This is a genomic window from Burkholderia sp. AU38729 (assembly GCF_020419725.1).
Lineage (GTDB): Bacteria > Pseudomonadota > Gammaproteobacteria > Burkholderiales > Burkholderiaceae > Burkholderia.
Map to the genome: position 1 here is coordinate 281,649 of NZ_JAIZQO010000005.1, position 226,190 is coordinate 507,838.

Here is a 226,190-nt window from a genome sequence, read left to right on the forward strand (position 1 = left end):
CTGACGGTTTCGCGTTGCGGTTGTGCGGATGTGCGGCACACGTCCCGCATCAGGTCGACGGCCTTCTCGGCGATCATGATCGTCGGTGCGTTGGTATTGCCGCCGATGAGTGTCGGCATCACCGACGCATCGACGATGCGCAGCCCCTGCAGGCCGCGCACGCGCAGTTGCGGATCGACGACGGCGAGCGCGTCGTGCCCCATCCGGCACGTGCCGACCGGGTGATACACGGTGTCGGTGCGCCGCCGCAGCACGTCGCGGATGTCATCGTCGGTGTCGACGTTCGCGGTGAACAGGTCGCGCGTGGTCCAGTCGGCGAGTGCCGGCGCTTCCATCAGCCGTCGTGTGAGGCGGAAGCCCGCGACCATGTCGTCGAGGTCGCGCGGATCGTCGAAGAACGCGGGATCGATGCGCGGCGCCGCGAGCGGATCGGCGCTGGTCAGCGTGACCGAGCCGCGGCTGCGCGGCCGCAGCAGGCATACGTGGCACGACAGCCCGTGGCCGGCGTGCAGCTTGCGCGCATGATCGTCGACGAGCGCGACGACGAAGTGCAGCTGGATGTCCGGCGCGTCGAGCTCGGCGCGCGTCTTCAGGAAGCCGCCGCCTTCCGCGAAATTCGACGTCAGCATCCCGCGCCGTTCACGGCGAAAACGCGCCAGCTCGCGCAGCATGCGCAGGCCGCCGCCCACGGACACGCCCATCGTGTCGACGCTGCGCGTGCGGTAGCCGAAGATGAAATCCGGATGATCCTGCAGGTTGCGGCCGACGCCGGGCAGGTCGGCGTGCACGGCGATGCCCTGTTGCTGGAGTTCGCGGCCCGGGCCGACGCCCGACAGCATCAGCAACTGCGGCGTTTGCAGCGCGCCGGCCGCGAGCACGACTTCACGCCGCGCGCGCAGCGTGCGGACCTCGCCCCGCTGCCGCACCTCGACGCCGATCGCGCGCGTGCCGTCGAACAGGACGCGCAGCACCTGCGCGTGCGTCTCGACCGTCAGGTTGTCGCGGCGGCCGATGTGCGGCAGCAGGTATGCGCGCGCGGCGCTCCACCGTTCGCCGTGCTTCTGCGTGACCTGGTAGAGGCCGATGCCTTCCTGCTGCGCGCCGTTGAAATCGTCGGTGAGCGGCAGTCCTGCCTGCCGCGCGGCTTCCAGGTAGCGCGCATGGAACGGGTTGCCGGTGCGCAGGTCGCTCACCCACAGCGGGCCGTCGCGGCCGTGCCACGCATCGTCGAAGCGCTCGTTGTGCTCGCTCAGGCGGAAGTACGGCAGCACGTCGTCGTAGCTCCAGCCTTCGTTGCCGAGCGCGGCCCAGCCGTCGTAGTCGACGCGATGGCCGCGGATATAGACCATCGCGTTGATGGCCGACGACCCGCCCAGCACCTTGCCGCGCGGCTGGTAGCCGATGCGCCCGCCGAGGCCCGGCTGCGGCACCGTGTCGAAGGCCCAGTTGTTGATGCGGGTCGGCATCATCGCGACCGCGCCGGTCGGCACGTTGACGAGCGTGCCGTCGCCGCGGCCGCCGGCCTCGAGCACGCAGACGGTCACGGCCGGGTCCTCGGTCAGCCGCCCGGCGACGACGCTGCCGCCCGAACCGCCGCCCACGACGATGTAGTCGAAAGTCTTGCTCATGGATTGGTCCTCCGAGGGTCGATGGATCAAGCGGGGCGCGGCTGCGTGCCCGGGCGGCCGGCGTGCGGCAGGCGGGGCGCGAGCGGCGGGGCGGGGTCGCGGCCAAACGCGGCGAACGCGGCGAACGCGAGGAACGCGACGAAAGCGTCGCGCCGGCATGCGAAGCGGGCTGCGGGATCGGTCGGGCGACTCGGTCGCATGGTGTCTCCTCCGGAGGGCGATGGCGTCGTTCGGATGACGACTGGTTGACGCCGATGGTGCTGGCCGCATGGGAAAACACCAATGCTGCTTCGGGACAATTGTTTTAGTATTTGGGCCAAATCGGCGCTTCGAGGGTTTCTCCGCATGAGCTTCTGGGATTTCACCCGGAGTCCGGCCAGCGCCCGGCTGCTGGTCGATTTCGGCGACGAACGCGGCGTGCCGCACACGACGCTGCTGGCCGGCACCGGGCTCGCCAACGCACAGCTCGACGATCCGAAGGTCGAGGTGACGGCCGCGCAGGAACTGCGGCTGACCGGCAACCTGCTGCGCGCGCTCGGGCGCGCGCCGGGCCTCGGGTTCGAGGTCGGCCAGCGCTATCACTTCTCGGCCTACGGCGTGTGGGGCTACGGGCTGATCGCGAGCGCGACCGCACGCGACGCGCTCGCGCTGGCGCTGCGCTTCCTGCCGCTCACCTATGCGTTCACGGTGATCACGTACCGCGAGGAAGGCGGCACGTGCGTGCTCAATTTCGGCGCGCCGGAACTCGATGGCACGCTGAGCCGGTTCCTGGTCGAGCGCGACATGACGGCCGCGGCCGTGCTGCTGCAGGAAATCGGCGACGACACGTTCGCGTTGTCGCACTTCACGGTGCAGGCGGCGCGCACGCCGACCCTGCCGGTGCCGCGCATCGCCGGCATCGAGCCCGCGTTCTCGGCGCGCGCGAACCGCCTTGCTTTCGACCGCGCGTTTCTCGACCGGCTGCTGCCGCACGCGAATCCGCTGACGGTGTCGATGTGCGAGCAGATGTGCGGCCAACTGCTCGAAGCGCGGCGTGCGCGCGTGGGCACGTCCGAGATGGTGCGCCAGTACCTGAGCGCGACGCCCGGCCCCGCGCCGTTCTCGCTCGAGGACATGGCGCGGCTGATGAACACGAGCCCGCGCACGCTCAAGCGCCGACTGCAGGAGGAGGGCACGACGTTCCGCGCCCTGCTCGCGCAGGCGCGCGGCGCGATGGCCGAGACGCTGCTCGGCGACGCGCGGCTGTCGCTCGCGGAAGTCGCGGAGCGGCTCGGCTTCAGCGACCTGTCGAGTTTCTCGCAGGCGTTCAAGCGCTGGTACGGCGTGCCGCCGGGCGCGTATCGCAGCGCGGCGCAACGGGACGGCAGCCGTTCCTGAATCACGGTACGATCGCCGGCATGCCTGCCGACATTCCCATCACGAGAGACTTCGCATGATCACGATTCGCCCGATGACCGACGACGATTTCCCGCGCTTCTGGCCGACCTATCGCGCGATCGTCGCCGCTCAGGAAACCTATGCATTCGATGCGGCGCCGACACAGGAAGCGGCGCGCGCACTGTGGCTCGATGCGCCGCTGTGCACGTGGATCGCCGAAGAGGACGGCGTGGTCCTGGGCTCGTACTACCTGAAGGCGAACGCGGGCGGCCCCGGCGATCACGTGAGCAACTGCGGCTACATGGTGAGCGAGGCCGCGCGCGGCCGCGGCGTCGCGCGCCTGATGTGCGAGCATTCGCAGCAGGTCGCACGCGAGCGCGGTTTCCTCGCGATGCAGTTCAACTCGGTGGTGTCGACCAACGAAGTGGCGGTGGCGCTGTGGCAGAAGCTGGGATTTGAAATCGTCGGCCGGTTGCCGCGTGCGTACCGTCACGCGCGGCTCGGCTTCGTCGACAGCCTCGTGATGTTCAAGTGGCTCGGCGACACGGCGGCCGCCGAAGCCTGAGCACGCAGCCGCTTCGTCAGACGGCGAACGCGCCGTCGAACACGATCCGGTCGTCGAGCGCGAGCGTGCCGCGCGCGAAGATCAGGTCGAGATGGTGGCTGCCGTTTTCGCCGCCGCCGAGCCCGAGGTGCAGGCCCGGATGGCGTTCCTCGAACCCCGCGTTGCGGCCGTACAGCCCGCGAATCCCGAGGTTCGTGCCGATGCCGAACTCCTCGATTCGCCGGTGATTCGGATGCCGGTCGAGATAGGTCGAGAAGTCGCGCCGGAAACCTTCGTTGTCCGTGTCGAACCCGACGATCGTACTGTTCTCGACGCGCAGCGTGGCGAGTCGCTCGGCCACCTTGTACTTGATCGCGAACGGCACGGTGCCGAGAAACGTGCCGCTGAAGACGACCGAGCCGTTGAGATCGGTGACGTGCGTCGCGATCTCGCCGGGCACGATGTCGAGGTTGCCCATGCCGTCCACGCTCGTCCATTTCTGGTCCGGCGCGAGCGAGCCCGTCAGCGTGTTGCCGGCTTCGTCGATGAAGCGGATCTGCGACGCGCGTGCGGCCGCGTCGATCAGCCGGCCGTTGCGTGCCGCGATGTCGTCGAGCGATTCGGCGAACGCCTCGTCGAGATGCGGGCCGTAATCCTTGAACAGCACCGACTTGCTCCAGTGCTCGACGATCGCGGGACGGATCGCGGCGAGGAACGGCGGCCCGCTCGGCGACGGCGTCGGCAGGCACGACGAGTCGTACAGCAGCACGAACAGATCGGCGCGATCGAGCGCGGCGGCGATATCGGCGGGTGGGGTGCTTTCGAGGCAGAGGGTGGTCGCGTCGAGCGAATCGGGCAGGGCGGAAAACGCGCGCAATGCGATGTCGCGGTTGCGGGTGTCATGGCCGACCAGCAGTTTTCCCGACTCGCCGCGCGCGAGCTTGTCGCGCAGCGCAGGGTGGAAGCCCAGCGCGCGATGCAGGTTCAGCATGCGTGTCTCCGGAAGCGGCGGAAGGGCCGCGGCCCTTCCGCGAGAACGGGTGGCCCGCTCAGACCGGCCAGAGCGCGGTGCCGAACGGCACCACGGCGTCCTCGACCATCATGTCGACGGCCTCGGGGTGCGTGTCTTCCTGCATCCAGTCAAGCAATTCGATCTGCTGGGTGTCCTGCATGTCAATTCTCCTGTGGTGAACATGAGTGATTCAACATGAAAGCGCGGCTAAAAAGTTGCCACTCCTCATCACGCATTTCGTGAATGCGCGGCGAGTGGCGTTGATATTAGTCTGACGAATTTGCGAATGCAATGCGTTGCAAGGTTTTTAGCCGAAGCGTGCTAAACACGGGGGATTGGCGGGGCGCATGACGTAAAGCACGGATAAAGCGAATGGCGGATTCGATGTCATTTTTTCAATGACCGGAATTCCAGGCGTTGCATTGCATTCGGCGATTTTTCATCGGAAATTCGATCGTCGTGATCGATGGCGTTCGCGGCGACCATGCATGCGCGCGAACGCGTCGCCGGTCATCGGTAGCGCATCAGCGGCCCGATGCGCGTCAACCGAGCAGCGCCTTGCCGAGCGGCTTGGCCGGCTCGGATCGCAGCACCAGCGACGTCGTGACCGCGCCGAAGCGGGCGATCGCATCGATGATGGTTTCCAGTTGCCCCGGTGTCGGCACCAGGACCTTCAGCAAGAAGCAATCCTCGCCGGTCATCCGGTGGACCTCGATGACGTGCGGCATTTCCGCGAACGCGCGCAGCGCAGGCTTGATGTGTTCGTGCGTGGTCTTCAACCGGATGATGGCCATCATCCCCAGCCCCAGCGCGGCAGGGTCGATCCGCGCGCCGTAGCCCGCGATGATGCCGCGCTCTTCCAGCCGCTTGACGCGCTCCGACGTAGCCGGCTGCGACAGGCCGATGCGGCGGCCCACTTCCGACAGCGGCATCCGTGCATTGTCCTGAAGCGCCTCGAGGATCGACAGATCCAGGCGATCGAGCTCTCCGTTCGACATGGCCGCTTTCCCGCTCCGTTAATTCATCGGCATATTGTCTCAATATCCGATGATTTGCCATTCCCGGCCGGTTTCCGGCAAGCCAGACTCTGAGCTCACTCATTCATGGAGACGGAGATGGACCAGACGATCGTGATCGTGCCGGGGATCGGTAACTCGGGACCGGATCATTGGCAGAGCCACTGGGAGGCCGCGCTGCCGGGCGTGGTGCGCATCGCGCCTGCGTCATGGGATGCGCCCGACCTGCGCGACTGGATGGCGGCGCTCGATGAAGCCGTTGCGCAAGCCGCGACGCCGCCGGTGGTGATCTGTCATTCACTGGGGTGCCTGCTGTTCGCGCACTGGCGGGCGGCGTCGACGCGCGTCGTGCGCGCTGCGTGGCTCGTGGCGGTGCCCGATCCGGGCGGCCCGCGTTTTCCGGTTGCCGCCCGTGCGTTCGCGGATGTGCCGGCGGGCGATTTCGGCGGCTTGCCGGTGCTGGCGATCGCCAGTTCGGATGACGGGTACGACCCGGCCGGGCGCGGCATTGCATGGGCGCAAGCGCGCGGCGCGACGCCGTTGCTGCTCGGCCCGCGCGGCCATCTGAATACGGAAGCGGGATTGGCGGAATGGCCCGAGGGACGCGCGTTGTTCACGGCTTTCATGGCGGGATTGCGGGGGTAGCGCGGGCAAGCGGCCGACGTGCTCTCGCGATGGCTTGCGGCGGGCGATGCATGGACGAGCCGGCTGCCGCGGCCGGGCTCCTGTCGACAACGCATGCCGGCCCGCGACGGCTCAAGTATGATCGGTCGACAGAATCGGAAGCCTCGACAGTTGGGATTGCCCCGTGCGGAACACCGGTTCCGCCGTCACGACTGGCCGCGGCTTCGAACGACCAAGGAGACACGCGATGCGCGCAGCGCCGCAACCGGAGCAGGCCGGCCCGTCGCGGCCGGACACCGGCGCGACCAGCCCCTTCCCGGAACGTGACCCCGATCGCATCGCCGCGTGGCGGCTCGCGATCTGCCTGTCGTTCGGCAGCGCGATTGCGCTCGGCCTCGCGCGCTTTTCGTATGCGCTGCTGCTGCCGCCGATGAAGGCCGATCTCGGCTGGACGTTCGCGCAGGCCGGCGCGCTGAACACGGCGAACGCGGCCGGCTATCTGGTCGGAGCGCTCGCGTTTCCGTTGCTGTCGCGGCGCTGGAGAGCCGGCTCGCTGCTGGCGACCGGATGCGTGTTGACCGCGTTGCTGATGGCCGCGTGCGGGCTCACGTCCGGCATGCATGCGCTGCTCGTGCAGCGGCTCGCGACCGGCGTCGGCAGCGCGCTGATCTTCATCAGCGGCGGCGTGCTGGCCGCGCGGCTCGCATCGGCATCGCCACGCGATGCGGGCTTGCTGCTCGGGCTCTACTACGGCGGCACGGGATGGGGCGTCGTCGCATCGTCACTGCTCGTGCCGGCGACGCTCTCACACGGCGACCATGGCTGGCAGCCCGCGTGGTTCGCGCTCGCGTTCGCGTGCGTGCTGTTCTCGGCCGTGGCCGTGTCGGCCGCGCGTCGCATCGAGCGCATGCACGCGGCACCGACTGCGCCGCGCGGCGGTGCGGCGCTGGTCGCGACCGCGAGCCCCGCGCGCTTCGCGCTCGCGCTCGCCGGCTACGGCCTGTTCGGCGTCGGCTACATCGGCTACATGACGTTCATCGTCGCGCTGCTGCGCGGCGCGGGGATGAGCGGCACGGTGGTTGCCGCGTTCTACGTGATGCTCGGCGTCGCGACCGTCGTGTCGGCGCGGCTGTGGTCGGGGCTGCTCGACCGGATGCGCGGCGGCCAGGCGCTCGCCGTGCTCAACGCGCTGCTCGGCATCGCGACGCTGATGCCGGCGATGTTCGTGCATCCGGCGGCCGCGTTCGCGTCGGGCGTGCTGTTCGGCGCGACGTTCCTGTCGGCCGTCGCATCGACGACGGCTTTCGTACGCCACAACCTGCCGCCGGACGGCTGGGCGAAGGGGATCAGCGCGTTCACGACGGTCTTCGCGTTCGGGCAGATCGCCGGGCCGGTCGCGATCGGCTGGGTGTCGGATAGTGCCGGGCTCGCACGCGGGCTCGTGTATTCGGCGCTGACGCTGTTCGCGGGCGCCGCGCTCGCGGCCGGGCAGCGCGCGTTGCGGGCCGCCGCGTAATCACGCTCTAAACACGCCATTCACCGCACGCACGCCGTGCGCGACACGCGATGAAACGCACGGCTGAAGTAGATCAGGCTGTCGCCGTCGTCGCGCACGCGGATCGACGTCGCCTCGATGAACATCACCGAGTGCGAGCCGACTTCCTTCATGTCGGCGATCGTGCCCTGCAGGCTCGCGAGCGCGTCGCGCAGCACGGGCACGTCCTGCTCGCCGCGATCCCACACGGGCAGGTCGAAGCGTCGCGCCATCGGCAGGTCGGTGAGCCCTGCGAAATGCCGCGCGAGTTGCTCGTGTTCGGCCGGCAGCACGTTGATGCAGACGTGGCGGTTGCGTTCGAACGTCGCCCGCATCGCGCTCGACCGGTTGAGGCACACGAGCAGCGTCGGCGGCGTGTCGGTGACGGAGCACACGGCGCTCGCGGTGATCCCGCAGCGGCCGTGCGGCCCCGCGGTGGTGATCACGTTGACGGCCGCGCCGAGGTGGGCCATCGCTTGCCGGAAGGCCTTCTGCGCGTCGGTCGGCTCGATGCGTGCCGGTCGCTGGATATCGGTCGTGGAAGACATGGGCGCTCCTGGTTGGACGAAAGCGGCGATCGCTTGGCGCTACCGGTGCAGCGCCGGATCACCGACGATGACCCAAGCGTACGACGCGAAAATGCCGGCGACCATTCGCACGATTGACGATGGAGATGGCGTTCTCGCCAACGCGTCTAAAGGTTCTACCTAGATGCGCGGCGCACCGCGCGAAAAAAAGCGCGATTGCACGTTCATACGGCGCGTGAAAGGGTTTTCAGCGGGTTTTCGGCTCGTTATGATGTGCCGCACACCCCCAGCGAACGACGCGCGCGACGCGCCGGAACCGGCCCCGTATGCGGCGCGTGCGATACCGATACCGATATTCAGTGAGACACCCGCGATGACGTCACCCGCACCGATCGTATACATCGTCGACGACGACAACGGCATGCGGACGTCGCTCGCGTGGCTGCTCGAATCGGTCGGCATCGCGTCCGAAGGATTCGCGAACGCCACCGATTTTCTCGCGCGCTTCGACGTGAACCTCCCTGCGTGCCTGGTGCTCGACGTGCGGATGCCGGAGAAAAGCGGCTTCGATGTGCAGGCGGAACTGAACGCGCGCGGCGCGACGCTGCCGGTGATCTTCGTCAGCGGGCACGGCGATATCCCGATGTCCGTGCGCGCGCTGCAGAACGGCGCGATCGATTTCGTCGAGAAACCGTATAACTCGCAGCAGATGCTCGAGCGCGTGCAACGCGCGCTGCGGCTCGCGCAGCAGCGGCATGCGGTGAGCCAGCGTCACCGCGAGCTGCGCCAGCGGCTCGATGCGCTGACCGCGCGCGAGAAGGAAGTGCTGCGCGGCGTGGTGGACGGCAAGGGCAGCAAGCAGATCGCGTCGGACCTGTCGATCAGCGTGAAGACCGTCGACGTGCATCGCGCGAGCATCAAGGAGAAGCTCGGCGCGACGTCGATCGCCGCGCTCGTGCGCGATGTGATGGTCGTGTGGGGCGACGACGGGGAAGCGTCGCGATAGGGCCTTGCCGGGGTTCGGCGAAGCGCTGCACGCAGCGCTCGACGCGCGACGCTCAGCGCATGTACAACCCGCCGTTGATGTCCCAGCACGCGCCGTTCGCGAAATGCGCGTCGCCCGACGCGAGCAGCACGGCGGCGTCCGCCACGAACCCGGCCGAGCCGAGCTTGCCGCCCGGCAGGCTCGCGAGCACCTGGCGCAGCTTCTCTGGCGCGACGCTTTCATAGACGATCGGCAAATCGAGCGGGCCGGGCGAGATCGCGTTGACGGTCACGCCCTGCGCGGCGAGATCGCGCGCGAACACCTTGGTCAGCGTCAGCGTGCCGCCCTTCGCGGCCGCGTAGTGCGCGCCGGTCGCCGAACCGCCGTTCTGCCCGGCGAGCGACGCGATGTTGACGATACGGCCCGCGCCGCGCGTCGTGAAGTACTGGCCGAACACCTGGCAGCCGAACAGCACGCTGCGCAGGTTTACATCGATCACCTGGTCGAACTGCTCGGCCGTGATCTCCATCGCGGGCACGACCTTCGAGGCGCCCGCGTTGTTCACGAGCACGTCGATCGTGCCCCAGCGCGCGACGAGCGCATCGCGCGCGGCTTCGAAATCGCGTTTCGACGTGACGTCGAGCGGCAGCGCGATCGCGCGTTCGCCGCTCGGGTCGAGTTCGCGTGCGTGCGCCTGGATGGCGTCGGCGGCGATATCGGCCAGCGCGACGCGGTAGCCGGCCGCATGAAAACGCTCGGCGATGACGGCGCCCAGCCCGCGTGCGGCGCCGGTGACGAGGACGACTCGGTCTGACATGGTGTGTGATTCCGTGGTTCGCGAGCGCGCATCGGTCGATGTCGCGCCCGCATCGTGGTTCATGCGGCGAGTGCCGTTTCGAAGTGTGCCGCAATCGCGCAAACGTGTTCGTCCGCACCCTTGCGCCCGACGATCTGCAGGCCGGCCTTCAGCGGCGAACCGGCGAGCGGCAGCGGCAGGCTGAGTGCCGGATGGCCGCTCAGGTTGAACGGCCGGATCAGCGACGACATCGCGATCACCGATACGCCATCGCGCGCCTGCTGCAGCGTGATCGGCAGCGCGGGCAGCGTCGGCAGCACGAGCACGTCCGCGTGTTCGAGCGCGGCGTCGACCTGTGCGATGAAGCGTGCACGTACGGCTTCGGCCTCTTGCAATGCCGCGGGCGTGGTCGTTGCGGCCGCACGCAATCGGGCATCGAGATCGGCGCCAAGCTTGCCGGTTTCGACGAGATGGCCGAACGCACGCGACGTTTCCGCGTTGATCACGGTGAGCCCGGCGACGAACGACGCCGCCATGTCGTCGAGCACGGCCGCGTGCGCGTGCAGGCCCGACGCGCGTATGGCCGCGTCGAGCGCGGCGGCGATGGCCGGGTCGGCGTCGACCGTGATGTGCGCGACCGTGCAGCCTGCCACGGAGGCCGCGGCTTGCGCACGATCGAAGCCGGGCGCGATCGCGGCCATCACCGCAACCAGCGTGCGGATGTCGCGCGCGAACGGCCCGACGCAATCGAGCGTGGTGTCGGCAGGCGCGACGCCGCGCCGCGACACGCGGCCGAACGTCGGCTTCAGCCCGGCCACGCCGCAGCAGGCAGCCGGCCCGCGGATCGAGCCGCCCGTGTCGGTGCCGAGCGCTGCATCGACCATGCCGAGCCCGACGAGCGAAGCGGAACCGCTCGACGAGCCGCCCGGAATGCGCGTCGCGTCCTGCGGATTGACGGGCGTGCCCGTGTAGTCGTTGATGCCGGTCATGCCGAATGCGAGCTCGTGCATGTTCGCCTTGCCGGCAATTTGCCAGCCCGCGTCGAGCAGCAGGCGGACGACGTCCGCGTGTTGCGTGGCCGGCGGTGCGTCGGCGAGCGCACGGCTCGCCGCGCGGGTCGGATAGCCTGCGATGTCGATCGTGTCCTTGATCGCGATCGTGGGGCCGGGGCCGCCGAGCGTGAAGGTGTCGATGAAGCCTGTCATGGTCGGTATCGTGAGCAAGCGGTGGAAAGGAGCAGCAATCAGGGCCGTGGCGCGGCGAGCGGCCAGGGGCCGTCGAGCACGCGTTCGGTGCGGAAATGGCGGATCAGCCACGCAGAACCGTTAGCGGCCGGCGCGAAATCGACGGTCAGCCGCGCGGCGATCAACTCGGCCGCGCCGTCCGCGTAGCGCGACGCCTGCAGCATGATCCAGCGGCCGCGCGCGCGCGTGTTGCCGGCGTCGACCTCGATCGACTCCGACGTCAGGCAGTGCAGGTTCGCCGAGAAGTGCGGATCGGGCGGCAGATAGCGGCCCAGCATCGCGACGATCGCGGCGGTGCCTTCGAGGCGGCCGAACTTTTGCGCATACTGCGGGCCGATGCCTTCCCACACGGCGTCGGGCGTGAACAGCCCGGCGAGCGACGGGCCGTCGCCGGCATCCTCGGGCACGTCGCACAGCGCCATGTAGCGCGTGATCGTCGCGCGCACCGCGCGCTCGGCGTCGAGCGCCGCCAGGCGCTGTGCGAGCGCATCGATCAGGCCGGGAGTCAGGTCGGTCATCGCGCGCCTCACGCCGCGGGCTTCGCGGCCGGCGGCACCGTCAGCGCACGGCCGACGCGCGCCTCGATCTTGCCGTAGCGCCACAGGTTGTATTCGCCGACCGGCGTCGTGCGATACAGGTTGCATACGGCGACCGTCGTGTCGAAGTCGGCGACGTCGGCCATGATGTAGAAGGTCCACGGCGCGCCGTCGGCCTGGCCGACCACGAGGCGGTCGTCATCCATCACGCCGAGCACACGCACGCCGGGCATCGCTTCGACGGCAGCGAGCATCGCGCCGTACGCCTGCCATACTTCGCCGATTTTCTCGCGCGGCAGGTCGAAGAAGTTTTGCGACACGCCGCAGCAGAACAGGACGCGCAGCGGCAGCGGATTCGAATCGGACATATCAGGTTCTCCAGAGGAATCGGTGGGGCGCATGAACCGGCCGGCGACGGCGCTTCGGCTTCATGCGCGTTCAAAAGCAATTCGGTCGATGCAGGTTACAGATAGCCCGGGAACGGCGTGACGCCGGTGAACACCGCGCCGGCGCCGTCGAAGTTGCCTTCGCCGAGAAACGCGTGCTGCGTGACGACCATCGCGTCGCGCAGCAGCCGCTGCAGCGGGTGCGTGCGATAGATCGCCGCCGTGCCGCCGAGCCGGTACGCGCGTTCGACGACGCTCGCGCCTTCGCGTGCGATCTGCGTGGCCGCGAGCCGCAGCAGGCTGACCTGGTCGGGCGTCACCGGGTTGCCGGCGAGGATCGATTGCCACACGCCGTCGGTCGCGTCGTAGAAGAACGCGCGCGCCGAGCGCAGTTGCGCTTCGGCCTTCGCGAGTTCGATGCGGTAGTACGCACGATCGGCGAGGCGCGGTGCGCCGGTCGTCGTCTGCCGGCCGCCCGACATGCGGTTCACGACGTCGAGCGCCGCGCGTGCGAGGCCGAGGTTCACGACGGCGAGCACCTGCGCCGCATACGCGACGGTCGGATAGCGGTACAGCGGCTCGTCGACGGTCGGCTCGCCGCCGCGCACGAAGGTCCACGCTTCAGGCACGAAGCGGTCGTCCACGCGCAGGTCGTGGCTGCCGGTGCCCTGCATGCCGACCACGCTCCAGTTCTCGACGATCTCGACGTCGGCTGCGCGGAACACGGCCGTGCGCGGCTTGTTCGGCGCGGCGTCCTGTGCGCCCGGCACGGCGATGCCGACACCGAGCCAGTCGGCTCCCTTGCAGCCGCTCGCGAACTTCCACGTGCCGTTCACGCGCCAGCCGCCCGGCGCGGGCTGGGCCGGCTGCACCGGGAACAACCCGCCCGCGAACACCTGGTCGGGGCCGCTCGCATACAGCTCGGCCTGGGTATCGAGCGGCAGCGCGGCGAGATACACGTTCGCGGAGCCGAAGCTCGCGACCCATGCGGCCGAGCCGTCGGCGGTCGCGATCCGCTCGATCATGTCGAGGAACGCGGTCGGCGCGAGCGCATCGCCGCCGAACCGGCGCGGCGTGCCCGCGCGATAGATGCCGGCCTGCTTGAACAGCGCGATCACGTCGCGCGGCACGTGCGACAGGCGGTCGAATTCTTCGCGGCGCGCGGCGACGGTCTCGATCACGGCGTCGAGCGGCGACAGCCGGGCGGCCGGTTCGCTGGCCGCGTGGGGAGCGCCCGGTGCGGTGTCGAGGGCAAGGGCGGCGTGGGGCATGGCTGTCTCCTGGGGCGGCTGGGGGTTCGAATGCGGGGTGGTCACGACGATGCAACCAGTCTAGAAACGCCGAAAACACGCAGCAATTGGTGCGTTGGGCCGTGCGACTGGTGACGTTCCGTGCCGCACTAAAGAAATCTTCAGATGCGGGCGGCGCGCGCCGGTGCTATGTTGGGTTTCCGGTCGCACGATGCCGCGCGACCTCATCCGAAGCCGATCATGAGTTTCCCCGACGAAGACGATTTCCACCGGCTGCTCGACGCGCTGACGACCTGCGTGCTGCTGCACGACGCGCACACCAAGGCGATCGTGTGGGCGAACCGCGCCGCGTGCATCGCGCTCGGTTTTTCCGTCGAGGAGCTGCTGCCGCTGAAGGCGCCGGACATGACGCGTCCCGAGCCGAAATACCAGCGCGAGATCGCCGTGAGCGCGTGGGATCGCGCGCTCGTCGACGGGCCGCAGGTGTACGAGTGGTGCTATCGGTCGCGCACGGGCGTCGACATGCTGTCCGAGGCGACCGCCACCTACGTGCCGCTGCGCGGGCGCGACGTCGTGATGGTGCAGTTCCGCGACATCAGCGCGGAAGAGGCGGTGCGCCAGCAGTTGCGCCGCTACGAGGCGCGGCTGCGCGAATTCATGCAGGACCTCGACGAAGGCATCGCGGTCGTCACGCCGCACGGCGGCGTGCAGTTCATCAGCGAGTCGGGCCGCCGCGTGCTCGGGCTCGCACCCGACGAAGCGCTCGGCGAGGTGCTCGACTACTGCTCCGAGGCCGACCGCGACCGGCTGGTCGCGCAGCTGCGCGATGCGCCGTCCGCGTATCCGTCCGCGCCGCAGCGCTACCGGATCGTGCGGCGCGACGGCTCGTCGTGCTGGCTGCGCATCCTGTGCCGGCAGGTCGAGATCGAGGACGATCTCGTCGGGCTGCTCGTGCAGTTCCGCGACGTGAGCGACGAAGTCGCGATCGAGGATGCCCGCCGCGCGGAAGCGCGCATGCTCGAACACGCGGGCCGTTACAACGCGATGGGCGAAATGGCGAGCGTGATCGCGCACGAGCTGAGCCAGCCGCTCGCGGCCGTGCGCAATTTCATCGAAGGCGCGGTGCAGCGGCTGAACGCGCGCGGCGCGATCGACGACGCGATCTGGGGGCTGCGCAGCGCGGACCGGCAGGCCGAGCATGCGGCGCTGATCATCAAGAGCGTGCGCGAGTTCATCGTGAAGCGCGAGCCGGTCGTCGCGCTCGCCGACCTGCGCGACATCCTCGCGGACGTCGCGTATTTCATCGAGCTGCGCGCGAAGGAGGCCGGCGTGACGGTCACGATCGTGCAGGCCGACGCGCCGCTGCCGATCCGCTGCGAGCGCGTGCTGATCGGGCAGGTGATCCTGAATCTCGCGTTCAACGCGATCGAGGCGTTCGCCGGTTGCGAGCGTGTGCCGCGCACGTTGACGCTCGGCACGGCGAGCGTCGGCGGGCATGCAGTGCTGCGCGCGATCGACAACGGCCCGGGTGTCGCGGCGGACGCTCACGACCGGCTGTTCGACGGCTTCTCGTCGTCGAAGGCCGGGGGGAACGGAATCGGGCTGTCGCTGTGCAAGAGCATCGTGACGCGCCACGGTGGCCGGATCGCTGCCAGCCCGGCCGATGGCGGCGGGCTCGATTGCCGCGTGACGCTGCCGCTCGCCGGGACGAAGGCTCGGGCGGACGCATCGTCGCCGGGGAATGCTTGATGCCGCGGCCGCCCGGCGGCCGCGGTGCATGAGCGGGCAGGCACGCGCGCAGCGCATGATCAGCGCCCGAGCGCCCGTGCGGTTTGCCCGCCGATGCCGAAATCGGTGTTCGGGATGTCCTTGATCATCACGCGGGTGGCCTGCAGCGGCGCATCGAGCACGCTGGCGCTCGTCTCCGACAGCGCGGCGATTAGCGCGCGCTTCTGTTCGTCGGTGCGGCCGGCGATCAGGATCGCGACGATCACGGGCAGCGACGGCGGCGCGCCGTCGGCGGCAATGCGGCCGCCGAGGCCGATGTGCGTCGCGGGCAATTCGGTCAGCAGCACGCGCACCGAATCGATCGGTGCGCCGATCGAATCGACGGTCGCACCGGTCAGCCGTGCGATCAGTTCGGCCTTGCGGGCGTCGTCATGGCCGGCCGGCAGGAAAACTTCGAGTGTGGGCATGGTCGTCGGGAAAGGTGAAGGTGACCGGCTCACCGTTGCGTTGGCGAAGGCGAACCGGTGGCCGCTTGAAGGTGAAGGTGACCGGCTCACCGTTGCGTTGGCGACGGCGAACCGTTGGCCGCTTGAAGGTGAAGGTGGCCGGCTCACCGTTGCGTTGGCGATGGGCGAACCGGTCGCCGCTTGAAGGTGAAGGTGACCGGCTCACCGTTGCACCGTCGATGGCGAACCGGCGGCCGTTTACAGCAGGAAGCCGATCGCGCTGAGCGCTTCGGTCGAATCGATCAGGCGCACGACCTTCTCGGCGATCCGCATCTCGCCTTCCGCATCGACGTGAAGCTTGTGGGTGACATCGGCCGCGAACAGCGTCGCGACGCCGCGCTTGTACGCGACGACGACCTGCGCCGATTTCAGCTCGACGGTGCCGGCGCTGCCGCTTTCCAGCGTGAAGCGCGACACGGTCCGCACCGTGCGCGCCGCGTCGGTCGCCGACGCCGAATAGCCGGACACCATCCGCTGCACGCGCTTCTCGCGCATGTCGTGGTCGTCGAACACGTAGTTCAGCGTCGCGGCGAAGTCGGTCGTGTCGGGATCGATCGGCACCACGTAGTGGCCGGCCGGCTGCCATAGGTCGAGCCACGCGCGATAGTCGCGGCGGTCGAGCATCTCGGCTTCGCGCCACACGAATTCGACCGCGCGGGCGAAGGTCTGCTCGGAAAAGAGGGCGTTGCGGTCGTCCATCATTGTTGCTCCATCATCTTGCGCCATTGCTGGTAGGCCTCGCGCATGCCGGTCTCGTCGGTTGCATGCGCGGTCTTTTCGCCGTTCGCGGCAGTCGTCTCGCGGTTCAGCCCGCGATTCACGAGGATCGGCACGTCGGGGCCCGCATGCGCGCCGCGTTGTACACGCTCCCACGCTTCCGCGTCGTCGGGGCTGCCGAAACCGAACGGGCCCTGGAAGTGTTCGTGAATGCGCAGCCGCTCGCGATTCGCTTCGTCGGGGCCGCCGTCCATCGCGAGCGCGACGTGGCGGATCTCGGTTTCGTTCGCGGAGATCGGCCGCAGCACGCGGAAGAACGCCATCGACAGCGCGAGGTTCGGGAACAGATTCAGGTTGAAGCCGACGCCCATCAGCGAGCGCACGATGCGGCGCACTTCCTCCGGCGTGTGGCGTTCGGCGAGCTTGGCCGCGAGCGGCGCGAAGCGCTCGGGCAGCGGCGCGCCGTCGTCTTCGTCGAGATCGATCAGCTCGGGCATCAGCACCGCGAGGCTGTGACCGTTGCCGAGCCCGCGGCAGAACGCGTCCTCGCTCGTCATGAAGCTCGTGATCGCGGCGGCCGTCTCGTCGTCGATCGACTTCATCCACGACTTGTGCACGACCGGGAAGTGATAGAGGTCGGTCGTGTTCTCGAGCTGGATCTTCCAGTTGCCCTTGAACTTGAACTTGTGCTCGCCGTTCGCCTTGATCGGGTAGCCGGCGCCCTGTTTCATGAACAGGTCGATCCACAGCTTCGCGCCGCCGAGGAAATCCTCGAGCGGTTCGATCGCATCGTTGAAGCTCGCGAAGATCAGCCCCTGGTACACGCCGACGCGCAGCTTCACGAGCGGCAGGTCGCCTTTCTCGCACACGCCTTCGTAGCCGTCGCCGTACGGCAGCGCTCGCAGCGTGCCGTCGAGCGCGTACGACCAGCTGTGATACGGGCACGTGAAGCCCTTCGCGTTGCCCTTGTGCGATTCGCACACGGTCGCGCCGCGATGGCGGCAGCGGTTCTGCAGCACGTTGATCTCGCCGGTCTTGTCGCGCACGACGATCACCGGCTGGCGGCCGATCGTCGTCGTGATGAAGTCGCCCGGGTTCGGCAGCTCGCTTTCGTGGGCGACCCAGATCCAGGTGCGGTAGAAGATGCGGTCGAGCTCGGCTTCGAACAGCGCGGGGTCGTGATACATCGCGGGCGCGATGCGGTCGGGTTGCGCGAGGCCATGCAACGCGCTGGTGTCGATCGTCTGGTAGGAAATGTCGCTCATCGTCGTGTGGGGGAAAGAGTCGCGAAATCGGGGCGCGTCGTGCGCGGTGTCGAGTACCCAGTCTCGTCTCCCACTGCATATCCGTCAAATTGATCTAAAATTGGCCGATCAATAAATACGGCAAATAATGGAGGCGGTCATGACATCGGTCGATCATCTCGATCTGAACCTGTTGCGTGTGTTCCAGGCGATCGTCGAGGAGCGTAGCCTGACGAAGGCCGGCGAGCGGCTCGCGCTGTCGCAGCCGGCCGTCAGCTATTCGCTCGGCCGGCTGCGCACGCTGTTCGACGATCCGCTGTTCGTGCGCACGCGCGCGGGCATGCAGCCGACCCCGGTCGCGCTCGAACTCGCGGGCATCGTCGGCAAGGCGCTCGACATGGTGCGCGTGGCGCTGCGCTACGCGGAGCGCTTCGATCCGGCCACCAGCACGCGCACGTTCCGGCTGTCGTTGTCGGATGCGGGCGAGATGGCGTACCTGCCGGCGATCTGCCAGGCGCTGCGCGAGCGCGCGCCGCGCGTGACGCTGAGCGTGCAGCCGCTGCCGGTGGAGGAGATCGAGGAAGCGCTGCGCGCGAGCCGGCTGGATTTCGCGATCGGCAACCTGCCGGAGCTGATGCCGCGCACGCGTCACCAGACGCTGTTCGAGGAAACCTACGTGTGCATGACGGGCCGCCGGCGCGGGGTGCCGAGCGGCGCCGCGCTGAGCCTCGAGCAATTCGTGCGCGCCGCGCACATCAATGTGAAATCGGTCGAGCACAGCCACCATGCGCTCGACGATGCGTTGCGCGCGCAAGGCGTGGGCCGCAACATCGCGCTCGAAGTGCCGCACTTCGTCGCGCTGCCGAGCGTGCTGTCGGTCACCGATCTGTATGCGACGCTGCCGAAGCGGCTCGCGCAGATCCTGAACCGCGACAATGCGTTCCGCCTGTACGAGCTGCCCGTCACGCTGCCGCCCGCGCCGGTGACGATGCACTGGCACGAGCATTTTCATGAAGACGAGGGCAATGCGTGGATGCGCACGTTGCTGGCCGAGCTTGTCGAGCGGTTCGATGACGTGTGATCGATGAGGACGCCAGCAACGCACGGTTGCACGCGTTGCTTGCCGAGCGGGTCGGATCGCGCGACGACGCGTGACACGTGAGGACGAGGGCAGCGCGTGGATGCTCACACTGCTGGTCGAGCTCGTCGAGCGTGTCGGTGACGTTTGATCCACGAGAGCGCGGGCAGCGCATTGGATGCGCGTGTGACTGGGCGAATGCGTCGAGCAGTTCGAGCGCGCGCGACGTCCTTGACGGACGTCGCCCCGGACCTCGCGCGTCAAAGATCGAGCACGAGCACCGCGGAGCGCGCACGCGACACGCAGCAGCAGATCACCGCATTGCTCGCGCGCTCGGCCTTGCTGAGGCAATGGTCGCGATGATCGGGCTCGCCGTCGATCACGGGCACCATGCAGGTGCCGCACACGCCTTCGCCGCATGACGTGTCGACTTCGATGCCGATGCGTGCGAGTGCGTCGACGATCGACGTGTCGGCCGTGACGCGTACCGATTGCCCACTGCGCTGCAGGCGCACTTCGAAACCGTCGGCGGCCGGGCCGGCGCCGGCATCGGCATTGCTCGCATCGGCGGCGGCCGGTTCCGCCGCGAAGCGTTCGAGATGGATCGAATCTTCCGGCAAGCGCGTCGCGGCCGCCGCGACGACCGCATCCATGAACGGCCCCGGGCCGCATGTATAAACGTGTGCATGCGCGTCGACCGATTCGACGCAGCGGTTCAGCTCGACCGCGAGCGCTGTGGGCTCGACGCCGTAGTGGAACGTCACGTGCGACGCGAACGGCTCGGCCGACAGCTCCGCGACGAAGGCCGCATGCTCGCGGCTGCGTGCGAAGTAGTGCAACCGGTAGCGCGCGCCGCGCCGGTGCAGCGCATACGCCATCGACAGCAGCGGCGTGATGCCGATGCCGGCCGCGATCAGCACGTGCTCGCTCGCGTCATCCGTCAGACGAAACAGGTTGCGCGGCGCGCCGATCGACAGCTCGGCGCCGACTTGCACATCGTCGTGCAGCGAACGCGAGCCGCCGCGCGACTGCGCTTCCTTCTTCACCGCGAACAGGTAGCTGCCGCGCTCGTCGGGGTTGCCGCACAGCGAGTACTGCCGCGTGATACCGGACGGTGCGGTCACATCGATATGGGCGCCTGGTTCGTACGCGTCGAACGGCTGGCCGTCGACGCGCGACACCCGGAAACAGCGGATGTCCTGCGCCGCGTCGATCAGCGCGTCGATCCGGACTTGGTGGCGGTTCGCTTGCATGGGTCAATCCGTGGGGTAGAGGGCGCGCGGCGCGGCAGACACCGCGCCGTCATGCGATCGAGAATAGGGATGGGCATCGCATAAATCAAATCGATTAAAAAGCGGTACCTGAATCAGTGGGATGGATGATGAGCGGGCGGCGCGATTGCGCCTGATTGCGCCCGATCTCGCCCGGTGTTCAGCGCGCGGCGATCGCGTTGCCCGTCTCGGCCGTGTGCGGCGCGGCGGCGGACGCCAGGCTGCGTTCGCGATCGAGGCTGCGGCGATAGTGCCGGCACCCGGCGGCGAGCAGCAGCGCGGCCAGCGTGGCCGCCGCGACGTTGACGATCGACATCGAATGACCGACCGCCGCCGGCGCGCCGAACACGCGGTCGGTGAACAGCGCGACGACGGTCGTGCCGATCCCGAGCGCGATCAGGTTCGACACGAGCAGGAACAGCGCGGAGATCTGCGCGCGCATCTGGTTCGGCGCGAGCGTCTGCATCGCGGCGGTGGACGTCGGCATCGGGAACGACGCGAAGAACATCGCGACCACGAGCATCGCGAGCGACGCGGGCAGCGAGTCGAGCTGCGTGAACAGCGTCGCGGGGATCACCATGCACGCGGCGCCGATCGCGCCGGCGCGCATCGGCGCATCCTCGCGGCCGCGCCGCAGCAGCCAGTCGTTGAGCCAGCCGCCGCAGAACACGCCGGCCGTGTTCGCGACCAGAAGCACGATGCCGAGCGTGTAGCCGGCTTCGACGGCCGTCATCCCGAAGCGGCGGATATAGAACGCGGGCGTCCAGCTCAGCAGGCAGTACAGCGTCATCGCGTAGAACGAGAAGCCGAGGTAGTGGCACGAAAAGGTCGCGCGATGTGTGCGGACGAAGCGCAGCGAATCGCGCATCGATACGCGCCGCACCGCGCCCGAGCGATCCTGCGCGAGCCCCTTGCGCTGCGGGTCGCGCACGGTCGCGGCGAACAGGAGCGCCACGAGGATCCCCGGCAGCCCGACGATCAGGAACGTGAACTGCCACGCATGCACCTGCCCGACCACCGGCAGCGTGAACGCGCTCGCATGCTTGAGCAGCGCGATCACGTAGCCGCCGATCAGGAACGCGACGCCGCCGCCGATGAACGAGCCGAGCGAATACACGGCGATCGCGCGCCCGAGCTTCTCCTTCGGGAAGTAGTCGGCGAGCATCGAGTACGCGCCGGGCGACAGCGCGGCTTCGCCGACACCCACGCCCATCCGTGCGATGAACATCTGCACGAAGTGCTGGCTGAGCCCGCACGCGGCGGTCGCGACGCTCCACAGCGCGATGCCGAGCGAGATGATCCGCGGGCGCGCGTAACGATCGGCGAGATAGGCGACGGGCAGCCCCATCACCGCATAGAACAGCGAGAACGCGAAGCCGTTCAGCAGGCTGAACTGCGTGTCGGACAGGTGCAGGTCGCGCTTGATCGGCTCGATCATCAGCACGAGGACCTGGCGGTCGACGAACGAGAAGACGTACGCGAGCATGCAGATGACGACGACATACCATTCGTACGTATAGCGCTTGCCGGCAGCGCGGGCCGTGGATGCGGACATGCGGATTCTCCAGGAGCGGGCGGTGGAAACGCGCGGCAGCGGCCTGGCGGGCCGTGCGCTGTCGCGGCGCGAAGGCGTGCGGGGGGCACGTATCGGAGACGCAGCGTAGTCGGCCAAATTCAGCCGCCATAGCCGGAGTGACAGCCGCGCCACACGGGCATTTACCGACCCGGATAAAGAAAACACCAGGGTCCCGCGCACCGGCCGCCGCGCAGCGCGCGTGCGGCGGGGCGCACGTGCCTCATGCGGCGCATCTATAAGCGTTATAGAGCGCATTGCGTCGACGTCCGAAATTGTCGTTCCTAGACTCGGCCCGTTTTTGATCGGCAGCGTTGGCCCTTCGCGGCGAACGCGCTTCATACCACGCGGCGCGGCGCCGAACTGCGCCGCAGACTCTACGGGACGACGACGATGAACCAACCGAACGGGCGGGCCGACCGGCTTGCCGTACCGCTTGCCGCGCTGCTTGCCTGCGTGGCGTTGCCCGCCTTCGCACAATCGAGCGTGACGCTCTACGGCCGCGTCGACACCGCGATCGAATACGCGAACGCCGGGCCGAACCACGTGACGCGCATGGGCAGCGGCAACCTGTTCGCGTCGCAGTGGGGGCTGAAGGGCGTCGAGGATCTCGGCGGCGGCTACGCGACGATCTTCAAGCTGGAGGATGGCTTCAACGCGGCAAGCGGCGCACTGTCGAACAGCAGCGCACTGTTCGGCCGCGAGGCGTGGGTCGGCATCACGGGGCCGTTCGGCGGCGTGCAGTTCGGCGAGCTTTACACGATCCTGCACACGACGCTCGTCACGTACAGCCTGCCGGGCCTCGGCGCGGGACTCGCGTGGGGCAATGCGACGAACAACTTCGTCGGGCCCGCGTTCCTGCGCGTGCGCAACTCGATGCGCTACACGTCGCCGCGCTATGCGGGCTTCATGCTGCGCGCGATGGCCGCGCGCGGCACCAACGGCGCGGCCGGGCAGCCGGCGACACTCGGCGATACGTACGGCGCGGGGCTCAACTACGTGCGCGGCGGCCTGTCGGTCGACGTCGACTATATGCAGCAGAAGTTCAGCCCGGTGGCGGCGTCCGCGCTTGGCGGCACGAGCCCGGCCGCGAACGGCAACTACACGCTCGGCGCGATTTCGTACGACTTCAGCGTCGTGAAGGTGGCCGCGCTGTACATGCGCCATCGCGGCGGCCCCGACGTCGCGACCGCGATCGACAGCCAGAGCGCGTATCCGCACAGCGACATCATGGAGTTGAGCGCGACGGTGCCGATCGGGCGTGCGTCGCTGTTGCTGAGCGTGGGCCACTACCGCAAGGTCGCGGACAGCGACGGCAACGCCGATTCGTACGGCATCCGCTTCGACTATCCGCTGTCGAAGCGCACGGTGCTGTACACGGGCGCCGCGATGGTGCGCAACGGCGCGCATGCACGCTTCGTCGTGAACGGCGCGGCGGGTGGGGGTGTCGCGGTCGCGAAGCCGGGCGCGACCGCGAGTTCGATCGTCGCGGGCATCCTCACGTCGTTCTGATGCATCGATCCTGTTTCACGGGGGCGGGCGCTTTTTCCGCGCCATGCGGCGCCTGCTGCTTGCCCGTTGGCCGGGGACAATGAACGGGCGAACGACCCGGAAGCGACGCTCCGGTCGATGCTTGTCCGCGAGCACTAGAATGTGTAAGCGATATCGAGGTGGGTAACGATCGGATTCACCCTGATGCGCATTTTTGTCACGATATCGACGCCGCTGGGGGACGCGGCATTCGTCGTCAATGTGGTCGACAACGGGATGTAGGACAGGGACGCATTGATCGACCAATGCTTGGCGAGCGCATAGTTCGCACCGAGCTCGAACGTCGGATTCCACGAAGCGCTGAGCGACGCGCGAGTCGTACAGCCGGGCCCGCATGTCGCGTCGAGGAACGCCTGATTGACGATGCGCGTTTTCGAGTACCACGTGTAGTTGACGCCCAGTCCGACAAATGGTCTGAATCTGGCATCCGCCGCACGGAAGTGATATCTGACTTCGAGAACGGGCGCCATCGGTTTCGTTTTGCCGATCACCCCGAACGCGGCCAGCGAGTTGCTGCCGACCAGGTCGGTCGTAAACGGCGTGCCGGCCAGAAACGCGATGCCGATATTGTCCGTCACGAAGTATTCCGCCATCAAGCTCGCGGCGTCCGAGGTATCAGCATGAGCGCCAGTCCCGGCCTGCTGCTGATTCACCGGTGCACCGGCAACGCTTTCGACGACGATGGGATCCGCGTTTCCCTGCGGCATGACATGCAGCCAGCCGATCCCCAGTTGCATGCTGCCGCTCGACTGCGCGTTTGCGGGGGCGGCAAATGCCGCGGCACAGACAAGCGCCGCCACGCCAACCGTTCTCAACGTCTTCCTGTCTTCCATTTCGTCTCCTTCCATTGGTGGATCAAACTGCGTCGCGCCACGGCCTTATTGAGGTTTCGAGGTCGGCGGTCTATGGTTTTGTCGGAAATTCAAGCGTGCCGGTCGATACTCTTTCGCCGTGTGATCATCTTTTTTAAGTTCGAACTACTAAGTTAATGATCGAAAAAAAATGGGTATCAACGACGATCCGCTTCGATGTCATGGCCGCCAAGGGCGACACCGCCGACATCAAGGGTCGGGCAATGTCGCGCTCCGGTCGGCCGTTGCAAGCGTGCGCCACGTCGCCGTTATCGGTTCCGCTCGTGGTCGGCCGGTCCGTCGTCCGCGTGTACATCGACCGGCGACCGCACCGTTGCATCGATAGTGAATGCGAAGGGGAAGCGTCCCAGCACCGCAACTGCCTGCGCTTCGAGTGCCGGGTCCGCAAGCGCGATATGCGCTGACACACCACGCGACGCATCGCTTTCGACGGTGACGCGGGCGTTGGCCATGCCGGCCTCGTTGAGTGCGGAGCGAAGCGCGTCGGCCGTTTCACGTCGCTTCAATTCAGGCTTGAAGATCTTCCCGACGGCCGTCAATGGCATCGTGTCCACGATCCGGATCTGCCTCGGCAGTGCCGCGCGCTCGCCGATTTCTCCGCGTACGAATTCCGCGAGATCATCCTCGGTGGCATGTGCGCCCGCCTTGAGCTGTACGTAGGCCACCGGCAATTCGCCGGCATGCGCGTCCGGTCGCCCGATTGCAGCCGCGATCTGAACCGCCGGATGGCGATGTAGCGGCTCCTCGATCGTTGCCGGATCGATATTGTGGCCACCTCGGATAATCAGGTCCTTTTTGCGGCCCGTGAGCCGGAAATAGCCGTCCTCATCGGCACAACCCAGATCGCCGGTGTTGAGCCAGCGGCGTCCATCACTCAAGTCAAGCCAGAGTTCCCTGTTCTGTTCCGGTTGCAGGTAGCCGGCAAAGACGTTCGGTCCCGCGATGACGAGCAGGCCCACTTCGTTTGCGACGCAGTCGCGGACAAACCGGCCATCGTCATCGACGACGATCGCCTTCATCGCCTGGCCCGGGACACGCAGTCCGATCGATCCGAGGCGGCGCTCGCCGAGCGGCGGGTTGATGCTGCTGACGCACGCGCCCTCGGTCAGGCCATAACCTTCCAGAATTCGGATCCCGGTGCGTTCCTGGAACGTCCGGAACACTTCGATCGGCATCGGAGCCGCACCGCACAGGCCATATTCGAGCGAATCGATGTTTCTGCCGGCGATCGGGACGTCGAGCAGTGACGCATAGAGCGTCGGAACGCCGCTGAAGAAGTTGATGCGATGGTGTTCGACCAATTCCCAGAAGCGCTTGACGACACCTTCCCCGCGATAGCCTTGCGGTGTGCCCAGCACGACATGGGCGCCGCGCGAGAAGGGCACGAGCCCGGTCGCCAGCACGGCATTGACGTGAAACAGCGGCAGTCCGCAGAAGACCGTCTTGCCGGGCCCCATGCCGGCACCGAAAAATTGGCCGACGCTCCAGGCATTGGCGACTTCGTTGCCATGGCGGCGCATCGCGATCTTGGGCAAGCCGGTCGTACCGCCGGTACAGAAATACGATGAATGGTCCTCGGGATGGAAATGCCGGCCGCTGTCGAGCGCCGCCCCCGATTCCCGCGCGACCGATCGACCGAAATCGTGGATCCCGATTCGTTCGGGCACCGCGCCACGCACACCGCCGGAGCCGTACAACCTCGCACATTCCCGGCGCTGCAGCAGGTAGGCGACAAACCGCTTCGGTGCCCGCACGCGATCGGCGAGATTGACGAGTACCAGATGCCGGAGCGTGTCGACCCGATCGAGCACCGGCTGGACTTTTGACCACAGGTCGGTGCCGGGAAATGGCGCCAGCGTCACGAGCACTTCCACCCTTGCCGCGTTCAGCAGGTCTGCGATCGCGGCTGACTCGAGCAGCGGATTGATCGCACAGACCACCCCCGCCGCCTCGCCGCCCCAGATCACAAAATGCGTTTCGGGCAGGTTCGGCAGGATATAAGCGATCACCGTGTCCCGTTGCACGCCGAGGCGGGTGAAGAGATTCGCAGTGCGCGTGATGTCGCGGACCAGTTCGCGATAAGTCCAGCGCGCGACGTTGCGATGATCGTCGGCGCGCAGGAAAAACGACAGGGCAGGCGCGGACGGATCGAGTGCCGCGCCGCGGCAGATCATCTCGTACGTGCTGGCCGGCAAATCCGCCGGCGGACCGCTCGCCTCGATTGCGATAACGTCCGTCTGATTGGCAATCCCGTTCATGCGACCTCTTCCACGATACGATTGCGTTGCACGCCGAGATCGATGAGTCCGTCCGCGCTGGCGATGTGCGCTTCGACGATGTCACCGGGCTGCAGATACTGGCTTCTGCCGGCCTGAATTTTCATGAACATGCGCCATTTGGCGGCCTCGGGAAGCAGCCCGGCGATACGTTGCTTCACCGGCGACGGAACGCTCAACGCGCAGCCGGATGGCGTGCCGGTCGCGATCAGGTCGCCGACATGCAGGTCGTGAACGCCTGACAGCTCGGCCAGTGTTTCGGCCGGTCCATAGACGAGATTGGCCGTCGAATCCTTCTGCCGGACCTGTCCATTGACGGTCAGCGTCAGATCCAGTCCGCGCAGCTTCGGGATGTCGTGCGCCTCCAGCATGCACAGGTAAGGGCCGACCGGTCCGAACGTCCGGTAGCTCTTGCCCTTGTAGAACTGCATCTGCGGAATCTGTACGTCGCGCGCCGAGTAATCGTTCACGATGACGACACCTGCGAGGTACTCGTGCAGATTCGCGAGCGTGATCCGCTGGCGAGCCGTGACATCCCGCTTCATGACCAGCCCCAATTCGATCTCGTAATCGAGAAAGCGCACGCCGCGCGGCCGCACGACGTGCGAATCGGCTGGCGCGATGCAGCTCGTCGCCTTCGCGAAGATCATGTTGAATGTCTTCGCGTCGGGGTCCATGCCGGATTCGATCATGTGCTGCCGGTAGTTCGCGCCCTGACACACGAATTGCTGATTGCGCGTGACGGGGGAGAGCCACTCGACGTTCGATTCCGGGATCGTCGGCCCGGAAAGCGTAAGCAACGTCTCGATCGGGTTCGCGCGAACGAAGTCGGCGGTCGTCGCGAATTCGCCTGGAATCGGCGTGATCGCACCATGGCGAATGACGCCCCATTGGGCGCGGCCTTGATGCTTGTAGTGCAGGACATGCAATGACATGAGTGTGCCTCGAATGGCTGGACGAATGGGCGCCGCGTCACGCAAACAGCCTGGCGAGCGCTTTCAGCTTGCCTACCGTCACGTCGGGGCTGCGCCGGAGACTGCGGACGAGCGCGGTCACGCTGGCGAGCGTGAATTTGGGTTGGGTGAAACTGCGCGGCATCGTCGGCCCCCACTGCGACATCGCTTCACGACTGACTGCATGCACACCCAGGGGCACCTCGGACGTGAACAGATCGCCGTCGCAGTAATGCTCGTGCTTGTCGCCCCACGGGTCTTGCCAATAGTCGAAGATCTGACTGCCGAGAATATGCCGCCCGATGCCCCATGCATGCCTCCATCCGTGGTCACGCAATACGCGCTGGCCCATGCCGACCGCATCGGCGTCCACGACTTCGTAAGCGCTATGGCTGTAGAGCGGTGCGAAACCCTGGGCCAGCGCGAGTGTGTGATGGTCCGTGGGGGTCGAGCCGAGATCGAGCCGCATGAACGTCACCGCGGGTGAACCGTCGGGAAGGAGTTGCACGTCGCTCGGGATGAACCCGAAATGCTGCGTGTACCACGCGCAGGTTTTCTGGAAATCCGCGAGTTCCAGCACCACGTGCCCGAGCTTGATGACTTCCGGCGGCCCCGACGGCGGGCGCTGCGTTTCGTTGATACGGGCGGCGGCCTGCGCCGTGTTGAACGGCAGGGGCGCCCGGTGCGGCAACGCGCCGGACAATGCCTGCCCGAACACGGCATCGACTCGGAAGCCGGACGGATCGACAAGCCGCACGCGTTGGCCGCCGCCCGGCGCATCGGCCCCCTCGATGTCCGATGCACCGGGCACGCGTGCCAGCGCATGCAGGTCTTCGATGCGATTCACACGCAAGCCGAAGCCGACGAAGCGGTCTCTGGACGCCTGCCGGACAACGTAACAGAATGGCGCCGGGTCCGTGCCGCGCAGGAACAACCGCTCGCTGTCACGCGAAACGGTACGTAGTCCGAAGTCGTTCAGGAATCGCTCGGCCTTGACGAGGTCCGTGCGATCGAAGATCAGGTACGCCAGGCCGGATGCTTTGGTCGTAGGGCGCGGATGACGTGCCGGTTGCGGTGTGGTCAGTTGCATGACGAAGGCCTCAGACGAGATTGAGCGGGTTCGGCTGCGGGTGGCATTGCACCGATTGGCGTGCCGAGTAAAGCCAGCGATTCCGCGATCAGACGATTCGCTTCACTCGCCGGCCCGTCGTGAACGATCACCCGGTCGGGACGCACAACGGCGGCCCAGCCGAACGGTGCGACGCGCGGCAGGAAGGCGCCCTCGAGATCCTCCCAACCGCCGTTCGGGCCAAGATGCAGCCGCTGCCCGCGATGCGCGATCTGGATAACCGTTCCGCCCGAGGCGGCAAATGCCGCGGCCGTCCGGGCATCGAGCGCCGCGCCTGCGTCGCGACCGAATCCGATCAAGGTGAGGCCCGTGCCGAGCACGTCGTCGCTCAGGCAGGCGCGGCCGTCGGCGCTGCGAACCCAGCCCTGCGGCACGACCGCGCCACGCACGAGACCGGATCGCGTGCGGCCTGCGACGAAGAGCCCGCGCCGGCAGATATTCCTGGGCTTGATCTCCAGTTCTTCGAAATAGGCGCGCCACTTCGGCACGAGCCGCGTTGCGCGCATCAGGCCGTGGGTGACAAGTGCGACGGCGGCGTTGCGCGGCATCACCAGCCTCCCCATGAGCCGTGCAAAGCGAATCATCGCCTTCACATGCGGCCGACGTTCCTGATCGTAAGTGGCGAGAATCCGCGGCGCTGCGTGCCCGTGAACGACGGCCGCGAGCTTCCAGCACACATTGGCGACGTCGCGCAGCCCGGCAACGAGTCCCTGCCCGACGAAGGGGGGCGTGATATGGGCTGCGTCGCCCGCGAGGAACACGCGTCCCTGGCTGAACGCCTTGACCGTCCGCGCGTGAAAGCGGTAGACCGCCTTGCGCTCGACCACCATGTTGTCGACATTGCCCCACGGCGCGAGCAACGCGCGGATGCGTGCGTCGGACTCCATCTCCTCACGCGTCTCGCCGGGCCGCAGCATGAATTCCCAGCGCTCGCGCGCGCCGGGTGCCGTCATGTGCGGCGTTGGCCGCCGGTGATCGCAAATGAATTCGATGTGGTCGATCGGGCGTGGCACGTGACGGGCGTCCACGATGAGCCAGTCTTCGACGAAAGTCTTGCCCTTGAATTCCTGACCGATCAATTGACGGACGAGCGAGCTCGCGCCGTCGGCGCCGATCAGGTAGCGCGCCTGGACATCATGAGTACGCCCCGGCCCGAGATCCAGCGTTGCAGTAATGGACTCCGGTCCCGATTCGATGCCGCGCAATGCGACGCCGAGCGCCACCCGCGCGCAGTCGTATTGCCGCAACCGGTGGCGCAGGCATCGCTCGAGGTCCGGTTGATAAAACGTCACCAGCTTCGGATGTCCATCGATGCTGCCCAGCGTATTGGCGTGACCAAACTCTCCAAGCAGCGGCGAACGCATCTTCACGCAGGGGATCGCCACGGTTTCCAGGTCGTGCTCGGTCACGCCGACGAGCTGAAGAATGCGCAGCGCCTCGTTGTCGAGCGCGATGGCCCGGGGCGCCATGTAGATGTCGGTCGCCTTGTCGACGACAAGCACATTCACGCCATCGCGCGCGAGCAGGTTGGCTGCGGCGGCACCCACCGGACCGAAGCCGACGATCAGCACGTCGACGCTCGAAGGCAAGCCTTCGGCGGCTTCCGGGCTGGGATGGTGCTCACCGTCGGGCTGGGCGCCCATCTGCGCATTTGTCTCCATAAGCACTCCATTGATCGATTCGTCCGGCTCGGTTCGGCCGATAAGTGACATTCAACTCATAACTGATGATTTTGTCAATTATGATGCTTGAACGTATACTCGGATTCCTCTGTCCGACCGACATGCCATGGCGAAATCACCCACGTCCCGTGTGGACAAGCGTCCCCCCGAGGCCATCCCAGACACGGCTGCTTCCGAACGCGAGCCGCGCGGCGCCCGCCGCAAGCGCGAAACGCGCGCCCGGTTGCTCGAAGCCGCGCTCAGGCTGATGGCAGAAAAAGGGGCGGAAGGTGTCGCCATCAATGAGATCACCGAGGCCGCGGATGTCGGCTTCGGCTCGTTCTACAACCACTTCGAATCGAAAGAAGCGATCTACACGGCGCTCGTGGACTGGGTGTTCGAGGATTTCGCCGATACGCTCGATCGTTGCGCCGCGGATTTATCGGATCCGGCCGAAGTCATTTCGGTGTCGGTGCGGCACACGCTGCTGCGCGCGCGTCGCGAACCGGTATGGGGACAATTCCTGATCCGGGAAGGCTTGTCCGCGCGCGCGTTGAGCCAGGGGCTCGGTCAGCGGCTCCTGCGGGATGTGCAGAAAGGTGCCGCCGCCGGGCGGTTCGTCGTCGCGGATCCGCTGCTGTCGGTCCTTTCGGTGGGAGGCACGGTGCTCGCCGCGATTGCGGCGGACTTGCAGTTCGACGCGCCGGCCAACCCCATGGCGCGCGGGTTCGCGGCACTCGGATTCGGCAACGAAGATTTCCCCGAGCGCACGGCGACGGTGCTGCTGCAAGCGCTCGGGCTCGCACGTGCCGAGGCTGAGGAGATCGCTCGCCGGCCGTTGCCTGCCGTTCGACCGAGTCAAATGTAGTTTTCGACGTGTTGCGCTGCCCGTCGCAGCTTGCGACGCATCATGCAGCATCCAGTGCCAAATGATCGTGGCCGTCGGACCAGCCCGTCCGCGCCGCTATGCGCAGGCGGGCGGCTGCGGCGCGAGCCACGCGTCGAACGGCGCCAGCTCGCCGATGTTGAACAGTTCGAGCAGCAGCGCGCGCAGCCAGCGATGGCCGGGGTCGGCGTCGAAGCGCCGGTGCCAGTACGCGTTGACGGCCCATTCGCCCGCCCCGGCGATCTCGTACAGCGCGCACGGTTGCCGCGCCGCGAACGTGATCGCGATCGTCTCCGGCAGGATCAGCGCATAGTCGCCGCCCTGCAGCAGCGCGGGCACCACCATGAAATCGGGGAGCGCCGCGCGCACGCGCGGCATCAGCCCGTGCCGTTCCAGCAACTGCATCGATTGCGGATGCGACGTGACCGCGACGAAGCGCAGCGTGTCGGGCACGTCGCCATCGAGCACGTAATCGTCGGATAGCGCGACGCGCTGCGCGGTGCGGCGCGGCATCAGCAGCACGCAGCGCTCGTGCAGCAGCGCGGTGCGCTGGAAGTGGCTCGATGCGTCGGCGAAATGCCCGAGCGCGAAGTCGATACGCCCCGATTCGAGTGCGACGTTGAGCTGACATTCGTCGACGTGCAGCGTCTCGATCACCGCACCCGGCGCGCGGCGATCGAACGCGGCGAGCAGCGTCGGCAGGAACGCGCTCGCCGCGAAATCGCTCATGTGCAGGCGGAACACGCGTTGCGTGCTGTCGGGCGTGAAGCGCGAGCCTTCGTCGAGCACGTCCTGCAGGATCGCGAGCGCCTTGTCGACCGACAGCGCGAGCCGCTGCGCGCGCGGTGTCGGCTCGACGCCGGTGCCGGTGCGCACGAACAGCGCGTCGCGGAACATCAGCCGCAGCCGGCCGAGCGCGTAGCTGACGGACGGCTGCGTGACGCCGAGCCGCAGCGCCGCGCGGCCGACGTGCCGCTCCTCGTACACGGCGCGAAACGTCTTCAGCAAGTTGAGATCGAGATCCTGCACGCGCAGTTCGGACGGGTCGTTGTCGTGCGATGCGGGTTCGGTGCGGGCCGGGGCCGCCGAACGGCCGGGTGCGGAGTGCGTCATCGGGGTTGCCTCGCGGTGACGGAAGGCGCGTGGCCGTAACGCCGCGCATACGCCTTCGCGAAATGGCCGAAGCCATGGATGCCGTGCGCGATCAGCACGTCGGTTACGCTGCGCGCGTCGCCGCGTTGCAGCGCCGCGTGCACGGCGGCGAGCCGGCATTCGCGCACGTAAGCGGCCGGCGTGGTGTGCAGGAACGCGCGGAACGCGTGCTGCAGCGTGCGCGGCGCGACGCCCGCGACCGCGGCCAGCGCGGCGAGTGCGAGCGGTTCGCCGAGGTGTGCATTGACGTGATCGCACGCGCGCCGCACGTGCGCCGGTAGCGGCGGCGTACCGCGCGTGAGCGCATCGCTGTACGAATGCGGCAGGTGCATGAGCAGCAGCGACATCAGCCACGCGGTGAGGTCGGCACCGAAGGTCGCTGCGGCCGTGCCGAGGCCCGGCTGCGCGCCGAGCCGGCACAGGTATTCGAAGGTCGGCAGAAGCAGCGCGGCGCTTGCGCCGGCGCCACCGGCCGCGAGATCGAACTGCAGCGGCCGCGTGAGCGTGGCCTGCAGCATGTCCTGCAACTTGCGTTCGAGCGCGCCGCGTTCGAGCCGCAGCACGAGATTGCGGCAATCGGGGCTCGTGCTCAGGCGGCTCACGAGCGCCGGCGACGACACCGTCAGCTCGCCGGGGCCGGCGCGCGCAATGACGCTGCCGGCCTGCAGCTCGCATGCACCGGCGAGCGTCAGCCTGAACAGGAAGTGCTCGGCGTCGTCGCCGAAATCGATGCGCGTTTCGCGGCCATAGCAGAGTTCGAGCAGCGCGCCGTGATGCAGCGGCACTTCGTACAGCTCCGCATGAAACGGATCACGGCCACGCGCGGCCATCCGGTGCGGCCCGAGCCGGTGGGCGACCGCGCGTTCGACTTCGTCGGGGGCGTGCAGCGCGCCGAGCCGGTTCGGCGCATGGCGGGACAGGGCGATATCCATTCACGGACCTCGTAGCGGATGCGGCGGGCGCGGCGGCATGCGCATCGCCGCGATTGCGTTGCGCGAACGGGCGTGCCGTTGCGCGTTCTGAAGCGACGCGGCGGGGGCGGCCGCGTAGTCTCGGAAACACTCAATCACCGGGAGAAGACGATGAAGGTATGTGTTCTGGGCGGCGGCCACGGCTGCCACGCGGCGGCGATCGACCTGCTCGAGAAAGGCCATGACGTGACGTGGTGGCGGCGCGACCGCGAGCCGCATGCACGGCTGCGCGAGCTCGGCGTACTGAGCGTGACCGACTATCGCGGCACGCGCGCGGTACCGCTCGGCGAGCCGCCGGGTGCGATCCGCCTGACCAGCGAGCTCACGGCCGCGCTGCGCGGTGCGCAACTCGTCGTGGTGCCGCTGCCGGCTACGTCGCACGACGCGCTCGCCGCGCAGGTCGCGCCGTTGCTGGAGGACGGCCAGGTCGTGTTCCTGCCGCCCGGCACGTTCGGCAGCGTCGTGTTCGCGCAGGCGGCGGCCGATGCCGGCAACCGTTCGCGCGTCGCGTTCGCCGAGACGGGCACGCTGCCGTATCTGGTGCGCAAGCATGGCGACAACGACGTCGTGATCAGCGCCTATGCGACACGCTTGCCGACCGGCGTATTTCCCGCGAATGCGGCCGGCTGGGCGTTCGACGTGTTGCGCGCGGGCTATCCGTCGGTCGAGCCGGTCGAGGATGCGTTGTCCGGCGCACTGATGAACGCGGGGCCCGTGATCCATCCGCCGCTGATCCTGATGAACGCCGGGCCGCTCGAACACTTCGACGCATGGGACATCCACAACGAAGGCACGCAGCCGTCGATCCGCCGCGTGACGAACGCGCTGGATGCCGAACGCATCGCGGTGCGCGAAGCGCTCGGCTACCGCGCGCCGCATTTCCCGCTCGCCGATCACTACGCGGCGGAAGGCGACGAATGGATGTACGGGCGCGGCGCGCACGGCAAGCTGACCGATAGCGGCGACTGGCGCGAGAAGATCGATCTGCGTGCCCATCGCTACATGCTCGAGGACACCCGGCTCGGGCTGTCGTTCATCGTGTCGTGCGGGCGCTGGGCCGGCGTGCCGACGCCGGTCGCGCAGGGGCTGCTGAGCATCGCGAGCGCGGTGGCGGTGCGCGACCTGTATGCGCAAGGGCGCACGCTGGAGCGGCTCGGGATCGCGGCGCTGTCGAAGGACGCGATGCGTGCGCTGCTCGACAACGGAGTCGCGGGAGTATCAGCATGAGCGCGGCCGCCGATGTGACGCGTGTACACGTGCTCGGCGCGGGGCGCATGGGGCAGGGAATCGCGCTCGTGTTTGCCTTTGCCGGAATCGACGTGACGCTGATCGACTTCAAGCGGCGCGATGCGGCTGGCCAACGCGCCTTCGACGATCGCACGCGCGACGAGATCGCCAGGCCGCTGCAGGCGCAGGTTGCGCTCGACCGCATCGATGCCGCGCAGGCCGATGCGGTCGTCTCGCGCATCGAGATCGTTTCTCGGGATGGCGCGGCCGATGCGGTGCGCGATGCAGAGGTCGTGTTCGAGGCGCTGCCCGAAGTGCTCGACGCGAAGGCCGACGCGCTGCGCTGGCTCGGCGAGCATGTCGATGCGCGCGCAACGATTGCATCGACCACGTCGACGTTCGTCGTCGCCGAGTTGCAGCGCCATGTCGCACACCCCGAGCGGATGCTGAACGCGCACTGGCTGAACCCTGCATTGCTGATGCCGCTCGTCGAGATCAGCCGCAGCGACACAACTGCCCAGTCGGTGGTCGACGCGCTGGCCGCGCTGCTCGAACGCGTCGGCAAGAAGCCGGTGATCTGCGGGCCGGCGCCCGGCTACATCGTGCCGCGCATCCAGGCGCTCGCGATGAACGAGGCCGCGCGGATGGTCGAGGAGGGCGTCGCAAGCGCGGAGGATATCGACACGGCCATCCGCACCGGCTTCGGCCCGCGCTTCGCGGTGCTCGGGCTGCTCGAATTCATCGACTGGGGCGGCTGCGACATCCTGTACTACGCGTCGAAGTATCTGGCCGGCGAGATCGGCCCGCGCTTCGCGCCGGCCGCGAGCGTCGTGCGCAACATGGAAGCCGGGCGCGATGGCGTGCGCACGGGGGCCGGCTTCCACGACTATGCGGACGTGGACGTGCCCGCGTACATGCGGCAGCGGCTCGGTGAATTCGCGCGGTTGCTCGATCATCTGGGATTGGCGCCGGTGTTCGACGGCGGGCGAAGCAGGCAGGACGCGTAGCCCGGACGTCGATGTCGCGCGCGCTCGCGGTGCCACGAAAGCGCGCACGTGGCACCGCGAGCCGGTGTGTCCGACACCCGCCGGCAAGCGCACGGGCACGGATGCGGATGCGGATGTGGCCGACGCGTGCCGCACGCTCACACCGTATCGCCGCGCGCGCCGGCGTCGGGCGCGATGCGCGTCTCGCGCATCACGCACAGCGTCGCGACGGTCACGAGGCCGAGCGCAACGAGAAACAGCGACACCGGCCACGACGCGTGATAGCGCGCGAGCAGTGCGGTCGCGATCAGCGGCGACATCCCGCCCGCGAAGATCGACGCGACTTCATGCCCGAGCGCGACGCCCGAGTAACGCACCTCGGTGCTGAACAGCTCGCCGACGAGCGCGGGCAGCGTGCCGATCATCGCACCGTGACTCACGGCGGTGCCGACCGTGAGCGCGAGCCACACGAGCGGCGTCACGCGCGTGTCGAGCAGCCAGAAGAACGGGAACGCGCACGCGACGAGGCTCAGCGCGCCGATCAGGTACACGGGCTTGCGGCCGATCCGGTCGGACAGCTTGCCCCACGCGAGCATCGCGCCCATCTCGACGATCATCGCGATCATCACGCCGGTCAGCATCACGCCGTTCGGGATGCCGACGTATTTGCCGTAGACGAGCGAGAACGCGAGGAAGATGTACGCGCCGCCGTTCTCGGCCACGCGCAGCCCCATCGCGAGCAGGATTTCCTTCGGATGGCGACGAATGCATTCGACGATCGGCAGGTGCGTGTGCGCGCCGCGCTTGCCGGCCTGCTCGAAGTCGCGGCTTTCCGGCAGATGGCGGCGGATATAGATGCCGATCGCGAAGATCGCGACGCTCGCGAGGAACGGCAGCCGCCAGCCCCACGTGCGGAACGCGTCGTCCGGCAGCGCCTGCGCGGCGAGAAACGCGGCCGACGACAGCACGAACCCGCCGCCCACGCCGAGCTGGCTCCATGCGGCGTAGTAGCCGCGCTGTTCCGGCGGCGCGTTCTCGCTGATCATCAGCACGCCGCCGCCCCATTCGCCGCCGGACGCGATGCCTTGCAACAGGCGCAGCACGACGAGCGCGGCGGGCGCCCACACGCCGATCTGCGCATAGGTCGGCAGCAGGCCGATCGCGAAGGTCGACGCGCCCATGATCAGCAGCGTCCACACGAGCGACGCCTTGCGCCCGTAGCGATCGCCGACGTGGCCGAACACGATCCCGCCGAGCGGCCGCGCGACGAAGCCCAGCGCGAAGGCCGCGAACGCGGCGAGGCTGCCCGTGAGCGCCGATGCGCCGGGCGGGAAGAACACATGGCCGAACACGAGCGCCGCGGCCGTGCCGTACACGAAAAAGTCGTACCACTCCATCGCGTTGCCGGCGACGGAGGCGATGACGATTCGGCGCAGCTGCCGGTCGGCGAGCGGCCGGGCGGCGCTCGGGGATTGCATGATGTCGGTCGGGACCATGGCGGACTCTGAAGGGGAAGCGGGCGCGTGCCGTCTGAGCAGCACTGCGGGCTAGTGTTGTCGGCACCGTGCGCCCGGTCAAATCCGCAGAAAAAGGGGAGGGTCATCACTCCCGCTGATGATGGTCGCGGCGCTTCCCCGCGCCTACCCCACGCTTTCCCGCAGCAGCGCGATCATCCGCTGCGCCAGCGGCGGCACGTACGCGCCTGCCCGGTGCATCGCGCCGATGCGGCGGTCCAGGTCGAGCTCGCCGGCCCGCAGGTCGAGCGCGCGCAACCCGGTCACCTGGTCGAGCGCATCCGCGCCGCCGACGCATAGCAGCGGCGTGCCGCGCAACAGCTGCAGCAGCGACGTATTGCCGAAATCGGTCTCGATGCGCAGGCGCGGCGCGGGCAGGCCGCGTGCGCGGAACGCGTCGTCGATCCGGTGCCGCACGGGAATCGTCGCTTCCGGCAGCAGCCACTCCTGATCGGCGAGATCCGCGAGCGTGAGCCCGCGCTTGCGCTGCAGCGGGTGCGCGGCGTCGGCGAGCACCGTCAGCCGGTCGTCGAACAGCGCGATGGTGTCGAGGCCGGCGTCCGGCTGCTGCGGTTCGGGCGCGACGACGAGATCGAGCTCGCCGGCCGCGAGCAGGTCGAGCAGTTCGCGCGCGAGCCGGCAGCGCAGCCGCAGCCGCGCGGCCGGCCGTTCGCGGATCAGTTGCCGGCACGCACCGAGCACGAACGCATTGGGCACGGTCGGCGAGTAGCCGATCCGCACCACGCCCTGTTCGCCACCGCGGATCGCGCGCATCTCCTGCATCGCGTCGTCGAACTCGAGCGCGATCCGCTGCGCGCGCGCGACGAAGCGTGCGCCGGCCGGTGTCGGCGTCATCCCGTTCGCGGTGCGCTCGAACAGCGTCACGCCGACTTGCCCCTCCAGCCGCTGCACGGCTTTCGTGAGCGCCGGCTGCGACAGCCCCAGCGCCTCGGCGGCCTTGCCGATGCTGCCGTGCCGCTCGACGGCCAGCAGGTACTCCAGATCGCGCGTGTCCATCGGGGGATTCCTGGCGGTTATGACTTTATATCCGGTGATGCATTGTGGTGATGCCTGGGCATCTTACAGACTGGCGGCACTGTTCGACCAGGAGAATCGATTTGAGCTTCGCCTACTTCCTGCGGCGCGCGGCCCGCTACTGGGGCAGCCAGCCCGCCGTGATCCACCGCGACCGTGCCGTCACGTACCGCCAGCTCGACGAGCGCTCGACCCGGCTCGCGAACGCGCTGCGCGGCCTCGGCTTCGCGCCCGGTACCCGCATCGCCGTGCAGGCGCGCAACTGCATCGAGCTCGTCGAGATCGAATGCGCGCTGTACAAGGCCGGCCTCGTGAAAGCCGCGCTGAATCCGCGCTTCACGGCGGCCGAGGCGGCCGACGTCGTCGGCAACTGCGCGCCCGCCGCGTTCATCGGCGGGCGCGGCTACACGGATTACACGCCCGATTCGCCGGGCTTTGCGTCGGTCGAGCGGTTCGTGTCGATCGGCGGTGCGACGACCGGCTATCTCGACTACGACACGCTGGTCGCGAAGGGCGGCGATACGCCGCCCGACTATCAGCCGGCGCCGGACGACCTCGCCGTGCTGCATTTCTCGTCCGGCTCGACGGGGCGCATCAAGGCCGCGATGCAGAGCTACGGCAACCGGCTCGCGTCGCTGCGCAAGATCGTGCTGGGGATGGACCGCCCCGCGCAGCCCGGCGACCGACTCGCGCTGATCGGCCCGATCACGCATGCGTCCGGGATGCTGATGCAGCCGTACCTGTTCTGCGGCGCGACGCTCGTGCTGTTCGACGCGTTCGAGCCCGCGCATTTCCTCGCCGAGGTCGCGCGCCAGCGCATCACGCACACGTTCATGGTGCCGGCGATGGTCAACATGCTGCTGAACGCGCCGGAGCTCGCGCAGGCCGACTTGCGCAGCCTGAAGGTGCTCGGCTACGGCGCGGCGCCGATGGCGCCGGCGCGCATCGAGGAAGCATGGGCGCGCATCGGCCCCGTGCTGTCGCAAGGCTATGGCGCGAGCGAATCGACGTCGGGCGTCACGCGGCTCGGCATCGCCGACCACGCGCACGCGCTGCTGCACGACCGCGAGCGGCTCGCGTCGTGCGGCCGGCCACTCGGCGAAACCGAGGTGCGGGTGGTCGATGCCGACGGGCGCGAAGTCGAAGGCGACGCGATCGGCGAGATCGTGATTCGCGGCGCGGACGTGTTCCAGGGCTACTGGAATGCGCCGGAGCTGACGCGCGAGGTGCTGGTCGACGGCTGGCTGCACACGGGCGACCTCGCGCGTACCGATCGCGACGGCTTCATCTATCTGGTCGACCGCAAGCACGACATGATCATCTCGGGCGGCTTCAACGTGTATCCGACCGAAGTCGAAGCGGCGCTGTACCGGCACGAAGGCGTGCTCGAGGCGTGCGTGGTCGGCGTGCCCGACGACAAGTGGGGCGAGGCCGTGAAGGCGGTGGTCGTGCTGCGTGCCGGCCGTGATGCGCACGCGAACGATCTGGTCGCGCACTGCCGCGCGCAGCTCGCCGACTACAAGCTGCCGCGCTCCATCGATTTCGTCGCCGAGCTGCCGAAGAACGCGAACGGCAAGATCGCCCGCAAGCTCGTGCGCGAGCCGTACTGGCGCGGTGTCGCGCGCCGCGTCAACTGAAGGAATCCGCCATGTTCGATCATCTGCAACGCCCTGAATTCGTCGCGCTGCGCGCGGCCGCCCTGCGCTTCGTCGACGACGAACTGCGCCCGATCGAGCGCGAGCTGCGGCTCGACTCGGAAGACGTGTGGCCGCGCGACGTGCTGCGCCGCGTCTGGCAACGCTCGGCCGCGCTCGGCTTCTATACGGCGAGCCTGCCCGTCGAGATCGGCGGACACGGGCTGTCGATCGCCGAGGTGTGCGCGCTGAAGGCCGACCTCGCCGCGAGCGGCGCGGCGCTCGCGCCGCACGTGCTCGGCGAACTCGGCGGGCCGCCGCGCGTCGGCAACATGCTGAAGTACGCGACGCCCGCGCAGCTCGATTGCTATTTCAAGCCGGTGATGCGCGGCGAGAAATCGACGTGCTTCGCGCTGACCGAGCCGCACTCGGGCTCCGACGCGATGAGCATCCGCACCACGGCGGTCGAGGACGGCGATGCGCTCGTGATCAACGGCACGAAGCACTACATCAGCGGCGCGCCGTTCGCCGATTTCGCGATCGTGATGTGCGTGACCGATGCGTCCGCGACGCCGCCGCAGATCACGGCCGTGCTGGTCGATCTCGACCTGCCCGGCGTGAGCGTCGAGCACGAATACGTGCCGATGTCCGGCCAGCACATCGATGCGGACATCCGCTTCGTCGACGTGCGCGTGCCGCGCGAGAACGTGTTCGGCGGGCTCGGCAACGGCTTCCGGCTCGGCATGTCGCGCATCAACGTGAACCGGCTGCTGCATTGCCCGACGATGCTTGGCCTCGCGATGTCGGCGTACCGGGCGTCGCTCGATTACGCACGCACGCGCCGGCAGTTCGGCGGCCCGATCGCGCGGTTCCAGGCGATTCAGCACATGCTCGCCGACATGGCCGCCGCGCTGTGGGCATGCGAAAGCATGATCGCGCATACGGCCGCACTCGCCGATGCGGGCGCCGACCTGCGGATGACGGCCGCCGCCTGCAAGCTGTACGTGTCGGAGCGCTGTTTCGAGGTCGCGGACAAGGCAGTGCAGATCCACGGCAACGTCGGTGTCACGCGCGGCCATCCGGTCGAGCAGACGTTCCGCAAGCTGCGGATGTTCCGGATCCTGACCGGCACCAGCGAGATCCAGCGCAACACGATCGCGAAGGCGATTCTCGAACCGGCCGGCCCGGGAGGCGCTGCATGACGGCTCGCGACGACGCACGCGGCGCATGGCCTGCCGCCGATGGTGACAGCGACGCGCCGGCCTGGTCGTGCCTGCGCGGCGTGCGGATCGTCGATGCCGGCCAGCTGCTGCCCGGCCCGCATGCGTGCGCGTTGCTGCGCCAGCTCGGCGCCGACGTGATCAAGGTCGAGCCGCCGGGCGGCGACGCGTTGCGCCAGTTCGGCGCCGACACGTTCGCGCAGTTCAACCGCGGCAAGCGCTCGATCGTGCTCGACCTGAAGACGCCCGACGGCCGCGCACGCTTTCTCGATCTCGTGCGCGACGCCGATGCGGTGGTCGAAGGCAACCGGCCCGGCGTGATGGCGCGGCTCGGGCTCGGCTACGACGTGCTGGCGCACGCGAACCCGCGCGTCGTGCTGTGCTCGATCACCGGCTACGGGCAGGACGGCCCGTATGCGAACCGTCCCGGCCACGACCTGAACTTCCTGGCCGACGCCGGTTACTGGTCGGTGCCCGCGCAGCTGCATGACACCGTCTCGCGGCCGCGCGTGCGGCTGGCCGACCATGCGGCCGCGTTGCACGCCGCGCTCGCGCTGGCGGTGGCCGTGATGAGCGCACGCGCGAGCGGGCGCGGCCAGCATCTCGACGTGTCGATCCACGACGCGATCTTCGCGTGGACCGCACCGGCCGCGTGGGCGCTGCGCACCGGCCGCGATACGCCCGACACGGCGCGCTGGGTGATGCCCGACAACGACCTGTTCGAGACCGCCGATGGCCGGCACATCGTGCTCGCGACGCTCGAGGACAAGTTCTGGGCCGCGTTTGCCGATGCGCTCGGCGACGCGTATCCGGCGCTGCGCGAACCGCGTTTCGCGCAACGCGCGGGCCGGCAGCAGCATCGGCACGCGCTGGGCGCGCTGCTGCGCGCGACCTTCGCGACGCGCCCGCAGGACGACTGGATGCGCGTGCTCGGCGCGCTCGGGCTGCCGGTGTCGCGCGTGCCCGACGCGAGCGCGGTGTTCGACGATCCGCACGTGCGCGAACGCCGCGTCGCCCGCGAGGTGGCGGCCGACCGGTCGCTCGCGGTGCGCTTCCCGGTGAAGTTCTCGCTCGGCCTGCCGGACCGTGACGACCGGGTGCCGGCGCCCGGCGAGCACGGCGGCGGATAGCGCGACGCCACCGGCCGCCGACGATAAATACACAGGAGACAGCCATGACGAATGGTGCGCAATACCGCCCCGGACGGGCGTGGTCGATCGCGACGATGCTCGCGCTGATGATGCTGGTGAATTTTCTCGACAAGGTCGTGCTCGGCCTCGTGTCGGTGCCGATGATGCGCGACCTGCATCTGAGCCCGACGCAGTTCGGCGTGATCGGCGGCAGCCTCAACTGGCTGTTCGCGGTCGCGGCGGTCGCGGGCGGTATCGCCGCGAACCGCTGGCCCGCGAAATGGCTGCTGTTCGCGATGGCGGCCGCATGGGCGCTGCTGCAACTGCCGATGCTCGTCGCAAGCTCGATCTGGGTCGTCATCGCGTGCCGCGTGCTGCTCGGCATCGGCGAAGGGCCCGCGTCGCCGGTCGCGACGCACGCGATCTACAAATGGTTTCCCGATACGCGGCGCAATCTCCCGGTCGCGCTGCTGCACCAGGGCAGCGCGCTCGGCCTGCTGATCGCCGGGCTCGCGATTCCGGTCGTCACGTCGCACTGGGGCTGGCGCGCGAACTTCGCGGTGCTGGCGGTGCTCGGGGCCGTGTGGTGCATCGCGTGGGCGGTGCTCGGCGAGGAGGGCACGCTGTCGCGCGGCCCGCGTGCGGCCGGCGGCGAGCGCGTGCCGTACGGGCGTCTGCTGACCGACCGCACGGTGCTCGGCAACTTCCTCGGCCATTTCGCGGCGAACTGGATTCTCGCGATGACGCTCACGTGGATGCCGACCTACCTGCAGCTCGGGCTCGGCTTCGGGCCGCACGAGGCGGGGCGCATGTTCGCGCTGTTCGTCGCGGTCACGTCGCCGCTCAGTCTCACGCTGGCCTGGCTGTCGCAAACCTTGCTCGCGCGCGGCATGCCGTCGCGCCACGGGCGCGGCACGTTCATCGCCGTCACGCTCGCCATTGCCGGCGCGATGCTCGCCATGCTGCCGGTGCCGGAGCTGCCGCGCGCGGCGAAGCTCGTGCTGCTGACGCTCGGCAGCGGCCTGACGCTGACGATGTACTCGATCGGCCCCGCAATGCTCGCCGAGGTGACGCCCGACGCGCAGCGCGGCGGCGTGCTCGCGCTCAGCAACGGCTTCGCGTCGCTCGCGGGCCTCGGCGCGCCGGTCGTTACCGGGATGCTGATCGAGGCGAGCGGCGCGTCGGTCGCGCGCGGTTTCGAACAGGCGGGCGTCGTGTGCGGCGTCGTGTTGATCGCGTGCGGCGTGCTCGGCGCCTGGTGCCTCGATCCGCAGCGTTCGCTGCGGCGCCTCGCGGGCGACACGGAGCGTGCCGCGCCGACGGTCGGCGCGTGCGGCCGCTAGCGCGTGCCGCGCACATCGCATTGCATCGCATTCGGCGTACGGCCCGCCAGCCGGGCCGCGGCGCCTTTCGACGGGAGCAGTACCACGAAACGCCGCGCGACGACGCGGCAGGAGGAGACATGAAGAAGATGATCGCGGCGGCGCTGATCGGCACGCTGTGGGGAAGCGCGCACGCGCAGTCGAGCGTGACGCTGTTCGGCCAGGTCGGCGGCGGCGTGCGATGGGTCAACGGGCAACAGGGCGGCAGCCAGGTGGGCTTCAACGGCACCAACATCATCGCCGGCAACGAGTTCGGGATTCGCGGCAAGGAGGACCTGGGCGGCGGCACGACCGCGCTGTTCGTCCTCGACGGCGCGTACAACACCGGCACCGGCGCGTTGAAGACGCCGGGCACGCTGTTCTCGCAGGCCGCGTATGTCGGCGTGTCGGGCGCGTTCGGGCGATTCACGTTCGGCCGCCAGTTCAATGCGGCCGAGGATCTCGGCATCGCACTCGATCCGCTCGGCGGGCGCGGGCAATCGCTGGCGGTCGAGCCGGGCGTGCAGTTCGCGGGCAACTTCTTCACGCTCGATTCGCGCTTCAACAACACGATCAAGTATCTCGGCCAGGCGGGCGGCCTGAGGTTCGGCGCGAGCTATTCGCCGGGTGGGGTCGCGGGCAACACGCGCGCCGGGACGAATTTCTCGGCGGCGGCAATGTATTCGTTCGCGAACGTGATGGGTGGCGCGTCCTATTCGAAGACGTACAGCGCCGACGGCACGCAATCCGCGCAGACGATCCAGACGGGCGGCACATTGCAGTTCGGGCCCGCGCGCCTGTATGCCAGCTACGCGTCGCTGGCCGTGACCGCACAACGCGCCGGCGCGCCGACGCGACACGACGATATTCCGTCGCTCGCGCTGCTCGTGCAGGCGACGCCGCGGTTGCAGTTTTCCGCAGCGGGCTTCTACGACATCGCGCGCCGCATCGGCAACGTCCCGGGTGCCGACGGCAACAAGCTGACGGTCTACGCGGTTGCCGAGTACTTCCTGTCGAAGCGCACCGAACTGTACGTCGAACTCGATCGCAACGGCATGACGGGCGCCTATATGCGCGACCCCGTGACGCGTGCCGCTTTGGGTTTGCGACCGGGCGCGAGTGCGACGACCGGCGCGACGCTCGGGATGATGACGCGCTTCTGAACGCAGCGTTTTTCTCATTCTACGAAAAGAGGAATCCTCATGAAAATCCTGATGAAGTCCGTTTATCGCATCGTGCTGGCGATCGCAACGTGCTGTACCGCACTGACGCCGGCGCTGGCGCAATCGGACGCGACAGTCGCGCCTTCATCCGCGCCGGTTGTCGCTGCCGCGCCGGCGGCGGCATCGGTCGTCAGGCAGCGCAAGGCGGCCGACCGCAAGCTGATGCGGCGCGTGAGCGCGGCGCTGGCCCGCACGCAGGGGCTGAATGCGACGCGCGTGCTGGTACGCGTGCGCGACGGTGTCGTGACGCTTGCCGGGTCGGTGTCCGACACGGGCCAGGTGGCGCTCGCGGCCGAGGCGGCGCGGGGCGTCGACGGCGTCGTGTCGGTCGTGAACCTGCTGCGGATCGACAGCCAGCCGTTGTGACGCGCGTCGCAGGCCTACCGCTCGATCTGCCGGTTCCAGCGAGTATCCCACTGCGCGCGGCGCGCGTTGATTGCGGTCCAGTCGACGACCGTTACCTTGCGCACCAGGTCGTCGACGTTGCCGAGGCTCTGCTGCATCGCGGCGGGCATCTTCGCGACGCGGTTGGTCGGGATCTGCTTGCCGGCCTCGGCGGCCTTCGTCTGCGCGGGCGCGGACAGCAGGAACTGCGCGAGCTTCTGCGCCAGCTGCGGATCGGGGTTGTTCGCGACCACGCACAGGTCGACGAGCAGCAGCACGGGGCCTTCCTTCGGGTTCGCGTACGCAACCGGGATGCCCTTGTCCTGCAGGTCGCCGACGCCGGTCGGCGTGAGCGGGAACAGGCCGGCCTCGCCGGTCTGCACCATCTCGGAGATCTTCGCCGAGTTCGGGATGTACTCGACGACGTTCGGCCCGACCGTGCTCGCCCACTTGCTGAAGCCTGGCTCGACGTTCTGCTCGCTGCCGCCGAGCAGCCGGTTGATCGCGAGGAAGCCGTGCAGCCCGAACGTGCTGCTCGACGCCGACTGGAACACGACCTTGCCCTTGTATTTCGGATCCGCGAAATCCATCCACGACGTCGGCGGTGCCCAGCCCTTTTCCGCGAACAGCTTCTTGTTGTACGCGATGCCGGTCATCCCGAGCTGAACGCCTGCGCCGACGTCGTCCTTCATTCGCGCGAACGGATACAGCTCCTTCAGCACCGGCGAGTCGTCGAGCTTCTGGCACACGCCGAGGCTGACCGCGCGCGCCATCACGCCGTCGTCGAGGAGCGCGACGTGGATCTGCGGCTTGTTGCGGTTCGCGAGCAGCTTCGCGAGCACGTCCGACGACGTGCCGGGCACGACGACGACCTTCACGTTGTTCGCCTTCTCGAACTCGGGCAGCACCTGGCTCGTATAGGCCTTCTCCATCGGGCCGCCGTTCATGCCGACGTAGATCGTCTTCGTTTGCGCGAACGCGGGCGCGCTCACGCCCGCGACGCAGAGAGCGGCGGCGGCCGCAATCGTTCCGAGCAGTTTCACTTGTGGGTCTCCTCTTGGGGGAAAGGGGTGGTCGGCGTGGCTTGCGGGGCGAAACGGCCGATCGAGAACGCGTCGAGCGGCGTGGCGGTTTCGCCGGTCGTGACGAGATCGGCGAGCACGTCGCCGACACCCGGCGCGAGCAGGAAGCCGCCGCCGGAAAAACCGAACGCATGCAGCAGATTCGGCGTCGTGCGGCTCGCGCCGATGATCGGGTTGTGGTCGGGCGTGCAGCCTTCGACGCCGCTCCACGTGCGGATCAGCAGCGCGTCGCGCAGCGCGGGCAGCAGCGCACAGGCGTCGCGCATCGCCGCGCGCGTCGTATCGACCGACGGCTGGCCGAACTCGCCGTCGCCGCGGCCGCGCCCGCCGCCGATCACGCAATTGCCGCGCGCGACCTGCCGCGCATACACGCCGCCGCCATAGACGCCGAGGTTGTGCGTGATGAACGGCGGGAGCGGTTCGGTCACCCACATGTTCGGGTAGATCGGCTCCATCGGCACGGCTTCGCCGAAGCGCTCGGCGATCGTGTTCGCCCACGCGCCGGCCGAATTGATCAGCCACGTCGCGCTGCACGCGCGGCCGCCCGCTTGAAAGTGGAAGCGCGCGCCGTCGTGGTAAACGTCGCCGACCGGCGTGTGCTCGAACACGTCGGCGCCCGCCGCGCGGGCCGCGCGCGCGAACGCGGGCGACACGAGGCGCGGGTTCGCGTGGCCGTCGGTCGCGCACAGCGAACCGCCGAGCGCCGCGCGGCCGAGCCACGGATAGCGGCGGCGGAACGCGTCGCCGCGCATCACCTGCAGCGGCAGGCCGTGCTCGCCGGCGAGCGTCGCGTACGCGTCGAGCGCGTCGAGATCGGCGTCGCTGCGCGCGAGCCGCAAATGGCCCGATACGACGAATTCGCCGTCGATGCCGATCAGTTCGGGCAGGCGATCCCAGATGCGCCGCGCGCGCAACGCGAGCGGCAGTTGCTCGGCCGGGCGGCCCTGGCAGCGCACGCCGCCGTAGTTCACGCCGCTCGCCTGCGCGCCGCAGTCGCGCCGCTCGAACAGCCCGACGCGCAGGCCCCGCCGTGTCAGCGCCAGCGCGGCCGACGCGCCGACGAGGCCGCCGCCGACGATCGCGACGTCGTAATGCCGGATCTCACTCATCGCGCGCCTCGTCGGGAATTGCCGCGACGTCGTCGCCGCCTAGCGCGGCCGAGATGGGGAACGGCTTCACGGGCGGTTGCGCGCGCAACCGGCCGATGTCGGCCAGCGGGCGGCCGGTTTCCGCGGCCAGCACGAGCGCGGCCGCGTCGCCGCACATGCGGCCCTGGCAGCGGCCCATCCCGACCCGCGTCAGCGCTTTCAGCCGGTTCAGCTCGGTCGCTGCGCCGTCACGGATGCAGCGGCGCAGCGCGCCCGCGTCGATCTCCTCGCAGCGGCACACGATCGTATCGTCGGCGCAGCGTGCGGCCTGCTCGACGGGCGGCGCGAACGCCGCTTCGAGGCCCGTGCGGAAGGCGCCGATGCGCGCGAGCGTGCGTTCGAGCGTCGCCGCATCGGGCTTGCCGGACGGCGAGGGCGGCGCCATGCCCGCGTCGTCGAGCAACGCGAGCGCCGCGCGCCGGCCCGACGCTTCGGCCGCGTCGGCACCCGCGATGCCTGCGCCGTCGCCCGCGACGTAAATCCCGCGCACCGACGTGCGGCCGGCCGCGTCGCGCTCGGGCAGCCATGCACGATTGACCGGGTCGAAACCGAACCGGCAGCCGGCAAGATCGGCGAGCTGCGTTTCCGAACGCAGGCCGAAGCCGAGGCCGAGCGCATCGCAGTCGAGCACGCGCGGCGGTGTATCGGCGCCGGCCGCGCGCCACGCGAGCCCCGTCACATGCCGTTCGCCGAGCACGCGCTCGAGCGTGACGCCCGTTTCGACCGCGACGCCGTGCGCGCGCAGCCAGCCGATGTAATACAGCCCCTTCGCGAAGGTGGAAGGCATGCGCAGCAGCGCGGGCGCGGCGGCAGCCTGGCGTCGCAGCGGGCTCGTGTCGAGCACGGCCGCGACGTGCGCGCCGGCCTTCGCATACTGGTACGCGACGAGATACAGCAGCGGCCCCGTGCCCGCGAACACGATGCGCCGGCCGATCGCGCAGCCTTGCGCCTTCAGCGCGACCTGCGCGCCGCCGAGCGTATAGACGCCCGCGAGGGTCCAGCCCGGCACCGGCAGCATCCGGTCGGTCGCGCCGCTTGCGACGATCAGGTGCGAATACGGCACGGCCACTTCGTGGCCGCCCTGCAGCGTATCGACGCGGCCCGCGCCACATGCCCACGCGAGCGTGTCCGGCCGGTAGTCGACGTGCGGCAGCAGCGCGGCCATGGTCCGGTGCACGGCGTCGGCCTTGGCGGCCTCGAACCCATACAGCGTGCGCTTGCCGCGCGCGAAAGCACCATCCGCCGGCGGTTGCCGGTAGATCTGCCCGCCCCAGCGCGCGTTCTCGTCGAGCACGACGGGGCGCAGCCCCGCGTCGACCAGCGCCTCGGCCGCGCGCACCCCGGCCGGGCCCGCGCCGACGATCACCGGTTGCAGTGCATCGTTCATCGCATGTCTCCGGTTGCCACGGGCTGCGCGCCAGTGACAATCCGCATGCCGTCGGCGATCGGCGTCGAGCACGCGCGCACGCGTGCGCCTGCCTCGGTGCGCACCCAGCAGTCCTGGCACGCACCGATCAGGCAGAAGCCCGCGCGCGGCAGGCCGCTGAATTCGCTCACGCGCACGCGGCGCTGAGCGACGAGGATCGCGGTGAGCACGGTGTCACCGGCAAGCGCGTGCGCGGGGCGGCCGTCGAGCGTGAACGCGATGACGGCGCGCTCGCGTTCGGCGACGCGCACGAATTGCGGGCCGTCGTCGGCGATGTCGGAGGAACGGGAAACGGAAGTCATCGTCAGTGTTGGCCGATCAGGATGCGGTTCAGGCCGTACGCGCGATCGAGCAGCAGCATCGCGCCGGCAGTGATGAAGATGACGAGCGCCGACACCGACGCCATCATCGGGTCGATTGACTCGGTCGCGTACATGTACATGCGCACCGGCAGCGTGACCGTCTGCGGCGACGTGACGAAGATCGACATCGTCAGCTCGTCGAAGCTGTTGATGAACGCGAGCAGCCACCCGCCGGTGATGCCGGGCACGATCATCGGCAGCGTGATGCGGCGGAAGGTCGTCCACGGGTCCGCGCCGAGCGAGCACGCGGCCTGCTCGATGCTGCGGTCGAGGCCGGCGACGGACGCGAGCACGAGCCGCATCACGAACGGCGTGATGACGATCATGTACGCGAGCACGAGCCACGCGAACGAGCCGGTCGCGCCGATCAGCGCGAAGAAGCGCAGCAACGCGATGCCGAGCACGAGGCCGGGGATCACCAGCGGCGACAGCAGCAGCCCGTTCAGGAACGCGCGGCCCGGAAACGTCGCGCGGCCGATCGCGAGGCCCGCCGGCAGCGCGATCGCGAGCGACAGCGTCGCCGATGCGAAGGCGAGCTTCAGGCTGTTGAGGAACGCGGTGACGAAGTCCGGGTAGTCGAGGATCGCGCGGAACCAGCGCAGCGACAGCCCGTGGGTCGGCAGCGTCAGCGTTTCGTCCGGCGTGAACGCGACCAGCACGACGATCGCGAGCGGCGCGAGCACGAACACGATCACGAGCGTGTGGAACGCGAGGGCGAAGGGGCCGTTCTTTCTCATCGGGATGCGCCTCCGAGGCTGCGCGCGTAGCGGCGTTCGAGCACGCGGTAGTAGGTGAGCATCACGACGAGGTTCGCGGCGAGCAGCAGCACCGCGATCGTCGCGCCGAGCGGCCAGTTCAGCGAGCCGAGGAATTCGTCGTAGACGGCCGTGGCCGCGACCTTCAGCCGGCGTCCGCCGAGCAGGCCGGGAATCGCGAACGCGCTTGCCGACAGCCCGAACACCATCAGGCTGCCCGACAGCACGCCCGGCATCAGCTGCGGCAGCACGATGCGGCGCAGCGTCGTGAACGGCGACGCCCCGAGCGACAGCGCTGCGTGCTCGGTCTGCGGATCGAGCCGTTGCAGCGCGGTCCACACCGGAATCACCATGAACGGCAGCATCACGTGCACCAGTGCGATCACGATCGCGAAGGTCGTGTATTCGAGCTTGTACGGCCCGAGGCCCGCGAGACCGAGCGCCTGGTTCACGAGCCCGCTCGTGTTCAGCAGCATGCTCCAGCCGAACGCGCGCACGACGACCGACACGAGCAGCGGCGCGAGGATCGCGAGCAGGAACAGCGAGCGCCACGGGTCGCGCATTTTCGACAGCACGTACGCTTCCGGCGTGCCGATCGCGACGCAGATCGCGGTCGTGAGTGCGGCGATCCCGAACGTGCGCAGGAAGATCGTGTGGAAGTACGACGAGCCGAGCACTTCCGCGTAGTTGCCGAACTGGAACGCGGCGATCGCGCCCGTCGCCGGGTCGAAGCGGTAGAACGTCAGCACGAACGTCATCGCGAGCGGCACGAGCACGAGCGCGGCGAACAGCGCGAAGGCGGGTGCGCACATCAGCCACAGCGGCGCATGCGCGCGCCAGGTCGCGCGTGGTGTGCGCCGGACGGCGACGGTGCGTGTCGGCGTGTCGGGCTGCGCGAGGCCGGCCGGCACGTCGTCGGTGGTCAGCGGGCGGGTGGGCTGTCCCATTCAGGCCTCCCGGCGCATCACGCGCACCGCGTCGCTATGCCAGTCGATGCCGACCGGTGCGCCTTCCGCGAGCGGTTCCGCGCCTTCGTTCTGGCAGCACACGAGCACTTCGCCGAGCGCGCTGTCGACGCGGTACAGCCACTGGCTGCCGAGAAAGAAGCGGCTCGTGACGGTCGCGGCGAAGCGGCCGGCATCGGGCGCGCACAGCCGCAGCTTTTCCGGGCGGATGCAGACCGACACGGCATCGCCGACGCCCATGTCGCGCTCGCGCGGCGGCAGAAGCGCGGTGTGTCCCGTCTCGGTGAGGTCGTGCCCGAGGTCGATGCGGATCGCGTCGCCGTCGTGCGCGACGATCGTGCCGGGCAGCAGGTTCGCCTTGCCGATGAACTGCGACACGAAGCGGTTTTCCGGGCGCTCGTATGCACGGTACGGCGTGTCGGTCTGCGTGATGCGGCCTGCTTCCATCACGACCACGCGGTCGCTGATCGACAACGCTTCCGACTGATCGTGCGTGACCATGATCGTCGTCGTGCCGATCTTGCGCTGGATGGCGCGCAGCTCGAACTGCATGTCCTCGCGCAGCTTCGCGTCGAGGTTCGACATCGGTTCGTCGAGCAGCAGCACCGGCGGCTCGATCACGACCGCACGCGCGATCGCGACACGCTGCCGCTGGCCGCCCGACAGCTCGCGCGGAAAGCGGTGCGCGAGGGTATCGAGGCGCACGAGCGCGAGCGCGGCGCGGATGCGCTCCGTGCGCTCGGCCTTGTCGACGCCGCGCATGTCGAGGCCGAAGCCGACGTTTTCCGCGACGCTCATGTGCGGAAACAGCGCATAGCTCTGGAACACGATGCCGAGCCCGCGCCGGTTCGGCTTCAGGTGCGTGATGTCCTGCCCGTCGAGCGCGATGCGCCCGTGCGTGACGTCGACGAAGCCGGCGATCATCTGCAGCGTGGTGGTCTTGCCGCAGCCCGACGGCCCGAGCAGCGACACGAATTCGCCTTGTTCGACCGACAGGTTGACGTCGGCGACGGCGGTGAGGTCGCCGAAGGTTTTCGTCAGATCCGTAAGCGTGAGAAACGACATGGGAAGCTCCGGGTTCGCACACCGCGTGGCCGGTATGCCAATGACGCGGACTCTAGCCAGCCATATTTCGGAGCGTCAATTTCGAATTCTGCTGAACGGGATGAATTTAGAAAAAATTCCGGTAAACGGAATGGATCGTGGCGCGACATGCAAATCGTTCCGCTGGATGATGGGCGACCAGGCCGCGAAATGCACGCGTCAATCCCGTGCACACCCGGATGCCCGCGGAATTTCAGCCGGACGACAATGGCGGCTACCGTATTCCGTTCATTGAAATCATCGAGGAGAGCCGGCATGCAGGAACCCCATTCGCCCGGAACGTCGCCGGCCGCCCGCGCGGCGCACCCGGACGAGGACGCCGCCGATCCGGCCGGCGCGCCGGGCACCGGCATGCTGCAGCGTGCGTTCGCGATCCTGCGCGCGCTGGCAGGCATGCAGCAGGACGGCGTGCGCGTCACGCATCTCGCGAAGGCTGTCGGCCTCACGCAGGGCACCGCGCACCGGATCCTGCAATCGCTGATCGCGGAAGGGATGGTCGAGCAGGACGAGCAATCGAAGCTGTACCGGCTGAGCGTCGACTTCTTCGCGCTCGCCGCGCAGGCCGGCAACCCGAGCAGCATGCGCACGCTGTGCCGCCCCGCGTTGTTGCGGCTGTGCGCGAGTCTCGGCGAGACGATCTTCCTGCTCGTGAAGAGCGGCTTCGACGCGGTGTGTCTCGACCTGTGCGAAGGGCCGTTCCCGATCCGCTCGTTCACCGGCGACATCGGCGGGCGCATCGCGCTCGGCGTCGGGCAGGGCAGTCTCGCGATCCTCGCGTTCCTGCCCGAAGCGGAACGCGAGGAAGTGATCCGCTTCAACGTGCCGCGCATTCGCGGCTATGGCGTGCTCGACGAGGTGTACCTGCGCACCGAGATCGAACGCGTGCGGCAGCTCGGCTACGCGGGCCGCAACAGCGGCGTGCTCGACGGGATGGCCGGCGTCGCCGTGCCGATCCTCGATCGCACCGGGTATCCGGTCGCCGCGCTGAGTGTCGGCACGCTCGCGTCGCGCCTCGGCGACGACCGGATGCCGATGGTCGTCGAGCTGCTGCGGCGCCAGGCCGATGCGATCGGGCCACGCACCAACCCGTTCGACGCCGCGCTGCGGCGGCCGATGCACGGGTTATCCGGGAAAACCGCATAGGCGCATCACGCGTCGCCGTTTCGTCAGCTTGCTTACGCGCGCCATTCACGTCTGAGCAAAGCGCGCCCCGTCCAGCGGGCTTGCGCGCTTTCGTTTCTCTTGCAGCGGCGCACCGTCCCCGCTCATCGCCCCGCCATTCGATTTTCAACTGCCGCCCAGTTGAACATTTCATTTCTTGATGCGATTGCGGCTGGATACCATCCAGCCACTGTCTATACAACCTGATCGGGCGTATGGGCAGGATCAAAAAAAAAACACAACACATCGATGAACAGGTTTGGAGCGGAGAAGACGGAGATGGTACGAATCAAAGGTGGGAAGACGGGCGCCGCAGGCGTGGGCACAGCCGTGGCCATGCTGTTTGCCGGCGCCGCGCACGCGCAGTCGACGGTGACGCTGTACGGGATCGTCGACGCGGGCGTGACCTACACGAACAACGCGAAGGGCCATGCATTGTGGCAATTCACCGGCGGCAACGAATCGGGCCCGCGCTGGGGCTTGATCGGCACCGAGGATCTCGGCGGCGGCCTGAAGGCGAACTTCCGTCTCGAGAACGGCTTCAACGTCGCGAACGGCGCGCTCGGGCAGGGCGGCCGGATGTTCGGGCGTTCGGCGTGGGTCGGCCTGAGCGGCGCGAACTGGGGCGCGGTGACGCTCGGCCGCCAGTACAACTCGACGCAGGACATCCTCGGCTCGCTGCAGATGAGCAGCTTCCTCGCGCAGTACTCGACGCACCCGTTCGACAACGACGACATCAACAACACGTTCCGCACCAACAACGCGGTGAAGTACGTGTCGCCGACGATCGCGGGCCTGCAGGCGAATCTCGTGTACGGCTTCTCCAACTCGACCGGCTTCGCGAACGACAACAGCTGGAGCGCGGGCGTCACGTACGTGAACGGGCCGCTCAACGCGGGCGCCGCGTATGCGCGCGTGAACCATCCGGCGGTCAGCACGAGCGGCGCCGTTGCTTCGGACAACTACTATCCGGCGTCGGCATCGGTGTTCGGCGCGAGCCTCGGGAACGCGATCCGCCAGCAGATCTGGGGCGCGGGCGGCAGCTACGCGATCGGGCCGGCCACGCTCGGCCTGCTGTACACGGGCTCGAACTTCGGGCAGGCGACGGGCGGTGCGCTGCGCTTCAACAACTACGAAGGCAGCCTGCGCTACCTGATCACGCCGGCGCTGATGGCCGCGGCCGGCTACACCTATACGCAGGTCGCGCGCACCAGCGACAGCGGTCACTACCACCAGGTATCGGCCGGCGTGCAGTACCTGCTGTCCAAGCGCACCGACGTGTACGTGAACGGCTTCTACCAGAAGGCGTCGTCGGGTGTCGGCCAGGCGTGGATCGACGGCACCGACAGCGCGTCGTCGACGACGTCGCAGGTGGCGGTGGTGGTCGGCATCCGCCAGAAGTTCTGATGTTCTGACGCATACGCGCGTCTTCCGGAGGAGGCACTCATGAAACTCAAACTGTTGCTGGCGGCGTTGCCGTTCGTCGGAATGTATGCGGGCGGCTCGCTCGCCGAGGTGCGGCCGCTGCTGTTCGGGCTGCCGTTCCTGCTCGTCTGGAACCTGGTCTGGATGGCGGCCACCGCCGCGATCCTCGCGATCCTGTTCCATCTCGATGAACGCGATGAACGCGATGAACGCGCCGCGGCCCGCGCCGGCCGCCCGGGAGACGCGCGATGAACGCATCGATCCTCATCATCGCGGCGTTCGCCGTGTTCGCGCTCGCGATCGGTGTGATGGCGCGCCGCGGCCGCAAGCTCACGCTCGAGCAGTGGGCCGTCGGCGGACGCGGCTTCGGCTCGCTGCTCACGTTCCTGCTGATGGCCGGCGAGGCGTTCTCGACGTTCTCGTTCCTCGGCGCGAGCGGCTGGACCTACAGCAAGGGCGTGCCCGCGTTCTACATCCTGTCGTACGGCTGCCTCGCGTTCGTGATCGGCTACTGGATGCTGCCGGCGATCTGGCGTTACGCGAAGGCGCGCGGGCTCGTGTCGTTCGCCGACTACTTCGCGGCGAAGTACGACAGCCGCGCGATCGGCGTGCTGGTGTCGGTCGTCGCGGTGTTCGCGATGGTGTCGCTGCTGATGATCCAGTTGCGCGGGCTCGGCGTGATCGTGTCGGAGATGTCGTACGGGCTGATTCCGCAAGCGGCCGCGATCTGGGTCGCCGCGACGCTGATGGCCGTGTACATGGTGGTGTCGGGCATCCACGGCTCGGCGAGCATCGCGATCTTCAAGGACGTGCTGATTCTCGCGATCGCGATCTTCCTCGGCCTGTACCTGCCGATGCATTACTACGGCGGCCTCGGCGCGATGTTCGCGAAGCTCGACGCCGCGCATCCCGAACTGCTGCGCATGCCCGAGCACGGTTTCAACCTGAGCTGGTACAACTCGACGATCCTGCTCACGTCGCTCGGCTACTACCTGTATCCGCACGGGTTCACCGCGATCTACGTCGCGAAGGACGAGCGCGCGCTGCGCCGCAACGTGATCCTGATGCCGCTGTACCAGGTGCTGATCGCGTTCCTGTTCCTCGTCGGCTTCGCGGCCGTGATGACCGTGCACGGGCTCGAAGGCGCGCAGGCCGATCTCGCGCTGCTACGGCTCGTGAAGCAGACGTTTCCCGCATGGTTCGTCGGCATCGTCGGCGGCACGGGCCTGCTGACCGCGCTGGTGCCGGGTTCGCTGATCATGCTGAACGCATCGACGACGATCGCACGCAACATCTACCGCGAAGGTTTCGCGCCGAACGCGACCGACCGCGAGGTGACGCGCGTCGCGCGGATCGCGCTGCCGATCTTCACGCTGGTGGTCGTCTACTTCGTGCTGCGCGGCGGCGCGACGTTCGTCACGCTCGCGATCTTCTCGTCGAGCCTGCTCACGCAGCTCGTGCCGATGCTCGCATCGAGCTTCCTGAAGCGGCCGTTCGGCACGCGCGAAGGCGCGTTCGCGGGGATCGCCGCCGGCGCGATCGTGATCGCGATGACGAACACCTATGGCGTGACGCTCGCGTCGCTGTTCCCGCGCGCGTCGAACACGCTGACGTCGATCAACCCGGGGCTCGTCGCGCTCGCGGTGAATGCGGTGGTGTTCATCGTGATCAGCGCGGGGCAGCGCAGGTTGAAGGCGCGGGTTGCCGCGACGGTCGGTTCCGCGTGACGACTGGCCGGCTGGATGGCGGGACGGCAATGAAATCAATCGAACGACAACAGGACACTGCGATGACGACCGAGGACAACCAGGCGGACAACCGCGAAGCGATCGACACGCTGATCGCGAATGGCTGCGTGATCACGATGGACCCGCAGCGGCGCGTGATCGAGCACGGCGCGGTTGCCGTGAAAGGCGATCGGATCGTCGCCGTGGGCGGCACCGACGAACTGCAGGCCCGCTACCGCGCCGCACGCACGATCGACGCGCGCCGCAAGGCCGTGCTGCCGGGCCTGATCGATGCGCATGCGCATGCGGGCCACGCGATGCTGCGCACGATCGGCGGCGCGGACGGCGACGCATGGTCGGCCGCGGCCGAGACGATCTACACGCGTGCGTCCGACGAGGCGTTCTGGGAAACCGAATCGCACCTTGCCGCGCTCGAACGGCTGAAGGCCGGCGTGACGACGGGCGTGTCGCTGCTCGGCGGCGGCAACTCGATCATGCGCGTCGACGATCCGGTCTATGCACGGCGCCATTGCGATGCGGTCGTGCGCACCGGCACGCGCTCGATCGTCGCGGTCGGCCCGTCTCGGCCACCGGCGCCGCGTGCTTACACGCGCCACACGCCGGACGGCAGCGACACGCGCGACATCGGCTTCGACACGATGTACGCAGTGTGCCAAAGCATCATCGACGAATGCCACGGCGATGCCGACGGCCGGATCCGCATCGCGCTCACGCTGCCCGTGTACGGGCCCGAGCACGACCCCGAACTCGCGCGGTACGAGCGCGACTTCCGCGACCAGGCCGCGCGTTACGGCGCGCTGGCGCGCGAGCGCGGGTTGACGTTCACGCAGGACGGCCACCGCGCGGGCACGCTCGCGTTCGCGCACCGCGAGCTCGGCTTGCTCGGCCCGACGTCGTTCATGTCGCACAGCATCGACCTGACCGACGACGACATCGCGGCATGCGTCGAGACGGGCACGGCGATCGTCCACAACCCGAGCGCGATCATGTCGATCATCGGGCGCTGCCCGGTGCCCGAGCTGATCGATGCGGGCGTGACGGTGGCGATCGCGTCGGACGGCGCGGCGCCCGACCGCGGCTACGACATGTTCCGCCACATGTGGCAGTGCATGCATTACCACCGCCGGCATTTCCGCGACCCGGACGTGCTGCCGCACGGCAAGGTGCTGGAGATGGTGACGATCGACGCGGCGAAGGCGCTGTCGGTCGATCACGAAGTCGGTTCGCTCGAAGCGGGCAAGCTCGCCGACATCATCCTCGTCGACCTGTTCCGGCCGCACATGATGCCGATGAACATGCCGGTGTATCGCGTGACGTGCTTCGCGAACGCGGCCGACGTGTGCATGACGATGGTCGGCGGAAGGGTGCTGATGGAGGAGCGGCGCGTGTTGTCGGTCGATGAGGAGGCGATTCTCGAACGGGTGAATGAAGTCGCGGCACTCACGATCGAGCGCAGCGGGTTGCGTCACCTGCTCGACGAGCCGAAGACGCTGTGGGGACGCAGCCGCTATTGACTGACAAAAATTGACATGACGGGACGAACTCTTGTCGGCGTTGTGGCGACTAAGCAATCGCCACATTGATAGGAGTATGGATAAATGAACGTCAGGATGCCTCTTGCCGCTGCCGCACTGATCCTCGCCCAGGCCGCATGGGCCGCGGGCCTCGCGCCGACGAAAACCTGGACGATGAGCGCGATCCCCGGCGATCGCGCGGCGAGCGATGCATTCGCCGCAATGAAGAAAGGCCACGCGGTGCCGGCATGGGTGACGAACGGCACCGAATCTCCGGCAACCACCGTCGTGTTCGGTGGGCACGACGTTTACGTGATGACGGCCTGCAAGCCGCACAGGTGCGCGTCGGAGCGCATCGCGGTGCTGTACGACCCGCAGAAGAAGGTCATGTACGGTGTGCTGTCGGTCGTCGGTCCGAAGGAGGGCGCCGAGAAGCTGACGTGGCTCAATATCGGCGGCGGTAGCGAATCGATCGACGGACGGACGATCCTGTATGCGGCACTGACGGGCAGCCTTGAGAACCACCCGGACGCGTTCAATTACAAGTGACGCCGGCCGATTGACGGTCAGTCATGCATCAATCGCCGTCGCTGTCCGAACGGGGCGGCCGAAGTGAAGCAGGGGCGTCGCGCGATCCTGCGCGACGCCCCTTTTCTTTCTCAGGTGCGGCTTGGTCGGCATGCCGCTGCGAAGGTCAACGACGGTAGATGAACTCCAGGTCAGTCGCTTCCCCGACCTTGAAATCGTACGTGCCGACGCGCTTGAACCCGGCTTTCTCATAGAAGGCGATGGCCTTCGCGTTGCCGGACCACACGCCCAGCCACACCGGGCCGGGGCGTTCCGTGGCCAGGTAGTCGAGCGCGGAATCGAACAACGCGCGCCCGGCGCCGGTCCCTTGCGTGCCGCGCCGAAGGTAGATCTGATGGATCTCCCCGGCACCGTCGGCAACCTCCGGGTGCGGGAGCTTGCACGGCCCCGCGTGCGCATACCCTACCAGCCGGCCGTCGTCGCTTTCAGCGACCCACGTGCGGCACTGGGGATCGTTGAGCTGGCCCGTGACCGTTTCCACCGAGTAGGTCTGGGTTTCGTACGCAGCCAGATCGTGCGGCGGGTAGTCGATATTGAATCCGTCTTGCAGAAAGGTTTCGCGAAACGTGTCGCGCTTCAGTTCGGCGAGCGGGATGGCATCGGAGGGCGTCGCAACGCGGATCAACATGAAGGATGGCCGGGTTCGTGGGTTGGGCCGACAGTTTATCCCGGCTGACGAGTGGCTTGCGAGCGCCGGGTCGACCTGCGTGTAAGCCGTATCAAGGGCGTATGAGCCCGAACCTGATCGACCGCAAGGCGATCGTGCCGATGCCGGTGGTTGACCGCCGACGGACATGCTAGGATTTCCGACAAACAACTTCGGAGACTGCCATGCCGTTCATCTGCGAAAACGTTGCATGCCGCGCCGTGCTGGCTCGCGGGCAGGTCAGGCCCCATCAAGAGGACTCCGGGTGGTGCTTCTACTGCCCGGACTGCAACACCCGGAACGAGTTGATGTATGTCGACGTGGCCGGCGGCGCCGTCGAACTGGTTCAGCCGGAGCGCGCCAGCCCGCCGCACAAGGTGGTGGCGACGGCCCGGCCGTTGCAGGACGGCAAATACGCCGCGCAGTTGAGCGTGCAGCGGGCGCTCGCCGTGAAGGGAACGTACGCGGCCGAAGAACACTGGGATGAACTCGGTGTGTTCGGCGACGCGCAGGAAGCCGTCGCGCACGCGAAGTCGTTCGCCACCGATCTGTTGCAGCGAGCGGCGTAGTCGAAATCATTCGGTGAACGAACCAGCGGTGTCGCGCACGCCTGCGTGACACCGCTTCGCGTTGCCTCGTTCGTTCCCGTCAGTTGTAGATGTCGAACGAGAAATACTTCTTCGCGATCCGCTGGTACGTGCCGTCCTGGATCAGGCTCGCCAGCGCCTGGTTGATCTGCGTGCGCAGCGCGTCGTCGTCCTTGCGCACGCCGATCGCCGAACCCACGCCAAGTGTCTTCGGGTCATGCAGCGGCGGCCCCGCGAATTCGAAGTTCGCGCCCTTCGCGGTTTTCAGGAAACCGAGGTCGGCCTGCACCGACGATTGCAGCGACGCATCGAGCCGCCCCGACAGCAGGTCCTGGTAGACGAGATCCTGCGTCTGGTACGTGCGGACGATCACGCCCTTCGGCTCCCAGTACGTGCGCGCATAGGTTTCCTGCGTCGAACCCTGCTCGACGCCGACGCTCTTGCCCTGCAGCGATTCGGGCGTCGGCTGCAGGTTCGAGCCGCGCCTCGCGACGAGCCGGGGCGGCACGTTGTTGATCTTGTCCGTGAATGCGATCTGCGCGAGGCGCTTCTCGGTCACGCTCATCGACGACAGCACGCCGTCGAACTTGCGCGCCTTCAGCGCGGGGATCATCCCGTCGAACGCATTTTCGACCCACACGCAGCGCACCTTCATCCGTTCGCAGATCGCATTGCCGAGATCGATGTCGAAGCCGACGAGCTTGCCGTCGGGCGCGAGCGATTCGAACGGCGCATAGCTGGGGTCGACGCCGAGGCGCAGCACTGCCGGGTCTTTCGCGGCGGCGGCGCCGGCCGTCAGCGCGAGCGCCACGGCCAGGACGAGTTTTTTCATGTCTGTCTCCAATACCGATTGATGTTGTTTGTCGTGAAGCGAACCAGCGGCCGATGGGCGTGACTGCCCGCGCCCGGCCGTGCGCGGGCGGCTGGACGTTGCGCCGGCAGCGGCCGGCGAAACGTCCGGATTCGAAGGGGCGTTAGCGGGCGGCGCCGGTGATGCGCACCATGCTGTGCCGGTAGCCGACGGGCACGAACGCGGCGTTCAGCGCGGCCATCGCGGCGATCACGCCGAGATGCATCCACCACGCGATCGCGAAGCCGCCGCCCGCGTCGCGCAGCCAGCCGATCAGCCAGGGGCTGGCCGCGACGGTCAGGAAGCCGATGCCCTGCACGAACGCGGCGAGCGCGCCGGCGAGCCGCGCATCGGGCAGGTGGTCGAGCGTGACGATCAGGCTCATCGAGAAGAAGCCGCCGAGACCGAGGCCGACGCTCGCGACCCAAAGCCACGGCGCGAGCGCGGGCAGCGTCGCGAACCCGATGAAGCCGGCCGCCTGCAGCGCGAGCGTGAGCCACAGCACGGCGCGGCGGTCGGGCGAGCGTTTTGCGAGCATCGGCATCGCGAGGGCGCCGGCCGCCTGGAACAGCGCCATCCACGCGAGCAGGTTGCCGCTCGCTTGCGGACGCATGCCGATGCCGCGGTAGAACGCGGGCAGCCACGCGACGAGGCTGGCGTAGCCGCTGTTGCTGAGCCCGAAGAACAGCGCGAGCTGCCACGCGCGCGGAATGCGGATGAACGCGGTGAGCGGAGCCGATACGGCCGTCGCGCGCACGGCGTCGCGCGGCGCCTTCGCCCGCCACAGCGCGAGCGTGGCGAGCGCGGGCACGGCCCACACGGCGAGCGCGAGATGCCAGCCGCCCTGCGCGGCGAGCCACGGGCTCGCGACCGCGCCGAACGCGCCGCCGCCGACCAGCGCGGCCGAGTAGAGGCCCATCGCGAGCGGCAGCCGGTCGACGAACCAGCGTTTCGCGAGGCCGGGCACGAGCGCCTGGATCACGGCGACGCCGGCGCCCGCGACGATCGCGGTGCCGATCAGGCCCGCGCTGCCGTCGCTCCACAGGCGCGCCGTGCAACCTGCCGCGATCAGCGCCAGCGCGACGCTCAGCGCGCGCTGCTCGCCCATGCGCCGCGCGAGCCCGACGCCGACCCCGGCGACGACACCCATCAGCACGAACGGCAGCGTGGTCAGCAGCGCGGCCGCGCGAAAGCCGAGGCCCGTGTCGGCGCGCACGACGTCGAGCACGGGGCCGAATGCGGTCAGAAACGGACGCAGGTTGAGGCCGGCCAGCACCAGTAGTGCGAGCGCGCGATAGGACACGGAAGCCGCATGCGGGCGGGGGATGGCTTGCGCGGTGCCGGGGTCGGACATCGGAATGCTCCAGGGAGGGGCCGGTGGCCCTGTGATGCGATGCCGAAAGGGTAAGCGCGCGCTAAGCCAGGTGAAAATTAAATATTCGACTGGGAATCAGTGCGGAATGCGATGGGACGGAACGGGGCGACGGGGGGATGGCGGTGGCGGGCGAGACGGCTCGACGGCGCGTTCATCAGATTGAACACGCGCCGTCATGCGACGGGCATCTGCTCGGCCAGCGCTTGCGCGCGCGCGGCCACCAGCGACCGGACGAGCGCGCGATCGGCCGCCGTTTCCGGCGTAAAGATCACAAGCGTCTGGTCGGGCCGGCCGTTCACCGCGAACGCCGAATATTCGAGCGCGATGCGCCCGACCGCAGGATGGTGGATCTCCTTGGTGCCTTCCTCGTGCGAGCGGACATCGTGGTCGCGCCACAGCGAGTCGAACTCCGCGCTCGCCGCGCGCATCTCGTCGACGAAAGCCTGAACGGCCTGCGTCGCACCGCCGCGCGCGACGTCGGCGCGAAACGCGCCCACCGCGAACCGCGCGACGCGTTCCCAGTTCGCCTGCACGCCGCGCACGTGCGGATCGACGAAGATGAGCCGCAGGATGTTGCGCCGTTCCGGCGACAGCGTCGTGTAGTCGGTCAGCGTCGCGGCTGCCGCGTCGTTCCACGCGACGACGTCCCACGTCGCCGAGCGCACGATCGCGGGGCTCGCGTCGAGCGAATCGAGCACGTGCTGCACGCGCGGCGACACATGGTTGGCGGCGTGATAACGCACTTCCGGCAGGTGGCCGACGCCGATCAGGAACAGGTGCTCGCGCTCGGCGTCGTTCAGCAGCAGCGCGCGGGCGAGCCGGTCGAGCACGTCAGCCGACGGCGCGCCGCCGCGCCCCTGTTCGAGCCACGTGTACCACGCGGTGCTCACGTGCGCACGCTGGGCGACTTCCTCGCGCCGCAGGCCCGGCGTGCGGCGGCGCGTGGCCGGCAGGCCGAGCGCGGCCGGGTCGAGTTTCTCGCGGCGGGCCCGAAGGTATGCGCCGAGCAGGTTGTCGGGGGCGTCAGCCATAGCCTGTTGGTTCGTTTACCGGTAAACCGTCACGACTTCACCGTGCACGGCGATCGACAGATAGTAAGCCTCCCTGCCATCCGGAGGTGTTGAACATGCGTGTCTTTGTTACTGGAGCGTCGGGCTTCGTCGGCGCGGCCGTCGTGGCCGAACTCATTGCTGCCGGGCACTCGGTGCTCGGCCTCGCGCGGTCCGATGCGGCCGCGTCGTCGGTCGCGGCGGCCGGCGCCGAGGTCCACCGCGGGTCGCTGGAGGATCTCGACAGCCTCACGCGCGGCGCCGAAGCCGCCGACGCGGTGATCCATACGGGATTCAATCACGACTTCTCGCGCTTCGCGCAGAACTGCGAGCTCGATCGCCGCGCGATCGAGACGATCGGTGCGGCGCTCGCGGGCTCGGCGCGGCCGCTGGTCGTCACGTCGGGCCTCGCGCTCGTCGCACCCGGGCGCGCGGCAACCGAGGACGATCCGCCCGTGCCGGTGTCGTCGACCTACCCGCGGGCGTCCGAAGCGACCGCGGCCGCGCTGGAGGCGCGCGGCGTGCACGCGTCGGTCGTGCGCCTGCCGCCGTCCGTGCACGGCGACGGCGATCACGCTTTCGTGCCGCGCCTGATCGCGTTCGCGCGGGAGAAGGGCGCGTCGGCGTACATCGGCGAAGGCGACAACCGCTGGCCGGCCGTGCACCGGCTCGACGCGGCGCGTGTGTACCGGCTCGCGATCGAGCGAGGTGCGGCCGGCGCGCGCTATCACGCGGTCGACGATACCGGCGTGCGGTTCAGGGACATCGCGGAGGTGATCGGCCGGCGGCTGAACGTGCCCGTCGTCGCGAAAACGGCGGCTGAAGCCGGCGAACACTTCGGCTGGTTCGCGATGTTCGCGGGGATGGATGCGCCGGCCACGAGCGAGCGCACGCGTGCATCGCTCGACTGGGCGCCGACGCAGCCGGGGCTGCTGGCCGATATCGACCGGCCGCGGTATTTCGAAAGCTGAACGGGGGGGCGGGTGTGCCGCTGTTGACAGACAAGCGGCCGCCCGCCTCGCATCGTTCACACCGTGACGACGGTCTTCCCGAGCTGCGCACCGGCTTCCATGTACCGATGCGCTTGCGCGATGTCGTCGAACGCGAACGTGCGGTCGATCAGCGGCTTCAGCGCGCCGGCCGCCACCGCCACCCGCCACCCGCCACCCGCCACCCGCCACCCGCCACCCGCCACCCGCCACCCGCCGCCCGTCATTCGACCGGATGCAGATCCTGCAGCAACGTCGGGACGAGCTCCGACACGGTCGGGTGGATATGCATCGCACGGCTGATCGTCGTGTACGGCGCGCCGGCGGCCATTACGTCGAGCATCCCGTGCACGACTTCGTCGCCCGTCACGCCGAGGATCGATGCACCGAGGATCGCATGGCTGTCCGCGTCCACGATCACCTTCATGAAACCCAGGCTCTCGCCTTTTTCCACCGCGCGGCCGACGCGCGTCATCGGGCGCGTGCCGACGAGCAGCCGGCGGCCGGTCTGTTTCGCTTGCGCGAGCGTCATGCCGACGCGGCCGAGCGGCGGATCGACGTACAGCGCGTACGCCGCGATGCGATCGGACACCTTGCGCGGATCGTTGTCGAGCAGGTTGGCCGCGACGATCTCGTAGTCGTTGTATGCGGTGTGCGTGAACGCGCCGCGCCCGTTGCAGTCGCCGAGCGCCCAGATGCCGGGCACGTTCGTGCGCAACTGTTCGTCGACCTCGATGTAGCCGCGCGCGTCGGTCGAGACGCCCGCGCGGTCGAGCCCGAGATCGTCGGTGTTCGGCACGCGTCCGACCGCGAGCAGCAGGTGCGAGCCCGCGACCTCGCGGCCGCCGCCCGCGCAGTCGAGGCCGACCGCGATGCCGTTGCCGTTGCGCCGCGCGCTCAGGCAGGTCGCGTCGAGCTGCACGTCGATCCCTTCGTTTTCGAGAATCTCGCGCACGGCCTGCGACACGTCTTCGTCCTCGCGCCGGATCAGGCGCGAACCCTGCTCGACGATCGTGACCTTCGACCCGAAGCGGCGATACATCTGGCCGAACTCGAGCCCGATGTAGCTGCCGCCGACGATCACGAGATGCTCGGGCAGGAAGTCGACGTCCATCATCGTCGAGTTGGTCAGGTACGGCACCGTGTCGAGGCCCGGCATGGCCGGCACCTGCGCGCGCCCGCCGACGTTGATGAAGAGGCGTTCCGCGTCGAGCAGGTCGTCGCCCACGCGCACCGTGTTGGCCTGCTCGAAGCGGGCGTGACCCTGAAACACGGTGGTGTTCGCGAGGCCGCGCACCCATTGCTCGACGCCGTGGTTCGAGCGGCCGGAGATCTGGTCCTTGCGCGCCTTCACGGCTTGCATGTCGACGGTGACGGGGCCGCCGACCGACACGCCGTATTCGCCGGCGCGCCGCGCGAGGTGCGCGGCGTACGCGCTCGCGATCAGCGTCTTGGTCGGGATGCAGCCGGTGTTCACGCAGGTGCCGCCGAAGCGGCCGCGCTCGATGATTGCGACTTTCATCCCGGCGGCGGACAGCCGCGCGGCGAGTGGCGGCCCGGCTTGACCGGTGCCGATGACGATCGCGTCGAAGTGTTGCGTCATGTCGTTCTCCAGTGCGGGTGCAGCGAGGGAACGCGTGCGGGCGAGCCGCGTGCGAGGCCGGCGCACGGTCGCGCGACGGCAAGCGTTCATGGTAGCCCTGTTGGCGTGCGCTCGCGAGCGCGGGAGCGGCGGGACGTGACGGTATCCGGCCGTGCCCGCGCCTGCCGGCGTGCGAGGCAACCGGTCGCGGCGCGTGGCACCGGCCGCGTCAGTCCTTGCGTTTCCATTGACCGAACGACACCGGTCGATGCGCGTCGGCGCGCGTGACGGTGACGTGGTCGGGCTGGTCGTCGAGCGGGAACGATTCCGTGACGATCTGGTTCGAGAACAGCCACCCGTGCGTGCGTGGGTCGTAGCGGAACGTCACGTAGTCGCTCCAGTGCTGCCCGCACGCGACGAAGTTCTGCACGGTGAAATAGTGGCCCTTGATCGCGAAGCCGTTGTCGGCGGCATCTTCGGGATCGAACGGGTCGCACTGACCGCCTTCGTTCGCGCGCAGCACGACCTGGTCGTTGCGCGCGACGAGCCGGAACGCGTGATCCGGCTGTTCCTCGAAGATCAGCAGCGGACGCGGCGACGGCTGCTCGCGCGTATCGACCGCCCGATGCACGACGACGAGCAAGCTGTGCCGCCCGTTGTCGAGATCCGGCCCGGCATGCGCGAGCAGCGGCTGGTAGCCGGGCGGCAACTGCGCGGCGACCGATTTCGGCAGGTCGCCGGCGCGGACATTGAACGAAAGCGCGGCGAGCAGCGGGAGGAGCACGAAGCGGATTGGCATGATTGGGCGCAGGATATCAAGAGGGCGCTGGATGGCTCGGCACGCGCGTGTGTTACGCGGTGTCAGCGGGCTGCACGCGCGCGATACTGCGCAGTTGCAGGATCGACTTCGATGCCGAGCTGATAGGCGATATGCTCGAATAGTGGATCAAATGCCGGAGGCTCGCCGAACGCAGTTTCACTCGCTGCGGTAATGCACTCTGTTAAGCCGACAGCCAAAGCGGCCTGGATGGGCAGCGGGGATTCGCTGACGTCGAGTCGCAGCGCAGACCATTCTTGTTTCAGACGGAGGGCTTCGAATCTTCTTCTGGCGTCGAATAGAACCGAGACGATCAGCTGTCCGCAGTGGCTGACCGCCACCAATCCAAAGGGCAGGAGCGCGTCGTGGCTCGCATCGTGCTCTCTCACGGTAGTACCGAATGCATGGACGAGCCAACCGGACGGAATGCGGGTCGGCAGGCACAGCGTCGATCCCGTGCGCACGTAGCGCCCCTCCAAATACTCGCCGAACTCCTTCCGGAAGTCTTGGAGGGCGAACGCGAGATAACGTGCGTCGAACGGAAGCGGCGCACCGGGGTGGCGGACGTTGCGGGCCATGCGCCAGTGATTCAGCGCCATGCCGGTGGAAATTTTTTTTTGCCACAGATGCAATTCGTCAATGCTAGCGAGGCCGCATTTGATCTTGTTCTCCAGGTCGCCGAATTTTCCGTTGGCGACAGGATCGGCCGGCGACCGGAAATCCTTCATGGTGGCCTGATGTACCGCGTCACCCATCTCGATTCGTTGGTTCTGCAGGCCGTAGTCCGCAATTAGCCAGCGTGGGATCACATGCTCGCCTTTCTTTTTGCCTTCGATTGGTACGCCGGTGAACAGGCAGCGATCGTTGAAATCGTCGCGCTCGAACTGTTCGCGCGTCATCCGCGGCTCGGTCACGGGGTTCTCCGGTTGGTTGAAAGCGGGCCGTCGGGCGCCGGGAAGAGCGTGGTCAGTTGCGCACTGTACCGGCGCTACAAATCCCGCCCGAGAAACTCGGTGCCCGGCACCGGGTTGAACGCGACAGGCGGCGCGGGCGTGAAGCCGAGCGATGCATACAGTTTCCTGGCCGCGACGAATTCGGGCAGCACGTCGAGGCACATGCGCGCATAGCCGGCCGCCTTCGCGTCGTGCAGCAGCCGTTCGACGAGCTGGCGGCCGACGTTCAGCCCGCGCGCGTCGGGACGCACATAGACGCGCTTCATCTCGCACGTCGTCGCGTCGATCTCGCGAAACGCCGCACAGCCCACCGCGCGCTCGCCTTGCCACGCGAGCAGCAGCTGCCCGCGCGGCGCCGCGTACTTGCCGGGCAGTGCGGCGATCTCGGGCTCGTAGTCCTGGAATTCGAGGCTGACGGTCGGGCTCGCGATGTACTCGCGGAAGATCGCCTCGACGGCACGGGCGTCAGCGGGATAGCGGGCGGCGCGAATCTCGATCATGGGGGGCGGCGCGAATCACGGGAAAGAGGGCCAGCATAGCAGCGCAAAGCCGCTTTCGGCCATGCGCGAAGCGTGCCAGAATCAGCGGCTCGACCCTCGGAAACGACACGCAGGCGCTGGCGATCCGGCGTCGCTCACCAAGGAGACTTCGATGACTGCATCGGCTGCCGTACTCGCCATCCTGGCCGCGCTGTTTCTCGGCGCGATGATTCCGGGCCCGAGCTTCGTGCTGGTTGCCCGCAATTCGATCGGGCTGTCGCGCCGCGACGGGCTCGCGACCGCGCTCGGCATGGGCATCGGCGGCATCGTGTTCGGCGGCGTCGCGCTGGCCGGGCTCTATACGCTGCTGCAGGCCGTCGAATGGCTGTACGTGGGCCTCAAGGTGGCGGGCGGCGCGTACCTGATCTACATGGCGTCGAAGATCTGGCGCGGCGCCGACCGGCCGATCGCGATGGACGATCCGCAGGCGATGGCCGGCGGCAGCGCGCGCAAGTCGTTCTGGACGGGCCTCACGACCCAGCTCAGCAACCCGAAGACGGCGATCTGGTACGGCAGCATCTTCGCGGCGCTGCTCCCGCAGCATCCGCCGCTGTGGTGCTATCTGGCGCTGCCGCCGCTCGTGTTCGGCGTCGAATTCGGCTGGTACACGATCGTCGCGCTGTGCTTTTCCACACGCCGGCCGCGCGAGCTCTACCTGCGCGCGAAGAAGTGGGTCGACCGCATCGCCGCCGGCGCGATCACGCTGCTCGGGCTGCGACTGATCCTGAATGCGCCGAAAGCGGGCATCTGACCGCATCTAACCGCTTCCATTCCCGATCCGCATCGCACGGCGGCCGGCCATTCCCGTGGCGGGCCGCCGGCGCGCGCCGCGCGAACGCGCATCGGCGTCAGCATCACGCTTCGCTGAACCGCGCCAGCAGCGCCGCGAACCGCGTGTCGTCCGGAAATGCCTTCACTTCATACCGCACCGGGCGATGCCCGGTGGCCGTCATCAGGTCGCCGCACGTGCGCAGCAGCTCGGCCATCGGCACGTACGCGGACTGCCCCGTCGAGCCGCGATGGAGCGCGACGATATCCGTCTCGGGCAGCAGGGAAGGCACGCCGTCGCTCCATACGCCGACGCTGAACAGGCTGCCGTCCTGGCGTTTGTACACCGAGTAGGTCGCCACGAAGAGGTCGGTGCCGTCGCGCTCATGCACGTCGTTGAGCAGCATCCGCTGATCCTGGTAGTCGCCCGCGAGCTCGCCGATGCGCAGCGCATGCAGCTTCGCTTCGAGCCCTGCCGGCACGAAGCGCCGCCAGGCGGCGCCGTCCCAGCGCAGCATCAGCGGCGGCAGCGGGCGCGGCTGCGCCTGCGCCTGTTCGGCGAGGTCGACCATGGCGGCGAGCCCGGCCGGGTTGCGGTCGCCGGTGAGCAGCAGCACCGCGCGGTTCGGCGCCATCACGACCGGCGCGCCGGCGATCGGCTGCCGGTGGAGCAGGTCGGTCAGCAGCAGCCGCGCCGCGTCGTACGCGTCGTCGAATTGCGACAGGAATACCCCGTTCGGCAGCGCGGCCCATGGCGTCGACGATGCGGCCCGCAGGTTGTCGATCGCGATGTCGCAGGCTTCGTCGAACGAGACGCCCCATCGGTCGAGCGTCGCGGTCGGCAGGCGCGCGATGTCGAGCTCGCCGTCGTACGCAATGCCGATCTCGATGTTCTCGCACAGCGGCCGGAACGCCAGCTCCGTGATGCCGAACTGCCCGGCCGTTTGCAGCGCCGTCACGCAGCGCTCGGTCGCGCTGCGGATCACGGGGCGCAGCTTCGCGCGCGCGGCGGCGAAATCCGTCGGGATCTCGTGCTGCATCATCGCGTTCGCCTGGCGCTTCAGCACGGTGTCCCGCTCGGACGGCTTCGCGGCCGCGTAGTCGCGGAACAGGTTGTGCAGGTTGATGATGTTCGACGGCACATCCGACTGGACGAGGCAGCCCTTCTCGTCCTCGTGGCGCCAGGTGCGTGTGTCGCCCGATGCGCGCAGCGTGGCGATCAGGCGTTCGGCGAAGGCCTGCGGCGTCGGCGGTTTGCCGAAACGGTCGCGCAGGCGCGAGACGAGATTGGCAAGCATCGTGTGCGGTCGGGCCGGGCCCGTCTGTTGTCGTCGTGGGGCGGTGGCGCCCGGTCTCAGCGGCGCCGCCCGCGGCCGGATCGCGTGGCTCGGCGGGTGCTTTGATGGTAGTGCAACGCGGCAGGTATCGTCGGACGATATTCGTAACCGGCGGGGCGCACGGTGGTGGGCGACGGCGGGGCGGGGCGGGAGCAGGAGTAGGGGCACGAGCAAGGGCATCAGCAAGGGCAAGGGCAAGGGCAAGGGCAAGGGCAAGGGCAAGGGCAAGGGCAAGGGCAAGGGCAAGGGCAAGGGCAAGGGCAAGGGCAAGGGCAAGGGCAAGGGCAACGGCAACGGCAACGGCAAGGGCAACGGCAAGGGCAAGGGCAAGGGCAAGGGCAAGGGCAAGGGCAAGGGCAAGGGCAAGGGCAACGGCAACGGCAACGGCAACGGCAATTGCCCGGCAGGACCGCCGCCGCAGCAGCCTCCAGTCGCCCGCCGAGCCTTGCGCGGCGGGCGTTCGCGTGTGTCGCCCGCCGCGCCCATCGGCGCCGCTTCCCCGATTCTGGCGGCCGACCGCCCGGCGACGTGTAAACTGCTGCCTTTTTTGACGGTTTGCAGCATGGTGCAAGCACCTCCGCGCCCGGCGCTGAGCGGCCCGGCGCTCGTCCGGCTGCTCGCGCGCGTGGCCGATGCCGACGTCGCGGAATCCCGGCAGACGCTGTCCGACCGGCTGAGCCAGTGGCTCGGCTGGACCGACGCGATCACGCTGTCGTCCGCGCTGAACGCGAGCCCGCCCGGCGTCGCGGCCGGCGTGCGCGGCTACGACGCGGAGCGCGACTGCGCGCGCGTGCGCCACGAGCTCGCGCAGGCGATCACGGCCACCCACCGGCCGCGTGCGCGGCGCCGGCCCGGCGATCCGCCGCCGCCGGCCGCCGACACGGCCGATTTCGCGGATTTCCGCCAGCGTTATCTATCCCTGCAGCAGGACATGGAAACGGCGATCGGCCAGTTGCGCGGCCGCCTGCGGGTCGCGGTCGCCGCGCGCTCGTCCGGCATGGCGCGGCTCGCGACGCTCGACGCGATCATGGAGCGCGTGCTCGGCGCGCGCGAGCGCAGCCTGCTGTCGGCCATCCCCGCGCTGCTCGGCACCCGTTTCGGGCGGCTGCGCGACGCGGAGCGGCAGGCGCTGGCCGATGCCGAATCCGCGGCCGCGGCCGCAGCAGCCACGGCAAATCCAGCCGATGACGGCGCGGTGGTGGCCGACGCCACGGCTGTCGCGGCGATCGTGCCCGGCGCATGGCTCGATACGTTTCGCGACGAGATGCAAAGCATCCTGCTTGCCGAACTCGAAGTCCGGTTTCAAACGGTAGACGGGCTGCTCGCGGCCCTTCGCACCAGCTAATCAACACGCTATGTCCAGAATTCGCCTTGATCTCGTTGTCTTCGTCGCCGGTCTGCTCACTGTGGGCTGGATCGGCGTCGGCTATGTCGCGTCGAACCCGCTGGCGGCGGCCGTTACGCTGCTGATCGCCGCGTGCTACGTTGCCGGCGCATGGGAACTGCTGCGCTACCGGCAGGCCACCGCCACGCTGTCGAGCGCGGTCGCCGGCCTGACCGAGCCGCCCGCGAAACTCGACACGTGGCTCGACACGCTGCACCCGGGCCTGCGCGGCGCCGTGCGCGCGCGGGTCGAAGGCGCGCGCGTCGCGCTGCCGGGCCCGTCGCTCACGCCTTACCTCGTCGGCCTGCTCGTGCTGCTCGGCATGCTTGGCACGCTGCTCGGGATGGTCGTCACGCTGAAGGGCACGGGCGCCGCGCTCGAAAGCGCGACCGATCTCGACGCGATCCGCGCGTCGCTGATCGCGCCGGTGAAGGGCCTCGGGTTCGCATTCGGCACGTCGATCGCCGGCGTCGCGACGTCCGCGATGCTCGGGCTGCTGTCCGCACTGGTGCGCCGCGAGCGGATCGACGCGGCCCAGCAGCTCGACGCGAAGATCGCGACGACGCTGCGCGTGCATTCGTCCGCGCACCAGCGCGACGAATCGTTCCGGCTGCTGCAGCGCCAGGCGGACGTGATGCCGGCGCTGGTCGACCGGCTGCAGACGATGATGACGACGCTCGAGGCGCGCAGCGTCGCGCTGCACGATCGCCAGATCGAAAGCCAGCAGGCGTTTTTCGACCGGACCGAGCGCGCGTATGCGGGCCTCGCGTCGAATGTCGGCGACGCGCTGAAGGAAAGCGCCGCCGAAAGCGCGCGCGTGGCCGGTGCCGCGCTGCAGCCGGTCGTCGCCGCGACGATGACGGGGCTCGCGCAGGAGATGGCCGCGCTGCGCGACACCGTGACGGGCGCCGTGCAGCGCCAGCTCGACGGGTTGACGGACGGCTTCGAGAAGACCACCGGCAACGTGACGGCCGTCTGGAACCGCGCGCTCGACGAACAGCGCCGCGCGGGCGATGCCGTCGCGCAGCAGCTGCAGACGACGCTCGGCCAGTTCACCGACACGTTCTCGCAGCGCTCGACGGCGCTGCTCGACGGCGTGGCGACGCGCCTCGAATCGACGGAAAGCCGCCTGTCGGAAGCATGGCGCGATGCGCTGTCGCGCCAGGAGCAGGTCGGCGAGACGCTGGCCGGCCAGCATGCGCGCGCGCTGGGCGAGGCCGCCGCGACGTTCGAACGCCATTCGGGCGCGACGCTTGCCGCGATGCGTGAGTCGCACGCGGGGCTGCAGACGCAACTGGCTGCACGCGACGAGGAACGTCTCGCCGCGTGGAACGACTCGCTGGCCGCGATGGCCGCGAAGCTCGGCGACGAATGGCAGCGCGCCGGCGCGCACAGCGCAGGCCGCCAGCAGGAAATCTGCGACGCACTGGCGCAAACGACGCGCGATCTCGCGGCACAGGCTTCGACGTTCGAACAACGCTCGAACGAACTGCTGTCGACGATCCGCGATTCGCACACGGGCCTGCAGACGCAACTGGCCGCGCGCGATGAAGAACGCCTGTCCGCATGGAACGATTCGCTGGCCGCAATGGCGACGAAGCTCGGCGACGAATGGCAGCGCGCCGGCGCGCACAGCGCGGGCCGTCAGCAGGAAATCTGCGACGCACTGGCGCAAACGACGCGCGATCTGACCGCACAGGCTTCGACGTTCGAACAACGCTCGAACGCGTTGCTGTCGACGATCCGCGATTCGCATACGGGCCTGCAGACGCAGCTCGCGGCGCGCGACGAAGAACGCCTCGCTGCATGGAACGACTCGCTGGCCGCGATGGCGACGAAGCTCGGCGACGAATGGCAGCGGGCAGGTGTACACAGCGCGGGCCGTCAGCAGGAAATCTGCGACGCACTGGCGCAAACGACGCGCGACCTGACCGCACAGGCTTCGACGTTCGAACAACGCTCGAACGCGTTGCTGTCGACGATCCGCGATTCACACACGGGCCTGCAGACGCAACTGGCCGCGCGCGACGAAGAACGCCTCGCTGCGTGGAACGACTCGCTGGCTGCGATGGTCGCGAAGCTCGGTGACGAATGGCAGCGCGCAGGCGTGCACAGCGCGGGCCGTCAGCAGGAAATCTGCGACGCACTCGCACAAACGACGCGCGATCTCACGGCACAGGCTTCGACGTTCGAACAACGCTCGAATGAGTTGCTGTCGACGATCCGCGATTCGCACGCCGGCCTGCAGACGCAACTGGCCGCGCGCGACGAACAGCGCCTGGCGGCATGGAACGACTCGCTCGCCGCGATGGCCGCCGCGCTGCGCGACGAATGGGCGCAGACGAGCGCGCGGGCCGCGACGCGCCAGCAGGACATCTGCGACACGCTGGCCCGCACCGCGAACGACATCACCGCGCAGGCGCAAGTGCACGCGAGCGACACGATCAACGAGATCGCGCGTCTTGTGCAGGCTGCCTCGGAGGCGCCGAAGGCCGCGGCCGACGTCGTCGCCGAGCTGCGTCAGCGCCTGTCCGACAGCCTGGTGCACGACACCGCGATGCTCGAGGAACGCAGCCGCCTGCTCGCGACACTCGAAACGCTGCTCGGCGCGGTCAACCACGCGTCGACCGAACAGCGCACCGCGATCGACGCGCTCGTCAGCACGTCGGCCGACCTGCTCGACCGCGTCGGCGCGCGCTTCAACGACACCGTCGATGCCGAGACGCGCAAGCTCGACTCGGTGGCCGCGCAAGTCACGGCGGGCGCCGTCGAGGTCGCGAGCCTCGGCGACGCATTCGGGATGGCCGTGCAGGTATTCGGCGAGTCGAACGACAAGCTGCTGACCCATCTGCAACGCATCGAGGCCGCGCTCGAGAAGTCGCTCGCGCGCAGCGACGAGCAGCTCGAGTACTACGTCGCGCAGGCGCGCGAGGTGATCGACCTGAGCATGATGTCGCAGAAGCAGATCGTCGAAGACCTGCAGCAGCTCGCCGGTCGGCGGGCGAGCGTCGGAGCGTAACGCATGCATGACGAAATCGACGGCGGCGCGTCCGCCGCGCCGGTGTGGCCCGCGTTCGCCGACCTGATGTCGGTGCTGCTCGGCGCGTTCGTGCTGATCCTCGTCGGCGTGATCGGCATGCAGCTTCAGCTCACGTCGAAGCTCGAGGAGGCCGTGCGTGCGCGCCAGCAGGAAGCGCAGCAGCGCAAGTCGCTCGAGCAGGCGCTTGCCGGGCCGCTCGCGGCCGGTCGCGTGACGCTCGTGAACGGCCGCATCGGCATCAGCGGCAACGTGCTGTTCGCATTGAATTCCGACCAGTTGCAGCCCGCGGGCCGTGACCTGCTGAAGACGCTGGCCGCGCCGCTGGGCGCCTACCTGAAGACGCGCGACGAGATCCTGATGATCAGCGGCTTCGCCGACGACCAGCAGGTGCATGCGGGCAACCGCCTGTTCGCGGACAACTGGGAACTGTCGGCCAAGCGCGCGTTGACGGTCACGCGTGCGCTGATCGACGCCGGCGTGCCGGCGTCGTCGGTGTTCGCGGCCGCGTTCGGCTCCGAGCAGCCGGTCAGCTCGAATGCGGACGATGAGGGCCGCGCGAAGAACCGCCGCGTGGAGATCGCGCCGGTGCCGCGCAAGTCGGCATCGAACGGAGGGAAGGCGAAGTGACCGGCGACGCGACGCACGTTCGCGCGACGCTCGACGCATGGCGCGAGCAGGGCGCCGACCGGCTCGATCCGGTGCGCTTTCACCGGATCGACGCGCTCGAACGGCGCGCGGCCGCGCTCGAAGGCGACGCGCGCGCGTTGCTCGATGCGCGGCTGGCGACGTTGCTCGAAGGCTTCGCGGAGATCGTTGCGCGCGCCGATGAAACCGCATCCGCAACCGCAACCGCAACCGCAACCGCAACCGCAACCGCAACCGCAACCGCAACCGCAACCGCAACCGCGAGCGGCGCGGCAGGTACGCCCGTGCGCGGCGCGCTGGCGGAACTCGTCGAGCGGCTCGCGCGCGATGCGCAGGCCGACCGGCGCGGGCTCGATCCCGAGCTGGTCGACTACTTCCGCACGATGTGGTCGAAGGTCCGCACGGAACAGCAGTACCGCCAGTCGCTCGACCAGGTACCGCGCAACGCGGGGCCGCTCAATTCGAACAGTCTCGTGCACCGGTCGCTCGCGACGATGCGCGAGTTGTCGCCGGCCTATCTGCAGCAGTTTCTGTCGTATGTCGACGCGCTCGCGTGGCTCGAGGATCTCGCCGGCGGCGGCGCGCAGCCCGAGAAGGAAGCGCCGCGCGCGAAGGCGACCAAGCCGGCGAAGAAGGTGACGCGCGCGAAGGCGCGGTAACGCACGCGGGTTGCTACCGGCCCGGTTCTGCCGCCTGGATGGCCGCGCGCAGTGCGTGCAGCGCATCGGCGAGCGCCGACGCGAACGGCGGATGCGCGGCGATCCCCGCCGCGTCGAGCTGGCTCCCGAGGATCGGCAGCGTGATCGACGCGCGCTCGACGATGTTCGCCGACATCACCGACAGCGTCTCCCGCAGCGCCGCGTCCGCATGCGTCGCGCGTGGCGACGCATTCAGCACCGCGACCGGCTTGTACACGACGGCCTCGCATCCCACGATCCAGTCCAGCGCGTTCTTCATCACGCCCGTGACGCCGTGCGCGTATTCCGGGCTGGCGATCAACAGGCCGTCGGCGGCATTCACACGGTCGATCAGGTCGCGCACCGCGGCGGGCGACGGATATTCGGTATCGGGATTGAACAGCGGGAATTCGCCGAGACGATCGAAGCGCACGATGCGCATGCCGTGCGGCGCGACGCGCGCGGCCGCGTCGAGCAGCGCGGCGTTGTACGACTGCGCGCGCAGGCTGCCGCACAGCGCGACGATGTCGATGTGGCGGTCGGAGTCGGTTCGGGAATCGGTTGTCATCGAGATGCGTGTCGGTTGGCGCGTCGCGTAGCGGCGAGCGTCGCGCCGGTCGCACGGATTATCGCACCGGTGTTCGGGCGGCACCGGCCATCCCCGCCACGCGCGCGAATTCCCCGATCTCCCATCCATGACCGAGCATCAGCCGCCGCGTATGCAGCGCGCCGTGCACGTCGTCGGCGACGGTTTCACCGAGATAACGCAGCGCACGCCCGTCGATATCGACGAAGCCGTGCCGGTAATCCCGCGCGAGCGCCGTCCACAACTGCGCGGCGCCGATCGATTGGCGCGCGCCGCTGATCAGGCACAGGCCCGCGTCGAGCCCCCAGCGATACAACGTCGTCGCGAGCCCCCTGCGTTGCGCGGACCCGCGCAGCCGCGTATGCGGCGCGCGCAGGTAGCGGTCGGCGCGGCGCGGGATTTCGGGCAGGCGGTTGAACACCGTATAGCCGGCAAGCTGGCGCGCGGCCGGATCCTCGACATACAGGAAGTACTCGCCGTCCGCCTCGCGGTGGCGGACGATCAGGCCGGAGTGGCCGAGCGCGACGGCCGGCAGGCCGTGCAGGCGATGGCCGGGCTGGTGGAGACGCGCGTAGAGCGTGTCGAGTTCATCGTCGATGTCGTGCTGGGAATGCTGTACGTCGATACGCATGGCAAAGGTCGCCCGTCCCGGGCGGTCCGAGAAAGTGGTTCATCGCAAAGGGGGGAAGAAATGGCTGCGGCCCCCGGGCTCGGCGAAGCGAGCCGGGGCCGCGAATCAGCTGGGGATGTGCTGGAAACCGGCGGCGATCGCGGCGAGGCCCGCGATGCAGAGTGCGAACAGGATCAGGACTTTGTGGATCACGTCTCTCTCCTCAAGAATGCGCGGCGCCGGAGGGCGGCATCGCGGAGACGGTGAGCGGCGGGCACGGCCCGCGCGGCCGTCGTGCGGGACGACGGTCGAAGGTCCGGGCGACAAGCGCGCAGGTCGGGCGCCGTATCGCACGCGGACGGGCAGCACCATACGCGACGTGATTCGGGTGGGCAATCGGACAGAAGCTGAAAAGTGACGAAAGGCGGAGAATCGCGTCGTTTCGCGACAATTGGCCGCATGATGGCGTGCCGCCGCCCGAGCGGAAGGCGACGCGGGCCGGCCCGACAGCCTCCGCTGGCCGTGCGCACGCGGCTGGTGCCCGTCTGTCGAACCGACTACACTGCGCGGTCAACGCACACCGCAAGGATTCCTCCATGGGAGCCGGCCCGTCCACGGATCGCTAAGCCGCAACGACCTTCGTCCACCGGTCGTTGCGGCGATCTCCCGTTGTCCCTCGCTGACTAGGCAGATCGCCGCCAGATTCCCTTTTCTGAGCGGATGCCTCGTCATGCCTGAACAATCCACGCCCGCCTGGGCCTATTCGTTGCCATCGGCGCTCTTGCTGATGGCGCCTTTCGATCTTCTCGCGTCGCTGGCGATGGACGTGTACCTGCCGGTGATCCCGGAGATGCCGTCCGCGCTGGGCACGTCACCGGCTATCGTCCAATTGACGCTGAGTGTCTACATGGTCGTCCTCGGCTTGGGCCAGATGCTCTTCGGCCCGTTGTCGGATCGCGTCGGCAGACGGCCGGTGGTGCTCGGTGGTGCGCTGTGTTTTGCGGCGGCTTCGCTGGCACTTGCGATGGCCACCGGCGGCGGTCTGTTCGTCGCACTGCGCGTGCTGCAGGCAGTGGGCGCGTCGGCCGCGCTCGTCGCCACGTTTGCGACCGTGCGCGATGTCTACGCCGATCGCCCGGAAGGTCGCACGATCTACAGCCACTTCGGCGCGATGCTGGCGTTCGTGCCCGCGTTGGGCCCGCTGCTCGGCGCGGCCATCGTAGCCGCCTGCGGATGGCGCGCGATCTTCGCGACGCTCGGCCTGCTGGGTCTGCTGGCGTGCGGCCGTGCGTGGCCACGCTGGCACGAAACACGGCCGCGAACAGCGAACCGGCAGGGGCCGTCCGTCGCATCGATTCTCGGCAGCCGGCCCTTTCAGGTTCACACACTCGCGTTTGCCGCCGCGATGGGGGCGTTCTTCGTCTTCTTCTCTACCGCGCCGCGCGTGCTGGTCGGAGGGGTGGGCTATTCCCGCGTGGCGTTCAGCGTGGCCTTTGCGACTGTCGCGATCGTGATGGTCGTCGTGTCGCGCTTCGCAGGGACGTTCGTGTCGAGATGGGGCGAGGCCGGCTGCGTTGCGCGAGGGGCGCTCACGATGATGACTGGCGCGATCGTGCTGGCCGTCTGCACGGTCCTGACGAAGCCGTCGTTCGCGACGTTCGTGATGCCGATGTGGCTGGTTGCGGTCGGCATCGTGCTGATGTCGTCGGTGTCCGCGAACGGGGCGCTGCGCGATTTCGGCGATGCCGCCGGCAAGGCGGTTGCGCTTTACTACGCGGTGCAGGGCGTGATCGTCACGGGCGTGGGCACGCTCGCGACGCTGCTCTTCGACGGCGCTACCGCGTGGCCGCTCGCGGCCTGCTGCTTCGGCATGGGCCTCGCGAGCTTCGTCGCGATCACGGGGCTGACGCGTGCGACCGGTCGCGCGCATGACGGGCGCGACAGCGGCGTTCCGTTCGACTGAGCATGCCCGCCGCAACGCGCTGTGGTTTCGGGCCCGCGCGGCGCTTCGGTGAAGCGGCGGGGCAACTGGCCCCGCCATTGCCACCGTATCAAGCCGGCGCGCGCTGCCCGAATGCCTGCCTGATCCGCGCGAACAGCCCGTGCTGCTCGATCCATTCGGCATACGCGCGATAGTCGGGGTCGCGCATCAGGTGGCGCTCTTCCGTCTTCGCCCGCGTGTAGTAGATCAGGTTGACCGCGACGAGCCCCGCGCAGTGCATGAGTCCGACCTGCCAGCCGAGCGGCTCGACGAACGGCACCGACACCATCCAGTACGACAGGTTCTTCGTGATGTACGCCGGATGCTTCGTGAAGCGGTACGGGCCCGACGTGATGATCCCGCGGTTCGTCAGGTTCGAGAACCGCAGCCCGAACGAGATCGTGCACAGCGCGTAGGTCAACAGCAGCAGGATGATCACCGCGCCCCAGATCACGCGTAGCGTCGGGGCCGACATCAGCCAGTTGTCCCAGAACATCGAGCCTTCGTAGCGGATGTAGTTGTTCGAGAACAGCGACCAGAACGGCTGGTAGCACATCAACGCGGCCACCCAGCCGAGCGTCGTCGGCTCGACGGTGCGCACGTGGCTGTCGAGGATGCGGAACGTGCACAGATAGCCGACCGTGCCGAACATCAGGTCCATCGTGAACGACAGGTCGTACATGAACACGAAGGTTGCGATCGTCATCGGCGCATGCATCGCGTTCGCGAGCGACGCGGTCAGGTGATCGGCGTCCTTCGACAGGTAGACGGTCATCAGCGGCAGGAAGAACGCCTTCACGCCCCAGCCGGCCAGCATCTCGCGCACCGGCTTCCAGCTTGCGGGCTGCTCGCGGCGGAACAGGAAGCGGCCCCACAGCAGGTACGCGTCGTCGGTCTCGCGCTGGTGGCGATCCATCCACGCGAAGTAGAACGGCGCGGCGACGATGACGTACGGCGCGAGCGAGCGCAGCAGCGTCCAGAACGGCAGGTAGAACTTGCCGTGGTATTCGGGCAGCAGCCAGTAGATCACGCCGATGCCGGCATAGATCGACGTCAGCGCGCCGAGCCGCGTCGCGACGCGCGCGATGCCGAGCGGCCGGACGGCCTGCCGCGACAGGCCCGCGCTCGGGCGCAGGTAGACGCGCGAGATGAAGATTTCGTGCAGCGCGATCGTGCCGATGATCGCGAGGCTGGCGATGACCGCGCGCGTGGCCGCGTCGAGGGCCGGCTGGTCGCGCGTGATCCACAGCGCGAAGAGCCCGGCGGCGATGCCGAGCAGGCCGGCGCGCAGCGGCGTGGCGGAACGGGGTGGGCGGTCCTGGACCGCGGCGATGCCGTCAAGCGTGGAATTCATGATCGGATCCTCGTACGGATGAGGGCCGGCGCCCCCGCTTGGCGGGTGACGCCGGCCGTCGGCCGGGCTTTGTATGGATGCGCGCCCGGCCATTGGCCTGTGGTTCTGATAGGTAAAGCGTTACTTCTTGTTGCCGCCGCCCAGCAGACCGCCCAGGAGGTTCGTCACGGGCGACAGCAGGTTGCCGGCGCCGCCCGCGGCACCCCCGCTCGAGCCGCCGGTCAGGCCGCCCACCACGGAGCCGCCACCCGCCGGCGTCGTGACCGAGCCGGCCGCACCGCCGGGGCTGGCCGTGCCGGTGGCGCCGGCGGCGCCTCCCGGCGTCGTCAGCGCACCCGTCACCGTGCCGACCGGGCCGCTCGACAGCAGGCCGCCGAGCGTGCCTGTCACGTTGCCGCCCGGCGTCGTGACCGTGCCGGTGAGGCTGGCGCCGAGCGGCGTCAGCGAGTTGACGAGGTTGGTGACCGGCGCGAGCAGGCCGCCGATACCCGCGCCACCGGTGCCGCTGGTGCCGCCCGTGCCGCTCGTTCCGCCGGTACCGCTCGTGCCGCCCGAACCGAGGCCGCCGAGCGCACCCGTCAGCGAGCCGAGCAGGCCCGTGACCGGTCCGAGCGGGCCGCCGCTGCTCGTGCCGCCGGTGCCGCCCGAACCGCTCGAGCTGCCGCCCCCCAGGCCGCCCGTCAGCGTGCCGAGCAGGCCCGTGATCGGGGCGAGCGGGTTGCTGCCGCCCGTGCCGCTGCTGGAGCTGCCCGCGTTGCTGTCGTGGACGAGGCCGCCGGTGGACGTCACCGTGTTGCCGAGCTGCGCCACGACGCCGCCGAGCGCGCCGCCGACCGGGTTGTCGGTTGCGCCGCCGACCTTCGTGCCGGCGCTGGCGAGGCCGTTGCCGAGCGCGCTCAGCAGGCCGTTGAGCGGCGTGCCGAGCAGCGTGACGCCGCCGAGCGTCTGCGTGGCGCCCGGCGTCGTGACTCCGCCGGTCAGCGTGTTCGTGATCGGGTTGATCACCTTGCCGACCTGCGTCTCGAGCTGCTGGACCGGCGAGCTGTTCAGCGCCGTGTTGAGGCCCGACGCGGTCGAGTTGACGGCGCCGCCGACGGTGTTGACGAGATCGCCGACGAGTGTCGTAACCGGCGACAGCGGCGACAGCGGGCCGGAACCGAGGCTCTTCACCGCGTTGCCGAGGTTGTTGACCGCGCCGCCGGTGCCGGTCAGCAGGCCGGTGGTCGACGTCAACGTCGGTCCGAGCGGGTTGGCCGACACGCCGATCGAGCCGAGGCCGGCCGCGACGCCGTTTCCGAGCGCCTGCACGCCGTTGCCCAGGCTCGTGACCGCGTTGCCGACGCTGGTGGCCGTCGTCGGGTTCGTGCCGGGGATCTGCACGCCGCCGATCTGCGCACCACCGGTTGCGACCGTCGTGCCGAGTGCCGTCACGAGGTTGCCGGATTTCTGGAGGACATTGCCGAGGGGGGTGACGCCGGTGCCGGAGGTGCCCGACGTTCCGGAAGTGCCCGAGGTGCCGGAAGTGCCCGACGTGCCGGAGGTGCCCGACGTGCCGGAGGTGCCCGACGTGCCAGAGGTGCCGGACGTACCGGAGGTGCCGGACGTACCGGAGGTGCCGGACGTACCGGAGGTGCCGGAGGTGCCGGACGTACCGGAAGTGCCCGACGTGCCGGAGGTGCCCGACGTACCGGAAGTGCCCGACGTACCGGAAGTGCCCGACGTACCGGAAGTGCCCGACGTACCGGAAGTGCCCGACGTACCGGAAGTGCCCGACGTACCGGAAGTGCCCGACGTACCGGAAGTGCCCGACGTGCCGGAAGTGCCCGACGTGCCGGAAGTGCCCGACGTGCCGGAAGTGCCCGACGTACCGGAAGTGCCCGACGTACCGGAAGTGCCCGACGTACCGGAAGTACCCGACGTACCGGAAGTGCCCGACGTGCCGGAGGTGCCCGACGTGCCGGAAGTACCCGACGTACCGGAAGTGCCCGACGTGCCGGAAGTGCCCGACGTGCCAGAGGTGCCCGACGTGCCGGAGGTGCCCGACGTGCCGGAAGTACCCGACGTACCGGAAGTGCCCGAAGTACCCGAAGTACCCGAAGTACCCGAAGTACCCGAAGTACCCGAAGTACCCGAAGTACCCGACGTGCCCGACGTGCCCGACGTGCCCGAAGTACCTGAACTACCCGAAGTCCCGCCACCCGAAGTACCCGACGTCCCACCACCCGACGTCCCCGACGTCCCCGAGCTGCCGCCCGTCCCTGACGTGCTCGGCTTGATCGTCGGCGGCGTGGTCGGCCCATCGACCGAGCCGCAACCATAGAGTGCGAGCAGCGACGAGACGGCCATCGTTACCGTCGTCTTCTTGAAGAGTTTGTGCATGTTGGCCTCGACATTGGAAGTGTGTCCAAGCCTCCTCTGCAAATTCCGCGCCACGGCAGTATTCCCGAAATGGTGTCGCGCTTTATTGCAGGATTCGGGAATATACGTGCGATTTAAACGGCGTTCCGGCGGTTTCGCGCGACGGGCACGCAGGGTGCGCCGGCGCGGCGGTTGCGATGTTCCCGCACGCCGCCGTAACGCGTGGCGCGATGTTACGTAGCGTTCGACATCGCGTGACGCGGGCGGCCTCGAACCGAGGGCCGCATCTTTGACGAAACGCGCGGGCCCGATGAACATGGCGCGACATCCCCGGCTGGCGGCGACGCCGCAACACCCAGACTCCACACAGGACACGGACATGAGCGAACAGGACAGGGAATACGGCAAGGCGCGACGCATCGACGTGATGGGCGAGGCGTTCGTCGAGCGTGCGATGCGCAACCTCGACGGTTTTTCGCGGCCGCTGCAGAACTGGCTGAACGAGCACGCGTGGGGCAGCACGTGGCAGCGGGGCGGCATCGACCTGAAGACGCGCAGCCTGTGCACCTGCGCGATGCTGGCGGCGCTTGGCCGCAGCACGGAACTGAAGGGTCACATTCGCGGCGCGCTCAACAACGGCGCGAGCCTCGTCGAGATTCGCGAGGTGTTGCTGCACAGCGCGCTGTACGCGGGCGCGCCGGCTGCGGTCGAGGCGTTCCGCAGCGCGCGGGAGGTGATATCGGATCTCGGGCTGTCGGTGCCCGACGACGAAACCTGATTCCGCCGCAGCGCAGGCGGCACGGCACGGAATCAAGTCCTGTTACTCGATTTCGGCTTACGCGATGCGCGCCGACGGCGCGGCCACCTCGGCCGGCGCGGCGGCGACTTCGAGCAGCCAGTCGGCGGTGGCGTCCGGAATCGTGACCGGCAGCATGTGCCCGCCGTCGACGACCTTCAACCGCACGCGCGCCGATTTCTTCGCGAGCGCTTCGCCGTGCTCGCGCCAGTTCAGGATCGGATCGGCGCGGCCGTACAGCACGTCGACCGGCAGCGCGAGATCCGGGTAGCGGCGTTCCATCGCGGGCAGGTCGACCGGCGCCGACAGCAGGTCGGTCGCCGTTGCGTAAAACACGTGCGGGCGCATCCCGAGCAGCCCGCCGCCCTTGACCGGGAAGTCGCGCGGCACGTCTTCCGGCGCGAACACCTGGCGCACGGCCTTGCGGCCGGTCAGGATCGTCAGCGGAATCGCGAAGGTCCACGACACGAAGCGGCGCACCAGCGGCGACGGCAGCATCAGCGGCTTGAACGGCGCCGGCGGCTCGCTCTGCTCGTGCGACAGCGGCGCGATCAGCGCGAGCCGGCTCACGCGGTCCGCATGATTGAGCCCGACCGCGAGCGCGATCGCGCCGCCGAGCGAGTGGCCGACCAGCACCGGCTTGTCGAGCTTCAGCGCGTCGATGAACGCGGCGACCGTGCGGGCCTGCGCGAACACGTTCGCCTGCGAACCCGCGCCGCGGAGCGAGCGGCCGGCGCCCGGCCGGTCGATCAGGATCACGCGATGCTGCTGCGCGAGCCGCGCGAGCGGCAGGTACGCGAAATTGCGCAGCTGCCCCGCGAGCCCGTGGACGAACACGATCGGCGGGCCGTTGCCGTATTCGACGTAGTGGATGCGGTCGCCGCCGATGTCGACGAAGCGGCCTTCGGGCGGAAACGCGCGCGTCACGCGGCGGGCCACGTAACCGGTAAACAGCGCGAGCGCGGCGAGCACCGCGACGACGCCGAGCAGCACGTTCTGGATCAGATGGAGCGTAGGGGTCATGTCGGCCTCAGCGGGTTTCGAGTGCGGGTTCGGCAACCGGCGCCGTGACGGCCGGGCCGGCTTTTGCGCGGCGTTCGAACTGCATCGCCGAATCGGCGAGTCCGCTGAACTTCAGCGATGCGAGATCGAGCACGTAGTTCTGGTGGAATTTCCATGGCTTGCTGTGCCCCTGCTTCGGCAGGATGCCGGCCGCGCGCTGGATGTAGCCCGAGCTCAGGTTGACGGCCGGCACGTTGCCGAGGTCGCCGGTGCCGAGCCGCGGCACGCACGTGTCGTAGCCGTTCGCGCGCATGTGGTTGAGCAGCCGGCACACGTAGCGCGCGATCAGCTCGGCCTTCAGCGTCCACGACGCATTCGTGTAGCCGAACGACGACGCGAGGTTCGGCACGTCGCTGTACATCATGCCCTTGTACGACACGGTATCCGGCAGGTTGACCGCGCGGCCGTCGACGGTGACGCGCGCGCCGCCGAGCATCTTCACCTTCAGCCCGGTCGCGGTGACGATCACGTCCGCGTCGAGCTGCTGGCCGCTCTTCAGCTTGAGGCCGGTCGGCGTGAAGCGCTCGATCTCGTCGGTGACGATCGACGCGCGGCCCGCGCGGATCGCCTTGAACAGGTCGCCGTTCGGCACCAGGCACACGCGCTGGTCCCACGGCATGTAGCGCGGCGTCAGGTGCTTCGCGACGTCGAAGCCGGGGCCGACCTGCTTGCTGGCCGCGCGGATGATGAACTGCTTGGTCCGGTCGGGCTTGCGGCGCGACACGTTGTACAGGTACATCGTCAACAGCACGTTCTTCACGCGCACGAGCCGGTGCGCGAGCCGCGACGGCAGCACGCGGCGCAGCGCGTTCGCGATCTTGTCGCGCGCGGGCAGCGACACGATGTAGGTCGGCGAGCGCTGCAGCATCGTCACATGCTGCGCATCGGCCGCCATCGACGGCACGAGCGTGACGGCCGTCGCGCCGCTGCCGATCACGACCACGCGCCGGTTCGCGTACGACAGGTCCTTCGGCCAGTGCTGCGGATGCACGAGCTTGCCTTCGAACGTGTCCATCCCGGCCCAGTCGGGCAGGTAGCCGGCGTCGTAGTCGTAATAGCCGCTGCACATGAACAGGAAGCGGCAGGTGTAGACGAGCGTGTCGGTCGCACCGTCCCGCGTGCGCTCGATGCGCACCGTCCAGCGCGCGCGGCTCGAGTCCCAGTCGGCTGCAATCATCTTCTGGCCGTAGCGGATCGTCTTGTCGATGCCGTATGCGCGCGCGGTGTCGCGGATGTAGTCGAGGATCGTCTGGCCGTCCGAGATCGCCTTGTCGCTGTGCCACGGCCGGAAGCTGTAGCCGAGCGTGAACATGTCGGAATCCGAACGGACGCCCGGATAGCGGAACAGGTCCCAGGTGCCGCCGATCGCGTCGCGCGCCTCGACGATCGCCACGTTGGCATACGGGCAGCGCTGTTTCAGGTGATACGCGGCGCCGATGCCGGACAGGCCGGCGCCGACGATCAGCACGTCGAGGTCGTTGCCGTCCTGGCGGGTGCCGGGCGCGGGCGGCGCGTCGCGCCGGTCGGTCGTCGTCGAGGTCATGCTGGGTCCTTGGTCGGCGTGGTCGGGCGCGCGGCCGGGGCGTGCGCGCGTTCGAGGTTGCGGGCGCGGGCGCGGCGCACGTGGCGCAGCATCAGCCACTGGTAGCCGGCGCCGAGCACGCGCGCGATCCGGTCGAGCCGGCGCGCGTCGGCGCCGACGAGCACGCGGCGCGCATTGCGCTCGACACCCGCGAGGATCTGCCGCGCGGCGTCGTCGGCCGTCGTCGCGTTGATCAGGCGGTTGGCCTGGCGGCGATGGGTCGCTTCGTCCTGGCCCGTGAGCGCATGGATGCTGGTATCGACGCGGCCTGCGTCGACGATGTTCGTCGCGACGCCGCCCGGATGCACGCAGGTCGCGCTCACCGGCGCGCCGTCGAGCTCGAGCTCCATCCGCAGCGCTTCGGTGAAGCCGCGCACCGCGAACTTGGTCGCGTTGTACGCGCTTTGGGTGGGCATCGCGACGAGGCCGAACAGGCTCGACGTGTTGACGATGTGCCCGTCGCCCGACGCGCGCAGATGCGGCAGGAACGCCTGCGTGCCGTGCACGACACCCCAGAAGTTGATGCCGACGATCCATTCGAGATCGGCGATGCGCGCGGTCTCGGCGCTGGCGGCCAGCGACACGCCCGCGTTGTTGAAGACCAGGTTGACCTTGCCGTGCTCGGCGCGCACGAAATCGGCCCACGCGAACACCGCATCGCGGTCGGCGACGTCGAGCCGCCGCGTGCTCACGCGTACGCCGTGCTGCGCGCAGGCGGCCGCCGTGCCGGCGAGCCCGACGTCGTTGACGTCGGCGAGTGCGACCTCGCAGCCGCGCCGCGCGAGCTCGACCGCGAGGCTGCGGCCCATGCCCGAACCTGCGCCCGTGATCGCGGCGACCTTGCCGGAAAACCCCTTCATCCGTCGTTCCTCCCGTTCCGCTTGCGCTGTACCGGCGGCGCATCTAATGTGGTGTTGTTCGTCACCACTTTAGTTTTCGGGTGTCCTGATGTCAAATAGCGGAATGGAGAAAGCACTCGAAACGGAAAAAACGGAAAAAAGGGGCCGGTCGTATGGCGGCGTGGCGCCCGAGGTGCGGGCCGCGGAGCGGCGCGAAGCACTGATTCGCGCGGCGACGCGCGTGTTCGGCACGGTCGGGTTCCGCAAGGCGACCGTGCGGTCGATCTGCCAGGAAGCGAAGCTGAACGATCGCTATTTTTATGCGGCGTTCGACAGCACCGACGATTTGCTGCGCTGCACCTACCTGCATCACGCGCAGCAGCTGCACGAAGCGGTCGGGCGGGCGGTGGCCGAGCGCGGTGGCGATCTGCGCGAGAGCGTCGATGCGGGGCTCGCCGCGTTCTTCGCGTTCCTGCGCGACCCGTGCGCGGCGCGCGTGCTGCTGCTCGAGGTGATGGGCGTGAGCGCGGACACCGACATGACCTACCAGCGCATGCTGATCGACTTCGGCAAGCTGATCATGGCGATCGGCGCGCCACGCGAAGCGGCAACACCGGCGGAGCGCACCGAGCAGCGGCTGATCGGGCTCGCGCTCGTCGGCGCGATGACGAACGTCGGCGCGGCGTGGCTGCTCACCGACTATCGCGATCCGGAGGCGCAGATGGTCGCGAGTTGCAGGAAGGTGCTGCTGGGGACGTTGCGGGAGGTGGGGTAACGGTAATGCGTGATTTGACGGTTCGCCATCAATCACGCGTTGATATGGGCGGCCAACCAGATCTTGGCCGGTTGCAAACAACGAGAGGTATGTCGTGGATATCGAATCGTCGGGAGCGTCTCAAGCAACGCTGGTGTTGCTGACGCTGTTGTCTCTAGGTGAGCGCGAAATCGCACAGGGCCATTTTCGTCCTGTCGAGTCCGTGTTTGCGGATATCGAGTGCTGCGACGAATGAGTCCCGAACGTAACGTCTTCCGGTTCGACTAACACGCTAACGCGTGCGGGGTCGCTTCGCGGCGATGACCCCCGCTGTCTCCCCGATCCTCGCCTTCATCGCGTCGACAAACGCCCGAACTTTCGGCGAAGGCAGCCGCGTCGACGGATACACCGCGTGAATCCCGGCCGGCGCCGAGCGCCACGCAGGCAGCAGCCGCACGAGCCGGCCCGCCGCGACGTCGTCGGCGGTCGAGAAATCCGTCAGCAGCCCGAAGCCGCCGCCCGCGAGCACGATCGCGCGGCACGCGGTGGCGGTGTTCGACACGACCGGCGCGACGCAGCGCACCGAAGCGGTGTTGCCGTTCGCGTCTTCCAGTTTGACCGTATGCGCGTGCGGCAGCGACGACAGCATCACGAACGGCAGCGCGGCGAGCGCATCCGGATCGTGTGGCCGCCCGTGGCGCGCGACGAACGCGGGACTCGCGACCAGCCATTTCTCGTACGTGCCGAGCTGCACCGCCCGATAGTTCGAATCGGCGAGGCGGCCGATGCGGATCGCGACGTCGAGGTTGTCCGCGACGAGATCGACCACGCGGTCGTTCGCGACGAGTTCGACGTCGAGCCCCGGATGCCGGTCGCGCAACGCGACCACGGCAGGCGCGACGACCAGCGCGCCATAGTCGATCGGCACGCTCACGCGCAGCGTGCCGCGCAGCGGCCCCGCATCGGACGACACCGCGTCGAGCGCGCTTTCGGCGGCGCGCACGATGTCGCGGCACGCGTCGTAGAACGCCCGCCCCGCGTCGGTCACGCTTAGCCGCCGGGTGGTGCGCACCAGCAGGTTCGCGCCCACCTCGGATTCGAGGCGCTGCATGTGCGTGCTGACGACCGTCTTCGCCAGGCCGAGCCGCTCGGCCGCGGCTGTCAGCGAGCCGGCGTCGACCACCGCGACGAAGATCGCCAGCCGGTTCAGGTTCACGTCGCGCAGATCGGCCATCGTCGATTGTCCTATGGAAGAGGATGATGTTTCAGCGATTATCCGTCTTCTGGTGACGAACGGCGAGCGCTACGCTGCGGTTGTGCGTCGCCGATCCCCGGCGGCGCGAGAGTCCGGAGCGTTTCCATGTCTGCCGCCAACAAGCCTGCTTCCCCGATCCGTGTGTATTCGTTCCTGCTGTCCGGGCACGCTCATCGCGTCCGGTTGTTCCTGTCGCTGCTCGGCCTGCCGTCCGAGACCGTCGATGTCGATCTGGCCGCCGGCGCGCAGCGCGAACCGGCGTTTCTCGCGCTCAATCCGCTCGGACAGGTGCCCGTGATCGACGACGGCGGCACGGTGATCGCCGATTCGAACGCGATCCTCGTCTACCTCGCGAAGCGCTACGGCGACGCGCACTGGCTGCCCGACGATCCGGCCGGCGCGGCGGTCGTGCAGCGCTGGCTGTCGTATGCGGCGGGGCCGATTGCATCGGGGCCGGCCGCCGCGCGGCTCGTGACCGTGTTCGGCGCGCAGCTCGACCAGGAGGCCGCCAAGCGCACGGCCGCCAAAGTGCTCGACGTGATCGACCGCGAGCTGGCTGGCAAGCCGTTTGCTGCCGGTGCGCAGCCGACGATCGCCGATATCGCCGCGTATTCGTACATCGCGCACGCACCGGAGGGCGGCGTGTCGCTCGAACCGTATCCGCACGTGCGTGCGTGGCTGGCGCGCATCGAGGCGCTGCCGGGCTTCGTCGCGATGCCGACGACGCGCGTGGGCCTGCTCGCCGCGTAACGCTCATCGAAGCCGGGCCTGCTCAGGGAGAACGCAATGAACACCCCGACCACCGTCGTACCAGGCTGGGAACTCGACACCGCGCCGTTTCACGCGGGCGAGCTCGCCGTGCAGCAGCGCGCGGGCGTGACGGAGGCCGCGGGTTCGGCCGGCCGGCGCGGGATCCGGCGCTTCATGCCGGACCAGCACCGGACGTTTTTCGCGCAACTGCCGTTCTTCGTGCTCGGCGGCGTCGACGCGCACGGCCAGCCGTGGGCGACGCTGCGGGCCGGCGCGCCGGGGTTCGTGACGTCGCCCGATGCGCGCACGCTGCGCATCGCGGCGCGCGCGCTGCCGGGCGATCCGCTGGCCGGCGCGTGGCAACCGGGCGCGCCGCTCGGCGGGCTCGGGATCGAATTCGATACGCGACGGCGCAATCGCGTCAACGGCGTCGTGCGCGCGGTCGACGGCGATGCGCTGACGATCGCGGTCGAGCAGAGCTTCGGCAACTGTGCGAAGTACATCCAGGGGCGCAAGCCGACGTTCGTCGCACGGGAAGCCGATGCCTCAGCGCGGCCCGACGTGTCGGACGCGTTGAACGATGTCGATCGCGCGCTGCTCGCGCAGGCCGATACGTTCTTCGTCGCGAGCGCGAACACGTCGGCGGACGCGGGCGCCGCGCGCGGCGCGGACGTGTCGCATCGCGGCGGGATGCCGGGTTTCGTGCGCGTCGACGATGCGCGCACGCTGACGACGCCGGATTTCAGCGGCAACCGCTTCTTCAATACGCTCGGGAACCTGCAGCACGATCCGCGCGCGGGGCTGCTGTTCGTCGATTTCGACCACGGCGACCTGCTGTATGTGGCCGCGCGCGCCGAGATCGTGTGGGACGGGCCGCTCGTCGCGTCGTTCGAGGGCGCGCAGCGGGTCGTGCGGTTCCATGTGCGGGAAGTGCGGCGCATGCGCGCGGTGCTGCCGTTTCGGTGGTCGGCGGTCGAGCGTGCGCCGCAGTTCGCGGCGATGACGGCGGGTGTGGGCGCAAACGCAAACGCAAACGCAAACGCAAACGCAAACGCAAACGCAGGGGCAGGGGCAGGGGCAGGGGCAGGGGCAGGGGCAGGCGTGGTGGTATCGTCCGCATCCGCATCCGCATCCGCATCCGCATCCGCATCCGCATCCGCATCCGCATTGCCGACCCCATCGACGTCGGCACCCGCATGGCGCCCACTGCGCATCGCAAAGATCGTCGACGAAGCGCGCGCGATCCGCTCGTTCCATTTCGAACCGGTGGACGGCGGCCCGTTGCCCGCCTACGAAGCCGGGCAGCACCTCACGTTGCGCGTCGCGCTACCGGCCAGCGATTCGCCGGCGATTCGCAGCTACACGCTTTCCGATGCACCGGGCGGCGTGCATTACCGGATCACCGTGAAGCGCGAAGGGCGCGTCTCGGCGTGGCTGCACGATCACGCGCACGCGGGCATGACGCTCGACGCGCAGATGCCGCGCGGCCGCTTCTCGTTCGATCTCGCGAGCCCGCGCCCGGCCGTGCTCGTGTCGGCCGGTATCGGCATCACGCCGATGATCGCGATGCTGCGCCGTGCGCTGGCCGACGCTCACTCGCCGCGCCGCGTGGTGTTCTTACACGGTGCGCGTGAAGCAGCCGATCGACCGTTCGCCGAGGAACTGGCGCGCGTCGCCGCCGCCGACGCGCGCTTGTCGCTCCACTGGTTCGACAGTCATCCTCACGAAGGCTCCGCAGCGCATGCGGGCCGCATCGATATCGCGCAGCTGAAGCGGATCCTTTCGTTCGACGATTACGATTTCTACCTCTGCGGGCCATCGGCGTTCATGCGCGATTTGTACGACGGGTTGCGCGCACTGAACGTGCCGGACGAGCGCATCCGTTTCGAGGCATTCGGGCCGTCGAGCGTGGCACGCAGCGTGACCCGCACGACTGCGACGCCGGCAGCGGCGAGCGTGCCGGTCGTCTTCCGGCGCACCGGCCGCGAAGCCGCGTGGACGCCCGCCGACGGCACCTTGCTCGAATTCGCGGAAGGGCAGCGCGTGGACGTGCCGTCCGAATGCCGTTCCGGGTCGTGCGGCACGTGCGCGACGCGCGTGCTGTCCGGCGCGGTCGACTACGAGCAGGCGCCCGACGCCACGGTCGAACCCGGTTGCGCGCTGCTGTGCGTCGCGCGGCCCGCGCAAGGGTCGGAACCGCTCGTGCTCGACCGCTGACGCACTCATGCGACATGCCGCCGCAGACGGCCTGCTGCGCGAAAAGCGCGCGCAACTGCTTCTTTTTTCGGATGCCGGTTGGATCGACGATAGCGTCAACCGATAGAGGAAAGGAGCGCAATCATGAAACTGCTCGGCATGATCAAACTGGTCCTGTGGAGTTTCTTCGGCGTACGCAACAGCAAGGCGCACGCGACCGATCTCGCGAACGCCAACTTCACGATGCTGCCGTTCGTGGCGATCATCCTCGCAGTGCTCGTCGGCGCGGTCATCTACGGCGTCGTGCACCTGGTCGTCGATCCGACCGTGACGATGCAGGGGTTCTGAGCAGACGGCCGACGAATCGCGAGCGGGCGAACGTTCCCGCTCCGGTTTCCGGCCGTATGACCGGTGCGCAACGGCGCCGGTCATTGAGGCGGGCGCGCACGACGCAAGTCACGCGCCCATCGGCACCGTCGTCGTGCCGCGCGAATCGCGCTGTCCTCATTCCCGCCTTCCCCGTTTCCCGTTTCGCCCGATTCCAGGTCGGTCAGCCCCGCCCGGGGTAAAATGCGCGCCGCGCCGCGATGTCGCGCGCGACGGGCACGCCGCCGTTCCAGCGAACGGTGCGCGCAAGTGCGTCGCGCCCGCACCGAGGCGTTCGAAGCGTCCCCCCGCATGACAAGACCGCGCGATGCCGCCGGCCGCCCGACACGCCCCCGACGAACCCGTCGACGGTCGCGTCGGTTCCCGGCGCATCACCTGAATCCGACGTCCCATCCTGCGTCTTCCCGACCGAGCGGCCCGCTTGCGTGCCGCATCGTCCGGTTCGTCTGATGAATGTCGCGCACGGGCACGCTTCGCAGCTTCGTAAACGGTTTCGACAGGGTCGAGTGGCGAGTTTTCCATCCAGAACAATGACGGTGAATAGAACAACAGCGTCGCCCGCACGGCGGCGGCGCGCGAAGGTCGGGCTTGGCGTCGGTCTCGGCATCACGCTTTTCGCGGCACAGGCCGCCGCAGCGCAGGGCGACACGCCGGCGCCGGATGCCGATGCAACCGGCAGCGCGACGCTGCCGACGATCACGGTGAGCGGCGAGCGCGGCAATGCGCTGCGCGTACGCAACGCATCGGTCGCGGGGCTCGACGACACCCCGCTGCGCGACACGCCGGCGTCGGTGAGCGTCGTCACGCGCGCGCAGCTCGACGACCAGCAGGCGAAGCGGTTGAGCGACGTCGTGCGCAACGACGCATCGGTCGTCAACGACTATGCGCCGGTCGGTTATTTCGAAGGCTTTGCGATCCGCGGCTTCCCGGTCGATCTCGCGAGCGCAATCCGGATCGACGGGCTGACGGTGTCCGGCGAGCAGAACGTGCCGCTCGAGAACAAGGAGCGCGTCGAGATCCTGAAGGGGCTCGCCGGCATCGACAGCGGCGTCGTCGCACCGGGCGGCGTGATCAACTTCGTGACGAAGCGCTCGGCGAACGTCGCGAGCGTGACGGGCGGCGTCGACAGCCGCGGCTCGACGTCGGCGGCCGTCGATCTCGGCCGCCGCTTCGGCCCCGACAATCAGTTCGGCTTCCGGATCAATGCCGCGAAGGAGAACATGCACTCGTACATCGACGGCACGAACGGACGGCGCACGTTCGGCTCGATCGCCGCCGACTGGGACATCAGCCCGCGTGCGAGCCTGCAGCTCAACGCCGAATTCCAGCAGTGGATCCAACGTTCCGCACCCGGCTATCAGTTGCTTGGCGGCACCATCGTGCCGTCGGTCAAGACGACGTCGAAGGCGCTCGGCACGCAACCGTGGGCGAAACCGCTGACGACCGATGCGCTGAACCTGAACGCGCGCTTCGACTACCAGTTCAACGACGACTGGAAGGCCTACATCGCCGCCGGCCGCAGCCGCACGATGATCGACGACAACAGCGCGTTCGCGTACGGTTGCTCGTACGCGGCGAGCTGCACGGCCGGCGCGACGTCGCCGTTCTTCTTCGGCGCGAACGGCGACTACGACGTCTACGACTTCCGCAGCCCCGGCGAATATCGTCGCAACGACGACCTGCGTGCGGTCACGACCGGCAAGTTCGCGACCGGCCCGCTGCGGCACGAGCTGACGCTCGGCATGAGCGTGCAGCGCCGCGTCGTGAGCATGGCCGACGCCGTGTACGACATCAGAGGCAGCGAAAACATCTACGGGCCCGACACGACGTTCTCGCCGTCGCCGAATTCGCCCGGCCCGTCGTATCCGCGCCTCGATGCGTGGCAGTACGGCGTGTTCGGGCTCGACCGCATCAGCATCGGCGAACACTGGCAGGTGCTCGCGGGCGGCAAGGAAGTGCTGCTGCGCCAGCGCAGCTGGAGCAGCCTCGACGGCGACGCGACGCATACCGACCGCTCGGTGTTCCTGCCGCAAGTGGCGCTCGTCTACAAGCCGGTGAACGTGCTGTCGCTGTACGCGTCGTACAGCAAGGCGCTGTCGCTCGGCGACCAGGCACCGGTGCGCGCGACCAATGCGTATGCGTTCCTGCCGCCGGTCGAATCGCACCAGTTCGAGGTCGGTGCAAAATACGACTGGCTCGACCGGCTGAGCCTCACGGCCGCCGTGTTCTCGATCAGCAAGCCGTTCCAGTTCGCCGACCCGGACGCATCGGGCACGAGCTACACGTTCGTGCAGCGCGGCACGCAGCGGCACCAGGGGATCGAGCTCGGCGCGGCCGGGCGCGTGACCGAGCGCCTGGGGCTGACGGCCAGCGTCGCGGCGATTCGTGCACGTGCGTACGATTCCGGGTCGCCGGCGTATGAAGGGCACCAGATCATCAACGTGCCGGCGCTGCGCGCGACCGTGTATGCGGACTACGCGGTGCCGGGCGTCGCGGGGCTGAACGTGCTGGGCGGTGTCGAGTACAGCGCGGCCCGCAACGCGAACGAGGAGGGCACCGCGCGCGTGCCGTCGTGGTTCGTGTTCAATCTCGGCGCACGCTATACGACGAAGATCGCTGGACATCGCACGGTGTTGCGCGTATCGGTGGACAACTTGTTCAACAAGTTCTACTGGCGCGACGCGGGCGAGCAGCAGGGCGATGCGTACCTGTTCCCGGGTGCGCCGCGCACCGCGCGCGTGTCGTTGACCTATGATTTCTGACCGTCCGGAGCCGGCCGCGTGATGTGCGGCCCCGGCAGCCAACCTGGAGAGCACAGACGATGTCCCCACTCGAAATCGCCGGCGTGATCGTCAGCGCGCTCGCGATCTGGCTGACCGCGAAGCGGCGCATGCTGTGCTGGCCGGTCGGGCTCGTGTCGGTCGCGCTGTACGGCTGGATCTTCTTCGACGCGAAGCTGTATTCGGACATGCTGCTGCAGGGCGCTTTCGCAGTGCTGCAGGTGTACGGCTGGCAACGCTGGCTCGCGCAGCGTGCGAGCGAAGCCAATGGCAGTGCGGCACCGGCAGGCGACGTTGCACCCGTCACGGGCGTGCGGCCGATGCAGATGCTGCCCGACCTGATCGCGGCCGTCGTCGGCAGCGCGCTGCTCGGCGGCATGATGGCGCGCTGGACCGATGCGGCGCTGCCGTTCGTCGATGCATCGCTGACCGCGTTCAGCCTCGTCGCGCAATACTGGACTGCGCGGCGCTACATCGCGTCGTGGGGGCTGTGGATCGTCGTGAACGTCGTGTACGTCGGGATGTTCGTGTTCAAGGAACTGTATCTGACGGCCGGACTCTATGCGCTGTTCATCGGGCTGGCCGTCGTTGGCTGGCGCGACTGGAGCCGCACGGCCGCGGCGCTGCGCGCGGCGGCCGGCGGTGCGCTGGCAACCGGCGGCGGCGCGCGCTGATCCACGTGCCGATCTGAATCAACCACGGAGCAACGTCGTTCATGTCATTCCCCCTCGAGCCGGACGGCCCCCTGTCGCGTGACGTCGCGCCGCCGCAATTCGGCGTCGACGGCGAGCAGGCCGAACGCGACTGGCCGCTGATGACGCACGACGAGGTGGCGGCGGTGCTCGCCCGGATCGACGGCGCCGGCGAGCCGGCGCGGCTCACGTGGCACAGCCCGCGGCAGTTCGCGGCGGCCGTCCTGGTGCAGATGACGGACGGGCGCGGGCTGTTCGTCAAGCGTCATCACGTGAGCCTGCGCGATGTGGAAGGGCTCGAGGAAGAGCATCGCTTCATCGCGCATCTGCGCGAGCGCGGGATGCCGGTGGTCGACATTCTTGCCGATCGCGACGGCGCGACCGCATTTGCGTCCGGCGACTGGACCTACGAGGTGCACGTACGGGCGCCCGGCGTCGACCTGTATCGCGGCGTGATGTCGTGGCAGCCGTTCGCGCATGCTTCGCACGCATACGCGGCCGGCCGCGCGCTGGCCGAGCTGCATCGCGCGTCGGCAGGCTACGATGCGCCGGCGCGGCCCGTGCGGACGCTGCTGTCGAGCTTTCGCGTGCTGTCGTCGGCCGATCTGGCGGGCGCGCTCGAACGCTGGGTCGACGCGCAGCCGCTGCTCGTGCGCGCGCTCGGTGCGCGTGACTGGCGCGGCGACGTGGCCGACGCGATCGGCCCGTATCACGCACGTCTCGTGCCGCTGTTGCCTGCGCTGCCGCCGCTGTGGACGCACGGCGACTGGCATGCGTCGAACCTGTTGTGGACCGAAGCGGGGCCCGGTGCGCAGGTGCGGACCGTGCTGGATTTCGGGCTGTCGGATCGCACCTGTGCGGTGATGGATCTCGCGCTCGCGATCGAGCGCAATACGGTCGACTGGATGGCGCCGGCCGATGCGCGTCGCGTCGAGTATGCGCAGATCGATGCGCTACTCGACGGGTACGAATCGCTCGCCCCGCTGGGCGACGAAGCCTACGCGGCGCTGGTCGCGCTGCTGCCGATCGTGCATACGGAGTTCGCGCTGTCGGAAGTCGCTTATTTCGGCTGCATCATCGATGCACCGGCCATCGTCGATATCGCGTACGACGGCTATCTGATCGGTCATGCTCGCTGGTTCGGCGAGCGCGACGGGCGGCAATTGCTTGATTGGCTCGTCGAGCGGCGGCGGGTGAAGCAAGGGGCCGTTTGATTCCTGAGAACACCCGGATAGCTTCAATTTCGCTCGAATCATTGTCGATTCAAACGTCGAAATCGCGCCCTGATAGATTCGATGGGCCGTCGCACGAAAGCGCTGGATGTGTGGGGTTCAACGCAAGCGCGGCGGCGTTCATGTCAATGGCCCGTACAACAGTTGTCGGGGCAGCCGGGGCTCACTTGAACGGTGACCTCGCGGGCGTCCGATGTTGGCTCGGTTGTGCTATTGGCTGGATAAATTTGCGTCTTTATCTGAAGTGGCGCGTTTATCAGGCCACCGTCTATGACCACCTTCGCCGTCGCGGAAGCACGTTTCGTTGCAAGTTGATCGGCGCCAATTTCATTTCTTGATGCACTGCCAATGATGTCGATCCGGTTTTGAATTGGATATTTTGCGTTCATTGTCGAGACCCATCGTTCAATTCGCATCCGTTCGGATTTCGAGACTTCGTGACTATTGGCTGAGAAGGTCACGAAAAATTGTTGTGACGGCAGATTTTGTGATCCCTGGCAATCTGCTGCAGCATTCATGGAAAAAAAGAACAACGTTGCGATGGGTGCGATTAGTGCCGAGACAAAAATTCTCATGCTGATTCCGGCTCCTTACTCTGAAAATAAATCTTCGCCGTAGATCACGAATCCGGTGAGTGTATCCGCATTTCTCAATGCCAGTTCGGGATTGGCTCTTGCCCATGCGGCTGATGTGGGGTCGAGCCCGTAACGAGTGTCGCAGCTGCCGAAGGTGTCAACGAAATGTGTTACTTCGTGAATGAGCGTAGATAGGCGAGAATCTCCGTACATATTCTGATCGCGCAAGCCGGTGCAAAATTTCGCGGCGATACTTATAAGCCTGCGCTCCGTGTTAGGCCCGCAAACATGAGCGGCCTCGTTGTCAATGTCACCCATGTTCGGGACGCAACCTAACATTCTATCGAGGTTCGGATCAGATCGAACGAAGTTGTGTGGCGTTAGTGTTTTAAGAACGGAGAGCTGTCGTGAGAAGCCATTGATGAGATATTGTCTTGTATTCTCATTGCATCGATTGAACCAATAGATCATTCTTTCTCTGGTTTTTTCGTCATATTGCTTCAGATCGGCGATCCTTTGGTCCACTAGAATTATGGACCATTTAATCAGTCGCGCCACCATAATTCGAAATTCTCTGTTGGTCATGTTAGGGCAGATGGGGGTCGTATTGATGTAAACATGAACCATCGAACCCGGATTTGTATTGGTGACGGCCCCGGAGTGAACAAGAAACCATTCTTTATCGTCGTCAGCATCGAATTCGTACTCGTCTCGGCGGAAGAAGTCGTTCATTGATGTGAAGTCTCGTTGTGTAGGGTTTCAAGGGGGGCGCACGACCATGAAGTCATGGAGCGGCATGGTTACGGTCGTGCTGCCGGAACCCTGAACAGTCATATTTTTAAGTGAAGATGTCTATAGAACTAGTTCTAAATTTTGGAATGCTGACAATTAGTTTGACGTGACCGAAGTGAATGGTCGGAAGGGATGCGACGAGTCCGATTAACTTTGACGACGTTGTTGGATCGTTCGTGGGCGCGCAGGCGTAGCGGCAGTTGACTATCAGGGCCGATATGTCCGCCGGCTCGGCGAATACCACGCCCCCAACATGACGGAAATATCATCTTCGCCTCATGTTCACACTGCGGCCGGACCGTAGCATCGGTCGCGAACCGTTACCGCAGAACCGAACATGCTCAAGCTCAACCTCGCCGTGGCCATCGTCTTCGCGATGGCCGCGACGGCTCATGCGCAGCCGCCGCTGTCGCCGGGGCCGGCCCCGTCTGCCTCGGGCAGCGCTGCGCCGATCAGCGCACCGCCCCCCGACGCTCTCCCTTCCAATGCGTTGACGCTTGCCGATGCGCTATCGGTCGCGGCCCGGAACAATCCGGCGCTGCGCGGCGCGCGCGCGGACGTCGATGCGTCGGCCGGTGCACTGATGCAGGCCGGCGCGCGTCCCAATCCCGAAGTGTCGTTCCTGCAGGAAGGGTTTCGCCGCGCCGAACGCACGTCGACCGCGTTGATCAACCAGACGATCGAACTCGGCGGCAAGCGCAGCGCGCGGCTCGATGTCGCGTCGTACGGCAGGGAAGCGGCCAATGCATCGCTCGACGAGCAGGGCGCCGTCGTGCGCGCCGACGTGACCGCCGCGTTCTACGGGTTGCTCGCCGCGCAGCGTCAGCTTCAGGTGACCGAGGAATCGGCCGCGATCGCCGCGCGCTCCGCGGATCTCGCGAGCCGCCGGGCGCAGGCCGGCAAGGTGTCGCCGGTCGAGGCGACCAAGGCGCACGTGGCGGCGGCCGGCGTGCAGATCGAAGTGGTGACCGCGCGCGGCCGTGTCGAGGTCGCGCGCGAAAAGCTGAACGCGGTGATGGGCGAAGCACGCGACGGCCGGCTTGCGGTGCAGGGCGACCTCGAAGCCGTGCCGCCGGTCGAGCAACTGTCCGCGCTGACCGCGCAGCTCGATGACGCTCCGCTGGCACGAATCGCACGCGCCGAGATGCTGCGCTCGAACGCGGCCGTGTCGCTCGAACGCGCGCGGCGCATTCCGGACGTGACGATCAGCGCGGGCGTGAAGCGCGTGACCACGGGCGGCGTGCCGGACAACCAGGCGGTGGTCGGTGTGTCGATCCCGATTCCGCTGTTCAACACGAACCAGGGCGCGCTGCTCGAGGCGACGCACAAGGCCGCGCGCGCGAATGCCGATCTCGATCGCGAACGCACGCGCCTGCGGCTGGACCTCACGCAGGCGTACGCGAATTTCGAAGCCGCCGCGCAGGAAGCGCAGCGGTTGAAGGCCGACATCCTGCCGGCCGCGCGTCTCGCGCTCGATGCGATGTCGCGCGGCTACGAACTCGGGAAGTTCAGCTTCCTCGACGTGCTCGATGCGCAGCGCACGCTGTTCCAGGGCCAGTCGCAGTACGTGCGCGCACTCGCCGATGCCCATACGGCTCGCGCCGACATCGGCCGGCTGGTCGGAACGCCGCTTGCACCGCTTGCACCGGCCGCGCAATAGCGCAACGGACGCCTCTTTTACCTGAAGGATCACCATGTCACGCAACAGAATCCTGATCATCGCGGCGGTCGTGCTCGGCAGCGCCGGGATCGTCATCGGCGCACTCGGCGTCACGCGCAACGGCGGCGGCAACGGTGCGTCCGCATCGGCGGCCGTTGCCGCTTCACCCATCGAAGCCACCGGCGAGCGCGGCGGTGTCGTGCTCAAGCGCGGCAAGCTGTCCGTCGAAATCGTGATGACGGAGAAGCCTGGAGACGCACGCCTCATCGTCTATCCGTTCGTCGACGGCAAGCCGGCCGACAAGGGCGTCACCGTGTCCGGCACGCTGGTTCGCTACGACCGCACGCACGAACCGTTGCGTTTCGACGCGGCCGGCCAGAAGTTCGTATCCGCGCAGTCGATCGGCAAGCCGCACGTGTTCGACGCGACGATCGACGTGAAGGCGGGCAACGAATCGGCATCCTTCCCGTTCGCGCGCGCCGACGGCGCGATCGCGCTGACCGACGCGCAGCTCGCGACCTCGAAGATCGCGCTGGCGAAGGCCGGCCCCGCGCAGATCGCGACGCCGTTCCAGTTGCCGGGCGAGATCAAGTTCAACGAGGATCGCACCGCGCATGTGGTGCCGCGCGTGGCCGGCATCGTCGAGCAGGTGTCGGTGTCGCTCGGGCAGAACGTCGCGAAGGGGCAGGTGCTGGCCGTGATCGCGAGCACCGATCTCGCCGACCGGCGCAGCGAGCTGCTGACGGCCGAGCGCCGGCTGTCGGGCGCCCGCGCGACCTACGAGCGCGAGCGCACGCTGTGGAAGGAGCGCATCTCGGCCGAGCAGGACTACCAGCAGGCGCAGGTGCAGTTGCGTGAAGCCGAGATCGCCGTGCAGAACGCGCGGCAGAAGCTGGCCGCGCTGAATGCGCCGGTCGGCGCGGGCGCGCTGAACCGCTACGAACTGCGCGCGCCGTTCGCGGGCACGATCGTCGAGAAGCATGCAACACCGGGTGAAGCGATTGCCGCCGATGCCAGCATGTTCGTGATTTCTGATCTCTCGACGGTATGGGCCGAGATGGCCGTGCCGGCGCAGCGGTTGAACGACGTGCGGGTCGGCCGCGATGCGACGGTCATCGCGACCGCGTTCGAATCGCGCTCGAGCGGCCCGATCGCGTACGTGGGGTCGCTGCTCGGCGAACAGACGCGCACCGCGCCGGCGCGCGTCGTGCTGCCGAACCCGGACGGCGTGTGGCGGCCCGGGATGTTCGTGAACGTGTCGGTCGACGCGGGCAAGCAGAGCGTGCCGCTCGCGGTCGCGAGCGACGCGCTGCAGGACGTCGACGGCGCACCGTCCGTCTTCGTGCGCTCGTCGAAGGGTTTCGTCGCGCAGGCCGTCGAAACGGGCCGGCGCGACGAACGGGCGACCGAAGTGCTGAAGGGGCTCAAGCCGGGCCAGGAATACGCGGCGTCGAACAGCTTCGTGCTGAAGGCCGAACTCGGCAAGGGGAGCGCGGAACATGAATGAGCGCTACGTGTGTGCCATTGCACGCCTTGCGGCCCGGTATGCGGCCCGCTTTCCGGCCCGCCGTGTAACTGGCCGGGCGGCCCGTCCGTCGAGGGTGACCGTGCCCCGTTTCAAGGAATCCCGTCATGTTTGAGCGCCTGATCCGCTTTGCGATTGCGCACCGCTGGCTCGTGATGCTGGCGATCGCGGCCGTGGCCGCGCTGGGCGTGTTCAGCTACCAGAAGCTGCCGATCGACGCGGTGCCCGACATCACCAACGTGCAGGTCCAGATCAACACGGCCGCGCCCGGCTATTCGCCGCTGGAGGCCGAGCAGCGCATCACCTATCCGGTCGAGACCGTGATGGCCGGCCTGCCGGGCCTCGAGCAGACGCGCTCGATCTCGCGCTACGGGCTGTCGCAGGTCACGGTGATCTTCAAGGACGGCACCGACATCTATTTCGCGCGACAGCTCGTCAACGAGCGCATTCAGGAAGCGAAAGACAAGCTGCCGGCCGGTATCACGCCCGCAATGGGGCCGACATCGACGGGCCTCGGCGAGATCTACCTGTGGACCGTCGAAGCCGACGCCAACGCGCGCAAGCCCGACGGCACGCGCTATACGGCGGCCGACCTGCGCGAGCTGCAGGACTGGGTCGTCCGGCCGCAGCTTCGCAACGTGCGCGGCGTGACCGAGGTCAACTCGATCGGCGGCTACGTGAAGGAATACCGTGTCGCGCCGAACCCGGCAAAGCTGATGTCGTACGGGCTGACGCTCGCCGACATCGTGCGCGCGCTGGAGCGCAACAACGACAACGTCGGCGCCGGCTACATCGAGAAGCGCGGCGAGCAGTATCTGGTGCGTGTGCCGGGCCAGGCGCGCACCGTCGACGACATCGCCAGCATCGTGCTGACCAACGTCGGCGGCGTGCCGGTGCGGATGAAGGACGTCGGGCTGGTCGACATCGGCCGCGAGCTGCGCACCGGCGCGGCGACGTCGGATGGCGAGGAGGTCGTGCTCGGCACGGTCTTCATGCTGATGGGCGAGAACAGCCGCACGGTCGCGAAGGCCGTCGCCGCGAAGATGGAGGACGTGAACCGCACGCTGCCGTCCGGCGTGAAGGCGATCCCCGTGTACGACCGCACCGTGCTCGTCGAGAAGGCCGTCGCGACGGTGAAGAAGAACCTGCTGGAAGGCGCGATTCTCGTGATCGCCGTGCTGTTCCTGTTCCTCGGTAACATGCGCGCGGCGCTGATCACCGCGCTCGTGATCCCGCTGTCGATGCTGATGACCTTCACCGGCATGGTGAACGCGAAGGTGAGCGCGAACCTGATGAGCCTCGGCGCGCTCGACTTCGGGATCATCGTCGACGGCGCGGTGGTGATCGTCGAGAACTGCGTGAGACGGCTCGCGCATGCGCAGGGCGCTGCCGGCCGGCCCCTGACACGCGACGAGCGCTTCGCGGAAGTGTTCGGCGCATCGCAGGAAGCGCGTCGCGCGCTGATCTTCGGACAACTGATCATCATGGTCGTGTACCTGCCGATCTTTGCGCTCACAGGTGTCGAAGGCAAGATGTTCCACCCGATGGCCATTACCGTCGTGATGGCGCTCGCGGCCGCGATGGTGCTGACCGTCACGTTCATTCCGGCGGCCGTCGCGCTGTTCATCGGCGAGCGTGTCGAGGAGAAGGAGAACCGGCTGATGGGCTGGGCGCGGCGCGCGTACGAGCCGGCGCTCGCCGCATTCATGACGCGCCCGGCGCGCGTGATGATCGGCGCGGGCGTGATCGTGCTGGCCACGCTCGGGCTGGCCACGCGGCTCGGCAGCGAGTTCATCCCGAGCCTCAACGAAGGCGACCTGGCCGTGGCCGCCTTGCGGATTCCCGGCACGAGCCTGTCGCAGTCGGTCGAGATGCAGAAGGCGATCGAGAAGACGCTGAAGGCGCGCTTCCCCGAGATCGAGCGCGTGTTCGCGCGCACCGGCACGGCCGAGATCGCGGCCGACCCGATGCCGCCGAACCTGTCGGACGGCTACATCATGCTGAAGCCGGCCGACCAGTGGCCCGACCCTAAGAAGCCGCGCGACCAGCTCGTGCGCGAGATCGAGGAAGCGCTCGCCGAGCTGCCGGGCAACGCCTACGAGTTCTCGCAGCCGATCCAGCTGCGTTTCAACGAACTGATCTCGGGCGTGCGCAGCGACGTCGCCGTGAAGATCTTCGGCGACGACATGGCCGTGCTGAACCAGACCGGCGAGCAGATCGCGGCCGCGCTGCAGAAGGTGCCGGGCGCGTCCGAGGTGAAGGTCGAGCAGACCACCGGCCTGCCCGTGCTGACCGTCAACCTCGATCGCGACAAGCTCGCGCGCTACGGCGTGAGCGTGGCGGACCTGCAGGACTCGGTGGCCGCGGCCGTCGGCGGGCAGAAGGCCGGCACGCTGTTCCAGGGCGACCGGCGCTTCGACATCGTCGTGCGGCTGCCCGACGAGCTGCGCTCGGACATCGAGGCGATCAAGCGGCTGCCGATCGCGTTGCCCGCACCGGCGGCCGGCGCCAGCGCACCGCTCGCGGCGGCGCCGTACGTGCCGCTCGCGGAACTGGCGACGATCGACGTCGCACCGGGCCCGAACCAGATCAGCCGCGAGGACGGCAAGCGGCGCGTGGTCGTCAGCGCGAACGCGCGCGGGCGCGACGTCGGGTCGTTCGTCGCCGACGCACGCGAGCAACTGCAGCAGGACGTGCGCGTGCCGGCCGGCTACTGGGTGTCGTGGGGCGGTCAGTTCGAGCAGCTGCAGAGCGCGAGCGAGCGCCTGAAGCTGGTCGTGCCGCTTGCGCTGTTCATGGTGTTCGTGCTTCTGTTCGTGATGTTCAACAACGTGAAGGACGGGCTGCTCGTGTTCACCGGCATTCCGTTCGCGCTGAGCGGCGGCGTCGTGTCGCTATGGCTGCGCGGGATTCCGCTGTCGATCACGGCGGCGGTCGGCTTCATCGCGCTGTCCGGCGTCGCCGTGCTCAACGGGCTCGTGATGATCTCGTTCATCCGCAACCTGCGCGACGAAGGGATGCCGCTCGAGGCCGCCGTGCGCGAAGGCGCGCTCACGCGGCTGCGGCCGGTGCTGATGACCGCGCTCGTCGCGTCGCTGGGCTTTCTGCCGATGGCGTTCGCGACCGGCACCGGCGCCGAGGTGCAGCGCCCGCTCGCGACGGTCGTGATCGGCGGTATCCTGTCGTCCACGGCGCTGACGCTGCTGGTGCTGCCGGTGCTGTACCGTGTCAGCCATGCGGTGTCGTGGCGCGCGGCGTTGCGCGGCGGCTTCGGCTCGGGCGTGCTGCGCCGGCTGGGTTTCTTCAAGGGTAATGCGTGATGCGAATTCTGATTGTCGAGGATGAACCGAAGACGGGCGCGTACCTGCGCAAGGGGTTGACCGAGGCCGGCTATGTCGTCGACTGGGTCGAGGACGGCATCACGGGCCAGCATCAGGCCGAGACCGAGGAATACGACCTGCTCGTGCTCGACGTGATGCTGCCCGGGCAGGACGGCTGGACGCTGCTGCAGAACCTGCGGCGCAGCAAGTCGACGCCCGTGCTGTTCCTGACCGCGCGCGACGATGTCGGCGATCGCGTGAAGGGCCTCGAGCTCGGCGCCGACGACTATCTCGCGAAGCCGTTCGACTTCGTCGAGCTGACCGCCCGCATCAAGTCGATCCTGCGGCGCGGCCAGCCGCGCGATTCGAACACGCTGCGCGTGGCCGACCTCGAACTCGACCTGACGCGCCGCAAGGCCACCCGGCAGGGCGACACGATCCTGCTGACCGCGAAGGAGTTCGCGCTGCTGTGGCTGCTGATGCGCCGCGAGGGCGAGATCCTGCCGCGCGCGACGATCGCGTCGCAGGTGTGGGACATGAATTTCAACAGCGACACGAACGTCGTCGATTCGGCGATCCGGCGCCTGCGCTCGAAGATCGACGATGCATACGACCCGAAGCTGATCCACACCGTGCGCGGCATGGGCTACGTGCTCGAGGCGCGCGGCGGCAGCGCGACGTGATCGCGCGCCTGTTGCCGCGCACGCTGCGCGGACGCCTGACCGCGCTGATCATCCTGTCGACGTCGGTGATCCTCGCGTCGAGCGGCGTCGCGCTGTACGAGGCGCTGAGCAATCGCGTCGAAACCGCGGCGGCCGAGCAGATGGCCGGCATCTCCGCCGCGTTGGGCGCGCATCTGGCCGAAGCACGCTCGACCGCCGACGTCGCGCGCAACACCGACATCTGGATCGACCAGTTGCATGGTCATCCGAACATGGATCTCGCGATCTTCGACGCCACGGGTGCGCGCCTGGTCGGCACGCCCGGCTTCCGCCTCGTTGCGCCGCTGATGTCGCTGAATGCAGGGCGCGTGCCGGTCGGCGTCGCGCCGCCGGGCGCACGGCAGCAGTATCTGGTGACGAATGTGCCGCTTGCAGGCACGGGCACGGGCACGGGTGCGCCCGTGGTGCGCGTCGTGGTGCAGTACGACCGCAGCGCCGACGTGCTGCTGCTGCGCACGCACGCTTATACGATCGTCGTGATCGAGGTGTTCGGCGTGGTGCTCGCGGCCGCGATCGCCTACGGCATCGCCGCGCTCGGACTGAGCCCGCTGCGGCGGTTCGCGGCGCGCGCCGAACAGATGTCGACGAGCCGGCTCGCCCATCCGCTGCCCGCGCTCGATACGGCCGGCGAGCTGAAGGAGCTCGAGCACGCGTTCAACGGCATGCTCGAACGGTTGAACGAGTCGTTCACGCGGCTGAGCCAGTTCTCGTCGAATCTCGCGCACGACATGCGCACGCCGCTCACGAACCTGCAGGCGGCCGCGCAGGTCGTGCTGTCGCAGCCGCGCAGCGCGGACGAATACCGGAACGTGATCGAGTCGAGCATCGACGAATACCAGCGGTTGTCGCGGATGATCGAGGACATGCTGTTCCTGGCGCGTTCGGAACAGGCCGGCACGTCGATCAGTGTGCGGCGCCTGGATGCGTCGGAAGAAGCGGGGCGCGTCGCGGGCTACTACGAGCCGCTGGCGGAGGATGCCGGCGTGACGGTGAAGGTCGACGGCCATGCGTGGGTCGATGCGGATCTGACGCTGTACCAGCGCGCGCTGAGCAACCTGCTGTCGAATGCGCTGGCCTACGCGCCGCGCGGCAGCATCGTGACGATCGATTGCGTGGAGCAGGGCGGGGCGACGACGATCGCCGTGTCGGATACGGGGCCCGGCATCGAGGCCCAGCATGTTGGAAGGATCTTCGAGCGCTTCTATCGCGTCGATCCGTCCCGGCACAATTCGGCGCAAGGGACGGGGCTGGGGCTCGCGATCGTCCGCTCGATCATGGACAACCACGGCGGCGAATGCGGCGTCGACAGCGACCCGGGCCGGCGCACGACGTTCTGGCTGCGCTTTCCGCGCCGGCCGGCCGAGCTGAAACGGCCGGCGGCTCTCCCTACCTGACACCGCCGGCGGGCATGCCCGCGCGTTCGCCATGAGGCGGCCGCGCGCGGCGTGCTGCCCGCGTTCGGTTGACCGGGCGTCATTTCTGCGCGGTCAGGTTGTCGTGGTTGTCGGGCTGCGGCTTCTTCTCGCCGCCATGCACCGAAATCCCGTGCAGCTCCTTGTTGCGCGCGACGAGTTCGCCGGTCGGCGGGTACTGCGTCTTGCTCACCGGCACGACGCCATCGTGCTGTGCCTGCTTCAGTTCATTGACGACCTGCGTGCGGGTCTTGCCCTGCGTTTGCGTCTGCGCGAAGGCGGCCTGCGTGGCCATGCCGAGCGACAGCGTGGCGGTGACGAACAGTGCAGCGAGTTTTGCGGTTTTCATCGAGTGCTCTCCTTGATCAGGGCCGCCGGGTGGCGAACCATGGACCCAGTATGCGAAAACAGCCGTGCGTGATCGTGATCGCGAGATGAAAAATGCGTCAGATTGCGTGAGGTGGCGAGGCGCCGTTCGGACGCGACCGGCATGACGCATTCGTCATGTTCGCGTCATGGGTGCGATGAGCGGGAAGCGGAACATGAAGTCTGCCGATGGTCGACGTGGCCGGCGGCATTCATGCCGTTCGCGATAGCTGTATGGAACGCGGGCGGCCTTGTTCTGACTTTCACACCGGACTTGAAAAGTGCCTCGTCCCGCCATTCGCCTCACCTTGATCGCAGTCCTGATCGTCCCGTTGTTCGCGGGTTGCACATCGATACGCTCCGGCACTACGCCCACTGCGCAGACCGCGCCTGCTACCGCGACAAAAAGGCCGGTGCCGGCCGATCTCATGCCCGGCGAGCAGATCGATTACGCCGGGCATCGCTGCGGCAATCCGAATCTATATGTGAAGACGCATACGTGCCTGTTCCCGCAGCGCAACGTCACGCGTTGACTCAACCCTCAACCGCCGTGCTCGCGATGGTAATCGTCCAGTATGCGTCGGATCGTACCGTTCGACGGATCGGTCTCGCGCAGCCTGTCATCCAGCTTCGCGATCGTGATGAGCGCCTTCCACAGCGCCCAGCCTCGCCCGCGTGCCCAGGTGCCGGCGTCGACGGGTAGTGTCGAACGAAAGGCGCGGCGCGCTTCGTCGTCGAACAGTGTCCAGTTGATCGCGAGGTCGCACGCTGGATCGCCCACCGCGGCGCAGCCGAAATCGATGACGGCGTGCAGTGCGTCGTCCTTCATCAGCAGGTTGCCTGCCGCGACGTCGCCATGCACCCAGATAGGGGCGGCGTTCCAGCGTGAATTCACTGCAGCTTCCCACACGGCGAGCGCACTGTCGGCATCGATAAAACCCGACAGGGTTTCGAGCGCGGCGCGCGTTTCCCCGTCGTACAGCGATAGCGGCGCGCCGCGAAAGAAATTGTGCGGGCCCGGCGGTGGGCCGTCTGACGCGTCGATCCGGTGCAGTTCGGCCAGGAAGCCGGCCACCGCGCGCGCGAACGCCGGCTTGTCGTCGATCAGTTCATCGCGAGCGGGTTCGCCGTCCAGCCAGCCATAGACCGACCATGGCCACGGATAGAAATCGGTCGGCTTGCCCTTGGCAATCGGTGCGGGAATGGGCAATGACAGATGCGCGGCGAGTTGCGGCAGCCAGTGCTGCTCCTTTTCGACCTGGGCGACGTAATCGGGACCGCTCGGGAGTCTCGCCAGTTTGTCGCTGCCGAGCCGGAAGGTCCGGTTGTCCCAGCCGCCCGGCAGCACGGGGACGATGTCGAGGTCGCGCCACTGCGGGAATTGCTGTGTGATGAGCCGCCGAACGAGACCGGCGTCGATGGGATGTGACAGGGCGTGCGGATGGTCTGACATGACAGGTTGCGGACAGCGGCAATGTCACAGGATAGCGCACGGGTACTCGCGGGTTCATCGCCGAACGCGCCTGGCGTCGATTCATGATAAGCAAAAAAAGAGGCCCGGCACTCGACGTGTCCGGGCCTAACGCGTGACGTGCCGTGCGGCAGCGACTCGCTTGCGTGGTCTGGAACGGGCGCTGCCCGTCACGTTTCCGATCGTAGCGATGCGACGCTTCGCGAACCTGATCGGAACATGAAATTTTCGTCACGCGGCGCGCGTATGGTAGCCGCGATCAGAACCGGTGGCGCAACCCGAGATTGACGATGCCCTGCGTGCGCGTTCCGCCATAACCGTACGACCCGATCGACGCCTGCGCCGTTTGCGTGCCGCCATCGAGCGTGCGCTGTTCGCCGTTCGCGCGTTGCCATGCGCCCACAGCGTAGAGGTCGGTGCGCTTCGACAGCACGTAGTCGGCACCGGCGGACACCTGATGGTAGGTCGCGCTCGTGTCGCCGCGGGCGCGCGTGTAGCTGTAGCCGACGCCGACGAGCAGGCTGGGTGTCGCCTGATAGTTGAAGAAGCCGCGCGCGGTGTCGTACTTCTGCGTGCTGCGAAACGCGGACATCGCATCGGCCTTGTACAGCGCGTTGCTGTAGTCGATGCCGACCGCGAACGGCGCGAAGTTGTAGCGCAACGCGCCGCGCGCGATGCCGATCGATTTCGCGGAGATATAGCCGCCGTTGACCAGCGAACCGTCGAACGTGCCGTCGGATGTGCCATTCCAGCGGGTGCGGATGCCGTTGGCCAGTGACGAGCGATTGGCCGCGTGGTAATAGCCGCCCGCCGCGTCGACCGGGCCGTTGCTGTACGACAGGCCGGCCGACCAGGTTTGCCCGGCGCCGCTCTTGCCGGCCACGCCGCCGAGCGCGACCATGCCGACGAACTGGAGTCCGTTGATCACGGGCGACGTGTATTTCACCGCGTTGTCGGTGCGCGACGACGTGTCGTAGTTGTCGACGTCGCCGGGTGTCGCGTAGACGCTGCCGAAGTAGAAGTCGCCGGTGACCGGCCACGCGACATCCGCGAGCGCGTCGTACTGGCGGCCGAGCGTCAGCGTGCCCCAGCGCGCGCTGTCGAGGCCGACGAATGCCTGCCGGCCGAACATCCGGTTGCCTTGCCCGAGCGCGCCGGTGTTCGGATTGAAGCCGTTTTCCAGCGTGAAGATCGCCTTCAGCCCGCCGCCCAGATCTTCCGCACCTTTCACGCCGAAGCGGTTGCCGAGCAGATTGCCGTTGCCGAGGCCGACGAGATTCTTGCCGTCCGCGCTGGCGTTCCATACGTACGTCAGCGACGTATCGAACAGGCCGTATAAGGTGACTTCCGATGCGTGTGCCGCGTGCGTGGTCGCGAGCAGCGCACCCGACATCATGGCGAGCCGAACTGGAGTTTTCATGGTGTTCCCCTGGAATTCAAGATGATCGTTTCGTGCATCGGTCGATTCCGTGCCGCGCATGGTGCAGGCAGGCGCCGAATGTCGCGATGGCGCTGCCGATTCTGGAAAGCGTTCGGATCGTGAAGGTGAGGGACAAATGAGAAAAATGTCATCGGCGCGTCATGCGTGCGCAAACGCGTCACGCATTTTCATTCGCAGTGCGATACAGGAATGTCGCGGTGGTGACGAAACCGTCATGCTGCGATCACGATTCCGCACCGCGGCCGGCTCAAAGTGAGCGCTCCCGTCTCGGATTTCCAAGCAAGGAGCGAACAACATGAACATTCCGCGACCGATGATCGTCGTCGCCGCTGCGGCACTGTCGATGGCGGCCTTGTCTCAGGCAGCGGCCGCGCAGCAGAAGACCCGGCAGGAGGTCCGTCAGGAACTGGTGCGTGCGCGCCACGACGGCGTGATTCCGAGCCCGAATCACGACTACCCGGCGAGCCCGGCCGCCGTCGCGCGCAACCAGGAGATCCATCGCGCGACCGTGCATCGCGGGGAGAGGGCGCCGCTCGTCGATGCGCACGACAACCGTTTTGCGGTTCGCTGATCGTTCATTCGCGGCCGGCCGGCGCGGTGCCCGTCGGCCGCACCCCACACGAAGAGGAGAGTGCCATGCGCCATTTCGCGAAAGGAATCGTGCTCGCGGCGTGCCTGATGTCGACGGCCGCAATGGCGGCCGGCTGGCCGGAGCGGGCGTTGTCGCACGCGTCGGCGCATGACGTCGGCCGGCGCGCGAACGAGCGGATGCGCTGCGAGTTCGCGGCCGTGCCGGCCGGCGAGTGGAGCGCGACGTTCACGCGCGGGCAATGCGAGGTCGACAACGGCCGGCTGACGTTCGTGCCGGCGGATGCAGGCGGCGAATCGACTGTCGCCGAGCAGCGGATCGTGCTCGGCGACGTCCGCACCGCGTCGCATCAGTCACGCAAGCTGAAGGAGCAACTGCAACTGACGACACGCGACGAAGTGATCGCGCTGAACGTGCTGACCGACGACGGCAGCCGCAAGTCGCGCGAACATGCGATCGACCTGTGGGCCGCGCTGCGCAACGAAGGCGTGACGCCCGTCAACGGCACGCGCATCGTCGAACCGTATCCGACGGGCGCGACGACGTGGTAGCCGGCGCGCCGCCGCGCCTGCTTATCCGGCCTTCACCGATCCTTCGATCAGAAAGAACACGATGAAGCCGATGAAGAACGCGGCGGTCGCGAACGGCGTTTCGGGTACTTCGTGCGCTTCGACCAGCAGTTCTTCGGTGACGAGGTACAGCAGCGCGACGGTGCCCAGCCCGAGCAGCGCTGCGTAGATATGGGACGGGAGTCCGGCGAATGCCGCGTTACCGGCCACGGCCGCGATGCTCAGCAGCGCCGCGAGCCCGACCGGTACGACGATCGACAGCAGGCGGCCGATGCCGGCGGCCGCGAGCGCCGCGCTGACCGACAGCGCGAGGAACAGCACCTCGAGCGTCAATGCGACGGTCAGGATGATGCCGCTTTCGTCGCTGGCCGAGAACGCGATGCCGAGCACGAGGCCGTCGATGAAGAGGTCGATCGCGGTGACGATGATCAGGCTCACGGGCAGCCGCGCTTCCTCGAAGCGCGTCTCGATCGCACCGGACAGCGCACGGATCGCGAGCATCAGCGCGATGCCGAGCACGAAGCCGACGACGACCGGAAACAGCGCATGCGCGCGGTCCTGCGGCAGCAGTTCGAGCGCGGCGGCCGCGAACACGATGCCGCCGGTGAAATGCTGGATGACGCTCGACGTTTTCGGGCCGGGTGCGCGCCAGGCGGCCGCGAGGGCGCCGAAGCAGGCCGCCAGCAACGGCGGTAACGTGAGCAGCGCGAGCTTCGCGGTCGGTGTCATGAGGCCTCTCGGACGGTTGGCGTACCGCAGCGGGCTCAGCGTCTGGCGGCCCGCTGCGCGATACGGGTGGTTCGTACACGCCGGGCGTCACCCCGGCACCAACCGGGGATTGAACACCTTGAAGCCGCTTCAAGGTCAATACATTCGAGGCAGGGCGCACCGGCAAGCCGGCGCGCCCGTTTCCGTCAAAGCTGCGCGAGCGCCTGGTCGAGGTCGGCGAGCAGGTCGTCGATATGTTCGATGCCGATCGACAGCCGCACGGTTTCCTCCTTCACGCCGGCCTTCGCGAGTTCGGCCGGCGACAGTTGCCGGTGCGTCGTCGACGCCGGGTGCGTGGCGAGCGATTTCGTGTCGCCGATGTTGACGAGCCGCGTGAACAGCTTCAGCGCATCCTGGAACTTCGCGCCGCCATCGCGGCCGCCCTTCACGCCGAACGTCAGGATGCCCGGCGCGCGGCCCGACAGGTAGCGCGCGACGAGCGGATGGTCCGGGTGATCGGGCAGGCCCGCATAGTTCACCCATTCGACGTTTTCGTGGCGTGCAAGATGCTGCGCGATCTTCAGTGCGTTGTCGCTGATGCGCTCGACGCGCAGCGCCAGTGTTTCGATGCCTTGCAGGATCTGGAACGCATTGAACGGCGAAATGGCCGCGCCCATGTTGCGCAGCGGCACCACGCGTGCGCGGCCGATATAGGCGGCCGGCCCGAACGCTTCCGTGTAGACGACGCCGTGATAGCTGACGTCGGGTTCGTTCAGCCGCTTGAAGCGGTCCGCATGCTCGGCCCACGGGAACTTGCCCGAATCGACGATCGCGCCGCCGAGGCTCGTGCCGTGCCCGCCGAGATACTTCGTCAGCGAATGCACGACGATATCCGCACCGTGCTCGAACGGGCGCAGCAGATACGGCGACGGCACCGTGTTGTCGACGATCAGCGGGATGCCATGGCGATGCGCGACTTCCGCGAGCGCGGCGATGTCGGTGACGTTGCCGAGCGGGTTGCCGACCGATTCCGCGAAGATCGCCTTCGTGCGCGCGTCGATCAGCGGCTCGAACGACGCGGGGTCGCGCGGATCGGCGAAGCGCGTCGTGATCCCGTATTGCGGCAGCGTATGCGCGAACAGGTTGTAGGTGCCGCCGTACAGCGAACTCGCGGACACGATGTTGTCGCCGGCTTCGGCGATCGTCTGGATGGCGTACGTGACGGCCGATTGCCCCGAGGCCAGCGCCAGTGCGCCGATGCCGCCCTCGAGCGCGGCGATCCGCTGCTCGAGCACGTCCGTCGTCGGGTTCATGATCCGCGTGTAGATGTTGCCCTGCACCTTCAGGTCGAACAGGTCGGCGCCGTGCTGCGTGTCGTCGAATGCGTACGCAACGGTCTGGTAGATCGGCACGGCGACCGCGCGCGTGGTCGGGTCGGGACGATAACCGCCGTGTACGGCGATGGTTTCGAGGCGCCAGTTCGATGCGGCCTGATCGGTCATGGGTGCTCCGTCTGTTGTTGTGGTGGTCGAGCGATTATAGAAGCACGTTCGCCACGGCCCTTAGAACGAATGGTGTGTTGCTTATGGCAGTGCGGCGCATAAAATGCCTGTTCCGCAAACAAGGGGCGCTCGATGAATCAGGATCATTGGAACCAGGTGGATGCGTATTTCTCCGCGACGCTCGTGCCGTCCGACGACGTGCTCGACGCCGCGCTCGCGGCGAGCGACGCGGCGGGGCTGCCCGCGATCAACGTCGCGCCGAACCAGGGCAAGCTGCTGCAACTGCTCGCGACGATCCGCGGCGCACGGCGGATCCTCGAGGTCGGCACGCTCGGCGGCTACAGCACGATCTGGCTCGCGCGCGCGTTGCCGCCGGGCGGCACGCTCGTGACGCTTGAACTCAATCCCGCGCATGCGAAGGTCGCGACGCAGAACATCGGGCGTGCCGGGTTCGCGGATGCCGTGACGGTGGTGGTCGGCAGCGCGAAGGACAGCCTCGCGCGGCTCGTCGACGCGGGTGAAGCGCCGTTCGATTTCATCTTCATCGATGCCGACAAGGACAACAACCCCGTCTATCTCGACGCGGCGCTGAAGCTGTCGCGGCCCGGCACGGTGATCGTCGTCGACAACGTCGTGCGCGGCGGGCGCGTGGCCGATCCGGACAATCGCGAGCCGGACGTGGTCGGCGTGCGCGACGGGTTCGCGCGTCTCGTGGCCGCGCCGAATCTCACGACGACCGCCGTGCAGACGGTCGGGCAGAAGGGCTGGGACGGGTTCTCGATCTCGATCGTCGGCGCGTGACGCGATGGCGGTACGCGCGTGCGGTCGCACCGCGCGCTAGTTCTTGTCGGGATTCTTCTCTTCGCACTGGTCGGGATCGTCGCGCAGCACGATGCGGCGGATGCGGCCGTTGTCGTAGAACGGCACGTCGGGGCAGAACTTCATGCCGACGCGGGTTGGCGTGCGCTTCCACGCAACTTTTTCGGTGCGCACGAGTGTCGGCCCGTGGCCGGGTGCACCCGGCTTCCAGATATCGATGTATACGCGCGACATCCACGGTGAGTCATTCGATTCGCATTCTTTCGGGTTCCCCAGCGTCGAACGCAGCCCGGTGTCGGTCTGCTCGATGCGCTGCGGAAACTCGATGTAACCGTCGCCGTAGTCGGGCACGACGTAGCAATAGCGGCGCGTGTTCCCGTCGAGCACGGGCAGCAGGTAGCTGCTGGCCGTGTCGACTTCCTTCACGTCGTTGCCTTGCCAGCGGTAGGTCGTCACGCCATGCTCGCAGCAGCTCGCGCGCCAGCTCGTCCAGATGATCCGGTGCTTGGGATCGAAATCCGGCGACGTGATCTCCTGCAGCCCCTGCGGCGCATCGACGAAGTGGCGCGTTTTCGGATCGTAGATCCACGTCTGGTAGGGGATGTTCGGGCTCGCCCCCATCCCTTGCGCAAGCATCAGGTCGGGCCAGCCGTCGAAGTTCACGTCGGCGAAATCGGGCGTGAACAGGCCGCAGGTGCCTTGCGAATCGGTCCGCAGTGTCTGCACGAGGCGGCCGCGATCGTACAGGCGGATCGCGGAGACGTGCGGCGGGTCGTTGCACGAACCGCTGTCGTCGGGCAGCTTGTCCGCGACGAGGCGGATCTCGTAAGGGAACGGCCTGCCGTCCTGTTTCGGTGCGAGCGAGACGGGCAGCGTGCGCTTGCCGTCCGGCGATGCCCACGTGCCGGTCACGGCGCCGTCGAGGGATGCCGCGCGCCACGTGCCCGTCACGCGATCGGCGTTGGTTTTCGCGCCGCTGTCGCGTTCCGACAGCGTGACACCGTGCGCGTCGAGCGTTCCCTTCAATGCGAGCCGATAACGTTTGTCGGACGTGCAGGGCGCGTAGCAGTACGAGCCCGATACCGTGTCGGCCACGCGCGATAACGTGACTTCGACACGCCGGTTGCCGATCGTGCCGGTCCAGTCACGCGACCAGAACCGGATTTCCACCGAATCGTCGGCGCTTGCCGCACGCACCGGCGCCGACACGAAGGCGGCGACAGTGATCAGCGCAAACGCAAGCATGCTGCGCCAGCCGCGCGTGCGACGCGGCGCGCTCGCTTGGCGCGACGCGGCGATGAACGGGTCATGCATGGTTCGGCCCCTCGGTTTGTTATGCGTTATCTCTGCCGGCGTGTTTCGGTGCGAGGGATGCGTCAGTGGTTTCCTGCCGCATCGGCCCGCCGATACAGGCGTGGCCACTGATCGTCGAACAGGCCGTTGCACGTGCCGTGCGTGGCGATATCGCCGAGCATGAAGCGCCGGCCGTCGAAGATCCACGATGCGGTCGATCCGCAGTCGCCGGCACTGCGCAGCCTCACCTTGCTCGACAGCGTCGCGCTGGCGGGATCGTAGCCGGCCTCGGTCAGTTCGTTCGCGAAGGAGGCCGAATCGAGTCCCGCGTTCGCGTTCTCGCCGAAATTCATCGCCGTCGGCGTGAACGGCGCCGTCCGTCGCACGCGATACCACAGGTCGGTGTGGTTATACATGCTGCTGGTCTGGCACGGTATCGCGACCAGCGCCTCATCGGCGGAGATCGCCACGGCGCGCGATGCCTTCCTGCGATCGCTCGCCGGCATTTCGTCTTCGACGTCGGCCGCACATTGCTTCACGTCGCCGCCGAACTTCGCGAGCACCGCGTCGACGAGCGGGCGTTGCTCGGCGGCCGACAGGTCCGCGACGGCGGGTGCCGGCGCGACGGCGGGCGGCAGTGCCGGCGCGGCCGGCACCGACGACGCGGGCCGGGGGCCTGGTCGCAGCAGCGCGGTGACGGTGCCGACCCGGCCCTGTGTGTCGTCGATCAACAGCAGCGCGGCATTCAATCCCGTCAACGGCGTGCGGGCGGTTTGCGCCGACGCCGGATCGCCGAAGCTCAGCAGTTGCGCATTGCGCGACGCGGTGAGCCAGGCGGCAACCGTGGCCGGATCGGTGGTCCGGACCCGGAACGGGTGCGCTTCGTCATCGTCCGGCTTGCCGCCGAATGCATGCCATTGGGCGGCCATGGCGTCGAACGGGCGGCCATCCATGCGTGCGCTGCGCAGGTCCAGCGGCGCCGACGCGTAGAGGTCGAGCGACGCTTGTGCGTCCGGGCCCGCATCGCGCGTCACGCGCACGATGAGGCGGGTGCGTGCGTCGTCGATATCGTCGGCATGGCTTTCGGCAATGCAGCGGTTGCCGTTGTCGCAGACGACCGACCAGTTCTTGAAATCGCGCTCGACCGGCGGCCGCGCGAGCGGGCGAGCCTGGGCGATGATCGGGGAAACGGCGAGGAGGGCGGCGATGGCGAGCGAAAGGCGGTGCGACATGACGGTTCGTATCGACGGTGGATGGGCGGGCGGAAGACGTCGGACTGCAAGCGCATCGTCAGCAAACGGGGCAGGTCGAAGGCTGCGGCGCATGCAGCGGCGCGCTTTACCGAACGGCATCGAGTATACCGCCGCAATGGGCTGCAACCGTGACGGCGACGCGTAGTGTGCGGGCGCGGCCGTTGCCGGCCGGTAGGGGGCGGACGCGTGCACATGCAAAAACGGCGCGACGCCCGCAGGCACCGCGCCGTTCGTTTTTCATCGTGCGCAGCCGCGCACCGCGCTATCCCTTCACGCACACCACCTGGCGCAGCGTATGCACCACTTCGACGAGGCTGCGCTGGGCCGCCATCACCGCGTCGATGTCCTTGTAGGCCATCGGGATTTCGTCGACGACGCCCGCGTCCTTCCGGCATTCGACGCCCTGGGTCGCCTTCACCTGGTCGTCGACGGTGAAGCGGCGCTTCGCTTCGGTACGGCTCATCGTCCGGCCCGCGCCGTGGCTGCACGAACAGAAGCTGTCCGGGTTGCCGAGCCCGCGCACGATGAAGCTCTTCGCACCCATCGAACCCGGAATGATCCCGAGCTGCCCCTTCTGCGCGGACACCGCACCCTTGCGCGTCACGAGCACGTCCTCGCCGAAGTGGCGTTCGCGCTGCACGTAGTTGTGGTGGCAGTTCACCGCGTGTTCGTCCACCGCGAACGGCTTGGCGATCACGCCGCGTGCTGCACCGATCACGGCGTCCATCATCGCCTGCCGGTTGCGGCGCGCGTAGTCCTGCGCCCAGCCGACCGCTTCGACGTAATCGTCGAAGTGCCGGCTGCCCTCGGTGAAATACGCGAGGTTGCGATCCGGCAGGTTCGCGATGTGCTGCCGCATGTCGGCCTGCGCGAGTTCGATGAACAGGCTGCCGATCGCATTGCCGACGCCGCGCGAGCCGCTGTGCAGCATGAACCACACGTGGTCCGCTTCGTCGACGCACACTTCGATGAAGTGATTGCCGGTGCCGAGCGTGCCGAGATGCGCGTAGTGGTTCGTCTTTTCCAGCTTCGGATACTTGTCGACGATCCGCTGGAAGCCCGGTTGCAGCGACTTCCACGATTCGGTCACGGCGGCCGGCGTGCGGTCGCCCCACGCGCCCGGATCGCGGCGGCCCGGCGCGCGGCCGTGCGGCACCGCGCGTTCGATCGCGCTGCGCAGCCCGCCAAGCGAATCCGGCAGGTCGGACGCCGTCAGCGTCGTGCGCGCGGCCATCATCCCGCAGCCGATGTCGACGCCGACCGCGGCCGGAATGATCGCGCCCTTCGTCGGAATCACACTGCCGATCGTCGAGCCCTTGCCGAGGTGGACGTCCGGCATCACCGCGACGTGGCTGAAGATGAACGGCATCTGCGCGGTGTTGCGCAGTTGCGCGCGCGCTTCGTCTTCCACGGCCACGCCTTGCGTCCACATCTTCACCGGCTTGCCGTTCGCCAGTTCCATGACCTGGTAATCCATTTCACTCATGTTCATCACCTTGCTGCTTTGTTCATGAGGCACGGCGCCCGTGCGCCGTGCCCGGTCATTCATGACGCGCCCTTGATGCTGACGAGTCCGTTCAGCACCTGGTCGAGACCGCCGAACACCGAGATGCGGTCGATCCGTTCCGCGACGCGCTCGAGCGTTTCCAGCTCCTTGAGCCGCAGCGCGGTCGGGTTTTCTTCCATCACCTTCGCGGTGTTCAACAGCGAACGCGTGGCCGCCGTTTCCTCGCGGCGGCGAATCACGTTCGCCTGCGCGGATTTCTCCGCCTCGACCACCTGCGCGAGGATCGTCTTCATGTCGCCCGGCAGCACGATATCCTTCACGCCGACGCTGCGCACGTCCACGCCGGAATGCTCGAGACGGGCACGCACCTGCGCGATCACGACGTCGTCGATCGACTGCTTGTCTTCCAGCAGCTCGTCGAGCGAGCGCGTGCCGACGGCCGATCGCAGTGCGAACTGCAGCTCGCGATACAGGTGTTCGACCGGCTTCTGCAGCTGGCCGAACGCATGCAGCACGTCCGCATAGCACCACGTCGCCGACAGGTTCAGCCGCAGCGCGACCTTGTCGCGCGTCAGGATTTCCTGTCCGCCGACTTCGATCGCCTGCAAACGCAGGTCGACGAGTTCGACCGCGACGTCGCGGTTGAAGCGCCAGAACGCCGCGACGCCCGCGTCCAGCAACCGCTCGATCTTGCCGTCGATCTTCAGCACGCCGACGTGGTACGCCGGCACCTGCGCCAGCAGCACGCCCGTCAGGCCCGCCACGCCGCGCGCACGCAGCGCCGGTTGCGCGATGCGCTTCACGAGCGCGGCCGGCAGCAGGCTGTCCTGCGCGAGATCGACGCGTTCGAGACGGTGCGCGGTCAGGCCGCGCCAGTACAGCCGGCGCGTACCCGGCGCCAGGATCTCGACGAGCACGTCGTCTTCATAGCGCAGGCCCGCTTCATCGTCGGCGAGATCCATCGCGACGAAGTGCTGCGCGAGCACGTCCGGCGCGTCGTGACGCAGGTAATCGGCCAGTGCCGCATCGGCGAGCGGCGCGTCGAGACGCGCGGTCTGCACCGACAAACGCTTGAACGGATCGAAGGCCTTGAACACACCCGGTTCGAGCACCTTCACGAAATCGCCCTCGTTCATCAGCAGCGCGCGTTCGTTCTTTTTCACAACATGTCGCATCCACATATTCTTGTCCTTTTCTTCATTGACCGCCGGGTGACACGCGTCGTGCGGATCGCGGGGCGACGCAACCGGGCGGGCGGCGCGCTGGCCCGGCGTCGACGTGCACGGCGACGCATCCTGCATCGCGTCGTCGTGCGCGTTCGCGCGGGCCGTGCGGCCGTCCGGCCGATCGCGCGGAACCGCAACCGGTCCGACGCGCGGCGGGCCTTGCGGCCCGCACCGGCGGGTACTGCTTCCATCAAGAGACTGTCCTTGCGGACAGTGTTCGAGCGGGATTCGAACCCGCTACACACCGGCTTGCGCCGGCTGCTCTACCTATGAGCTTCCGAACGGAGGGCGCCCCGGGATTCGAACCCGGGCGAAGCGCCTTGCGCGCCCGTTTGCCTTCGTCTGCCCATGGCGACATGCGCTACCGCGACGAACCAGGTTCGGCGGCGGCGCACCAGCAGGGCTTGGTGAACCCTGACTCGTGGGCCAGCGGGACATCCGGCGCTTTCTATTTAGCGAGGAGCGTGCCAGCGGGTGACTCGGTACTCGGAGAAAATCTCAAGCTATTGAAATAAAAGGAGAAATTATTTTTATCGGCAGGTGGAGCTTGAATATCCGATGGTGGCTCGATCCGGAATATTCGATACAATCGGATCGCTTCTTATCCCATGAGATAAACATGCGAAAGACTGTTGCGATCGGTTTTCTCGGTACCGTGCTCGACCAGGGCGGCGGCTCGCAGCGCCGCTGGCACAACTGGCGGCCGACGATTTCGCTGTGCGAGCAGCGCGACACGCCGATCGACCGGCTCGAACTGCTGCACGCGCCAAACTACGCGCGTCTCGCGGACCGCGTGAAGCAGGATCTCGAACGCGTGTCGCCGCACACCGACGTGCGGCTGATCCCGATGGAGATTCGCGATCCGTGGGATTTCGAGGAGGTCTACGCCACGCTGCACGATTTCGCGCGCGCGTACCCGTTCGATCTCGACCGCGAGGACTACCTGATCCACATCACGACCGGCACGCACGTCGCGCAGATCTGCTGGTTCCTGCTGGCGGAGGCGCGCTACCTGCCTGCGCGTCTCGCGCAGACGGCGCCGCCGCAGAAGACCGACGAAGGACCGAGCGGGCCCGGCACGATGTCGGTGATCGATCTCGACCTGTCGCGTTACAACCGCATCGCGCAGCGCTTCACGCGCGAACGCGATGAAACGGTGTCGTTCCTGAAGGCCGGCATTGCGACGCGCAACGCGCGCTTCAACGCGCTGATCGAGCAACTGGAGCGCGTGGCCGTGCGTTCGCGCGCACCGATGCTGCTGGTCGGGCCGACGGGTGCCGGCAAGTCGTTTCTCGCGAAGCGCGTGTACGAGCTGAAGCGCGGCCGTCATCGGCTCGCGGGGCCGTTCATCGAGATCAATTGCGCGACGCTGCGCGGCGACGCGGCGATGTCGACGCTGTTCGGTCATGTGAAGGGCGCGTTCACGGGCGCGCAGTCGGCGCGGGCCGGGCTGCTGCGCGCGGCGGACGGCGGCCTGCTGTTTCTCGACGAGATCGGCGAACTCGGGCTCGACGAACAGGCGATGCTGCTGAAGGCGATCGAGGAGAAGCGTTTCCTGCCGGTCGGTGCGGACATCGAGGCGACCAGCGATTTCGAGCTGATCGCGGGCACGCACCGCGACCTGCGGCAGATGGTGGCGGCCGGCACGTTCCGCGAGGACCTCTACGCGCGGATCAACCTGTGGACATACGAATTGCCGGGGCTGGCCGAGCGGCGCGAGGACATCGAGCCGAACCTCGAATTCGAACTCGACCGTTTCGGCCGCGAGCAGGGCGAGCAGGTGCGGTTCAACGTCGAGGCGAAGCGGCGCTATCTCGCGTTCGCCGCGTCGCCTCGCGCGGCGTGGGCCGGCAACTTCCGCGAGCTGTCCGCGTCGGTCACGCGGATGGCGACGCTGGCCGATGCGGGGCGGATTACCGAAGCGCTCGCCGAGCAGGAAGTCGAACGGCTGACGCGCACGTGGTCGCCGCCGGGCGGCGCGGGTGTGTCCGATGCATGTGTCGACGCGGTGTTCGGTGCGCGTGCGGCGGAACTCGACCTGTTCGACCGTGCGCAGCTCGAACGCGTGCTCGATGTTTGCCGAGCGTCGGCAAGCTTGTCGGAAGCCGGACGCACGCTGTTCGCGGTGTCGCGGCAGAGCAAGAAGCAGCCGAACGATGCAGACCGGCTGCGCAAGTATCTCGCGCGATTCGGGCTGGATTGGGACGGGGTGCGGCAGGCGCTCGACGGGGCATGACGCGTCCGGCGGCGCGGGCGCCGCGTGCAGCCGGAGCGCACGGCACGCGGCCAGCGATCGGGAAGGGTTACACCGCCGCTGCCTCGTGAAACGGCGCCAGGAATGCCCACTCCGGCTGCGCAGCCGCCACATCCGCGAGCCCGCGCGCGAATGCGTGCGCCGGCAGCCACGGATACCCGAACGCCGCGTGCAGCGCATCGAGTTTCACCGACTGCGGATCGTCGATCGTATCCATCCGCTCGATATGAATATGCAGCGCGGCAATCCGCGCGGCATGTTCGCTTTCGCCGTTGCCCGCGAACTGCCAGCGGTACGTGCCGTGCCCGATCCGCAAGGCGCCGTTGTCCCTCTGGCGCATCACGACGAGCCACGACATCCCGCCGACGCCGTGCGGGTCGACTTCGGGTGCCGCGCAGACGTAATAGGTCCGGCACCGTTCGAACCGCTCGCCGAATTCCTCGACCAGCGTGCGCGCAATCGCAGCCGCGCCCGTTACGCGCGGCGGAAAATCGATATCGTCGTTCGCGAGCGAAAAGCTCAGCTCGGCATCGGCCGCGAAGCAGTCGGCGATCAGCGCGGGGCGGTTCAGATCCTTCGCGCGCAGATAGCACTCGAGCAGTGCGCGAATCGTTGCGGGATGAAGCGGGAAGGGCATGGATGAGCCTCCTGTGTCGGGAAATCGGGGCATATGCGCCGGCCGGCCGGCCGAGCCCAGGGCGTAGGTGCCTTTGCCGTATAATTTCGTTTCAAAGCTAAATTCGCATGACCGTACGGAGCGTCGAAGTCATGGCCAAGCAGCAAGAGGAGTCCGTTCTGACCATTACCAACCCGGCCTGCCTGATCGACGGCACGGACACGGAATTTCGCCATCTGATCAACGGGCTGCTGCCGTTCGCGGCCCGCCTGCTGTCGGTGCGCGACGGCTTCGGCTCGCTGATCGGCCTCACCGGCATCCAGTATTCGCTGCTCGTCTCGGTTTCGCATCTGTCGCACGACGATGTCGTGACCGTCAACGGTCTCGCCGATCACCTGCACCTGAGCGGCGCATTCGTCACGATCGAGACCGGCAAGCTGAAGAAGCTCGGCCTCATCGACAAACGCTCGGACCCCGACGACAAGCGCAAGATGCGGCTCACGGTCACGCCGGCCGGCGCGAAGCTGCTGAAGGCGTTCGCCGATACGCAGCAGCGCATCAACAACGTGCTGTTCGAGGGCGTGACGAAGACCGAATTCAAGGCGCTCTGCTCGGTGATCGACCGCCTCGTCACCAACGGCGACCGCGCGACGCTCGATCTCGCCCACCTGATCGCGCGCCAGGAAAAAGGCTGACGCGTACCGGCCGCAGGCCGGGCCCGTCCGCGATCGCCGGTCGGCCTGACGCATCGGCCGTGCTCAGTGCGCGGCCCACTCGATCGTATTCAGGTCGACCCCGTCGAGATGCATGTCCCACAGCGGGCTCAGCTCACGCAGCTTGCCGACCGTGTCGCGCACCTGCGCAATCACGCTGTCGACTTCGGCTTCGGTCGTGAAGCGGCCGAGCGTGAAGCGGATCGAGCTGTGCGCGAGCTCGTCGCTGCGGCCCAGCGCGCGCAGCACGTACGACGGCTCCAGCGATGCCGACGTGCACGCGGAGCCTGACGACACCGCGACACCCTTGATTCCCATGATCAGCGATTCGCCTTCGACGAAATTGAAGCTGACGTTCAGGTTGTGCGCAATCCGGCGGGTGAGATCGCCGTTCACGTAAACCTGGTCGAGCGTCGACAGGCCGGCCAGCAGCCGGTCGCGCAAGGCGCCGACACGGCGGCTTTCCTCCGCCATCTCTTCCTTCGCGAGCCGGAACGCCTCGCCCATCCCGACGATCTGGTGCGTCGGCAGCGTGCCGGAGCGCATCCCGCGTTCGTGGCCACCACCGTGCATCTGCGCTTCGATCCGCACGCGCGGCTTGCGGCGCACGTACAGCGCGCCGATTCCCTTCGGGCCGTAGACCTTGTGTGCGGTCACCGTCAGCAGGTCGACGTTCAGCGTATTCACGTCGACCGGAATCTTGCCGGCCGCCTGCACCGCGTCGCAATGGAACACGATGCCGCGTGCGCGGCACAGCGCACCGATCTCGGCCACCGGCTGGATCACGCCCGTCTCGTTGTTCGCGAGCATCACCGAGACCAGGATCGTGTCGACGCGCAGCGCCTGCTGCACGGCATCGAGATCGAGCAGGCCGTCTTCCCGCACGTCGAGGTACGTGACGTCGAAGCCCTGGCGTTCGAGTTCGCGACACGTATCGAGTACGGCCTTGTGCTCGGTCTTCACCGTGACGAGGTGCTTGCCCTTGCCCTGGTAGAAGTGCGCGGCACCCTTGATCGCGAGGTTGTTGCCCTCGGTCGCGCCGGACGTCCACACGATTTCGCGCGGGTCGGCGCCGAGCAATGCGGCGACGTGCGCGCGCGCTTCCTCGACGGCCTGCTCGGCCTCCCAGCCGTAGCCGTGGCTGCGTGACGCCGGGTTGCCGAACTGCTCGTACAGGAACGGCACCATTTTGGCGACCACGCGCGGATCGACGGGCGTCGTCGCGCTGTAGTCCATGTAGATCGGACGGGATTGCATCGATGCGGCTCCGGAAAGCGGTGTCTCCCGCGGTGCCGGAAAGCACCGGGGAATCGGGTAGCCGCAGTGTACGTGGACATTTCCGGACGCCGCGCAACATCCATCCCATCAGTAGGGTCGTCTTTCAAACAAAGCTTTCAAGTTCAGGGTTTACGACAACTTGAACCCGCCTTTGTGTTTACATTTAATAAAAGCTAAATAACAAAGCTAAATAATGATGCTTTGTTGGGCCGGATTCCACCGCGGAATCCGGCGATGCAACCCAAGGAGGACGAGATGAGCGAGAACCATGCCGGAATCGGCGCGGGCGCCGACGAGCAGCGGCGCTTTCGCACGGCGCTGTCGATGTTCGCGACGGGCGTCGCGGTGATTACCGCCCCGCGCAAGGAGGGGATGCCGATCGGCATCACGGTCGCGTCGTTCAATTCGGTGTCGCTGGATCCGCCGCTGATCCTGTTCTCGGTCGACCGTCGCAGCCTGAGCCTCGGCGACCTGGCCGGCGCGGACGGCTTTGCGGTCAACGTGCTCGACGAGACGCAGCAGCACCTGTCGAACTGCTTCGCGAAAGCGAACGGCGACAAGTGGGGCTGGCGTGCGGATGCAGCCGATGACGATGGCGCCGTGCTGCTGCCCGACGCGCTCGCGACATTCGAATGCGAACCCTATGCGCAGTACGACGGCGGCGATCACGTGATCTTCGTCGGCCGCGTGACGCGGCACTGCGCGCGTTCGGAAGGGCGCCCGCTGATCTTCTTCGGCGGCCGCTACCGCACGCTCGACGGCATGCACGCGCCGTCTGCCTGAATGCAACCCACGTTTCATTCCACCCTGGAGGACACCATGATCAAGAACGGGACTCAGCACATCGCGTCGCTGCGCGACGGCCGGCAGGTCTACCTGAACGGCCAGCCGGTCGGCGACGTGACCGCGCACGCGGCATTTCGCAATTCGATCCGCAGCTACGCGAGCCTGTACGACTACCAGGCGCGCGACGAGAACGTCGAGAAGATGACGTTCGTCTCGCCCGATTCGGGCAACCGCGTCAGCCGGATCTGGCAGCTGCCGACTTCCTATGACGAACTCGTCGAGCGCCGTGCCGCGCTGGAAGCGTGGTCGGAACTGCACTACGGCTTCATGGGGCGTTCGCCGGATCACGTCGCATCCTGTCTTTCCGGCATGTTCATGGGCGCCGACGTGTTCGAGCAATACGATCCGGCGCGAGCGGGCGCGCTGCGCGACTACTATCGCCATGCGCGCGACAACGACCTGTTCCTGACCTACGTGATCGTGAATCCGCAGGCGAACCAGTCGAAGTCCGCACACGAGCAGGAGGACAAGTACCTCGCGGTCGGCATCGTCGATCAGGATGCCGAAGGCATCACGGTGCGCGGCGCGAAGATGCTCGCGACGAGCGGGATCATGGCGAACGAGGTGTTCTGCAGCTGCATCCAGCCGCTGCGCGAAGGCGACGCGATGTACGCGCTGTCGTTCGCGGTGCCGATGAACGCGAAGGGCATGAAGATCCTGTCGCGCAAGTCATACGAGGAGAACGCGACGTCGGTATTCGACAACCCGCTGTCGAGCCGCTTCGACGAGAACGACGCGGTGCTGTATTTCGACGACGTGAAGGTGCCGTGGGAACGGATCTTCGTCGCCGGCAACACGGCGATGTGCGCGAAGCAGTTCCACGCGACGCCCGCGCACGTGTACCAGAACTACCAATGCCAGGTGCGGCTGATGACGAAGCTGCGCTTCCTCGTCGGGCTCGGGTTGAAGATCTCCGAGGTCAACGGCACGAATACGTTCCCGCAGGTGCGCGAAACGCTGGGCCAGCTCGCGGCCGAAGCGTCGATGGTCGAGGCGTGGGTCTACGGAATGGAAGCGAAGGGCACCGTCGTCAACGGCTTCTACGTGCCCGACCGCAACATGCTGTACGGCTCGCAGGTCGTCACGCAGCAGCTCTATTCGAAGGTGCTCAACACGCTGCGCGAGCTCGCCGGCGGCGGAATGATCATGCTGCCGTCCAGCGTGCGCGACTTCGAGAATCCCGACCTGCTGCGCATCATCGAGAAGACGCAGAAGTCGCCCGTGTGTTCGTCCGAGGAACGCGTGAAGTTCTTCAAGCTCGCGTGGGATGCCGTCGGCTCCGAATTCGCGTCGCGCCACAACCAGTACGAGCTGTTCTATGCCGGCGCGTCGTTCGTCACGAAGGGGCACGCGTATCGCACGTACGACTGGCAGCGCGCGTCGCATCTCGTCGATTCGATGCTCGGCAGCTATTCGCTGAACCAGGAACTGTCGACGCCGCGCGCCGCGTGATGCGTCGCCGTGCATCCGATTCATCCGCTATCGCCACAGGAGAGACAGATGGCCATCAACAAGCTTCACGACGAATTCCATACGCTGGACATGCAGCGCGACTGGCGGCTGCCGGAAGGCTATGACCCCGCGTCCGGCGCGCAGGAACTGATCCTGTCCGGCGCGCTCGACACCGAGCGCAAGCGAGGCAGCCGCACGCGCCTGTTGCGCCTGCCGGCCGGACTGCATACGAAGAAGCCGTTCGTGCACGACTACTGGGAAGAGGTGTTTCTCGTCGAGGGCGACCTGACCGTCGGCAACGACGAGCACGGCAACGGCGGTACGCCGTTCAAGGGCTACACGTACGCGGTGCGTCCGCCCGGCGCATGGCACGGCCCGTTCAAGTCGAACGGCGGCTGCGTGCTGCTGGAGATCCACTACTACGACCCGGCGTAAGCGCGGCCGATCCACGACACACGGCGGGCGGCAGCCCGCAGCGCGTGCGCTGCCCGCCACGAGGAGCATTCGATGAAAACCATCACGTTCGCGATCGACGGTCGCGATGGCCGGACCGAGCGCGCGATCGCGATCGACACGCTCGTGATCGCGGGCTGGACCGGCCGCGACACGCTCGCCATGGAGCAGCACATTCGCGAGCTGGAGGAACTCGGCGTCAAGCGCCCGGCGACGACGCCCGTGTTCTATCGCGTCGCGGCCGATCGTCTCGACCCGTCGCCAGTGATCCAGGTATCGGGCGGGCAGAGCAGCGGCGAAGCGGAATTCGTGCTGCTGCGCGACGGCGGCGAAACCTTCGTTGGCATCGCGTCCGACCACACCGACCGCGAGGTCGAGACCTACGGGATCACCGTGTCGAAGCAGATGTGCGGGAAGCCGTGCGCGAACACGCTGTGGAAGTTCGACGACATGGCCGGGCACTGGGATCAGCTCGTGCTGCGCGCGTACGCGACGATCGACGGCGAGCGCGTGCTGTATCAGGAGGGCAAGGTGACCGCGATGCGCGCGCCGGACGACCTGCTCGCGCAGTTCGCACGCCATGACGGCCGCTTCGTCGACGGCACCGCGATGCTGTGCGGCACGCTCGCGGCGATCGGCGGTATCCGGCCGGCCGAGCGGTTCGAGATCGAGCTGGAAGATCCGGTGCTGGGGCGCACGCTGCGGCATGCGTATGCGGTGGACACGCTGCCCGTGGCGGGCTGACGCGGTAGCAGCGCGCGCGCACGCACTCACGCGCGGCAGATCGCGATGATCTCCGCGCTGGTCGCAGCGTCGAACGGCGCGTGCCGCCAGTCGCCGTGCCAATTGGCCGACGAGAATCCGGCTGCGATCACGCGTGCCTGCAGGTCGGGTTGCGCGACGAAACGCAGCCGGCTCGTGTTCGTCAGCACCGTGTCGTCGCGGCGGAAGCGGTAATGGGTGTCGAACGTCACGATCGCATCGTCCACCGAGCGCACCGCGTGATGAAGATCGACGATGCCCGCTTCGCGCGACTCGACGCTGCGTGCCGAATGCTCCGGCGTCCATGCACGCCACGGCTGGATGCGCGGATTGCGGGTGTCGAACAGGAAGCGGCCGCCGTCCGCGAGCGCGCGCCGCACGGCGCGCAGCGTCGCGTCGATTTCGGTGTCGGTCAGCAGGCACTGGAACGCATGCCCGGTCATCACGACCGCCTCGAACGGCGGTGCATCGGGCGGCAGGCTGTCGAGCCCGCCCGCGAGCCAGCGCACGGTGTCGGCGCGTGGCTGGCGTCGGGCGTATTCGATCATCGCCGGCGCGGGGTCGATCGCGACGACGTCGTGTCCGGCCGCCGCCAGCCGGCGCGCGAACGTGCCGGTGCCGCAGCCGAGATCGAGGATGCGTTGCCGCGCGGCACCGATCACGGACGCGTAGAACGCGAAGTCCTGGTCGCCCGCGTTGAACAGGTCGTAGAGCGCGACGAGGCGCGGGTCGGTGTAGAGGGTTTCGCCGGCGGGCACGGCGGCTGGCGTCATGCGGCTGCGCGTGTCAGCGCTGCTGCACCGCCACGCGCAGCCCGAGCGCGATGAAGATCGAGCCGATGATCTTCCCCTGCCAGCGGGTGAGCCACGTGAGCCGCTTCACGATGCGGCCGAGCGGGCGGATCGAGCATGCGATCAGCGTCGTGTAGAGCGAGCTGAGCACGACGAAGATCAGCCCGAGGACCGCGAACTGCACGAACGTCGAGCCGCGTTCCGGATGCACGAACTGCGGCATGAATGCGAGGAAGAACAGCGCGGTCTTCGGATTCAGCACTTCGGCGGGAATCGCCTGCAGGTACGCCTTGAGCGGCGTGACCGGCGACACGCTCGGCAGCGACGGATCGGACGGCTTCTCGATCAGCGCGCGCACGCCGAGGTAGATCAGGTACGCGGCGCCGACCACCTTCACGACGTTGAACGCGAGCGCCGACGTCATCAGCAGCGCCGACAGGCCGACGGCCGCGAACAGCGTGTGCACGAAGTCGCCGCTGGCAACGCCGAGGCCGGTCAGGATGCCGGTCTTGCGGCCACCCTGCACGGTGCGGCTCAGCACGAGCAGCACGGCGGGGCCGGGAATCAGGAACAGGCCCAGGACGACGGCCGTGAAGGTGGTCAGCGTGGTCAGGTCGAACATGGCGGCTCCGGCAGGTGGGCGCAGCGGCGGGGGATCGGGGCATTGTATTCGTTTCGCCGCCCGACTGCAGACGCGGCCCGGGCAACCGCACGGCCGCACCGGCCCCTTTCTGGTATAAGCACGAAAGGACGCGCGGGCAGCGCGTCCGGCTTCCTCCATCGTCCATCGGTTCATGCGCGAGCTTCCACCGACCACCGATCCCGCAGCGGATGACGAATTCTTCCACGTGCCGCGTCCGCTCGTCGTGTTCGGCGGCTCGGTCGTCGAGCCCGAATGGCGACTGGAGCGGCACAGCCATCCGCAGGCACAACTGCTCTATACGCTGAGCGGCGTCATCTACTGCGAGGTCGACGGCGGCGTGTGGAGCGCGCCGCCGCAATGCATGGTGTGGATTCCCGGCGACGTCCCGCATTCGGCGCGCGGCTCGGCCGGCGCGACGTTCTACGCGGTGCTGGTCGAACCCGACGCCGCGCTCGACCTGCCGGTGCGCTGCTGCACGCTGTCGGTGTCGCCGCTGCTGCGCGAGCTGCTGCTGAAGGCGGCGAGCTTCCCGAACCTGTACGACGTCGACGGGCCGCAGGGGCGATTGATCGCGACGCTGCTCGACGAACTCGTCGCGGCGCCGGTCGAGGATCTGTACCTGCCGATGCCGGCCGACCGGCGGCTGCGCAAGCTGATCGACCATCTGCTCGACGACCCGGCCGACAAGTCGCCGCTGGCCGAACTCGCGCGACGCGTGGGCATCAGCGAGCGCAGCCTGACGCGGCTCGCGGCGAAGGAACTCGGGATGAGCCTCGGCGACTGGCGCCGGCGGCTGCACGTCGCGCTGTCGCTGCGGATGCTGACGACCGGCCGCCGCGTGCACCAGATCGCGATCGATCTCGGCTACGAGAGCGCGAGCAGCTTCGTGACGATGTTCCGCAAGGCGACCGGCAAGTCGCCGACGCAATTCCTGACCGACCGGCAACGCTGAACGACGAAGGCCGCACCGCCACGCGTGCGCGGTTGGCCGGATTGAACAAGCGGTTGGCCGGCACGATAAATGACGCCACAGGCCTCGATCCATAAAATGAGAATCGTTCTCATCTGGAGGCCGACATGCAAATCGTCACGACTGAATTCCCGTTTGTCTGGTTGCGTTACACCGGTTCGACGCACACCGATCCCGCCCGCCTGATCGCCGAACTCGACGCGTTGCTGGCGCGTCGCGAACCGTTCGTTCTTCTGACCGACGACGCGCCGTCCGGCGACGATCGCGGCCCGGACGATCACGAACTGCGCAAGCAGCTCGCGAAGTGGAGCAAGGCCAACCGCGCGCAGTCGCGTGAGTGGATCCCCGCGATGATCGCGATCGAGCCCGACGCAGCGCGGCGTGTGGCGCTCAACGCATTCTCGGGTGCGTTCGAGAAGGTATGGGGCTATCCGCTGAACGCGGCAGCCACTCGCGACGACGCGCTCGCGCTGGCGCAGCAACTGCTCGACGAACCGGCACGCGGCGCCGTGGCGGCGAACGGCTGAAGCCACGCTGCCGCGCCGGCGGCGCGGCGTTCCTCGATACGCATGCACGGCGCAAGCGCGCCGCGGCATGCGGCACACATGCAGGGGTGTCCGGTGGACAATCCGATCCGCGCGATGCGCATCTTCACGCGCATCGTCGAAATGAACAGCTTTACGCGTGCGGCGCAGGCGCTCGGCATTTCGCGCGCCACCGCGACGCGGACCGTGCAGGAGCTCGAAACGGCGCTCGGCATGCCTTTGCTGGTGCGTACGACACGCGCGCTGCGGGCGACGCCCGAAGGCGATGCGTATTACCGGCGCTGCGTGCGCATCACGGCCGACGTCGACGAACTCGAAGCCAGCATTCGCGGCGCCGCGCTGCGTCCGAGCGGGCCGCTGCGCGTCGAGCTGCCGGCGGCGGTCGCGGACGCGATCGTGCTGCCGGCGCTCGGCGCGTTTCATGCACGGCATCCCGATCTGGTGCTGACGTTGGGTGTCTCCGGGCGCGCGGCCGATCGCGTCGGCGATGCGATCGACTGCAGTGTCCGGCTCGGCGACCTGCCCGATTCGTCGCTTGTCGCGCGCCGGCTCGGCACGCTCGAGCGCGTGACCTGCGCGAGCCCCGCGTATCTCGATCGCCATGGCGTGCCGCGTACGCTCGACGATCTGGGCTCGCATCGCGCGGTTGGCATGTCGTCCGTGCCGGGGCAGCGCACGGCTGAACTCGATTTCCTCGTCGATAGGGCGGTGCGCAAGGTGCGGATGGACGGAATCGTCAGCGTGGACGACGAGCCGGCGTATCTGGCGTGCGGCGTGCACGGCCTCGGGCTGATCCAACTGCCGCGCGTCGCCGCGCAGCCGCTGATCGATGCGGGGCGGTTGCGGGAAGTGTTGCCGCGCTGGCGGCCCGACGCAATCGCGGTGTCGGCCGTCTACGTGAAGCGGCCGCATGTGTCGCCCGGCGTGCGCGCGTTCGTCGACTGGATTGCGGAGCGGTTCGGCGCGGCGGTGGGCGAGCAGGCGGGCATGCTCACCGCACGAGTGTGGCGGCCGATGGTGGGCGCCGCGGACAGGGTTGATCAGGTGGACGCCCAGATGGCCGCAGCTTGATCAGCAAGTGTCGAGTCAGGCGCGGTCGACGGTTGGCAATCGTCGTGGGTGCGCGCGCTTGACCGACGAGATTGCGCAAGCGGATCGATGATCCCGCCGGGTTGCCGTGGCGAAGCGGACGGCGGCGGCCGGGCGCGGCCGGCTCATATGAAGGTGCCGATATCCTGGCGATTTTTTGACGAAATAGCTGAAATATTTGCTCTTTTGACCGAGCCGCACGTTGGTCTCTCCGGGAATCGACGGACGTCGTTTAGTGCGTCCCGATCACCGCCCCAGCTCGTCCGCCAGAAAATCGACGAACGCGCGAATCCGCGTGGACATCTGGTGGCGCTGCGCATACACCGCATAGATGTCGGCGCTCGGCGTCTCGTAGTCGGGCAGCACGACCACCAGGCGACCGTCGGCGAGGTAGTCGCGCAGATCCCATTCCGCGCGCATCAGGATCCCGTGTCCGTCGAGCGCCCATTTCACGGCGATCTCGCCGTCGTTCGTCGTCAGGTTGCCGTTGATCCGCACGGCCTCCGTGTGGCGTGCCGCGCCGCGCCCGCTCGTCAGGCGCCAGATTCCGTAACCCTCGTCTCCCTGCCGGATGCCGATGCAGTTGTGCCGCGTCAGGTCGTGCGGCGTCGCCGGTGTGCCGTGCCGCGCGAGATACGCGGGCGCCGCGCACAGCAGCCGGCGGTTCGGCGCGAGCCGTCGCGCGACGACCCGCGTATCGGGCGGCTCGCCGAAGCGGATGCATACGTCGAACGCGTCGTCGGTGAGCGGCGGCGGCATCACCGACAACTGCAGCTGCACCGACACCTCCGGATAACGCGCGACGAAGCGCGAGATCGCGGGGCCGACCTGGTTACGCCCGAAACCGAGCGTCGCGTTCACGCGCAGCAGCCCCTTCGGACGCTGCTTCGCGCTGCCGAGCAGTTCGCCGAGCTCGTCCATCTGGTCGAGGATCCGGCGCGCGTAGTCGAGATACACGTCGCCTTCCGGCGTCAGCATCATCCGCCGCGTCGTGCGGTTCACGAGCGTCACGCCCGCGCGCCGCTCCATCTGCGTGAGCCGCTTGCTGACGGCCGCCGCGGTCAGCCCGAGTTCGCGCGCGGCCGCGCTCAGGCTGCCCGACGCGGCCAGCGTCGAGAAGAAGCCGAGGTCGGCCGGCTGGACGGTATCCGCCATGACGGGATTCGTGAATTGAAGTTAAAGATGCTTTGAGTCTAGCACCGGTTCCTGTACTTCTGGTTCGGTAAAGTGCCTTCACGCTGACGATCAATCGAGGATGTGCGCATGAAGACCTACCGTATCGCAACGATTCCCGGCGACGGGATCGGCAAGGAAGTGGTGCCTGCCGGCAAGCAAGTGCTGGAAGCGCTGGCCCGCGGCAGCGACCGCTTTGCGTTCGAGTTCGAGGATTTCGACTGGGGCGCCGACTACTACCGCCGGCACGGCGCGATGATGCCGGCCGACGGCCTCGATGCGCTGCGCGGCAAGGACGCGATCCTGTTCGGCTCGGCGGGCGACCCCGACGTGCCCGATCATGTGACGCTGTGGGGGCTGCGCCTGAAGATCTGCCAGGGCTTCGACCAGTACGCGAACGTGCGCCCGACGCGCATCCTGCCCGGCATCGACGCGCCGCTGAAGCGCTGCGGGCCCGACGACCTGAACTGGGTGATCGTCCGCGAGAACTCGGAAGGCGAATATGCGGGCGTCGGCGGCCGCGTGCACCAGGGCCATCCGATCGAGGCCGCGACCGACGTGTCGATCCTCACGCGTGCCGGCGTCGAACGCATCATGCGCTTCGCGTTCCGGCTCGCGCAGTCACGCCCGCGCAAGCTGCTGACCGTGATCACGAAGAGCAACGCGCAGCGCCACGCGATGGTGATGTGGGACGAGATCGCGAAGCAGATTGCGCAGGAATTCCCCGACGTGACGTGGGACAAGGAACTCGTCGATGCGGCGACCGCGCGCATGGTCAACCGGCCGGCGTCGCTCGACACGATCGTCGCGACCAACCTGCACGCGGACATCCTCAGCGATCTCGCGGCCGCGCTCGCCGGCAGCCTCGGCATCGCGCCGACCGGCAACATCGATCCCGAGCGCCGCTATCCGTCGATGTTCGAACCGATCCACGGCTCCGCGTTCGACATCATGGGCAAGGGGCTCGCGAATCCGGTCGGCACGTTCTGGTCGGTCGTGATGCTGCTCGAGCACCTCGGCGAAACGGCCGCCGCCGCGCGGGTGATGCAGGCGATCGAGGCGGTGACGGCCGACCCGTCGCTGCATACGCGCGATCTCGGCGGCAGCGCGACGACCGCGCAGGTGACGGCGGCCGTGTGCGAGCGCGTCGCGAACGCGGCGGTCGCCGCCTGACGACAGGCGCGGCGATGGGCAGGCGGGCCGCGACATGGCGGCCAGCGACCCGCGGCGGCGCGCGAGCGCAACCGGTTACCGGGCGTCGCCCGTTCATCGTCCCCGGATTTTCCTGCCCCGCGACTCGCGCGCCCGACGCGAGCCGGGCGCGCCGGCCCACGCGCTTCGTCGCGACGCCGGCGAGCATTCAAACACCGAGCACGACTAGCCGGCTCGACCTCGAAGGAGGAGACACATGCAAGCGGATCTGGAAACCCGCGTCGCGCGGAAACTGATGTGGCGCATCATTCCGTTCGTGATGCTGCTTTACTTCGTCAGCTTTCTCGATCGCGTCAACGTCGGCTTCGCCGCGATGACGATGAACAAGGCGATCGGCCTGTCGCCGACCGCGTTCGGATTCGGCGGCGGCCTGTTCTTCATCGGCTACTTCCTGTTCGAGGTGCCGTCCAACCTGATTCTTCATCGCGTCGGCGCGCGCATCTGGATCGCGCGCGTGATGATCACGTGGGGGATCGTGTCGGCCGTGTCCGCATTCGCGGCCGGGCCGACGAGCTTCTACGTGCTGCGCTTCCTGCTCGGCATGGCCGAAGCGGGGTTCTTCCCCGGCATCATCCTGTACCTGAGCCGGTGGTTTCCCGCGAAGCAGCGCGCGGTGGCCGCCGCGTGGTTCATGGCGGCCGCGCCGATCTCGACCGCGATCGGTTCGCCGTTGTCGGGCGCGATCATGCAGATGCCGCCGATGTTCGGGCTCGCCGACTGGCAGATGCTGTACATCGTCGAAGCGCTGCCGGCGGTCGTGCTCGGCTTCGTCGTGCTCAGGTGCCTGACCGATGCGCCGTCGAAGGCGGCGTGGCTGCGCGCGGACGAGCGCGACTGGCTGGTCGCGAAGCTGAAAGCCGAAGCCGATGCACGCCACACGCATGCCGGGCATACGGCCGGCGCGTGGCAGGCGCTGCGCGACCCGCGCGTGCTGGCGCTCGCGCTGATCTACTTCGGCACGTCGGCGGGGCTGTATACGCTAGGCCTTTGGGCGCCGCTGATGGTCAAGCAGTTCGGCTTCTCCGCGCTGCAGACGGGCCTGCTCACCGGGATCCCGAGCATCGCCGCCGTCGTCGCGATGATCGCGTGGGCGCGGCATTCGGATCGCACCGGCGAGCGCACGTGGCACGTCGTGATGCCGTGCGTGCTTGCCTGCATCGGCTTCGTTTTCGCGGGGCAGGCGAGTACAGCGCTGCTGACCGTGCTCGCGCTGGTGGTCGTCAACATCGGGATCAGCGCCGCGAAGGCGCCGTTGTGGGCGATGCCGAGCGCGTTCCTGTCCGGCGCCGGCGCGGCGGCGGGCATCGCGATGATCAACTCGATCGGCAATCTCGGCGGGTTCGTCGGGCCGTTCGCGATCGGCTGGTTGAAGCACGTGACGGGCGGGTATGCGGCGGGGCTCTACGTGGTGGCGGGCACGCTCGCGGTGTCGGCGGTCGTCACGCTGATGTTGAGCCGCAAGGGCGCGAGGCAAGCCGCCGTGTCGGGGGTGCGGCATCACTCGTAGGCTCTACGCGTGCATCGAAACGCCGGACGGTCGCATAGGACGTGCGCCCGTCCGGCTTCATGCATCGTGCCGCGCGGTCAGCTGTGCGTGAGCGTCAGCGCATAGAACTTCACGACGGTGCCGGGCGTCGTCAGCGGCGTGCCGGACACGGCCGTCTGGTCGTAGTCGCCGGCCTTGAAGTAGAAGCTCTCGCCGTCGAAGCTCGAATCCATCGTGAAGGTCTTGGTCGTGCCGTTCGCGGTGACGGTGATCGTCGTGCCGCTCAGGCTCAGCGCGTAGCTGAATTTCTGGCCGACGCCGACCGTGGTGATCGGCGTGGTCGTCGACTTGCCGCCCTGGTTGGTGCTTTCGAGCAGCAACTGCACGACGCCGCCGGACGTGAACTGCAGCTCGCACAGTGGCTTGCTCGGGCCGGTGCCCTGGAAGATCTGGCCGATCGTCGTGTGGTCGGGCACCTGCGTGACGGCCACCGTCGCGTTCAGCCGGTTGGTGCCGGAGGTTGGCCAGATCGCGTTCTCGCGCAACTCGGTGCGCGGATGCAGCGAGCCGGACGTCGTCCAGCCCTGCGTCGGGTCCATCATCACCATCGATCCGTCGCTACCGTCCGTGTAGAAATACGTCGGGTTCACGTAGCCGCCCGCGAGCGACGAGCCGCTCACCGTGTCGACCTTGCCGGACGAGCCGGTCGGCAACTGCAGCGTGAACGGCGCGAGGTTGAAGTTCGAGCCGGGCGGGTTCGACGGGCTGAGCGCCATCGCGGTGGCCTGCTGGCGGGCGGCGGCGGCCGGGCTGGCCGGATCGTCGCCGCCGCACGCGGACAGGCACGCAACGGACAGAACGGCGACGACGCACGGGATGATCCTGTTCTTCATGGTGTCTCTCTCTGATGGTCCGTGGCTGGGCACCACGTTGTGGATAACGTTTTCCTATTCAGGCGCAAGATCGTCGAAACGAGATCGGTTGCCCGCAGGATTCACTCCAAAATACAGAAAGCAGATGAGGCTCGAAGGCTGGAACGATGATGCCGGGAATTACGGGATTTTCAAGGATTTCAATCGGCTTTCCGTGAATGCGCTCAAGCCGATCGAGGACGATGCTAGCAAGAAGTGTCGGAAGAGTAAACGTTTTCCTATTTTTGCCGGAGAAGCTGTCTTTCGCCGGCTGCTGCGAGGTATCCGCGTGCCGGCGTGAAGGGTGCGGGCAGATGTTCCGGTTACGACTCCGTCGCCGCGACGTGTTGCGCGATGCGCGCCGCACAAGCATCGGGCGTTGCATCGGACGTATCGAGCACCATCTGGCTGAACGGCCGCGACGCATAGCCTTCGCGATACATCTCGGCGATCCGGTTGCGCTCCCAGTCCGTCAGCGCACGCGAGCCGCGATTCGACGCTGCGACCGCTTCGGGCGGCGCGAGCGTCACGATGAAGAGTCGCGCATCGCGCGCGTCGCAGGCGGCGCGCAGCCGCTCGAACTCCGTTTCGCCGATCGGATAGGCGATGACCAGATGACGCTCACGTGCGTGGGTGATCTGCGTGACGAGACGTTCGAGCGCGATCGCCCACTGCACGTCGAACGGTGCATCCTCGGGGGCATCGTGATCGTCGCCGTCGATGAAGCGCGCGTCGGGTAGCGCGCGTGCGAGCGCGAGACCGATCGTCGTCTTGCCGCTGTTGATCGGGCCGTTCAGGTGGATGACGGTGAGGGCGGTCATGAGTCGGTGCTGGAATCGGAACACTCGCAGCTTGCCATGACGGGGGCGGCGATGCCGTGCCGTTGTTACGGCACGCGGGGCGATGCGATTGCGGAGGGGAAAGCGGAAAGGCGGGGGAGAGGCGGAGGAAGCGGCAGGCTGCGTGCGCGAAGAAGAGGATCCGCCCACCCAGCCTGCCCAACCGAACCGCATCCAGCGATGCGGCACGGCGTCGAGCGAAGCGACTTACTTCTCGTCGCCCTTGATCTGCGGCAGCGCCGACGCCTCACCCGGCGTCAGCAGCCCGACTTGCGAGTACACGCGCAGCTTGTCGCGCGTATCGGTGATGTCGAGGTTGCGCATCGTCAGCTGGCCGATCCGGTCGCGCGGCGAGAACGTCGATGCGACCTTCTCCATCGACAGGCGTTCCGGCTGGTACGTGAGGTTCGGCGACTTCGTGCTCAGGATCGAGTAGTCGTTGCCGCGGCGCAGTTCGATCTTCACTTCGCCGGTGATCGCGCGTGCAACCCAGCGTTGTGCGGTTTCGCGCAGCATGATCGCCTGCGGGTCGAACCAGCGGCCCTGGTACAGCAGGCGGCCGAGGCGGCGGCCGTTCTCGCGGTACTGCTCGATCGTGTCTTCGTTGTGGATGCCGGTGACGAGACGCTCGTACGCGATGTACAGCAGCGCGAGGCCCGGGGCTTCGTAGATGCCGCGGCTCTTCGCCTCGATGATGCGGTTCTCGATCTGGTCGCTCATGCCGAGGCCGTGGCGGCCGCCGATGCGGTTCGCTTCCAGCAGCAGCTCGACCGGGTCGGTGAACTCGACGCCGTTCAGCGCGACCGGCTGGCCGGCTTCGAAGCGCACCGTCACTTCTTCGGCGGCGATCTTCACGTCGTCGCGCCAGAACGCGACGCCCATGATCGGGTTCACGATCTTGATGCCGCTTTCGAGGCTTTCGAGATCCTTCGCTTCGTGCGTCGCGCCGAGCAGGTTCGAATCGGTCGAGTAGGCCTTCTCGGCCGACATCTTGTACGCGAAACCGGCCTGGTTCATGAATTCGGACATTTCGGCACGGCCGCCGAGCTCGTCGATGAACGTCTGGTCGAGCCACGGCTTGTAGATCTTCAGATCCGGGTTCACGAGCAGGCCGTAGCGGTAGAAGCGCTCGATGTCGTTGCCCTTGTACGTGCTGCCGTCGCCCCAGATGTTGACGCCGTCTTCCTTCATCGCGGCGACGAGCATCGTGCCCGTCACGGCGCGGCCGATCGGCGTGGTGTTGAAGTACGTGACGCCGGCCGTCGTGATGTGGAACGCGCCGCTTTGCAGCGCCGCGATGCCTTCGGCGACGAGCTGCGCGCGGCAGTCGATCAGGCGGGCGCCGGCTGCGCCGTATTCGATCGCGCGTTTCGGGATCGCGTCGTAATCGTCTTCGTCGGGCTGGCCGAGGTTCGCCGTGTATGCGTACGGGACGGCGCCCTTGAGTTTCATCCAGTGCAATGCAGCGCTGGTGTCCAGGCCGCCGGAGAAGGCGATACCGACCTTCTGGCCGGTCGGGAGGCTTTCGAGAATCGTGCTCATAGGAATTACCGTGGATTGAAGCCGGTGGGATCGTATTTCGCGGAATATGCGAGTATCGGCTGTCCGGGAGGTTGGGGCAAGGGCTGATTTTCGCGCGGAACCGTCGTCGAGCCTGTCGCGGCGGGCCTGGCGGGCGGTGAGCCGGGTGGAGAATACCGCGCTCGCCGGTGCGAAATCGCGGCAGAAACAGGCATCGACGCGCCCGGCGCGGGCCGTGTTTCCGGGGCCGGATCGGCTGACGGGTGGGGCGGCCCGCCGTCAGGATGCCGATATGTCAAGATGAAAGGCATATGAAAGACGGGCGCGCGCGCGAAGCCCCGGATCCCCGCCGACGTCAGATGTTCCACGACTGCGCGGTGTCGAGCAGCTTCTCGCGCAGTTGATCGACTTCCCCGGCCAGCTTGGCCGTGATCGACACGTAGCCGGACAACTGCGGCGGCGGCGCGTCGTGCGGCACGTCCGTCGGCCGGCGGCGCGGGGCGAGCCGGCTCGGCGTGCCGAACTTGAGCGCGCGGCTCGCGCCGACCAGCGTGTCGCGGATGCGCCGGTTCACGGCCTTCATGTCGAAGCGCATGTACTCGCGGGCCGCGATGTCGTCGCGGGCCGGCACCGCGCTCGACAGGATCTCCAGATAGCCGATGCACAGGCGCAGGCTGCGCTGGATCGCCTCGAGCTGCATCATCGACGTCTCGCATTCCTTCGACACCGACGGCATCAGCGAGCGCAGCTGGACGAGCAGCGCGCTCAGCGCGGCCATTTCCTTCAGGTGCGCGTCGTCGCTGACCTGGCGGTCGCCCGCGAGCCGCGCATGCACGGCCGCGCACGCGCGCAGCGCATCGGCGAGCTTGTAGCGCCACGAGTAGGTGGCATAGAGCGGCAGCGCGAACGAGAACGCGAGCGCGATCGCGATGCCGACCAGCACGTTCACCGCGCGCCACAGGCCGTCGACGATCTCGTTGTCGCCGTGCCCGGCGACGATCACCATCGTGATCGCCGACAACAGCGCGATGTAGCCGGCCTTGCCGATCGCGTGATACGCGCAGATACCGCACCCAATGGCCATCAGCAGGTAGATCGCGAACGGTGCGTGCAGGAACGAGTAGAGGAGGATCAGCCCGAGCCCCGCCAGCGCGCCGATCGACGTGCCGAGCGCGCGCTCGGCCGCCTTCTTGCGGATGTTGCCGTGGTGCTGCAGCCCGCCGACGACGATCAGCACGGTGATCGTCGACCACTCGCCGTGCGGCACGTTCAGGCCGGTGGACAGCGCGATCGACACGAGAATCGCGAGCGAGACGCGCGCCGCATGGATCAGCTTCGCGTGCCGGTAGCGGCGGTACGGCTCGAGCAGCGGGCGGAGCGCGTGGCGCAGGAACGGCGGCAGCCGGGCAGGGAACGGGGTGGTCATGGCGGAACGGGAGTGGCCGGAACGCGCACGGCGGCCTGCGCGGGCCGGCGCCGCGCCGCGTGCGCAGCAGGTGTCACGCTAACCGAACACGGGAGGACTGTCCACGGTGCGGTCATCCGGCCCGGCCGGCCGCGGCGCGACTTCACGCCACGTCACGGCGACGTCATGCGCCGGCGGCGCTCGGCTGCGCCTCCAGCACGCGATTGCGGCCGCCGGACTTCGCGCGGTACAGCGCCTCGTCGGCCCGCTGCAGGAGCGTCGCGGCGTTCACGCGGCCGTCGGTGGCGGTCGCCGCGCCGATGCTCGCCGTGACGCGCCCGTACGGGCTTTTCGCGTGCTCGATGTCGAGCGCCGCGATCGCGCGCCGGATGCCCTCGGCGACGGTCAACGCGCCTGGCGCATCGGTGTCGGGCAGCGTGACGACGAATTCCTCGCCGCCGTAGCGCGCGACGTGATCGCTGTCGCGGCGCAGGCAGCGCGAGGCGGTTTGCGCGACGCGCCGCAGCACGTCGTCGCCGGCCGGATGGCCGTAATAGTCGTTGAATGCCTTGAAGTGATCGACGTCGACGAACAGCACCGACAGCGGGCGGCCGCTGCGCGACGCACGCTGCGCCTCCTTCGCGAGCACCGTGTCGAACGTGCCGCGGTTGTCGAGGCCCGTCAGCGCATCGGTGTGCGCGAGCCGGTACAGCTTCGATTCGGCGACCTGGCGGCGCTTCAGTTCGCGCGACAGCGCCAGCGACCCCCACGCGATGAACCCGGTGAACAGGCACATCAGCACGACGGTCCAGATCGCGCGGTGGTGCCACGACGCGTAGATGTCGACCTCGGCGGGCGCGACGTCGACGATCAGCGGCAGGGCGGCGAGATGCTTGTAAACATAGATGCGCCGGATGCCGTCGATCGTGCCGACCCCGGCCAGCGCGCCGTCGCGGGCGCGCTGCGATTCGATGAACAGCGGCGAGCTGTGCAGGTCGAGGCCGACCACGTGCGGGTCGTACGGCAGGCGCGATACGAGCGTGCCGTTGTCCTCGACGATCGCCGCGCTGCCGTGCTTGCCGACCGCCAGGCCGTCGAGCAGCGCGCGGAAGTAGTCGATGCTGAGCGTGCCGACGACGATGCCGGCGAACGCGCCGTCGGGCCGGTTGATCCGGCGGCTGAGGGCGATCGTCAAGGCGCCGCCGCGCAGCCGGGACGCATACGGCCGGCTGATGTAGAGGCCCTGGGCGAGCTGGTCGCGATGCACGGCGAAATAGTCGCGGTCGCCGAAATTGCCTTGCCGGGCGGGCGATGCGCTCGAATCGATCACGATATTGCCGAGCGCGTCCATCACGAAGATCGACCCGAGATACTCGCCGGTCGCCGCGCGGTCGAACAGCAGGCGGTGGCGCTGGTGCGGGGGCAGGGCCGCCAGTTCAGGATCGGTAACGCCGTCGACGACGTTCTGCAGCGACAAATCGTAGAGCTCGATATTGCGCGCAATATCGCGCTCGATCAGCAGCATCAGGTTGCGTGCATTTTCGACCGCATGGTCGTATGCATCGCGCCGCGCCTCGATTAAAAGCGACGTGGAAAGCCCCCAGCTGAACATCAGCAGCACGATCCCCGCCACGAGTACGCCGCGGGGCGACAGAATGCGTGCCACGATCGACGCGGTATGGCGGCGCAGCGCGGCGGGCAGCGTGAGTGACTTCATCCTCGATGGGGGGCGGGCGGCGGATTTTCGCGTCGTTGGCGATTCCGTACGCTGTTTATTTTGAATCGGGGCGCATTATCTCGCGAATTCCGGAGATTCGCGTGTGCATGCAAAACATGCATGCGGATCCGGCGATTCCAAATTGTTACGCAGCATTACCGCTTTACGGAAGGGTATTTGATTTGAATCAATCGCCGATATCGGTTGTATTGTCTGAATAATTCCGCGATTACCCGGCGATTATGCGTGCTGGTGCGGTATCGGGCGGATTGCGATGGGTCATCGATGGGGGCGGAGAACCGGATAACCATCCATTGCGCGGTTTTTTTGAGCCGACCTGCGACGGCGGCCCGGTTCGACGCGGCCAACCCCTTGATTCTGTGCAGTCTCCGCGGCGGCGGCGGGCGGCGGCACCTGAGCTGTCCCCGTGACGAATCAGGTAGAATCCGCGCTTCGCCGCAGGCGCCCGCCGCGCAACGCGTATCGGGGCCGCATCGAATGCATCGCAGGACGCGCACCGCGCTCCGATTTCGCATGCGCCGGCTACGGATGCCGGCCCGCTCAACGTTCGTCTCGTTTATGTCCGCAATTCCGAAATCCGACCCATCCGGTTCGTCAGCGAACCCACCCAAGCTTCATCGCGCGCTGAAGGCGCGCCACCTGACGATGATCGCCATCGGCGGCTCGATCGGCACGGGCCTGTTCGTCGCGTCCGGCGCGTCGATCTCGCAGGCCGGCCCCGGCGGCGCGATGGTCGCGTACATGGCGATCGGCCTGATGGTCTATTTCCTGATGACGAGCCTCGGCGAAATGGCCGCGTTCATGCCGGTGTCGGGCTCGTTCGCGACCTACGGCGCGAAGTACGTGGACGAAGGCTTCGGTTTCGCGCTCGGCTGGAACTACTGGTACAACTGGGCCGTGACGATCGCGGTGGAGCTGGTCGCCGCGCAGCTCGTGATGCATTACTGGTTTCCCAACGTGCCGGGCGTGTGGTGGAGCGCGGCGTTCCTCGGCGTGATGTTCCTGCTCAACGCGCTGACCGTGCGCGGCTTCGGTGAAGCCGAATACTGGTTCGCGCTGATCAAGGTCGTCACCGTGGTCGCGTTCATCGGCGTCGGCCTGCTGATGATCTTCGGCATTCTGAAGGGCGCGCCGAGCAACGGCTGGGGCAACCTGACGATCGGCGACGCACCGTTCGCGGGTGGCCTGCCGGCGCTGATGGGCGTCGCGATGATCGCGGGCTTCTCGTTCCAGGGCACCGAGCTGATCGGCGTCGCGGCCGGCGAATCGGAAAACCCCCGCACGACGATCCCGCGCGCGGTGCGCCAGGTGTTCTGGCGGATCCTGCTGTTCTACGTGTTCGCGATCTTCGTGATCGGCGTGCTGATTCCCTATACCGACCCGAACCTGCTGAAGACGGACGTGACCGACATCGGCGTGAGCCCGTTCACGCTCGTGTTCCGCCACGCGGGCCTTGCGTTCGCGGCCGGCGTGATGAACGCGGTGATCCTGACGGCCGTGCTGTCGGCCGGCAACTCGGGCATGTACGCGTCCACGCGGATGCTCTACAACCTCGCGACCGAAGGCCGCGCGCCGAAGATCTTCGCGAAGCTGTCGGCGGGCGGCGTGCCGCGCAATGCGCTGTACGCGACGACGGCCGTCGGCGCGTTGTGCTTCTTCACGTCGCTGTATGGCGACAAGACCGTGTACCTGTGGCTGCTGAACACGTCGGGGATGACCGGCTTCATCGCGTGGCTCGGCATCGCGGTCAGCCACTACCGGTTCCGCAAGGGCTACGTGAAGCAGGGCTATGCGCTCGACCAGCTGCCGTACCAGTCGAAGTGGTTCCCGTTCGGCCCGCTGTTCGCGTTCGTGCTGTGCCTCGTGATCGCGCTCGGCCAGGACTACCAGGCGTTCCTCGCGAACCGGATCGACTGGGCGGGCGTGGCCGCGACCTACGTCGGCATTCCGCTGTTCCTGGTCGTGTGGCTCGGCTTCCGGTTCCTGAAGAAGAGCCGCTTCGTGCGCTACGAAGACATGGAAATCGCGCCGTGGATCGCCGCGAGCCGTGGCGCGCAGCGGCAGCCGGTGGCGAACCGCGAAACCGCGGGCTGACGCGGGCGCGGCGCGTGGCCGCGTGACGTACGACGAAACGGGAAGCCTTGCGCTTCCCGTTTTTTTTGCCCGGCTTTTGCCTGTACGGGGTCAAAGCCGGTTATATTGCCCGACCCTACCGGGCCACGGCCCGGCCGGCGCGAGGCGCGCCGCGCGGATCGGCATCCGGCGCGCGCGACAGGCGGCGGCCGGCGAAACGCCCGGCGTTTTCATCGTTCCATCCGGGCCGATCCGGCCCGCGGAGCGCGCAACCCAGAGGAATCCATGAGCGCATCACCCGCCGAGCGGAAGGCCGGACCCGTTTCCATCGTGCGACTCGAAGCCGCGATCAACGCGTGGCGCGAAGTGTACCCGCCGGCGCCGGACGGCGAGGACGGCTACGCGCTCGACGCCGGCAGCAATTGCCTCGCGGAACTGTACGGCACGATGATCTGCTACAAACTGCCGGACGTGCCGCTCGACTCGCTGAGCGACGCGCAGCGCGACGCGCTCTACGCGACCGAGGTGTGATGCTCGGCCCACACGGTGCCGCGGCGCGGTATCGGTGAACGAACGGGAAGCGTTGCGGCTTCCCGTTTTGCTTTGCGCGGTGCCGGCCGCTGCTGCGCGCGCCATGCGGTTCGCGCCGGGATCGGTGCCGGCTGAGGTATCGTGACGGGATCGGGAAGCAGGTGACCGGCAGGGCCGGTGTGGACGGCCGGCGCCCGCGCCGTGCGCGGTGCCGAATCAACATCCGTCGCCTGCCCGGGAGGATTCGAACATGGAGTTGAGACACCTCCGCTACTTCGTCGCGGTCGCCGAAGAGCGGAATTTCACGCGGGCGGCCGAACGGCTGCATATCGCGCAGCCGCCGCTGAGCCGGCAGATCCAGCAGCTCGAGGAAGCGCTCGGCGTGCCGCTGTTCGAGCGCAACGCACGGCCGCTGAAGCTGACCGACGCGGGCCGCTTCTTCTATTCGCACGCGGTGCAGCTGCTCGCGCAGACGACCGAACTCGAATCGATGACGAAGCGGGTCGGCAAGATCGAGCGCAGCATGTCGGTCGGTTTCGTCGGTTCGACGCTGTACGGGATGCTGCCGAAGATCATCCGGCGCTTTCGCAGCGAGTATCCGGCGGTCGAGCTGAGCCTGCACGAGATGTCGACGATGGACCAGATCAAGGCGCTGAAGGAAGGGCGCATCGACGTCGGTTTCGGGCGCATCCGCCACGAGGATCCGAGCGTGCGGCGCGTCGTGCTGCGCGAGGAGCGGATGATCGTCGCGCTGCCGGTCGGCCATCCGCTCGACAGCGCGAAGCCGGTGCTGTCGCTGCACGATCTCGTGAACGACACGCTGATCATCTTTCCGAAGGCGCCGCGCCCGAGCTATGCGGACCAGGTGCTCGCGGCGTTTCACGATCGCGCGTTGCAGCCGCGCAAGATCTACGAGACGCGCGAACTGCAGATCGCGCTCGGCCTTGTCGCGATGGGCGAGGGCGTGTCGGTCGTACCGCACAGCGTGTACGGGCTGAAGCGCGACGACATCAGCTACAAGCCGCTCGACGATCCGAACCTCGTGTCACCGATCATCATGAGCATGCGGATGCTCGACGAATCGGAGGATCTGCGCGCGATGCAGGCGCTGATCTACCGGCTGTACGACGAGGCGCAGATGGAGTATCTGCCGCCGCAACCCGAATGAACGCGCGGGCGGTGGGGGCTTGCTTGACGCTGCACGCGGGCGCGGGCCAACATCGCAGGATTCGATACGGCCGCCGAGGGGCGGCCGCTTTCATGCAGACGACACACACATGACCGATATCCCGTTCGAGGAGACAACCGTCGAGACGCCGCAAGGGCGCCTCTTTGCGAAACGCTGGCGCGGTGGTCTGGCGCAACAGGCAGCGGGGGCGTTGAATGTAGGCGCACCTGGGCCGGCCGCGCCTGAGCCGGCCGCACCGATCGTGCTGCTGCACGATTCGCTCGGCTGCGTCGACCTGTGGCGCGACTTTCCCGCGCAGCTCGCGAGCGCCACGCAGCGAGACGTGATCGCATACGACCGCCTCGGCTTCGGCCGTTCCGATCGCCATCCGGGGACACTCGGCACGACGTTCGTGCGCGACGAGGCCGATCACGCGTTCGCGGCGCTGCTCGAACAACTGGGCGTCGACGCGTTCGTTGCGCTCGGGCACAGCGTCGGCGGCGGGATGGCGGTTGGGTGTGCAGCCGCGCACCCGGATCGTTGCCGTGCGCTCGTGACGATCGCCGCGCAGGCGTTCGTCGAGGATCGCACGCTGGCCGGCATCCGCGACGCGGGGCAGCAGTTCGACGAACCGGGCCAGCTCGACCGGCTCGCGCGCTATCACGGCGACAAGGCCGAATGGGTGCTGCGCGCGTGGGTCGACACGTGGCTGTCGCCGGCGTTTCGCGACTGGAATCTCGACGACGACTTGCCGCGCGTGCAATGCGCGACGCTCGCGATTCACGGCGAAGACGACGAATATGGATCCGACGTGCATCCGAAGCGGATCGCCGCGCGCGTCGCGGGGCCGTCGTCGTATCTGTTGCTCGGCCAGTGCGGGCACATGCCGCACCGCGAGCGAACCGGCGACGTGCTGGCCGCCGTGACGACGTTCCTGCGCGACGCGCTCGCCTGAGCGCTGCTGCCACCGGCGGGCAGGTGCCCGCCGGCCGTCAGAACGCGAGCTGGATCGCGAGGTCGATCGCGAGCACGGCGATCGAGAGGCCGATCCCGAGGACCACATTCGGCAGCCGGTGCTCGAAGTCGCGATTGTCGCGACGCATTGCAGCGCCGAGCAGGAAGATCGCCTCGACGACGATCTGCAGTCCGACGAACATCAGCATCAGCAAATACTCGTAACCCATCTGCTTGAACGCGGCGAATTGCATCCCGTGATCGCGGATCCATTGGCCGACGCGCAGCAGTTCGTACACGAACAGCAAGGCGGGAAACAGGTAGCTGATGAAATAGGTCGGCGCGGTGGCGTGCCGTAGTTCGAGGTGGAAATGCTGATGCGTGGTTGCCATCACGAATCCCTCCTTGCAACGCATGATTGCGGTCGCGACGGCGGCGCGACAACGTGCAAACGAAGGGATTACCCGAAGCGTCGCGCGCGGCCGTACGACATCAGCATACTGCTGCACGGGAAATTTGGCATGCGATGCGTGCGGCCGTCGTAAAAATGCATCGGCGTCGCGCGACGCGTCTATCGTGCCGGATGCGCCGTATTTGCCGAATGCGCCAGATGTGCCGGATGCGCCGAATGCGCCGAATGCGACGGATGTGCCGGATGTGGCACCGACCGCCTCAGTGGCGCTCGCTCCTCGCGGTCGCGCCCGGGCGCTTGCGCCCGGCGAGCGCCCGACTGGCACGGGCCAACGCTTACCGGCGCCGCTCAGCCTTTCGCTTGAGCACCTTCGACGAACAGCTTCGCGACCGCCTGGAACTCCCGTTTCAGCGACAGCCCCGGCAGGCTCAGCCAGCGCAGCATCGCCGCGAGATACAGGTGATGGAACCACGTCGCGAGCTGGTCGGCCCGCAGCGTGCCGTTCAGTTCGCCGGATTGCTGCCCGGCCGCGATCAGTTGCTGCCACACGAGCGCGATATCGCTGCCGTTCTCTCCACCGCTTGCCGCTTCAACCGTTCCGATGCTCAGGAAGCGATGGCGCAAATACGCGAGCAGATACGCGGGATGCTGCTCGCACCACGCAGCCGACGCATCGAGCACGCAGCCGATGCGTGACGCGAAAGTCTTGCGCCGCGCGACGTCGCGCTGCAGATGCGCGAGATCGCGTGCGAGTTCACCCTCCAGCCAGTGCGCGAGCACGGCTTCCTTCGTTGCAAAGTGGTTGTACAGCGTGCGTTTCGCGACATCGGCTTGCGCGGCGATCTGTTCCATCGTGACCGCTTCATAGCCGTGCGCGTCGAACAGGCGTGCACCGGTGGCGGCGAGATGCGCGAGCATCTGGATGCGCTTGCGGGCGCGGCGGCCCGGATCGTCGGTCGGAGTCGGCATGGCGGGCGATTGACTGAAAGTGCACGAGTTGCATTAGTATACGACGTGCATTTTTCTGAATCCACTCATTGCCGCCGTGCACGAGGAGTCACGCATGAAGCTCGTCATCGCCACCTACGGCACCGAAGGCGACACGCGCCCGCTCGCGGCGCTCGGCCGTGCGTTGATCGAGGCCGGCCACGATGTCCGGCTGCTGGCCGATGCGGCGACGCTCGGGTCGGCAGTGGCGCTTGGCGTGCCGTCGGCGTCGTTGTCCGGTGATATCCGCGGGGCGATTGCGCCGGATGGCGCATTGGCCGACGCGGTGCGCGGGTGCGGCGGCTTCAATGACACGTCGAAGGCGCTCGCGGCGATCGCCAATGCGAACACGGGCGCGTGGATGCGCGAAATCGCGGATGCATCGGAAGGCTGCGACGCAATCCTCGTGTCGGGGCTCGCATCGTTCGTCGGCTTGTCGGTCGCCGAGTATTGCGGCGTGCCGGCGATCGGCACCGGCATGATCCCGATCACGCCCACTGCGGAATTCGCGTCGCCGTTCCTGCCGCCGGGGAAGGTGCCGCACTGGCTGAACCGCGCGAGCCACGGGTTCGTGAACGCGCTGCTGTGGCAGGCGTTCAGGAAGGCGACGAATGCGGCACGAGCGAGCGTGTGCGGGTTGCCGCCGCGCAAGCAGGTGTGGACCGATCATCCGATGCTATACGGCGTTTCGCCGGCGCTGCTGTCCGGGCCGGACGACTGGCCGTCGAATGTGCAGGCATGCGGCCAGTGGCGGATCGATGCGCATGCCTGGGTGCCATCGTCCGAACTCTCGGCATTTCTCGAAGCGGGCGATCGCCCCGTGTACATCGGTTTTGGCAGCATGGCCGGCTTCGATCGCACCGCGATGATCGAGGCACTGACGCGTGCACTCGCCGGCCGGCGCGCGTTGTTCTATCCGGGGTGGAGCGGTATCGACGCGTCGATACCGCCAAAAAACGTTCACGTGATCGGCGATACGCCGCATGACTGGCTGTTCCCGCAGGTATCGATGGCAATCCATCACGGCGGATCGGGCACCACGCATTCGGCTGCGCGGGCCGGCATTCCGTCGGTCGTCGTGCCGTTCGCGGGCGATCAGTTCTTCTGGGCGAACCGGCTGCAGCGACTCGGCGTGGCGGATGCGCCGGTCGCGGGGCGGCGCATGGACGCTGCCGCACTGGCGCAGGCCATCGCATTCGCTGAACGGGGCGAAACGCAAGCGCGCGCGATAGAACTCGGCGCGCGCATCGCACAAGAGGAAGGCTTGAAATGGGCCGTCAGTGCGATCGAGCGGTGGGGGCAGCCGGGCGCGCGGTAAGCCCGCGCCTCCACCTCAGCTCAGAAATGCCCGGTGAACCGGTACCGGCTGCCCGGGTGCCACAGATTGGCGACCGACGCGACCATCCCCTGCGACCACGTGCGCCGATGCAGCAGCAGGCACGGCTCGCGGTCGTCCATCGTCAAGTGGCGGCGCGTTTCGGTGTCCGGCATCGCGGCCTCGATCCGGTATTCGACGCGCTGCAGCGGCGCGACGCGCGTCAGGTACTGGTTCGGCGTCGTGGTCGTGAAGTCCTGCAACGCGTACTCGGGCGCGCAGGCCGGATTGACCCAGCGTTCCTCGAGCTGCACCGGCGTGTCGTTCTCGAAGTGCAGCACGCGCGAATGGAAGATCGGGCTGCCCGTGTCGATCTGCAACTCGTCGGCGAGCTTCGCATCGGCGACGGCCGCACCCACCTGCAGCACCTGCGCACGATAGCCGTGGCCGCGCGCGGCGACTTCGTCCGAGATGCTGCGGATCGCGACGAGCGTCGATTCGTACTTCGGCGACGCGACGTACGTGCCGGAGCCGCGCGTGCGCGTGAGCACCTGCTCGGCGGTCAGCTCGCGCAGCGCGCGGTTGACGGTCATCCGCGCGACGTTGAATTCGCGCGCCAGCTCGTTCTCCGACGGCACCTGGTCGCCTTCCGCCCATTCGCCGGCATGAATGCGCGCGAGGATGAAGTCCTTGATTTCCTGATAGATCGGTGTGGTCATGGGATCACGATTCCAGAGTCGGCAGCGGCCCGCCGCCGAATGCCGATCCGGCGCGTGCCCGGCGCCGAGTGTACCGGTTTCGCAGGCGCGCGGGCCCGGATTCCCCGAATGATCCCTGTTCGGCCGGCGCGCGTCCATGCGGGATTGCACAGAGCAGCCGGCCATTGGCGGCTGGCGTGCGGTCAGAACCGATGCCGGATGCCGACCGTCCCGACCACCTGAGTATTGTTCGACGAAGGCGCGAGCCCCGTGACGTTCGCGAACCCGAGCGTCGCGCCCGCCGGCACGCCGAACTGGTGCTGGTAGACGGTTTCCGCGTACACGTCGGTGCGCTTGCTCAGCGCGTAGTCGGCCATCAGCGTCACCTGATGCCATTTCGGCCGATGGCTGCCGGTGGCGTCGTCGTAGCGGCCGTTGGTGAACGTATAGGCGCCCGCGAACGAAACGGCCGGCGTCAGCGCATAGCGCGCGTTGACCTCGAAGTTGTCGAAGCGCAGCGCGTTCAGCGCGCCGGGCAGCGACGATGCGGCCGTTTCGTCGAACATCGAATGCGTCCACAGCGCGCCGAGCGTCAGCCGGTCGAACGCGTAGCTGCCGCCCGCGCCCATCACGCGCTGGCGCACGGCCGGGAAGTTCGGCCCGTCGTTGGTCGACAGCGCGCCGCCGGCCGTCAGCCCGCCGCGGTTGAGCTGCAGGTACGCGGCGCCGAGGCTGACCGGCCCGTTCGCATACGACACGCCCGCGCTGTATGCGCGGTTGTTCGCGAAGCCGCCGGCCGCGTTGCTGAACCCGTACAGGCCGCCGAACTGCCAGCCGGCGAGCGTTGGGCTCGTGTATTTCACCGCGTTGTCGATGTAGAACGAATCGTCGAGGTTGTCGTTGTCGAACGGATGCGACGCGAGGTTGTTGCCGTCGCCGTTGTTCGCCATCGCGAGCGGGCCGAGATAATCGACCACGGCATCGTACTGGCGGCCGAGCGTCAGCGCGCCGTACGGGTCGCTCTGCAGGCCGACGTACGCGCGGCGGCCGAACATCGTGTTCTTGTAGGACTGCGTGCCGTTGTTCAGGTTGAAGCCGTTTTCGAGGCGAAACAGCGCATGCAGGCCGCCGCCGAGATCCTCGTTGCCGCTCAGGCCGAAGACCGTATTCGACAGCAGGCCGCTGCCTTGCTGCCACGCGCTCTTACCCGACTGGTTGTTCGTATAGACGATACCCGCATCGAGCATCCCGTAGAGCGTGACGCTGCTTTGCGCGTGCGCGGCGGCGCTGAGGAACGCGAGGGAGAGGGTACCGGCGACTGCTTTTTTCATGGTGAGTGCTTCCTGGAAAGGCCCGTAGCGACGGGAACGACGATCCGGCGCGCGTGCCGGTGGCGAGCGTGCGCGGCTCGTGACGAAGACGAACCGCACGCGTTCGCGTCGGCAACGCGCGTTCGAATCGATGAAAGTGGGAGCGGGCGCGTGATGCGTGTCACGCGCGGCCGCATTGGAGGCCGGCTAGTGCTGCAGCAGGCGGATCGTGCCGAATTCAGCGGCCGGCAGCAGGCGGAGGATCGACAGGATGGCGGGCGATGCTTGCGACCGCGCGACTTCGAGCTCGATGCACGCGCGCCCGGTGCGATTGTCGATCGCGGCCGTGTAGAAATTGAGCGCGGTGCCGACCGCCTGGTGCAGCAGGCGCCGCACGACGGCGAGGTTGTCCGATTCGACACGGATCGACAGCAGCACGCGTTCGTCGGCAGGGCACCGGCGCCGCGCACGAACGGGCGGCAGGTCGCGTGAGGCAGCGGTTGCGGTTCTGGTCGGTTTCATGCTGGCATCCCCGGGTCGCATCGTGCTCCGCACCGCGGAGATCTCGTCTTGGACATGTCGCCCATTCTAGGAATCGCGGTGAAGATACGGTGTATAGACTCGTATTGGCCCTGAAAAGAACGCATAAAAACGCCATCGCCGCCGGCTTTCGTCTTTACAGCTTTTTTACTTTGCGTAAGGAAATTGAACACCGCTTTGATACGCGGATTTCTACACTGTCGCATCCCATTCGCCAACTGAGCATGGGGGCGTCATACGGGCCTGCGCCGCAACGGCAAGGCTCGATGCGCCGACGATCGCGCGGCATTGCTGCGCATAGAAAAAAGGGGAAAGCCATGTTGTGGATCACCGGCGCGTTGTCGCTCGCACTCTTCATCTATCTGTTTCATGCATTGATCCAACCCGAGCGGTATTGATCGGCGCGATTCAACAGGAATTCGAAAATATCGGTGAATGTCATGAGCGATCTGCTTTTCATCTTGTTCACGCTCGCGTTCTTTGCCTTGACGGCCGGTTTCATCACCGGCCTTGACCGGATCTGAGCGAGCGTCGACATGTTCAACAATCTCATTCAATTCGCGATCGTTCTCGCGATCATGCTGGCGCTGGTGCCCGTCGTCGGGAAATGGCTCGCGCACGCTTTTACGAGCCCGCGCCACGCGTGGGTCGAACGCCGGACCTATGCGCTGCTCGGCGTGAATCCCGACGAAGCGATGTCGTGGCAGCGCTACGGCATGGTGCTGCTGCTCAGCAACGCCGGGATGATGCTGCTCGGCTATCTGCTGCTGCGCATCCAGGACACGCTGCCGTTCGACGCGCTGCAGCGCGCGTCGCAAAGCCCCGACCTCGCGTTCAACACCGCCGCGTCGTTCATCACGAACACGAACTGGCAGGCGTATGCGGGCGAAAGCAGCCTGTCGAACTTCTCGCAGATGGCCGTCATCACGTTCCTGATGGTGGTCAGCGCGGCGACCGGCGTCGCGGCCGCGGGCGGCTTCATCCGCGGGCTGAGCCGCAAGAGTGCGGCCGACCTCGGCAACTACTGGGTCGATTTCACGCGCGTGACCTATCGCGTGCTGCTGCCGCTCAGCTTCGTGATGGCGCTCGTGTACGTGTGGCAGGGCATGCCGCAGACGCTCGCGTCCGACGCATGGGCGACCACGCTCGAAGGCGCGCGCCAGCAGATCGTGATGGGGCCGGTGGCCAGCCTCGAATCGATCAAGCATATCGGCACGAACGGCGGCGGCTTCTTCAGCATGAACGCCGCGCATCCGTTCGAGAACCCGACGCCGCTCACCAACACGCTGCACATGCTGTCGATGCTGCTGATTCCGTCCGCGCTGACCTACGCGCTCGGCACGATGATCGGCCGGCGCCGCCAGGGCTGGGTGATCCTCGCCGCGTTCGTCGTGATGTTCGTCGGCTTCCTGGCCGTGATCTATTCGGCCGAGCAGCACGGCAATCCGCTCGTGACCGGGCTCGGCGTCGACCCGCAGCCGAGCGCCACGCAGCCGGGCGGCAACATGGAAGGCAAGGAGATGCGCTTCGGTATCGCGCAGACGAGCCTGTTCGCCACCGTCACGACGGCCGCGACCACCGGGTCGGTCGATGCGATGCATGACTCGCTGACGCCGCTCGGCGGCCTCGTGCCGATCGCGCAGATGATGCTGAACAACGTGTTCGGCGGCGACGGCGTCGGGCTGATCAACCTGTTCACGTTCGCCATCCTCACGGTGTTCCTGGTCGGGATGATGATCGGGCGCACGCCGGAATTCCTCGGCAAGAAGATCGAGGCGCGCGAGATGAAGCTCGTGATGCTCGCGGTGCTCGCGCACCCGTTCAGCATCCTCGGCTTCACCGCGGTGGCGGCGATGCTGCATTCGACGATGGACAGCCTCGCGAACCTCGGCCCGCACGGCTTCAGCGAAGTGCTGTATGCGTACACGTCGGGCACGGCCAACAACGGCTCCGCGTTCGCGGGCCTGAACGCGAACACGCCGTTCTTCAACACGACGATCGGCTTCGCGATGCTGATCGGCCGCTACCTGACGCTGCTGCCGATGCTCGCGGTCGCGGGCAGCCTCGCCGCGAAGAAGAACGTGCCGGAAAGCGCGGGCACGCTGTCGACGTCGACGGGCCTGTTCGCCGGCCTGCTGGTCTTCGTGATCCTGGTCGTCGGTGGCCTCACGTTCCTGCCGGCGCTCGCGCTCGGCCCGATCGTCGAGCACCTGATGATGTCGGGCGGCCAACTGTTCTGAGGAAAACATCATGATGCAAGGCAATCGCCAGGCAGCGGCCGCCGCCGCGCCGGCACCCGGTTCTTCGTTCGGCGCGGCGACGCGCGGCCTCGTGCGGCCCGTGATCGCGTCGTCGGTGCTGTTCATGCTCGTCACGGGCATCGCGTATCCGCTGCTCACCACCGGCGTCGCGAACGTGCTGTTCCCGTCGCAGGCGCGCGGCAGTCTCGTGCAGCAGCACGGCACGACGGTCGGCTCGGCGGTGATCGGGCAGCAGTTCACGCGTGCCGGCTACTTCCACGGGCGGCCGAGCGCGACGGTCGGCACCGATCCGGCCGATCCGTCGAAGACGGTCGACCAGCCGTACAACGCGGCCGGCAGCGGCGCCAGCAACCAGGGCGCCACCAGCAAGAAGCTGCTCGCGGATATCGCGCAGCGCGTGCGCGCGTACCGGCAGGAGAACGCGCTCGCCGCCGGCACGCCGGTGCCGGCGGATGCGGTGACCGCATCGGCGTCGGGGCTCGATCCCGAGATCTCGGTCGCGAATGCGCGGCTGCAAGCGGCACGCGTCGCGCAGGCACGCGGCGTCGATGCCGCGCAGGTCGCGGCGCTGGTCGACCGCATCGCCTTGCCGCGCCAGCTCGGCGTGCTCGGCGAACCGCGCGTGCGCGTGCTCGACCTGAACCTCGCGCTGGACCGCGCATTCGGCCACGCGGCCGGCGCGAAGCAATAGCAGGAACCACGGAGTCACTCATGTCCCATATCGAAACCCCGATCAATCCAGTGGCGATGCCGGTCGGCGGCGTGCCGCCGATGCGCTGGACGGCCGTGCTGCGCGAGGCGTTCCGCAAGCTCGCGCCGCGCGTGCAGTTGAAGAATCCCGTGATGTTCGTCGTGTATCTCGGCAGCATCGTCACGACCGTGCTGTGGTTGCAGGCGCTGGCCGGCACGGGCGACGCGCCGGCCGGCTTCATCTTCGCGGTCGCGTGCTGGCTGTGGTTCACCGTGCTGTTCGCGAACGCGGCCGAGGCGCTGGCCGAAGGGCGCGGCAAGGCGCAGGCCGATGCGCTGCGTGCGGCGCGCAAGCGCGTGTACGCGAAGGTGCTCGACGAGCCGAAGCAATTCGGCAGCACCAGCCATCGCGTGCCGAGCGACGAGCTCGCGGCCGGCAGCATCGTGCTCGTCGAGGCCGGCGACACGATTCCGGCCGACGGCGAAGTGATCGACGGCGTCGCGTCGGTCGACGAATCGGCGATCACCGGCGAATCCGCGCCGGTGATCCGCGAGTCGGGCGGCGATTTTTCGTCGGTGACGGGCGGCACGCGCGTGCTGTCCGACTGGATCATCGTGAAGATTACCGCGCAACCGGGCGAGGCATTTCTCGACCGGATGATCGCGATGGTCGAAGGCGCGAAGCGCGGCAAGACGCCGAACGAAGTCGCGCTGACGATCCTGCTCGTCGCGCTGACGATCATCTTCCTGCTCGTGTGCGTGACGCTGTTGCCGTTCTCGCAGTTCAGCGTGCTGCTGAACGCGTCGGGCACGGCGGTGAGTCTGACCGTGCTGATCGCGCTGCTCGTGTGCCTGATCCCGACGACGATCGGTGCGCTGCTGTCGGCGATCGGCATCGCCGGGATGAGCCGCATGATGCGCGCGAACGTGCTCGCGACGTCGGGCCGCGCGATCGAGGCGGCCGGTGACGTCGACGTGCTGCTGCTCGACAAGACCGGCACGATCACGCTGGGCAACCGCGAGGCCGTGCAGTTCCGGCCGGCGCCGGGCGTGGACGAGCGTGCGCTGGCCGAGGCCGCGCAACTGTCGTCGCTGGCCGACGAGACGCCGGAAGGGCGCTCGATCGTCGCGCTCGCGAAGCAGCGCTTCTCGCTGGACGTGGTCGCGACCGCCGGCAGTGTCACCGTGCCGTTCAGCGCACGCACGCGAATGAGCGGCCTCGACATCGGCGAGCGTCAGGTGCGCAAGGGCGCGGCGTCGGCGATCCGTGCGCACGTCGATGCACTCGGCGGTGTGTTTCCTCAGGCGGTCGAGACGGCCGTCAACGACATCGCGCGACGCGGCGGCACGCCGCTCGTCGTGGCCGACGGTGCCCGCGTGCTCGGTGCGATCGAGCTGAAGGACATCGTCAAGCACGGGATCGCCGCGCGCTTCGCCGAGCTGCGCAAGGTCGGCGTGAAGACCGTGATGATCACCGGCGACAACCGGCTCACCGCGGCCGCGATCGCGGCGGAAGCCGGCGTCGACGACTACCTCGCCGAGGCGACGCCCGAGGACAAGCTGCGACTGATCCGCGAGCACCAGGCGAAGGGCCATCTCGTCGCGATGACGGGCGACGGCACCAACGACGCGCCCGCGCTCGCGCAGGCCGACGTGGCCGTCGCGATGCACAGCGGCACGCAGGCGGCGAAGGAGGCGGCCAACATGGTCGACCTCGACAGCAACCCGACCAAGCTGATGCAGGTGGTCGAGGTCGGCAAGCAGATGATCATGACGCGCGGCGCGCTGACCACGTTCAGCGTCGCCAACGATCTCGCGAAGTATTTTGCGATCATCCCGGCCGCGTTCGTCGCGACGTATCCGGCGCTCGGCGCGCTGAACGTGATGGGGCTGCACAGCCCGACGTCGGCGATCCTGTCGGCCGTGATCTTCAATGCGCTGATCATCGTGGCGTTGATCCCGCTCGCGCTGAAAGGCGTGAAGTATCGCGCGGAGCCGGCCGAGAAGCTGCTGGGGCGCAACCTGCTGATCTATGGCGTGGGCGGCATCATCGCGCCGTTCATCGGCATCAAGCTGATCGACATGCTGTTGACGCCGTTTATCTGACCGAACGCGCCGTCGCGGCCCCGCTCACGCTGTCACGGCGTGTGCGGGGCCGTTCGGCGTTTCAATTGCCGGAAGCGATCATGGATGTGAATGTGAACGTGAGCGAAGCGAATCGACGGGCAACGGGGCCGCGGGACACCGCCGCCCGCCGCAGTGGGGGCCGCGTGCGCCGCGACCGCTGGCGCGGCGTGCTGCGCGTAGGCGCGACGCTGGCCGACCGCATCGCGGGCGCCGGGCCCGACACGCAGCCGACGCTGGCCGTGCGCGAAGCGCGACCGCGCACGCAGGTGTGGGTGTCGCGGTACGCGGTGCCGCTACTGCTCGCCACGCTCGTGTGCGCGCTGGCGACACTCGCGGCCAGCGCGCTGCTGCGCGTGTTCGACCTGTCGAACGTCGTGATGCTGTTCCTGATGACCGTCGTGCTGATCGCGCTGCGGCTCGGCCGGCTCGCCGGCGCGTGGGCCGCGTTCGTGTGCGTCGGCTGCTTCGACTTCTTCTTCGTCGAGCCGAGGCTGTCGTTCGCGGTGTCCGATACGCAGTACGTGTTCACGTTCGCGCTGATGCTGGCCGTCGCGCTCGCGATCGGCCAGCTTGCTGCGCGCCTGCGCGCGGAGGCGCGGGCGGCGCGCGCGAACGAGAAGCGCTCGGCCGCGCTCGCGCGTGTCGCGCATGATCTGTCGGCCGCGATCGAGACCGAGCAGATCGCATCAATCTGCACCGGCACGATTGCGCCGCTGCTCGGCGTGCGTGTCGCGCTCGTGCTGCCGGATGCGGATGACCATCTGAAGCCGGCGCAGCACGCCCGGTTCGTCGAAGCACCGATTGCCCGTTGGGTCTACGAGCATGCACGTGGCGCGGGGGGCGGGCTGCCGCCGTTCGAGCGCGCGGCCGCGCAGTACCTGCCGCTGAAGGCGCCGATGCGCGTGCGCGGCGTGCTCGTGCTGTTCGGCGACGCGCAGCCGGTTCCCACCGACCCCGACGATCGCCGCCTGATCGACGCATTGTGCTCGTCGATTGCGATGGCGCTCGAACGCGTGCACTACGTCGGTGTCGCGCAGCACACGCTGGTCCGCATCGAAGGCGAGCGGCTGCGCAACGCGCTGCTCGCCGCGGTGTCGCACGACCTGAAGACGCCGCTGACCGCGATCCGCGGGCTCGCCGAGACACTGGAGCGGCCCGAGCGGCTGGCCGACGGGCAGCCGGCCGCGCTCGCGCACGGCATCCGCAACCAGGCCGAGGCGCTGCACGGGCTCGTCGTGAACCTGCTCGACCTCGCGCGCATGCAGAGCGAGGGCGTGCGGCTGAATCGCGAATGGCACATGCTCGACGAGATCGTCGGCAGCGCGCTCGCGCATTCGGCCGGCGTGCTGGCCGGCCGCGACGTGAGCACCGACTTGCCGGCCGACCTGCCGCTGATCGACGTCGACGCGCTGCTGATCGAGCGCGTGCTGATGAACCTGCTCGACAACGCGTCGAAATACGCGGGCACGGACGCGGCCGTGGCGGTGCGCGCACGCGTGTTCGGCGAAACGCTGTACGTCTTCGTCGAGGACGACGGCCCCGGCTTCATCGCGCGCAACACCGAGCCGCTGTTCGAGCCGTTCGAGCGCGAACGCAAGGAATCGTCGATCAGCGGCGTCGGGCTCGGGCTCGCGCTGTGCCGCAGCATCGTCAACGCGCACGGCGGCTCGATCCGCGCGGTGCCGCTCGATCCGCACGGCGCGCGGTTCGAGATTCGCCTGCCCCTGGGCGCGCCGCCCGATATCGAACACGAGAGCCGGACATGATCAGATCGCGCGTACTTATCGTCGAGGACGAAGCGGACATCCGCCGTTTCGTGCGGATGGCGCTGGAACAGGAAGGGCTCGACACCTGCGAGGCGTCGACGGCCCGCGAGGCGCGGATGTATGCGTCGAGCAGCAAGCCCGATCTCGTGATCGTCGACCTCGGGCTGCCGGACGACGACGGCAAGACCTTCATCCGCGAGCTTCGCAAGTGGTCGACGGTGCCGGTGATCGTGCTGTCGGCGCGGCAGCAGGAAGTGGAGAAGGTCGCGGCGCTCGATGCGGGCGCGGACGACTACCTGCCGAAGCCGTTCGGCGTGCCCGAACTGCTCGCACGGGCGCGTGCGCAGTTGCGGCGCGCGGCGTTCGTGTCGGCCGACGGGCAATCGTCGTCGATCGTGCGGTTCGGCGACGTGACCGTCGATCTCGGCAAGCACGAAGTGGCGCGCGGCGGCGTGCCCGTTCACCTGACGCGCCTTGAATTCCGGCTGCTCGCCGCGCTGATCCGCGCACGCGGCGGCGTGATCGCCGCGCGGCAATTGCTGGCGGAGGTCTGGGGCATCCACGACGCGGACCGCGCGCACTACGTGCGCGTGTACATGACGAACCTGCGGCAGAAACTCGAGCCGGTGCCGGCGCGCCCGCGGCACCTGCTGACGGAGCTGCAGTTCGGCTACCGGCTGGTCGGTCTGGAAACGGTCGGCCTGGCGGACGGGCCGCGCGACGCGGCGCCGACAGGTCTAGACAACTGAAATCCCGCTCCCCGTCGTTCGCCAACGCCCGGAGAAAGCTGTTGTTTAGCTCGATGTAATTCGCAATTAATTGAAATATAAGGAAATTTGCGACCCACGATCCTATTGGTCCGACAATTAGAGATAAACACGGATTGCTGGCGGACCTTCTGAAAAGGCAAAGTTGTATGTACAACTTGGCGTGTCGCCGGAACGGGCGGCCTCCGGGTTGGAAGGGTTCACGGCGGCGCTGCCCGACGGAACCCGGCCCAGTTCGCCTCTGACAGGAACGCCATGAAGAAACTCGCGCTCAGTATTGCCCTTGCCTGCATCGCGGTCGGTGCCCACGCCAAGGATTGGTCGACGATCCGGTTCGGCGTCGACGCCAGCTATCCGCCGTTCGAATCGAAGGACGCAAGCGGCAAGGTCGTCGGCTTCGACGTCGATCTCGGCAACGAGATCTGCGCCCGCCTGAAGGCGAAATGCGTGTGGATCGAGAACGACTTCGACGGGATGATTCCCGCGCTGAAGGCGAAGAAGTTCGACGGCGTGCTGTCGTCGATGTCGATGACGCCGGCGCGCGCCGAGCAGATCGCGTTCTCCGACAAGCTGTTCAACACGCCGACGCGCCTCGTCGCGAAGAAGGGCGCGAACCTGCAGCCGACGGCCGAATCGCTGAAGGGCAAGTCGGTGGGCGTCGAGCAGGGCACCATCCAGGAAACCTACGCGAAGGCCTATTGGGCGCCGAAGGGCGTGCAGGTCGTGCCGTACCAGAACCAGGACGGCGTGTACCAGGACCTGATGTCGGGCCGCCTCGACGCGGCGCTGCAGGACGCGGTGCAGGCCGACATCGGCTTCCTGAAGACGCCGCGCGGCGCGAACTTCGCATTCGCCGGCAAGGATATCGACGATCCGAAGACGCTCGGCAACGGCGCCGGCATCGGGCTGCGCAAGGACGACGCCGACCTGAAGGCGAAGATCGACCACGCGATCGCCGACATCATCAAGGACGGCACGTACAAGAAGCTCGAGAAGAAGTACTTCGCGTTCGACGTCTACGGCGGTTGATGCTCCCCGCGGCGCGCACCGGTTGCGATGCGCGCCGCGGCTGTCGCGGGTGCAACCCGCTTCGCGCGATGCGTCCGACTTGATGAGCAGGTTGCATCAGGTAGTGCGCAGATATCGTTTGATGCGCGGGTAATGGCTATTGACAATCCAGCCACATCGTTCTGGATCCCTCATATGATCTTCCAAGGATTTGGCCCGCTGTTGTGGGCCGGCACGGTGGAAACCGTGAAGCTCGCGGTGCTATCGCTCGCGGCGTCGCTCGTGCTGGGCCTCATCGGCGCGAGCGCCAAACTGTCGACGAACCGCATGCTCAAGTCGATCGGCACCTTCTACACGACGCTGATCCGCGCGGTGCCGGACCTCGTGCTGATGCTGCTGCTGTTCTACGGGATCCAGATCCTGCTGAACAACGTCACCGACATGCTCGGCTGGGACCAGATCGACATCGACCCGTTCGTGGCCGGCGTCATCACGCTCGGCTTCATCTACGGCGCGTACTTCACCGAGACGTTCCGCGGCGCGTTCCTCGCGGTGCCGCGCGGCCAGCTCGAAGCGGGCTTCGCATACGGGATGAGCGGCTGGCGCGTGTTCCACCGCATCCTGTTCCCGCAAATGATGCGCTTCGCGCTGCCCGGCATCGGCAACAACTGGCAGGTGCTCGTGAAGGCCACCGCGCTCGTGTCGATCATCGGCCTCGCCGACGTCGTCAAGGCGTCGCAGGACGCCGGCAAGAGCACGCTCGATTTCTTCTTCTTCACGCTGGCTGCAGGCGCGATCTACCTCGCGATTACGACGGTCTCCAACGTCGTGCTGCATCACCTCGAGAAGCGTTATTCCGTCGGCGTCCGGAGGCTCGCACTGTGATCGAACTCGTCAGCCAGTACTGGCAAAGCTATCTCTACACCGACGGCTACCGCTTCAGCGGCCTCGCGATCACGCTGTGGCTGCTGGTGGTGTCGATCGCGTTCGGCTTCGCGCTCGCCGTGCCGCTCGCGATCGCGCGCGCGTCGTCGAACCGCTGGATCTCCGGCCCGGTGTGGCTCTATACGTACGTGTTCCGCGGCACGCCGCTCTACGTGCAGCTGCTGATGTGCTACACGGGCATCTACAGCCTGCAGGTCGTGCACAACCACGTGCTGCTCGACACGTTCTTCCGCAACGCGATGAACTGCACGCTGCTCGCGTTCGTGCTGAACGAATGCGCGTATGCCACCGAGATCTTCGCGGGCGCGATCAAGGCGACGTCGGCCGGCGAGATCGAGGCCGGCATGGCCTACGGGATGTCGCGCTTCAAGCTCTATACGCGCATCATCCTGCCTTCCGCGCTGCGCCGCTCGCTGCCGAGCTACAGCAACGAAGTGATCCTGATGCTGCACGCGACGACGCTCGCGTTCACCGCGACCGTGCCCGACATCCTGAAGATCACGCGCGACGTCAATTCGGCAACCTACATGTCGTTCCAGGCCTACGGCATCGCGGCCGTGCTGTACGCCGCCGTCGTGTTCACGCTCATCTGGGCGTTCCGCAAGCTCGAGACGCGCTGGCTCGCGTACCTCTCGCCGCGCGGCCATTAACGCATTCGCAAGATTCGCAAGGAAGGACCCAGCATGTACAAGCTTACCGTTGACAACCTGCACAAGAAATTCGGCGACAACGAGGTGTTGAAGGGCGTGTCGATGAAGGCGAAGGCCGGCGACGTGATCAGCATCATCGGCTCGAGCGGCTCCGGCAAGAGCACGTTCCTGCGCTGCATCAACTTCCTCGAGCAGCCGTGCTCCGGGCAGATCACGATCGGCAGCGAGCCGATCCAGACCACGCGCGACCGCAGCGGCTCGCTGCGCGTGGCCGACCAGAAGCAGCTGCAGCGGATGCGCACGAAGCTGTCGATGGTGTTCCAGCACTTCAACCTGTGGGCTCACATGACGGTGCTCGAGAACATCATCGAAGCGCCGATGGCCGTGCTCGGCGTCGGCAAGGACGAAGCGATCGCGCGGGCGCGCAAGTACCTGGAGAAGGTCGGCCTCGCGCCGCGCGTCGAGGGCATGTACCCGTCGCACCTGTCGGGCGGCCAGCAGCAGCGCGTGGCGATTGCACGCGCGCTTGCGATGGAGCCGGAAGTGATGCTGTTCGACGAGCCGACGTCGGCGCTCGACCCGGAGCTGGTGGGCGAAGTGCTGAAGGTGATGCAGAAGCTGGCCGAGGAAGGCCGCACGATGGTCGTCGTGACGCACGAGATGGGCTTCGCACGCAACGTGTCGAATCACGTGATCTTCCTGCATCAGGGGAAGATCGAGGAGGAAGGGAATCCGCAGGAGATTCTCGTGAATCCGAAGAGCGAACGGCTCGGGCAGTTTCTGTCGGGGCGGTTGAAGTAAGCGGGCTGGCGGCGTCGCGCCTCATCCGCGACGTCGCATACTGGAACGCTAAATGCTTGTCACGCGGGATCCTTTCGATGAAGGAGCACCGCGATGAGCACACCGATCACCACCGCCTTTTCCCATGTCAAGCCGCAGGACACCGCGTATCGCGGCGAAGGCCTGCGCGACTTCTTCCTGTATCGCGATCTCGGTATCGCGGCCGCGACGAACGGCAAGGTCGTCGCGCAACTCGTCAGGGCGAATCATGCACCGGAGGCGGGCACCGGCTGGCACCGTCACGAGGCCGAGTTCCATATCGTGATCATGCTGAAGGGCTGGGCGCGCTTCATGTACGGCGAACGGGAGACGCTGGTCAGCGCCGGCGATTGCGTGCATCAGGCGCCGGGGATCGTCCACTACCTGTTCGACTATTCGCCTGACATGGAGTACCTGGAGATCGTCGGGCCCGCCGATTTCAAGTCGATCGACGTCGAAGGGCCATGCGCGGTGCCGCCGCCGACGCCGTGGGGTGAGGCGGGGGCGTAGCTGCCGCCGTGCTTTCGCGTGCATCGTCCGTACGCCTGTTTGTGACAAACCGCCTTCGTGGCGGTTTTTTCTTGCGCGTTCCACGGAGGTTTCCGTGCGCTCCGCGTTTCCTGCTTCACATTCTTTCGAATTCCGAAGGGTCGCGAAGCTGAAGATCCGGAAAGAAAAGAAAGACATTCGTCAGCTTCGATACGTTGACGGCGCCGCGATGTCAAAGATCGTCAATTGCGCGTGGATGCGGTGCACGGCGAGTCGACGACCGACGTTAAGGAAGTACCAGCCGGATCACCGGTTGAGTTACCCGGGAGAGTTTCATGCAGCGCATCGCGAAGATCCTGACGGCCACCGCAGTGGCATGTGCCGTCCTTGCTCCGGCACTGGCCGAAGCGCATTCGCACCGTGTGTGTCATTTCGATCATCACCACCATCGCGTGTGCCGCTGGGTGCGGTAACCGCGACTTTCCCGGGGATACCCGGAACGCATGCTTTATCAGGCAAATCAGGAGAGGACTATGAAAAAGACGATGTTGATCGCCGCGCTGGTCGCCGGCATGGGGTTGTCGATCGGTGCGTTCGCACAGGTTCCGGCCAGCGCGCCGGCCGGCACGACCGGGCTGTGCAAGGACGGCTCGTTCTACTCGGGCGCATCGAAGAAGGGCGCATGCGCCGGCCACAAAGGTGTGAAGACCTGGTACGGCGCATCGTCGGCGGCAGCCGCCAGCGCACCGGCCGCAGCGCCGGCCATGGCTGCCTCCGCAGCCCCGGCATCGGGCACCGCGCCGGCGAAGAGCGCGGCAGCGACGACCGCGGCGGCAGCGCCGGGCGGCGGCGCGGGCAAGGTATGGGCCAATGACAGCACGAAGGTCTACCACTGCTCGACCGACAAGTACTACGGCAAGACGAAGCACGGCAGCTACATGTCGGAAGCCGACGCGAAGGCGAAGGGCTACCACGCGTCGCACGGCAAGGCCTGTTCGTAATACAGGCTGACGCGCGAGCCGCTCCCTCGCGCGTCGTCGGCACGCTGCCGCACCTCACGCCCCCGCCACCCCCGGCGGGGCGTTTCATTTTCAGCGCCGTCCGGCTTCAGTGGGCGAGCTGCGATTGCGTGTCGGTCGCTGCATCGGGCGCGGCCGCGCGGGCGTCGAGCAGCGCGCGCAACGTCACGTAGTGCGTGCCGTCCGGGTTACCGTCTGCATCGGCAGTGCGGTCGTATGGCTCGTTGTCGTGGATCGTCGCGCGCACGATCGGATAGATCTGCGTTTCCCAGCGGCTGCCGTTGAACACGCCGTAGTGACCTGCGCCCGTCTGCACGTGATGCGTCTTCAGGTACGGCGGCAACCCCGAGCACAGCTCCTGCGCGGCCACCGTCTGGCCGACCGCGCAGATATCGTCCTTCTCGCCTTCGATCGTCAACAGCGCGGTGCGATGAATCGCCGCCGGTTCGACGAGCCGGTCGCCGACCGTCAGCTCGCCGCGCGCGAGCGCGTATTGCTGGAACACCTTCTCGACCGTTTCCAGATAGAACTCCGCGGTGAGATCGGCGGTCGCGAAGTATTCGTCGTAGAAGTGCCGCAGCGTGTCGGCCTTCGCCGGGTCGCCCTTCGCGCGTTCGTAATACAGGTCGGCGAACGACGCCGCATGGCGATCGGGATTCATCGACATGAACGCGCCCACCTGCACGAAGCCCGGATACACGCAGCGCTGCGCCCCGACGAAGCCCGCCGGCACGACGCTGATCAGGTTGCGCGCGAACCATTCGATCGGCTGGCTCGTCGCGAGCGCGTTGACCTTCGTCGGATTCACGCGGCAATCGATCGGGCCCGCCATCAGCGTCAGACTCGCGGGCTGCGCCGGATCGCCGCCGGCAGCCATCAACGCGACTGCCGCGAGCGCGGCGACGGTCGGCTGGCAGATCGCGAGCACGTGTGCATCCGGGCCGATCTGATGGATGAAGTCGATCACGTGCGCGACGTATTCGTCGAAGCCGAACCGTCCGGCCGTCAGCGGGATGTCGCGCGGGTTGTGCCAATCGGTGATGTACACGTCGTGGTCGGCGAGCATCGTCTGCACCGTGCCGCGCAGCAGCGTCGCGAAATGCCCGGACATAGGAGCTACGATCAGCACGCGCGGCTGGCGCGCCACCGGCCGCGCCTTGCGGAAATGCAGCAGCGTGCCGAACGGGGTGCTCGCGGCGGCTTCCTCGACGATCGGCACCGCTTCGCCGTCGACGACGATCGACGCGATGCCGAACGGCGGCCGCCGATGCGAGAACGCGCAGCATTCGAGCAGTTCGCACAGCGCGTCGAGCATGCGGCCGGTCGGCGTCGCGGTGGCAGGCGGCCACAGCGACATCGTCGCGCGTGCGGCGGCGGCCCATGCGCGTGCCGGGCGCGTGCATTCCGCAGACCATTGATAGAACGGATAGGCAAGCAGATTCATGGCTGTCGCTCGTTGTGCCGCGTTGCATGGAACGAGGCAAGCGATGTGCCAGCTTGCGGCTGGCACGCGCGTTGCACGCGGTTCGGGAACGCGGCGACGCAGGCGGCACGCGACACACGGCAGCCGCACGCGATGCGTTGCCCGGCCGGCCTGTCGTGCGGCACGTGACGCGACAGCGTGCGGCGCTGCGCCAGTTCGGCGAATGCGTCGCACAGGCATGGTGCGGGTGATGCCGCGTGGCGTCCGTTTTCGGTGCAGGGGCACGAACGGTCTTGAACAGGGGAGCGACATGGAAGTCACCGGAGGACAGACGACGCTGACCATCAGCAGCCGCAATTACTCGTCGTGGTCGATGCGCGGCTGGCTGCTCGCGAAGCTGAGCGGCCTCGTGTTCGAGACGGTCAGCGTGCCGATCGATGCCGCGTCGCGCGCGGAGTTGCTGTTGCTGTCGCCGTCGATTCTCGTGCCGTGCCTCACCCACGACGGCAACACGGTATGGGACACGCTCGCGATCGCCGAATACCTGAACGAAATCCGGCCGCAGGCGCGGCTGCTGCCTGAAGACCGCAGAGCCCGCGCGCATTGCCGGTCGATCTGCGGCGAGATGCATTCCGGTTTCAGCGCGTTGCGCTCCGCGTTGCCGATGAACCTGCGCGCGCATTTCCCCGGCTTCCGCATCTGGTCGCGCGCGCAGCACGACATCGAGCGGATCGTGACGATCTGGCGCGAGTGCCTGGCCGCGTATGGCGGCCCCTGGCTGTTCGGTGCGGAGATCGGCATCGCCGATGCGATGTATGCGCCGGTCGTCACGCGCTTCCTGACCTACGACGTGAAGCTCGAGCCCGATATCGCCGAGTACTGCATGCAGGTGCTCGCGCATCCGTTCGTCGCGGAGTGGATCGATGCGGCGAAGGCGGAGCACGAAGACATCGACGAACTCGACATGGAGTTCTGACGCACGGGTTCGCCCCGCGCTTTCAATTGCACTACACGCGCTAGCATCGAAATGAACTTTCCGCTGTGGCTGCGCGACTCGCAAACGTTTTACCTTGATTTCGGTTCGAAACGAGGACGAATCCCCTAAAGGATGTTGAGCACGCTGACGTAAACGAGTCACGGGGATGACTCGCGATCACATGCTTTCGACGTGCGACGCGCAGTCCGAAAAAATCAGCGCAGCAGGGGAATCGACGTGAATCGTCAGCAATCGTGGACGCGTACAGCGGCGCCCGGGGAGATCATTTACTCCGAGGGCTTTGCGGGTGAGCCCGTCATCTTCTTGATCACCGACGGCAAGGTCGAGCTGTCCACGCGATGCGACGACAAGCGCGTCGTCGTCGCGACACTCGGCCGCGGCGAGTTCTTCGGTGAATCGGCGCTGCTCGCAGCCGAGCCGCGTGCGCATACCGCGAAGGCCCTTTCATTCTGTCAACTGACGGTCGTGCCGGCCGGCATGCTCGACGACGAAATCGAGCGCGTGTCGGCGCTGCTGCGTCACATCGTGCGAACGATGATCCGCCGCGTGAAGCGCAAGGACGACCAGCTCGCGACCTACACCCACGCCGACTTCATGCCGGGCGTGCTGTCGTATGCGCATGTGCTGTCGTTGATGGCGGGCGCCGAAGCGCGCGATAGCGGCGACACATGGGCGCGCCGGCCGATGCAGGCCCATGCGGCCGAAACGTCGGTGCCGCTCGCCGACGTGATCCGCAAATGCCGCGCGATTGCCGGCCACTCGCGGCCGCACGTGCTCGCGATGCTGCGACGCATGGAGAAGCTCAATCTCGTCACGATCGAAGCGGCGCAGACGGACCATGCGGGCGGGGCGGTCGACTATGCGGCGTCGTCGGATGCACGCCAGGTCGTCACGTTCGACGCCGCGCGCGTGATCGATCGCGCGCAGCAGGTGGCCGATCACGATCTCGACCTGTCGATCAACAGCGAACTCGAACTCATCGAGCTGGCCGACCTCGAAGCGCTGATCGGCGTCGAGAAGACGATGCTGCTCAACAAACTGTCGAACGGCGAGATTGCCGACGAGTTGTTCGCGTTCCGTAAATCAAAGGTGCTCAGTTACGTCGAACAGAAGGGCGTGACGTACTTCTCGCGACGCAACGCGCGACGGGGAGAGGTGCGTGCGCTGGAGGATCTCGTGTCGATCGACCAGCGCACGCTGTTCGACGTCATCAGCGCGTTCGATACGTACGATCTCGCGAAGCTGATCGCGAATCTCGACGATCGCGCGGTGGCCGACAAGCTGTTTTCCGTGATGACCGAGGCGCGGCGCAACGAGGTGTCGTGGGTGATGCGCCGCGAGCTCAAGCTCGATCCGGTCGAGATCGAGGATATCGAGCAACGCGTGCTGGATGCCGTTCGCGCGGCGAAGGCGCCGGCGGCGGGCACTGCGCCTGTCGCATCGGCATCGGACGCATGACGAGGAGACGCGCATGGATCTGTTGACGCTGGCCGGTGTGCTGTTGGGTGGTGCTGCGATCGTGTTCGGTTTCGCGCTGGAAGGCGGCCATTTCTCGATGCTGTTCCAGTTCGAGGCGCTCGTCATCGTGCTCGGCGGCACGCTCGGCGCGGTGATGATCCAGAACACCTGGGCGCGCTTCTTCGACGCGGTGAAGCAACTGCGGCTCGCGTTCGTGCGGGCGCGCGAGGTCGATCGCAAGAACCTGTCCGACCTGCTCGAATGGGGCGACCGCGCGAAGCTCGACGGGTTGCTCGCATTCGAATCGATGGACGTGAGCGGCATCCATCCGTTCGCGCGCCGCGGGCTCGAACTGCTGGCGAACGGTGTGTCGACCGCCGTGCTCGAAGACGCGTTGCAGCGCGAACTCGATGCCTATGAACGCAGCCGCCTCGCCGCCGCGCGCGTGTGGCAGCAGGCCGGCGGGTATGCGCCGACGTTCGGCATTCTCGGGTCGGTGCTCGGGCTCGTGCAGGTGACGAGCCATATTCTCGAACCGGCGCAACTCGGGCCGGGCATCGCGGTTGCTTTCATCGCGACGCTGTACGGGTTGGCATTCGCCAACCTCGTGTTCCTGCCGCTTTACGGCAAGCTGCGCGCGCAGATCGACAGCGAGCTGCGGTTTCGCAAGCTGTATCTCGACGGCTTGCTCGCGATCTCGCGCAAGGAATCGCCGCATACGATCGAGACGCGCCTGACCGGCGACGTGCGCGGTCGCGCGGTCGAATCGCTCGCGTGATGCGCGTGTGCCGTACGACGAACCCGGAATGCCAATCGCATGACTGCTCGAACTGACGGCGCATCCGCCGCCGATCGCGACGACGACGAACTCGAAGGCGCGCAATCCGGCCGCTGGCTGATTTCGTACGCGGATCTCATCACGACGCTGATGGTGCTGTTTCTCGCGTTGTACGTGCTCCAGCTCGCGAAATACAACGCGCTCGATGCGCGGTACCAGACGCTCGCGCGGCATGCCGAAAGCGCGGCGAGCGCATCCACTGCTGCTATCGCTGCCGTGACGCCTGAGCATTCGCCGCCCTGGCTCGCGTTGCTCGAGTCGTTGAAGTCGAACGGCCGAATCTCGCTCGTGAAAGCGCCGCATGGCGTTGAGATCGGCATCGACGCGAAGATCCTGTTCAATGTCGGCGATGCGCGGCTGCTGCCCGATTCGTCGCCCGTGCTGAACCAGATCGCGCGGGCGCTAAGCGATCACGCGACCGGCGACATTCTCGTCGAAGGGCATACCGACAGCGTGCCGATCGCGAACGCGAAATACGAATCGAACTGGGAGCTGTCGTCGGCGCGCGCGGGGAGTGTCGTGCGCTACCTGACCGAGCGCGGCGTCGCCCCGCACCGGCTCGCGGCGATCGGGCGGGCCGATACGCAGCCGCTCGTCGCGGGCGACGATGCCGCCGCGCGGGCGCGCAACCGGCGTGTCACGATCTTCGTTGCATACTGATGCGCGCTGAATTTTCGTTGTTCGCGCATCTATAAGCGGCCGCATATGTCCGCCTGACAACAACATAACGAATCTCGCATGATGATCATGTGAAATCAGCGATGCGGTTCTGCGCGTGCATGCCGATAACCCAAACTGGCTCAGACCGAGCGGTTATCGAGGGTTCCCCATGCATTTCTGGCGCAAGCTTTCCATACAGAACAAGCTGATTCTCAGCATGACGAGTTGCCTGCTCGTGTTCGTCGCGATCTCGAGCGGGCTCAGCATCCGCCTGATCGGCAACGCGGTGCGCGATCGCGTCGTGCGCGAAGAGCTGCCGACGGCCGTGAACGGCATCCGCGCCGACGTGCAGCGACAGATGGCCGGGCCGATCGCCGCGTCGCGGATTCTCGCGCGCGATGCGTTCCTGCTGCAATGGGAAGCCGACGGCGAACCCGACGCCGGCACGCGCAACTGGATCCAGCTCGCGAAGAACGTGAAGGACGAGCAGAAGGCGGCGTCGGTGCAGTGGGTGTCCGTGAAGAGCGGCAACTACTATAACGAAGCGGGCCTGCAGCGGAAGGTGACCGACAAGGATCAGTGGCTGACCGGCTTCCTGTCGTCCGGCAAGGCGTTCGACGTGAACATGGACCGCGAGGTGACGGTCGGCGGCTACATGATGTTCATCAATAGCCGCGTCGAGCTTGATGGCGTGCCGATCGGCGCGGCGTGTATGAGCCTGTCCGTCGATGCGCTCGCGAAGGGTATTGCTGCTTACCGGATTGGGGAGACCGGGTTCGCGTATCTCGTGCGTCCCGACGGCGCGATCATGATGCATCGCGATACGGCGCTGATCGACGGCAAGCATTTCATGAAGGACCAGCAGGGGTTGCCGGGCGATGCGTCGTCGACGTTGCTGGCTGGGCAGCCGTATGCGTATCTGAGCTACAACGGTGATGGCGGTGCGCGATTTATCGCGACGTCGTTTATTCCGGAGTTGAATGCGTATGTGGTTGTCGAGGTGCCGCAGGCTGAGCTGCTCGGGCCCGTGACGCGTGCGATTCGTAGCGCTGCGCTGGTTGCGGCGGTGGTGGGGCTGGGTGTCGCACTGCTCGTGATCTGGCTGGTGGGGCGTGCGATTGCCGCGCCGATCCGCCGCGCGGCGACGCTGCTGTCGGAGATCGCCAGCGGGCAGGGTGACCTCACGCGCCGCATGACGGTCGAGAGCCAGGACGAGATCGGGCAGTTGTCGGATGCGTTCAACCGGTTCGTGTCGTCGCTGTCGACGCTGGTGCACAGCATTCGCGCGGCTTCCTCGTCGATTGCGACCGGGTCGGCGCAGATTGCGACGGGGAATGCGGATCTCAGCGAGCGCACCGAAGGACAGTCGAGCAACCTGGAGCGCACGGCTTCGTCGATGGAAGAAATCACGGCCGTGGTGCGGAACAACACCGAAACGGCGACGACGGCCGCGAAGATGATCAACGGTGCCGCCGATACGGCGGCGCGCGGCGGGCAGGTGGTGGGTGAAGTCGTGACCACGATGCAGGAGATCAGCGACGCGTCGCAGCGGATCTCCGAGATCATCGTGATGATCGACAGCATTTCGTTTCAGACGAATATTCTCGCGTTGAATGCGGCGGTGGAAGCGGCGCGGGCCGGGGAGCAGGGGCGCGGGTTTGCGGTGGTGGCTTCGGAAGTGCGGAACCTGGCGCAGCGCAGCGCGCAGGCGGCGAAGGAGATCAAGACGCTGATCGAGCATAGCGCGGGGACGGTGAATACCGGGTCGCGGCTGGTGAGTGAGGCCGGGAAAGTGATGCGCGATGTGGTGTCGCAGGTTCAAGGCGTGAGCGCGATGATGAGCGAGATCGCCGAGGCGAGTCTGGAGCAGAGTGCCGGGATTGATCAGATTGGCGATGCGGTGCAGTCGCTCGATCAGATGACGCAGCAGAATGCGGCGCTGGTGGAGGAAAGCGCGGCGGCCGCGGCGAGCTTGAAGCAGCAGGCGGCGGAATTGACCCGGCTGGTGTCGGCTTTCAAGGTGGATGAGTAAAGGGCTGATTCTAGGGTTGGAATTGGGTGTTTCTGATGCGGCTGCCGTGGGGTTACGGTGGCCGTTTTGCTTGTTGACGCCGGATTGACGGCGCTTACAGAAATGAAACGCATTTCCAGATTTAATGGTTGGGGCCGCTGGTGCTTGCTGCTCCGTTCTTGCTAGCTTCAGTGCGCGTTCCTGCTGGGCTTGTGATACCTTGTGAGCTCGCGCGATATTGGGATACGGGGGACGCGTGCATATTTCAAAGCTAACGCTCATAAACTATCGAAATTTCTCTAACGCCACGCTGAGATTTAGCAAGGGTGTTAATACGATCATTGGAGAAAATGGCGCGGGGAAGTCCAACGTACTAAGAGCAATCAGACTCATGTTGGACGACAACATGGTTCGGGCGTCATACAGGCTCAATGAGTTGGACTTCTATCGGGGACTTGGTTCCTGGCGCGGCCACTGGATCATCATAAGCGTCGAGTTCGAGGAGATCAGCGCAGATGAGTCGATTCAAGCGCTCTTCGTACATGGCACGGGAGTCGGGCAGGCCGGTGGGGCCGTGGGGCTAGCAACGTACAACCTGATATTTCGTCCCAATAAACAGATCCGAATGAATCTGGCAGCGCTCGCGGATTTTGATGTGGCGGGGATGAAGGCAATTCTTGATCAGGTAACGATCAACGACTACGAAACTTTATTTACGGGGCGGAGCGTCGCTGATTTCTCAGATCCGGCGGTCTATCGGCGCATCGTAGGAGACTTTGGCAACGCTGTATTTAGCAATGAAGTCGAGTTTCCGGAACTGGGTGCGCGCATTCCTGGTACGCTGTCAGTCACCAAGGAGGTGTCATTTACCTTCATTCAAGCACTGCGTGATGTGATATCCGAGTTTCACAACAACCGGACGAACCCTCTTCTCACATTGCTGAAGAGCAAGAGCGGACAGATTGACCCTTTACAGTTTCAACCAATCGTAGATCGCGCGCGGCAACTGAACAGAGAAATTGAGAATCTGAACGATGTGCGAACTGTTCGCTCCGACATCGTGGATACGATCCATGGAGCTGCCGGTCAGACCTACTCTCCGTCCTTGCTAGCAATCAAATCTGATCTTCCGGATGAAGCGGATTTGCTGTTCCAATCGCTCAAGCTCTTCGTCGGTGAGTTCGATGCGGCCCATGAAGGAAGCATCCAGGAGCTCAGCCTTGGAGGCGCCAATCTGATTTTCCTGACGCTGAAGCTTCTGGAGTTCAAGTACCAGCACGAACGTCAGGCGCTTGCGAACTTTCTGCTTATTGAGGAACCAGAGGCGCACCTACATACGCACGTCCAGAAGACGTTATTTGATCGAATCGGATATACGGGGGCGCAGATCATCTATTCGACGCACTCGACGCACATCTCAGAGGTGAGCAACATCCAGAGCGTCAACATCTTGGGGCGCAACGGGACTGCTTGTGAGGCGTTCCAGCCGTCGACAGGGCTTACTCCTGAACAGGTGGGCAACCTCCAGCGCTACCTCGACGCCGTTCGCAGTAACCTGCTCTTTGCAAAGAGCGTGCTCTTGGTGGAGGGCGACGCCGAAGAAATCCTCATCCCATTGATGGTGAAGAAGGTTCTTGGCGTAAGCCTCGACGAGCTTGGAGTCAGTCTGGTTAATATCGGCAGCACGGGCTTCGCCAATGTCTCTGTGCTGTTCCACGAGACTAGAGTCCGCCGACGTTGCTCGATCATCACCGACCTGGACGCGGCATTTATGAACCCGCACCCCGTACTGGGTGACGATCCTGAGACATTGAAATTCAAAAACAAACTGCTCGGATCCCAAACGTCCGGAGCGGCTCGCAAAGTCGCACTCGATGCGCTAGTCGCTGGTAACGCATGGGTTCGGCCCTTCTATGCCGCGAATACATTCGAAGTTGACTTCGTGGCATGCGGCAATGTCGGGGCGGTGGTCGCATCAGTCAATGATGTCTATGCGCAGCCCGCAACGCGCGCTGAATCGATAGCTCAGTTGAATTCGGGCGATCCGGCTCAGTTCGGCAGGCGCGTACTAACCATGGCCAATTATGAAGGCAAGGGTTGGTTCGCCATTCTTCTGGGCAAGCGAATAGATCACAGAACCGTCATCCCACCCTACATCCGGCAGGCGATCGTCTTCGCGCATGGTACGTTCTCGACCGAGCTGATCTTCAGCATACTGAAGCACCGAGTGACCGTTAACAATCCGGGCGGACCCGCCACACCGCCAGCACTGCAACACTATTGGGAACGCCTGCTTGAGTATCGCGCAGGCCGGATTGACTTCAACACTATCAGGGCGGAGGCAGCTGTAGGGCTCGCCGGCGATCAGATCCTCGCATTTCTGGGAGATCTGCCGTGACGTTCGCGTGGACTCGGACCGAGCTGAACGATGAACAGTCGGAGGCTGTACGCGACGAGAACAGTGTGTTCTTGGTTGCCTGTCCGGGCAGCGGAAAGACTAGAACACTCACCTACAAGATCGCCTATGAGCTATCACGCCTGCAGAGCAAGCGACAGTTCATCGTCGCTCTCACTTATACGCACCGAGCGGCCGACGAAATTCATGAGCGTATTGAAGGGCTAGGCGTCGACACCTCGCAGCTATGGATAGGAACGATTCACTCATTCTGCCTGGAATGGATCTTGAAGCCCTATGGGATCTACGAACCGGCGTTAGCGCATGGCTTCCGGATCATCGACAGCCATGAGCAAGAGAACCTACTTGCAGAGCTGTGCCGGACGCAGCCAGGAATTACCTACTGGGACTGCGAATACTATTTCACCGATCAGGGGTACGTTCTGGCGTGCAGGGATCAAGGCAAGCACGAACGTCTTCATGCCATTTTTGCGATGTATTTCCGCCATCTCGCGGATAACAGGCAAATTGACTTTGAGCAGATCCTCTTCTATGCGTCGCGCCTGATCCAAAGTCAACCTCAGATAGCTAGAGTCTTGGCTAACATCTTCCCGTGGATGCTGGTTGATGAATACCAGGACACGAAGAGGATTCAATACGAGGTCGTTGCCACCATCGTTAGAACTGGAGCAGAGCGAACAAAACTGTTTGTTGTTGGCGATCCCAACCAAGCGATCTTTGGCTCCCTTGGTGGCTTCGCAATGCCGGTTACCGAACTTCGGCGGCTCTGTGGTGTGCGGCTGGAGGAGCGCGCGCTGTCTGAAAACTATCGGTCCACCGATCGGCTGATCAGGTATTTCTCGAACTTCACCGTTCAGGAGACCAACATTCGCGGAGCCGCGTCCGATCGAGCGTTCCCTAGTAACGTCAGCTACAACACCAATCTGGAGCGAGACCAACTGGAGGCTGAGCTTGTGAGACTCATCAGGCTCAGCACCGCCCAAGGTTTTGTAGCGGATCAGATCTGTGTTCTGGCGCCGTGGTGGATTCTGTTGGCGGGAGTTACACGTCGACTTGCTGCCGCTTTGCCTGAGTACCAGTTCGATGGCCCGGGCATGGTTCCCTTCAGCCGCGACCAGGAGAACTTCTGGTATCGGTTGTCGCGAATTGCACTGACAGAGGCGTCCCCTGCGCAGTATGTCCGGCGGCTGCGTTGGGCTGCGGAGGTAATTAGGGATCTAGGAAATGAAGGCATCGACACTCGGGAGCTGTCCGCTAAGCAGCTTCTTCGGGAGAGTAATTCTATTCGGCTGAATCAGCCTGATGGGCTTCGATATCTCGCGGAGTACTTTGCGTTATTGATGGATCGCCTCAGAATTGACTGGCAATCACATCATCTGCTCTCGGAGCATTACCAAGCCTTCTTTGACAGTTCGGCTGCGAAGATTGACCGGCTACATAGGGAAGGTGCCGCGTACATCGGCGGAATTGACTTCTTCCGTAAGGTGTTCCAACATCGAAACGGCATCACCGTTAACACCATCCATGGCGTCAAGGGTGCGGAGTTCGACGTTGTGATAGCGTTTGGCCTGCTGCAGGGAATGGTTCCGCATTTTAGTGAAGAAGCAGAGGCAGATAGTGGTATCAACAGCGCCAAAAAGTTGCTTTACGTTATTGGCTCGCGGGCGCGCAAACATCTTTATTTGATATCGGAGCGGCAACGAATGAGAGGGGGGCGACGAGGCTCTTACGCTGCAACGAACATACTTGCCGCGTGCGCGTTCGATTATGACGTCGTGTAGACAATGTCGTGGCGAGGGGTGATGTTAGAAAACACATTCTTCAGCAACAGATTCCATGGAAACATCTTATTTTCGTGAATGACTTGTCGAACTGCAGAAAGGGATCGGCACTCTGACAGTGACGTTGCCTTAACGCCTGCTGTTGACCCATTCGTCGGAGGGGCTAAGCCGCCAATGCCGATGAAGGAGACCTTCACTAGCGGGCTGCCCTCGTACCATTGCAAATCAGAATGGACATCACGGTTCCCGTCATGCAGGTTTGTTATTAGCTGTATTCAACATGCCAAGATTAAAATAATTAATATTTTAATTAATATATGCCATTGTCACGTGATGGACTCAAGTTTGGTCGCAAAAGTTTGAAGGAAATCTAGACTTTCTTATACCCACATTCGTCGGCTCTCCTGAGCATAGACCTGTCCGCCTCGTTGGTGTCGAGGGAGATCTCCCTCATGAACAATCTGATTTCTACGGGCGGTGAATATTGTAATTGGGACTGGAGCTCCCGAGGGGGGCTTCCGCTCTTAAGCGGTCGTCGCTTCGAAATAACGGCAGTTCTTGGGTCGGCAACGATCAACCGTATCTAATTAGATTCAAGCGCTTCAGCGGACATTCAGGAACGTGACGCGACGAATTCGCAGCCTCGCTCTTGGGTTGCGTGTCCCCCTATACCGAACGGCCAATCCCCTTCATTTCCCCATTTCTGAGATGCTAGCCGGACTAAACTGGTCATGAAGCCTTGCTTCTCACCATCTGAAGCGGAGCGCAGCCGTCTCCGAATCGATGGTCGAAATAAAGCCGTCTTGCCCAACAAGACCCAGCGAAGAGGGGAGAAAGAAGGGGAAACCCGAGGCATCAAAGAAGCGCGGGCCGCATGGGCGGCAACCCATACGACCCGCTGACCACCACCAACTCACACCAGGAGTCGGAAATGGCTGACGCCAATACTAAGCCACGTCGTAGAAAGAACAAACCGGTCAACATGCAAAAGACGTTTGAGCTGGTCCTGCGCAACTACCCGGACCTACCCAAGCGAGGCTGGCCGTATCTGCCGTGGATGAAGGCGATCGACATTGATTTCAAGATCTTCGGATTTAGGCCTGGCGACCGCGTATACGTGGACGCCAACTACGCGACCCGGCAGATCACGATCACGCCGGATTACAGCCAGTTGGCGTTGCGAGAGCAGCCGTACCACGATCTTGACCGTGGACCGTCGACGCTATAACGCCTGCTAGGGCCGCTTGATGCGGCCCTGGCGAGTGGAATGCAGGCGTTTCCCGAATGCGACTGACTGCCGGGGCGACACCGCCCCGGCCATTGCCGCAAACGCCGCGACTCACACCTCCAGCCACCTTCAACAACTGTCACGACATCAAGGTCCGTGAGGCGACACGGCGCCTGCCGAAACAGCCGAATGGCGTCAAATCATCAAATCAACGTCCACCGGCTTGCCGCTTCACAAGCGCCCCCCGCTGCAACACATACTCGACCCGCGCGCCTTCATCGGCCACGACTCCGATATCCTCAAGCGGATTCCCATCCAGCACGACGAGGTCGGCGATCGCCCCAACGGCAACCACCCCAAGCTGCCCCTGCATATTGACGATCTCCGCCGCCACGCTCGTCGCCGACCTAAGCGCTTCCAGATTCCCCAGCACCTCCGCCCGAATCCGAAACTCTCCGCTTTGAAATGCGTGCATTTCCCCGAGCAGATCCGACCCGAACCCCATCTTCACGCCGGCGTTCGCATAGATTTCCAGCGATTCGCGTCCTTTCTGCTGAACGGAAGCCACCTTCGCCACCGATTCCGGCGGCATCCCGAACTCTGCGCCGTGTTTGGCAAGCGCGTCATAAGTCACAAGCGTGGGCACCACAAACGCCCCACGCTCATGCATCAGCTTCGCCGCCGCCTCATCCACAAGATTCCCATGCTCGATCGTCCGCACGCCGCATCGCACCGCCCGAGCAATCGCCCGCCCCGTATACGCATGCGCCATCACATAAGTATTCGCGGCCTCGGCTTCATCCACGATGGCTCGAATCTCGTCCTCGGAGTACTGCGTGTTCGCAATCGGGTCGGTCGGCGAAGCAACGCCACCTGACGCCATGATCTTGATCTGCGTCGCGCCTTTCTGAATTTCTTCACGCACGGCAAGCCGCACACCTTCGACCCCATCCACCACCCGAGCAATCGCCCCCGTCCTGAAGCAGCAAGAACAAGGCTCCAGCAAATCCCCGCGCGGCCGAAAGTCCCCATGCCCGCCGGTCTGCGACAACGCCTTTCCCGACGGAAAAATCCGCGGCCCCGACACCAGCCCGGATTCGACCGCCTGCATCAAGCTCCAGTCCGCGCCCCCAGCATCACGCACGCTGGTAAACCCACGCGACAACATCGCATCGAGAATCGGCAACGACCGAATCGCGGCAAGAATATTCGGCTGCGTCGCATTCACACCGAGATTCGCATTCGAAGCCAGCACATGCACATGGCAATCGATGAACCCGGGCATCACGGTCTTGCCGCGCACGTCGATCACCTGCGCATTCGGAAAATCCACCGGCCGATCGGTGACTTCGACAATCCGGTCGCCGTCGATCACGACATGATGATGGTCGAGCAGCACGCCCCGTTCGAGATCGAGTACGTTGCCGCCTTGCAGCACGGTAATGGTCATGGATAGAGATCCTTATCGATTGACGGAAGCGCCACGCTTGACGTCCTTCACGAAGCGCGTGCCGACGAAACTGACGGCCGCCGCGAGCGTCACATAGAACGCAGGCGCCATGTTGCTGCCGGTGCGGGCGATGAGCCACGTGATCAGGAACGGCGCGAAGCCGCCGAAGATCGTCACCGCGAAGTTGTAGGCGACGGACAGCCCGGTCGACAGCACCTTGGTCGGGAACAGTTCGGCGAACGCCGCGAGGATCGGCCCCGTGTAGGTCGCGATCAGCACGCCGAACACGGCCTGGAACACGATCAGCGACGTGAACCCCGGCGCATGGTTGATCCACGCGAACATCGGCCACGCGAGCACGAAGATGGCCAGCGCCGATCCGGACAGGAACACGCGCCGTCCCCACACGTCGGCGAGCCGCCCGACGATCGGCGAGCAGCACATGATCATCAGCCCGCCGACCATGCCGGCCGCGAAACCGGTCGATTGCGGCAGATGCAGCGTGCGCACGGAATACGTCGGCATGTAGAAGAGCAGCACGTAGGTGCAGACGGTCCACAGAATGACCATCGAAAAGCTCGCGAACGTCTCGCGCGGGTAGGTGGACAGCACTGCCTTCAGCGGCGAGCTCTCTTTCGCCTGCGCTTCGACGGCGCTGAATGCGGGCGTCTCGTCGATATGGCTGCGGATGTAGTAGCCGACGGGCCCGACGATGATTCCGAGCAGGAACGGCAGACGCCAGCCCCAGCTATGCAGCGCCTGCGCGTCGAGCGACGTCGTGACGAAGGTGCCGGTCGCGGCGCCGAGCAGCACCGCGAAGCCGATGCTCGACTGGATCCAGCTCGAGTAGTACGCGCGCTTCTCCGGCGGCGCGTATTCTGTGAGGAACGCGGTGGCGCCGCCCATCTCGCCGCCGGCCGAGAAGCCTTGCAGCAGCCGCGCGACGACGATCAGCAGCGGTGCGGCGATACCGGCCTGTTCGTAGGTCGGCGCGAGCCCGATGAGCGCGGTGCCGGCGGCCATCATGAGGATGGTGAGCGACAGCGCGGCCTTGCGCCCGACCTTGTCCGCGTAGATGCCGAGCACGATGCCGCCGACGGGCCGCATGAAGAAGCCGACGCCGAACGTCGCGACGGTCAGCAGCACGGACGTCAGTTCGTTGCCGGTCGGAAAGAACAGTTTCGCGATGATGACCGCGAAGAAGCTGTAGACGGTGAAATCGAACCATTCGAGACCATTGCCGATCACGGTCGCGACGATGGCGCGGCGGCGCTGCTGCACTGCCGCATCGACGGCAGGCGCGGCGCGCGGGGAAAGCGTTCCTTGCATGGTCTCTTCCTCTATCGGAATCAGAAGACGGGACGGCTGCCCCGCGTGAACCCATGCTAAGGACAGCGCGATTTTTTTCTGAAACGAAAGATTTGCATGCACGCATGCGCTACGCGCATGCATCGCGATCAGGGCGCGGTCTGTTTCTCCGCCTGTTCGAACAGCCAGCGTGTGAACAGGCGCGCGGCCTGGTTCTGCGCGCGGTCGTTCGGCGAGATCACGTAGTAGCCACCGCCGTGGCTCGCGGATGCGTCGGTCACGCGCACGAGCAGCCCGGCCTCGATACACGCGTCGATCATGTAGCGCCAGCCGAGCGACACGCCCTGGCCGAGAATCGTCATCTGCACGATCTGCGGATACGAGTTGATGGTGATGTCCTGCGGCAGCGCCTTCTGTCGATCGATGTCATGCATGCCGAACCATTCAGGCCAGGACATCCATTGACGCTGCCCGTCCTCGAGGCGCAGCAGCGTCTCGTTCGCGAGATCGGCCGCGGCGAGCGTGCGGCCGGCCAGGTAACCCGGCGCGCAGACGGGAAACACTTCCTCGTCGAACAGGCGGCGCGCGGTGTATTCGGCCGGCGCCTGCTGGCGCACGTAGTACACACCCACGTCGAACTCTGCCGGCGACATCGACGCGAGCCCGTCGCGCACGATCAGCCGCAGCTTGATGTCCGGATAGGCGGCGCGAAACTCGGGCAGGCGCGGCGTGAGCCACAGCAACGCCACACCGGACGAGCACGCGATCGTCAGTTCGAGATCGCCGTAGGGCTTCATCACATCGTGCGTGGCTTCCGCGCATTGCGTGAGGAGATGGTGCACCTGCGCGGCGTATTGCTCGCCGGCGATCGTCAGCCGCAGCGAACGATGTTCGCGCACGAACAGCGAGCGGCCGAGGAATTCCTCGAGCTGCTGGATCTGCCGGCTGATCGCGCTTTGGGTCAGATGCAGTTCGGCGGCCGCGCGCGTGAAGCTCGCATGCCGCACGGCGGCTTCGAACGCGATGAGGCACTGAAGGGGCGGCAGGGGCGTGATGCGCATGGCAGCTTGGGAGGTCGAGGAGGCTGCCGATATGATACGAGTGGATCGAAAGGAAATCACAAGGAAGCAGGGTGCCGCCAGCCGCCGTATTCATGCGAAGATTGACCGCACAACACACTCGCCCGAGAACGACGTGACCCTATTCAACCCTGAGAGCAGACCGGACGCCGCCCATCCGCCGTGGATGCCCGTCGCGATGGCCGAACTCGGCATCCGCCGCCATCCGCCCGGCAGCATCAACCCGCGCATCGTCGAATACAACAACCAGACGAACCTGGTCGGCTACGACGACAAGATTTCCTGGTGTTCGTCCTTCGTCAACTGGTGCATGACGCACGCCGGCATACGCGGCACGGGCTCCGCGCTCGCGCGTTCGTGGCTCGAATGGGGGAGGCCGCTGGAACGCCCGGTCTACGGTTGCATTGCAATCCTGACACGCGACGATCCCGCGAGCTGGAAAGGGCATGTCGGTTTCTATCTGCGGCACGACGACGAACAGGTGTATCTCTTCGGCGGCAACCAGCTGGAAGAAGTCCGCGAACTCGCGTACCCGTTGAACGAGGTGATTGGCTACCGCTGGCCCGACGCCGCATGATCACCGCATGCTGAACCGTCTGGTGCTGAACGACGATCCGGTGCCGCAGCGTCTCGCCGACTATGCGCGTGCGCAGTGGGAACGGCCGTCGGTGCAGCGCTGGGTCAAGCTGAAACGGCCGCCGCTGTAATTTGCAATGAATGTGCTCGGCCCGATCCTCATCGTGCTCCTGCTGGCTGCCGGCGTGTTCGTTGCGATCCGGTTCTGGCACAAGCCCGTCACGCGTATCGTTACCGTCATCGCAGGGCTGGGCATCGCGTGGGCGGCGGTCTATCTGATCGCGTTGTCATCGGTCAAATGCCTGGGATCGTGCGGCTGACGAGCGGGGCGCCGGCAAGCGTGGAAGCCGGCGCCGTATCGTGATCGCGCTCAGTTCTTCGCCACTGCCTCCACCTCCGGCCCACCCGCCGCGTCATTCCTGCTCCACCCACCCCCAAGCGACCGATATAGCGCCACCGCCGCCAGCGCATGTTCACGCTTGACCTGATTCAGCGAATCCGAATCCCGCAGATACACCTCCTGCGCGGACAGCACATCCAGAAAATCCGTCGCACCGCCCTTATAGAGCTGATTCGCCAACCCAAGCGCCTTGTCCGATGCAGCCAGCGCACTACCCAGCCTGCGCGTTGCCTCATCGGAACTGACGAGATTCGCCCGCGCATCCTCGACTTCCCGCAACGCCTGCAGCATCGTCTGCCGCAACCCGAGTTCCGACTCGCGCATCCGGCTTTCGCTCTGCGAGATATCGGCGGTAATGCGCCCCGCATTGAAAATCGGGCTCGTCGCACTCAACGCCGCACTGAACAGGTTATCGGTCAACGTCGGCAACCCGAGATAAGAAGCCGCCAGAATCCCGTCCGTCAGGTTCAACGAAAACTTCGGATACCGTTCGGCCTTCGCCACACCGACTTGTGCCGCCCGCCGCTCGACCTGCGCATACGCCGTCAGCACATCCGGCCGCCGCAGCAACGCCTGCGAAGGCAACGTCCCCGGCGCGCCAACCGGCGGCGCAGGAATCTCCCCAGCCTGTACCAGCAAGAGCCGATCGACCGATTCCGGCGTGCGTCCCGAATACACCGCAATCAGATTGAGCTGATGCGCGATCTGCGCCTGCGTCGGCGGAATCCGCGCTTCGAGCGCATCGAGCTGGTTCTGCGCACGCGTGACGTCGAGCTCGGTCGACAGCCCGAACGCCTGCCGCTTGCGCGTGAGTTCGAGCGCATGCTGGCGGATCTTCGCGTTGTCCTGCAGGATCTTCAGTTCCTGCTGCGCCCAGCGCAGGTCGACATACGCGGAAGCCGCATCGGCCGCGAGCGCGAGCCGCATCGCATCTTCCGCATGCTTCTGCCCGACGAGTTCCGCTTGCGCGGCAAGCAGATCGAGCCGTTCACCGCCAAACACATCCGGCGACCAGCTCAACGCGAGCCCGGCACCCGCCTGCCGCACATAGCCGAGCGGCGGCGGCGTGTTCTGCCGCGCGTCGGCCGCATGCGCGGTCGCATCGAGTTCGGGCAGCAGCACCGCGCGCTTCTGCACGGTCAGCGCCTGCGCCTGCTTCACGCGTTCGGCTGCTGCCTGCAGATCGAGGTTGCCGTCGAGCACGGTGGCGATCAGCCGGTCGAGCGCGGGATCGTGGAATTGCGCCCACCACGCGGCGGCGTCGATGTCCGCACGCGGCACATCGGTGTCCCATGCATCCGGCGCGAGCGTCCGAACCGAATCCTGAAGCGCCGGATGCTGCGCGGGCTGCACCGCACAACCTGCGGCGAGTGCGCTGATGGCGAGGGCGACGAGAAGTTTTTTCATGATGGTGATGACCTCAACCTCAGTGCGCGTCCGGCGGCGGCGCGTTCAGGGAAATGGGTTTGGAGAAGACGACCGCGAGCAGCGCGACGACGAAGCACAGCGACAGTGCGTAGTACGCATCCGCATAGGTGAGCGTCAGCGCTTCGCGATAGATCAGGTGATGCAGGTTCGCGAGCCCGGCTTGCGCGGTGTCCAGCGTGTTGCCGGCCACCGACGTCCAGTACGCGGCCTGCCGATCGAGCAGCGAGGCGATCTGCGGCTGGCCGGCGCTCACGTGCTCGTTCAGACGCAGGTAGTGAAAGTTCAGCCGGTCGTTGAGCATCGTCGCGCTCACCGCGATGCCGATCGCCCCGCCGAGATTGCGCATCAGGTTGAACAGGCCGCTTGCCGATTTCAGGCGCGACTGCGGCAACGAGCCGAGCGCCATCGTCACGATCGGCGGCACGCTGAACTGCTGGCCGATGCCGCGCAGCGCCTGCGGCAGCAGCAGTTCGCGCCAGCCCCAGTCGTGCGTGATCGGCGTGTACAGGTAGCAGCCGAGCCCGAAACAGATCAACCCGAACACGAGCAGCGCGCGCAGGCTGAAGTAGCGCGCGGCGAACGCATACGCACAGAGCGCAATCAGCTGGAACGCGCCGACCGACAGCAGCGCCATGCCGATCTGCAGCGAGCTGAACGCGCGCACTTGCGCCAGAAACAGCGGCGTCAGGAACACGGTCACGAAGATCCCGATGCCGGTGACGAACGACAGCAGGCTGCCGATCCCGAAGTTGCGCACGACGAGCGCGCGCAGGTCGACGATCGGATCCTTCGCGGTCAATGCATGCACGATGAACAGGAAACCGCAGATGCCGGAGATCCATGCGCAGATCACGATCGCGTCGTCGCCGAACCAGTTCTTGCGCGGGCCTTCCTCCAGCACGTATTCGAGGCAGCCGAGGAAGCCGGACATCAGCACGATGCCGAGATAGTCGCCGCGCTTGATGAGGCTGAGGTCGGGTTCGTCGATGTGCACGTAGCGCGGCACGAGCGCGGCCACCGCGATGCCCGGCACGAGGTTCAGGTAGAACAGCCAGTGCCACGACCATTGATCGGTGATCCAGCCGCCGATCACGGGGCCGATCGCCGGGGCGAGCGAGGCCAGCGCGCCGATGGTCGTCGACGCGATCAGCCGCTGCTTGCCGGGGAACAGCACGAACGCGGTGGTGAACACGGTCGGGATCATCGCGGCGCCGAGCGCACCCTGCAGCCCGCGAAACAGGATCATCGAGTTGATGTCCCACGCGACGCCGCACAGCATGCTGGTGATCGTGAAGCCGACCGCCGATGCGGCGAACAGCCAGCGCGTCGACATCACCTTCGACAGCCAGCCCGACATCGGGATCACGATGATCTCCGCGATCAGGTAGGCGGTTTGCACCCACGACAATTCGTCCTGGCTGGCGGACAGGCCGCCGCCGATGTCGCGCAGCGACGATGCGACGATCTGGATGTCGAGCGTCGCCATGAAGAAACCGATGCACATCAGCGCGAACGCGAACACGCGCTGCTTCGTGGGTTGCGACGCCGGGTCGCCGGAAAACGCGGTGGTCATCGTCGTCTCCCGCTCAGTTCGCGTGGTCGGTATGCACGGTCACGACCGCGGAGAGCCCGGGGCGCAGCACGTGGTCGAGGCCCGGCTGCGGATCGAGGTGCACGCGCACGGGCACGCGCTGGACGATCTTCGTGAAGTTGCCGGTCGCGTTCTCGGGCGGCAGCACGCTGAAGGTTGCGCCGGTGGCGGGTGCGAGGCTGTCGACGCGGCCGTGCAGTGTCGTGTTCGACGCATCGAGCGACACGTCGACGCGATCGCCCGCGTGCATCTTGCGCAGCTGGTCTTCCTTGAAGTTCGCGTCGATCCACAGGCCGGACGCCGGCACCACAGTCAGCAGCGGCACGCCGACGTTCGCGAGCATCCCGACGCGGCCCGTGCGGTTGCCGACGTAGCCGTCGACCGGCGAGCGGATGGTCGTGTATTCGACGTTGAGCGCGGCGACGCGCTGCGCGGCAAGCGCGGTGTTCACGCGGGCCCGCGCGTCGGCGAGCTGCGCGCCGAGCACGTCGAGCTGCCGCTTCGATGCGAGCAGCGCGGCGTCGCTGCGGTCGACGGCGGCGCCGGCCTTCGAATAGTCGGCGTCCGCGCGTTCGACGATCTGGTTCGACACGGCGTCGGATTTCACGAGCTCGCGATAGCGCACGCGATCCGACGCGGCACGGGTCAGCTCGGCCGACGACGCGTTCTTCTCGGCCGCCTGCTGGCCGATCACCGCGAATTGCAGTTGCTGCTTCGCCTCGAGTTCGGTCACCGCGGAGCGGGCGCTGTCGACTTCGGCGCTGGCCTGTGCGAGCTTCGCGTCGTAGTCGCGCGCATCGAGCTGCACGAGCACGTCGCCGGCCTTCACGCGCTGGTTGTCGGTCACGAGGATCTTGTCGACGAAGCCGTTGACCTTCGGCGCGAGCACGGTCACGTCGCCGCCGACATACGCATCGTCGGTGCTTTCCTGAAAGCGCAGCACGAACAGCCAGTCGAGCGCGGCGGCGGCGACGACGATGACGACGGCACCCACCGCGATGCGCATCCACGGCACGCGACGCTGTTGCTTCGCGGGCTGGTCGAGTGAGGCTGCTTCACGGGATGAGGCAGCGGCTTGGGTCGTTTCCATCGATTCACCTATGTATATGCACTTATTAAGTCGATCGACGGCATGTCGTCGATCGGGGAAGGGGCTAGCGTTCCGGCAGGTTGTGCGTGATCCGGAACAATTCGTCTCTGAGGCGGGCCGCCTGCGCCGACCCGAACCGCTGCTCGAACGCTTCCTGCGCGGCGAGCCAGTGCACGTGCGCGTCGGCGATCTTCGTTTCGCCGTGCGCGGTCAGCGCGAACGTCTGGCGGCGGCATCGCGGCTCGATCCGGCCGGCCACCAGCGCCGCACCGACGAGCGGCTTGAGCGCGCGCAGCAGCGCGGTGCGTTCGATCACCAGCACGGTCGACAGCGTCGCCATCGTCAAGCCGGGCCGGTCGCGCAGCAGCGCGAGAATGCTGTACTGCGACGGCGTCACGCCCGCCCGCGACAGATAACGCTCGTAGAACTGCGAGATCCGGCGGGCGGCTTGCCGGACCGCGAAGCAATCGTCATCGGTGAGCGTCATCTTGTGCATGTACACATATTAGGAGGCAATGCGGCGCGAAGCGAGCGGCGGGGCACGATCAGATTGTTGTCGCGGCTGTACCAATCGGCGTCAGGCGGCGGCAGGAACGATCCAGCCTTCGCGGTCGCAATAAGCGGCCGTGTAGTCGATGAACGTCTTGACCTTCGCGGGCAGCAGCGCGCGGTTCGCGTAGGCGAGCTTGATCTCGACGGACGCATCGACGAGATCGGCGTCGGCCAGCAACTGCACGAGCGCGCCCGACGCAAGCTGGGCCTCGACGAGCGTCTTCGGCACGACGCCGATGCCGAAGTCGTGCATCACCATTTCACGGTTGAAGACGGGGCTGTTCGACGAGATGTCGAAGCGGAACGGCACGGTCAGCGTGTTGCCGTCGACGCGGAACGACAGCGCGGGGCGACGCAGCGACGGCGACATCGGCACGAACGGATGGTCGGCGAGGTCGGCCGGCGCGACCGGGCGCGAATGGGCGCGCAGGTACGCGGGTGTCGCGACGATCACGAGCGGAATCCGCTCGATCAGCCGCACGACGGTCGATTCGTTGGTCAGCATGTACGGTACGACGATACCGATGTCGTAGCCTTCGCCGACGAGATCGATGGGGCGCTCGGTCAGCGTCACGTCGAGGCGCACTTTCGGGTGCGCGGCCTTGAAGCCGGCGATCAGCGGCACCAGCCGGTTCAGCGTGGCCGTCGTGTGCGCGACGAGCCGCAGCAGGCCTTCGGGCTCGCGCGTCGGCGACTGCGCTTCCGCCTCGAGCGAGTCGAGTTCGTCGAGCACGGCCGCGCAGCGCTCGTAGATGCGCTCGGCCGTTTCGGTCAGCGACACCTGGCGCGTGGTCCGGTGCAGCAGCCGGCTGCCGAAGCGTGCCTCGAGATCCGCGACCGCGCGCGACACGACCGGTCGTGCGAGCCCGTGCATGTCGGCGGCGCGCGTGAAGCTGCGCATCTCCACCACCGACCGGAAAATCCGCAGCTTGTCGATGTAGTCCATGTCCGTCTCCTTGACGCGAGGGCCGGCCGCCGGCCTGGTTACGGCGGAGTGTACATTGACTTTATGCATATGCACATATAAATTGCGAAACATGAACGACACCTCGATTGCCCAGGCGTGCAACTGCCTCGCGCTGCGTCAGGCGGCGCGCTTCGTCACGCAACTGTACGAGCGCCATCTGGCCCCGGTTGGGGTCACGCCCGCCCAGTTTTCGATCATGGCGAACCTGACGCGCCAGCCCGGCCTGCTGATGAGCGAACTCGCCGATACGCTCGTGATGGACCGCACGACGCTGCTGCGCGCACTGAAGCCGCTGCAGCGCGACGGGTTCGTCGCGACGGCCGCGTCCGAGCACGACACGCGCGCGCATGCGCTGAGCCTCACGAAGCTGGGCGAGCGCACGTTCGCTGAAGCGAAAGTCGCCTGGCAGGCCGCGCAGGACGAATTCGAGACGCAGTTCGGCCGCGACCGCGCGAAGGCCCTGCGCGACGAACTGTTCAGTGTGACCGCGGAACGCTAGGCGGCGGGCTGGCGGCAAACTGGAACGGAATTCAATCCATTGGTCGCTTCAGTGGCGCTCAATTGCGGAAATTGGTTTTTAAACTGTCCGGATTCATGGCGATCTGGACAGTTTTTATTTCCAGTTGTAGAGTCCCCTGACGGATTTCACGAGCCGGCGCCGCCGGCACGCGCCAGAGGAGCGATCGATGCTGCAGTTGAGTGACCGCGACAGCGCCATGCTGCGCGGGGATTTCGGCGAGGGCGTCGCGCGCGCGATGCGGATCGTCGCGCGCACGGCGCACGTGATGTCCGCGCCGCACCTGATCGACATTACATCTGCCCATATCGACGGCTGCCTTTACCACGGCCAGACCAGCCTCGACTTCGTCGAGTATTTCGTCGACACCGGCGCGAAGGTCGCGGTGCCGACCACGCTGAACGTCGGGTCGCTCGACCTGATCCATCCCGAGCTGTACCACGGCGACCGCACGATCCAGCGCGATGCGCAGCGCCTGATGGACGCGCATCTGCAACTCGGCTGCGAATCGAGCTTCACGTGCGCGCCCTATCAACTGAAGAACCGTCCCGCGAAAGGCGAGCAGATCGCGTGGGCCGAATCGAACGCGATCGTGTTCGCGAACTCGGTGCTCGGCGCGCGGACGAGCCGGTACGGCGATTTTCTCGACCTGGCCGCCGCGATTACCGGGCGTGCGCCGTATGCGGGGCTGCATGTCGAAGCGAACCGTGCCGCGCGGATCGTGTTCAACGCACCGGATTTCAGCCGCCTGCCGTCGCGCGACATCTATTTCGCCGCGCTCGGGCTGCTGATCGGGCGGATCGCGGGCGCGGTCGTGCCGGCAATCGTCGGGCTGCCGGCGGACACCACGGAGGACGAACTCAAGGCACTGGGCGCGGCGGCCGCGTCGAGCGGGGCCGTTGCGCTGTTCCATGCAGTCGGTGTGACACCGGAAGCACCCACGCTCGACGCCGCCTTGCACGGACAAGCGGCGCCACGCACGGTCGATGTCGCAATGGCCGACCTCGACGAGATTCGTCGCACGTTGAACCATGGCGTGGCCGGCGATGCACTCGTCGCGGTGGCGCTCGGCACGCCGCATTTCTCGCTGGCCGAATTTCGCACGCTCGATACCTTGCTCGATGCATTCGACGGCCAGCCGGCCTGCGATTTCTACGTGAACACGAGCCGGTTCATCCTGTGGGAACTGGACGAGGCCGGCCTCGCGGAGAAATTCGCGGCACGCGGCATCCAGATCGTCGTCGATACCTGCACGTACATCACGCCGGTGATGAAGCAACTGTCGGGGCTCGTGATGACCAATTCGGGGAAATGGGCATCGTATGCGCCGGCGAACATCGGCGTGACGGTCGCGTACGGCAGCATGCGCGAATGCGTGCGTTCGGCGTACGAAGGAAAGGTGCGATTCGATGACTGACCCGACGGGGAAGATGATGACGGGCGACACGCTCGTGCCGGGCAGCGCATGCGCGCGCCCGTTCGTGCTCGACAAGCCGCTCAGCTTCTGGGGCGGCTACGACTCGGGCGCGGGAAAGATCGTCGATCGCGGCCATCCGCAGGCCGGCGCGAGCCTCGCCGGCAAGGTGATGGTGATGCCGCACGCGAAGGGCTCGAGTTCGAGCAGCAGCGTGCTCGCGGAAGCCGTGCGCAACGGCACCGGGCCGGTCGCGATCGTGCTGAAGGAGCGCGACCTGATCATCTCGATCGGCGCGATCGTGGCGGCCGAGCTGTATGCGATCGCGGTGCCGGTGGTGTGCGTAACCGATGACGTGTACGACGCGATCGTCGCCGCGACGGGGGAGGTGCGGATCGAAGCGGGCGAGGGTGACGGCGGCGCGAGGATTTGCGTCGACCTCTGACGTTTCGTGCGCGGGATCGGCTCAGATGAAGCGAATGTGCGACGTTTCTTCGTTCGAGAGCGACAGTGCGTGCCGGGCAGCATTCATCTCGCGCTTGCCGCCTGGCTGCCTGAGCCGCCGGATCTCGGGCCACAAGATTGCGCCGAACACGGTGCGCAGGATCGTGCTCAGCAGGAAGAGCGCGATCGCGGCGCCGCCGAACCACGTGGATATCTCCAGCACGCTGTCCGTGCTGCGTTCCGTCGCGGACACGAGGCCGATGGCGATGGCCATGGCGACCAGCATGCCGATCGTCACGACGATATCCATGCGGGCAGCCGCGACTTTCGCGGGGCGAACGAGATACACCGAGCCGTCGGTCGCGTTGCGGATAGCGTAGATGACGCGGCGATCCCGATCCTGCGTGTATGCAACGGTCAACCGGTCGCCCGCGACGATGAACACGCTTCGCGTGCTGTCCGTCCTGAGCGTGAGCGGTGCGTCGACCGTGTCGAGCTTGAGCGCAATCTCTTCGAGGCTTTGCGTGGTCATGCCGAGGTTGTTGCTCCAGACCTTCGTACTGATCGTGTTCTGGCTGACCGACGTCACGCAACCGGACGCGATCTGCATGGTGCGATCGCTCATCCGTTGCTCCTTTCCGCCGTGAAACTGGCCGGTTCGTATTGCCACTTTTCCTGGGCTTCGCGCCGCTGGGGCCGGAAGACCAGTTCGGACAGGCCGGCGATCGCGAGCAGGGTGCCCAGCAGGCTGATGATGCCGACGACCAGGGTCACCGCGCCGACGAACGCCCAGCCCGATTTGAAGGCGGCGCCGTCGATCAGCAGGCTCAGCATGAAGATGCATGACGCCCAGATGAGGAGCGACACGTTGCTGCTCTTTTGTCTGAACACGTTGTAAGGAGCGATTGCGACGTCGTTGCCTTTGATCCACGCGATGCTGCGGCGACCGCGATCGTCGAAGACACACGCACGCACCGCCATCCCGGGCTTCAATCGATCGATCTGCTTGAACGCCTCCGCATCGATATCGTCCGCCGCGATGAAGTAGCACGCGCCCTGCATCGTCAGGCGATACAGCGGCACCTTCTTGCTATCGGACGCGACACGAATGAGGTTCGTGTCGATACGGTCGATCGTCGCATCGATCAGGGTGGTGTGATTGGGCATGGGGCGGGAGAGTGCGCCGGTGGGCGCCGCTTTGGCGTGGCATTGATCATACCGATGAAATTCCGCGCAGGCACGTCGTGCTGCCTGCACCCCGCATCACTCGTGCGATGTGTCCGCGGCCGCTTCCCGATACGCACTCGGCGTCTGCCCGGCCCAGCGCCGGAACGCGCGCGTGAAATTCGCCGGGTCGGTGAATTGCAGCCGCTCGGCGATCGTCTTCAGGTCGAGATCCGACGCGGCGAGCAACTGCTTCGCGTCGCGAAACCGCGCTTCATCGAGCAATTGCCGATAGCTCGAACCGGCTTCCTCGAGCCGGCGCCGCAGCGTGCGTGTGGATACGAGCAGCGCGTCGGCGAGCATCTCCGGTCCCGGGTAGTCGCCGGCGCCGCGTGCCAGCTCCGCGCGCACGCGTTCGACCAGATCGCCTTCCTCCTGGCGCACCTGCGCATACTCGCGCTCCACCTGCACGAGCGCCTGCCGGTGCGCGACTTCGTCGGCGAGCGGCAGCGGCCAGTCGAGCACGTCGCGCGCGATCCACAGCGCGTTGGCGGGGCAGCCGAATTCGACCGGCGGCAATTGATCGCGATAGCGCGCGAAATAGGGCGGCTCCGGCCACGCGAACTGCAGCCGGATCGGCGGTGCCGTGCGCCCGGCCCATTGCGAGATGTTCTGCGCGAGCCCCGTCAGCACGAATTCGAACATCACGTGATGCTGCAGCACGGGGCTGGCCTGCACGCCGTGCAGTTCGAGCGTCGCGCCGTGTTCGTCTTCTTCATAGGTCAGCCGATATTGACGATTGCGCATCCGGAAGTAGCGCTGCGTGACGGCGAGCGCTTCCCGGATGTCCCGCGCGGTCAGCGTCGCGTAGCCGAGAAAGCCGTGCACGGTCGGCTTCAGCAGCAGCCCGAACGCGAGCCCGATGCCCGGATCGCCGCCGATCTCGATCGCGTTGAGCACGAGCCGCCCCCACTGCGACGGCGCGACGCGCGCGTCCGGTTCGGCCAATACCGCATCGCGCAGGCCCGTGCCGGCGCGCACGGCGGCCAGATCGACCCCGCGCGCGGCCAGCGCCTGCAGCAACAGCCGCGGATAGGCGACCGGAATCGTCGGCCGGCGCAGCCCGAGGCGGTCCTTGGCGAGAGGTGAGGTCATGTCGTCTTGGCCGGAAATGACAAGCATTATGGCTGTTTGCCCCCTCACGTTCAAGGCGGCGCGCGCCTACGATGTCACGCATCGCTTACTGGCACGAATCGGCACGCTCATCATGACCACGACCTTTCCCCACCTGCTCGCCCCGCTCGATCTCGGCTTCACGACGCTGAAGAACCGCGTGCTGATGGGCTCGATGCACACGGGCCTCGAGGACAGCCGCAAGACGCTGCCGCGGCTCGCCGAATATTTCGCCGAACGCGCCCGCGGCGGCGTCGGCCTGATCGTGACGGGCGGCTTCGCGCCGAACGTGGCCGGGTGGACCAAGCCGTTCGGCGGCACGCTGATGACGTCGGCCGCCGCGCGGCGGCATCGCGAGATCACGGAGGCCGTGCACGCCGAGGACGGCAAGATCGCGCTGCAGATCCTGCATACGGGCCGCTACGGCTATCACCCGTTCGCGGTCGCGCCGTCGAAGATCAAGTCGCCGATCTCGCCGTTCGCGCCGCATGAACTGAGCGCAGGCGGCGTCGAGCGGCAGATTCGCGCGTTCGTCCGCTGCGCGAAGCTCGCGCGGGAAGCCGGGTACGACGGCGTCGAGATCATGGGCTCCGAAGGCTACCTGATCAACCAGTTCATCTCGATGCATACGAACAAGCGGACCGACCAGTGGGGCGGTTCGTACGAGAACCGCATCCGGCTGCCGATCGAGATCATCGAGCGTACGCGCGAAGCGGTCGGCCGCGATTTCATCCTGATCTACCGGCTGTCGATGCTCGACCTGATTCCGGACGGCAGCGACTGGAGCGAAACCGTGCAGCTCGCGAAGGCCGTCGAGCGCGCGGGCGCGACCATCATCAACACGGGGATCGGCTGGCACGAGGCGCGGGTGCCGACGATCGCGACGTCGGTGCCGCGCGGCGCGTTCGCGTGGGTGACGAAGAAGATGAAGGGCGAGGTCGGCATTCCGCTCGTGACCACCAACCGGATCAACCGTCCCGAAGTGGCCGAGCAGATCCTCGCGGACGGCTGCGCGGACATGGTGTCGATGGCGCGCCCGTTGCTCGCGGATGCCGAGTTCGTGGTCAAGGCCGCGCAGGGCCGTGCCGACGAGATCAATACCTGCATCGGCTGCAACCAGGCGTGCCTCGATCACGCGTTCAAGAACCAGATCGCGTCGTGCCTGCTGAACCCGCGCGCGTGCCACGAGACGGAACTGAAATACACGCCCGCCGCGCAGCCGAAGCGCATCGCGGTGGTTGGCGCGGGGCCGGCCGGGCTCGCATGCTCGACCGTGCTCGCGCAGCGCGGCCATCAGGTCGACCTGTTCGACGGCGCGGCCGAGATCGGCGGCCAGTTCAACATGGCGAAGCGGATTCCCGGCAAGGAAGAGTTTCATGAAGCGCTGAGCTACTTCGGCCGCCAGGTCGAGCTGACCGGCGTGAACCTGCACCTGAACCGCCGCGTCGACGCGAGCGACCTGATCGCGGGCGGCTACGACGAGATCGTGCTCGCAACCGGCGTCGCGCCGCGCGACCCGAAGATCCCGGGGCAGGACGGGCCGAACGTGCTCAGCTACATCGACGTGCTCGCGGGCAAGCAGCCGGTGGGCCGGCGTGTCGCGGTGGTTGGGGCGGGCGGGATCGGCTTCGATGTCGCCGAGTATCTGGTGCAGGAGGGTGAATCGCCGGCGCTCGATCTGGAAGAGTGGAAGGCCGAGTGGGGCGTGACCGACCCGGCCGCGACGCGCGGTGGCGTGACGCGTGCGCAGGTGACGGCGCCGGCGCGCGAAGTGACGCTGCTGCAGCGCAAGGCCGCGCCGCTCGGCAAGGGGCTCGGCAAGACGACCGGCTGGATTCACCGCGCGACGCTGAAGATGAAGCAGGTGAAGATGATCGGCGGCGTGAACTATGAACTGATCGATGCGCGCGGGCTGCACGTGTCATACGGCGAGCAGCGCACCGATCACGAACTGATCGAAGCCGACACGATCGTGCTCTGCACGGGGCAGGAGCCGCAGCGCGCGTTGCTCGCGCCGCTGCAGGCGGCCGGGCGCTCGGTGCACCTGATCGGCGGCGCGGAACTGGCCGCCGAACTCGACGCGAAGCGCGCGATCGATCAGGGCTCACGGCTCGCCGCGCGGCTGTAACGGACGGTCGCTGCAACGGCCCCTCGAAGGTGCGCCGCGTGGCGGTGATCCGCCTGCGGGGCGATTCGTGGCTCGCCGGCTGCCGCCCCGATTCGCTGGCGCAGGACTGAAACGAGCCGCAACGCCGGCCGCGTCGCCACGTAACGTGGCGGCGCTACCCCGACAGACCGTGACGGCGACTGGCCATCACACGGCTCAGGCCGCTTCGGCCCGTTCTTCCTCTTCCGCTTCCAGCATCGCCTTGACGATCAGGTAGATGGCCGGGAGGTCGTCATCGTCGCGGCGCCAGTCGACCGGCTCCTCGACATCCGCGGCGACCAGGCGGCTGTCGCGCAGCCGGATGAACGCGTCGACGACGGCCGGATCGTTGCGGCTCAGGAAGCCGGCATTCGAGAATGCCAGCTCTTCGACGTTCAGCAGCGCCTGCCAGCTCATCGTGCGCACGGCCGCGGGATGGGTGCGGCGCCGCAGGCCGAGCGCCCGCTGCGCGGGGCCGCCCGCGACTCGCTGCAGATCGACGACCGCCCGCTGCGCGGCGCGCTCGAAGTGGACGGGGTTGAAGCCGGGTTGCTCGGGATCGAATGCGGATGCCTGGAACATGGTCGCCTCACAAAAGTCCGTTCGTCTGTGAATGACGGAATTCGGGTCAAATGGTGCAAAAGCACTGTAAATATATACAGTGTTTGGCGCGGTTTCAAGCCCCGGATGAAGGATTTCGTGCGATGGCGATCGAAGCGGGCGGCCGCCCCGGGCACGCGACCGATCTACACCGCTGCCGCGATCGTCTCCCGCAACCACCGATGCGCCGGATCGCGATGCACGCGTTCGTGCCACAGCATCGACATTTCATAGCCGGGCACGTCGACGGGCGCGGCCACCACGCGCAGCGCGGGCACGTCGCGCACGAGCCGCTCGGGCACCATCGCGACGAGATCGGTGCTGGCCACCGCCGACAGCACGAACAGAAAATGCGGCACCGACAGCACGACGCGCCGCGTGGCGCCCACCTTCGCGAGCGCTTCGTCCGTCACGCCGAAGAAGCCGCCGCCGTCGGGCGACACGATCACGTGCTCGAGCGTGCCGAACTGCGCGAGCGTCGGGCGCCGCTTCAGCTTCGGGTGCCCGGCACGGCCGATGAGCACGTAACGCTCGGTGAACAGCGGCAAGCGTCGCATGCCGGGCGGCGACGCTTCGGTCATATGGAAGACGAGATCGATGCCGTTTCGTTCGGTATCCTGCTCGATGCGCGGCGGTACCAGCTCGACCACGGCGAGGCGCGTGGCGGGCGCGGCCGAACGCAGCGTGTTCAGCGCGGGCAGCACGATCGTCGATTCGCCGTAGTCGGTCGCGGCCACGCGCCACGTGTTCGTCGCGGTCGCGGGATCGAACGGCGTGGCCGGAATCACCGCACGCTCGACCGCTTCGAGCGCATCGCGCAACGGTTCGCGCAGCGCTTCCGCGCGCGCGGTCGGCCGCATTCCACGCGGCCCCGGCAGCAGCAGCGGATCGCCGAACACGTCGCGCAGCTTCTGCAATTGCACGCTCACCGACGGCTGCGACATGTTCAGTTTCTCGGCCGCACGCGTGACGTTGTGCTCGGCGAGCAGTACGTCCAGCGTGACGAGCAGATTGAGATCGAGTCGTCTGAGATTGTTCATGGCTATACCTGGAATATCAGGAATTCATTTCAAATATACCGTTGGCGGCGGCATCCTGCAGTCATTCAATCAACGGAGTACCGAACATGAATGTGCTGATCGTCTATGCCCATCCCGAACCGCGTTCGCTGAACGGCGCATTGCGCGACTTCTCCGTCGCCCATCTCGAAGCGGCCGGCCACACGGTGCAGTTGACCGACCTGTATGCGATGAACTGGAAGGCGGCGTTCGACGCGGACGACGTGACCGATCGTGCGCCCGATGCGCGGTTCGATCCGTCGCTCGACTCGAAGCGCGCGTTCGCGGCGGGTACGCAAAGCGAAGACATCGCACGCGAGCAGGAGAAGCTGAAGTGGGCCGACGCGGTGATCCTGCAGTTCCCGCTGTGGTGGTTCTCGATGCCGGCGATCATGAAGGGCTGGTTCGAGCGCGTGTATGCGTGCGGCTTCGCTTACGGCGTGGGCGAGCATTCCGATACGCACTGGGGCGATCGCTATGGCGAAGGTTCGCTTGCCGGCAAGCGCGCGATGGTGATCGTCACGGCAGGCGGGTGGGAGTCGCATTACAGCCCGCGCGGCATCAACGGGCCGATCGACGACGTGCTGTTCCCGATCCAGCACGGGATGCTGTATTACCCGGGCTTCGACGTGCTGCCGCCGTTCGTGATCTACCGGACGGGGAAGATGAACGACGCGCGCTTCGACGAAACGCGTGCGGCGCTCGGCAAGCGTCTGGATGAACTGTGGACCACGCAGCCGATTCCGTTCCGGCGGCAGAATGCGGGCGATTACGAGATTCCGGCGTTGACGCTGAAGGACGGGATCGTGCCGGGGAAGGCGGGGTATGCGGTGCATCTGGCGCACGAGGGCTGATCGCGCGTGATCATGAGCGGGCGACGTACCGTTCGATGCGCAGGCGACCGGGCGGTTCAAAGTAAGTGCCGAAACGCACGAGCCCCGCGTTCTTCAGGTGGCAGGTCATCTCGAAGCTGACGAAGATGCCCGGATCGCGGTTATCGACGATTCCGACGTCGATCGCGCGAATGCGTGGCTCGTACTTCAGCAGCGTCGCCTCCATCTGCTGCTTGAGCAAATGCGACGACGCGGGCAGAGCCTTGTAGATGTTCGTCAGGTCAGGTAGGCCATAGTCGGGCAGGTGTTTCAGCGCGCCTGCCCGCGTGTTGAGAATGCGGCGCACGTTCTGCTGAACGCTCAGGCATTCGAGTGTGCGGTCGTCGTATGCGCCGATCGGTTCGCCGCCGATCTGGCCAAGCAGCATGTCGTAGAGGGACGGGCCGGCGGTCATCGATGGCTCCGTTGGCCTGCGCCTTCATTGATGGCCCGCGGTACGTCGGTGAAATCGATTGTCATCGTACCGTCGGGCGCTGCCGACAGCAGGATTTCACTCGGCGTGACCCCTTCAGCCATCCGGGCAAGCAGTTCGTGCGAGACAACCGGCAGCACGCGTTGATTGAGGAACGCGTCGACGCTGCGTGCGCCGGATTGCCGCGACACGCAGCGTTGCGCGATCGATTCGATCAGGTCGTCGGCGTACGTCGGTGTCACGGCATGTTGCCGATGGAGGCGCCGGGCAATCTTGCCCAGCTTGATGCGCACGATCGACGCGAGCGCGGCGGCGTCGAGCGGCCGGTAGACGAGCGTCTGGAAGCGTGCGAGCAGCGCCGGCTGGAAGTGCGCGACCAGTTGCGAGTGAATGGCCTCTCGCAGGCCTGCCTGCGTAATCGACGCGCCGTCGGCTGTCGCGTCGTCGATTTCCACACTGCCGAGATTGGACGTCATCACGATCACGCAGTTGCGGAAATCGATCTCGCGCCCTTCGCCGTCGCGCATCGTGCCCCGGTCGAACACCTGATAGAAGATGTCGAGTACGTCGCGATGCGCTTTTTCGACCTCGTCCAGCAGCACGACGCTGTACGGGCGCTGGCGCACTGCTTCGGTCAGCACGCCGCCGCGTCCATAGCCGACGTAACCGGGCGGCGAGCCCTTGAGTTGCGACACCGTGTGCGCTTCCTGGTACTCGGACAGGTTGATGGTCGTCAGCGCGGCCTCGCCGCCGAACAGCAGATCGGCGAGCGCCAGCGCGGTCTCGGTCTTGCCGACGCCGGACGGCCCTGCCAGCAGGAACACGCCGAGTGGCGCACGTTCGCTTTTCAGGCCTGCCTTGGCCGTGCGCAGGCTCTCGGCCAACGCGCCGATCGCATCATCCTGTCCGACCACGCGTGTGGTGAGCGCCGCTTCGAGCGCGAGCAGGCTGCGCAATTCGTCCTCGACGAGATTGCCGACCGGCACGCCCGTCCATTCAGCGACGACTCGCGCGATGGATTGCGCATCGACGTCGGCAGAGATCATGGGTGCTTTGCCCTGAGCGGTCCATAACGCGTCGAGCGCGTTGGAAACGGCTGCCGGGTCGGGCGCCTGATCGGTTGCGCCACGGAGGGCGCGCAAGTTGCCGACAAGTTCTTGTTCCCGCGCGTACTGGCCGAGCAGCGCATCGGCGGTGTCGCGCATGTCTTCGTGTTCCCTGTCGATCGCGGCGCGCCGCTCGGCGATGTCGACGATCCCGGCGCTGGCGTCCGCATCGAGTGCGGCGCGCTCCAGTTCGAGCGCCTCCAGTGTGGCGCGCGCCTGCTGCAGTTCCGCAGGCGGTACGTCGAGCGCCATCCTCACGCGTGCGGCGGCCGTATCGATCAGGTCGACGGCTTTGTCCGGCAGCTGCCGGGCTGGAATGTAGCGGCGCGACAGCCGCACGGCCGCGACGATCGCTTCGTCGCGGATGTGGACGTCGTGATGCTTCGCGTAGCGGCTCGCAAGCCCGCGCAGCATCAGGCAGGCAGCTTCGTCGTCGGGTTCGTCGACCTTGATGACCTGGAAGCGCCGCTCGAGCGCGGCATCGCGTTCGAAGTATTCCTTGTATTCGGCCCACGTGGTGGCCGCGATCGTGCGCAACTCGCCGCGCGCGAGCGCCGGCTTCAGCAGGTTGGCCGCATCGGCGCCGCCCGCCGCGTTGCCCGCGCCGATCAGCGTATGCGCTTCGTCGATGAACAGCAGGATGGGCGTCGTCGAAGCGCGTACCTCGTCGATCACGTTCTTCAGTCGTTGCTCGAATTCGCCCTTCACGCCGGCCCCGGCCTGCAGCAAGCCGAGATCGAGCGTCAGGATGCGCGTGCCACGGATCGTGTCAGGCACACTGCCGCCGACCACGCGCAAGGCGAGCCCTTCGACGAGCGCGGTCTTGCCGACGCCCGGCTCGCCGACCAGAATCGGATTGTTCTTGCGGCGGCGCGCGAGCACGTCGATCATCTGCCGGATCTCGCGGTCGCGTCCGAAGACGGGGTCGATCTCGCCACGACGCGCCTTTTCGGTCAGATCGAGTGCGAAGCGGGCGAGCGCGTCATGCTCGATCGCGCGCGCGGGCGGGTGTGGTGCGGCGTGGGCCGACGTCGTCGTTCCTTCGGTGGGCAACCTGTCGACCGGGTCGGTTTCGTGCGTCGATACGGGTTCATCCACTGCGTTTTCGCAGGACCGTCGTCCGAGCCGGGGCAGCACGCGCCGGATCTGCACGCTGGAGATCGACAGCAGTGGCCACGCCCGCTGGGTGCGCAGCACGTATGGCGCATCGACGATGGCCTGCAGCAGATGCCCGGAGCGAATGGCGCCGCCGGGATCGTCGGCCATTGCATGCGCCCACGCATCCTCGATCACGGTGGCGAGCTGTCGCGACAGCGACGGCATGCCGCGCAACGTGCGTGGCATGCGGTCGATCACATCGATCATGGCATCCCAGACGGCATCGATATCGAGGTCGTAGTGTCGCAGAAGGGCGGGGATGTCGCCGTCGTCCGCTTCGATCAGCTTCAGCACCCAGTGCTCGACCGCGATTTCGTCGGCGAGCCGGGTCTGGCAAAGACTCGCGGCGGCCTCGAGCGCGCGTGTGCAGTGGGGATTGAGGCGACGAATGAGATGGGAGGCGTCCCGGAGAGGCGGCGTCATGTCGGTAGCGGATCAGGAAGGGAAGCGGGCGGGCGCGCAAAGCGGCGGAATCCTGTCGCGCACGCGCGCCGGATTCCGCCAGCCGGTCAGCACATCAGGAACGTTCGTTCCAGGTGTCCTTGTGGATGATGTTGCCGTCCTTGTACGCCCACGTGATCGTCTCGTAACGCAGTTCCACGTCTTCGAGATGGTTGTGCTTCTCGTAGTCGGGGTTCTTGATGTCGAGCATCTTCGGCTTCACCGCGACGATCTTCACGTTGTCGAGCTTCGTGTTGAAGTATTCCTTCTCCTTGCCCGCGTCGTCGATCCGGTACCACTTGATTTCGACCGACTTCAGCGTCTGGCCGCTCGTCACAGCCTTGTACAGGTACGGCGTCGATGCGTCCGTCTCCTTCGTCAGCGTGATCGGCTTATGCACGCGCGTGCCGGTCAGCTTGCCCGTATTGCCGTCAGTCGGAATGTGCACACCGTGATCGAATGCAACCAGTTCGACGCTACCCTCGCGATCCTGGACGGTCACCGAACCCTTGATGTCCGCACCGCCGTCGTCCTTGAGCCACATGTAGGCCGGAATTGCCATTTGTTCACTCCTTCTTCTTCGTACTACGAATCGCCGGAATCGGATTCCGGCGTTGACAAACCCGAGGCGACCGCCTCGGGAACCCAAACGCGTATTACTTCGCGGCACCGGTCGGGACGGCAGGCACCGGCGTATCGGGAACGAGCGTGATCTCGACCCGACGATTCTTTGCTCGCCCCTCCGGTGTGGCGTTATCCGCGACCGGTCGCGTATCGCCATAGCCCTGGATCGCGAACTGTGTCGGTGGGATGCCGGATGCCTCGACGAGCCAGTCGCGCACGGCCGACGCACGATCGATCGACAGCTTCAGATTGCGATCGGGCCGGCCCTGATCGTCCGCATAGCCGGCGACGAGCACGCGCTTGCCGGGATGCGCCTTGATCAGTGCGAGCGCATCGACCATCGCGCGCGTGGTGCCCGTCTTGAGCTGCGCTTTGCCACTGTCGAACAGCGACATGCTGTCCAGCGTGACGACGGCGGGCGGCGGTAGGGGCGGTTCATACGAGGCGATGGCTTCGTTGAGGACCGGCAGCAGCGGTGTACCGTGATAAGTGCCGAACGACAGCCGGAGCGGAACGCCGACACGCGCGTACCGGTCGAGCTGATCGCGATCCGACGCAAGGACTCGGAGCGCGTCGCGTTTTGCCGCGTCCTGCGTGGCAGGGATACCGTTGTAGCGTTCGAGGTGCTCGCCGATGCGAGCCATCAACGCCTCGTTGTTCTTCCCGGCGCCGCAGATGGCGGCGATCGCAGCACAGGCAACGATCGCAATGACGTGCGCGACGGCGGTGATGCGCGGCGATCGCCACGACCGGCGTGGCGTCGCGTCGATCAGCGGCTGCGGCAAGGGCCAGGGCAGCGGCGACGCAGGCAGGGCAGCGGGAGCGATACCCGTCAGGCTGCGTACTTCACGTTCCCACGGTTTGCCGGGGCCCGTTGCCGGGCCATGGTCGATCCAGCCGGCGCCGAACAGCGGCCAGGGCGAGGCGGGCTGGCGTCGATCCGTCAGCGGGTCGAACACGACACGGCGGCTCCACCCGATCATCGAGGCGATTCCGGCGGCGCGCGCCGCGACCGCCAGGCTTCCGTCGGCATGAAGCGCATCCGACTCGGCTGCGTCGATTGCGGCGTCGAAGCGGTGTAGATCGACGATTGCAGATCCCGTCGACATGCCATACCAATGGGCCGCCGATTCACCGGCCGCCGACATCGTCGCGCCATCCAAGTTCGAGAGTCGCTGATAGAGGGCGACGTAGCCCGGCAGCGACGTGCCAAGCATGCGTGACGCATCCGCAACGGCCTGACGGATCACGCGCAGCGACTGCGACAGCGTATCGTCGTTCGCATGAAGGCCCGGCGCGACCGACAGCACGACGCAATCCGGCGCATGGCCGTCCCGCCACTGGCGAACCGCGACGGCGAGCCTGGGGAGATCCTGGGGCCGATCTGCGCGTAACCAGATTGCACCGTCGCCGACATGGACGAAGCGCGAGCTTGCCGCATCGCGATCGAACAAGGCCGGCAGGCCGTCACCGGTGACGAGGGCGAGCGGCATTCTCGTGCGCAGAGCGACGGGCAGGTCGGTGGTCGCTGCGCCGAGCTGCGCGATCACGTGTACGTTCCGTTCGCGAGCCCGCGTCAATCTGCGCGAATGCCGCCAGAGGATCAGCACGGAGAGTGCGACGACGATTGCCACCCATCCCCACATGACGCCGCGATCGACGGGCAACACCCATCCGATGACGGCCAGCGCCAGTGCCGCGGACAGCGTCACGACCGTGCGTAGCGGATAGCCCAGGCCCGACAGGGCCGCGCGTGCCGCATCGGAATCGGCGTGGGTGGCGGCAGGCGGGAGCGTGGTGTCCAAAGTCACGGCCGTTTCACTTTCTGAACGAGTTGTGCCAGTTCCGCATCGAGGATGCGATCCCACGCGAACCAGACGAGTATCGCGATCACGCAGGCCGTTCCCGCGATCGCCCATGGCGACAGGCTTCTGAGACGGTCGATCAGACGCGTGTTCGAGCGATCGGTGACGAAGCCCGGCCGCGTGGCCGGCCGCAACTGATCTATCTGCGCCACCAGTGCGGCGATCAGTGCCTGACGTTTCGCTTCGCCGTCGTGCGCGTCTGCCGATGCGCCCGAGCGGGCGGCGTATCGGCCGCGGAATCCCAGACCGAGAACGGCCGCGTAGCATTCGAGCAAGTCGACGTTCGGTGCGGGTTCGCGCATCCGGAACTCGAGTCGCTCGTAAATGCGCGTGCCGGCGTCGTGCGTGCCGAATCGGTCGACCTGCAACGGTCGGGACTCCCAGTCCCCCTTGCTGGCGGCCGGCAGATACCGCAGGGCGGCTTCGTCGATCAGCCCGCACTGGGCGATGACGGCATCGTCCCGGACGTCAGCGGCAATCCCTTGCGCATCGAGCGCTGTCGAGAACTGGGCGACGAGCCGGAGGCATTGCCGACGCAGGTTCTCATGGTTGTCGACCTGACCGCCGTTCGACAGGTGAGAGACGAGCAGCGCCGTATCGCGCAGCAGCGCACGTATCGGCGCTCGAGGCGAGTGACCGGACGACGGCTCCCGCGCAAGCAGCGCGGCTTCGTGACGCGTGGAGACGAGGGTGTTCATCAGCGCAGCACCGCATAGAGTTCGATTGACGCGTCGGGAACCGACGCCGGCAGATAGATCTGGCAGGCACGCGCGGCGAGCATCCTCGCATGCGCGGCGTCGTGCGCATCGAGCGCGAAATAGTGGTTGTCCAGCCGGACCGGAATGGCGCCGGGCACCCGCTGCACAGCCTTGAGCGGAATTCCCGCCACGGCGGAATTGACGATGTGTTGGACGTCGTCCGGTGCGCCGATCTTGCACAGGCGCGGGAACTGTTCGACGAGCTCGAATGCCGGTAGTGCGGCGTTGACGGACAGATACCAATCAGCCGCGCCCTCGACGATGCGCTCGTCGAGGAACTGTCCGACCCAGGTGGTCGGCGTCGTATGCGAAAGCCCGATCGAGACGACACGCGAAGGGATGATCGCGTCGAGCAGATCGCGAATCAGCGATTCGAGCGTTGTGAACACGTCATGGGCGCTCGCATGATCGTAGGGGGGAATATCAGTCAGCGAGACACGCGTCGAGAACGTGGTCAGCGAGCCGGCCAATTGGGTGAGTACCTGGTACAGGCGATCGGTCGGCTGCCCCGGGTGCGACGCGAGGAAGCGCAATTGCGGCCACGCCTGATGAATGCAGTTCAGGAGCCAGAAGAGCTGGACGTCGGCGACGCCGTATTCGGCCACCTGCTCGATGCGCTCGCTGCGGCGTGCACCGAGGATCGCGCTTTTGGCGGCGAGGATATCGGCGATCCGTTGGACGCGCTCGATATGCAGCGCGTGACCGGATAACGTCAGGCAAGGCGGGACATATCGGCGATCGACCTGGAACTGCCCGCTCGTCGTCCGCATCAGTCGTGCGATCGCGCATGCCGTGTCGTCCGCGTGCGACTCGAAGCCGAACAGCAACCGGACGGCGTGGCGCTCGGCGGCGATTTCGGTTTCGCTTGCGCCGTTCAGGTCTGTCACCTTGACGAATTCGCGATACGCGCGCCGCGGGCGGGCAAGCGCCGTTTCGTCGAAGCGGCAGTTGTTGCCGTTCGCATCGGGCAGCGCGAGCGCGGCCAGCACGTCGATGGTCTGGGCATCGACAGGAATTTCGCTGGCCAGGTCGCGCGCGGGCGGCAACGCATCGGCGACGGTCGTGTCGATCGGCGTGCCGTCGGGGAAACGCAATTGCAGCCGGGTGAGCTTCAGGCGACCGGCGGCGAGAGCCTCTTCGTCGACGTCGACGTTGAGCGTTCCCCACGGCTCAACGGCAATCGCCGAAGCCAGTTGTTGCAGCGCGAACCCGTTCCAGCGTTCCTGCTGCTGGAAATGCTGCTGCGTAAGAATCAGCCCTTCATGCCAGAGCGGTTTGTCGATCCGCATGGTGTGGTCGTAATGATCCAGGAATTATGAGGCGCCGATTCTATACATCGTTTTGCGATTTCGTATACCCCGGGTAATTGGAATTTGTTGTAAATCGTGTCTATTAAATTGAGATAAATGATGAATTTATTTTGAGATTATGGGGGGTGAGTATGATTTTCGGCGTTCGGGTTGTGCGATGCGGCTTTTTATCAAGATTCTTCGACCTTGTTGTGTTCGAATTTATTTATGAAAATCAATTGCTTGTATGGGGGTATAAATTTTATTGGATAGCGGTCGCAGATGGTGTGCGCACGCTTCGGGTTACGTCGGGAGGTCGGGCAAAAAATAGGACCAGTCTCATTATAAAAAATCGTCTCGTCGTTAATTTCCGATTTTTTGTGTTTCTGGTTTACTCGTTGATAAAGGCCGTGATATTTTCTGCCGCCTGAGTCGGATATCGGGCCGCGAATATCCGACTCGGTCGTCCGTCGATGCACGTTGCGGGGTTCGGCATGGGCGATGCGGACGACGGAGCATCCGTGGTCGTGGGTGCGTGTCGCGGAGTCTTCAAGCTTCCTGAGATAAGGAGAACGAATTGGATAGCTTTCAGCGAGAGATCCCGAAGAGCCGGGTGTCGATCACCCTCGATCTGCATACGGGCGGGGCGCAGAAGAAGGTCGAGCTGCCCCTGAAGCTGCTGGTGGCGGGCGACTTCAGCGCCGGGCGCGAACAGGCGCCGCTGGCCGAGCGCAAGAAGGTCAACATCGACAAGAACAACTTCGATGCGGTGCTGGCCGACTACGCGCCGGATCTCAAGATCGTCGCGGACAACACGCTGGCCGGTGACGGTTCGGAACTGCCCGTCAACCTGTCGTTCCGGTCGATCAAGGACTTCGAACCCGAGCAGGTGGCGCGCCAGATTCCCGAACTGCAGGCGCTTCTCGCGATGCGCAATCTGCTGCGCGACCTGAAATCGAATCTGCTCGACAACGGCACATTCCGCCGCGAGTTCGAGAAGGTGCTGAAGGACGACCGCCTGTCCGCGAAGCTGCGCGGCGAGCTCGCGCAGATCGCGACCGCCGCGACGCAGCCGGAAGGGCATGCGTGAACGCCGCTGGGCAAAACGCGCGTTCAGCGCATTCCGCAACATCGTAGCGATTCGATCGCAGACAGGACCCGAGATGAAACCCACTGAAACCCAGCAGAGCGGCGCGACCGAGACCGTCGTGCTGGACGCCCCGCACGGGGATATCGACAGCGTCTATGCGTCGCTGTGCAGCAAGATCAACCTGAGGCCCATCAGCGAGGCGCGCCCGCTCGAGGCGTTCCGCGACAACGACATGCTGTCCGAGGCATCGGCCGACGAACGGATCGCGCGCGGCATGGGCGCGTTCCTCGAACTCGTCGCAAAGGCGAGCCAGCCGGTGGATCGCCTCGACAAATCGCTGCTCGACTTCCACATCGGCCAGATCGACCGGCAGATCGGCCGTCAGCTCGACGCCGTGATGCATACGTCGGAATTCCAGGCGCTCGAAGCGCGCTGGCGTGGCCTGAAGATGCTCGTGAGCCGCACCGATTTCCGCAAGAACGCGCGCATCGAAGTGCTGGACGTGTCGAAGGATGCGCTGCAGCGCGACTTCGAAGATACACCGGAACTGATCCAGAGCGGCCTGTACCGCCTGACGTACATCGAGGAATACGACACACCGGGCGGCCAGCCGATTAGCGCGATGATCAGCGACTTCGAGTTCGCGAATTCGCCGATGGACGTCGCACTGCTGCGCAACATTTCGAAGGTGGCGGCCGCGGCGCACATGCCGTTCATCGGCTCGGTCGGTCCGGCGTTCTTCGGCAAGCAGTCGATGGAGGAAGTCGCGGCGATCCAGGACATCGGCAACTACTTCGATCGCGCCGAATACATCAAGTGGAAGAGTTTCCGCGATACCGACGACGCGCGTTACGTCGGTCTGACGATGCCGCGCGTGCTCGGCCGTCTGCCGTACGGCAAGGACACGGCGCCGGTGCGAGCGTTCAATTACGAGGAGGCTGTCAAGGGCCCCGATCACGACAAGTACCTGTGGATGAATGCGTCATTCGCGTTCGCGGCGAACATGGTGCGCAGCTTCGTGAGCAACGGCTGGTGCGTGCAGATCCGCGGGCCGCAGGCGGGCGGAAAGGTCGAGGATCTGCCGGTCCACCTGTACGACCTCGGCACCGGCTACCAGCCGAAGATCCCGACCGAAGTGCTGATCCCGGAAACGCGCGAGTTCGAGTTCGCGAATCTCGGTTTCATCCCGCTGTCGTTCTACAAGAACCACGACTTTGCGTGTTTCTTCTCCGCGAACTCGGCGCAGAAGCCGGCGCTGTACGAGACCAAGGAAGCGACCGCGAACAGCCGCATCAATGCACGGCTGCCGTACATCTTCCTGCTGTCGCGCATCGCGCACTACCTGAAGCTGATCCAGCGCGAGAACATCGGCACGACCAAGGATCGCCGTCTGCTCGAACTCGAGCTGAACAACTGGATCAAGGGGCTCGTGACCGAGATGAAGGATCCGGGCGACGAGTTGCAGGCGTCGCATCCGCTGCGCGAGGCGAAGGTCACGGTCGAGGATATCGAGGACAACCCGGGCTTCTTCCGGATCAAGCTGTTCATCGTCCCGCACTTCCAGGTCGAAGGGATGGATATCGGGCTGTCGCTCGTGTCGCAGATGCCGAAGGCCAAGAACTGATCTGACGTTTGAGCAGGATCCGCCGGGGTGACGATTGTTGTCCCGGCGGCGTGTGGTTGCGCAACCGAGAGAGTCGATGTCGATGATTTTGCCTACGCAGGCTTATGAATTGAAGCTGGCGCCGCATCCGGCGCCTTTCTCGATCCTGAAGTTCACCGGGCTGGACCGCGTGAGCCAGCTTTATCGATACGAGATCGAATTCACAAGCCCGACAGCGGGGATTCCGATGAACCAGGTGCTGGGTCGGCCGGCAAAGTTCATTGCCGATCCGGTCGATCCGGACATGGATTACCTGCGGAAGATGTTCGGAGAGAATGCGGCGCAGTTCAGTGCGAAACCGATGGCTTATACGGTTCACGGTGTCATCACGCAGTTCGACGAGCTTGGGACGTCGGCGGACGAGACGCGCTACCGGGTCGTGCTGGAACCGACGCTGGCGGATCTCGATCGTGGCGTGACCAGCCGGCTGTTTCAGAAGCAGTCGGTCGAGGAGATCGTGACCGACACGCTGCGGCATTACGGGTATCGCGCGGGTGTCGATTTTCAGTTTCAGTTGCGTGGGCAGTACAAGCGTCGGGAGTACGTGACGCAGTATCACGAGACGACGTTCGCCTTCATTCAGCGCATTTGTGCGGAAGAGGGGATCTGGTTTCGCTGGGAGCAGAAGAAGGATCGCGCGGTGGTCGTGTTCGGCGACGATCTGGATGCGTATGCGCGCAAGCAGCGCACGGTGCCATATCGGCGTGACTCGGGGCTCGAAAGTGTTGGCGCCGATGCGATCAAGGCGCTCGGGCGAGAGATGAAGCGTGTGCCGGAGGCCGTGCGGTTGCATGACTACAACCATCGGCAGGCCGGGGTATCGCTGCTGGTCGAGGAAAACACGGCGCGCGACGACAAGACGACGAATGCCGTCGATTACCACTGGGGCGAGCATTACGAGACGCCCGAAGAGGGGAAGCGGGTTGCTCGGTTGAGGCATGAAGCGTATCTGGCCGAGCAGATTACATTCAAGGGGACGGGCAATCCGTTCTGGCTCGAAGCCGGCGAGGTGATGCGGGTCGAGCCGAATCCGGCTGATGCGAAGCACGGGGTTTTCATTACATCGGTTGAATCGCACGGCGGGCGTAACGAGTCGTACTGGGTGGCGTTCGAAGGGATTCCGTCGGATCGTGTGTGGCGCACGTCGATGGCTTCGGTTTCGCGGCCGGTGGTCGACGGGATTCTTCCGGCGCGGATTACGTCGCCGGGCAATTACAAGTATGCGTATCTGACCGAACAGGGCTGGTACGTGATCAAGCTGCCGTTCGATCTTGACGAATGGAGCCCGGGTGGGACGAGCCGGCCGGTGCGGTTTGCGAAGCCTTATAGCGGTGACAACTACGGGCATCACTTTCCGTTGATCGACGGGGCAGAAGTGGCGATTGTCCATACGGACGGCGATCCGAACCGGCCGGTCATCATCGGCGCGATGCATGACAGCGTGCATTCGGATCTGGTCAACAACCTGAACCATACGCGAAACCTTATTCGGACGGCTGCGCAGAATGAGTTGCGGATGGAGGATAAGGAGGGCAACGAGCATGTCCACCTGGTAACGCCGTTCCAGGCCAGTCAGTTGAATCTCGGGTTCATGGTGGACACCGATCGTAAGGCGCGAGGAAAGGGAGCCGAACTCGCTACCTACGGACATGCGTCGATTCGGGCAGCAGACGGCGTGCTCGTATCGGCCGAGGCACAACCAGGCGCGGCCGGCGATCAGCTTGCGATGCAAGACGCGGACGCAACGTTCGCGCAGGCCGAAGAAATTCTGCGTTCGCTCAATGACGCCGCGAACGCAGCAAAGGCACTCGAAGCCGAGGCCAATCAGCAACGCGAGCTCATCGAGAAGAAGCTGAGCCGTCTCCAGAAGCCCGTCATTGTTGCAAGCGCACCCGAAGGTGTTGGCATCGCAAGTGGGCAGCACGTTCAGGTCGCTGCTCGCAGGCAGATGTTCGTCACAGCGGGCGACGGATTTGACCTCGGCGTCATGAAGCGAATCACGGTGGCGGCCGGTGAGGCGATTTCGTTCCTCGCGGCAAAGCTCGGGATTCGACTCTTCGCAGCAAAGGGCAAGGTCCAGATTCAGGCGCAAGGCGACGGCATGGAACTGATGGCAATGCGGGACATGCAGATGAGTTCGTCGGATGGCGGAATCACGATAACCGGGCGAAAAGGCGTCACGATCGGTGACGGTTCGGGTGCCTATATCAAGCTGTCAGGCGGAAAGATCGTTCTCGGGAGTCCTGCGGGCGAGATCGAGCTAAAAGGCAATCTGACAGTGAACGATGCGGACGGCGGGAGTTTCAAATTCCCGACGTGGTCCGCTGCGCCGCTCAACGAAGTGAAGAGCACATTGAATTTCGGATTCTCGGAGTAAGCCCGACTATGGCGACCAAATCCACACCGAAAAAGACGCCGAAGCAACCGGCACCGCCCAAGCCCGCGCCGGCGCCCGCCAAGCCTGCTCTGAAGCAATTGTCGTTTGCGTTTCCGTTTTTGCGCAAAGGGAACGGCAAGTCCGATGCTTCGATTCGATTCACCGATGAGCACGATATCTATCGGCTGCTGGCCGAGCGTGAGCCATCCGGGACCTATCTGGCGAGCAGTAGTGGAATGTGGCACGGCGGAATTCATATCACGGAGGCTGGCGCGGGGCAGTCTCTGGACCTCGATGGGGGATTGCGCTGTATCGCCGATGGCGTGCTGATCGCGTATCGCGCCAACAAGGCCTATCCAGTCAGCAAGCTTGCCCTGACCGATAACGGATTGCCGTACGAGGCGCCGTACAGCACGGGCTTCGCACTGGTGCGGCATACGATGGAGTTCCCACGGGACACGAAGCTGACGTTCTACAGCTTGTACATGCACCTGATGTCTTGGGAGGACTACGCAAACTTCCCGAAACGGGAGAAGCCGTCGTATTGGCCGCGGCAATGGCTGGTGACGCAGTATGCGCAGGATAAGTCACTGTCGGGTAGAAACGGTCAGGCTCCCGATCCGACGCAGCAGGGGCTGCGAGTTCGCAAGACGCCGAACGGTGTGCCGATTGCTATTCTTCCCCAGGGAGCCCATGTCGGCATCGGGAAGATTGAGACGAAGAACGGGAAGCCGTGGGGACAACTGACGGATCTCCACGGGTCGTCGCTGTATCCGCAGGAAGCGGGCGGATACGTCCAGCCATCGAGTGCGATCGGTGGGTGGCTATTTCTCGGCCAGGAAAACGGAGGGCCTGTCGCTCAGGAGACGGTTCAGGACTCGTTGTTTGATCGAGTTGTGGTGGTGACGGATCAGGCCAAGCCTGACGACACACCGGGCATTCCAATCAAGGCGGGGGACCTGATCGGACACCTGGGGCGATACTACTCGTTGAATCAATGTAGTTCGGGCGCTCGGATCGCGCACATTGAGGTCTTTTGCGATGACAGCATCGAGTCGTTCCTAGAGCAAGGGCGTTCATGGGTCAATCAACACGGTCCGCAAAAGGAGGATTGGGCGGCGCTGGGGCTCTCTTCCGATCCGACCATTCTTCGAATTGAGGCAGGTACGGTGCTGTATCAGCGTACGGCGGACAACAAGTTTGTACAGGGCGCAGATCCGCAATCGAGGAAAACCGACCGTGTGCAGGTGTATTCGCTCGCCGAGTTGGCGCGGGATTCGAAACGGCGCGTGGTGGAGCCTCATCCGAATCCCAATCCAGGTTTCCCCGTGAGTTGGTGGCACGTTGATGGCGTGACCGAACAAGGGCAGCCGATTGACGGTTGGGTGTGTGACTTTAACCACCCAGGAGGGGGGCGGGTCACACGGGAATTCGCACAAAAGTGGATCGACTTTAGGTGTGTTTCGGATGCGCATGATCCGGTACATACGATCTTTGCGAAGATCCAAGCGTGGGCTGATTACGCGAGTGGCGCAAATATGCCGGACCTCGCTTCGTGTTCGAAGCTCAGCCCGCTGATGCTCAAGGTGTATGGCGCGCTGTTCACGAAGGGCGATGGGAGTCGCGCGGCTGACGAGCTCTGTACGTTGTCAAAGATCGAGCGAGGTGGATATCCGTGGTTGATGCAGGCTGCGTCACGATTGATAGTCAAGCACGAGAGCGAGTGGGCGAATCCGTCGAAGTGGAAGCAGTTGATTATCGAGTTGGAGAGGCTGACGGGGCCGAAGTCACAGCATGAGGAAGAGCAGAAGCGGATCGAGAAGCTTGCGTGGTGGGATGAGGTAGTGGCCGGGGTGCCGGGTTTCCCGGGGTCGGAGGTTTTTCACATTCATCCGGTTGCGTTCGTGGGGAATTTTTTCAAGGGCGATACTTGCGCCTGCGGATGCTGCCTCGGCAAGGTGTTTAAACGCTATCGTTGGATTAGACATCGGCGAAACCATCCGCCGCAGACATACTATGGTCCTCTCTATGCCGGTACAAAGAAGTTGGACAAGTTCACAGGATGGGACGATCTCATTGCTAAGTCCAAGGCCACTGAGGACGAAAAGGCAATCGTGATCGCCATGTCGTCCAACGAAGGCAACATGGATGCCGTACAGGCCTGGGATTGGCAGACATTCAGTGCCGGTGCCATGCAGAAGACCGTGACGCCCGAAGGCTACGGAGAACTCCCACAACAGATCTGGGAGTTCCAGAACGAAAATCCTAATCTGTTTGAGGAAATTTTTGGCCGATGCGGATGGTCCATTAAACAGGAGAGAGGTCCGAGGATCTACTATTCGTCCAGTGATACCGCAAACGAGAAAATCACAGGGCAGGAGCTCTATGTTTTCATCAAGAAAGGGTTTCAGGAAGCAGACAGTGGATTCCCAAAGGAATCGAAACCATTGGCTTCCATTGCGCACGCGATGATCAACGAGGAGTATCAGAAGAAGCAGGTTCTGGATTTCATTGGCCGTTTACACATTGCCATCGCTAAGAAACCGAGTGGCTATAGAAATTCAGCAAGTAACTTCTTTCTGTCTCGTTTGGGGCGCGCGCTTGTTCTTGATCACGACGTCAATGCACCCGGTAATGTCTCTGCAGATATTGGAACATCGATTAATACACTTCGGGCACGGCACCCGGGATTGGGCGCAGATCCGACGCAATGGGGTGATAACCGGGCGCAGTATGAAAATGAACTTATTCAGATCTATGGCCCGTCACGCCACATGAACTCTGCTGCAGAGCGTTACAACCATCTTCGCGGATTGCTGTAGAACTCAAAATGACTCGTAAATTTCTATTTATGTTCTTGGTAGTACTGTCTGCCTGCGTTCAGGCGCAGGTAAATGTGTTGGGTGAATCAAGTGTTTTAGAGTATGCCGATGACGGGCACAACGTCTACCGATCGCTACGCTTTAAACGCCCAGATGGCACGATGTTTACCCCTTTCGATGAGGGGTTGAGATTTTACAAGCCCGGCGCCAACAGTCTGTCTCCGGACAGACAGTACTCGATCGTGAGTTTTTCTGCTAAAGGAGATCTCGACGATTCCAGCGCTATGTATGTGCATACCGAGTATCTGTGTGCCTTCGTACGTATGAAGGACGGTTGCATTGTGCATGTTGCACAAGACGCTGTCTGTGGTGGGGAGTGGCGCCCGCCTCACCAGTGGTCCATCAACATTGAGCCTATCTTCGATAATCCACCTAATGCAGCCGACACCTATAACGCTTACACATCGAAATACAAAATCGGATACCAAGTTTCACAGCCGCCAATTTTAGCCTATCTGGCGGAAGGCACCTCCTTTGACAATCTGCTTGCGTGCGACCCACCGAATGCAGGTAATAAAAGCGCATATTCTAAACTACTTGTCCAATTACAAGGAGATGGAGACGCCGAAAACGCCACCAAGCTGAAGAAGATTCTGAGTGGTGACCGGAGTGGCACATCCATCCACGTAGCGCCAGTTGAGTCGGGCGCCTGGGTCGCCTATGCAGTGATTTCCAAGAAGGCATATCTCTATGGAAAACCCGGTAAATCATCGGTTACCAGAGCCTACCTTGTGCAAGGTGATTCGGTATTGGTGAATAAATCTAGCTTGTCGCAGGGGTTTGTAGCTTCAAGGTATCGTCAGAAAAGCGGAAATATTATAGAGCGATGGATTCGTTGTGATGATGTGAATGCGTGCTCCGCAGGTAATTGAATCGTCTATTTTTAATTTCTTACCTAGGTATTCAAGGTGAAAAATCTCGCATATGAAGGTGACCCAACGATCCACGATGGCAAGATTCTGACCGGCTCCGATCGCGTCAAGGTGAAGGGGCGACGGGCCGCCCGTATCGGCGACAAGGTTTCGTGTCTGATCCACGGTGACAACGAAATCGTCGAAGGCGGCTTCAGCATGAAGGACGGCACGATACCGCTGTCGCGAGACGGTGATCACACGCGCTGTCGAGCCGTTCTGATTGTTTCGTCCTGTGGAGCGCAGGTCCGGTAAGCGATGCCTATCGATTTCAATCGTGTGCCGCCGCGCGTGAATGTACCGGCTGCCCCCCCCCAGGTTTCGATGATCATCTGGAAAAGCGAGATTGCTGATAATTCATTGAACGTTGGTGATGATGGAGTAAAAAAGTTACCCATCTGATAAATCCCGGGTTGGCGGGCCTATCTGAGCGGCGAGAGTTCAAGAAAGAAATTTCTCCGATATTTAACGAATATTTAATTTCGGGGTGTTTGGATGATTAATATTTTTATTGTTCTGATTTCTGTTTTTGTGAGTACGTCAGTCTGGGCGAAGAATGCGTGCGTGGATTTCCTTGGGGAGCAGAGTTATCCGCCGTTGAGCATAGGAAGTGGAGTGGTCTGTTTCGTTCAAGAGCCAGTGTTGGACCGTAAGACTGGGATGTTTGTCGGTGCTGATTCAATTTCGCTATATTATTTGTCCAGAAATGGATTTCCAATAAAAGCTGAAGGGCGAGGGCTGCTTTATGATGATACCCCTGGTGAAATCGTTGATGCTTTTTTTCTGAGAGTAGGTCGCGATCGCCGTGAGAAGGTATTTGTAATTCATAGTTTTGATGTTAGGTACTCTCTTGTTGAGAAAAATTCATCTGGAAAATTTTACTCGGTCTCTGTATTTGAGCTTGCTGGAGATGTTTTGCGTCAAGATGAACATGCTGCAGATTGGTTTGGGGCGGATTATAGTTGGCTGTCTGACGGAAATAGGGTGGTCTACAGATATCCGTATCAATCTAGAAAGGATGTCCGCCTGGCGATGAAGTCTTCCCTTGCTTTGTTAATAAATGGTGGTGATGCTGTTCGATCTAAAGTCAAGCGAAAAACGTACCTATTTAATGAACCAAATATTAGGGGTGGGACAAAAAAATATTTGATTGAGAGTGATCGGGTGGCGGTTGAGAGAGCCACAGCTGGATGGTGCAAGGTTGATTATTCTGGTGGTGCAGTTCCGGTAAAAATGTGGCTGCTTTGTAGTGCTCTTGATGTTGGTGGGGAGTAGCTGAGATTTTTTTGAAGGTGGCGGGCATTGATTTTTCAATTATTTGAAATAGAGCATGATAGGGTTAATGAAAAATATCGCATACGAAGGTGACGCAACGAGCCACGGTGGCAAGATCCTGACCGGTTCGGACCGCATCAAAGTGAAAGGCCGCCGGGCTGCTCGCGTCGGCGACAAAGTCTCGTGCCCGATCCACGGCGACAACGAAATCGTCGAAGGCAGCTTCAGCATGAAGGACGGCACGACACCACTGTCGCGAGACGGCGATCACACACGCTGTGGAACTGTCCTGATTGCTTCGTCCTGCGGAGCGCAGGTCCGGTAAGCGATGCCTATCGATTTCAATCGTGTGCCGCCGCGCGTGAATGTACCGGCTGCCCCCCAGGTTTCGATGATCATCTGGACAATCCTGTTTGTCCTCGTGATGGGAGCGGGAGCAGGGCTGACGATCACGCTCTGGCCGACTGACCGACCTACGAATACCTCATGGTTCTGGTTCTGCCTCGTGGGTTACCCATTTCTGGCCTGGGCATTTCTGCTGTTCGCGTGGCTCGGATATGGCTATGCCTGCCGCGATCAGGCGATTGCGACGAATCGCGTTAGCGACGACGCGGAGCAGTCGTGCCATGCAATGGCAGCCAGACCTTTGGCGATCCTGGGCCATACCTGGTTCGTCTCCACGAATGATTCGGAAAACTCGCTCACACAAATACTGACGGGGGCCGAAGGGACGATGTTGCGACAAAGTGGTGCAGTAGCGGATAGAGAAGTGAACGCACGCTGGCTCACCCTTCCCGATGTCCATTTTTTCCCCGGTAACGAACTCACGGAACGTGCACGCCATCATGCCGTGTGTACATGGTTGCTCAAGCGCTTGATAGACAACTTGTCGCCACAGTGCCGGGCGCTACCGCCGGGAACAAGACTTCATGTCGAACTATGTCATCGATCGAGGCTGAAGGCCGAGGTCGTCGAAACTCAAATACAGGAATTACTCGCTGAACGAGTACCTGCATTGCAAGTGGATATCAGTGCCAGCGACCCGGCGCTCACCATCTTCAGAACGGATGCATGGCACGACAACCGGGACGCCAAAAGCGCCTACCTTCTGATAGCGATTGAGCTTCGTGACGCAATCAGTGCCGTCTTGTCCAACGGCGTTGCGGAGGCGGGCGTCGCCCTTCTGGTTGGACGCCCACGCCTTGCGTCACCGTCCAAGTCCGCCGGACTCCTTTTACATCGACCGGCCCAGGGCTCGCTTGAAGCTCCTGCCGTGACGTTCGAACTTGCTGCCCGGTGGGGACAATCCTCATCCGATCGTCTACGCACGGTATGGACGCACGGTCTGATCGGCGACGATATCAGTTGTGTCCGACAAGCCGCGTCATTGCCGGACGAGGCACGCTGGATCGGACTCGAGACGTCAGTGGGCGACTGTTCGGGCGCAGGGCCATGGTTGGCCGTATCCCTTGCCGCGGAAAGGGCTCGAACTACGGGCGATCCGCAATTGGTGCTTTGTGGCGAAGGTCAAGAACTGAACGCCCTCATGTGCAGAAAGCAGACATGAACGACAACAAGAACGAAAACAAAACCCGGTCGGCCGGCTTTTTCATCGGGATCGCGGCCGTCATCGTATTCCTTGCACTCAGTCTCGCGGTGTGGGTAGAGGGGCCTCGTCGTGGGTGGTCGCTCGAGACCCGGATCATCGCCGAGCTTTCATTGGCATGCGCGTTTCTGTTAGCGATCTTGGCCGTCAAGTTCTTCGAGTTGGTATTGCTGAAGATTGCGACGCTGAGGGCGTTCAGGTGGTTCGCTCGTTTCGATGCCGGAAAACGCGCCGAATCTGCCGAATGCGACGATTCGGACGAGTTACCACAACCGGTCAATCGTGCTACGGCGCTTCGCGACATCCTGAGTGACCGCCACGGCTGGCGCTGGCGCTACCGTGACCGCTGGGTGCTCGTTGCCGGCGACACCCCCCTCGTCAAACGTCTCGCCCCCGAACTGGCCGAGATCGGGTACGTCGTTCTCGGCAACACAGTTGTATTGCACGCCAACCAGATTCGCGACCAGCTTGACACCGAATGGCTCGATCAAGTCCGACGCTTGCGACGTCGTCGCCCTGTTGACGCGATCGTAGCTGTGACACGGGACCGTAGTGTCGTGAATACCCCGTTTGACACCGATGAGCTCGCGACACGCCTTGCGCGCCATGCGCGCACGCTACGCTGGGCTGCGCCTGCGTATCTTCTGAACGCCACGGATTTTGGTAGCGAGTGGCAGGATCCAGACGAAGCCATTGGCTTGACGTGGGCCAATACGCGGATGAATGAAGAGACGATCGATGCATCGCTGCGAAGCCTCGTCGACAACCTCGCGGATGCGGGTGTTGTGCGTCTCGCGGCGGATGCCCATGATCGTTATCCTGCGGAACTGTCTCAGCATGTTTCGAGGCTGCACGATGCACTATCGAATCTGATACAGCAAGCCACTGAATCCCGCGTCTGGCGGCATGCGGTCCACGGTCTGATGTTTGCGCCGCTGTTCAAGGAGCGTGACTTAACGCCACCGGGTTCCGATCCTGAGAACGACGACGATACGCCCGGCAATCCTCAACACCGAACCCTCTGGCAAACTATCGCCGACCACAGCCGCAAGGTCCACGGCCGCCGCGTTGGTTTTTCACTGTCGACCACCGCAGCCTGGATGACGACGGCCCTGATCGGCTGCTGGTTTGCCGGCACGTTGCTGTCCGGTTTCGCCAACCGTACAACGATCGGAAGCGCAACGGATACGGCTGCGAAGCTCACCGGGCCACTGAACCCAACGCAGTCGCTGCAAACGCTTACCGACCTCGGCCGGCAAATGGATACGCTCGAAATCCGCCAGCGTACCGGTGCGCCTTTGATCGCCCGTTTCGGCTTGAACCGCGACGACGCGCTGCTCGACGCCCTTTGGCCTTACTACACCGGTGCCGCAAACCGCATCCTCGTCGGCCCGATTCGCCAGAAGCTCGACGCGAGGCTGCATCAACTGGCGTCGCTGTCCGACGCGGAAATCGCCAGTGGCGGCGATGCTCAGGTGCAGGCCGCTTACGACACGCTCAAGACCTACATGATGCTTGCCAAACCGGAGCGCGCTGTGGCCACGTTCCTGATACCGCAACTCGTCGCAACTTCTGCCCCCGAGCGCTCGACCCATTCGCAACTGTCGAAGGGCGGTTGGGAAGACCTGCGTCAGCAAGCGATCGCATTCTTCGCCAATCACGTTGGCCGTGGCGCTGCATCCGGTCAAGCCGCACTGGTGATTACCCCGGACGGCAACCTGATCGCGTCGACCCGCCAGACGATCATCGGTGTCCGAGGCATCCAGAATTCAGGAGACGCGATCTACCAGCAGATCATCGACGAAGCGACACCGAAATACCCGCCGCTCTCACTCGCGACGCTGCTCGGCGACGCGGCGTCGCAATCCTCCGCCGGCAGCGCAACGAGCCGTGGCCTGTTCGGCACGACCACGACCGTTCCCGGTGTATTCACACGTGCTGCGTGGGAAGAGCGAATCTCGAAGGCCATCGACGAAGCCGGCGAGCAACGCGATGTGGCAAGCGACTGGGTGCTTTCCGACACCAAGGTTGCCAACGCGTCACCCTCGACATTGAAAGCCGAACTGCGCCAGCGCTATTTCGACGACTATGCGCGGGCATGGGCACTCTTCCTCAACAGCCTGCGCTGGCAACCTGCCCCGACGCTGTCGGCCACGGCCGACCAATTGACGCTGCTGGGTGATCCGCAACGCTCGCCGCTCGTCGCGTTGATGAATGCGATCGTTTATCAGGCAGGCACGGGAGCCAACGCACAGTCGTTGTCCGACACGCTGATCAGCAAGGCGCAGCAGTTGGTCGGCACGGACGAAAAGGACCCATCGAAGCAGGCAAAACCTCAGCTTGCACCGCTTGCCGCCGCATTCGGCCCGATCCTGCGTTTGACCGGCAGCGATCTCGCTTCCGGAGCGCCATCCGGCGGCAAGGGGAACGCACCGCCGGCAGCAACCGGCGACCTGAGCCTGGCACGCTATCTGGAGCGGATCACGGCGATGCGCCTGAAGACATCGCAGATCGTCTCCAGTCCGGACCCGGATGCGATCGCACGTCTGGCCGCGCAATCCGTGCTGCAGGGCAAGACGTCCGATATCGCCGACAGCCGCGATTACGCGAGCCGTGTCGCCGCGAGCCTCGGTGAACAGTGGTCAGGCTTCGGCGCACTGTTCCGGGCGCCGTTCGATCAGTCGTGGCAGGTCATCGTGCAACCGGCCGCTTCGAGCCTGAACGAGATCTGGCGCACCGCGATCCTCGCCGACTGGAACAAGACGTTCGGTGGGCGCTATCCGTTTGCGGATTCCGACAACGACGCATCGCTGCCCGAGATGGCGCGGTTCATGCGTCCGGATAGTGGCGTGATCGCGCAGTTCGTGACATCGCAACTGGCCGGTGTCGTCGAACGGCAGGGCGACCGGTGGGTCGCGTCGCAAGGAGCCGATTCCGGCGCATTGACGATCGATCCGGCGTTTCTCAACGGGTTGAACAAGCTTACGCGCACGTCGACGGTCCTGTTCCCGTCCGGCGACGCACGCGTGCGTTACGAACTGCGGGCCGAGCCGACGCCGGGCGTCACCGACATGAGATTCGTGCTGTCCGGCCGCGAACTGCATTATTTCAACCAGAAGCAGGAATGGACACCGTTCGAATGGCCGGGGCAGTCGCTCGAGAACCTGTCGCATATCGAATGGCAGACGGAGCAGGGCGGGTTGCGCACCGCGCTCGATTCGCAGGGACGCTTCGGTCTAATCCGGCTGCTGGAGCGCGCGAAGGTCGCACAGCAGGACAACGCCCGCTATCTGCTGACCTGGACGCCCGACACGAGCCAGGGCATTCCGCTCAAGGTGCAATTGCGCAGCGAAGCCGGCGGCGGTCCGCTCGATGTTCTGCAGTTGCGGAATTTCACGTTGCCGACACGCGTCTTCGTGACGGGATCGCAGAACACGGGGCCGCGGGTTTCGGCGATCAGCCCGCCGCCGTTGCCGGCATCGGCGATCGCGGCAGCGAAGCATGCGGCTGTGCCGTTGCCGCCGGGGCTTCCGGGCGGGCGCCCCTTGCCGGACGACGCCATGCCGGCGACGACGGTGCAGGCATCCGGTCAACGCGCCACGCTCGAACTTGCCCAGGCGAAAACGCAAACCGCTGAACCTGGGGCGGCGAAACAGACGGCCGCGCCGAAGGCTGCGATTTCGCCACTGGCGACCACGTCGGGACTGGCCGATTCCCCCTCCGGTCCGTTCGGGCATGCCCTCAGGCTGCTGGGCGACGCATTCGTTTTTTGAGACCTGCCATGACGCTTGCTAATTTTGTGAAGACACTCGTCGGCGGCTCCCGTATCGATTCGCTTCAGCGGGCACGGACGGATACCTGGGCCACATGGGTTGCACCGATACCGGGCGAGCATGCATACGGACGCGATCCCGGCTACGAAGACGCATTCTTCGAACTGAAGGACGAAGCCGGCAAGCTGTCAGGAATCGATGACGGGCTGATCGTCCGCGCATGCGAACACCTGCTCAAGGAGACCGGCAAGGATTTGCGGCTCGCCGGCTACTACGCGTTCGCACGCCTGCGGCAGGACGGCCCGGCCGGGTTTGCCGACGGACTTGAGCTGGCCGCTGCACTCGTCGACCGGTTTGGCGAAGCGGCTTTGCCCGTCCGTCACGAAGCCAAGAAGGCCGCGCTTGAAATGCTGGCGACTGCGCGCGTGATCGAAACACTGGAGAGTCGTGGCGACTTTGCGTCAGTTGATCTCGAACGCACGTTGGCCGCGCTCGACGTGCTCGTGGCGCATACAGCCGCGTGGCCCGATGCGGCTCGTCCAAATTTGCAGCCGCTCGTTTCCCGCTTCGAGACAAAGGAAGCGCCGGCGCGCAGCGTCGATTCCGGCAAGGCGATGCCGGCAGCGACTGCGCCGGGCAAAACGTCGGCGGGGTCGATTGCGTCCACCCGCGATTTGCTCGATCAGGCCCGCGTGATGTCGGCGTGGCTCCGCGATCAGGAAAACGGCTACTTGCCGTCGGTACGCCTCGTGCGAAGCGTTCGGTGGGACACCTTGCACGACGTGCCGCCTGCAGACACCGCGTCGCATACGCGTCTGGCACCGCCACGCGCCGAGCTGCGGCAGCAGATGAAGCGTCTCGTGCTGCAGAAGCACTGGCACGAGTTGCTGGAACGTGTCGAAGGGGCCTTCATGGAAGGCGTGAATCACTTGTGGTTCGATCTGCAGTACTTCCAGCACGCGGCGCTCGATCACGTCGGTACGCCTTACAGCGCGTGGCGAGAATTGCTGCGTGCCGACTTTGCACTGTTTCTCGAACGATTGCCGGGCATCGAACGGCTGGCGTTCAGCGACGGCACGCCGTTCGCCGACGACACCACACTCGAATGGATTGCCCGACACGCGGTCGTACGTGATCTGGCGGCCGGCGAGACGGTTGCGCCGCTGCCAGTTTCCGCGGATAGCGAGAGCGATGCAGCCGGCGACTGGCCGGAAATCGAAACCCAGGCGCGTGAACTGGCTGCCCGCGAGGGCATCGAGACGGCTTTTTCCTGGCTTGAAGCGCTGCCCGGCATGAAAACCGATCGACATCGCTACTTGCAGCGGCTCGTGATGGCCCGGTTGGCCGATCATGCCGGCCGTCACGATACGGCGCTCGCACTGCTCGCCGAACTCGACGGAGCGTCCCGCTCGCTGCCGCTGATGCGCTGGGAGCCGGCACTGACGTTCGAGGTCAAGCATCAACTGGTCAAGGCATTGAAAGCGATGAGCAGCCGCAAGGATGCCGACAAGCCGGCACTCGCCCGCCGTATCGGCGAACTGCATGCGGAACTCACGGTACTCGATCCCGCGCGCGCACTGACCCTTTCGTAACGGATTCCCATGGACAACAACGATCCCATCCTGCGCTACTACGAAGCGGAAATGCGTTACCTGCGCGAGTCCGGCAAGGAATTCGCGAAGGCACACCCCGACCGGGCACGTCTGCTCAATCTGGACCGCGTCGGCGATCGCGATCCGTACGTCGAACGTCTCTTCGAGGGCTTTGCGTTTCTGACAGGCCGGCTGCGGCAAAAGCTCGACGATGAACTGCCCGAACTGACTGAAGGGCTCGTCAGCCTGTTGTGGCCGCACTATCTGCGGATGATTCCCTCGCTGTCGATCGTCGAGCTGACTCCATTCGCGGAGAGGCTGCAGAAGACCGAAGTCGTGCCGGCCGGCGTACCCGTGCGGTCCGCACCAATCAACGTGCCGTCGTCGGGCGGGGCAGAGGGCGTGACGCCGCGCACGGTGCAATGTCTGTACCGGACGACGCAGGCCGTTGCGCTGCAGCCGGTGTCGATCACGCATGCCGGACCGGCCGTGCGCCACGACGGTCGCTCGGTGATTCGTCTCGGTTTCTTGCTGCACGGTTCCGCGCTGCGCAGCGAAACGGATTTGTCGCGGCTTCGGTTGCATCTGAACGCGGATCTGCCGACCGCATTCGCGATGCATCTTGCGTTGACGCGTCAAATCGATGCGATTGACTGGCGCGTTCCGGAAGTCCGTGACGGCGAACCCGTGCCGCTCACCGGCGTGACAATCGAACCGGCAGGGTTTTCGACGGAAGAACGATTGTGGCCCAAGGCTGATGCGGCGTTCTCGGGATATCAACTGCTGCTCGAATACTTCACGTTTCGCGAGAAATTCCTGTTCGTCGATCTGTGTGGTCTGGACCTCTCGGCGCTTCCCGAAAAATCGACCCGCTTCGAGCTGGAGATTCTCCTGAAGAACGCGTATCCGTCGGATCAGCGGTTCAACGCGGAGAACGTCCGGTTGTTCTGTTCGCCGGTCATCAACCTGTTCGAACTGGACGCCGAGCCGATCGAAATCGACCATCACGAAACCGAATATCGCGTGGTGCCGGCCGGCCATCAGGGCGAGCATGTCGAGACGTATTCGGTCGACGCGATCGCGACATTCGATCACGACTCGGCCGAGCGGTACGAATACGTGCCGTTCGCGACGTTCCGGCACCGCGGCGGCATGCTGCGGCACGAGGCGCCGGAGCGCTATTTCCACACGCGCGTGCGTTCGGGCGTATCGGGGCTGCACGAAATGTGGGTGATTCTCGGCGGGCATGCATGGGAAACGATGGATACGCTGCCCGAGGAAAGCCTGTCGCTGCGTGTGACGGGCACGAACGGGATGCTGCCGCGCAAGGGGTTGCGCGAAGCGAGTCTCGACGAGTTGGCGGCCAGCACGCCGAACGTTGCAAGCGTGCACAATCTCGTGTCGCCGACATTGCCGCTGTATCCGCCGACAGAAGACCGCTTCCAGTGGCGCGTGCTGTCGCATCTCGCGCCGAACTTCCTGTCGATGATGAACGAGGAGGTGCTGCGTGGCGCTTTGGCGCTGTACGACTGGACGAACGAGGAACTGAACCGGCGGCGGCTCGCCGGCATCCTGCACGTGTCGCAGGAAATGATCGAGGAGGTGTCTGGTGGAGCGGTCGAGAGAGGTGTCCTGATCGAAGTCACGCTCGATGCGCATGCGTTTTCCGGTGAAGGCGACGTGATGCTGTTCGGCGAACTGCTGCACCGGTTCTTCGGCGCATACGCGGAGATCAATCTGTTCACGAAGCTGGCGATCGTCAGCCTGCCGTCGCGGTCGCGGACGGAGTGGCCGCGCAGCAAGGCTCAGAGGGCCGCGCTATGAGTGCATCGATCGATCGGATGCGTGCTGAAGCCGCCGAGTCGAAGGGGCTGCCGGCAGTGGCGGCGAGGCTGTTCGAGCGGGCGCCGAGGATGACTTTCATGCAGTTTTGTCGTCTGCTGGAGGCATGTGCGCCCGAACGCCCCGGCCTCGGCACATGTGATACGCCGGAGCATGAGCCGGTGCGGTTCCGGCCGCGCCCCCGGTTGGGTTTTCCGGCGGGTGAGGTGGCCGCGGTGGAGTTCGACGACGAGCACCTCGATGCGCCGCCGACCGTGCGCACGACCTTCATGGGTCTCTATGGCGTCGATGCGGCCATGCCGTCGCACATGATCGACGAGATCGTGTTGCGGGAGGAGGGGCATGAAGCAGTCGAGGCTTTTCTCGATCCGTTCAACCACCGGACGGTGACGCTGCTTTATCGCGCGTGGAAGAAATATCGTTATCCGGAGCGCTTTCGGGCCGGCGGTGTCGACGATTATTCGCAAAACCTGTTGTGTCTGGCGGGATTCGGGTGGGGCGACAAGCCTTCGCGGGCAGGCTTGCCGAACTCGCGGATGCTTGCGTTGCTGGGGCTGTTGATCCAGCGTACGCGCACGTCGGAAGGGCTGGCCGGTGTGGTGGCGCTCGCCGCGCCGGGGGCCGATGTTCGTGTCGACGAATTCTGGGCGGTGACGACGAGTACCGGGCGACCGACACCGTTGACGTCGGTGACGCCGGATAAGGATGTGCTTTCGGATGGGAAGCGTAGCGGGCTCGGCGGGGGTTACGTGCTTGGCAGGAGTCTCGCGTATCGCAGTCGAGCCGTGCGTTTGACGTTGTGGCCCGTTGATGCGCAGCAGGCTCAGGACCTGCTGCCGGGTGCGTGGCTGCATCGGGAGGTGATGGCATTCATCCAGCTGTATGTCGGCATCAAGGCCGATGTGCATTTGCGGATGAAAGTATCGATACGGTTCGTTCCGAAGCCGGCTGTCGGGAGCGAGCGTGCCAGCCCGGCACCGCGTCTCGGCTGGACGACGGTGTTGCCGTCAACCGACGAACGACTGATCGATATCGCCTTGGGTGTCTATGAGGCGTTGCCCGCGCCGCGACCCAATCCGCATCTCGTGCCGCGCACGATCTGACTCCGGAGTGTTTATGTTCTATCGAATGAGTGCGGCCACTGCCGCTGCCGTATTGCTGCTGTCGGGTTGCGGCGCGTGGCAATCCGTGTCGGATGCTTCGTCGAATGCGTATCGTGCGGTGTTTTTCAAGCAGGTAAAGGTGCTTGATGTCGATCTGACTGCGCGTGCCGCATTGAATCCGGACGACGTAGGACGGCCCACGTCGGTTGCCGTGCGCGTCTATCAACTGAAGGATCGCAAGGCGTTCGACGGAGTGTCGTACGACGATCTGCTGAAGAACGACAAGATAGTGCTTGCACAGGATATTCGTGCTGCGATGGCGGTCGTGCTGAATCCCGCAGCGTCAGCAAGTCTATCGCAGCCGATGCAGGCCGATACGAAATACGTCGCGGTAGTTGCGTTCTTTCGTAATCCCGGTAATGGTGACGGATGGAAATACGTAATTGAAAAGACGAGATTAAGCCCGGATAGACCGTTGAGAGTGGACTTGACAGATCAACTTCTGATTGGAGGTGAGAATGTGTCAAAAAAGAGGGAAAGGTGACGAGAGACGCTATCTCGTCGACGTGATTGAACTGCTGTAAATGAGGTTGTGTTGAATGAACGGAAAAGAAAGAACTCCGAAATACTGGGTATACGCATTTGGTATTGAAGTGTTCGTAGTCGTTGCTGCGATTTTATGGAACCACACTGGAGTGCACCAAGGTGGATGGAATGATTTGGCGGTCGGAATAGGAGACATTTTCATAATTTTTGGTGCTTTCTTTTATTCTTTTGTGTGGGCCATTGCTGCGCTAGTTCGACTTGTTAGACGCCGAAGGACATTCAGTCTTGCGGTTGCTGTCCAAGGATTGGCGCTTCATTGTTTGGCAATGATCGCGCTTGCGATCTCGGCGATGTATCTGTTAGCTTGACAACACAAGCGGTGCGCCGTCGATGCCGAAATTGAAGGATGTTTTCACGTTCGTCATGGACGGTAGCGGCAGAAAGGACATCGACGATCTTGGCGAGACGCTGATGTAGGCGACCGTCGCACGACGCGTCGCGAAGGTGTGCAGCTACCAAGTTATCGACAGGGTGAGTACGCAGAAGTCGCGGAATGGTGTGGGGCAACGGGCGAGCGCTGCGATACGCTCCGCACCGGTGAATCACAGCATGAAGCGGGCGACCCCGGATGAAACTGCGGGTGAACCTGTCCGCATTTTTGTGGGCGAGGCGGTTGAACAGCACGTTATCCGCGCGCCTGCATAAATCGCTCCCCGAACAGGATAGCAAACTGGTTCATCGCTGATTTCCAGTCGAAGGCGGACCGCA

General features: G+C 66.3%; 205 protein-coding genes, 1 tRNA gene and 1 pseudogene (1 of these 207 only partly in view). 110 read left to right on the plus strand and 97 right to left on the minus strand.

What is annotated here, in order from left to right; translation table 11 throughout:
* Both LGM56_RS15825 and LGM56_RS15830 read right to left on the minus strand, forming a co-directional pair.
* Positions 1-1,628: the 5' portion of a GMC family oxidoreductase gene (locus tag LGM56_RS15825; RefSeq protein ID WP_226205577.1), read on the minus strand. The gene continues 88 nt to the left of window position 1, outside the view; only the first 1,628 of its 1,716 coding nucleotides appear in the window; its start codon is at positions 1,626-1,628; the stop codon falls past the left edge of the window.
* A gap of 26 nt (positions 1,629-1,654) precedes the next feature.
* On the minus strand, positions 1,655-1,828 hold the full coding sequence (locus LGM56_RS15830) for a hypothetical protein (RefSeq protein ID WP_226205578.1): 174 nt from the start codon (positions 1,826-1,828) through the stop codon (positions 1,655-1,657).
* Positions 1,829-1,973: 145 nt separating this feature from the next.
* Between LGM56_RS15830 and LGM56_RS15835 the strand changes: the two genes are divergently transcribed.
* Together LGM56_RS15835 and LGM56_RS15840 are read left to right on the plus strand one after the other, a co-directional pair.
* On the plus strand, positions 1,974-3,005 hold the full coding sequence (locus tag LGM56_RS15835) for an AraC family transcriptional regulator (protein ID WP_226205579.1): 1,032 nt from the start codon (positions 1,974-1,976) through the stop codon (positions 3,003-3,005).
* A gap of 55 nt (positions 3,006-3,060) precedes the next feature.
* The gene (locus LGM56_RS15840) at positions 3,061-3,570 is read left to right on the plus strand and encodes a GNAT family N-acetyltransferase (protein ID WP_089497631.1); all 510 of its coding nucleotides are present in this window, start codon (positions 3,061-3,063) and stop codon (positions 3,568-3,570) included.
* 16 nt (positions 3,571-3,586) lie between these two features.
* Here the strand turns inward: LGM56_RS15840 and LGM56_RS15845 are convergent, their stop codons facing one another.
* The 3 genes from LGM56_RS15845 to LGM56_RS15850 all read right to left on the minus strand — a co-directional run bounded on the left by LGM56_RS15845 (position 3,587) and on the right by LGM56_RS15850 (position 5,559).
* Positions 3,587-4,540 carry a leucyl aminopeptidase gene (locus LGM56_RS15845; RefSeq protein WP_226205580.1) on the minus strand — a complete coding sequence of 318 codons (954 nt, stop codon included), beginning with the start codon at positions 4,538-4,540 and terminating at the stop codon, positions 3,587-3,589.
* A 58-nt stretch (positions 4,541-4,598) separates the two neighbouring features.
* A complete protein-coding gene (locus LGM56_RS36790) occupies positions 4,599-4,721 on the minus strand; it encodes a hypothetical protein (protein ID WP_006766865.1) in 123 nt (40 codons plus the stop codon).
* Positions 4,722-5,103: 382 nt separating this feature from the next.
* Positions 5,104-5,559: an Lrp/AsnC family transcriptional regulator gene (locus LGM56_RS15850; RefSeq protein WP_089432202.1), complete on the minus strand. Its 456-nt coding sequence runs from the start codon at positions 5,557-5,559 to the stop codon at positions 5,104-5,106.
* A gap of 117 nt (positions 5,560-5,676) precedes the next feature.
* Between LGM56_RS15850 and LGM56_RS15855 the strand changes: the two genes are divergently transcribed.
* Entirely contained in the window at positions 5,677-6,222 is a 546-nt protein-coding gene (locus LGM56_RS15855) for an RBBP9/YdeN family alpha/beta hydrolase (RefSeq protein WP_089497628.1), read from the plus strand.
* Positions 6,223-6,448: 226 nt separating this feature from the next.
* A complete protein-coding gene (locus tag LGM56_RS15860; protein ID WP_089497627.1) occupies positions 6,449-7,717 on the plus strand; it encodes a YbfB/YjiJ family MFS transporter in 1,269 nt (422 codons plus the stop codon).
* Between the two features lie 20 nt (positions 7,718-7,737).
* Here LGM56_RS15860 and hpaC read toward each other — a convergent pair whose 3' ends face one another.
* Positions 7,738-8,283, minus strand: coding sequence for a 4-hydroxyphenylacetate 3-monooxygenase, reductase component (gene hpaC, locus LGM56_RS15865; protein WP_226205581.1), 546 nt, complete (start codon positions 8,281-8,283; stop codon positions 7,738-7,740).
* 352 nt (positions 8,284-8,635) lie between these two features.
* On the opposite strand from hpaC, the gene LGM56_RS15870 reads away from it, so the two are divergent.
* On the plus strand, positions 8,636-9,268 hold the full coding sequence (locus tag LGM56_RS15870; protein ID WP_011356098.1) for a response regulator transcription factor: 633 nt from the start codon (positions 8,636-8,638) through the stop codon (positions 9,266-9,268).
* A 52-nt stretch (positions 9,269-9,320) separates the two neighbouring features.
* On the opposite strand, the gene LGM56_RS15875 is transcribed toward LGM56_RS15870, so the two are convergent.
* From LGM56_RS15875 to LGM56_RS15895, 5 genes are all read right to left on the minus strand, one after another.
* The gene (locus LGM56_RS15875; RefSeq protein WP_226205583.1) at positions 9,321-10,064 is read right to left on the minus strand and encodes an SDR family NAD(P)-dependent oxidoreductase; all 744 of its coding nucleotides are present in this window, start codon (positions 10,062-10,064) and stop codon (positions 9,321-9,323) included.
* 59 nt (positions 10,065-10,123) lie between these two features.
* Complete coding sequence (locus LGM56_RS15880; RefSeq protein ID WP_089497624.1) at positions 10,124-11,248, minus strand: amidase; 1,125 nt, start codon at positions 11,246-11,248, stop codon at positions 10,124-10,126.
* A gap of 38 nt (positions 11,249-11,286) precedes the next feature.
* The gene (locus LGM56_RS15885) at positions 11,287-11,805 is read right to left on the minus strand and encodes a nuclear transport factor 2 family protein (protein ID WP_226205585.1); all 519 of its coding nucleotides are present in this window, start codon (positions 11,803-11,805) and stop codon (positions 11,287-11,289) included.
* Between the two features lie 8 nt (positions 11,806-11,813).
* Positions 11,814-12,191, minus strand: coding sequence for a hypothetical protein (locus LGM56_RS15890; protein ID WP_011356094.1), 378 nt, complete (start codon positions 12,189-12,191; stop codon positions 11,814-11,816).
* Between the two features lie 95 nt (positions 12,192-12,286).
* Entirely contained in the window at positions 12,287-13,480 is a 1,194-nt protein-coding gene (locus LGM56_RS15895) for an acyl-CoA dehydrogenase family protein (RefSeq protein ID WP_226205587.1), read from the minus strand.
* 144 nt (positions 13,481-13,624) lie between these two features.
* Here LGM56_RS15895 and LGM56_RS15900 point away from each other — a divergent pair, with 144 nt between their 5' ends.
* Entirely contained in the window at positions 13,625-15,208 is a 1,584-nt protein-coding gene (locus tag LGM56_RS15900) for a sensor histidine kinase (protein WP_226205590.1), read from the plus strand.
* Positions 15,209-15,267: 59 nt separating this feature from the next.
* Here LGM56_RS15900 and LGM56_RS15905 read toward each other — a convergent pair whose 3' ends face one another.
* Complete coding sequence (locus LGM56_RS15905) at positions 15,268-15,654, minus strand: tautomerase family protein (RefSeq protein ID WP_226205592.1); 387 nt, start codon at positions 15,652-15,654, stop codon at positions 15,268-15,270.
* Here LGM56_RS15905 and LGM56_RS15910 point away from each other — a divergent pair.
* Positions 15,653-15,838 (plus strand): hypothetical protein, encoded by a 186-nt coding sequence (locus LGM56_RS15910; protein ID WP_226205594.1) that lies wholly within the window; start codon positions 15,653-15,655, stop codon positions 15,836-15,838. The two genes, LGM56_RS15905 and LGM56_RS15910, sit on opposite strands and share 2 nt — an antisense overlap.
* A 53-nt stretch (positions 15,839-15,891) precedes the next feature.
* Here LGM56_RS15910 and LGM56_RS15915 read toward each other — a convergent pair whose 3' ends face one another.
* Both LGM56_RS15915 and LGM56_RS15920 read right to left on the minus strand, forming a co-directional pair.
* On the minus strand, positions 15,892-16,395 hold the full coding sequence (locus LGM56_RS15915; protein WP_089497619.1) for an aromatic-ring-hydroxylating dioxygenase subunit beta: 504 nt from the start codon (positions 16,393-16,395) through the stop codon (positions 15,892-15,894).
* Positions 16,392-17,675: an aromatic ring-hydroxylating oxygenase subunit alpha gene (locus LGM56_RS15920; RefSeq protein WP_226205596.1), complete on the minus strand. Its 1,284-nt coding sequence runs from the start codon at positions 17,673-17,675 to the stop codon at positions 16,392-16,394. Before LGM56_RS15920 ends, LGM56_RS15915 begins: the two co-directional genes overlap by 4 nt.
* A gap of 139 nt (positions 17,676-17,814) precedes the next feature.
* On the opposite strand from LGM56_RS15920, the gene LGM56_RS15925 reads away from it, so the two are divergent.
* Positions 17,815-18,735 carry a LysR family transcriptional regulator gene (locus tag LGM56_RS15925; RefSeq protein ID WP_089474252.1) on the plus strand — a complete coding sequence of 307 codons (921 nt, stop codon included), beginning with the start codon at positions 17,815-17,817 and terminating at the stop codon, positions 18,733-18,735.
* A gap of 257 nt (positions 18,736-18,992) precedes the next feature.
* On the opposite strand, the gene LGM56_RS15930 is transcribed toward LGM56_RS15925, so the two are convergent.
* Together LGM56_RS15930 and LGM56_RS15935 are read right to left on the minus strand one after the other, a co-directional pair.
* Complete coding sequence (locus tag LGM56_RS15930; RefSeq protein WP_226205598.1) at positions 18,993-19,985, minus strand: PDR/VanB family oxidoreductase; 993 nt, start codon at positions 19,983-19,985, stop codon at positions 18,993-18,995.
* A gap of 178 nt (positions 19,986-20,163) precedes the next feature.
* Complete coding sequence (locus tag LGM56_RS15935) at positions 20,164-21,558, minus strand: spinster family MFS transporter (RefSeq protein WP_226205600.1); 1,395 nt, start codon at positions 21,556-21,558, stop codon at positions 20,164-20,166.
* Between the two features lie 411 nt (positions 21,559-21,969).
* Between LGM56_RS15935 and LGM56_RS15940 the strand changes: the two genes are divergently transcribed.
* A complete protein-coding gene (locus LGM56_RS15940) occupies positions 21,970-23,088 on the plus strand; it encodes a porin (RefSeq protein ID WP_226205602.1) in 1,119 nt (372 codons plus the stop codon).
* 134 nt (positions 23,089-23,222) lie between these two features.
* Here LGM56_RS15940 and LGM56_RS15945 read toward each other — a convergent pair whose 3' ends face one another.
* The 5 genes from LGM56_RS15945 to LGM56_RS15965 all read right to left on the minus strand — a co-directional run bounded on the left by LGM56_RS15945 (position 23,223) and on the right by LGM56_RS15965 (position 30,018).
* Positions 23,223-23,960, minus strand: a complete 738-nt coding sequence (locus LGM56_RS15945; RefSeq protein WP_226205604.1) for an OmpW/AlkL family protein — start codon at positions 23,958-23,960, stop codon at positions 23,223-23,225.
* Between the two features lie 287 nt (positions 23,961-24,247).
* Positions 24,248-26,257 (minus strand): acyl-CoA synthetase, encoded by a 2,010-nt coding sequence (locus tag LGM56_RS15950; RefSeq protein WP_226205606.1) that lies wholly within the window; start codon positions 26,255-26,257, stop codon positions 24,248-24,250.
* The gene (locus LGM56_RS15955; protein ID WP_089497612.1) at positions 26,254-27,210 is read right to left on the minus strand and encodes a fumarylacetoacetate hydrolase family protein; all 957 of its coding nucleotides are present in this window, start codon (positions 27,208-27,210) and stop codon (positions 26,254-26,256) included. Before LGM56_RS15955 ends, LGM56_RS15950 begins: the two co-directional genes overlap by 4 nt.
* 37 nt (positions 27,211-27,247) lie before the next feature.
* Entirely contained in the window at positions 27,248-28,318 is a 1,071-nt protein-coding gene (locus tag LGM56_RS15960) for a VOC family protein (RefSeq protein ID WP_226205608.1), read from the minus strand.
* Positions 28,309-30,018 (minus strand): bifunctional 3-(3-hydroxy-phenyl)propionate/3-hydroxycinnamic acid hydroxylase, encoded by a 1,710-nt coding sequence (locus tag LGM56_RS15965; protein WP_413226780.1) that lies wholly within the window; start codon positions 30,016-30,018, stop codon positions 28,309-28,311. The genes LGM56_RS15960 and LGM56_RS15965 overlap by 10 nt, the downstream gene beginning before the upstream one ends.
* Before the next feature lie 127 nt (positions 30,019-30,145).
* On the opposite strand from LGM56_RS15965, the gene LGM56_RS15970 reads away from it, so the two are divergent.
* Positions 30,146-30,886, plus strand: a complete 741-nt coding sequence (locus LGM56_RS15970) for a TetR/AcrR family transcriptional regulator (protein ID WP_089497609.1) — start codon at positions 30,146-30,148, stop codon at positions 30,884-30,886.
* A 96-nt stretch (positions 30,887-30,982) separates the two neighbouring features.
* Here the strand turns inward: LGM56_RS15970 and LGM56_RS15975 are convergent, their stop codons facing one another.
* Positions 30,983-32,017, minus strand: coding sequence for a LysR family transcriptional regulator (locus LGM56_RS15975; protein ID WP_226205610.1), 1,035 nt, complete (start codon positions 32,015-32,017; stop codon positions 30,983-30,985).
* A complete protein-coding gene (locus tag LGM56_RS15980) occupies positions 32,014-32,988 on the minus strand; it encodes an AraC family transcriptional regulator (RefSeq protein ID WP_226205612.1) in 975 nt (324 codons plus the stop codon). The genes LGM56_RS15975 and LGM56_RS15980 overlap by 4 nt, the downstream gene beginning before the upstream one ends.
* Positions 32,989-33,138: 150 nt before the next feature.
* Between LGM56_RS15980 and LGM56_RS15985 the strand changes: the two genes are divergently transcribed.
* On the plus strand, positions 33,139-34,254 hold the full coding sequence (locus tag LGM56_RS15985; protein ID WP_226205613.1) for an NAD/NADP-dependent octopine/nopaline dehydrogenase family protein: 1,116 nt from the start codon (positions 33,139-33,141) through the stop codon (positions 34,252-34,254).
* Positions 34,251-35,261: a 3-hydroxybutyryl-CoA dehydrogenase gene (locus LGM56_RS15990; protein WP_226205615.1), complete on the plus strand. Its 1,011-nt coding sequence runs from the start codon at positions 34,251-34,253 to the stop codon at positions 35,259-35,261. The genes LGM56_RS15985 and LGM56_RS15990 overlap by 4 nt, the downstream gene beginning before the upstream one ends.
* Before the next feature lie 137 nt (positions 35,262-35,398).
* Here the strand turns inward: LGM56_RS15990 and LGM56_RS15995 are convergent, their stop codons facing one another.
* Both LGM56_RS15995 and LGM56_RS16000 read right to left on the minus strand, forming a co-directional pair.
* The gene (locus LGM56_RS15995; RefSeq protein WP_226205618.1) at positions 35,399-36,736 is read right to left on the minus strand and encodes an MFS transporter; all 1,338 of its coding nucleotides are present in this window, start codon (positions 36,734-36,736) and stop codon (positions 35,399-35,401) included.
* A gap of 144 nt (positions 36,737-36,880) precedes the next feature.
* Entirely contained in the window at positions 36,881-37,771 is an 891-nt protein-coding gene (locus tag LGM56_RS16000) for a LysR family transcriptional regulator (protein ID WP_226205620.1), read from the minus strand.
* Positions 37,772-37,872: 101 nt separating this feature from the next.
* On the opposite strand from LGM56_RS16000, the gene LGM56_RS16005 reads away from it, so the two are divergent.
* The 6 genes from LGM56_RS16005 (at position 37,873) to LGM56_RS16030 (ending at position 44,723) form a co-directional block, all read left to right on the plus strand.
* A complete protein-coding gene (locus LGM56_RS16005; protein ID WP_226205622.1) occupies positions 37,873-39,426 on the plus strand; it encodes an AMP-binding protein in 1,554 nt (517 codons plus the stop codon).
* An 11-nt stretch (positions 39,427-39,437) separates the two neighbouring features.
* A complete protein-coding gene (locus LGM56_RS16010) occupies positions 39,438-40,625 on the plus strand; it encodes an acyl-CoA dehydrogenase family protein (RefSeq protein ID WP_226205624.1) in 1,188 nt (395 codons plus the stop codon).
* Entirely contained in the window at positions 40,622-41,773 is a 1,152-nt protein-coding gene (locus LGM56_RS16015) for a CaiB/BaiF CoA transferase family protein (protein WP_226205625.1), read from the plus strand. Before LGM56_RS16010 ends, LGM56_RS16015 begins: the two co-directional genes overlap by 4 nt.
* 44 nt (positions 41,774-41,817) lie before the next feature.
* Complete coding sequence (locus LGM56_RS16020) at positions 41,818-43,116, plus strand: MFS transporter (RefSeq protein WP_226205626.1); 1,299 nt, start codon at positions 41,818-41,820, stop codon at positions 43,114-43,116.
* Between the two features lie 119 nt (positions 43,117-43,235).
* Positions 43,236-44,297: a porin gene (locus LGM56_RS16025; RefSeq protein WP_226205627.1), complete on the plus strand. Its 1,062-nt coding sequence runs from the start codon at positions 43,236-43,238 to the stop codon at positions 44,295-44,297.
* 39 nt (positions 44,298-44,336) lie between these two features.
* On the plus strand, positions 44,337-44,723 hold the full coding sequence (locus tag LGM56_RS16030) for a BON domain-containing protein (protein WP_226205629.1): 387 nt from the start codon (positions 44,337-44,339) through the stop codon (positions 44,721-44,723).
* Positions 44,724-44,737: 14 nt separating this feature from the next.
* Here LGM56_RS16030 and LGM56_RS16035 read toward each other — a convergent pair whose 3' ends face one another.
* From LGM56_RS16035 to LGM56_RS16065, 7 genes are read right to left on the minus strand one after another with little or no spacing between them, the layout of a single operon-like run.
* Positions 44,738-45,784, minus strand: a complete 1,047-nt coding sequence (locus tag LGM56_RS16035) for an ABC transporter substrate-binding protein (protein WP_226205631.1) — start codon at positions 45,782-45,784, stop codon at positions 44,738-44,740.
* A complete protein-coding gene (locus LGM56_RS16040; RefSeq protein WP_226205633.1) occupies positions 45,781-46,932 on the minus strand; it encodes an NAD(P)/FAD-dependent oxidoreductase in 1,152 nt (383 codons plus the stop codon). The genes LGM56_RS16035 and LGM56_RS16040 overlap by 4 nt, the downstream gene beginning before the upstream one ends.
* The gene (locus LGM56_RS16045) at positions 46,925-48,358 is read right to left on the minus strand and encodes an NAD(P)/FAD-dependent oxidoreductase (RefSeq protein ID WP_226205635.1); all 1,434 of its coding nucleotides are present in this window, start codon (positions 48,356-48,358) and stop codon (positions 46,925-46,927) included. Before LGM56_RS16045 ends, LGM56_RS16040 begins: the two co-directional genes overlap by 8 nt.
* On the minus strand, positions 48,355-48,699 hold the full coding sequence (locus LGM56_RS16050; protein WP_226205637.1) for a (2Fe-2S)-binding protein: 345 nt from the start codon (positions 48,697-48,699) through the stop codon (positions 48,355-48,357). The genes LGM56_RS16045 and LGM56_RS16050 overlap by 4 nt, the downstream gene beginning before the upstream one ends.
* Before the next feature lie 2 nt (positions 48,700-48,701).
* Positions 48,702-49,496: an ABC transporter permease gene (locus LGM56_RS16055; RefSeq protein ID WP_226205639.1), complete on the minus strand. Its 795-nt coding sequence runs from the start codon at positions 49,494-49,496 to the stop codon at positions 48,702-48,704.
* Positions 49,493-50,461 carry an ABC transporter permease gene (locus LGM56_RS16060; RefSeq protein ID WP_089497592.1) on the minus strand — a complete coding sequence of 323 codons (969 nt, stop codon included), beginning with the start codon at positions 50,459-50,461 and terminating at the stop codon, positions 49,493-49,495. Before LGM56_RS16060 ends, LGM56_RS16055 begins: the two co-directional genes overlap by 4 nt.
* Positions 50,462-51,544: an ABC transporter ATP-binding protein gene (locus LGM56_RS16065; RefSeq protein WP_089497591.1), complete on the minus strand. Its 1,083-nt coding sequence runs from the start codon at positions 51,542-51,544 to the stop codon at positions 50,462-50,464.
* Between the two features lie 294 nt (positions 51,545-51,838).
* On the opposite strand from LGM56_RS16065, the gene LGM56_RS16070 reads away from it, so the two are divergent.
* The 6 genes from LGM56_RS16070 (at position 51,839) to LGM56_RS16095 (ending at position 57,980) form a co-directional block, all read left to right on the plus strand.
* Positions 51,839-52,726 (plus strand): IclR family transcriptional regulator, encoded by an 888-nt coding sequence (locus LGM56_RS16070; protein ID WP_089497590.1) that lies wholly within the window; start codon positions 51,839-51,841, stop codon positions 52,724-52,726.
* A 297-nt stretch (positions 52,727-53,023) separates the two neighbouring features.
* Positions 53,024-54,151 carry a porin gene (locus tag LGM56_RS16075; protein ID WP_413226779.1) on the plus strand — a complete coding sequence of 376 codons (1,128 nt, stop codon included), beginning with the start codon at positions 53,024-53,026 and terminating at the stop codon, positions 54,149-54,151.
* A gap of 39 nt (positions 54,152-54,190) precedes the next feature.
* A complete protein-coding gene (locus tag LGM56_RS16080; RefSeq protein ID WP_226205641.1) occupies positions 54,191-54,421 on the plus strand; it encodes a DUF3311 domain-containing protein in 231 nt (76 codons plus the stop codon).
* Entirely contained in the window at positions 54,418-55,896 is a 1,479-nt protein-coding gene (locus LGM56_RS16085) for a sodium:solute symporter family protein (RefSeq protein ID WP_226205642.1), read from the plus strand. Before LGM56_RS16080 ends, LGM56_RS16085 begins: the two co-directional genes overlap by 4 nt.
* Positions 55,897-55,958: 62 nt before the next feature.
* Positions 55,959-57,431 (plus strand): amidohydrolase family protein, encoded by a 1,473-nt coding sequence (locus LGM56_RS16090; RefSeq protein ID WP_226205643.1) that lies wholly within the window; start codon positions 55,959-55,961, stop codon positions 57,429-57,431.
* Positions 57,432-57,515: 84 nt separating this feature from the next.
* Entirely contained in the window at positions 57,516-57,980 is a 465-nt protein-coding gene (locus LGM56_RS16095) for an Ivy family C-type lysozyme inhibitor (protein WP_226205644.1), read from the plus strand.
* 145 nt (positions 57,981-58,125) lie between these two features.
* Here the strand turns inward: LGM56_RS16095 and LGM56_RS16100 are convergent, their stop codons facing one another.
* The gene (locus LGM56_RS16100) at positions 58,126-58,647 is read right to left on the minus strand and encodes a GNAT family N-acetyltransferase (protein WP_089463081.1); all 522 of its coding nucleotides are present in this window, start codon (positions 58,645-58,647) and stop codon (positions 58,126-58,128) included.
* Positions 58,648-58,850: 203 nt separating this feature from the next.
* Here LGM56_RS16100 and LGM56_RS16105 point away from each other — a divergent pair, with 203 nt between their 5' ends.
* Positions 58,851-59,234 carry a hypothetical protein gene (locus tag LGM56_RS16105; RefSeq protein ID WP_039364182.1) on the plus strand — a complete coding sequence of 128 codons (384 nt, stop codon included), beginning with the start codon at positions 58,851-58,853 and terminating at the stop codon, positions 59,232-59,234.
* Positions 59,235-59,313: 79 nt separating this feature from the next.
* Here LGM56_RS16105 and LGM56_RS16110 read toward each other — a convergent pair whose 3' ends face one another.
* The 3 genes from LGM56_RS16110 to LGM56_RS16120 form a co-directional block, all read right to left on the minus strand.
* The gene (locus LGM56_RS16110) at positions 59,314-60,084 is read right to left on the minus strand and encodes an ABC transporter substrate-binding protein (protein WP_226205646.1); all 771 of its coding nucleotides are present in this window, start codon (positions 60,082-60,084) and stop codon (positions 59,314-59,316) included.
* Between the two features lie 142 nt (positions 60,085-60,226).
* Positions 60,227-61,456, minus strand: coding sequence for a cyanate transporter (locus LGM56_RS16115; protein ID WP_226205647.1), 1,230 nt, complete (start codon positions 61,454-61,456; stop codon positions 60,227-60,229).
* Positions 61,457-61,650: 194 nt separating this feature from the next.
* The gene (locus LGM56_RS16120) at positions 61,651-62,508 is read right to left on the minus strand and encodes a helix-turn-helix transcriptional regulator (RefSeq protein WP_226205648.1); all 858 of its coding nucleotides are present in this window, start codon (positions 62,506-62,508) and stop codon (positions 61,651-61,653) included.
* 95 nt (positions 62,509-62,603) lie between these two features.
* Between LGM56_RS16120 and LGM56_RS16125 the strand changes: the two genes are divergently transcribed.
* Positions 62,604-63,497, plus strand: a complete 894-nt coding sequence (locus LGM56_RS16125; RefSeq protein WP_226205649.1) for an SDR family oxidoreductase — start codon at positions 62,604-62,606, stop codon at positions 63,495-63,497.
* A 56-nt stretch (positions 63,498-63,553) separates the two neighbouring features.
* On the opposite strand, the gene LGM56_RS16130 is transcribed toward LGM56_RS16125, so the two are convergent.
* The 5 genes from LGM56_RS16130 to LGM56_RS16150 all read right to left on the minus strand — a co-directional run bounded on the left by LGM56_RS16130 (position 63,554) and on the right by LGM56_RS16150 (position 67,367).
* Positions 63,554-63,742 (minus strand): zinc-binding dehydrogenase, encoded by a 189-nt coding sequence (locus LGM56_RS16130; protein WP_226205651.1) that lies wholly within the window; start codon positions 63,740-63,742, stop codon positions 63,554-63,556.
* On the minus strand, positions 63,739-65,118 hold the full coding sequence (locus LGM56_RS16135; protein WP_089497578.1) for an FAD-containing oxidoreductase: 1,380 nt from the start codon (positions 65,116-65,118) through the stop codon (positions 63,739-63,741). Before LGM56_RS16135 ends, LGM56_RS16130 begins: the two co-directional genes overlap by 4 nt.
* A gap of 208 nt (positions 65,119-65,326) precedes the next feature.
* Positions 65,327-65,896: a hypothetical protein gene (locus LGM56_RS16140; RefSeq protein WP_226205653.1), complete on the minus strand. Its 570-nt coding sequence runs from the start codon at positions 65,894-65,896 to the stop codon at positions 65,327-65,329.
* Between the two features lie 62 nt (positions 65,897-65,958).
* Complete coding sequence (locus tag LGM56_RS16145; protein WP_226205657.1) at positions 65,959-66,828, minus strand: hypothetical protein; 870 nt, start codon at positions 66,826-66,828, stop codon at positions 65,959-65,961.
* A 74-nt stretch (positions 66,829-66,902) separates the two neighbouring features.
* On the minus strand, positions 66,903-67,367 hold the full coding sequence (locus tag LGM56_RS16150; protein WP_226205659.1) for a GNAT family N-acetyltransferase: 465 nt from the start codon (positions 67,365-67,367) through the stop codon (positions 66,903-66,905).
* Positions 67,368-67,518: 151 nt separating this feature from the next.
* On the opposite strand from LGM56_RS16150, the gene LGM56_RS16155 reads away from it, so the two are divergent.
* Complete coding sequence (locus LGM56_RS16155) at positions 67,519-68,157, plus strand: LysE family translocator (protein WP_069252865.1); 639 nt, start codon at positions 67,519-67,521, stop codon at positions 68,155-68,157.
* A 103-nt stretch (positions 68,158-68,260) separates the two neighbouring features.
* Here the strand turns inward: LGM56_RS16155 and LGM56_RS16160 are convergent, their stop codons facing one another.
* Complete coding sequence (locus tag LGM56_RS16160) at positions 68,261-69,472, minus strand: hypothetical protein (RefSeq protein WP_226205661.1); 1,212 nt, start codon at positions 69,470-69,472, stop codon at positions 68,261-68,263.
* Positions 69,473-70,073: 601 nt separating this feature from the next.
* On the opposite strand from LGM56_RS16160, the gene LGM56_RS16165 reads away from it, so the two are divergent.
* The 4 genes from LGM56_RS16165 to LGM56_RS16180 are packed head-to-tail and all read left to right on the plus strand — an operon-like array spanning position 70,074 to position 75,239.
* Positions 70,074-70,856, plus strand: coding sequence for a DUF3348 domain-containing protein (locus LGM56_RS16165; RefSeq protein WP_226205844.1), 783 nt, complete (start codon positions 70,074-70,076; stop codon positions 70,854-70,856).
* Positions 70,857-70,866: 10 nt separating this feature from the next.
* Positions 70,867-73,914 carry a DUF802 domain-containing protein gene (locus LGM56_RS16170; RefSeq protein WP_226205663.1) on the plus strand — a complete coding sequence of 1,016 codons (3,048 nt, stop codon included), beginning with the start codon at positions 70,867-70,869 and terminating at the stop codon, positions 73,912-73,914.
* A 3-nt stretch (positions 73,915-73,917) separates the two neighbouring features.
* A complete protein-coding gene (locus LGM56_RS16175; RefSeq protein ID WP_089497571.1) occupies positions 73,918-74,562 on the plus strand; it encodes an OmpA family protein in 645 nt (214 codons plus the stop codon).
* Positions 74,559-75,239, plus strand: coding sequence for a DUF2894 domain-containing protein (locus LGM56_RS16180; RefSeq protein ID WP_226205665.1), 681 nt, complete (start codon positions 74,559-74,561; stop codon positions 75,237-75,239). Before LGM56_RS16175 ends, LGM56_RS16180 begins: the two co-directional genes overlap by 4 nt.
* 13 nt (positions 75,240-75,252) lie before the next feature.
* Here LGM56_RS16180 and LGM56_RS16185 read toward each other — a convergent pair whose 3' ends face one another.
* The gene (locus tag LGM56_RS16185; protein WP_226205666.1) at positions 75,253-75,825 is read right to left on the minus strand and encodes an NADPH-dependent FMN reductase; all 573 of its coding nucleotides are present in this window, start codon (positions 75,823-75,825) and stop codon (positions 75,253-75,255) included.
* A gap of 58 nt (positions 75,826-75,883) precedes the next feature.
* Positions 75,884-76,474 (minus strand): histone acetyltransferase, encoded by a 591-nt coding sequence (locus tag LGM56_RS16190; protein ID WP_226205668.1) that lies wholly within the window; start codon positions 76,472-76,474, stop codon positions 75,884-75,886.
* Between the two features lie 709 nt (positions 76,475-77,183).
* On the opposite strand from LGM56_RS16190, the gene cml reads away from it, so the two are divergent.
* Positions 77,184-78,416, plus strand: coding sequence for a CmlA/FloR family chloramphenicol efflux MFS transporter (gene cml / locus LGM56_RS16195; protein WP_226205670.1), 1,233 nt, complete (start codon positions 77,184-77,186; stop codon positions 78,414-78,416).
* A gap of 88 nt (positions 78,417-78,504) precedes the next feature.
* On the opposite strand, the gene LGM56_RS16200 is transcribed toward cml, so the two are convergent.
* The gene (locus LGM56_RS16200; RefSeq protein ID WP_226205672.1) at positions 78,505-79,788 is read right to left on the minus strand and encodes an isoprenylcysteine carboxylmethyltransferase family protein; all 1,284 of its coding nucleotides are present in this window, start codon (positions 79,786-79,788) and stop codon (positions 78,505-78,507) included.
* Between the two features lie 120 nt (positions 79,789-79,908).
* Complete coding sequence (locus tag LGM56_RS37025; protein WP_226205674.1) at positions 79,909-82,167, minus strand: collagen-like triple helix repeat-containing protein; 2,259 nt, start codon at positions 82,165-82,167, stop codon at positions 79,909-79,911.
* A 358-nt stretch (positions 82,168-82,525) separates the two neighbouring features.
* Here LGM56_RS37025 and LGM56_RS16210 point away from each other — a divergent pair, with 358 nt between their 5' ends.
* Positions 82,526-82,924 (plus strand): carboxymuconolactone decarboxylase family protein, encoded by a 399-nt coding sequence (locus LGM56_RS16210; protein ID WP_226205677.1) that lies wholly within the window; start codon positions 82,526-82,528, stop codon positions 82,922-82,924.
* 57 nt (positions 82,925-82,981) lie between these two features.
* Here LGM56_RS16210 and LGM56_RS16215 read toward each other — a convergent pair whose 3' ends face one another.
* The 3 genes from LGM56_RS16215 to LGM56_RS16225 are packed head-to-tail and all read right to left on the minus strand — an operon-like array spanning position 82,982 to position 86,446.
* The gene (locus LGM56_RS16215; protein WP_089497563.1) at positions 82,982-83,965 is read right to left on the minus strand and encodes an alpha/beta fold hydrolase; all 984 of its coding nucleotides are present in this window, start codon (positions 83,963-83,965) and stop codon (positions 82,982-82,984) included.
* 7 nt (positions 83,966-83,972) lie between these two features.
* Complete coding sequence (locus tag LGM56_RS16220; protein WP_226205679.1) at positions 83,973-85,547, minus strand: flavin-containing monooxygenase; 1,575 nt, start codon at positions 85,545-85,547, stop codon at positions 83,973-83,975.
* A complete protein-coding gene (locus LGM56_RS16225; protein WP_226205680.1) occupies positions 85,544-86,446 on the minus strand; it encodes an SDR family NAD(P)-dependent oxidoreductase in 903 nt (300 codons plus the stop codon). The genes LGM56_RS16220 and LGM56_RS16225 overlap by 4 nt, the downstream gene beginning before the upstream one ends.
* Before the next feature lie 103 nt (positions 86,447-86,549).
* Here LGM56_RS16225 and LGM56_RS16230 point away from each other — a divergent pair, with 103 nt between their 5' ends.
* Both LGM56_RS16230 and LGM56_RS16235 read left to right on the plus strand, forming a co-directional pair.
* Entirely contained in the window at positions 86,550-87,200 is a 651-nt protein-coding gene (locus LGM56_RS16230) for a TetR/AcrR family transcriptional regulator (RefSeq protein ID WP_226205681.1), read from the plus strand.
* A 94-nt stretch (positions 87,201-87,294) separates the two neighbouring features.
* Positions 87,295-87,435 (plus strand): hypothetical protein, encoded by a 141-nt coding sequence (locus LGM56_RS16235; protein ID WP_179254919.1) that lies wholly within the window; start codon positions 87,295-87,297, stop codon positions 87,433-87,435.
* 36 nt (positions 87,436-87,471) lie between these two features.
* On the opposite strand, the gene LGM56_RS16240 is transcribed toward LGM56_RS16235, so the two are convergent.
* Positions 87,472-88,413 carry a LysR family transcriptional regulator gene (locus LGM56_RS16240; protein ID WP_226205682.1) on the minus strand — a complete coding sequence of 314 codons (942 nt, stop codon included), beginning with the start codon at positions 88,411-88,413 and terminating at the stop codon, positions 87,472-87,474.
* Positions 88,414-88,539: 126 nt separating this feature from the next.
* On the opposite strand from LGM56_RS16240, the gene LGM56_RS16245 reads away from it, so the two are divergent.
* The 6 genes from LGM56_RS16245 to LGM56_RS16270 all read left to right on the plus strand — a co-directional run bounded on the left by LGM56_RS16245 (position 88,540) and on the right by LGM56_RS16270 (position 96,453).
* The gene (locus tag LGM56_RS16245; RefSeq protein WP_226205683.1) at positions 88,540-89,184 is read left to right on the plus strand and encodes a glutathione S-transferase family protein; all 645 of its coding nucleotides are present in this window, start codon (positions 88,540-88,542) and stop codon (positions 89,182-89,184) included.
* Positions 89,185-89,220: 36 nt separating this feature from the next.
* Positions 89,221-91,401, plus strand: coding sequence for a pyridoxamine 5'-phosphate oxidase family protein (locus LGM56_RS16250; RefSeq protein ID WP_226205684.1), 2,181 nt, complete (start codon positions 89,221-89,223; stop codon positions 91,399-91,401).
* Positions 91,402-91,524: 123 nt separating this feature from the next.
* The gene (locus LGM56_RS16255; protein WP_043178166.1) at positions 91,525-91,728 is read left to right on the plus strand and encodes a DUF2970 domain-containing protein; all 204 of its coding nucleotides are present in this window, start codon (positions 91,525-91,527) and stop codon (positions 91,726-91,728) included.
* Positions 91,729-92,297: 569 nt separating this feature from the next.
* Positions 92,298-94,529 carry a TonB-dependent siderophore receptor gene (locus LGM56_RS16260; RefSeq protein ID WP_226205685.1) on the plus strand — a complete coding sequence of 744 codons (2,232 nt, stop codon included), beginning with the start codon at positions 92,298-92,300 and terminating at the stop codon, positions 94,527-94,529.
* A 59-nt stretch (positions 94,530-94,588) separates the two neighbouring features.
* Positions 94,589-95,221 (plus strand): nicotinamide riboside transporter PnuC, encoded by a 633-nt coding sequence (pnuC, locus tag LGM56_RS16265; RefSeq protein WP_089497555.1) that lies wholly within the window; start codon positions 94,589-94,591, stop codon positions 95,219-95,221.
* Positions 95,222-95,262: 41 nt separating this feature from the next.
* On the plus strand, positions 95,263-96,453 hold the full coding sequence (locus tag LGM56_RS16270) for a phosphotransferase enzyme family protein (RefSeq protein ID WP_226205686.1): 1,191 nt from the start codon (positions 95,263-95,265) through the stop codon (positions 96,451-96,453).
* A 143-nt stretch (positions 96,454-96,596) separates the two neighbouring features.
* Here LGM56_RS16270 and LGM56_RS16275 read toward each other — a convergent pair whose 3' ends face one another.
* Both LGM56_RS16275 and LGM56_RS16280 read right to left on the minus strand, forming a co-directional pair.
* The gene (locus LGM56_RS16275; RefSeq protein ID WP_226205688.1) at positions 96,597-97,046 is read right to left on the minus strand and encodes a hypothetical protein; all 450 of its coding nucleotides are present in this window, start codon (positions 97,044-97,046) and stop codon (positions 96,597-96,599) included.
* Between the two features lie 15 nt (positions 97,047-97,061).
* The gene (locus LGM56_RS16280) at positions 97,062-97,778 is read right to left on the minus strand and encodes a M35 family metallo-endopeptidase (RefSeq protein WP_226205690.1); all 717 of its coding nucleotides are present in this window, start codon (positions 97,776-97,778) and stop codon (positions 97,062-97,064) included.
* A 397-nt stretch (positions 97,779-98,175) separates the two neighbouring features.
* Between LGM56_RS16280 and LGM56_RS16285 the strand changes: the two genes are divergently transcribed.
* The 5 genes from LGM56_RS16285 (at position 98,176) to LGM56_RS16305 (ending at position 106,459) form a co-directional block, all read left to right on the plus strand.
* Positions 98,176-99,498: a TolC family protein gene (locus LGM56_RS16285; RefSeq protein WP_226205692.1), complete on the plus strand. Its 1,323-nt coding sequence runs from the start codon at positions 98,176-98,178 to the stop codon at positions 99,496-99,498.
* Between the two features lie 34 nt (positions 99,499-99,532).
* Positions 99,533-101,005, plus strand: coding sequence for an efflux RND transporter periplasmic adaptor subunit (locus LGM56_RS16290; protein WP_226205694.1), 1,473 nt, complete (start codon positions 99,533-99,535; stop codon positions 101,003-101,005).
* 125 nt (positions 101,006-101,130) lie between these two features.
* On the plus strand, positions 101,131-104,343 hold the full coding sequence (locus tag LGM56_RS16295) for an efflux RND transporter permease subunit (RefSeq protein WP_226205696.1): 3,213 nt from the start codon (positions 101,131-101,133) through the stop codon (positions 104,341-104,343).
* Complete coding sequence (irlR, locus tag LGM56_RS16300; RefSeq protein WP_089497548.1) at positions 104,343-105,026, plus strand: heavy metal response regulator transcription factor IrlR; 684 nt, start codon at positions 104,343-104,345, stop codon at positions 105,024-105,026. Before LGM56_RS16295 ends, irlR begins: the two co-directional genes overlap by 1 nt.
* Positions 105,023-106,459, plus strand: coding sequence for a heavy metal sensor histidine kinase (locus LGM56_RS16305; protein ID WP_226205698.1), 1,437 nt, complete (start codon positions 105,023-105,025; stop codon positions 106,457-106,459). The genes irlR and LGM56_RS16305 overlap by 4 nt, the downstream gene beginning before the upstream one ends.
* A 79-nt stretch (positions 106,460-106,538) precedes the next feature.
* On the opposite strand, the gene LGM56_RS16310 is transcribed toward LGM56_RS16305, so the two are convergent.
* From LGM56_RS16310 to LGM56_RS16320, 3 genes are all read right to left on the minus strand, one after another.
* Positions 106,539-106,826, minus strand: a complete 288-nt coding sequence (locus LGM56_RS16310) for a DUF4148 domain-containing protein (RefSeq protein WP_089432253.1) — start codon at positions 106,824-106,826, stop codon at positions 106,539-106,541.
* Positions 106,827-107,384: 558 nt separating this feature from the next.
* Positions 107,385-108,296: an aminoglycoside phosphotransferase family protein gene (locus LGM56_RS16315; RefSeq protein ID WP_226205700.1), complete on the minus strand. Its 912-nt coding sequence runs from the start codon at positions 108,294-108,296 to the stop codon at positions 107,385-107,387.
* Positions 108,297-108,573: 277 nt separating this feature from the next.
* The gene (locus LGM56_RS16320; protein WP_226205703.1) at positions 108,574-109,734 is read right to left on the minus strand and encodes a porin; all 1,161 of its coding nucleotides are present in this window, start codon (positions 109,732-109,734) and stop codon (positions 108,574-108,576) included.
* Positions 109,735-110,050: 316 nt separating this feature from the next.
* Between LGM56_RS16320 and LGM56_RS16325 the strand changes: the two genes are divergently transcribed.
* Together LGM56_RS16325 and LGM56_RS16330 are read left to right on the plus strand one after the other, a co-directional pair.
* On the plus strand, positions 110,051-110,326 hold the full coding sequence (locus tag LGM56_RS16325) for a DUF4148 domain-containing protein (RefSeq protein ID WP_089497546.1): 276 nt from the start codon (positions 110,051-110,053) through the stop codon (positions 110,324-110,326).
* 65 nt (positions 110,327-110,391) lie between these two features.
* Positions 110,392-110,895, plus strand: coding sequence for a hypothetical protein (locus tag LGM56_RS16330; RefSeq protein WP_226205705.1), 504 nt, complete (start codon positions 110,392-110,394; stop codon positions 110,893-110,895).
* A 21-nt stretch (positions 110,896-110,916) separates the two neighbouring features.
* Here LGM56_RS16330 and LGM56_RS16335 read toward each other — a convergent pair whose 3' ends face one another.
* Together LGM56_RS16335 and LGM56_RS16340 are read right to left on the minus strand one after the other, a co-directional pair.
* Positions 110,917-111,642 carry a ZIP family metal transporter gene (locus LGM56_RS16335; protein WP_226205707.1) on the minus strand — a complete coding sequence of 242 codons (726 nt, stop codon included), beginning with the start codon at positions 111,640-111,642 and terminating at the stop codon, positions 110,917-110,919.
* Between the two features lie 185 nt (positions 111,643-111,827).
* Positions 111,828-113,123, minus strand: coding sequence for an O-acetylhomoserine aminocarboxypropyltransferase/cysteine synthase family protein (locus LGM56_RS16340; protein WP_011356015.1), 1,296 nt, complete (start codon positions 113,121-113,123; stop codon positions 111,828-111,830).
* A 132-nt stretch (positions 113,124-113,255) separates the two neighbouring features.
* Here LGM56_RS16340 and LGM56_RS16345 point away from each other — a divergent pair, with 132 nt between their 5' ends.
* The gene (locus tag LGM56_RS16345; protein WP_226205709.1) at positions 113,256-113,924 is read left to right on the plus strand and encodes an O-methyltransferase; all 669 of its coding nucleotides are present in this window, start codon (positions 113,256-113,258) and stop codon (positions 113,922-113,924) included.
* A 36-nt stretch (positions 113,925-113,960) separates the two neighbouring features.
* On the opposite strand, the gene LGM56_RS16350 is transcribed toward LGM56_RS16345, so the two are convergent.
* From LGM56_RS16350 to LGM56_RS16370, 5 genes are all read right to left on the minus strand, one after another.
* Positions 113,961-115,256, minus strand: a complete 1,296-nt coding sequence (locus LGM56_RS16350) for an XAC2610-related protein (RefSeq protein ID WP_226205711.1) — start codon at positions 115,254-115,256, stop codon at positions 113,961-113,963.
* Positions 115,257-115,318: 62 nt separating this feature from the next.
* Entirely contained in the window at positions 115,319-116,467 is a 1,149-nt protein-coding gene (locus tag LGM56_RS16355; protein WP_179254918.1) for a DUF1176 domain-containing protein, read from the minus strand.
* A 283-nt stretch (positions 116,468-116,750) separates the two neighbouring features.
* Positions 116,751-117,974, minus strand: a complete 1,224-nt coding sequence (locus tag LGM56_RS16360; RefSeq protein ID WP_319000769.1) for an RtcB family protein — start codon at positions 117,972-117,974, stop codon at positions 116,751-116,753.
* A gap of 59 nt (positions 117,975-118,033) precedes the next feature.
* A complete protein-coding gene (locus LGM56_RS16365) occupies positions 118,034-119,176 on the minus strand; it encodes a slipin family protein (RefSeq protein WP_226205712.1) in 1,143 nt (380 codons plus the stop codon).
* 258 nt (positions 119,177-119,434) lie between these two features.
* Positions 119,435-119,505 (minus strand) — tRNA-Cys (locus LGM56_RS16370).
* Between the two features lie 335 nt (positions 119,506-119,840).
* Here LGM56_RS16370 and rtcR point away from each other — a divergent pair.
* Positions 119,841-121,457, plus strand: coding sequence for an RNA repair transcriptional activator RtcR (gene rtcR / locus LGM56_RS16375; protein ID WP_226205713.1), 1,617 nt, complete (start codon positions 119,841-119,843; stop codon positions 121,455-121,457).
* Between the two features lie 67 nt (positions 121,458-121,524).
* Here the strand turns inward: rtcR and LGM56_RS16380 are convergent, their stop codons facing one another.
* Positions 121,525-122,112, minus strand: coding sequence for a nuclear transport factor 2 family protein (locus tag LGM56_RS16380; protein ID WP_089497539.1), 588 nt, complete (start codon positions 122,110-122,112; stop codon positions 121,525-121,527).
* A 131-nt stretch (positions 122,113-122,243) separates the two neighbouring features.
* On the opposite strand from LGM56_RS16380, the gene LGM56_RS16385 reads away from it, so the two are divergent.
* Entirely contained in the window at positions 122,244-122,786 is a 543-nt protein-coding gene (locus LGM56_RS16385) for a MarR family winged helix-turn-helix transcriptional regulator (RefSeq protein WP_226205715.1), read from the plus strand.
* A 63-nt stretch (positions 122,787-122,849) separates the two neighbouring features.
* On the opposite strand, the gene LGM56_RS16390 is transcribed toward LGM56_RS16385, so the two are convergent.
* Positions 122,850-124,061 (minus strand): IscS subfamily cysteine desulfurase, encoded by a 1,212-nt coding sequence (locus LGM56_RS16390; RefSeq protein WP_226205717.1) that lies wholly within the window; start codon positions 124,059-124,061, stop codon positions 122,850-122,852.
* Between the two features lie 255 nt (positions 124,062-124,316).
* On the opposite strand from LGM56_RS16390, the gene LGM56_RS16395 reads away from it, so the two are divergent.
* The 4 genes from LGM56_RS16395 (at position 124,317) to LGM56_RS16410 (ending at position 127,577) form a co-directional block, all read left to right on the plus strand.
* Positions 124,317-124,865 carry a flavin reductase family protein gene (locus LGM56_RS16395; RefSeq protein WP_226205719.1) on the plus strand — a complete coding sequence of 183 codons (549 nt, stop codon included), beginning with the start codon at positions 124,317-124,319 and terminating at the stop codon, positions 124,863-124,865.
* A gap of 36 nt (positions 124,866-124,901) precedes the next feature.
* Complete coding sequence (locus tag LGM56_RS16400; RefSeq protein WP_226205721.1) at positions 124,902-126,380, plus strand: 4-hydroxyphenylacetate 3-hydroxylase family protein; 1,479 nt, start codon at positions 124,902-124,904, stop codon at positions 126,378-126,380.
* A 48-nt stretch (positions 126,381-126,428) separates the two neighbouring features.
* Positions 126,429-126,815, plus strand: a complete 387-nt coding sequence (locus LGM56_RS16405) for a hypothetical protein (RefSeq protein WP_011356002.1) — start codon at positions 126,429-126,431, stop codon at positions 126,813-126,815.
* A gap of 72 nt (positions 126,816-126,887) precedes the next feature.
* Positions 126,888-127,577 carry a DUF2848 domain-containing protein gene (locus LGM56_RS16410; RefSeq protein WP_226205723.1) on the plus strand — a complete coding sequence of 230 codons (690 nt, stop codon included), beginning with the start codon at positions 126,888-126,890 and terminating at the stop codon, positions 127,575-127,577.
* Positions 127,578-127,603: 26 nt separating this feature from the next.
* Here the strand turns inward: LGM56_RS16410 and LGM56_RS16415 are convergent, their stop codons facing one another.
* Positions 127,604-128,368, minus strand: a complete 765-nt coding sequence (locus LGM56_RS16415) for a class I SAM-dependent methyltransferase (RefSeq protein WP_226205724.1) — start codon at positions 128,366-128,368, stop codon at positions 127,604-127,606.
* Between the two features lie 13 nt (positions 128,369-128,381).
* Positions 128,382-129,008: a LysE family translocator gene (locus LGM56_RS16420; RefSeq protein ID WP_069250940.1), complete on the minus strand. Its 627-nt coding sequence runs from the start codon at positions 129,006-129,008 to the stop codon at positions 128,382-128,384.
* Positions 129,009-129,180: 172 nt separating this feature from the next.
* Between LGM56_RS16420 and LGM56_RS16425 the strand changes: the two genes are divergently transcribed.
* The 3 genes from LGM56_RS16425 (at position 129,181) to LGM56_RS16435 (ending at position 131,615) form a co-directional block, all read left to right on the plus strand.
* A complete protein-coding gene (locus LGM56_RS16425; RefSeq protein ID WP_226205725.1) occupies positions 129,181-129,981 on the plus strand; it encodes an AraC family transcriptional regulator in 801 nt (266 codons plus the stop codon).
* 125 nt (positions 129,982-130,106) lie between these two features.
* Entirely contained in the window at positions 130,107-130,526 is a 420-nt protein-coding gene (locus LGM56_RS16430; protein WP_226205726.1) for an ATP--cob(I)alamin adenosyltransferase, read from the plus strand.
* Between the two features lie 93 nt (positions 130,527-130,619).
* Positions 130,620-131,615: a LysR family transcriptional regulator gene (locus LGM56_RS16435; RefSeq protein WP_226205727.1), complete on the plus strand. Its 996-nt coding sequence runs from the start codon at positions 130,620-130,622 to the stop codon at positions 131,613-131,615.
* 264 nt (positions 131,616-131,879) lie between these two features.
* Here the strand turns inward: LGM56_RS16435 and LGM56_RS16440 are convergent, their stop codons facing one another.
* Positions 131,880-132,788, minus strand: coding sequence for a LysR substrate-binding domain-containing protein (locus tag LGM56_RS16440; protein WP_226205728.1), 909 nt, complete (start codon positions 132,786-132,788; stop codon positions 131,880-131,882).
* A gap of 108 nt (positions 132,789-132,896) precedes the next feature.
* Between LGM56_RS16440 and LGM56_RS16445 the strand changes: the two genes are divergently transcribed.
* Positions 132,897-133,979 (plus strand): tartrate dehydrogenase, encoded by a 1,083-nt coding sequence (locus LGM56_RS16445; protein ID WP_089497529.1) that lies wholly within the window; start codon positions 132,897-132,899, stop codon positions 133,977-133,979.
* Between the two features lie 235 nt (positions 133,980-134,214).
* On the plus strand, positions 134,215-135,525 hold the full coding sequence (locus tag LGM56_RS16450) for an MFS transporter (RefSeq protein ID WP_226205729.1): 1,311 nt from the start codon (positions 134,215-134,217) through the stop codon (positions 135,523-135,525).
* A gap of 77 nt (positions 135,526-135,602) precedes the next feature.
* Here LGM56_RS16450 and LGM56_RS16455 read toward each other — a convergent pair whose 3' ends face one another.
* Positions 135,603-136,397, minus strand: coding sequence for a polysaccharide lyase family 7 protein (locus LGM56_RS16455; RefSeq protein WP_226205730.1), 795 nt, complete (start codon positions 136,395-136,397; stop codon positions 135,603-135,605).
* Between LGM56_RS16455 and LGM56_RS16460 the strand changes: the two genes are divergently transcribed.
* Complete coding sequence (locus tag LGM56_RS16460; protein WP_226205732.1) at positions 136,381-136,716, plus strand: hypothetical protein; 336 nt, start codon at positions 136,381-136,383, stop codon at positions 136,714-136,716. The two genes, LGM56_RS16455 and LGM56_RS16460, sit on opposite strands and share 17 nt — an antisense overlap.
* Positions 136,717-136,738: 22 nt before the next feature.
* Here LGM56_RS16460 and LGM56_RS16465 read toward each other — a convergent pair whose 3' ends face one another.
* The 4 genes from LGM56_RS16465 to LGM56_RS16480 form a co-directional block, all read right to left on the minus strand.
* On the minus strand, positions 136,739-137,236 hold the full coding sequence (locus LGM56_RS16465) for a shikimate kinase (RefSeq protein ID WP_226205734.1): 498 nt from the start codon (positions 137,234-137,236) through the stop codon (positions 136,739-136,741).
* A 225-nt stretch (positions 137,237-137,461) separates the two neighbouring features.
* Positions 137,462-138,796 carry an argininosuccinate synthase gene (argG, locus tag LGM56_RS16470; RefSeq protein ID WP_069250949.1) on the minus strand — a complete coding sequence of 445 codons (1,335 nt, stop codon included), beginning with the start codon at positions 138,794-138,796 and terminating at the stop codon, positions 137,462-137,464.
* Positions 138,797-139,130: 334 nt separating this feature from the next.
* Complete coding sequence (locus LGM56_RS16475) at positions 139,131-140,201, minus strand: FUSC family protein (protein ID WP_226205736.1); 1,071 nt, start codon at positions 140,199-140,201, stop codon at positions 139,131-139,133.
* 163 nt (positions 140,202-140,364) lie between these two features.
* A complete protein-coding gene (locus LGM56_RS16480) occupies positions 140,365-141,897 on the minus strand; it encodes a sensor domain-containing diguanylate cyclase (RefSeq protein WP_089497524.1) in 1,533 nt (510 codons plus the stop codon).
* A 579-nt stretch (positions 141,898-142,476) separates the two neighbouring features.
* Here LGM56_RS16480 and LGM56_RS16485 point away from each other — a divergent pair.
* The 4 genes from LGM56_RS16485 to LGM56_RS16500 all read left to right on the plus strand — a co-directional run bounded on the left by LGM56_RS16485 (position 142,477) and on the right by LGM56_RS16500 (position 146,645).
* Positions 142,477-144,012 carry an amino acid permease gene (locus tag LGM56_RS16485; RefSeq protein ID WP_089497523.1) on the plus strand — a complete coding sequence of 512 codons (1,536 nt, stop codon included), beginning with the start codon at positions 142,477-142,479 and terminating at the stop codon, positions 144,010-144,012.
* 264 nt (positions 144,013-144,276) lie between these two features.
* A complete protein-coding gene (locus LGM56_RS16490) occupies positions 144,277-144,522 on the plus strand; it encodes a DUF3717 domain-containing protein (RefSeq protein ID WP_089497522.1) in 246 nt (81 codons plus the stop codon).
* A 250-nt stretch (positions 144,523-144,772) separates the two neighbouring features.
* Positions 144,773-145,690: a LysR family transcriptional regulator gene (locus tag LGM56_RS16495; RefSeq protein ID WP_011355987.1), complete on the plus strand. Its 918-nt coding sequence runs from the start codon at positions 144,773-144,775 to the stop codon at positions 145,688-145,690.
* A 109-nt stretch (positions 145,691-145,799) separates the two neighbouring features.
* Positions 145,800-146,645: an alpha/beta fold hydrolase gene (locus LGM56_RS16500; RefSeq protein WP_226205738.1), complete on the plus strand. Its 846-nt coding sequence runs from the start codon at positions 145,800-145,802 to the stop codon at positions 146,643-146,645.
* A 37-nt stretch (positions 146,646-146,682) separates the two neighbouring features.
* On the opposite strand, the gene LGM56_RS16505 is transcribed toward LGM56_RS16500, so the two are convergent.
* Entirely contained in the window at positions 146,683-147,036 is a 354-nt protein-coding gene (locus tag LGM56_RS16505; RefSeq protein ID WP_089497520.1) for a hypothetical protein, read from the minus strand.
* 368 nt (positions 147,037-147,404) lie between these two features.
* Positions 147,405-148,025, minus strand: a complete 621-nt coding sequence (locus tag LGM56_RS16510; protein ID WP_089474338.1) for a TetR/AcrR family transcriptional regulator — start codon at positions 148,023-148,025, stop codon at positions 147,405-147,407.
* 94 nt (positions 148,026-148,119) lie between these two features.
* Here LGM56_RS16510 and LGM56_RS16515 point away from each other — a divergent pair, with 94 nt between their 5' ends.
* The gene (locus tag LGM56_RS16515) at positions 148,120-149,361 is read left to right on the plus strand and encodes a glycosyltransferase (RefSeq protein WP_226205740.1); all 1,242 of its coding nucleotides are present in this window, start codon (positions 148,120-148,122) and stop codon (positions 149,359-149,361) included.
* Positions 149,362-149,381: 20 nt separating this feature from the next.
* On the opposite strand, the gene hutC is transcribed toward LGM56_RS16515, so the two are convergent.
* From hutC to LGM56_RS16530, 3 genes are all read right to left on the minus strand, one after another.
* The gene (gene hutC / locus LGM56_RS16520) at positions 149,382-150,077 is read right to left on the minus strand and encodes a histidine utilization repressor (protein WP_039349239.1); all 696 of its coding nucleotides are present in this window, start codon (positions 150,075-150,077) and stop codon (positions 149,382-149,384) included.
* Between the two features lie 182 nt (positions 150,078-150,259).
* Entirely contained in the window at positions 150,260-151,387 is a 1,128-nt protein-coding gene (locus LGM56_RS16525; protein WP_226205742.1) for a porin, read from the minus strand.
* A gap of 186 nt (positions 151,388-151,573) precedes the next feature.
* Positions 151,574-151,888, minus strand: coding sequence for a hypothetical protein (locus tag LGM56_RS16530; RefSeq protein ID WP_226205746.1), 315 nt, complete (start codon positions 151,886-151,888; stop codon positions 151,574-151,576).
* An 89-nt stretch (positions 151,889-151,977) separates the two neighbouring features.
* Between LGM56_RS16530 and kdpF the strand changes: the two genes are divergently transcribed.
* The 13 genes from kdpF to LGM56_RS16595 all read left to right on the plus strand — a co-directional run bounded on the left by kdpF (position 151,978) and on the right by LGM56_RS16595 (position 164,429).
* On the plus strand, positions 151,978-152,304 hold the full coding sequence (kdpF, locus tag LGM56_RS36950) for a K(+)-transporting ATPase subunit F (RefSeq protein ID WP_226205749.1): 327 nt from the start codon (positions 151,978-151,980) through the stop codon (positions 152,302-152,304).
* Positions 152,305-152,442: 138 nt separating this feature from the next.
* On the plus strand, positions 152,443-154,146 hold the full coding sequence (gene kdpA, locus LGM56_RS16540; RefSeq protein WP_089497514.1) for a potassium-transporting ATPase subunit KdpA: 1,704 nt from the start codon (positions 152,443-152,445) through the stop codon (positions 154,144-154,146).
* Between the two features lie 10 nt (positions 154,147-154,156).
* Positions 154,157-154,858 (plus strand): potassium-transporting ATPase subunit KdpC, encoded by a 702-nt coding sequence (gene kdpC, locus LGM56_RS16545; protein ID WP_226205752.1) that lies wholly within the window; start codon positions 154,157-154,159, stop codon positions 154,856-154,858.
* A gap of 56 nt (positions 154,859-154,914) precedes the next feature.
* The gene (gene kdpB / locus LGM56_RS16550; protein WP_264170919.1) at positions 154,915-156,963 is read left to right on the plus strand and encodes a potassium-transporting ATPase subunit KdpB; all 2,049 of its coding nucleotides are present in this window, start codon (positions 154,915-154,917) and stop codon (positions 156,961-156,963) included.
* 80 nt (positions 156,964-157,043) lie between these two features.
* The gene (locus LGM56_RS16555) at positions 157,044-158,750 is read left to right on the plus strand and encodes a DUF4118 domain-containing protein (protein WP_226205754.1); all 1,707 of its coding nucleotides are present in this window, start codon (positions 157,044-157,046) and stop codon (positions 158,748-158,750) included.
* The gene (locus tag LGM56_RS16560) at positions 158,747-159,499 is read left to right on the plus strand and encodes a response regulator (RefSeq protein ID WP_226205756.1); all 753 of its coding nucleotides are present in this window, start codon (positions 158,747-158,749) and stop codon (positions 159,497-159,499) included. Before LGM56_RS16555 ends, LGM56_RS16560 begins: the two co-directional genes overlap by 4 nt.
* A gap of 273 nt (positions 159,500-159,772) precedes the next feature.
* Entirely contained in the window at positions 159,773-160,546 is a 774-nt protein-coding gene (locus LGM56_RS16565) for an ABC transporter substrate-binding protein (RefSeq protein WP_226205758.1), read from the plus strand.
* Between the two features lie 174 nt (positions 160,547-160,720).
* The gene (locus LGM56_RS16570) at positions 160,721-161,410 is read left to right on the plus strand and encodes an ABC transporter permease (RefSeq protein ID WP_089428132.1); all 690 of its coding nucleotides are present in this window, start codon (positions 160,721-160,723) and stop codon (positions 161,408-161,410) included.
* Positions 161,407-162,120, plus strand: coding sequence for an ABC transporter permease (locus tag LGM56_RS16575; protein ID WP_089497510.1), 714 nt, complete (start codon positions 161,407-161,409; stop codon positions 162,118-162,120). The genes LGM56_RS16570 and LGM56_RS16575 overlap by 4 nt, the downstream gene beginning before the upstream one ends.
* A 33-nt stretch (positions 162,121-162,153) precedes the next feature.
* On the plus strand, positions 162,154-162,921 hold the full coding sequence (locus tag LGM56_RS16580; RefSeq protein WP_226205760.1) for an ABC transporter ATP-binding protein: 768 nt from the start codon (positions 162,154-162,156) through the stop codon (positions 162,919-162,921).
* A 93-nt stretch (positions 162,922-163,014) separates the two neighbouring features.
* Positions 163,015-163,449 carry a cupin domain-containing protein gene (locus LGM56_RS16585; protein WP_089497509.1) on the plus strand — a complete coding sequence of 145 codons (435 nt, stop codon included), beginning with the start codon at positions 163,015-163,017 and terminating at the stop codon, positions 163,447-163,449.
* A gap of 314 nt (positions 163,450-163,763) precedes the next feature.
* A complete protein-coding gene (locus LGM56_RS16590; protein WP_226205762.1) occupies positions 163,764-163,901 on the plus strand; it encodes an HHHH-motif protein in 138 nt (45 codons plus the stop codon).
* A gap of 60 nt (positions 163,902-163,961) precedes the next feature.
* The gene (locus LGM56_RS16595) at positions 163,962-164,429 is read left to right on the plus strand and encodes a DUF3761 domain-containing protein (RefSeq protein WP_089474345.1); all 468 of its coding nucleotides are present in this window, start codon (positions 163,962-163,964) and stop codon (positions 164,427-164,429) included.
* A 106-nt stretch (positions 164,430-164,535) separates the two neighbouring features.
* On the opposite strand, the gene LGM56_RS16600 is transcribed toward LGM56_RS16595, so the two are convergent.
* Positions 164,536-165,891 (minus strand): polyhydroxyalkanoate depolymerase, encoded by a 1,356-nt coding sequence (locus LGM56_RS16600; RefSeq protein WP_226205764.1) that lies wholly within the window; start codon positions 165,889-165,891, stop codon positions 164,536-164,538.
* Positions 165,892-166,180: 289 nt separating this feature from the next.
* Here LGM56_RS16600 and LGM56_RS16605 point away from each other — a divergent pair, with 289 nt between their 5' ends.
* From LGM56_RS16605 to LGM56_RS16640, 8 genes are all read left to right on the plus strand, one after another.
* Positions 166,181-166,846, plus strand: coding sequence for a glutathione S-transferase family protein (locus tag LGM56_RS16605; RefSeq protein ID WP_089497507.1), 666 nt, complete (start codon positions 166,181-166,183; stop codon positions 166,844-166,846).
* 237 nt (positions 166,847-167,083) lie between these two features.
* On the plus strand, positions 167,084-168,325 hold the full coding sequence (locus tag LGM56_RS16610) for a cyclic nucleotide-binding domain-containing protein (protein ID WP_226205766.1): 1,242 nt from the start codon (positions 167,084-167,086) through the stop codon (positions 168,323-168,325).
* A 13-nt stretch (positions 168,326-168,338) separates the two neighbouring features.
* On the plus strand, positions 168,339-169,103 hold the full coding sequence (locus tag LGM56_RS16615; RefSeq protein WP_174975841.1) for a flagellar motor protein: 765 nt from the start codon (positions 168,339-168,341) through the stop codon (positions 169,101-169,103).
* Positions 169,104-169,142: 39 nt separating this feature from the next.
* Positions 169,143-169,823, plus strand: coding sequence for a flagellar motor protein MotB (locus LGM56_RS16620; protein WP_226205767.1), 681 nt, complete (start codon positions 169,143-169,145; stop codon positions 169,821-169,823).
* A 169-nt stretch (positions 169,824-169,992) separates the two neighbouring features.
* On the plus strand, positions 169,993-171,855 hold the full coding sequence (locus tag LGM56_RS16625; RefSeq protein ID WP_226205769.1) for a methyl-accepting chemotaxis protein: 1,863 nt from the start codon (positions 169,993-169,995) through the stop codon (positions 171,853-171,855).
* A 235-nt stretch (positions 171,856-172,090) separates the two neighbouring features.
* Entirely contained in the window at positions 172,091-174,232 is a 2,142-nt protein-coding gene (locus tag LGM56_RS16630) for an ATP-dependent nuclease (protein WP_226205771.1), read from the plus strand.
* Positions 174,229-176,031 (plus strand): UvrD-helicase domain-containing protein, encoded by a 1,803-nt coding sequence (locus tag LGM56_RS16635; protein ID WP_226205774.1) that lies wholly within the window; start codon positions 174,229-174,231, stop codon positions 176,029-176,031. Before LGM56_RS16630 ends, LGM56_RS16635 begins: the two co-directional genes overlap by 4 nt.
* Positions 176,032-176,962: 931 nt before the next feature.
* On the plus strand, positions 176,963-177,259 hold the full coding sequence (locus tag LGM56_RS16640) for a hypothetical protein (RefSeq protein WP_226205776.1): 297 nt from the start codon (positions 176,963-176,965) through the stop codon (positions 177,257-177,259).
* A 208-nt stretch (positions 177,260-177,467) separates the two neighbouring features.
* On the opposite strand, the gene LGM56_RS16645 is transcribed toward LGM56_RS16640, so the two are convergent.
* The 3 genes from LGM56_RS16645 to LGM56_RS16655 form a co-directional block, all read right to left on the minus strand.
* Positions 177,468-178,709, minus strand: a complete 1,242-nt coding sequence (locus tag LGM56_RS16645; protein WP_226205778.1) for a metal-dependent hydrolase family protein — start codon at positions 178,707-178,709, stop codon at positions 177,468-177,470.
* Positions 178,710-178,721: 12 nt separating this feature from the next.
* Positions 178,722-180,038, minus strand: coding sequence for an MFS transporter (locus LGM56_RS16650; protein WP_226205780.1), 1,317 nt, complete (start codon positions 180,036-180,038; stop codon positions 178,722-178,724).
* A gap of 128 nt (positions 180,039-180,166) precedes the next feature.
* Positions 180,167-181,078: a LysR substrate-binding domain-containing protein gene (locus LGM56_RS16655; RefSeq protein WP_226205782.1), complete on the minus strand. Its 912-nt coding sequence runs from the start codon at positions 181,076-181,078 to the stop codon at positions 180,167-180,169.
* A 184-nt stretch (positions 181,079-181,262) separates the two neighbouring features.
* Here LGM56_RS16655 and LGM56_RS16660 point away from each other — a divergent pair, with 184 nt between their 5' ends.
* The 3 genes and pseudogenes from LGM56_RS16660 to LGM56_RS16670 all read left to right on the plus strand — a co-directional run bounded on the left by LGM56_RS16660 (position 181,263) and on the right by LGM56_RS16670 (position 181,992).
* On the plus strand, positions 181,263-181,673 hold the full coding sequence (locus LGM56_RS16660; RefSeq protein ID WP_089428115.1) for a TIGR02594 family protein: 411 nt from the start codon (positions 181,263-181,265) through the stop codon (positions 181,671-181,673).
* A gap of 7 nt (positions 181,674-181,680) precedes the next feature.
* A pseudogene (locus tag LGM56_RS16665) lies at positions 181,681-181,803 on the plus strand (glutathione S-transferase); the annotation flags it as partial.
* A gap of 6 nt (positions 181,804-181,809) precedes the next feature.
* Positions 181,810-181,992 (plus strand): hypothetical protein, encoded by a 183-nt coding sequence (locus tag LGM56_RS16670; RefSeq protein WP_089497497.1) that lies wholly within the window; start codon positions 181,810-181,812, stop codon positions 181,990-181,992.
* A gap of 50 nt (positions 181,993-182,042) precedes the next feature.
* Here the strand turns inward: LGM56_RS16670 and LGM56_RS16675 are convergent, their stop codons facing one another.
* From LGM56_RS16675 to LGM56_RS16695, 5 genes are all read right to left on the minus strand, one after another.
* Positions 182,043-183,479 carry an efflux transporter outer membrane subunit gene (locus tag LGM56_RS16675; RefSeq protein WP_226205784.1) on the minus strand — a complete coding sequence of 479 codons (1,437 nt, stop codon included), beginning with the start codon at positions 183,477-183,479 and terminating at the stop codon, positions 182,043-182,045.
* A gap of 19 nt (positions 183,480-183,498) precedes the next feature.
* Positions 183,499-185,073 (minus strand): DHA2 family efflux MFS transporter permease subunit, encoded by a 1,575-nt coding sequence (locus tag LGM56_RS16680; RefSeq protein WP_089474360.1) that lies wholly within the window; start codon positions 185,071-185,073, stop codon positions 183,499-183,501.
* Between the two features lie 13 nt (positions 185,074-185,086).
* Positions 185,087-186,181: an HlyD family secretion protein gene (locus LGM56_RS16685; protein WP_226205786.1), complete on the minus strand. Its 1,095-nt coding sequence runs from the start codon at positions 186,179-186,181 to the stop codon at positions 185,087-185,089.
* A 64-nt stretch (positions 186,182-186,245) separates the two neighbouring features.
* Positions 186,246-186,677 carry a MarR family winged helix-turn-helix transcriptional regulator gene (locus tag LGM56_RS16690; RefSeq protein ID WP_069250988.1) on the minus strand — a complete coding sequence of 144 codons (432 nt, stop codon included), beginning with the start codon at positions 186,675-186,677 and terminating at the stop codon, positions 186,246-186,248.
* 81 nt (positions 186,678-186,758) lie between these two features.
* The gene (locus LGM56_RS16695) at positions 186,759-187,679 is read right to left on the minus strand and encodes a LysR family transcriptional regulator (RefSeq protein WP_089428110.1); all 921 of its coding nucleotides are present in this window, start codon (positions 187,677-187,679) and stop codon (positions 186,759-186,761) included.
* A 91-nt stretch (positions 187,680-187,770) separates the two neighbouring features.
* On the opposite strand from LGM56_RS16695, the gene LGM56_RS16700 reads away from it, so the two are divergent.
* From LGM56_RS16700 to LGM56_RS16710, 3 genes are all read left to right on the plus strand, one after another.
* The gene (locus LGM56_RS16700; RefSeq protein ID WP_089428109.1) at positions 187,771-188,199 is read left to right on the plus strand and encodes a MarR family winged helix-turn-helix transcriptional regulator; all 429 of its coding nucleotides are present in this window, start codon (positions 187,771-187,773) and stop codon (positions 188,197-188,199) included.
* A gap of 187 nt (positions 188,200-188,386) precedes the next feature.
* Complete coding sequence (locus LGM56_RS16705) at positions 188,387-189,634, plus strand: aconitase X (protein ID WP_226205788.1); 1,248 nt, start codon at positions 188,387-188,389, stop codon at positions 189,632-189,634.
* Entirely contained in the window at positions 189,627-190,076 is a 450-nt protein-coding gene (locus tag LGM56_RS16710; protein WP_226205790.1) for an aconitase X swivel domain-containing protein, read from the plus strand. Before LGM56_RS16705 ends, LGM56_RS16710 begins: the two co-directional genes overlap by 8 nt.
* 21 nt (positions 190,077-190,097) lie before the next feature.
* Here the strand turns inward: LGM56_RS16710 and LGM56_RS16715 are convergent, their stop codons facing one another.
* The 3 genes from LGM56_RS16715 to LGM56_RS16725 are packed head-to-tail and all read right to left on the minus strand — an operon-like array spanning position 190,098 to position 192,421.
* Positions 190,098-190,700, minus strand: coding sequence for a hypothetical protein (locus tag LGM56_RS16715; protein ID WP_226205793.1), 603 nt, complete (start codon positions 190,698-190,700; stop codon positions 190,098-190,100).
* Positions 190,697-191,332, minus strand: a complete 636-nt coding sequence (locus tag LGM56_RS16720; protein WP_226205795.1) for a hypothetical protein — start codon at positions 191,330-191,332, stop codon at positions 190,697-190,699. Before LGM56_RS16720 ends, LGM56_RS16715 begins: the two co-directional genes overlap by 4 nt.
* A 6-nt stretch (positions 191,333-191,338) precedes the next feature.
* Positions 191,339-192,421, minus strand: coding sequence for an AraC family transcriptional regulator (locus LGM56_RS16725; protein ID WP_226205796.1), 1,083 nt, complete (start codon positions 192,419-192,421; stop codon positions 191,339-191,341).
* Between the two features lie 85 nt (positions 192,422-192,506).
* Here LGM56_RS16725 and LGM56_RS16730 point away from each other — a divergent pair, with 85 nt between their 5' ends.
* A complete protein-coding gene (locus LGM56_RS16730; RefSeq protein WP_226205797.1) occupies positions 192,507-194,540 on the plus strand; it encodes an NADPH-dependent 2,4-dienoyl-CoA reductase in 2,034 nt (677 codons plus the stop codon).
* A gap of 195 nt (positions 194,541-194,735) precedes the next feature.
* Here LGM56_RS16730 and LGM56_RS16735 read toward each other — a convergent pair whose 3' ends face one another.
* Complete coding sequence (locus tag LGM56_RS16735) at positions 194,736-195,140, minus strand: DUF2471 family protein (RefSeq protein WP_039344831.1); 405 nt, start codon at positions 195,138-195,140, stop codon at positions 194,736-194,738.
* A 164-nt stretch (positions 195,141-195,304) separates the two neighbouring features.
* Positions 195,305-196,198, minus strand: coding sequence for a LysR family transcriptional regulator (locus LGM56_RS16740; protein WP_226205798.1), 894 nt, complete (start codon positions 196,196-196,198; stop codon positions 195,305-195,307).
* A gap of 86 nt (positions 196,199-196,284) precedes the next feature.
* On the opposite strand from LGM56_RS16740, the gene LGM56_RS16745 reads away from it, so the two are divergent.
* A complete protein-coding gene (locus tag LGM56_RS16745; RefSeq protein WP_226205799.1) occupies positions 196,285-197,070 on the plus strand; it encodes an NAD(P)H-dependent oxidoreductase in 786 nt (261 codons plus the stop codon).
* Between the two features lie 10 nt (positions 197,071-197,080).
* On the opposite strand, the gene tssE is transcribed toward LGM56_RS16745, so the two are convergent.
* The 6 genes from tssE to tssK all read right to left on the minus strand — a co-directional run bounded on the left by tssE (position 197,081) and on the right by tssK (position 204,762).
* On the minus strand, positions 197,081-197,503 hold the full coding sequence (tssE, locus tag LGM56_RS16750) for a type VI secretion system baseplate subunit TssE (protein WP_226205800.1): 423 nt from the start codon (positions 197,501-197,503) through the stop codon (positions 197,081-197,083).
* Complete coding sequence (gene tssH / locus LGM56_RS16755) at positions 197,500-200,208, minus strand: type VI secretion system ATPase TssH (protein ID WP_226205801.1); 2,709 nt, start codon at positions 200,206-200,208, stop codon at positions 197,500-197,502. The genes tssE and tssH overlap by 4 nt, the downstream gene beginning before the upstream one ends.
* 94 nt (positions 200,209-200,302) lie before the next feature.
* Entirely contained in the window at positions 200,303-200,788 is a 486-nt protein-coding gene (locus LGM56_RS16760) for an Hcp family type VI secretion system effector (RefSeq protein WP_089497485.1), read from the minus strand.
* A 94-nt stretch (positions 200,789-200,882) separates the two neighbouring features.
* A complete protein-coding gene (locus LGM56_RS16765) occupies positions 200,883-202,661 on the minus strand; it encodes an OmpA family protein (RefSeq protein WP_226205802.1) in 1,779 nt (592 codons plus the stop codon).
* Entirely contained in the window at positions 202,658-203,413 is a 756-nt protein-coding gene (locus LGM56_RS16770) for a DotU family type IV/VI secretion system protein (protein WP_226205804.1), read from the minus strand. The genes LGM56_RS16765 and LGM56_RS16770 overlap by 4 nt, the downstream gene beginning before the upstream one ends.
* Complete coding sequence (gene tssK / locus LGM56_RS16775; protein ID WP_226205806.1) at positions 203,413-204,762, minus strand: type VI secretion system baseplate subunit TssK; 1,350 nt, start codon at positions 204,760-204,762, stop codon at positions 203,413-203,415. The genes LGM56_RS16770 and tssK overlap by 1 nt, the downstream gene beginning before the upstream one ends.
* Before the next feature lie 577 nt (positions 204,763-205,339).
* Here tssK and tssB point away from each other — a divergent pair.
* The 15 genes from tssB (at position 205,340) to LGM56_RS16850 (ending at position 225,790) form a co-directional block, all read left to right on the plus strand.
* Positions 205,340-205,852: a type VI secretion system contractile sheath small subunit gene (gene tssB, locus LGM56_RS16780; RefSeq protein ID WP_089497482.1), complete on the plus strand. Its 513-nt coding sequence runs from the start codon at positions 205,340-205,342 to the stop codon at positions 205,850-205,852.
* 73 nt (positions 205,853-205,925) lie between these two features.
* Positions 205,926-207,476 carry a type VI secretion system contractile sheath large subunit gene (tssC, locus tag LGM56_RS16785; RefSeq protein ID WP_226205808.1) on the plus strand — a complete coding sequence of 517 codons (1,551 nt, stop codon included), beginning with the start codon at positions 205,926-205,928 and terminating at the stop codon, positions 207,474-207,476.
* A gap of 76 nt (positions 207,477-207,552) precedes the next feature.
* The gene (locus LGM56_RS16790) at positions 207,553-209,892 is read left to right on the plus strand and encodes a type VI secretion system Vgr family protein (protein WP_226205810.1); all 2,340 of its coding nucleotides are present in this window, start codon (positions 207,553-207,555) and stop codon (positions 209,890-209,892) included.
* An 8-nt stretch (positions 209,893-209,900) separates the two neighbouring features.
* Positions 209,901-212,714, plus strand: a complete 2,814-nt coding sequence (locus LGM56_RS16795) for a hypothetical protein (protein WP_226205812.1) — start codon at positions 209,901-209,903, stop codon at positions 212,712-212,714.
* A gap of 8 nt (positions 212,715-212,722) precedes the next feature.
* Entirely contained in the window at positions 212,723-213,646 is a 924-nt protein-coding gene (locus LGM56_RS16800; protein ID WP_226205814.1) for a hypothetical protein, read from the plus strand.
* Between the two features lie 36 nt (positions 213,647-213,682).
* Positions 213,683-213,940, plus strand: a complete 258-nt coding sequence (locus tag LGM56_RS16805; RefSeq protein WP_226205816.1) for a PAAR domain-containing protein — start codon at positions 213,683-213,685, stop codon at positions 213,938-213,940.
* A 240-nt stretch (positions 213,941-214,180) separates the two neighbouring features.
* Entirely contained in the window at positions 214,181-214,960 is a 780-nt protein-coding gene (locus LGM56_RS16810) for a hypothetical protein (protein WP_226205818.1), read from the plus strand.
* A 67-nt stretch (positions 214,961-215,027) separates the two neighbouring features.
* Entirely contained in the window at positions 215,028-215,285 is a 258-nt protein-coding gene (locus tag LGM56_RS16815) for a PAAR domain-containing protein (protein WP_226205820.1), read from the plus strand.
* A 3-nt stretch (positions 215,286-215,288) separates the two neighbouring features.
* Positions 215,289-216,527, plus strand: a complete 1,239-nt coding sequence (locus LGM56_RS16820; RefSeq protein ID WP_226205822.1) for a hypothetical protein — start codon at positions 215,289-215,291, stop codon at positions 216,525-216,527.
* Entirely contained in the window at positions 216,524-220,339 is a 3,816-nt protein-coding gene (locus LGM56_RS16825) for an ImcF-related family protein (protein ID WP_226205824.1), read from the plus strand. Before LGM56_RS16820 ends, LGM56_RS16825 begins: the two co-directional genes overlap by 4 nt.
* A gap of 8 nt (positions 220,340-220,347) precedes the next feature.
* Positions 220,348-221,931 (plus strand): type VI secretion system protein TssA, encoded by a 1,584-nt coding sequence (tssA, locus tag LGM56_RS16830; RefSeq protein WP_226205826.1) that lies wholly within the window; start codon positions 220,348-220,350, stop codon positions 221,929-221,931.
* 9 nt (positions 221,932-221,940) lie between these two features.
* A complete protein-coding gene (tssF, locus tag LGM56_RS16835; RefSeq protein WP_226205827.1) occupies positions 221,941-223,755 on the plus strand; it encodes a type VI secretion system baseplate subunit TssF in 1,815 nt (604 codons plus the stop codon).
* Positions 223,756-223,772: 17 nt separating this feature from the next.
* Positions 223,773-224,876 (plus strand): type VI secretion system baseplate subunit TssG, encoded by a 1,104-nt coding sequence (gene tssG, locus LGM56_RS16840; protein WP_226205849.1) that lies wholly within the window; start codon positions 223,773-223,775, stop codon positions 224,874-224,876.
* A 13-nt stretch (positions 224,877-224,889) separates the two neighbouring features.
* Positions 224,890-225,420, plus strand: coding sequence for a type VI secretion system lipoprotein TssJ (gene tssJ, locus LGM56_RS16845; RefSeq protein WP_226205829.1), 531 nt, complete (start codon positions 224,890-224,892; stop codon positions 225,418-225,420).
* A gap of 55 nt (positions 225,421-225,475) precedes the next feature.
* Positions 225,476-225,790, plus strand: coding sequence for a hypothetical protein (locus LGM56_RS16850; RefSeq protein WP_226205831.1), 315 nt, complete (start codon positions 225,476-225,478; stop codon positions 225,788-225,790).
* Positions 225,791-226,190 lie beyond the last annotated feature (400 nt).

What these genes read in the sequence shown, in the direction of transcription:
- LGM56_RS15830 (WP_226205578.1), bottom strand. Translation starts at nt 1,828, where the DNA reads ATGCGACCGAGTCGCCCGACCGATCCCGCAGCCCGCTTCGCATGCCGG.
- LGM56_RS15835 (WP_226205579.1), top strand. Translation starts at nt 1,974, where the DNA reads ATGAGCTTCTGGGATTTCACCCGGAGTCCGGCCAGCGCCCGGCTGCTG.
- LGM56_RS15840 (WP_089497631.1), top strand. Translation starts at nt 3,061, where the DNA reads ATGATCACGATTCGCCCGATGACCGACGACGATTTCCCGCGCTTCTGG.
- LGM56_RS15845 (WP_226205580.1), bottom strand. Translation starts at nt 4,540, where the DNA reads ATGCTGAACCTGCATCGCGCGCTGGGCTTCCACCCTGCGCTGCGCGAC.
- LGM56_RS36790 (WP_006766865.1), bottom strand. Translation starts at nt 4,721, where the DNA reads ATGCAGGACACCCAGCAGATCGAATTGCTTGACTGGATGCAGGAAGAC.
- LGM56_RS15850 (WP_089432202.1), bottom strand. Translation starts at nt 5,559, where the DNA reads ATGTCGAACGGAGAGCTCGATCGCCTGGATCTGTCGATCCTCGAGGCG.
- LGM56_RS15855 (WP_089497628.1), top strand. Translation starts at nt 5,677, where the DNA reads ATGGACCAGACGATCGTGATCGTGCCGGGGATCGGTAACTCGGGACCG.
- LGM56_RS15860 (WP_089497627.1), top strand. Translation starts at nt 6,449, where the DNA reads ATGCGCGCAGCGCCGCAACCGGAGCAGGCCGGCCCGTCGCGGCCGGAC.
- hpaC (WP_226205581.1), bottom strand. Translation starts at nt 8,283, where the DNA reads ATGTCTTCCACGACCGATATCCAGCGACCGGCACGCATCGAGCCGACC.
- LGM56_RS15870 (WP_011356098.1), top strand. Translation starts at nt 8,636, where the DNA reads ATGACGTCACCCGCACCGATCGTATACATCGTCGACGACGACAACGGC.
- LGM56_RS15875 (WP_226205583.1), bottom strand. Translation starts at nt 10,064, where the DNA reads ATGTCAGACCGAGTCGTCCTCGTCACCGGCGCCGCACGCGGGCTGGGC.
- LGM56_RS15880 (WP_089497624.1), bottom strand. Translation starts at nt 11,248, where the DNA reads ATGACAGGCTTCATCGACACCTTCACGCTCGGCGGCCCCGGCCCCACG.
- LGM56_RS15885 (WP_226205585.1), bottom strand. Translation starts at nt 11,805, where the DNA reads ATGACCGACCTGACTCCCGGCCTGATCGATGCGCTCGCACAGCGCCTG.
- LGM56_RS15890 (WP_011356094.1), bottom strand. Translation starts at nt 12,191, where the DNA reads ATGTCCGATTCGAATCCGCTGCCGCTGCGCGTCCTGTTCTGCTGCGGC.
- LGM56_RS15895 (WP_226205587.1), bottom strand. Translation starts at nt 13,480, where the DNA reads ATGCCCCACGCCGCCCTTGCCCTCGACACCGCACCGGGCGCTCCCCAC.
- LGM56_RS15900 (WP_226205590.1), top strand. Translation starts at nt 13,625, where the DNA reads ATGCGGGCGGCGCGCGCCGGTGCTATGTTGGGTTTCCGGTCGCACGAT.
- LGM56_RS15910 (WP_226205594.1), top strand. Translation starts at nt 15,653, where the DNA reads ATGGTCGTCGGGAAAGGTGAAGGTGACCGGCTCACCGTTGCGTTGGCG.
- LGM56_RS15905 (WP_226205592.1), bottom strand. Translation starts at nt 15,654, where the DNA reads ATGCCCACACTCGAAGTTTTCCTGCCGGCCGGCCATGACGACGCCCGC.
- LGM56_RS15915 (WP_089497619.1), bottom strand. Translation starts at nt 16,395, where the DNA reads ATGATGGACGACCGCAACGCCCTCTTTTCCGAGCAGACCTTCGCCCGC.
- LGM56_RS15920 (WP_226205596.1), bottom strand. Translation starts at nt 17,675, where the DNA reads ATGAGCGACATTTCCTACCAGACGATCGACACCAGCGCGTTGCATGGC.
- LGM56_RS15925 (WP_089474252.1), top strand. Translation starts at nt 17,815, where the DNA reads ATGACATCGGTCGATCATCTCGATCTGAACCTGTTGCGTGTGTTCCAG.
- LGM56_RS15930 (WP_226205598.1), bottom strand. Translation starts at nt 19,985, where the DNA reads ATGCAAGCGAACCGCCACCAAGTCCGGATCGACGCGCTGATCGACGCG.
- LGM56_RS15935 (WP_226205600.1), bottom strand. Translation starts at nt 21,558, where the DNA reads ATGTCCGCATCCACGGCCCGCGCTGCCGGCAAGCGCTATACGTACGAA.
- LGM56_RS15940 (WP_226205602.1), top strand. Translation starts at nt 21,970, where the DNA reads ATGAACCAACCGAACGGGCGGGCCGACCGGCTTGCCGTACCGCTTGCC.
- LGM56_RS15945 (WP_226205604.1), bottom strand. Translation starts at nt 23,960, where the DNA reads ATGGAAGACAGGAAGACGTTGAGAACGGTTGGCGTGGCGGCGCTTGTC.
- LGM56_RS15950 (WP_226205606.1), bottom strand. Translation starts at nt 26,257, where the DNA reads ATGAACGGGATTGCCAATCAGACGGACGTTATCGCAATCGAGGCGAGC.
- LGM56_RS15955 (WP_089497612.1), bottom strand. Translation starts at nt 27,210, where the DNA reads ATGTCATTGCATGTCCTGCACTACAAGCATCAAGGCCGCGCCCAATGG.
- LGM56_RS15960 (WP_226205608.1), bottom strand. Translation starts at nt 28,318, where the DNA reads ATGCAACTGACCACACCGCAACCGGCACGTCATCCGCGCCCTACGACC.
- LGM56_RS15965 (WP_413226780.1), bottom strand. Translation starts at nt 30,018, where the DNA reads ATGGAGACAAATGCGCAGATGGGCGCCCAGCCCGACGGTGAGCACCAT.
- LGM56_RS15970 (WP_089497609.1), top strand. Translation starts at nt 30,146, where the DNA reads ATGGCGAAATCACCCACGTCCCGTGTGGACAAGCGTCCCCCCGAGGCC.
- LGM56_RS15975 (WP_226205610.1), bottom strand. Translation starts at nt 32,017, where the DNA reads ATGACGCACTCCGCACCCGGCCGTTCGGCGGCCCCGGCCCGCACCGAA.
- LGM56_RS15980 (WP_226205612.1), bottom strand. Translation starts at nt 32,988, where the DNA reads ATGGATATCGCCCTGTCCCGCCATGCGCCGAACCGGCTCGGCGCGCTG.
- LGM56_RS15985 (WP_226205613.1), top strand. Translation starts at nt 33,139, where the DNA reads ATGAAGGTATGTGTTCTGGGCGGCGGCCACGGCTGCCACGCGGCGGCG.
- LGM56_RS15990 (WP_226205615.1), top strand. Translation starts at nt 34,251, where the DNA reads ATGAGCGCGGCCGCCGATGTGACGCGTGTACACGTGCTCGGCGCGGGG.
- LGM56_RS15995 (WP_226205618.1), bottom strand. Translation starts at nt 36,736, where the DNA reads ATGGTCCCGACCGACATCATGCAATCCCCGAGCGCCGCCCGGCCGCTC.
- LGM56_RS16000 (WP_226205620.1), bottom strand. Translation starts at nt 37,771, where the DNA reads ATGGACACGCGCGATCTGGAGTACCTGCTGGCCGTCGAGCGGCACGGC.
- LGM56_RS16010 (WP_226205624.1), top strand. Translation starts at nt 39,438, where the DNA reads ATGTTCGATCATCTGCAACGCCCTGAATTCGTCGCGCTGCGCGCGGCC.
- LGM56_RS16015 (WP_226205625.1), top strand. Translation starts at nt 40,622, where the DNA reads ATGACGGCTCGCGACGACGCACGCGGCGCATGGCCTGCCGCCGATGGT.
- LGM56_RS16020 (WP_226205626.1), top strand. Translation starts at nt 41,818, where the DNA reads ATGACGAATGGTGCGCAATACCGCCCCGGACGGGCGTGGTCGATCGCG.
- LGM56_RS16025 (WP_226205627.1), top strand. Translation starts at nt 43,236, where the DNA reads ATGAAGAAGATGATCGCGGCGGCGCTGATCGGCACGCTGTGGGGAAGC.
- LGM56_RS16030 (WP_226205629.1), top strand. Translation starts at nt 44,337, where the DNA reads ATGAAAATCCTGATGAAGTCCGTTTATCGCATCGTGCTGGCGATCGCA.
- LGM56_RS16040 (WP_226205633.1), bottom strand. Translation starts at nt 46,932, where the DNA reads ATGAGTGAGATCCGGCATTACGACGTCGCGATCGTCGGCGGCGGCCTC.
- LGM56_RS16045 (WP_226205635.1), bottom strand. Translation starts at nt 48,358, where the DNA reads ATGAACGATGCACTGCAACCGGTGATCGTCGGCGCGGGCCCGGCCGGG.
- LGM56_RS16050 (WP_226205637.1), bottom strand. Translation starts at nt 48,699, where the DNA reads ATGACTTCCGTTTCCCGTTCCTCCGACATCGCCGACGACGGCCCGCAA.
- LGM56_RS16055 (WP_226205639.1), bottom strand. Translation starts at nt 49,496, where the DNA reads ATGAGAAAGAACGGCCCCTTCGCCCTCGCGTTCCACACGCTCGTGATC.
- LGM56_RS16060 (WP_089497592.1), bottom strand. Translation starts at nt 50,461, where the DNA reads ATGGGACAGCCCACCCGCCCGCTGACCACCGACGACGTGCCGGCCGGC.
- LGM56_RS16065 (WP_089497591.1), bottom strand. Translation starts at nt 51,544, where the DNA reads ATGTCGTTTCTCACGCTTACGGATCTGACGAAAACCTTCGGCGACCTC.
- LGM56_RS16070 (WP_089497590.1), top strand. Translation starts at nt 51,839, where the DNA reads ATGCAGGAACCCCATTCGCCCGGAACGTCGCCGGCCGCCCGCGCGGCG.
- LGM56_RS16075 (WP_413226779.1), top strand. Translation starts at nt 53,024, where the DNA reads ATGGTACGAATCAAAGGTGGGAAGACGGGCGCCGCAGGCGTGGGCACA.
- LGM56_RS16080 (WP_226205641.1), top strand. Translation starts at nt 54,191, where the DNA reads ATGAAACTCAAACTGTTGCTGGCGGCGTTGCCGTTCGTCGGAATGTAT.
- LGM56_RS16085 (WP_226205642.1), top strand. Translation starts at nt 54,418, where the DNA reads ATGAACGCATCGATCCTCATCATCGCGGCGTTCGCCGTGTTCGCGCTC.
- LGM56_RS16090 (WP_226205643.1), top strand. Translation starts at nt 55,959, where the DNA reads ATGACGACCGAGGACAACCAGGCGGACAACCGCGAAGCGATCGACACG.
- LGM56_RS16095 (WP_226205644.1), top strand. Translation starts at nt 57,516, where the DNA reads ATGAACGTCAGGATGCCTCTTGCCGCTGCCGCACTGATCCTCGCCCAG.
- LGM56_RS16100 (WP_089463081.1), bottom strand. Translation starts at nt 58,647, where the DNA reads ATGTTGATCCGCGTTGCGACGCCCTCCGATGCCATCCCGCTCGCCGAA.
- LGM56_RS16105 (WP_039364182.1), top strand. Translation starts at nt 58,851, where the DNA reads ATGCCGTTCATCTGCGAAAACGTTGCATGCCGCGCCGTGCTGGCTCGC.
- LGM56_RS16110 (WP_226205646.1), bottom strand. Translation starts at nt 60,084, where the DNA reads ATGAAAAAACTCGTCCTGGCCGTGGCGCTCGCGCTGACGGCCGGCGCC.
- LGM56_RS16115 (WP_226205647.1), bottom strand. Translation starts at nt 61,456, where the DNA reads ATGTCCGACCCCGGCACCGCGCAAGCCATCCCCCGCCCGCATGCGGCT.
- LGM56_RS16120 (WP_226205648.1), bottom strand. Translation starts at nt 62,508, where the DNA reads ATGGCTGACGCCCCCGACAACCTGCTCGGCGCATACCTTCGGGCCCGC.
- LGM56_RS16125 (WP_226205649.1), top strand. Translation starts at nt 62,604, where the DNA reads ATGCGTGTCTTTGTTACTGGAGCGTCGGGCTTCGTCGGCGCGGCCGTC.
- LGM56_RS16130 (WP_226205651.1), bottom strand. Translation starts at nt 63,742, where the DNA reads ATGACGGGCGGCGGGTGGCGGGTGGCGGGTGGCGGGTGGCGGGTGGCG.
- LGM56_RS16135 (WP_089497578.1), bottom strand. Translation starts at nt 65,118, where the DNA reads ATGACGCAACACTTCGACGCGATCGTCATCGGCACCGGTCAAGCCGGG.
- LGM56_RS16140 (WP_226205653.1), bottom strand. Translation starts at nt 65,896, where the DNA reads ATGCCAATCCGCTTCGTGCTCCTCCCGCTGCTCGCCGCGCTTTCGTTC.
- LGM56_RS16150 (WP_226205659.1), bottom strand. Translation starts at nt 67,367, where the DNA reads ATGATCGAGATTCGCGCCGCCCGCTATCCCGCTGACGCCCGTGCCGTC.
- LGM56_RS16155 (WP_069252865.1), top strand. Translation starts at nt 67,519, where the DNA reads ATGACTGCATCGGCTGCCGTACTCGCCATCCTGGCCGCGCTGTTTCTC.
- LGM56_RS16160 (WP_226205661.1), bottom strand. Translation starts at nt 69,472, where the DNA reads ATGCTTGCCAATCTCGTCTCGCGCCTGCGCGACCGTTTCGGCAAACCG.
- LGM56_RS16165 (WP_226205844.1), top strand. Translation starts at nt 70,074, where the DNA reads ATGGTGCAAGCACCTCCGCGCCCGGCGCTGAGCGGCCCGGCGCTCGTC.
- LGM56_RS16170 (WP_226205663.1), top strand. Translation starts at nt 70,867, where the DNA reads ATGTCCAGAATTCGCCTTGATCTCGTTGTCTTCGTCGCCGGTCTGCTC.
- LGM56_RS16175 (WP_089497571.1), top strand. Translation starts at nt 73,918, where the DNA reads ATGCATGACGAAATCGACGGCGGCGCGTCCGCCGCGCCGGTGTGGCCC.
- LGM56_RS16185 (WP_226205666.1), bottom strand. Translation starts at nt 75,825, where the DNA reads ATGACAACCGATTCCCGAACCGACTCCGACCGCCACATCGACATCGTC.
- LGM56_RS16190 (WP_226205668.1), bottom strand. Translation starts at nt 76,474, where the DNA reads ATGCGTATCGACGTACAGCATTCCCAGCACGACATCGACGATGAACTC.
- cml (WP_226205670.1), top strand. Translation starts at nt 77,184, where the DNA reads ATGCCTGAACAATCCACGCCCGCCTGGGCCTATTCGTTGCCATCGGCG.
- LGM56_RS16200 (WP_226205672.1), bottom strand. Translation starts at nt 79,788, where the DNA reads ATGAATTCCACGCTTGACGGCATCGCCGCGGTCCAGGACCGCCCACCC.
- LGM56_RS37025 (WP_226205674.1), bottom strand. Translation starts at nt 82,167, where the DNA reads ATGCACAAACTCTTCAAGAAGACGACGGTAACGATGGCCGTCTCGTCG.
- LGM56_RS16210 (WP_226205677.1), top strand. Translation starts at nt 82,526, where the DNA reads ATGAGCGAACAGGACAGGGAATACGGCAAGGCGCGACGCATCGACGTG.
- LGM56_RS16215 (WP_089497563.1), bottom strand. Translation starts at nt 83,965, where the DNA reads ATGACCCCTACGCTCCATCTGATCCAGAACGTGCTGCTCGGCGTCGTC.
- LGM56_RS16220 (WP_226205679.1), bottom strand. Translation starts at nt 85,547, where the DNA reads ATGACCTCGACGACGACCGACCGGCGCGACGCGCCGCCCGCGCCCGGC.
- LGM56_RS16225 (WP_226205680.1), bottom strand. Translation starts at nt 86,446, where the DNA reads ATGAAGGGGTTTTCCGGCAAGGTCGCCGCGATCACGGGCGCAGGTTCG.
- LGM56_RS16230 (WP_226205681.1), top strand. Translation starts at nt 86,550, where the DNA reads ATGGAGAAAGCACTCGAAACGGAAAAAACGGAAAAAAGGGGCCGGTCG.
- LGM56_RS16240 (WP_226205682.1), bottom strand. Translation starts at nt 88,413, where the DNA reads ATGGCCGATCTGCGCGACGTGAACCTGAACCGGCTGGCGATCTTCGTC.
- LGM56_RS16245 (WP_226205683.1), top strand. Translation starts at nt 88,540, where the DNA reads ATGTCTGCCGCCAACAAGCCTGCTTCCCCGATCCGTGTGTATTCGTTC.
- LGM56_RS16250 (WP_226205684.1), top strand. Translation starts at nt 89,221, where the DNA reads ATGAACACCCCGACCACCGTCGTACCAGGCTGGGAACTCGACACCGCG.
- LGM56_RS16255 (WP_043178166.1), top strand. Translation starts at nt 91,525, where the DNA reads ATGAAACTGCTCGGCATGATCAAACTGGTCCTGTGGAGTTTCTTCGGC.
- LGM56_RS16260 (WP_226205685.1), top strand. Translation starts at nt 92,298, where the DNA reads ATGACGGTGAATAGAACAACAGCGTCGCCCGCACGGCGGCGGCGCGCG.
- pnuC (WP_089497555.1), top strand. Translation starts at nt 94,589, where the DNA reads ATGTCCCCACTCGAAATCGCCGGCGTGATCGTCAGCGCGCTCGCGATC.
- LGM56_RS16270 (WP_226205686.1), top strand. Translation starts at nt 95,263, where the DNA reads ATGTCATTCCCCCTCGAGCCGGACGGCCCCCTGTCGCGTGACGTCGCG.
- LGM56_RS16275 (WP_226205688.1), bottom strand. Translation starts at nt 97,046, where the DNA reads ATGAGAATTTTTGTCTCGGCACTAATCGCACCCATCGCAACGTTGTTC.
- LGM56_RS16280 (WP_226205690.1), bottom strand. Translation starts at nt 97,778, where the DNA reads ATGAACGACTTCTTCCGCCGAGACGAGTACGAATTCGATGCTGACGAC.
- LGM56_RS16285 (WP_226205692.1), top strand. Translation starts at nt 98,176, where the DNA reads ATGCTCAAGCTCAACCTCGCCGTGGCCATCGTCTTCGCGATGGCCGCG.
- LGM56_RS16290 (WP_226205694.1), top strand. Translation starts at nt 99,533, where the DNA reads ATGTCACGCAACAGAATCCTGATCATCGCGGCGGTCGTGCTCGGCAGC.
- LGM56_RS16295 (WP_226205696.1), top strand. Translation starts at nt 101,131, where the DNA reads ATGTTTGAGCGCCTGATCCGCTTTGCGATTGCGCACCGCTGGCTCGTG.
- irlR (WP_089497548.1), top strand. Translation starts at nt 104,343, where the DNA reads ATGCGAATTCTGATTGTCGAGGATGAACCGAAGACGGGCGCGTACCTG.
- LGM56_RS16310 (WP_089432253.1), bottom strand. Translation starts at nt 106,826, where the DNA reads ATGAAAACCGCAAAACTCGCTGCACTGTTCGTCACCGCCACGCTGTCG.
- LGM56_RS16315 (WP_226205700.1), bottom strand. Translation starts at nt 108,296, where the DNA reads ATGTCAGACCATCCGCACGCCCTGTCACATCCCATCGACGCCGGTCTC.
- LGM56_RS16320 (WP_226205703.1), bottom strand. Translation starts at nt 109,734, where the DNA reads ATGAAAACTCCAGTTCGGCTCGCCATGATGTCGGGTGCGCTGCTCGCG.
- LGM56_RS16325 (WP_089497546.1), top strand. Translation starts at nt 110,051, where the DNA reads ATGAACATTCCGCGACCGATGATCGTCGTCGCCGCTGCGGCACTGTCG.
- LGM56_RS16330 (WP_226205705.1), top strand. Translation starts at nt 110,392, where the DNA reads ATGCGCCATTTCGCGAAAGGAATCGTGCTCGCGGCGTGCCTGATGTCG.
- LGM56_RS16335 (WP_226205707.1), bottom strand. Translation starts at nt 111,642, where the DNA reads ATGACACCGACCGCGAAGCTCGCGCTGCTCACGTTACCGCCGTTGCTG.
- LGM56_RS16340 (WP_011356015.1), bottom strand. Translation starts at nt 113,123, where the DNA reads ATGACCGATCAGGCCGCATCGAACTGGCGCCTCGAAACCATCGCCGTA.
- LGM56_RS16345 (WP_226205709.1), top strand. Translation starts at nt 113,256, where the DNA reads ATGAATCAGGATCATTGGAACCAGGTGGATGCGTATTTCTCCGCGACG.
- LGM56_RS16350 (WP_226205711.1), bottom strand. Translation starts at nt 115,256, where the DNA reads ATGCATGACCCGTTCATCGCCGCGTCGCGCCAAGCGAGCGCGCCGCGT.
- LGM56_RS16355 (WP_179254918.1), bottom strand. Translation starts at nt 116,467, where the DNA reads ATGTCGCACCGCCTTTCGCTCGCCATCGCCGCCCTCCTCGCCGTTTCC.
- LGM56_RS16360 (WP_319000769.1), bottom strand. Translation starts at nt 117,974, where the DNA reads ATGAGTGAAATGGATTACCAGGTCATGGAACTGGCGAACGGCAAGCCG.
- LGM56_RS16365 (WP_226205712.1), bottom strand. Translation starts at nt 119,176, where the DNA reads ATGTGGATGCGACATGTTGTGAAAAAGAACGAACGCGCGCTGCTGATG.
- rtcR (WP_226205713.1), top strand. Translation starts at nt 119,841, where the DNA reads ATGCGAAAGACTGTTGCGATCGGTTTTCTCGGTACCGTGCTCGACCAG.
- LGM56_RS16380 (WP_089497539.1), bottom strand. Translation starts at nt 122,112, where the DNA reads ATGCCCTTCCCGCTTCATCCCGCAACGATTCGCGCACTGCTCGAGTGC.
- LGM56_RS16385 (WP_226205715.1), top strand. Translation starts at nt 122,244, where the DNA reads ATGGCCAAGCAGCAAGAGGAGTCCGTTCTGACCATTACCAACCCGGCC.
- LGM56_RS16390 (WP_226205717.1), bottom strand. Translation starts at nt 124,061, where the DNA reads ATGCAATCCCGTCCGATCTACATGGACTACAGCGCGACGACGCCCGTC.
- LGM56_RS16395 (WP_226205719.1), top strand. Translation starts at nt 124,317, where the DNA reads ATGCAACCCAAGGAGGACGAGATGAGCGAGAACCATGCCGGAATCGGC.
- LGM56_RS16400 (WP_226205721.1), top strand. Translation starts at nt 124,902, where the DNA reads ATGATCAAGAACGGGACTCAGCACATCGCGTCGCTGCGCGACGGCCGG.
- LGM56_RS16405 (WP_011356002.1), top strand. Translation starts at nt 126,429, where the DNA reads ATGGCCATCAACAAGCTTCACGACGAATTCCATACGCTGGACATGCAG.
- LGM56_RS16410 (WP_226205723.1), top strand. Translation starts at nt 126,888, where the DNA reads ATGAAAACCATCACGTTCGCGATCGACGGTCGCGATGGCCGGACCGAG.
- LGM56_RS16415 (WP_226205724.1), bottom strand. Translation starts at nt 128,368, where the DNA reads ATGACGCCAGCCGCCGTGCCCGCCGGCGAAACCCTCTACACCGACCCG.
- LGM56_RS16420 (WP_069250940.1), bottom strand. Translation starts at nt 129,008, where the DNA reads ATGTTCGACCTGACCACGCTGACCACCTTCACGGCCGTCGTCCTGGGC.
- LGM56_RS16425 (WP_226205725.1), top strand. Translation starts at nt 129,181, where the DNA reads ATGCGCGAGCTTCCACCGACCACCGATCCCGCAGCGGATGACGAATTC.
- LGM56_RS16430 (WP_226205726.1), top strand. Translation starts at nt 130,107, where the DNA reads ATGCAAATCGTCACGACTGAATTCCCGTTTGTCTGGTTGCGTTACACC.
- LGM56_RS16440 (WP_226205728.1), bottom strand. Translation starts at nt 132,788, where the DNA reads ATGGCGGATACCGTCCAGCCGGCCGACCTCGGCTTCTTCTCGACGCTG.
- LGM56_RS16445 (WP_089497529.1), top strand. Translation starts at nt 132,897, where the DNA reads ATGAAGACCTACCGTATCGCAACGATTCCCGGCGACGGGATCGGCAAG.
- LGM56_RS16450 (WP_226205729.1), top strand. Translation starts at nt 134,215, where the DNA reads ATGCAAGCGGATCTGGAAACCCGCGTCGCGCGGAAACTGATGTGGCGC.
- LGM56_RS16460 (WP_226205732.1), top strand. Translation starts at nt 136,381, where the DNA reads ATGATCCTGTTCTTCATGGTGTCTCTCTCTGATGGTCCGTGGCTGGGC.
- LGM56_RS16455 (WP_226205730.1), bottom strand. Translation starts at nt 136,397, where the DNA reads ATGAAGAACAGGATCATCCCGTGCGTCGTCGCCGTTCTGTCCGTTGCG.
- LGM56_RS16465 (WP_226205734.1), bottom strand. Translation starts at nt 137,236, where the DNA reads ATGACCGCCCTCACCGTCATCCACCTGAACGGCCCGATCAACAGCGGC.
- argG (WP_069250949.1), bottom strand. Translation starts at nt 138,796, where the DNA reads ATGAGCACGATTCTCGAAAGCCTCCCGACCGGCCAGAAGGTCGGTATC.
- LGM56_RS16475 (WP_226205736.1), bottom strand. Translation starts at nt 140,201, where the DNA reads ATGACCACCCCGTTCCCTGCCCGGCTGCCGCCGTTCCTGCGCCACGCG.
- LGM56_RS16480 (WP_089497524.1), bottom strand. Translation starts at nt 141,897, where the DNA reads ATGAAGTCACTCACGCTGCCCGCCGCGCTGCGCCGCCATACCGCGTCG.
- LGM56_RS16485 (WP_089497523.1), top strand. Translation starts at nt 142,477, where the DNA reads ATGTCCGCAATTCCGAAATCCGACCCATCCGGTTCGTCAGCGAACCCA.
- LGM56_RS16490 (WP_089497522.1), top strand. Translation starts at nt 144,277, where the DNA reads ATGAGCGCATCACCCGCCGAGCGGAAGGCCGGACCCGTTTCCATCGTG.
- LGM56_RS16495 (WP_011355987.1), top strand. Translation starts at nt 144,773, where the DNA reads ATGGAGTTGAGACACCTCCGCTACTTCGTCGCGGTCGCCGAAGAGCGG.
- LGM56_RS16500 (WP_226205738.1), top strand. Translation starts at nt 145,800, where the DNA reads ATGACCGATATCCCGTTCGAGGAGACAACCGTCGAGACGCCGCAAGGG.
- LGM56_RS16505 (WP_089497520.1), bottom strand. Translation starts at nt 147,036, where the DNA reads ATGGCAACCACGCATCAGCATTTCCACCTCGAACTACGGCACGCCACC.
- LGM56_RS16510 (WP_089474338.1), bottom strand. Translation starts at nt 148,025, where the DNA reads ATGCCGACTCCGACCGACGATCCGGGCCGCCGCGCCCGCAAGCGCATC.
- LGM56_RS16515 (WP_226205740.1), top strand. Translation starts at nt 148,120, where the DNA reads ATGAAGCTCGTCATCGCCACCTACGGCACCGAAGGCGACACGCGCCCG.
- hutC (WP_039349239.1), bottom strand. Translation starts at nt 150,077, where the DNA reads ATGACCACACCGATCTATCAGGAAATCAAGGACTTCATCCTCGCGCGC.
- LGM56_RS16525 (WP_226205742.1), bottom strand. Translation starts at nt 151,387, where the DNA reads ATGAAAAAAGCAGTCGCCGGTACCCTCTCCCTCGCGTTCCTCAGCGCC.
- LGM56_RS16530 (WP_226205746.1), bottom strand. Translation starts at nt 151,888, where the DNA reads ATGAAACCGACCAGAACCGCAACCGCTGCCTCACGCGACCTGCCGCCC.
- kdpA (WP_089497514.1), top strand. Translation starts at nt 152,443, where the DNA reads ATGTTCAACAATCTCATTCAATTCGCGATCGTTCTCGCGATCATGCTG.
- kdpC (WP_226205752.1), top strand. Translation starts at nt 154,157, where the DNA reads ATGATGCAAGGCAATCGCCAGGCAGCGGCCGCCGCCGCGCCGGCACCC.
- kdpB (WP_264170919.1), top strand. Translation starts at nt 154,915, where the DNA reads ATGCCGGTCGGCGGCGTGCCGCCGATGCGCTGGACGGCCGTGCTGCGC.
- LGM56_RS16555 (WP_226205754.1), top strand. Translation starts at nt 157,044, where the DNA reads ATGGATGTGAATGTGAACGTGAGCGAAGCGAATCGACGGGCAACGGGG.
- LGM56_RS16560 (WP_226205756.1), top strand. Translation starts at nt 158,747, where the DNA reads ATGATCAGATCGCGCGTACTTATCGTCGAGGACGAAGCGGACATCCGC.
- LGM56_RS16565 (WP_226205758.1), top strand. Translation starts at nt 159,773, where the DNA reads ATGAAGAAACTCGCGCTCAGTATTGCCCTTGCCTGCATCGCGGTCGGT.
- LGM56_RS16570 (WP_089428132.1), top strand. Translation starts at nt 160,721, where the DNA reads ATGATCTTCCAAGGATTTGGCCCGCTGTTGTGGGCCGGCACGGTGGAA.
- LGM56_RS16580 (WP_226205760.1), top strand. Translation starts at nt 162,154, where the DNA reads ATGTACAAGCTTACCGTTGACAACCTGCACAAGAAATTCGGCGACAAC.
- LGM56_RS16585 (WP_089497509.1), top strand. Translation starts at nt 163,015, where the DNA reads ATGAGCACACCGATCACCACCGCCTTTTCCCATGTCAAGCCGCAGGAC.
- LGM56_RS16590 (WP_226205762.1), top strand. Translation starts at nt 163,764, where the DNA reads ATGCAGCGCATCGCGAAGATCCTGACGGCCACCGCAGTGGCATGTGCC.
- LGM56_RS16595 (WP_089474345.1), top strand. Translation starts at nt 163,962, where the DNA reads ATGAAAAAGACGATGTTGATCGCCGCGCTGGTCGCCGGCATGGGGTTG.
- LGM56_RS16600 (WP_226205764.1), bottom strand. Translation starts at nt 165,891, where the DNA reads ATGAATCTGCTTGCCTATCCGTTCTATCAATGGTCTGCGGAATGCACG.
- LGM56_RS16605 (WP_089497507.1), top strand. Translation starts at nt 166,181, where the DNA reads ATGGAAGTCACCGGAGGACAGACGACGCTGACCATCAGCAGCCGCAAT.
- LGM56_RS16615 (WP_174975841.1), top strand. Translation starts at nt 168,339, where the DNA reads ATGGATCTGTTGACGCTGGCCGGTGTGCTGTTGGGTGGTGCTGCGATC.
- LGM56_RS16620 (WP_226205767.1), top strand. Translation starts at nt 169,143, where the DNA reads ATGACTGCTCGAACTGACGGCGCATCCGCCGCCGATCGCGACGACGAC.
- LGM56_RS16625 (WP_226205769.1), top strand. Translation starts at nt 169,993, where the DNA reads ATGCATTTCTGGCGCAAGCTTTCCATACAGAACAAGCTGATTCTCAGC.
- LGM56_RS16640 (WP_226205776.1), top strand. Translation starts at nt 176,963, where the DNA reads ATGGCTGACGCCAATACTAAGCCACGTCGTAGAAAGAACAAACCGGTC.
- LGM56_RS16645 (WP_226205778.1), bottom strand. Translation starts at nt 178,709, where the DNA reads ATGACCATTACCGTGCTGCAAGGCGGCAACGTACTCGATCTCGAACGG.
- LGM56_RS16650 (WP_226205780.1), bottom strand. Translation starts at nt 180,038, where the DNA reads ATGCAAGGAACGCTTTCCCCGCGCGCCGCGCCTGCCGTCGATGCGGCA.
- LGM56_RS16655 (WP_226205782.1), bottom strand. Translation starts at nt 181,078, where the DNA reads ATGCGCATCACGCCCCTGCCGCCCCTTCAGTGCCTCATCGCGTTCGAA.
- LGM56_RS16660 (WP_089428115.1), top strand. Translation starts at nt 181,263, where the DNA reads ATGCCCGTCGCGATGGCCGAACTCGGCATCCGCCGCCATCCGCCCGGC.
- LGM56_RS16670 (WP_089497497.1), top strand. Translation starts at nt 181,810, where the DNA reads ATGAATGTGCTCGGCCCGATCCTCATCGTGCTCCTGCTGGCTGCCGGC.
- LGM56_RS16675 (WP_226205784.1), bottom strand. Translation starts at nt 183,479, where the DNA reads ATGAAAAAACTTCTCGTCGCCCTCGCCATCAGCGCACTCGCCGCAGGT.
- LGM56_RS16680 (WP_089474360.1), bottom strand. Translation starts at nt 185,073, where the DNA reads ATGACCACCGCGTTTTCCGGCGACCCGGCGTCGCAACCCACGAAGCAG.
- LGM56_RS16685 (WP_226205786.1), bottom strand. Translation starts at nt 186,181, where the DNA reads ATGGAAACGACCCAAGCCGCTGCCTCATCCCGTGAAGCAGCCTCACTC.
- LGM56_RS16690 (WP_069250988.1), bottom strand. Translation starts at nt 186,677, where the DNA reads ATGCACAAGATGACGCTCACCGATGACGATTGCTTCGCGGTCCGGCAA.
- LGM56_RS16695 (WP_089428110.1), bottom strand. Translation starts at nt 187,679, where the DNA reads ATGGACTACATCGACAAGCTGCGGATTTTCCGGTCGGTGGTGGAGATG.
- LGM56_RS16700 (WP_089428109.1), top strand. Translation starts at nt 187,771, where the DNA reads ATGAACGACACCTCGATTGCCCAGGCGTGCAACTGCCTCGCGCTGCGT.
- LGM56_RS16705 (WP_226205788.1), top strand. Translation starts at nt 188,387, where the DNA reads ATGCTGCAGTTGAGTGACCGCGACAGCGCCATGCTGCGCGGGGATTTC.
- LGM56_RS16710 (WP_226205790.1), top strand. Translation starts at nt 189,627, where the DNA reads ATGACTGACCCGACGGGGAAGATGATGACGGGCGACACGCTCGTGCCG.
- LGM56_RS16715 (WP_226205793.1), bottom strand. Translation starts at nt 190,700, where the DNA reads ATGAGCGATCGCACCATGCAGATCGCGTCCGGTTGCGTGACGTCGGTC.
- LGM56_RS16725 (WP_226205796.1), bottom strand. Translation starts at nt 192,421, where the DNA reads ATGCTTGTCATTTCCGGCCAAGACGACATGACCTCACCTCTCGCCAAG.
- LGM56_RS16730 (WP_226205797.1), top strand. Translation starts at nt 192,507, where the DNA reads ATGACCACGACCTTTCCCCACCTGCTCGCCCCGCTCGATCTCGGCTTC.
- LGM56_RS16735 (WP_039344831.1), bottom strand. Translation starts at nt 195,140, where the DNA reads ATGTTCCAGGCATCCGCATTCGATCCCGAGCAACCCGGCTTCAACCCC.
- LGM56_RS16740 (WP_226205798.1), bottom strand. Translation starts at nt 196,198, where the DNA reads ATGAACAATCTCAGACGACTCGATCTCAATCTGCTCGTCACGCTGGAC.
- LGM56_RS16745 (WP_226205799.1), top strand. Translation starts at nt 196,285, where the DNA reads ATGAATGTGCTGATCGTCTATGCCCATCCCGAACCGCGTTCGCTGAAC.
- tssE (WP_226205800.1), bottom strand. Translation starts at nt 197,503, where the DNA reads ATGACCGCCGGCCCGTCCCTCTACGACATGCTGCTTGGCCAGATCGGC.
- tssH (WP_226205801.1), bottom strand. Translation starts at nt 200,208, where the DNA reads ATGACGCCGCCTCTCCGGGACGCCTCCCATCTCATTCGTCGCCTCAAT.
- LGM56_RS16760 (WP_089497485.1), bottom strand. Translation starts at nt 200,788, where the DNA reads ATGGCAATTCCGGCCTACATGTGGCTCAAGGACGACGGCGGTGCGGAC.
- LGM56_RS16770 (WP_226205804.1), bottom strand. Translation starts at nt 203,413, where the DNA reads ATGAACACCCTCGTCTCCACGCGTCACGAAGCCGCGCTGCTTGCGCGG.
- tssK (WP_226205806.1), bottom strand. Translation starts at nt 204,762, where the DNA reads ATGCGGATCGACAAACCGCTCTGGCATGAAGGGCTGATTCTTACGCAG.
- tssC (WP_226205808.1), top strand. Translation starts at nt 205,926, where the DNA reads ATGAAACCCACTGAAACCCAGCAGAGCGGCGCGACCGAGACCGTCGTG.
- LGM56_RS16790 (WP_226205810.1), top strand. Translation starts at nt 207,553, where the DNA reads ATGTCGATGATTTTGCCTACGCAGGCTTATGAATTGAAGCTGGCGCCG.
- LGM56_RS16795 (WP_226205812.1), top strand. Translation starts at nt 209,901, where the DNA reads ATGGCGACCAAATCCACACCGAAAAAGACGCCGAAGCAACCGGCACCG.
- LGM56_RS16800 (WP_226205814.1), top strand. Translation starts at nt 212,723, where the DNA reads ATGACTCGTAAATTTCTATTTATGTTCTTGGTAGTACTGTCTGCCTGC.
- LGM56_RS16810 (WP_226205818.1), top strand. Translation starts at nt 214,181, where the DNA reads ATGATTAATATTTTTATTGTTCTGATTTCTGTTTTTGTGAGTACGTCA.
- LGM56_RS16815 (WP_226205820.1), top strand. Translation starts at nt 215,028, where the DNA reads ATGAAAAATATCGCATACGAAGGTGACGCAACGAGCCACGGTGGCAAG.
- LGM56_RS16820 (WP_226205822.1), top strand. Translation starts at nt 215,289, where the DNA reads ATGCCTATCGATTTCAATCGTGTGCCGCCGCGCGTGAATGTACCGGCT.
- LGM56_RS16825 (WP_226205824.1), top strand. Translation starts at nt 216,524, where the DNA reads ATGAACGACAACAAGAACGAAAACAAAACCCGGTCGGCCGGCTTTTTC.
- tssA (WP_226205826.1), top strand. Translation starts at nt 220,348, where the DNA reads ATGACGCTTGCTAATTTTGTGAAGACACTCGTCGGCGGCTCCCGTATC.
- tssF (WP_226205827.1), top strand. Translation starts at nt 221,941, where the DNA reads ATGGACAACAACGATCCCATCCTGCGCTACTACGAAGCGGAAATGCGT.
- tssG (WP_226205849.1), top strand. Translation starts at nt 223,773, where the DNA reads ATGCGTGCTGAAGCCGCCGAGTCGAAGGGGCTGCCGGCAGTGGCGGCG.
- tssJ (WP_226205829.1), top strand. Translation starts at nt 224,890, where the DNA reads ATGTTCTATCGAATGAGTGCGGCCACTGCCGCTGCCGTATTGCTGCTG.
- LGM56_RS16850 (WP_226205831.1), top strand. Translation starts at nt 225,476, where the DNA reads ATGAACGGAAAAGAAAGAACTCCGAAATACTGGGTATACGCATTTGGT.